General features: G+C 67.5%; 205 protein-coding genes, 2 tRNA genes and 1 other RNA gene (2 of these 208 only partly in view). 84 read left to right on the forward strand and 124 right to left on the reverse strand.

Annotated elements, in window-relative coordinates:
- A protein-coding gene (locus tag ABD719_RS04865) for an EF-hand domain-containing protein (RefSeq protein WP_344692257.1) crosses the window boundary here: on the reverse strand, positions 1-4 show its beginning. It extends 536 nt beyond the left edge of the window; 4 of the gene's 540 nt are visible here — the first part of the coding sequence; its start codon is at positions 2-4; the stop codon falls past the left edge of the window.
- Complete coding sequence (queA, locus tag ABD719_RS04870; RefSeq protein ID WP_344692258.1) at positions 1-1,038, reverse strand: tRNA preQ1(34) S-adenosylmethionine ribosyltransferase-isomerase QueA; 1,038 nt, start codon at positions 1,036-1,038, stop codon at positions 1-3. The genes ABD719_RS04865 and queA overlap by 4 nt, the downstream gene beginning before the upstream one ends.
- Positions 1,035-1,772, reverse strand: coding sequence for a peptidylprolyl isomerase (locus ABD719_RS04875; protein WP_344692260.1), 738 nt, complete (start codon positions 1,770-1,772; stop codon positions 1,035-1,037). The genes queA and ABD719_RS04875 overlap by 4 nt, the downstream gene beginning before the upstream one ends.
- Before the next feature lie 84 nt (positions 1,773-1,856).
- On the reverse strand, positions 1,857-2,033 hold the full coding sequence (locus ABD719_RS04880; protein WP_344692261.1) for a DUF4169 family protein: 177 nt from the start codon (positions 2,031-2,033) through the stop codon (positions 1,857-1,859).
- Between the two features lie 2 nt (positions 2,034-2,035).
- Complete coding sequence (locus ABD719_RS04885) at positions 2,036-2,797, reverse strand: Crp/Fnr family transcriptional regulator (RefSeq protein WP_344692262.1); 762 nt, start codon at positions 2,795-2,797, stop codon at positions 2,036-2,038.
- A 58-nt stretch (positions 2,798-2,855) separates the two neighbouring features.
- Positions 2,856-3,038, reverse strand: coding sequence for a YbdD/YjiX family protein (locus tag ABD719_RS04890; protein ID WP_344692263.1), 183 nt, complete (start codon positions 3,036-3,038; stop codon positions 2,856-2,858).
- Positions 3,035-5,089 carry a carbon starvation CstA family protein gene (locus tag ABD719_RS04895; RefSeq protein WP_344692264.1) on the reverse strand — a complete coding sequence of 685 codons (2,055 nt, stop codon included), beginning with the start codon at positions 5,087-5,089 and terminating at the stop codon, positions 3,035-3,037. Before ABD719_RS04895 ends, ABD719_RS04890 begins: the two co-directional genes overlap by 4 nt.
- Before the next feature lie 31 nt (positions 5,090-5,120).
- Positions 5,121-6,311, reverse strand: a complete 1,191-nt coding sequence (locus tag ABD719_RS04900; RefSeq protein ID WP_344692265.1) for an MFS transporter — start codon at positions 6,309-6,311, stop codon at positions 5,121-5,123.
- Positions 6,312-6,431: 120 nt separating this feature from the next.
- Positions 6,432-7,895 (reverse strand): pyruvate kinase, encoded by a 1,464-nt coding sequence (pyk, locus tag ABD719_RS04905; RefSeq protein ID WP_344692266.1) that lies wholly within the window; start codon positions 7,893-7,895, stop codon positions 6,432-6,434.
- 76 nt (positions 7,896-7,971) lie between these two features.
- Between pyk and ABD719_RS04910 the strand changes: the two genes are divergently transcribed.
- From ABD719_RS04910 to ABD719_RS04920, 3 genes are all read left to right on the forward strand, one after another.
- Positions 7,972-8,265, forward strand: a complete 294-nt coding sequence (locus ABD719_RS04910; RefSeq protein WP_344692267.1) for a DUF1244 domain-containing protein — start codon at positions 7,972-7,974, stop codon at positions 8,263-8,265.
- A gap of 50 nt (positions 8,266-8,315) precedes the next feature.
- Complete coding sequence (locus ABD719_RS04915; protein ID WP_344692268.1) at positions 8,316-9,650, forward strand: metal-dependent hydrolase family protein; 1,335 nt, start codon at positions 8,316-8,318, stop codon at positions 9,648-9,650.
- A 96-nt stretch (positions 9,651-9,746) separates the two neighbouring features.
- The gene (locus ABD719_RS04920; RefSeq protein WP_115378452.1) at positions 9,747-10,013 is read left to right on the forward strand and encodes a DUF2312 domain-containing protein; all 267 of its coding nucleotides are present in this window, start codon (positions 9,747-9,749) and stop codon (positions 10,011-10,013) included.
- 178 nt (positions 10,014-10,191) lie between these two features.
- On the opposite strand, the gene ABD719_RS04925 is transcribed toward ABD719_RS04920, so the two are convergent.
- Both ABD719_RS04925 and ABD719_RS04930 read right to left on the reverse strand, forming a co-directional pair.
- The gene (locus ABD719_RS04925; RefSeq protein WP_344692269.1) at positions 10,192-12,279 is read right to left on the reverse strand and encodes a catalase; all 2,088 of its coding nucleotides are present in this window, start codon (positions 12,277-12,279) and stop codon (positions 10,192-10,194) included.
- Between the two features lie 87 nt (positions 12,280-12,366).
- Complete coding sequence (locus ABD719_RS04930) at positions 12,367-13,824, reverse strand: helicase HerA domain-containing protein (RefSeq protein WP_344692270.1); 1,458 nt, start codon at positions 13,822-13,824, stop codon at positions 12,367-12,369.
- A gap of 85 nt (positions 13,825-13,909) precedes the next feature.
- Between ABD719_RS04930 and ABD719_RS04935 the strand changes: the two genes are divergently transcribed.
- Genes ABD719_RS04935 through ABD719_RS04950 form a run of 4 tightly spaced genes read left to right on the forward strand, consistent with a single transcriptional unit; the run spans position 13,910 to position 16,514 of the window.
- Positions 13,910-14,653: a YebC/PmpR family DNA-binding transcriptional regulator gene (locus tag ABD719_RS04935; RefSeq protein WP_344692271.1), complete on the forward strand. Its 744-nt coding sequence runs from the start codon at positions 13,910-13,912 to the stop codon at positions 14,651-14,653.
- Positions 14,650-15,156: a crossover junction endodeoxyribonuclease RuvC gene (gene ruvC, locus ABD719_RS04940; RefSeq protein WP_192125520.1), complete on the forward strand. Its 507-nt coding sequence runs from the start codon at positions 14,650-14,652 to the stop codon at positions 15,154-15,156. Before ABD719_RS04935 ends, ruvC begins: the two co-directional genes overlap by 4 nt.
- On the forward strand, positions 15,153-15,749 hold the full coding sequence (gene ruvA, locus ABD719_RS04945) for a Holliday junction branch migration protein RuvA (protein WP_344692272.1): 597 nt from the start codon (positions 15,153-15,155) through the stop codon (positions 15,747-15,749). The genes ruvC and ruvA overlap by 4 nt, the downstream gene beginning before the upstream one ends.
- Before the next feature lie 30 nt (positions 15,750-15,779).
- Positions 15,780-16,514, forward strand: coding sequence for a ParA family protein (locus ABD719_RS04950; protein WP_344692273.1), 735 nt, complete (start codon positions 15,780-15,782; stop codon positions 16,512-16,514).
- 20 nt (positions 16,515-16,534) lie between these two features.
- On the opposite strand, the gene ABD719_RS04955 is transcribed toward ABD719_RS04950, so the two are convergent.
- Positions 16,535-17,077 (reverse strand): GNAT family N-acetyltransferase, encoded by a 543-nt coding sequence (locus ABD719_RS04955; RefSeq protein WP_344692274.1) that lies wholly within the window; start codon positions 17,075-17,077, stop codon positions 16,535-16,537.
- A gap of 147 nt (positions 17,078-17,224) precedes the next feature.
- Between ABD719_RS04955 and ruvB the strand changes: the two genes are divergently transcribed.
- The 8 genes from ruvB (at position 17,225) to ABD719_RS04995 (ending at position 27,748) form a co-directional block, all read left to right on the forward strand.
- Positions 17,225-18,244 (forward strand): Holliday junction branch migration DNA helicase RuvB, encoded by a 1,020-nt coding sequence (ruvB, locus tag ABD719_RS04960; RefSeq protein WP_192125477.1) that lies wholly within the window; start codon positions 17,225-17,227, stop codon positions 18,242-18,244.
- Between the two features lie 162 nt (positions 18,245-18,406).
- On the forward strand, positions 18,407-19,933 hold the full coding sequence (locus tag ABD719_RS04965) for a protoglobin domain-containing protein (RefSeq protein WP_344692275.1): 1,527 nt from the start codon (positions 18,407-18,409) through the stop codon (positions 19,931-19,933).
- An 86-nt stretch (positions 19,934-20,019) separates the two neighbouring features.
- On the forward strand, positions 20,020-22,293 hold the full coding sequence (gene ptsP / locus ABD719_RS04970; protein ID WP_344692276.1) for a phosphoenolpyruvate--protein phosphotransferase: 2,274 nt from the start codon (positions 20,020-20,022) through the stop codon (positions 22,291-22,293).
- Positions 22,294-22,394: 101 nt separating this feature from the next.
- The gene (locus ABD719_RS04975) at positions 22,395-23,270 is read left to right on the forward strand and encodes a helix-turn-helix domain-containing protein (protein WP_344692277.1); all 876 of its coding nucleotides are present in this window, start codon (positions 22,395-22,397) and stop codon (positions 23,268-23,270) included.
- A gap of 5 nt (positions 23,271-23,275) precedes the next feature.
- On the forward strand, positions 23,276-24,211 hold the full coding sequence (locus tag ABD719_RS04980) for a hypothetical protein (protein ID WP_425567121.1): 936 nt from the start codon (positions 23,276-23,278) through the stop codon (positions 24,209-24,211).
- Between the two features lie 43 nt (positions 24,212-24,254).
- Positions 24,255-25,244, forward strand: coding sequence for a tRNA lysidine(34) synthetase TilS (gene tilS, locus ABD719_RS04985; protein WP_344692279.1), 990 nt, complete (start codon positions 24,255-24,257; stop codon positions 25,242-25,244).
- 92 nt (positions 25,245-25,336) lie between these two features.
- Entirely contained in the window at positions 25,337-27,301 is a 1,965-nt protein-coding gene (gene ftsH, locus ABD719_RS04990; protein ID WP_192125522.1) for an ATP-dependent zinc metalloprotease FtsH, read from the forward strand.
- A 78-nt stretch (positions 27,302-27,379) separates the two neighbouring features.
- Positions 27,380-27,748 (forward strand): hypothetical protein, encoded by a 369-nt coding sequence (locus ABD719_RS04995; protein WP_344692280.1) that lies wholly within the window; start codon positions 27,380-27,382, stop codon positions 27,746-27,748.
- A gap of 26 nt (positions 27,749-27,774) precedes the next feature.
- On the opposite strand, the gene ABD719_RS05000 is transcribed toward ABD719_RS04995, so the two are convergent.
- Both ABD719_RS05000 and ABD719_RS05005 read right to left on the reverse strand, forming a co-directional pair.
- Positions 27,775-28,503 (reverse strand): alpha/beta hydrolase family protein, encoded by a 729-nt coding sequence (locus ABD719_RS05000; RefSeq protein ID WP_344692281.1) that lies wholly within the window; start codon positions 28,501-28,503, stop codon positions 27,775-27,777.
- Positions 28,464-29,114: a TIGR02117 family protein gene (locus ABD719_RS05005; protein ID WP_344692282.1), complete on the reverse strand. Its 651-nt coding sequence runs from the start codon at positions 29,112-29,114 to the stop codon at positions 28,464-28,466. The genes ABD719_RS05000 and ABD719_RS05005 overlap by 40 nt, the downstream gene beginning before the upstream one ends.
- A 41-nt stretch (positions 29,115-29,155) precedes the next feature.
- Between ABD719_RS05005 and phhA the strand changes: the two genes are divergently transcribed.
- Together phhA and ABD719_RS05015 are read left to right on the forward strand one after the other, a co-directional pair.
- Positions 29,156-30,025: a phenylalanine 4-monooxygenase gene (gene phhA, locus ABD719_RS05010; protein WP_344692283.1), complete on the forward strand. Its 870-nt coding sequence runs from the start codon at positions 29,156-29,158 to the stop codon at positions 30,023-30,025.
- 570 nt (positions 30,026-30,595) lie between these two features.
- Positions 30,596-30,856 (forward strand): hypothetical protein, encoded by a 261-nt coding sequence (locus tag ABD719_RS05015; RefSeq protein WP_344692284.1) that lies wholly within the window; start codon positions 30,596-30,598, stop codon positions 30,854-30,856.
- A gap of 675 nt (positions 30,857-31,531) precedes the next feature.
- Here ABD719_RS05015 and ABD719_RS18675 read toward each other — a convergent pair.
- The 4 genes from ABD719_RS18675 to ABD719_RS05030 all read right to left on the reverse strand — a co-directional run bounded on the left by ABD719_RS18675 (position 31,532) and on the right by ABD719_RS05030 (position 34,859).
- Positions 31,532-31,738 carry a DUF6980 family protein gene (locus ABD719_RS18675; protein ID WP_425567109.1) on the reverse strand — a complete coding sequence of 69 codons (207 nt, stop codon included), beginning with the start codon at positions 31,736-31,738 and terminating at the stop codon, positions 31,532-31,534.
- A 61-nt stretch (positions 31,739-31,799) separates the two neighbouring features.
- Positions 31,800-32,738, reverse strand: coding sequence for a 50S ribosomal protein L11 methyltransferase (locus ABD719_RS05020; RefSeq protein WP_344692285.1), 939 nt, complete (start codon positions 32,736-32,738; stop codon positions 31,800-31,802).
- Positions 32,728-33,417 (reverse strand): SDR family NAD(P)-dependent oxidoreductase, encoded by a 690-nt coding sequence (locus tag ABD719_RS05025; protein ID WP_344692286.1) that lies wholly within the window; start codon positions 33,415-33,417, stop codon positions 32,728-32,730. The genes ABD719_RS05020 and ABD719_RS05025 overlap by 11 nt, the downstream gene beginning before the upstream one ends.
- An 89-nt stretch (positions 33,418-33,506) precedes the next feature.
- Positions 33,507-34,859, reverse strand: a complete 1,353-nt coding sequence (locus ABD719_RS05030) for a methyl-accepting chemotaxis protein (RefSeq protein ID WP_344692287.1) — start codon at positions 34,857-34,859, stop codon at positions 33,507-33,509.
- Positions 34,860-35,036: 177 nt separating this feature from the next.
- Here ABD719_RS05030 and sdhC point away from each other — a divergent pair, with 177 nt between their 5' ends.
- The 14 genes from sdhC (at position 35,037) to ABD719_RS05100 (ending at position 44,677) form a co-directional block, all read left to right on the forward strand.
- Positions 35,037-35,447: a succinate dehydrogenase, cytochrome b556 subunit gene (sdhC, locus tag ABD719_RS05035; RefSeq protein ID WP_344692288.1), complete on the forward strand. Its 411-nt coding sequence runs from the start codon at positions 35,037-35,039 to the stop codon at positions 35,445-35,447.
- The gene (gene sdhD / locus ABD719_RS05040; protein ID WP_344692290.1) at positions 35,447-35,830 is read left to right on the forward strand and encodes a succinate dehydrogenase, hydrophobic membrane anchor protein; all 384 of its coding nucleotides are present in this window, start codon (positions 35,447-35,449) and stop codon (positions 35,828-35,830) included. Before sdhC ends, sdhD begins: the two co-directional genes overlap by 1 nt.
- Positions 35,830-37,632 (forward strand): succinate dehydrogenase flavoprotein subunit, encoded by a 1,803-nt coding sequence (gene sdhA, locus ABD719_RS05045; protein WP_344692291.1) that lies wholly within the window; start codon positions 35,830-35,832, stop codon positions 37,630-37,632. The genes sdhD and sdhA overlap by 1 nt, the downstream gene beginning before the upstream one ends.
- Positions 37,633-37,754: 122 nt before the next feature.
- Complete coding sequence (locus ABD719_RS05050; RefSeq protein ID WP_344692292.1) at positions 37,755-39,014, forward strand: glutamate-5-semialdehyde dehydrogenase; 1,260 nt, start codon at positions 37,755-37,757, stop codon at positions 39,012-39,014.
- 31 nt (positions 39,015-39,045) lie between these two features.
- On the forward strand, positions 39,046-39,300 hold the full coding sequence (locus ABD719_RS05055) for a hypothetical protein (protein ID WP_344692293.1): 255 nt from the start codon (positions 39,046-39,048) through the stop codon (positions 39,298-39,300).
- Positions 39,297-39,575 carry a type II toxin-antitoxin system RelE/ParE family toxin gene (locus ABD719_RS05060; protein WP_344692294.1) on the forward strand — a complete coding sequence of 93 codons (279 nt, stop codon included), beginning with the start codon at positions 39,297-39,299 and terminating at the stop codon, positions 39,573-39,575. Before ABD719_RS05055 ends, ABD719_RS05060 begins: the two co-directional genes overlap by 4 nt.
- Positions 39,572-40,177 (forward strand): nicotinate-nucleotide adenylyltransferase, encoded by a 606-nt coding sequence (locus ABD719_RS05065; RefSeq protein ID WP_344692295.1) that lies wholly within the window; start codon positions 39,572-39,574, stop codon positions 40,175-40,177. Before ABD719_RS05060 ends, ABD719_RS05065 begins: the two co-directional genes overlap by 4 nt.
- A gap of 61 nt (positions 40,178-40,238) precedes the next feature.
- Positions 40,239-40,604 (forward strand): ribosome silencing factor, encoded by a 366-nt coding sequence (rsfS, locus tag ABD719_RS05070; protein ID WP_192129220.1) that lies wholly within the window; start codon positions 40,239-40,241, stop codon positions 40,602-40,604.
- A 4-nt stretch (positions 40,605-40,608) separates the two neighbouring features.
- Positions 40,609-41,031 carry a 23S rRNA (pseudouridine(1915)-N(3))-methyltransferase RlmH gene (locus ABD719_RS05075; protein WP_344692296.1) on the forward strand — a complete coding sequence of 141 codons (423 nt, stop codon included), beginning with the start codon at positions 40,609-40,611 and terminating at the stop codon, positions 41,029-41,031.
- Positions 41,028-41,696: a murein hydrolase activator EnvC family protein gene (locus ABD719_RS05080; RefSeq protein ID WP_344692297.1), complete on the forward strand. Its 669-nt coding sequence runs from the start codon at positions 41,028-41,030 to the stop codon at positions 41,694-41,696. Before ABD719_RS05075 ends, ABD719_RS05080 begins: the two co-directional genes overlap by 4 nt.
- A gap of 103 nt (positions 41,697-41,799) precedes the next feature.
- Complete coding sequence (locus ABD719_RS05085; protein ID WP_344692298.1) at positions 41,800-43,146, forward strand: S41 family peptidase; 1,347 nt, start codon at positions 41,800-41,802, stop codon at positions 43,144-43,146.
- A gap of 4 nt (positions 43,147-43,150) precedes the next feature.
- Complete coding sequence (locus tag ABD719_RS05090) at positions 43,151-43,636, forward strand: disulfide bond formation protein B (protein ID WP_344692299.1); 486 nt, start codon at positions 43,151-43,153, stop codon at positions 43,634-43,636.
- Entirely contained in the window at positions 43,633-44,169 is a 537-nt protein-coding gene (locus tag ABD719_RS05095) for a demethoxyubiquinone hydroxylase family protein (RefSeq protein ID WP_344692301.1), read from the forward strand. The genes ABD719_RS05090 and ABD719_RS05095 overlap by 4 nt, the downstream gene beginning before the upstream one ends.
- Before the next feature lie 22 nt (positions 44,170-44,191).
- Complete coding sequence (locus ABD719_RS05100) at positions 44,192-44,677, forward strand: hypothetical protein (RefSeq protein WP_344692302.1); 486 nt, start codon at positions 44,192-44,194, stop codon at positions 44,675-44,677.
- A 6-nt stretch (positions 44,678-44,683) separates the two neighbouring features.
- On the opposite strand, the gene ABD719_RS05105 is transcribed toward ABD719_RS05100, so the two are convergent.
- Both ABD719_RS05105 and ABD719_RS05110 read right to left on the reverse strand, forming a co-directional pair.
- On the reverse strand, positions 44,684-45,064 hold the full coding sequence (locus ABD719_RS05105; RefSeq protein ID WP_344692303.1) for a Tsi3 family protein: 381 nt from the start codon (positions 45,062-45,064) through the stop codon (positions 44,684-44,686).
- Between the two features lie 83 nt (positions 45,065-45,147).
- A complete protein-coding gene (locus ABD719_RS05110; protein ID WP_344692304.1) occupies positions 45,148-45,438 on the reverse strand; it encodes a hypothetical protein in 291 nt (96 codons plus the stop codon).
- Positions 45,439-45,556: 118 nt separating this feature from the next.
- On the opposite strand from ABD719_RS05110, the gene ABD719_RS05115 reads away from it, so the two are divergent.
- Positions 45,557-46,981 carry a glycosyltransferase family 39 protein gene (locus ABD719_RS05115; RefSeq protein WP_344692305.1) on the forward strand — a complete coding sequence of 475 codons (1,425 nt, stop codon included), beginning with the start codon at positions 45,557-45,559 and terminating at the stop codon, positions 46,979-46,981.
- Here ABD719_RS05115 and ABD719_RS05120 read toward each other — a convergent pair.
- The gene (locus ABD719_RS05120) at positions 46,962-47,597 is read right to left on the reverse strand and encodes a DedA family protein (RefSeq protein WP_192129160.1); all 636 of its coding nucleotides are present in this window, start codon (positions 47,595-47,597) and stop codon (positions 46,962-46,964) included. The two genes, ABD719_RS05115 and ABD719_RS05120, sit on opposite strands and share 20 nt — an antisense overlap.
- 74 nt (positions 47,598-47,671) lie before the next feature.
- On the opposite strand from ABD719_RS05120, the gene ABD719_RS05125 reads away from it, so the two are divergent.
- Complete coding sequence (locus ABD719_RS05125; protein WP_344692306.1) at positions 47,672-48,466, forward strand: aldo/keto reductase; 795 nt, start codon at positions 47,672-47,674, stop codon at positions 48,464-48,466.
- A gap of 47 nt (positions 48,467-48,513) precedes the next feature.
- On the opposite strand, the gene ABD719_RS05130 is transcribed toward ABD719_RS05125, so the two are convergent.
- A complete protein-coding gene (locus tag ABD719_RS05130) occupies positions 48,514-50,628 on the reverse strand; it encodes an AsmA family protein (RefSeq protein ID WP_344692578.1) in 2,115 nt (704 codons plus the stop codon).
- Between the two features lie 181 nt (positions 50,629-50,809).
- On the opposite strand from ABD719_RS05130, the gene rpmI reads away from it, so the two are divergent.
- The 5 genes from rpmI (at position 50,810) to pheT (ending at position 55,220) form a co-directional block, all read left to right on the forward strand.
- Complete coding sequence (rpmI, locus tag ABD719_RS05135; RefSeq protein ID WP_192129155.1) at positions 50,810-51,013, forward strand: 50S ribosomal protein L35; 204 nt, start codon at positions 50,810-50,812, stop codon at positions 51,011-51,013.
- Between the two features lie 17 nt (positions 51,014-51,030).
- Positions 51,031-51,405, forward strand: coding sequence for a 50S ribosomal protein L20 (gene rplT / locus ABD719_RS05140; RefSeq protein WP_192129153.1), 375 nt, complete (start codon positions 51,031-51,033; stop codon positions 51,403-51,405).
- Positions 51,406-51,533: 128 nt separating this feature from the next.
- Complete coding sequence (locus ABD719_RS05145) at positions 51,534-51,758, forward strand: GIY-YIG nuclease family protein (RefSeq protein WP_344692307.1); 225 nt, start codon at positions 51,534-51,536, stop codon at positions 51,756-51,758.
- Complete coding sequence (pheS, locus tag ABD719_RS05150) at positions 51,751-52,860, forward strand: phenylalanine--tRNA ligase subunit alpha (RefSeq protein WP_344692308.1); 1,110 nt, start codon at positions 51,751-51,753, stop codon at positions 52,858-52,860. Before ABD719_RS05145 ends, pheS begins: the two co-directional genes overlap by 8 nt.
- A complete protein-coding gene (pheT, locus tag ABD719_RS05155; protein WP_344692309.1) occupies positions 52,857-55,220 on the forward strand; it encodes a phenylalanine--tRNA ligase subunit beta in 2,364 nt (787 codons plus the stop codon). The genes pheS and pheT overlap by 4 nt, the downstream gene beginning before the upstream one ends.
- Positions 55,221-55,256: 36 nt before the next feature.
- Here pheT and ABD719_RS05160 read toward each other — a convergent pair whose 3' ends face one another.
- Positions 55,257-55,451 (reverse strand): hypothetical protein, encoded by a 195-nt coding sequence (locus tag ABD719_RS05160; RefSeq protein ID WP_344692310.1) that lies wholly within the window; start codon positions 55,449-55,451, stop codon positions 55,257-55,259.
- 123 nt (positions 55,452-55,574) lie between these two features.
- Here ABD719_RS05160 and ABD719_RS05165 point away from each other — a divergent pair, with 123 nt between their 5' ends.
- Positions 55,575-56,453, forward strand: a complete 879-nt coding sequence (locus ABD719_RS05165) for an aldose 1-epimerase family protein (RefSeq protein WP_344692311.1) — start codon at positions 55,575-55,577, stop codon at positions 56,451-56,453.
- Between the two features lie 21 nt (positions 56,454-56,474).
- Here ABD719_RS05165 and ABD719_RS05170 read toward each other — a convergent pair whose 3' ends face one another.
- Both ABD719_RS05170 and ABD719_RS05175 read right to left on the reverse strand, forming a co-directional pair.
- Positions 56,475-58,829 carry a penicillin acylase family protein gene (locus ABD719_RS05170; RefSeq protein WP_344692312.1) on the reverse strand — a complete coding sequence of 785 codons (2,355 nt, stop codon included), beginning with the start codon at positions 58,827-58,829 and terminating at the stop codon, positions 56,475-56,477.
- Positions 58,830-58,898: 69 nt separating this feature from the next.
- Positions 58,899-60,008: a GGDEF domain-containing protein gene (locus tag ABD719_RS05175; protein WP_344692313.1), complete on the reverse strand. Its 1,110-nt coding sequence runs from the start codon at positions 60,006-60,008 to the stop codon at positions 58,899-58,901.
- Between the two features lie 159 nt (positions 60,009-60,167).
- Between ABD719_RS05175 and ABD719_RS05180 the strand changes: the two genes are divergently transcribed.
- Positions 60,168-61,694, forward strand: coding sequence for a peptide chain release factor 3 (locus ABD719_RS05180; RefSeq protein WP_344692579.1), 1,527 nt, complete (start codon positions 60,168-60,170; stop codon positions 61,692-61,694).
- A 99-nt stretch (positions 61,695-61,793) separates the two neighbouring features.
- Positions 61,794-63,482, forward strand: a complete 1,689-nt coding sequence (locus ABD719_RS05185; protein WP_344692314.1) for a GH39 family glycosyl hydrolase — start codon at positions 61,794-61,796, stop codon at positions 63,480-63,482.
- A gap of 74 nt (positions 63,483-63,556) precedes the next feature.
- Here the strand turns inward: ABD719_RS05185 and ABD719_RS05190 are convergent, their stop codons facing one another.
- The 5 genes from ABD719_RS05190 to rpmF all read right to left on the reverse strand — a co-directional run bounded on the left by ABD719_RS05190 (position 63,557) and on the right by rpmF (position 66,530).
- The gene (locus ABD719_RS05190; RefSeq protein ID WP_344692315.1) at positions 63,557-63,910 is read right to left on the reverse strand and encodes a MerR family transcriptional regulator; all 354 of its coding nucleotides are present in this window, start codon (positions 63,908-63,910) and stop codon (positions 63,557-63,559) included.
- A gap of 5 nt (positions 63,911-63,915) precedes the next feature.
- Positions 63,916-64,221 carry an integration host factor subunit alpha gene (locus ABD719_RS05195; protein ID WP_192129137.1) on the reverse strand — a complete coding sequence of 102 codons (306 nt, stop codon included), beginning with the start codon at positions 64,219-64,221 and terminating at the stop codon, positions 63,916-63,918.
- A 61-nt stretch (positions 64,222-64,282) separates the two neighbouring features.
- Positions 64,283-65,251: a beta-ketoacyl-ACP synthase III gene (locus ABD719_RS05200; protein ID WP_344692316.1), complete on the reverse strand. Its 969-nt coding sequence runs from the start codon at positions 65,249-65,251 to the stop codon at positions 64,283-64,285.
- The gene (gene plsX / locus ABD719_RS05205; protein WP_344692317.1) at positions 65,248-66,327 is read right to left on the reverse strand and encodes a phosphate acyltransferase PlsX; all 1,080 of its coding nucleotides are present in this window, start codon (positions 66,325-66,327) and stop codon (positions 65,248-65,250) included. Before plsX ends, ABD719_RS05200 begins: the two co-directional genes overlap by 4 nt.
- Before the next feature lie 23 nt (positions 66,328-66,350).
- Positions 66,351-66,530, reverse strand: a complete 180-nt coding sequence (gene rpmF / locus ABD719_RS05210) for a 50S ribosomal protein L32 (RefSeq protein ID WP_192129131.1) — start codon at positions 66,528-66,530, stop codon at positions 66,351-66,353.
- A gap of 388 nt (positions 66,531-66,918) precedes the next feature.
- On the opposite strand from rpmF, the gene ABD719_RS05215 reads away from it, so the two are divergent.
- A complete protein-coding gene (locus tag ABD719_RS05215) occupies positions 66,919-68,544 on the forward strand; it encodes a M28 family peptidase (protein WP_344692318.1) in 1,626 nt (541 codons plus the stop codon).
- A 65-nt stretch (positions 68,545-68,609) separates the two neighbouring features.
- On the opposite strand, the gene ABD719_RS05220 is transcribed toward ABD719_RS05215, so the two are convergent.
- The 8 genes from ABD719_RS05220 to glmM form a co-directional block, all read right to left on the reverse strand.
- Positions 68,610-69,269 carry an MBL fold metallo-hydrolase gene (locus ABD719_RS05220; RefSeq protein ID WP_344692319.1) on the reverse strand — a complete coding sequence of 220 codons (660 nt, stop codon included), beginning with the start codon at positions 69,267-69,269 and terminating at the stop codon, positions 68,610-68,612.
- Between the two features lie 10 nt (positions 69,270-69,279).
- The gene (locus tag ABD719_RS05225; protein WP_344692320.1) at positions 69,280-70,164 is read right to left on the reverse strand and encodes a bestrophin family protein; all 885 of its coding nucleotides are present in this window, start codon (positions 70,162-70,164) and stop codon (positions 69,280-69,282) included.
- A gap of 51 nt (positions 70,165-70,215) precedes the next feature.
- The gene (gene folP / locus ABD719_RS05230; protein ID WP_344692580.1) at positions 70,216-71,268 is read right to left on the reverse strand and encodes a dihydropteroate synthase; all 1,053 of its coding nucleotides are present in this window, start codon (positions 71,266-71,268) and stop codon (positions 70,216-70,218) included.
- Positions 71,269-71,278: 10 nt separating this feature from the next.
- A complete protein-coding gene (locus tag ABD719_RS05235) occupies positions 71,279-72,409 on the reverse strand; it encodes a site-specific DNA-methyltransferase (protein ID WP_425567122.1) in 1,131 nt (376 codons plus the stop codon).
- A gap of 186 nt (positions 72,410-72,595) precedes the next feature.
- Positions 72,596-73,213, reverse strand: a complete 618-nt coding sequence (locus tag ABD719_RS05240) for a ribonuclease HII (RefSeq protein ID WP_344692321.1) — start codon at positions 73,211-73,213, stop codon at positions 72,596-72,598.
- Position 73,214: 1 nt separating this feature from the next.
- The gene (thiD, locus tag ABD719_RS05245) at positions 73,215-74,048 is read right to left on the reverse strand and encodes a bifunctional hydroxymethylpyrimidine kinase/phosphomethylpyrimidine kinase (RefSeq protein ID WP_344692322.1); all 834 of its coding nucleotides are present in this window, start codon (positions 74,046-74,048) and stop codon (positions 73,215-73,217) included.
- 139 nt (positions 74,049-74,187) lie between these two features.
- Positions 74,188-74,382 carry a DUF1272 domain-containing protein gene (locus ABD719_RS05250; RefSeq protein WP_344692323.1) on the reverse strand — a complete coding sequence of 65 codons (195 nt, stop codon included), beginning with the start codon at positions 74,380-74,382 and terminating at the stop codon, positions 74,188-74,190.
- Complete coding sequence (gene glmM, locus ABD719_RS05255; RefSeq protein WP_344692324.1) at positions 74,382-75,719, reverse strand: phosphoglucosamine mutase; 1,338 nt, start codon at positions 75,717-75,719, stop codon at positions 74,382-74,384. Before glmM ends, ABD719_RS05250 begins: the two co-directional genes overlap by 1 nt.
- Positions 75,720-75,795: 76 nt before the next feature.
- On the opposite strand from glmM, the gene ABD719_RS05260 reads away from it, so the two are divergent.
- Both ABD719_RS05260 and ABD719_RS05265 read left to right on the forward strand, forming a co-directional pair.
- On the forward strand, positions 75,796-77,043 hold the full coding sequence (locus ABD719_RS05260) for a dicarboxylate/amino acid:cation symporter (protein WP_344692325.1): 1,248 nt from the start codon (positions 75,796-75,798) through the stop codon (positions 77,041-77,043).
- The gene (locus ABD719_RS05265) at positions 77,043-78,035 is read left to right on the forward strand and encodes an aldo/keto reductase (protein WP_344692326.1); all 993 of its coding nucleotides are present in this window, start codon (positions 77,043-77,045) and stop codon (positions 78,033-78,035) included. The genes ABD719_RS05260 and ABD719_RS05265 overlap by 1 nt, the downstream gene beginning before the upstream one ends.
- 113 nt (positions 78,036-78,148) lie before the next feature.
- Here ABD719_RS05265 and ABD719_RS05270 read toward each other — a convergent pair whose 3' ends face one another.
- Entirely contained in the window at positions 78,149-79,747 is a 1,599-nt protein-coding gene (locus ABD719_RS05270) for a peptide MFS transporter (RefSeq protein ID WP_344692327.1), read from the reverse strand.
- Positions 79,748-79,836: 89 nt separating this feature from the next.
- On the opposite strand from ABD719_RS05270, the gene ABD719_RS05275 reads away from it, so the two are divergent.
- Both ABD719_RS05275 and ABD719_RS05280 read left to right on the forward strand, forming a co-directional pair.
- The gene (locus ABD719_RS05275; protein ID WP_344692582.1) at positions 79,837-80,409 is read left to right on the forward strand and encodes a nitroreductase family protein; all 573 of its coding nucleotides are present in this window, start codon (positions 79,837-79,839) and stop codon (positions 80,407-80,409) included.
- 35 nt (positions 80,410-80,444) lie between these two features.
- Positions 80,445-80,801, forward strand: coding sequence for a GntR family transcriptional regulator (locus ABD719_RS05280; protein ID WP_192129197.1), 357 nt, complete (start codon positions 80,445-80,447; stop codon positions 80,799-80,801).
- Between the two features lie 136 nt (positions 80,802-80,937).
- Here the strand turns inward: ABD719_RS05280 and ABD719_RS05285 are convergent, their stop codons facing one another.
- Positions 80,938-81,759 (reverse strand): arylamine N-acetyltransferase family protein, encoded by an 822-nt coding sequence (locus ABD719_RS05285; RefSeq protein ID WP_344692328.1) that lies wholly within the window; start codon positions 81,757-81,759, stop codon positions 80,938-80,940.
- Positions 81,760-82,006: 247 nt separating this feature from the next.
- Complete coding sequence (locus ABD719_RS05290) at positions 82,007-83,722, reverse strand: acyl-CoA dehydrogenase family protein (RefSeq protein WP_344692329.1); 1,716 nt, start codon at positions 83,720-83,722, stop codon at positions 82,007-82,009.
- A 38-nt stretch (positions 83,723-83,760) separates the two neighbouring features.
- Between ABD719_RS05290 and ABD719_RS05295 the strand changes: the two genes are divergently transcribed.
- Positions 83,761-84,711, forward strand: coding sequence for an L-threonylcarbamoyladenylate synthase (locus tag ABD719_RS05295; RefSeq protein ID WP_344692330.1), 951 nt, complete (start codon positions 83,761-83,763; stop codon positions 84,709-84,711).
- 166 nt (positions 84,712-84,877) lie between these two features.
- On the opposite strand, the gene mscL is transcribed toward ABD719_RS05295, so the two are convergent.
- The gene (gene mscL / locus ABD719_RS05300; RefSeq protein ID WP_192129106.1) at positions 84,878-85,330 is read right to left on the reverse strand and encodes a large conductance mechanosensitive channel protein MscL; all 453 of its coding nucleotides are present in this window, start codon (positions 85,328-85,330) and stop codon (positions 84,878-84,880) included.
- 109 nt (positions 85,331-85,439) lie between these two features.
- On the opposite strand from mscL, the gene ABD719_RS05305 reads away from it, so the two are divergent.
- Genes ABD719_RS05305 through ABD719_RS05320 form a run of 4 tightly spaced genes read left to right on the forward strand, consistent with a single transcriptional unit; the run spans position 85,440 to position 88,028 of the window.
- On the forward strand, positions 85,440-86,027 hold the full coding sequence (locus tag ABD719_RS05305; RefSeq protein ID WP_344692331.1) for a LemA family protein: 588 nt from the start codon (positions 85,440-85,442) through the stop codon (positions 86,025-86,027).
- Between the two features lie 14 nt (positions 86,028-86,041).
- Positions 86,042-86,845, forward strand: coding sequence for a TPM domain-containing protein (locus ABD719_RS05310; RefSeq protein ID WP_344692333.1), 804 nt, complete (start codon positions 86,042-86,044; stop codon positions 86,843-86,845).
- Complete coding sequence (locus ABD719_RS05315; protein ID WP_344692334.1) at positions 86,845-87,510, forward strand: TPM domain-containing protein; 666 nt, start codon at positions 86,845-86,847, stop codon at positions 87,508-87,510. The genes ABD719_RS05310 and ABD719_RS05315 overlap by 1 nt, the downstream gene beginning before the upstream one ends.
- A 2-nt stretch (positions 87,511-87,512) precedes the next feature.
- The gene (locus tag ABD719_RS05320) at positions 87,513-88,028 is read left to right on the forward strand and encodes an NUDIX hydrolase (RefSeq protein ID WP_344692335.1); all 516 of its coding nucleotides are present in this window, start codon (positions 87,513-87,515) and stop codon (positions 88,026-88,028) included.
- A 93-nt stretch (positions 88,029-88,121) separates the two neighbouring features.
- Here ABD719_RS05320 and ABD719_RS05325 read toward each other — a convergent pair whose 3' ends face one another.
- Positions 88,122-88,553 (reverse strand): RrF2 family transcriptional regulator, encoded by a 432-nt coding sequence (locus ABD719_RS05325; RefSeq protein WP_192129096.1) that lies wholly within the window; start codon positions 88,551-88,553, stop codon positions 88,122-88,124.
- Between the two features lie 40 nt (positions 88,554-88,593).
- On the opposite strand from ABD719_RS05325, the gene ssrA reads away from it, so the two are divergent.
- Positions 88,594-88,935, forward strand: a transfer-messenger RNA (tmRNA) gene (ssrA, locus tag ABD719_RS05330).
- Positions 88,936-88,989: 54 nt separating this feature from the next.
- Here the strand turns inward: ssrA and ABD719_RS05335 are convergent.
- The 14 genes from ABD719_RS05335 to rimP all read right to left on the reverse strand — a co-directional run bounded on the left by ABD719_RS05335 (position 88,990) and on the right by rimP (position 102,752).
- A complete protein-coding gene (locus ABD719_RS05335) occupies positions 88,990-90,117 on the reverse strand; it encodes an acyltransferase family protein (protein ID WP_344692336.1) in 1,128 nt (375 codons plus the stop codon).
- A gap of 1 nt (position 90,118) precedes the next feature.
- A complete protein-coding gene (locus tag ABD719_RS05340; RefSeq protein ID WP_344692337.1) occupies positions 90,119-90,862 on the reverse strand; it encodes a GDSL-type esterase/lipase family protein in 744 nt (247 codons plus the stop codon).
- A 129-nt stretch (positions 90,863-90,991) separates the two neighbouring features.
- Entirely contained in the window at positions 90,992-93,382 is a 2,391-nt protein-coding gene (gene pnp / locus ABD719_RS05345; RefSeq protein ID WP_344692338.1) for a polyribonucleotide nucleotidyltransferase, read from the reverse strand.
- 160 nt (positions 93,383-93,542) lie between these two features.
- Positions 93,543-93,812: a 30S ribosomal protein S15 gene (gene rpsO, locus ABD719_RS05350; RefSeq protein ID WP_192129089.1), complete on the reverse strand. Its 270-nt coding sequence runs from the start codon at positions 93,810-93,812 to the stop codon at positions 93,543-93,545.
- The gene (truB, locus tag ABD719_RS05355; RefSeq protein WP_344692339.1) at positions 93,809-94,717 is read right to left on the reverse strand and encodes a tRNA pseudouridine(55) synthase TruB; all 909 of its coding nucleotides are present in this window, start codon (positions 94,715-94,717) and stop codon (positions 93,809-93,811) included. The genes rpsO and truB overlap by 4 nt, the downstream gene beginning before the upstream one ends.
- Before the next feature lie 69 nt (positions 94,718-94,786).
- Positions 94,787-95,365 carry a thymidine kinase gene (locus ABD719_RS05360; RefSeq protein ID WP_344692340.1) on the reverse strand — a complete coding sequence of 193 codons (579 nt, stop codon included), beginning with the start codon at positions 95,363-95,365 and terminating at the stop codon, positions 94,787-94,789.
- Positions 95,365-95,763 (reverse strand): type II toxin-antitoxin system VapC family toxin, encoded by a 399-nt coding sequence (locus ABD719_RS05365; protein WP_344692341.1) that lies wholly within the window; start codon positions 95,761-95,763, stop codon positions 95,365-95,367. The genes ABD719_RS05360 and ABD719_RS05365 overlap by 1 nt, the downstream gene beginning before the upstream one ends.
- Complete coding sequence (locus tag ABD719_RS05370) at positions 95,751-96,032, reverse strand: AbrB/MazE/SpoVT family DNA-binding domain-containing protein (RefSeq protein WP_344692342.1); 282 nt, start codon at positions 96,030-96,032, stop codon at positions 95,751-95,753. Before ABD719_RS05370 ends, ABD719_RS05365 begins: the two co-directional genes overlap by 13 nt.
- A 31-nt stretch (positions 96,033-96,063) precedes the next feature.
- Positions 96,064-96,450, reverse strand: a complete 387-nt coding sequence (rbfA, locus tag ABD719_RS05375; protein ID WP_344692344.1) for a 30S ribosome-binding factor RbfA — start codon at positions 96,448-96,450, stop codon at positions 96,064-96,066.
- A gap of 121 nt (positions 96,451-96,571) precedes the next feature.
- Positions 96,572-99,451 (reverse strand): translation initiation factor IF-2, encoded by a 2,880-nt coding sequence (infB, locus tag ABD719_RS05380; protein ID WP_344692345.1) that lies wholly within the window; start codon positions 99,449-99,451, stop codon positions 96,572-96,574.
- Positions 99,448-100,272 carry a DUF448 domain-containing protein gene (locus ABD719_RS05385; protein ID WP_344692346.1) on the reverse strand — a complete coding sequence of 275 codons (825 nt, stop codon included), beginning with the start codon at positions 100,270-100,272 and terminating at the stop codon, positions 99,448-99,450. Before ABD719_RS05385 ends, infB begins: the two co-directional genes overlap by 4 nt.
- Complete coding sequence (locus ABD719_RS05390) at positions 100,253-100,492, reverse strand: tautomerase family protein (RefSeq protein ID WP_344692347.1); 240 nt, start codon at positions 100,490-100,492, stop codon at positions 100,253-100,255. Before ABD719_RS05390 ends, ABD719_RS05385 begins: the two co-directional genes overlap by 20 nt.
- Positions 100,492-102,171 carry a transcription termination factor NusA gene (nusA, locus tag ABD719_RS05395; RefSeq protein ID WP_344692348.1) on the reverse strand — a complete coding sequence of 560 codons (1,680 nt, stop codon included), beginning with the start codon at positions 102,169-102,171 and terminating at the stop codon, positions 100,492-100,494. Before nusA ends, ABD719_RS05390 begins: the two co-directional genes overlap by 1 nt.
- Entirely contained in the window at positions 102,171-102,752 is a 582-nt protein-coding gene (rimP, locus tag ABD719_RS05400) for a ribosome maturation protein RimP (RefSeq protein WP_344692349.1), read from the reverse strand. The genes nusA and rimP overlap by 1 nt, the downstream gene beginning before the upstream one ends.
- A gap of 180 nt (positions 102,753-102,932) precedes the next feature.
- Between rimP and ABD719_RS05405 the strand changes: the two genes are divergently transcribed.
- Positions 102,933-104,084: a PQQ-dependent sugar dehydrogenase gene (locus ABD719_RS05405; protein WP_344692351.1), complete on the forward strand. Its 1,152-nt coding sequence runs from the start codon at positions 102,933-102,935 to the stop codon at positions 104,082-104,084.
- A gap of 38 nt (positions 104,085-104,122) precedes the next feature.
- Complete coding sequence (locus tag ABD719_RS05410; protein WP_344692354.1) at positions 104,123-105,280, forward strand: PQQ-dependent sugar dehydrogenase; 1,158 nt, start codon at positions 104,123-104,125, stop codon at positions 105,278-105,280.
- A 3-nt stretch (positions 105,281-105,283) separates the two neighbouring features.
- On the opposite strand, the gene ABD719_RS05415 is transcribed toward ABD719_RS05410, so the two are convergent.
- Positions 105,284-105,670: a PaaI family thioesterase gene (locus ABD719_RS05415; RefSeq protein WP_344692356.1), complete on the reverse strand. Its 387-nt coding sequence runs from the start codon at positions 105,668-105,670 to the stop codon at positions 105,284-105,286.
- Positions 105,667-106,098 (reverse strand): PaaI family thioesterase, encoded by a 432-nt coding sequence (locus ABD719_RS05420; protein WP_344692357.1) that lies wholly within the window; start codon positions 106,096-106,098, stop codon positions 105,667-105,669. The genes ABD719_RS05415 and ABD719_RS05420 overlap by 4 nt, the downstream gene beginning before the upstream one ends.
- A 92-nt stretch (positions 106,099-106,190) precedes the next feature.
- On the opposite strand from ABD719_RS05420, the gene ABD719_RS05425 reads away from it, so the two are divergent.
- Complete coding sequence (locus ABD719_RS05425; protein WP_344692358.1) at positions 106,191-106,973, forward strand: crotonase/enoyl-CoA hydratase family protein; 783 nt, start codon at positions 106,191-106,193, stop codon at positions 106,971-106,973.
- Positions 106,974-107,334: 361 nt separating this feature from the next.
- Here the strand turns inward: ABD719_RS05425 and ABD719_RS05430 are convergent, their stop codons facing one another.
- Positions 107,335-107,601 (reverse strand): hypothetical protein, encoded by a 267-nt coding sequence (locus tag ABD719_RS05430; RefSeq protein ID WP_344692359.1) that lies wholly within the window; start codon positions 107,599-107,601, stop codon positions 107,335-107,337.
- 56 nt (positions 107,602-107,657) lie between these two features.
- Positions 107,658-109,100, reverse strand: a complete 1,443-nt coding sequence (locus ABD719_RS05435; protein ID WP_344692360.1) for a DEAD/DEAH box helicase — start codon at positions 109,098-109,100, stop codon at positions 107,658-107,660.
- 285 nt (positions 109,101-109,385) lie between these two features.
- On the opposite strand from ABD719_RS05435, the gene ABD719_RS05440 reads away from it, so the two are divergent.
- On the forward strand, positions 109,386-110,390 hold the full coding sequence (locus ABD719_RS05440) for a fumarylacetoacetate hydrolase family protein (protein ID WP_344692361.1): 1,005 nt from the start codon (positions 109,386-109,388) through the stop codon (positions 110,388-110,390).
- A gap of 10 nt (positions 110,391-110,400) precedes the next feature.
- On the opposite strand, the gene ABD719_RS05445 is transcribed toward ABD719_RS05440, so the two are convergent.
- The gene (locus tag ABD719_RS05445; protein WP_344692362.1) at positions 110,401-110,673 is read right to left on the reverse strand and encodes a hypothetical protein; all 273 of its coding nucleotides are present in this window, start codon (positions 110,671-110,673) and stop codon (positions 110,401-110,403) included.
- Positions 110,674-110,861: 188 nt separating this feature from the next.
- On the opposite strand from ABD719_RS05445, the gene ABD719_RS05450 reads away from it, so the two are divergent.
- The 4 genes from ABD719_RS05450 (at position 110,862) to rarD (ending at position 115,985) form a co-directional block, all read left to right on the forward strand.
- Entirely contained in the window at positions 110,862-112,145 is a 1,284-nt protein-coding gene (locus tag ABD719_RS05450; protein WP_344692363.1) for a 3-methyl-2-oxobutanoate dehydrogenase (2-methylpropanoyl-transferring) subunit alpha, read from the forward strand.
- A 65-nt stretch (positions 112,146-112,210) separates the two neighbouring features.
- Positions 112,211-113,218 (forward strand): alpha-ketoacid dehydrogenase subunit beta, encoded by a 1,008-nt coding sequence (locus ABD719_RS05455; RefSeq protein ID WP_344692583.1) that lies wholly within the window; start codon positions 112,211-112,213, stop codon positions 113,216-113,218.
- Between the two features lie 3 nt (positions 113,219-113,221).
- The gene (locus tag ABD719_RS05460; RefSeq protein WP_344692364.1) at positions 113,222-114,565 is read left to right on the forward strand and encodes a dihydrolipoamide acetyltransferase family protein; all 1,344 of its coding nucleotides are present in this window, start codon (positions 113,222-113,224) and stop codon (positions 114,563-114,565) included.
- Positions 114,566-115,109: 544 nt separating this feature from the next.
- Positions 115,110-115,985, forward strand: coding sequence for an EamA family transporter RarD (rarD, locus tag ABD719_RS05465; RefSeq protein WP_344692365.1), 876 nt, complete (start codon positions 115,110-115,112; stop codon positions 115,983-115,985).
- Between the two features lie 92 nt (positions 115,986-116,077).
- On the opposite strand, the gene gor is transcribed toward rarD, so the two are convergent.
- On the reverse strand, positions 116,078-117,427 hold the full coding sequence (gor, locus tag ABD719_RS05470) for a glutathione-disulfide reductase (RefSeq protein WP_344692366.1): 1,350 nt from the start codon (positions 117,425-117,427) through the stop codon (positions 116,078-116,080).
- Positions 117,428-117,531: 104 nt separating this feature from the next.
- On the opposite strand from gor, the gene ABD719_RS05475 reads away from it, so the two are divergent.
- Positions 117,532-117,681, forward strand: a complete 150-nt coding sequence (locus ABD719_RS05475; RefSeq protein ID WP_344692584.1) for a DUF2256 domain-containing protein — start codon at positions 117,532-117,534, stop codon at positions 117,679-117,681.
- A 67-nt stretch (positions 117,682-117,748) separates the two neighbouring features.
- Here the strand turns inward: ABD719_RS05475 and ABD719_RS05480 are convergent, their stop codons facing one another.
- Positions 117,749-118,972 (reverse strand): NF038122 family metalloprotease, encoded by a 1,224-nt coding sequence (locus ABD719_RS05480; protein WP_344692367.1) that lies wholly within the window; start codon positions 118,970-118,972, stop codon positions 117,749-117,751.
- 223 nt (positions 118,973-119,195) lie between these two features.
- Entirely contained in the window at positions 119,196-120,686 is a 1,491-nt protein-coding gene (gene pgi / locus ABD719_RS05485) for a glucose-6-phosphate isomerase (protein ID WP_344692368.1), read from the reverse strand.
- A gap of 155 nt (positions 120,687-120,841) precedes the next feature.
- On the opposite strand from pgi, the gene lepB reads away from it, so the two are divergent.
- From lepB to era, 3 genes are read left to right on the forward strand one after another with little or no spacing between them, the layout of a single operon-like run.
- Positions 120,842-121,687: a signal peptidase I gene (lepB, locus tag ABD719_RS05490; RefSeq protein WP_344692369.1), complete on the forward strand. Its 846-nt coding sequence runs from the start codon at positions 120,842-120,844 to the stop codon at positions 121,685-121,687.
- 38 nt (positions 121,688-121,725) lie between these two features.
- Positions 121,726-122,364 carry a ribonuclease III gene (rnc, locus tag ABD719_RS05495; RefSeq protein WP_344692370.1) on the forward strand — a complete coding sequence of 213 codons (639 nt, stop codon included), beginning with the start codon at positions 121,726-121,728 and terminating at the stop codon, positions 122,362-122,364.
- 8 nt (positions 122,365-122,372) lie between these two features.
- Entirely contained in the window at positions 122,373-123,269 is an 897-nt protein-coding gene (gene era / locus ABD719_RS05500) for a GTPase Era (protein ID WP_344692585.1), read from the forward strand.
- Here the strand turns inward: era and ABD719_RS05505 are convergent, their stop codons facing one another.
- Together ABD719_RS05505 and ABD719_RS05510 are read right to left on the reverse strand one after the other, a co-directional pair.
- Complete coding sequence (locus ABD719_RS05505) at positions 123,270-123,821, reverse strand: hypothetical protein (protein WP_344692371.1); 552 nt, start codon at positions 123,819-123,821, stop codon at positions 123,270-123,272.
- A 30-nt stretch (positions 123,822-123,851) separates the two neighbouring features.
- Positions 123,852-124,568 carry an NAD-dependent deacylase gene (locus tag ABD719_RS05510; RefSeq protein WP_344692586.1) on the reverse strand — a complete coding sequence of 239 codons (717 nt, stop codon included), beginning with the start codon at positions 124,566-124,568 and terminating at the stop codon, positions 123,852-123,854.
- Positions 124,569-124,775: 207 nt separating this feature from the next.
- Between ABD719_RS05510 and dapB the strand changes: the two genes are divergently transcribed.
- The 3 genes from dapB to ABD719_RS05525 all read left to right on the forward strand — a co-directional run bounded on the left by dapB (position 124,776) and on the right by ABD719_RS05525 (position 126,340).
- Positions 124,776-125,543 (forward strand): 4-hydroxy-tetrahydrodipicolinate reductase, encoded by a 768-nt coding sequence (gene dapB / locus ABD719_RS05515; protein WP_344692372.1) that lies wholly within the window; start codon positions 124,776-124,778, stop codon positions 125,541-125,543.
- Between the two features lie 3 nt (positions 125,544-125,546).
- A complete protein-coding gene (gene nth, locus ABD719_RS05520; RefSeq protein ID WP_344692373.1) occupies positions 125,547-126,218 on the forward strand; it encodes an endonuclease III in 672 nt (223 codons plus the stop codon).
- A gap of 45 nt (positions 126,219-126,263) precedes the next feature.
- A tRNA-Arg gene (locus ABD719_RS05525) sits at positions 126,264-126,340 on the forward strand.
- Between the two features lie 425 nt (positions 126,341-126,765).
- On the opposite strand, the gene lptG is transcribed toward ABD719_RS05525, so the two are convergent.
- The 10 genes from lptG to ABD719_RS05580 all read right to left on the reverse strand — a co-directional run bounded on the left by lptG (position 126,766) and on the right by ABD719_RS05580 (position 137,170).
- Positions 126,766-127,851 carry an LPS export ABC transporter permease LptG gene (lptG, locus tag ABD719_RS05535; RefSeq protein WP_344692588.1) on the reverse strand — a complete coding sequence of 362 codons (1,086 nt, stop codon included), beginning with the start codon at positions 127,849-127,851 and terminating at the stop codon, positions 126,766-126,768.
- A gap of 8 nt (positions 127,852-127,859) precedes the next feature.
- Positions 127,860-129,077 carry an LPS export ABC transporter permease LptF gene (lptF, locus tag ABD719_RS05540; protein ID WP_192126367.1) on the reverse strand — a complete coding sequence of 406 codons (1,218 nt, stop codon included), beginning with the start codon at positions 129,075-129,077 and terminating at the stop codon, positions 127,860-127,862.
- An 89-nt stretch (positions 129,078-129,166) separates the two neighbouring features.
- Positions 129,167-131,101 (reverse strand): ATP-binding protein, encoded by a 1,935-nt coding sequence (locus ABD719_RS05545; protein WP_344692374.1) that lies wholly within the window; start codon positions 131,099-131,101, stop codon positions 129,167-129,169.
- A gap of 62 nt (positions 131,102-131,163) precedes the next feature.
- Positions 131,164-132,426: a serine palmitoyltransferase gene (gene spt / locus ABD719_RS05550; RefSeq protein WP_344692376.1), complete on the reverse strand. Its 1,263-nt coding sequence runs from the start codon at positions 132,424-132,426 to the stop codon at positions 131,164-131,166.
- A complete protein-coding gene (locus ABD719_RS05555; RefSeq protein WP_192126362.1) occupies positions 132,423-132,671 on the reverse strand; it encodes an acyl carrier protein in 249 nt (82 codons plus the stop codon). Before ABD719_RS05555 ends, spt begins: the two co-directional genes overlap by 4 nt.
- 40 nt (positions 132,672-132,711) lie before the next feature.
- The gene (locus ABD719_RS05560; protein WP_344692377.1) at positions 132,712-133,611 is read right to left on the reverse strand and encodes an NAD-dependent epimerase/dehydratase family protein; all 900 of its coding nucleotides are present in this window, start codon (positions 133,609-133,611) and stop codon (positions 132,712-132,714) included.
- Complete coding sequence (gene proB, locus ABD719_RS05565) at positions 133,608-134,711, reverse strand: glutamate 5-kinase (RefSeq protein WP_344692379.1); 1,104 nt, start codon at positions 134,709-134,711, stop codon at positions 133,608-133,610. The genes ABD719_RS05560 and proB overlap by 4 nt, the downstream gene beginning before the upstream one ends.
- A 31-nt stretch (positions 134,712-134,742) precedes the next feature.
- On the reverse strand, positions 134,743-135,432 hold the full coding sequence (locus ABD719_RS05570; RefSeq protein WP_344692380.1) for an HPP family protein: 690 nt from the start codon (positions 135,430-135,432) through the stop codon (positions 134,743-134,745).
- A 70-nt stretch (positions 135,433-135,502) separates the two neighbouring features.
- Positions 135,503-136,549 carry a GTPase ObgE gene (obgE, locus tag ABD719_RS05575; RefSeq protein ID WP_344692381.1) on the reverse strand — a complete coding sequence of 349 codons (1,047 nt, stop codon included), beginning with the start codon at positions 136,547-136,549 and terminating at the stop codon, positions 135,503-135,505.
- Positions 136,550-136,558: 9 nt separating this feature from the next.
- Entirely contained in the window at positions 136,559-137,170 is a 612-nt protein-coding gene (locus tag ABD719_RS05580; protein WP_344692382.1) for a TetR/AcrR family transcriptional regulator, read from the reverse strand.
- Positions 137,171-137,246: 76 nt separating this feature from the next.
- On the opposite strand from ABD719_RS05580, the gene ABD719_RS05585 reads away from it, so the two are divergent.
- The gene (locus ABD719_RS05585) at positions 137,247-138,113 is read left to right on the forward strand and encodes a metal-dependent hydrolase (RefSeq protein ID WP_344692383.1); all 867 of its coding nucleotides are present in this window, start codon (positions 137,247-137,249) and stop codon (positions 138,111-138,113) included.
- A 360-nt stretch (positions 138,114-138,473) separates the two neighbouring features.
- On the opposite strand, the gene ABD719_RS05590 is transcribed toward ABD719_RS05585, so the two are convergent.
- From ABD719_RS05590 to hspQ, 4 genes are all read right to left on the reverse strand, one after another.
- Positions 138,474-139,019: a GNAT family N-acetyltransferase gene (locus ABD719_RS05590; protein ID WP_344692384.1), complete on the reverse strand. Its 546-nt coding sequence runs from the start codon at positions 139,017-139,019 to the stop codon at positions 138,474-138,476.
- A 184-nt stretch (positions 139,020-139,203) separates the two neighbouring features.
- Positions 139,204-139,473: a 50S ribosomal protein L27 gene (gene rpmA, locus ABD719_RS05595; protein WP_056531103.1), complete on the reverse strand. Its 270-nt coding sequence runs from the start codon at positions 139,471-139,473 to the stop codon at positions 139,204-139,206.
- 27 nt (positions 139,474-139,500) lie between these two features.
- Positions 139,501-139,797 (reverse strand): 50S ribosomal protein L21, encoded by a 297-nt coding sequence (rplU, locus tag ABD719_RS05600; RefSeq protein ID WP_192126353.1) that lies wholly within the window; start codon positions 139,795-139,797, stop codon positions 139,501-139,503.
- A gap of 116 nt (positions 139,798-139,913) precedes the next feature.
- Entirely contained in the window at positions 139,914-140,321 is a 408-nt protein-coding gene (hspQ, locus tag ABD719_RS05605) for a heat shock protein HspQ (protein WP_344692589.1), read from the reverse strand.
- Between the two features lie 166 nt (positions 140,322-140,487).
- Between hspQ and ABD719_RS05610 the strand changes: the two genes are divergently transcribed.
- Both ABD719_RS05610 and ABD719_RS05615 read left to right on the forward strand, forming a co-directional pair.
- A tRNA-Ser gene (locus ABD719_RS05610) sits at positions 140,488-140,577 on the forward strand.
- Between the two features lie 456 nt (positions 140,578-141,033).
- Positions 141,034-141,912: a PEP-CTERM sorting domain-containing protein gene (locus ABD719_RS05615; RefSeq protein ID WP_344692385.1), complete on the forward strand. Its 879-nt coding sequence runs from the start codon at positions 141,034-141,036 to the stop codon at positions 141,910-141,912.
- 142 nt (positions 141,913-142,054) lie between these two features.
- On the opposite strand, the gene ABD719_RS05620 is transcribed toward ABD719_RS05615, so the two are convergent.
- From ABD719_RS05620 to ABD719_RS05695, 16 genes are all read right to left on the reverse strand, one after another.
- Entirely contained in the window at positions 142,055-142,315 is a 261-nt protein-coding gene (locus ABD719_RS05620) for a hypothetical protein (RefSeq protein ID WP_344692386.1), read from the reverse strand.
- Between the two features lie 105 nt (positions 142,316-142,420).
- Positions 142,421-145,855 (reverse strand): glycosyl hydrolase 2 galactose-binding domain-containing protein, encoded by a 3,435-nt coding sequence (locus ABD719_RS05625; RefSeq protein WP_344692387.1) that lies wholly within the window; start codon positions 145,853-145,855, stop codon positions 142,421-142,423.
- Between the two features lie 81 nt (positions 145,856-145,936).
- Complete coding sequence (locus ABD719_RS05630; RefSeq protein WP_344692388.1) at positions 145,937-146,860, reverse strand: ROK family protein; 924 nt, start codon at positions 146,858-146,860, stop codon at positions 145,937-145,939.
- A 26-nt stretch (positions 146,861-146,886) separates the two neighbouring features.
- Positions 146,887-148,194 (reverse strand): ROK family transcriptional regulator, encoded by a 1,308-nt coding sequence (locus ABD719_RS05635; protein ID WP_344692389.1) that lies wholly within the window; start codon positions 148,192-148,194, stop codon positions 146,887-146,889.
- A gap of 114 nt (positions 148,195-148,308) precedes the next feature.
- Complete coding sequence (locus ABD719_RS05640; protein WP_344692390.1) at positions 148,309-149,835, reverse strand: tryptophan halogenase family protein; 1,527 nt, start codon at positions 149,833-149,835, stop codon at positions 148,309-148,311.
- A 106-nt stretch (positions 149,836-149,941) separates the two neighbouring features.
- Entirely contained in the window at positions 149,942-153,055 is a 3,114-nt protein-coding gene (locus ABD719_RS05645; protein ID WP_344692391.1) for a TonB-dependent receptor, read from the reverse strand.
- Between the two features lie 346 nt (positions 153,056-153,401).
- The gene (locus ABD719_RS05650) at positions 153,402-154,592 is read right to left on the reverse strand and encodes an alpha-hydroxy acid oxidase (protein WP_344692392.1); all 1,191 of its coding nucleotides are present in this window, start codon (positions 154,590-154,592) and stop codon (positions 153,402-153,404) included.
- A gap of 141 nt (positions 154,593-154,733) precedes the next feature.
- The gene (locus ABD719_RS05655) at positions 154,734-155,441 is read right to left on the reverse strand and encodes a FadR/GntR family transcriptional regulator (RefSeq protein ID WP_344692393.1); all 708 of its coding nucleotides are present in this window, start codon (positions 155,439-155,441) and stop codon (positions 154,734-154,736) included.
- Complete coding sequence (locus tag ABD719_RS05660) at positions 155,438-156,202, reverse strand: helix-turn-helix domain-containing protein (protein ID WP_344692394.1); 765 nt, start codon at positions 156,200-156,202, stop codon at positions 155,438-155,440. Before ABD719_RS05660 ends, ABD719_RS05655 begins: the two co-directional genes overlap by 4 nt.
- Positions 156,203-156,237: 35 nt before the next feature.
- On the reverse strand, positions 156,238-157,542 hold the full coding sequence (locus ABD719_RS05665) for an MFS transporter (protein ID WP_344692395.1): 1,305 nt from the start codon (positions 157,540-157,542) through the stop codon (positions 156,238-156,240).
- Between the two features lie 58 nt (positions 157,543-157,600).
- Positions 157,601-158,998 carry an FAD-binding oxidoreductase gene (locus ABD719_RS05670; RefSeq protein ID WP_344692590.1) on the reverse strand — a complete coding sequence of 466 codons (1,398 nt, stop codon included), beginning with the start codon at positions 158,996-158,998 and terminating at the stop codon, positions 157,601-157,603.
- A 4-nt stretch (positions 158,999-159,002) separates the two neighbouring features.
- Positions 159,003-161,210, reverse strand: coding sequence for a TonB-dependent receptor (locus tag ABD719_RS05675; protein WP_344692396.1), 2,208 nt, complete (start codon positions 161,208-161,210; stop codon positions 159,003-159,005).
- 115 nt (positions 161,211-161,325) lie between these two features.
- Positions 161,326-162,087 (reverse strand): SDR family NAD(P)-dependent oxidoreductase, encoded by a 762-nt coding sequence (locus tag ABD719_RS05680; protein WP_344692397.1) that lies wholly within the window; start codon positions 162,085-162,087, stop codon positions 161,326-161,328.
- A gap of 12 nt (positions 162,088-162,099) precedes the next feature.
- The gene (locus ABD719_RS05685) at positions 162,100-163,686 is read right to left on the reverse strand and encodes a carboxylesterase/lipase family protein (protein WP_425567113.1); all 1,587 of its coding nucleotides are present in this window, start codon (positions 163,684-163,686) and stop codon (positions 162,100-162,102) included.
- A gap of 168 nt (positions 163,687-163,854) precedes the next feature.
- On the reverse strand, positions 163,855-165,354 hold the full coding sequence (locus ABD719_RS05690) for a S10 family peptidase (RefSeq protein WP_425567114.1): 1,500 nt from the start codon (positions 165,352-165,354) through the stop codon (positions 163,855-163,857).
- The gene (locus ABD719_RS05695) at positions 165,351-167,450 is read right to left on the reverse strand and encodes a S9 family peptidase (RefSeq protein WP_344692399.1); all 2,100 of its coding nucleotides are present in this window, start codon (positions 167,448-167,450) and stop codon (positions 165,351-165,353) included. Before ABD719_RS05695 ends, ABD719_RS05690 begins: the two co-directional genes overlap by 4 nt.
- A gap of 371 nt (positions 167,451-167,821) precedes the next feature.
- On the opposite strand from ABD719_RS05695, the gene ABD719_RS05700 reads away from it, so the two are divergent.
- Positions 167,822-169,660 carry a cache domain-containing protein gene (locus ABD719_RS05700; protein WP_344692400.1) on the forward strand — a complete coding sequence of 613 codons (1,839 nt, stop codon included), beginning with the start codon at positions 167,822-167,824 and terminating at the stop codon, positions 169,658-169,660.
- A gap of 37 nt (positions 169,661-169,697) precedes the next feature.
- On the opposite strand, the gene ABD719_RS05705 is transcribed toward ABD719_RS05700, so the two are convergent.
- Complete coding sequence (locus tag ABD719_RS05705; RefSeq protein ID WP_344692401.1) at positions 169,698-170,576, reverse strand: polysaccharide deacetylase family protein; 879 nt, start codon at positions 170,574-170,576, stop codon at positions 169,698-169,700.
- Between the two features lie 130 nt (positions 170,577-170,706).
- Here ABD719_RS05705 and ABD719_RS05710 point away from each other — a divergent pair, with 130 nt between their 5' ends.
- Genes ABD719_RS05710 through ABD719_RS05720 form a run of 3 tightly spaced genes read left to right on the forward strand, consistent with a single transcriptional unit; the run spans position 170,707 to position 174,500 of the window.
- On the forward strand, positions 170,707-172,053 hold the full coding sequence (locus tag ABD719_RS05710; protein WP_344692402.1) for an FAD-dependent monooxygenase: 1,347 nt from the start codon (positions 170,707-170,709) through the stop codon (positions 172,051-172,053).
- On the forward strand, positions 172,050-173,558 hold the full coding sequence (locus ABD719_RS05715) for a deoxyribodipyrimidine photo-lyase (RefSeq protein ID WP_344692403.1): 1,509 nt from the start codon (positions 172,050-172,052) through the stop codon (positions 173,556-173,558). The genes ABD719_RS05710 and ABD719_RS05715 overlap by 4 nt, the downstream gene beginning before the upstream one ends.
- Before the next feature lie 3 nt (positions 173,559-173,561).
- Entirely contained in the window at positions 173,562-174,500 is a 939-nt protein-coding gene (locus ABD719_RS05720) for an NAD(P)/FAD-dependent oxidoreductase (protein ID WP_344692404.1), read from the forward strand.
- A 10-nt stretch (positions 174,501-174,510) separates the two neighbouring features.
- Here ABD719_RS05720 and ABD719_RS05725 read toward each other — a convergent pair whose 3' ends face one another.
- The 15 genes from ABD719_RS05725 to ABD719_RS05795 form a co-directional block, all read right to left on the reverse strand.
- Entirely contained in the window at positions 174,511-175,533 is a 1,023-nt protein-coding gene (locus tag ABD719_RS05725; RefSeq protein ID WP_344692405.1) for an SDR family oxidoreductase, read from the reverse strand.
- An 81-nt stretch (positions 175,534-175,614) separates the two neighbouring features.
- Positions 175,615-176,418 (reverse strand): SDR family NAD(P)-dependent oxidoreductase, encoded by an 804-nt coding sequence (locus tag ABD719_RS05730; protein WP_344692406.1) that lies wholly within the window; start codon positions 176,416-176,418, stop codon positions 175,615-175,617.
- Positions 176,419-176,428: 10 nt separating this feature from the next.
- Positions 176,429-177,967, reverse strand: a complete 1,539-nt coding sequence (locus tag ABD719_RS05735) for a GMC family oxidoreductase (protein WP_344692407.1) — start codon at positions 177,965-177,967, stop codon at positions 176,429-176,431.
- A complete protein-coding gene (locus tag ABD719_RS05740) occupies positions 177,964-179,319 on the reverse strand; it encodes an alpha/beta hydrolase (protein WP_344692408.1) in 1,356 nt (451 codons plus the stop codon). The genes ABD719_RS05735 and ABD719_RS05740 overlap by 4 nt, the downstream gene beginning before the upstream one ends.
- Before the next feature lie 266 nt (positions 179,320-179,585).
- Positions 179,586-180,056: a (deoxy)nucleoside triphosphate pyrophosphohydrolase gene (locus ABD719_RS05745; protein WP_344692409.1), complete on the reverse strand. Its 471-nt coding sequence runs from the start codon at positions 180,054-180,056 to the stop codon at positions 179,586-179,588.
- A 4-nt stretch (positions 180,057-180,060) separates the two neighbouring features.
- A complete protein-coding gene (locus ABD719_RS05750; RefSeq protein WP_344692410.1) occupies positions 180,061-180,399 on the reverse strand; it encodes a hypothetical protein in 339 nt (112 codons plus the stop codon).
- Between the two features lie 12 nt (positions 180,400-180,411).
- A complete protein-coding gene (locus tag ABD719_RS05755; protein ID WP_425567123.1) occupies positions 180,412-181,917 on the reverse strand; it encodes a L,D-transpeptidase family protein in 1,506 nt (501 codons plus the stop codon).
- 157 nt (positions 181,918-182,074) lie between these two features.
- A complete protein-coding gene (locus ABD719_RS05760) occupies positions 182,075-185,752 on the reverse strand; it encodes a TonB-dependent receptor (RefSeq protein ID WP_344692412.1) in 3,678 nt (1,225 codons plus the stop codon).
- Between the two features lie 453 nt (positions 185,753-186,205).
- On the reverse strand, positions 186,206-187,438 hold the full coding sequence (locus ABD719_RS05765) for an alpha-galactosidase (RefSeq protein WP_344692413.1): 1,233 nt from the start codon (positions 187,436-187,438) through the stop codon (positions 186,206-186,208).
- Positions 187,439-187,522: 84 nt separating this feature from the next.
- On the reverse strand, positions 187,523-188,647 hold the full coding sequence (locus ABD719_RS05770; RefSeq protein WP_344692414.1) for an SGNH/GDSL hydrolase family protein: 1,125 nt from the start codon (positions 188,645-188,647) through the stop codon (positions 187,523-187,525).
- Entirely contained in the window at positions 188,632-189,660 is a 1,029-nt protein-coding gene (locus ABD719_RS05775; RefSeq protein WP_344692415.1) for a glycosyl hydrolase, read from the reverse strand. The genes ABD719_RS05770 and ABD719_RS05775 overlap by 16 nt, the downstream gene beginning before the upstream one ends.
- Positions 189,661-189,664: 4 nt before the next feature.
- Positions 189,665-191,014 (reverse strand): glycoside hydrolase 5 family protein, encoded by a 1,350-nt coding sequence (locus tag ABD719_RS05780; protein WP_344692416.1) that lies wholly within the window; start codon positions 191,012-191,014, stop codon positions 189,665-189,667.
- Positions 191,015-191,042: 28 nt separating this feature from the next.
- Positions 191,043-192,518 carry a tryptophan halogenase family protein gene (locus ABD719_RS05785; protein ID WP_344692417.1) on the reverse strand — a complete coding sequence of 492 codons (1,476 nt, stop codon included), beginning with the start codon at positions 192,516-192,518 and terminating at the stop codon, positions 191,043-191,045.
- A complete protein-coding gene (locus ABD719_RS05790; RefSeq protein ID WP_344692418.1) occupies positions 192,515-193,969 on the reverse strand; it encodes a tryptophan 7-halogenase in 1,455 nt (484 codons plus the stop codon). Before ABD719_RS05790 ends, ABD719_RS05785 begins: the two co-directional genes overlap by 4 nt.
- Positions 193,966-195,444 carry a tryptophan halogenase family protein gene (locus ABD719_RS05795; RefSeq protein WP_344692419.1) on the reverse strand — a complete coding sequence of 493 codons (1,479 nt, stop codon included), beginning with the start codon at positions 195,442-195,444 and terminating at the stop codon, positions 193,966-193,968. The genes ABD719_RS05790 and ABD719_RS05795 overlap by 4 nt, the downstream gene beginning before the upstream one ends.
- Positions 195,445-195,694: 250 nt before the next feature.
- Here ABD719_RS05795 and ABD719_RS05800 point away from each other — a divergent pair, with 250 nt between their 5' ends.
- Positions 195,695-198,967, forward strand: a complete 3,273-nt coding sequence (locus ABD719_RS05800) for a TonB-dependent receptor (protein ID WP_344692420.1) — start codon at positions 195,695-195,697, stop codon at positions 198,965-198,967.
- A 60-nt stretch (positions 198,968-199,027) separates the two neighbouring features.
- Here ABD719_RS05800 and ABD719_RS05805 read toward each other — a convergent pair whose 3' ends face one another.
- Genes ABD719_RS05805 through ABD719_RS05825 form a run of 5 tightly spaced genes read right to left on the reverse strand, consistent with a single transcriptional unit; the run spans position 199,028 to position 206,345 of the window.
- Positions 199,028-200,851, reverse strand: a complete 1,824-nt coding sequence (locus ABD719_RS05805; RefSeq protein WP_344692421.1) for a glycoside hydrolase family 9 protein — start codon at positions 200,849-200,851, stop codon at positions 199,028-199,030.
- 10 nt (positions 200,852-200,861) lie between these two features.
- Positions 200,862-202,112: an ROK family transcriptional regulator gene (locus ABD719_RS05810; protein ID WP_344692422.1), complete on the reverse strand. Its 1,251-nt coding sequence runs from the start codon at positions 202,110-202,112 to the stop codon at positions 200,862-200,864.
- A 56-nt stretch (positions 202,113-202,168) separates the two neighbouring features.
- The gene (locus tag ABD719_RS05815) at positions 202,169-203,641 is read right to left on the reverse strand and encodes a carboxylesterase/lipase family protein (protein WP_344692592.1); all 1,473 of its coding nucleotides are present in this window, start codon (positions 203,639-203,641) and stop codon (positions 202,169-202,171) included.
- Entirely contained in the window at positions 203,641-204,387 is a 747-nt protein-coding gene (locus ABD719_RS05820) for a GDSL-type esterase/lipase family protein (protein WP_344692423.1), read from the reverse strand. Before ABD719_RS05820 ends, ABD719_RS05815 begins: the two co-directional genes overlap by 1 nt.
- Before the next feature lie 17 nt (positions 204,388-204,404).
- A complete protein-coding gene (locus ABD719_RS05825) occupies positions 204,405-206,345 on the reverse strand; it encodes a glycoside hydrolase family 97 protein (protein WP_344692424.1) in 1,941 nt (646 codons plus the stop codon).
- A gap of 180 nt (positions 206,346-206,525) precedes the next feature.
- Between ABD719_RS05825 and ABD719_RS05830 the strand changes: the two genes are divergently transcribed.
- Entirely contained in the window at positions 206,526-208,988 is a 2,463-nt protein-coding gene (locus tag ABD719_RS05830) for a glycoside hydrolase family 3 protein (protein WP_425567115.1), read from the forward strand.
- A gap of 72 nt (positions 208,989-209,060) precedes the next feature.
- Here ABD719_RS05830 and ABD719_RS05835 read toward each other — a convergent pair whose 3' ends face one another.
- The 5 genes from ABD719_RS05835 to ABD719_RS05855 form a co-directional block, all read right to left on the reverse strand.
- Positions 209,061-210,689 (reverse strand): DUF5597 domain-containing protein, encoded by a 1,629-nt coding sequence (locus ABD719_RS05835; protein ID WP_344692425.1) that lies wholly within the window; start codon positions 210,687-210,689, stop codon positions 209,061-209,063.
- A 162-nt stretch (positions 210,690-210,851) separates the two neighbouring features.
- Positions 210,852-212,450 (reverse strand): family 43 glycosylhydrolase, encoded by a 1,599-nt coding sequence (locus ABD719_RS05840; protein WP_344692426.1) that lies wholly within the window; start codon positions 212,448-212,450, stop codon positions 210,852-210,854.
- Between the two features lie 128 nt (positions 212,451-212,578).
- Positions 212,579-214,060, reverse strand: a complete 1,482-nt coding sequence (locus tag ABD719_RS05845) for a DUF1570 domain-containing protein (RefSeq protein ID WP_344692427.1) — start codon at positions 214,058-214,060, stop codon at positions 212,579-212,581.
- A 30-nt stretch (positions 214,061-214,090) separates the two neighbouring features.
- A complete protein-coding gene (locus ABD719_RS05850; RefSeq protein ID WP_344692428.1) occupies positions 214,091-215,278 on the reverse strand; it encodes a sensor histidine kinase in 1,188 nt (395 codons plus the stop codon).
- Positions 215,268-216,512, reverse strand: a complete 1,245-nt coding sequence (locus tag ABD719_RS05855; protein ID WP_344692429.1) for a sigma-54-dependent transcriptional regulator — start codon at positions 216,510-216,512, stop codon at positions 215,268-215,270. Before ABD719_RS05855 ends, ABD719_RS05850 begins: the two co-directional genes overlap by 11 nt.
- Before the next feature lie 168 nt (positions 216,513-216,680).
- Here ABD719_RS05855 and ABD719_RS05860 point away from each other — a divergent pair, with 168 nt between their 5' ends.
- From ABD719_RS05860 to ABD719_RS05880, 5 genes are read left to right on the forward strand one after another with little or no spacing between them, the layout of a single operon-like run.
- Positions 216,681-217,916 carry an efflux RND transporter periplasmic adaptor subunit gene (locus tag ABD719_RS05860; RefSeq protein ID WP_344692430.1) on the forward strand — a complete coding sequence of 412 codons (1,236 nt, stop codon included), beginning with the start codon at positions 216,681-216,683 and terminating at the stop codon, positions 217,914-217,916.
- An 11-nt stretch (positions 217,917-217,927) separates the two neighbouring features.
- Entirely contained in the window at positions 217,928-218,605 is a 678-nt protein-coding gene (locus ABD719_RS05865) for an ABC transporter ATP-binding protein (protein ID WP_344692431.1), read from the forward strand.
- A 24-nt stretch (positions 218,606-218,629) separates the two neighbouring features.
- Positions 218,630-219,358, forward strand: coding sequence for a head GIN domain-containing protein (locus ABD719_RS05870; RefSeq protein ID WP_344692432.1), 729 nt, complete (start codon positions 218,630-218,632; stop codon positions 219,356-219,358).
- A gap of 32 nt (positions 219,359-219,390) precedes the next feature.
- The gene (locus ABD719_RS05875; RefSeq protein WP_344692433.1) at positions 219,391-221,805 is read left to right on the forward strand and encodes an ABC transporter permease; all 2,415 of its coding nucleotides are present in this window, start codon (positions 219,391-219,393) and stop codon (positions 221,803-221,805) included.
- Positions 221,798-223,045: a TolC family outer membrane protein gene (locus ABD719_RS05880; RefSeq protein ID WP_344692434.1), complete on the forward strand. Its 1,248-nt coding sequence runs from the start codon at positions 221,798-221,800 to the stop codon at positions 223,043-223,045. Before ABD719_RS05875 ends, ABD719_RS05880 begins: the two co-directional genes overlap by 8 nt.
- A 24-nt stretch (positions 223,046-223,069) precedes the next feature.
- Here ABD719_RS05880 and ABD719_RS05885 read toward each other — a convergent pair whose 3' ends face one another.
- The gene (locus ABD719_RS05885; RefSeq protein WP_344692435.1) at positions 223,070-225,961 is read right to left on the reverse strand and encodes a VIT domain-containing protein; all 2,892 of its coding nucleotides are present in this window, start codon (positions 225,959-225,961) and stop codon (positions 223,070-223,072) included.
- A 45-nt stretch (positions 225,962-226,006) separates the two neighbouring features.
- Between ABD719_RS05885 and ABD719_RS05890 the strand changes: the two genes are divergently transcribed.
- From ABD719_RS05890 to ABD719_RS05900, 3 genes are all read left to right on the forward strand, one after another.
- Positions 226,007-227,467: a sugar porter family MFS transporter gene (locus ABD719_RS05890; RefSeq protein WP_344692436.1), complete on the forward strand. Its 1,461-nt coding sequence runs from the start codon at positions 226,007-226,009 to the stop codon at positions 227,465-227,467.
- A 38-nt stretch (positions 227,468-227,505) separates the two neighbouring features.
- On the forward strand, positions 227,506-228,066 hold the full coding sequence (locus ABD719_RS05895) for a TetR family transcriptional regulator (RefSeq protein WP_344692437.1): 561 nt from the start codon (positions 227,506-227,508) through the stop codon (positions 228,064-228,066).
- Between the two features lie 75 nt (positions 228,067-228,141).
- On the forward strand, positions 228,142-229,295 hold the 5' portion of the coding sequence (locus ABD719_RS05900) for an HlyD family secretion protein (RefSeq protein ID WP_344692438.1). 31 nt of this gene lie beyond the right edge of the window; only the first 1,154 of its 1,185 coding nucleotides appear in the window; the start codon lies at positions 228,142-228,144; the stop codon falls past the right edge of the window.

The following is a 229,295-nucleotide window of genomic DNA, read 5'->3' on the forward strand; positions in this document are numbered from 1 at the left end:
TCATCGGCGATCATCCGGCAGAAGCAGCGACGCATCGCCATAGCTGTAGAAACGATAGCCGTGCTGGATCGCATGGGCATAGGCGGCCTGCATCCGTTCCGTCCCCATCAGCGCCGATACCAGCATGAACAGGGTGGATCGCGGCAGGTGGAAATTGGTCATCAGCCCGTCGATCGCGCGAAAACGATAACCGGGGGTGATGAAGATCGCGGTGTCGCCCTCGAACGGCGCGACTACCCCGTCCTCTTCCGTGGCACTTTCGAGCAGACGGAGCGAGGTGGTGCCGACCGCGATTACTCTGCCCCCGGCGGCGCGCACCGCGTTAAGGCGATCGGCGACCGCGGCGTCGATCCGGCCCCATTCGGCATGCATCCGGTGGTCGACCGTATCCTCCGCTTTTACCGGCAGGAAGGTGCCTGCGCCGACATGCAGCGTCAGCGTTTCGTGCGCGATGCCGTGTGCCGCCAGCGCCCCCATCAGCGCGGGCGTGAAGTGCAGTGCGGCGGTGGGGGCAGCGACCGCGCCGGGATCGGTGGCGAACATCGTCTGGTAATCGTCCGCATCCTGCGGCGTGATGCCGCGCTTCTGCGCGATATAGGGCGGTAACGGCATCCGGCCCGCGCGCTCCAGCAACAACTCGACCGGCTCGTCCCCGGCGAAGTCGAGCGCCCAGCTGCCATCTTCGCCGCGCGCGGTACTGATCGCGGTGACGCCGTGGCCGAAATCGATCGTATCGCCGTCGTGCAGGCGTTTAGCGCCGCGCACGAACGCCCGCCACCGGCGTGGCCCCTCGCGCTTGTGCAGCGTCGCGCCGATCCGCGCTTCGCCCCGTCGCCCGTCGAGCTGCGCCGGAATGACGCGGGTATCGTTGAAGACCAGACAATCACCCGCGCGCAACGAAGCAGGCAGGTCGCCGACCCTGCGGTCGATCGTGGCATCTCCGTCCAGCACCAGCATCCGCGCGGCATCGCGGGGGGTGGCGGGGTGCAGGGCGATACGCTCCGCCGGCAGGGCGAAGTCGAACAGGTCGACCCTCAACGGCGGGGTGCCGCCTTTCGCACCGGCGCCTTGGTGGGGGCGGCACGCTTCGGTGCGGCGGTACCGGCCGGGATGCCGTTGCCCGGTCCGGTACCCGGCAACGTCACTGGTGCGCCGAGCCCGGTCGGAACCGGGGCGGGTGCTGCGACATAGGCGGGAGGATTGTCCGCCGCGATATAGGCATGGACGATGCGGCTGGGGTTCGCGGGCGGCTCGCCGCGCTCGATCGTGTCGACAAAGGCCATGCCGTCGATCACCCGGCCGAACACGGTGTACTTCTTGTCGAGCGCGAGGCGCGGCTGGAGCACGATGTAGAACTGGCTGTTCGCCGAATCCTTGGCATCCGCGCGCGCCGCTGCCACCGCACCGCGAACATGCGGCAGATAGTTGAATTCGGCCGGAATGTTGGGAAGGGTGGAGCCGCCGGTGCCATCACCCTTGGGATCGCCGCCCTGCGCCATGAAGCCGTCGATCACGCGGTGAAACGTCAGCCCGTCATAGAAATGCTGACGGGTCAGCGTCTTGATCTGCGCCACCGTCTTGGGCGCCACGTCCGGCCGCAGCCAGATGGTGACGCGCCCGCCGGTCGACAGGTCCAATAGCAGCAAGTTTTCCTTGTCCGTCGTCAGCGGCGGGGTGGCGCGATCCTTGATCCCCGGATCGATCAGTTGCTGGGCGCCAAGCGGCGCGGCGAGACAGGCGGCGAACACGAACAAACCGGCGATACAGCGCATGGAATACCACTCTGGAGGGGACGGGCGATCCTGTAGAGCAAATCCCGCCTTGCGCCAAACTGAACCTCGGCAAGGGCGGCCTGGCTATTCCTCGCGCTTCGCCCCGTCGAGCAGACGGCGGGCGCGATCGGCCTCGGCGGCGGTCGCCTGTCGTTCCGCCCTGGTGCGGCCGAAGGCGATGCGGTTGGCATCCGCCTGCCCCGCGGCGGTGACACGGGCCTTCGCCTTGCGGGCGCGACGCAGGTTGATGATCTCCGCCATGGCTATCCCAGCAGCGGCGGCAGCCAGTCGGTCGCGATCACCGCATGACGATCGACGAAGCCGGTGAAATCGATCAGCCCCGGCTCGTCGAGAATCTTGAGACGGCGACCGGCGCGGGAGATCATGCCGCGCTTCTCCATCTCGCGGAAGGTGCGGTTGACATGCACCTTGGTCAGGCCGAGCGCGTCGCCGATATCCGCCTGCGTCAGCGGCAGTTCGATCGTGTCGACCACGCCGCCCGCCGTGACCCGCAGCCGCGCGGTGATGTCGAGCAGCAGCGTCGCCAGCCGCTGGATCGCGTTCATTCGGCCGATCGCGGTCAGCCGGTCGCTCATCGCCACGCTTTCCGCTGCGGCGATCGCATAAAGCAGCCCGCCGATCCGCCCCTGCGCGGCGAACAGCCGGCCGAGCTGCGTCTTGGGTAGTTCGCTGACGATGCAGTCGCTGACCGCGGTCAGCGTGGTCGCCGCCTGCGACCAGGCGATCGACGACACGCCGATCAGGTCACCGGGATAATGGAAGCGCAGGATCTGGCGACCCCCGTCGCGCAGTCGCACCGAACTGTGCAGCCAGCCGTGCTGGACGACGAACAGCCGGTCGATCGGCTGGCTCGCCTCGACCAGCGGCTCACCGGCGGCAACCCGGCGCTCGCGCTCCTCCGCCGCTTCGAGCGCGCGGTCTTCCGCCTCCGTCAGCGTGAGGTAGTGCGACAGGCGGCGCGTCAGGGCGCTGCGACGGAAACCTAGCGGGCTGGCGAGCATCATGGAGCGATCAGCCTCGCACAATCATCGGCAAACGGCAATCCAGCTGGGATGGGGTGAATCAGCAACATCGGCCGCCGCCCTTGCCCCCATAACGGGCCTGTTGCCGATCCCGGAAGAAGGCGACCTCGTCCATCGGCTCCGCCTCGGGATGATGCGCGGCCATGTGCTGGCGATAGGCGGTATAGGACGGCATTCCGACCATCGATCGGGCCGTCTCCGCGATCAACGCCAGCAGCGTCATGTCGCCACCGCCGGCGTTTCGCTGACGCTGGGCGTCGATAGCCGGCGCGCGTGCAGGCAGGCGCGGATGCCATAGACCAGGATCGCCGTCACCACCGCCAGGAACAGCGCGCACAGGGCGGCGTCGATCCGGTCGTTCATCACCACCCGGGCCATCTGGTCGAGCGATTTGGCCGGCGCCAATACCCGTCCCTCCGTCAGGGCATCGCCGAATTTGCGGGCATGGGCGAGGAACCCGATCGCGGGATCGGGATGGAACAGTTTCTGGAAACCGGCGGTACCGGTGCAGGCCACCAGCCATGCGGCGGGCAGGGCGGTGACCCAGGCGTAGCGCTCGCGCTTCATCCGGAACAGCACCACCGTCGACAGCACCAGGGCGACCGCGGCAAGCATCTGGTTGGAGATGCCGAACAGCGGCCACAGCGTATTCACCCCGCCCAGCGGATCGGTGACGCCCTGATAGAGGAAGAAGCCCCACGCCCCCACGCACAGGAAGGTGGCGATCAGCCCCGGCCCCCACGCGTCGCTGTCGCGGAAGCGGGGGGAGACCAGACCCATCAGGTCCTGCAACATGAACCGCCCGGCGCGGGTCCCGGCATCGACCGCGGTCAGGATGAACAGCGCCTCGAACAGGATGGCGAAGTGATACCAGAACGCCTTCATCGCCGGCCCGCCGACGACGTGGCTGAAGATTTCCGCCATCGCCACCGCCAGTGTCGGCGCGCCGCCGGTGCGGCTGATGACGGTATGTTCGCCGACATCGCGCGCAGTCTGCGCCAGCATGGCGGCATCGATCGGGAAGCCCATCGCCGTCACTGCCGCCGCCGCGCTGGCGGGATCGGTACCGACGATCGCGGCCGGGCTGTTCATCGCGAAATACAGGCCGGGATCGAGGATCGAGGCACCCACCAGCGCCATGATCGCGACGAAGCTTTCCGCCAGCATCGCGCCATATCCGATCAGCGGGGCATCACCCTCGCTCGCGATCAGTTTCGGGGTGGTGCCGCTGGCGATCAGCGCGTGGAAGCCGGACACCGCACCACAGGCGATGGTGATGAACAGGAACGGGAATAACGTGCCCGACCAGACCGGTCCGCCGCCGTGGATGAACGGCGTCAGCGCCGGCATCTTCAGCGGCGGCGCCATGATTGCTATGCCCAGCGCCAGTGCGACGATCGCCCCGATCTTGAGGAAGGTGGACAGGTAATCGCGCGGGGCCAGCAACAGCCACACCGGCAGCAACGCTGCGACCGCGCCATAGCCGATCAGCGCGAAGCATAGTTGCACCGGCGTCAGCGTGAAGAACGGCGCCCATGACGAGGCGGCGACCTGACCGCCGAGGATGATCGCCGCAAACAGCCCGATCAGGCCGATGATCGACACCTCGCCGATCCGGCCCGGCCGCAACCAGCGGGTATAACAGCCCATCAGCAGCGCGAGCGGGATGGTGGCGGTGACGGTGAACAGCCCCCACGGGCTTTCCGCCAGTGCGCGTACCACGATCAGCGCCAGCACCGCGAGGATGATGACCATGATCGCAAAGGCCCCGACCAGCGCGATCGTGCCGGGCACCACGCCCATTTCCATCCGGACGAGCTCGCCCAGCGACCGGCCGTCGCGCCGCATCGAGATGAACAGGACAAGGAAATCCTGCACCGCCCCGGCCAGCACGACGCCCGCCAATATCCACAGCGTACCGGGCAGATAGCCCATCTGTGCCGCCAGCACCGGCCCGACCAGCGGTCCCGCGCCCGCGATCGCCGCGAAATGGTGGCCGAACAGCACCCGCCGGTCGGTCGCGACATAATCGAGGCCATCGGCCCGGCGGACCGCCGGGGTCGGTCGCGACGGATCGATCCCCAGCACGCGGGTCGCGATGAACTTCGCATAGAATCGATAGGCGATGATGTAGGTGCAGACCGCCGCGGTGACGATCCACAGGGCGTTGATGCTCTCGCCCCGGCTCGTCGCCACCACCGCCAGCGCCCCCGCGCCCAGCACGGCCACCGCGCCCCAGCCGAGCCTGTCCCGCACCGTCATGCCTGTCGTCATCCCGCCCCCCGTGGTCGTTGGGGGCGGTGTATCAGCCCCGGCGTGCCACCGCCAGCGAGACCGCCCAGATCGCGAGACCACCCAGCGCCAGCCCGGCCCCGACAAGCCCGGTCGATCCCAACCCGAATCCGGCAGCGATCGCCAGTCCACCCGCCATCGGGCCGATCGCATTCGCGACATTGAACGCCGAATGGTTGAGCGCGGCGGCCAGTGCCTGCGCATCGCCCGCGACATCCATCAACCGGGTCTGGAGAATGGTGCCGAGCGCACCACCGATGCCGATCGCCAGCACGTCGATCAGCACCAGCGCCGGGCTGTGCGCGGCGAGCGGATACAATGCCAGCGCCACTGCCGACCACAACAGCAATGCCCCTGCGGTCGGCATCAGCGCCCGGTCCGCGAAGCGCGGCACGATCAGGTTGCCCAGCGTCATGCCGATGCCGAACACCATGAACACGATCGATGCGAAGCCGGGGCCGACCCGCGTCACCTCGTTCAGGGTCGAGGCGAGATAGGTATAGACCGCGAACAGCCCGCCGAACCCGATCGCGCCGGTGCCCAACGTCAGCCACACCTGCGACCGGCGCAGGGCGTTCAATTCGCGCAAGGGGTCGGCGGTCGGGTTGGCGGGATCGCGTGGCGCGAAATGCGCGACCAGCGCAGCGGTGGCCAGCGCTAGAATTGCGACGGCGCCCAGCGCCCAGCGCCAGCTGGCGAACTGCCCGACCAGGCTGGCGACGGGAACACCGACGACGGTCGCGATCGTCAGCCCCAGCATGATCCGCCCCACCGCGCGCGTTCGTCGCTCCGGCGGCACCAGCGAGGCGGCGACCAGCGAGGCGATGCCGAAATAGGCGCCATGCGGCAATCCGCTCAGGAACCGGGCGAACAGCATCGCGTGATAGGACGGCACGATCGCGGACGCGGCGTTGCCGATCGCAAACATCGTCATCAGCACGATCAGCAGTGTCCGCCGCGACATCCGCGCCGACGCGACCGCGATCGTTGGCGCGCCGACGACGACGCCCAGCGCATAGGCGCTGATGACGTGTCCTGCCGTCGGCTCGTCGATGCCGAAATCCGCGGCCATCGCCGGCAGCAGGCTCATCGTCGCGAATTCGGTGGTGCCGATCGCGAACCCGCCGACGGCGAGCGCGAGGTGAACGATGCCGGGCCGCACGGTGGCGGCACCCGGCCGCAGCGGTGCGGCGATGCTGGTCATCACCGCCACGTCGTGCGCCGAGAGGGCGGCGTCAACCGCACTGACCGTTATCACGGATGCAGACGGTGCAATCATGACCCACAAGTCCCCCCTCCCGTGACCGGGAGGGGGGACAGGGGATTACAGTTCGTTGGTATAGTTCTTCAGTTCGTCCCCGGTTAGCCGGACAACGTGCAGCACGTTGGTCGATCCAGGCGTGCGGAAGGGGACGCCCGCCATCAGGATTACCTGATCGCCTGCCTTGGCGATGCCGTGGCGCAGCGCCATCCGCTTGGACTTGGCGACCATCTCCTCGAACGATTCGACATCGCGGGTATGGACCGCATGGGTGCCCCAGAGCAATCCGAGCCGCCGCGCCGTCTCCAGCCGCGGCGTCAGGACCAGGATCGGCACCGCCGGCCGCTCGCGCGCGACGCGCCGCGCGGTGGAGCCGCTGGTGGTGAAGCAGATGATCGCCGTCGCCGATGTGGTGCGCGCGATGCCCTTGGCCGCTTCCGCCATGGCGTCGGCGGTGGTGGGGTCGGGCTTCATCACCGTGAAATGCACGCGGTCGCCGTGCCCCGGATCGCGTTCCACCGCGTTGCCGATCGCGTTCATCATCGCGACCGATTCGGTCGGCCAGTCGCCCGCGGCGCTTTCCGCCGACAGCATGATCGCGTCGGCGCCGTCATAGATCGCGGTCGCGACGTCTGACACCTCGGCGCGGGTCGGCGACGGGCTCTTGATCATCGATTCGAGCATCTGCGTGGCGACCACCACGGGGCGACCCATGCGGCGCGACACCTCGACGATGCGCTTCTGGAGCGGCGGCACCTGTTCGGGCGGCATTTCCACGCCCAGATCGCCGCGTGCCACCATCACGCCGTCGCATTGCTCGACGATCTCCTCCAGCCGCTCGATCGCGGCGGGCTTCTCGATCTTGGCGAGGAGCGCGGCGTTGCCCTTGATCAGGCCACGTGCCTCCATCAGATCTTCCGGGCGCTGGACGAACGACAAGGCGATCCAGTCGACCCCCTGTTCGACCGCGAAGGTCAGGTCGCTGCGATCCTTTTCGGTCAGTGCCGCCATCGGCACGACCACGTCGGGCACGTTCAGGCCCTTGTTGTTCGACAGCGTCCCACCGACCGTCACCGTCGTGACGATCCGATCGATATCATGACTGGTGACGTGCAGCACCAGCTTGCCGTCGTCGAGAAGCAGGCGGGCGCCCGGTTCGATCGCCGCGAAGATTTCGCGGTGGGGCAGTTCGACGCGGGTGATGTCGCCCGGGGTCGGATCGCGATCGAAGACGAAGGTCTGGCCTTTCACCAGTTCGATCCGCCCTTCGGCGAAGCGACCGACGCGCAGCTTCGGTCCCTGCAGATCGGCGAGGATCGTGGTCGGGCGGCCATAGCGTTCCTCCATCGCGCGGATCGCGCGGATGATCGGCACCTTGGACTGCTGGTCGCCATGGCTCATGTTGATCCGGAATGCATCCGCCCCTGCCTCGAACAGGGCAGCGATCATGGCGGGATCGGAACTGGCGGGCCCCAAGGTGGCCAGCACACGCACCTTGCGCGATCGGGGGGCGATAGCTTGGTTCATGCGATTCATCTTTCCGGGGGGATATCGTTTTGTCCTCTAACCCCTATTTGACGACGATCAACCGTGGAGCATGTAAATGGATTCTCTTGACCGGCTCGACGATGCCGCCGCCGCCGCCGCGTTCCGTCGGCTGGTGCGGCATTTGCGGCACCGCACCGATGCGCAGAATGTCGATCTGATGGGGCTGGCGGGGTTCTGCCGCAACTGCCTGTCGGACTGGACGCATGAAGCCGCCGGCCTCGATCGCGACGCCGCGCGTGAAACGATCTATGGCATGCCCTATGCCGAATGGAAGGATCGCCATCAGGCCGAAGCGACGCCGGAGCAACTGGCGCGCATGAAGGAAAGCGTCGCCCGTAACGCGGCTTGACCGGCCCCCCGGTTCGGGCAACCTTGCTGCCTGAACCGGGGGACAAGATGATGAACAGGATGCTGGCGGCCGTGCTGGCCGTATCGTTGACGGGTACCGCGATGGCGCAGGACGTGCCGTCCGGGCCGGCACGGGTGACGTTCATCCAGGCCGGCACCTTGCTCGACCGCCCCGGCGAGCGACCACGCGGCCCCAGTACGGTGATCGTGCGTGGCGGCAAGATAGCGGAAATCCGCGACGGTTTCGTCGCACCGGAAGCGGGGGCAACGCTAGTCGATCTCCGCGACCGGTTCGTGCTGCCGGGGTTGATCGACATGCATGTCCACCTGCTTGGCATCGGCGGCGATCCGGGGCGATCGCGGATGACGGCGCTCAACACCGAAGCCGTGGACGACGTACTTTATGGCGTGGGGAATGCGCGCGCCACGCTGCTGGCAGGGTTCACCACCGTCCGCGATCTGGGTGGCGACCCGCGCAGCATCCGCGCACTGCGCGATGCGATCGATCGGGGCGACGTGACCGGACCGACGATCGTCAACGCCGGCACCGCGATCTCCGTGACGGGCGGGCATGGCGATCCGACCAACGGTCTGGCCGAACCGTTCGCCCATGCCGTCGCCGAACTGTACGACAATACCTGCAACGGGCCCGACGATTGCCGCCGTGCGACGCGCCGCCAGATCGGGCTGGGCGCACAGGTGGTGAAGATCACCGCGACCGGCGGCGTCCTGTCGAATGTGTCGGGCGGTCTCGGTCGCGCTTTCACGCCACAGGAAATGCTGGCGATCGTCGAAACCGCACACGGCCTCGGCCGCAAGGTCGCTGCCCACAGCCATGCCGCCGATGGCACGAAGGCGGCATTGGTCGCGGGGGTCGATTCGATCGAACATGGCAGTTTCCTCGACGACGAGGCGGTGGCGCTGTTGAAGAAGACCGGCGCCTATCTGGTGCCAACCGAAATCGCGCCCGTCGCCGCGCTGGCACAGGCGCGGGCCGGACAATTGCCGCCCGCCACCATTCCCAAGGCGGAGGCCGCCGCCGCCGCGATGGTGAGCAGCCACCGCAAGGCCTATCAGGCCGGTGTGAAATTCGCATTCGGCACCGACAGCGGCGTATCGAAACACGGCATCAATGCGCAGGAATTCGCGCTGCTCGTGGAGAAGGTCGGCATGACCCCGGCGCAGGCGATCCGCACCGCCACCGTCGCGGCGGCCGATCTGCTGGGTCAGTCCGACCGGATCGGTACGTTGGCGCTGGGCAAGGCGGCGGACCTGATCGCGGTTGCCGGATCGCCGCTCGACGACGTGCGCCGGCTGGAGGCGGTGGAGTTCGTGATGCATGGCGGCACCATCGTGCGTCAGCGCGGTACCGCCCCCATTGAGTGAGGCGGGCGAACCGCCTAGACGCGCCGTCATACCGATGAATCAACCCTGCCGCCCCCGCGCTTCGCGGGTCGCGCGGCGCATCAAATGGATATGACGATGGCTGAAGAACGCGGCGAAGGCATGGGCGGCGGACACGTTGCCGCCGACGAACTGCGCCTCCTGATCGAGCGTGCGGAACGACTGGAAGAAGAGAAAAAGGGCATCGCCGACGATATCAAGGACGTGATGGCCGAGGCCAAGGGCCGCGGCTACGATCCCAAGGCGATCCGTAAGATCCTGTCGATCCGCAAGAAGAAAAAGGAAGAATATCAGGAGGAAGAGGCGATCCTCGAAGTGTATATGCAGGCGCTCGGCATGATCTGATTCCGCAGGGCACCTCTGGTTGCCCTTGCATGGCCTTGTCGATCTCTTTTGGGGGGGGGGCAGGAAAGGATCAGTGTTCGATCTTGCTCCCGCTCGCTTCGACCGTGATTGGGTAGACGCCGTTGGTGAAGGCGAGGCAATGCTCATGCACTGCCTCGCCTTCATCTGACCCGTTCGTTTACGCCAGCGTGCGGACGTTCGGTTCGCGGTCCCAATAACGCTTCTTGGCGGCCTCGACGAAGCCGGCCAGATCGGTCACGCCCTCGTCCGCCTCGACACCGGCCTTGTCGAGCAACGGCTTGGCGGCGGGATTATGGCCGATCGCCTTCAGGTGCCCGAACGCGTCCATCACCCACTGGATCGCCGCACCTTCCTTCACCAGCTTGGCGCAGGCCGCCTCGGACAGGATCACCGCACAGGCATCGACCGTGACGGATGGCTGGCCGAACAACTGCGCGTCGGCCTGCACCGACGATCCATCCGACAGGGGAACCTTGCCGACCTTGGGTGCGATCGTCAGCGGTGTGCCGCCGGCTGCCGTCACCGCATCCTTCACCGACTTCAACTGACCGGCATCGGTGCCATCGGCGAAGAGGATGCCGACCGTGCGACCTTCCAGCGTATGCTTTTCCAGCGGCCCGCGAATGATGCGGAGCGCGGGCGATACGTCCATGTCCAGCACCGGTGCTGCCGTCTTCGACGCGGGGGGCAGGTCCATCGCCAGACCGTCCGCCACGCGTTGCGCCAGCGTCTCGTCGACGTTGCGCAGGTTGGCCATCACCGCATTGCGGATGTGCGGCAGCGACACCTTAGACAGTTCGAACACCAGCGCAGAAGCGAGGTGCGCTTGCTCGGCCGGGTCGATCGACCGGAAGAACAACCGCGCCTGGCTGTAATGATCCGCGAAGCTTTCCGGCCGGATGCGGAGCTTCTGGCCTTGTTCCTCGGACGGGAAGGTCTTGTAGCCCTTCTCCGGGTCTTCGCGCGCGCCGGCTTCCTCGCCTGCCTGCGCCAGACTGTTGGGCTCGTAATTGGCGCGGCCCTTGGGCACCGCCATCTGCATGTGGCCGTCGCGCTGCTGGTTCATGAATGGGCAACCGGCGGCCGCAGCCCGGCCCTTCGCCGAGTTGATCGGCAACTGATGGAAATTCACCGAGCCGAGGCGCGACAGCTGCGTATCGGTGTAGCTGAACAGGCGGCCCTGCAGCAGCGGATCGTTGGAGAAGCCGATGCCCGGCACAACATGGCTGGGAACGAATGCCGCCTGCTCGGTTTCCGCGAAGAAATTGTCGGGATAACGATCCAGCACCATCCGGCCGACGATCTTCACCGGCAGCACTTCTTCGGGAATGATCTTGGTCGCGTCGAGCACGTCATAGGGCTGGCTGTTCGCGAATTCCTCGTCGAACAGCTGCACGCCCAGTTCCCAGGTCGGGAAGTCACCGCGATCGATGCTCTCGAACAGGTTGCGGCGCTGGAAATCGGGATCGGCACCGGCGATCTTCACCGTCTCGTCCCAGATCGTCGAGGCAAGGCCCGCCTTCGGCTTCCAGTGGAACTTCACGAAGGTCGACTTGCCCTCCCTGTTAATGAAACGGAAGGTGTGGACGCCGAATCCTTCCATGTTGGCGAAAGTACGCGGCAGGGTGCGGTCGGACATCGCCCACATGATCATGTGGGTCGATTCGGGCATCAGGCTGATGAAGTCCCAGAAGGTGTCGTGCGCGGTCGCCGCCTGCGGATAGCCACGATCCGCCTCCATCTTGGCGGCGTGGATAAGGTCGGGAAATTTGATGGCGTCCTGGATGAAGAACACCGGGATGTTATTGCCGACAAGGTCCCAATTGCCTTCGCGCGTATAGAACTTGACCGCGAAGCCGCGCACATCGCGCGGCGTGTCGACCGATCCTGCGCCGCCCGCGACGGTGGAAAAGCGGGTGAACACCTCGGTGCGCTGCCCCTTCTTCTGGAACATATCGGCGACGGTGATGTCGGCGAGGCTTTCGGTGCATTCGAAATAGCCGTGCGCCGCAGAGCCGCGGGCGTGGACGATCCGCTCCGGGATACGCTCGTGATCGAAGTGGTTCATCTTCTCGCGGAAGACTTCGTCCTCGATCAGTACGGGGCCACGCGCGCCCGCCTTCAACTGGTTCTGGTTGTCGCTGATCGGCGTGCCGTGGTTGGTGGTCAGCACGGGGTGATCCGCATCGGTTACCTGATGCGTTTCACCGCCATTGCCGGGATTGCGGGCGAGCGTATCGGTCATGGAAAGCCTTTGGTCATGATATCCGTCAGATAACGACCAGCTTGAGCCGATAGGTCCGTGCGAACCGCTCGCAGCAGAGGCGGCGGCTCAGGCCGCCTCGGCCGGCTCCGTCGTCCAGCCCAGCCGCGGGATGGTGATCGACCGCTTGCCCGACAGATCGGTGCGCGTCACGAACAACTCGCGGCTTTCGATATAGCCGATCAGGCGACGCACCCGGCCCAGCGAGCTGGTGCCATAGGTATGCGCCAGTTCGGTATCGGACGGGCAGGGCCGCGCCTCCTTCGCCGCCCGCGCCACCAGCAGGAACGCACCCATCATGTCGTCGGGCAGCGTACCGGCCAGCGCCAGCGCCTCCGCCCATTCCCCGTCATGCACGTCAAAGATGCCCGCCCGCGCGCAACTCAGCCGACGGGTGAAGCCGGGCAGGTCGAGTGCGGGTTTCGCAAGGCCCGCCATCCGGCACCTTACCTGGAAATCCTGGAACAGCACCGATGGCGGGCGCAACGCCGCATCGGCATCCGCGACGATCGCGCGCAGCGTATCGGCATAGATCGCCTCCACCTCCGCCTCGTCCTTCTGCGGCACCGGGGCGAGCGCCGCGGGGGCGGGGCGGCCGATATCGGCGACCAGTTCGTCGGCGGGGACCAGCCGGGGCCGTGCCTCGAACGTCATCGGCAGCATCGGCGCCTCGACCACCGGCTCGGCCAGCATGTCGGCAAGGTCGTATGCCTTCGCCGCGGGCAGCGGTGTCAGCTTGGGGCTACCCGACCGCGCCGAGGTTTCGACCGCGCCGATTTTGACCGAGATCGGCCGTCGCGACACCGCCGGCCCCAGCGCCATGAAGGTGCCGCGCGGCAGATCGCGAATCGCCTCCGCCTGCCGCCGTTCCATGCCGAGCAGATCGGCGGCGCGTGCCATGTCGATGTCGAGGAAGGTGCGGCCCATCAGAAAGTTCGACGCCTCCGCCGCGACGTTCTTGGCCAGCTTGGCCAGCCGCTGCGTCGCGATCACGCCGGCAAGGCCACGCTTGCGCCCACGGCACATCAGGTTGGTCATCGCCGACAGCGAGGCGCGACGCACCTCCTCCGCCACCTCGCCGCCGGTGGTGGGGGCGAACAGCTGCGCCTCGTCCACCACCACCAGCGCGGGATACCAGTGTTCGCGCGGCGCATCGAACAGCGCCATCAGGAACGCGGCGGCGCAGCGCATCTGCCCTTCCGCCTCCAGCCCTTCGAGGCTGAGGACGACGGAGGCGCGATGTTCGCGGATGCGGGTGGCGAATCGGGCGACCTCGGGGATCGAATAATCCGCCGCCTCGATCACGACATGGCCGTATGCCGGGCCGAGCGTGACGAAATCACCCTCCGGATCGACGATCACCTGTTGTACCTGCCCGGCCGATTTCTCCAGCAGGCGGCGCAGCAGATGCGACTTTCCCGACCCCGAATTGCCCTGCACCAGCAGGCGGGTCGCGAGCAGTTCCTCCAGGTCCATGCCGACCGCGCCGCCGCGGTCGTCCAACCCCATATCCACGCTGACTGTCATGATCGCGCCCGTTTGGCCCATGGGCGCCATTGGCGAAAGCCCCTATCGGGCGCTAAGGACACCGGCATCAGTCAAAGAGGCACCGATGGCAGGCCATTCCAAGTTCAAGAACATCATGCATCGCAAGGGTGCGCAGGATAAGAAGCGCAGCTCGCTGTTCTCCAAGCTGTCGCGAGAAATCACGGTGGCAGCGAAGATGGGACTGCCCGATCCCGACATGAATCCGCGTCTGCGCGCGGCGGTGGCGGCGGCCAAGGCGGCGTCGCTGCCCAAGGACAATATCCAGCGCTCGATCGACAAGGCCAGCCGCGGCGATGCCGAGAATTACGAGGAAATCCGGTACGAGGGCTTCGGCCCCGGCGGCGTGTCGCTCATCATCGAAGCGCTGACCGACAACCGCAACCGCACCGCCACCAACGTGCGGACGGCGGTGGCGAAGAACGGCGGCAACCTGGGCGCCAGCGGTTCGGTCAGCCATGCGTTCGATCGCATGGGCCTCATCAGCTATCCGGCCAGTGCCGGCGATGTCGAGAAGGTATTCGAAGCAGCGCTGGAAGCGGGGGCGGAAGACGTGTCCTCGTCCGAGGACGGTCATGAAATCTGGACCGCACAGGGTGATCTGCACGAAGTCGCCAAGGCGCTGGAGCCGGTGCTCGGCGAGGCGGAGGGCGCGAAGCTGGCCTGGCGCCCGCAGACGATGGTCGACGTGAACGAGGACGATGCCGCGACGCTGTTCAAGCTGATCGACGTGCTCGACGACGACGACGACGTGCAGACCGTCTGGGGCAATTACGAGGTGTCCGACGAGGTTATGGAGAAACTGGGCTGATTATCCTCGGCCTCGATCCCGGCCTCGGCACCACCGGCTGGGGCGTCATCCGGGCGGACGGCAACCGGTTGAGCCATGTCGCCAACGGCCAGATCAGGACCGAACCGTCGATGCCGCTGCCGCGTCGCCTGTCCAACCTGTTCGCGGCGCTGGGCGAGGTGATCCGCACCGAACGGCCCGACAGCGCGGCAGTGGAGGAGGTGCTGGGCAACACCAACGCGCAGTCGACGCTGAAACTGGGGCAGGCGCGCGGCGTCGTGCTGCTGGCCGGGGCGACGGCGGGGCTGCACATCGGCGAATACCACCCCAGCACCGTGAAGAAGGCGGTCGTCGGCACCGGCGGCGCGGAGAAGAGGCAGATTCAGGCGATGATGGCGGTGCTGTTACCCGGCGCGAAGCTGGCCGGGCCGGATGCGGCGGATGCGCTGGCGGTGGCGATCACCCACGCGCATCATCTGGCGAGCGCCGAGGGTATGGCCCGCCGGGCAAGAATCACCGCATGATCGCGCATCTGAAGGGGCGGCTCGAATCGACCGGCATCGACCATGCGGTGATCGACGTCGGCGGCGTCGGCTATCTGGTCGGCGCGTCGGCGCACACCCTGTCGGCGATCGGCCCGGTGGGGGAGGCGGCGACGCTGTTCACCGAGATGCTGGTCGCGGAGGATTTCATCCGCCTCGTCGGGTTCGCCAGCGCGGGCGAGCGGGACTGGTTCCGGCTGCTGACGGCGGTGCAGGGGGTGGGATCGCGGGTGGCGCTGGCGATCCTGTCGGCGCTGGAGCCGAACGATCTCGCCCGCGCGATCGCATCGCAGGACAAGGCGATGGTGGCGCGGGCCAACGGCGTCGGTCCCAAACTGGCCGAACGCATCGTCCGCGAACTGAAGGACAAGGTGGGCGCGGTGCCGCTCGGCCCCGGTGGCACCGCGCAGGTGCTGCCGGTCGGCGCATCGGCGGATGCGGTATCGGCGCTGCTCAATCTCGGCTTCCGCCCGGCCGAGGCGGCGGCGGCGGTCGCGGCGGCGGAGGAGGAGCTGGGCGATACCGCCAGCCTCGACGCGCTCGTCCGGCTAGCCCTGAGGAAGGCGTCACGCTAGCGTCATGCCCGCATGGGAGGGCGTGGGGGCATGACGACGATCGCGGTGTACAGCCTGAAGGGCGGGGTGGGGAAGACGACGCTGGCGGTGAACCTCGCCTGGGCGGCGGCGACCTTGTCGTCGCGGCGGACATTGCTGTGGGATCTGGATGCGCAGGCGGCGTCGAGCTGGCTGCTCGGTGCAGACGGCCCCGGCAAATGGCCGGCGAGCGCGGCGATCACGGGCGATGTCGATCCCGCTACGCTGATCCGCGCGACCGCGGTGGAGCGATTGTCATTGCTGCCCGCCGATGCCTCGCTGCGTCACCTCGACCGGCTGTTCCACGATCTCGACAAGAAGAAGCGGCTGGCGAAACTCGCCACCGCGCTGGCGGCGGATTACGACCGGATCGTCGTCGATTGCCCGCCGGGGCTGACCGATACGTCCGATCAGGTGCTGCGCGCCGCCGATCTGGTGGTAGTGCCGGTGATCCCCGCGCCGCTCTCCACCCGCGCCTTCGACGCGGTGGCGGCGCATGTGTCGGCCCGCAAGGGCACGGGCACGCCGTTGCTGCCCGTCTTCACGATGGTCGATCGCCGTCGCGCCCTGCATCGCGCCGCGCTGGAGGCGCAACCCGACTGGCCGGTGATCCCGATGGCCAGCGCAATCGAATCAATGACGGAACGTCGTGCCCCGGTCGGCACCTACGCCCCGCGCACGCCGGCGGCGGCGGGGATCGGCGTGTTGTGGCGGGCAGTAGAGAAGGCCGTGGCGCGGCAAGGCTGACCGTCAGACGAACCTGACGATCAGTCGTCTGGCATCGGGGCAAGAGCAGCGCGGTCCAGCTTGAAACCCATAGGTATGTCATCTTCGGTCGTTCCATCGGGTAGCCGTACCCGACCGGCCAGCCGCCCCTCCCTGACAAATCCGAGGCGTTCATACAGTCGCAGGGCGCCGGTGTTTCCAGACCGTGCCGTCAGTTCCACCCGTCCAATAGCCGGGGTCATCGATGCCGCCGTGTCAAACAAGGCAGCGAACAGGACCGACCCCACGCCCTGTCCCTGCATCTGCGGATGAACGGCGATGGTAAGATCGCCCAGCACATGATCGAACTGGCGTGGCCCAAGACGCGCGGCGTGGATTTCGCCGACAAGACGATCATCCCGGAAAGCACCAAGTGACACGCCGCCGAGGCAGGCGCGTTCCATGAACGCCCTAACATAGGTCATCGTGATCTCGTCGGCAGCGCGAGCCAGACCCGACCCCCTGATCGATGCCGCCGCCCGGTAGAGGTCGAGGACGATCGATGCGTGGGCAGGGGTGAGGGGGTGAATGCGGCATCCGGTCATAGGGTCCTTTTGGCACAACGCCCGGGTTCGGCAATGCGATGCGGCCGGCATTCGCGGCGCAGGCCACCCCGATCCCATGCACCGCCGCAGGCCATTGCCTTTATCGGCTCTCGACTTGCCCGCCCCCGACCCGCTACGGAACGAAGCGTGACCGACGACCGCCTCCTCACCGCCGCCCGCCGCCCCGAGGATGTCGATGCCGCGCTGCGTCCCAAGACGCTCGACGATTTCGTCGGGCAGAAGGCGGCGCGCGAAAACCTGCGCATCTTCATCCAGGCCGCGCGCGCGCGGGGCGACGCGCTGGACCATGTGCTGTTCTTCGGGCCGCCCGGTCTGGGCAAGACGACGCTGGCGCAGATCATCGCGCGGGAAATGGGCGTGGGGTTCCGCGCCACCTCCGGCCCGGTGATCGCCAAGTCGGGCGATCTGGCCGCGCTGCTGACCAATCTGGAGGACGGCGACGTTCTGTTCATCGACGAGATCCACCGCCTGCAACCGGCAGTCGAGGAGGTGCTGTACCCCGCGATGGAGGATCGCGCGCTCGACCTGATGATCGGTGAGGGGCCATCGGCGCGCAGCGTGCGGATCGACCTGCCACGCTTCACGCTGGTCGGCGCCACGACGCGGCAGGGCCTGTTGACGACGCCGCTCCGCGATCGCTTCGGCATCCCGGTTCGCCTGCAATTCTATACAGTCGAGGAATTGACCCGCGTCGTGACGCGGGCCGCCGGTCTGCTCGGCCTTGCCATCGCGCCCGATGGCGCGACCGAGGTAGCGCGGCGTGCGCGGGGGACGCCGCGGATCGCCGGGCGGCTGTTGCGCCGGGTGCGCGACTTCGCCGACGTGGCGGGCGATGCCGTGGTCGACGCCCGCAGCGCGGATTCGGCACTGACCCGGCTGGAGGTCGATGCGCTGGGGCTCGATGCAATGGACCGCCGCTACCTGACGATGATCGCCGACATCTATCGCGGTGGTCCGGTAGGGGTGGAAACGCTGGCCGCCGGCCTATCCGAACCGCGCGACACGATCGAGGAAGTGATCGAGCCGTATCTGATCCAGCTGGGTCTCGTCGCACGGACCGCGCGCGGGCGAATTCTGAACGCCGGTGGCTGGAAGCATCTGGGACTGAATCCGCCCGCCGGATCGGAGGCGGGGTTGTTCGACTGACGCCACCGGTTGGCATGCTACCAAGAATGGTTTGATTACAGACCCAATATTGTCCAATTATACTGGATCATCGCGGCCAAAGCGGTCGGTACGCGCCCTAAAAGGCTTTTATGATACGATTGGCTTAGTCAGCCCTGTCGTGATCGAAAGGGCTTCAGAGCGATGAACAACGACATCCAGTCCCGTCTGGCATTCATGAATTTCGATTCCGAGCAGCGCGGTATCTTGGCCGGCCTTCGTGAACCGATCGAGCGGCTGATCGGCGGGGCGCTGGACCGGTTCTATGGCAAGGTGCGTGCGACGCCGGAAACCGCGAAATTCTTTCGCGACGATGCCCAGATGACGAATGCCAAGTCTGCGCAGGCACGCCATTGGTCACGGATCGCCAGTGGAGAGTTTGACGGCCAGTTTCACGAAAGCACGCGCAGGATCGGTTCGGTCCATGCCCGTATCGGCCTGGAACCGCGTTGGTACATCGGTGCCTATGCCCTGGTGCTGGAGGAACTGTTCCGGGGCATCGGCCGGCATTATTCGCCGTGGCGTCGTGCCATGGGGCTGTTCCGCGGGCCATCGCAGACAGAGGCCAGCATCGCGGTGCTGAAGGCGGCGTTGCTCGACATGGAATTGTCGGTGTCGATCTATTTCGAGCAGTCGCAGGTCGATCGCGACCGTGCCGTCACGACCATGGAACAGGCACTGGAACGGCTGGCCGGCGGCGATCTGGCGACCGACGTGGTGGGTTTGCCGCCCGCCTTCACCTCGCTGCAGGCCAGCTACAATCATGCCTTGGCCCGGCTGCGCGACCTGATCGGCTCGGTGTCGGAGAGCGCGACCGCGATCCGCACCGGCTCGGGCGAGATTGCGCAGGCGTCAGAGGATCTCGCGCGCCGTACCGAAAGCAACGCCGCCTCGCTGGAGGAAACCGCTGCGTCGGTGACGCAGATGGATGGCCGTCTGCGCGCCTCGGCGGTGGCGGCGACGCGGACGGTGGAACGCGCCGATCAGGCGATCGCCACGGTCGGTGGCGGCCGTGCGGTGGCGGACGAGGCGGTACAGGCGATGGGCCGGGTATCGGACAGCGCCAAGGGCATCGACAGCGTCATCGAGGGCCTCGACAAGATCGCATTCCAGACGCGGGTATTGGCAATGAACGCCGCAGTCGAAGCAGGTCGGGCAGGCGATGCCGGGCGTGGTTTCGCAGTCGTCGCCGACCTGGTGTCGGCGCTGGCGATGCGTGCCGAAGAGGAAGCCAAGCGGGCACGCGACCAGTTGACGGTGACGCAGACCGATATCGTCACTGCGGTCGAGGCGGTGACGAAGGTCGACGGCGCCTTGGCCAACATTTCGGGCGACGTGACGCAGGTCCACGAACTGCTGGCGACGATGGCGGCGGACAATCAGGCGCAGTCGGCGGCGATCACGCAGATATCCGCCGCAATCGGAATGATGGACCAGTCGACCCAGCAGAATGCCGCGATGGTGGAAGAGACATCCGCCGCGGCGCGTAACCTCGTCGGCGAGGTGGGGCATCTCGCCGACCAGGCCAGCCGCTTCTCGCTGCAGGCCGGTAGCGACCGGCCATCGCTGGCGGCACAATTCGAGGGGCCGGTGCGGCCGCTGCCCGCCGCTGCCGTACCGGCGCTGGTGCGTCAACCGTCTGGCAACGGGGGCGACTGGACGTCTTTCTGACCCGCCGCTCACCCGCTCCGATCGATCGGAGCGGGAAGTGTCCACGGCAGCTACCGTGGCGTGACGAAATGGGCTAGCGTGATGCCATGCCCGCTACGGCCGCCGCCTCCGCCCGCGAAATCCTTGTCCGCCTTCACGATGTGATGGCGGCCCGTACTCCCGCCCAGGCCAAGCTGAATGCCGTCGTCGGCATCATCGGCGAAGCGACCGACAGCGAGGTGTGTTCGATCTACCTGCTGCGCGAAGGCGTCCTGGAACTGTTCGCGACGCGCGGGCTGGCGGAAGAAGCGGTCCACGTTACCAAGCTGGCGCTGGGGGAAGGGCTGGTCGGCACGATCGCCGCGCAGGGCGAGGTGCTGAACCTCGACGAGGCGGCCAGTCACCCCGATTTCCGTTACATGCCCGAAACCGGCGAGGAACGTTTCCACAGCTTCGCCGGCGTACCGATCATCCGCCGCGAGCGGGTGGTGGGCGTGTTGGCGGTGCAACATGCCGAACAGCGCCGTTACGCCGATATCGAGATCGAGGCGCTGCAGACGGTCGCGATGGTATTGTCCGAACTGATCGCCAATGCCGGGCTGATTGACGAGGCGGGGGCAGGGCGTGACCGTATCCAGTCGACCGCCTCGATCCACATTCCGGGTCAGAAGCTGGTCGAGGGGATGGCATCGGGCTGTGCCGTGTTTCACCAGCCGCGGATCGTCGTCGAACATACCGTGGCCGAGGATACCGATGCGGAGCGGCACCGCGTCTATGCCGCGTTCGACAAGATGCGCGAACAGATTGATCGCATCGCGCGCGAGGCGGAATTCGGCGTCGGCGGCGAACATCTGGAGGTGATCGAGACCTACAAGATGTTCGCCTATGACGAGGGCTGGGCGCGCCGGATCAACGAGGCGATCGACAGCGGCCTGACTGCAGAGGCCGCGATCGAACGGGTCCAGCAGCGCACCCGCCAGCGGATGCGCCAGATCGACGATCCGCTGCTCGCCGACCGGATGCACGATCTGGAGGACCTGTCCAACCGACTGCTCCGCATCGTATCCGGCCAGATGGGCACCGCCGCGCAACTGGGCCTGCGGCAGGATACGATCCTGATCGCGCGCAATCTGGGGCCGGCGGAACTGCTGGAATATGATCGCCGCCGGTTGAAGGGCGTGATCCTGGAGGAAGGGTCGCTGACCGCGCACGTCATCATTGTCGCGCGCGCGATGGGGGTGCCGGTGCTGGGCCGGGTCCGCGGCGTCCGCCGGCTGATCGCGGAGGGCGATCAGCTGTTGCTCGACGTGACCGGCGGCAACGTCTTCGTCCGCCCGTCGCCGGCGATGGAGGAGGCGTTTGGCGCCAAGCTGGATGTCCGGCAGAAGCGCAAGGCGGCTTTCGCGGCGATCCGCGATCTGCCGCCGGAAACGAAGGACGGCCACCGCGTCACGCTGATGGTGAATGCCGGGCTGCGCGACGATGTCGCCGCGCTCGACCTGACCGGCGCGGACGGCATCGGGCTGTTCCGCACCGAGTTCCAGTTCCTCGTCTCCGCCACCTTGCCGCAGCGCGAACGTCAGCAGCGATTGTACCGCGAGGTGATGGAGGCGGCAGGGGATCGGCCGGTGGTGTTCCGCACCGTCGATATCGGTGGCGACAAGGCACTGCCCTACCTGACCGTCGAATCGGAAGGAGAGGAAAATCCGGCGATGGGCTGGCGCGCGCTGCGGCTGGCACTGGAACGCAGCGGCCTGATGAAGGCGCAGGCGCGCGCGCTGCTGGAGGCTGCGGCCGGGCGCACATTGCATGTGATGTTCCCGATGGTGTCGGAGGCATGGGAGTTCGACGAGGCCCGCGCCCTGTTCGAGGCGCAGCGGGCGTGGCTGGCCGGGCGTGGCAAGCGAGTGGCGCAGGAGGTGCGCTATGGTGCGATGCTGGAGGTGCCGGCGCTGGCCGAGCAGCTCGACCTGCTGTTGCCCAACATCGATTTCCTGTCGATCGGCACCAATGACCTGACCCAGTTCCTGTTTGCCGCCGATCGCGGCAACCCCAAACTGGCCGACCGGTACGACTGGTTGTCGTCGTCCATCCTCCGCTTTCTGCGACGGGTGGTAGAGCCGGCGCGTGCGGCGAACGTACGGGTCGGGGTATGCGGCGAAATGGGTGGGCGTCCGCTGGAGGCGATGGCGCTGATCGGCATCGGCATCGACCGTCTGTCGATCACCCCCGCCGCGGTAGGGCCGGTCAAGGCGATGATCCGCTCGCTCGACCGCTGGGCGCTGATGGCCTACATGACCGAACTGCTGGCGCATCCACCGCGTGACATGCGCGGTGCGCTGACGGCATGGGCGGCAGAGCACGATATCGATCTGGCGTAGCCGGAGGACGGCCGGACGCACCGCCGCGTTGACAGCGCGGGGGCGCTCTGAAACATGACAATCGCGTGGCCGGCGGTGCCGGTACGTAGCGGAGTGACTGCATGAACGATGTCGAGCCCGGCGACACGCCCGCGACCGAGCGGGTCGGCGACCGTCTGCGCCGGGCGCGTGAGGCGCAGAATCTGTCCTTGGCCGAAATCGGGCAGCGGACGCGCATCCCCTTGCGTCATCTGGAGGCGATCGAGGCGACCGACTTCGCCGCGCTGCCCTCGCCGACCTATGCGGTCGGATTCGCCCGCGCGCATGCCCGCGCGGTCGGGATCGACGATGTCGAGGTCGCGCAGGAGGTGCGTCGTGCGCTCGCCACGTTGCCACGTGCGCCGCAATATGCGCCTTACGAGACCGCCGATCCTGATCGGGTGCCGGGCCGCGGGTTGGCCGCGGCGGGCATCGGGCTGGCGCTCGCCATCCTGATCCTGGCGGGATTATGGTATGCGACCGATCTGTTTCGGCCGGGACCGGGCAGCAGCGAGGGTACGATGGTCGCCACCCCCGTCGCTGTGCCTACCGCGCCGTTGCCTGCCCCGGTGGTGACGCCGGCCGTGCAACAGGTGCGGCTGGCGGCCGGCGATAATGAGGTGTGGCTGCGCGTCTATGACGCTGCCGACAAGACGCTGTACCTCGGCACGATGAAGCCGGGCGAAGGGTTCGACGTGCCACCGGATGCCGATGGTCCGAGGATCAACGTCGGCCGGCCCGATCAGTTACGGATCACGCTGAATGGCACCGCACTGCCCCCGCTGGGCGATGGATCGCGCCCGATCAAGGACGTGAAGGTGGATGCCGCGTCGCTGGCGGCGCGCACCGGCGGGCCGGCGACCCCTGTCGCTGCGACGACACCCGCGCCCGGTAACCCCGCAGGTGCGGGCACACCGGGCAATCCGGCACCTTCCCAGCCGCTGACGGACGATCGTTGATGACCATGCGTACCCCCTTTCTGATTACCGCCACGGTGTTGCTGGCCTTCCCCACGATGGCCGGCGCGCAGAACAATGTCGAAGGCCGGGTCGGTCGCCTCGAAAGCGAGATGCGCGCGGTGCAGCGCAAGGTGTTCCCCGGCGGCAACGGTCAACTCCTTCAGCCCGAAGTGACCGCACCGGTAGTCCCGACCGAAGTACCCGGCAGTCCGTCGTCCAGTGTGGTGATCGATCTGTCCGCACGCGTTACCGCCTTGGAGCAGCAGATGGCCAGTCTGACTGGTCAGGGGGAGCAGAACGGCTATCAGTTGCGTCAGTTGCGGGAGGAATTCGAGGCCTATCGACGGGCGACCGATGCCAAACTTGTTGCCCCACCCGCGACGGGGCCGGTGGTCGCGCCTGCCGTGGGTGGCGATGACGAGCCGGCACCGATCGCGGCGACGCCGCCGTCGAAGCCACTGGCGGGCGCCCGCCCCACGCCTGCCGCGAAACCTGCTGCCGAACCCGACCGCGCGGCCCGTGTCGCCGCGGTGGCTAAGCCGACCGGCGGCGAACCGGTGGAGGACGCCTATCTCTACGGCTATCGTCTGTGGGAGGCGAAGCTCTATCCCGAAGCGCAGGCCCAGTTGAAGAAGACGGTCACCGATTTCCCCAAGAGCCGCCGCGCCAGCTTCGCCCAGAACCTGCTCGGTCGCGCCTATCTGGACGATGGCAAGCCCAGCCTCGCGTCGATGGCTTTTTACGAGAACTACAAGAAGATGCCCGATGGCGAGCGCGCGCCCGACAGCCTGCTCTATCTGGGACAGGCCCTGGTAAAGCTGGATAAGCCCGCCGATGCCTGCAAGGTCTATGACGAGCTGGGCGATGTCTATGCCGGCAAGCTGTCGGCGACGATGCTGGCCGACATCAAGCGCGGTCGGGCGACGGCGAAATGCAAGTGAGCCGCGGATAACCATTCGCCTTAGCCATCCCGGGGGAGGCGGAATGAACCGGGGCGGCACCGTGCGGGAGCCGGTCGCCCGGTTCCACCGCGACCTGATCGTCGCTGCCGGGCGCTCCGTCGCGGACGACGAGTTGTTGGCGATCGCGGTTTCCGGCGGACCGGACAGTATGGCGATGCTTGTCCTCGCGGCGGCGGCGCTGCCGGGACAGGTGATCGCGGCCACGTTCGATCATGGCCTGCGCGGCGACTCCGCGGCAGAGGCGGCGATGGTGGCAGGCTGGTGCGTGGATCGGGGCATTCCCCATGCGACGCTACATCCGCCCACGCCGCTACCGCGCGCCAATGTCCAGGCGGCGGCGCGGACGGCGCGTTACGCGGCGCTGGCGGATTGGGCGGGTGCCCATGATGCCCGGCTGCTTGCCACCGCCCATCATGCCGACGATCAGGCCGAAACCTTTCTGATGCGTGCCAATCGCGGCAGCGGTCCGGCGGGGTTGGCGGGTATCAGGCGGCGGCGGACGCTGGCGCCGGGTCTGGATCTGGTGCGGCCGTTGCTGGGGTGGCGCCGCCACGATCTCGCCGCGATCGCCGCGACGGTGCCCAGCATCGACGATCCGTCCAATCGCAATATCCGTTTCGCCCGGGCAAGGTGGCGGGGCTGGTTGGGCCAACAGTCGCTGATCGATCCGGCGCAACTGGCACGATCCGCCGCGCATGTTGCAGCGGTGCAGGACGATCTCGACGCCCTGCGCGATTGGGCATGGCAGGAACGGCTGCAGCCGGGCGAAGCGGTCGCGGTGGACATGGCGGGATTGCCACGTACCTTGTGCCGGTTGCTCGCGCGCACCGCGATCCACCGGGTCCGCATCGATCACGACATTGCTGCCCCGGTCTTCACGGACTCGACCCCGATCGAGGCGCTGCTCGACGCGATGGCGGACGGGCGGGGGGCGACACAGGGAGGCGTGATGGCCACCGCGCGTGGCTCCGTCTGGCATTTTATCCCGGCTCCGCCGCGTCGCACGGGCTGATCGTCGCAGATCGGGTACGATCGCGACGTTTTGTTCCATTGCCATTAACCTGTGCGAGCCTATCTTGCAGGGTGAAAGGTGACCCCGTGCCCATGAACGATAACGACAAGCAGCCTGGCCCTGAAAACAATGGGGGCAACCCCTGGATGAAGAGCCTGCTGATCTGGGTGGGCATCCTGCTCGGACTGGCGCTGTTCGTGACGATGGTCGACGGGCGCACCGCCACCGCGGGTGGCAACCAGATCGCCTATTCCACCTTCCTCGACAAGATCGACGAAGGCACGGTCCGCGACGTCAACATCAGCCGCGACATCATCACCGGCACGACCACCGCCGGTGAGAAGTTCCGCGCCTATCCGTTGCAGGACGCGACGCTTGTCCAGAAGCTGCGCGAAAAGGGCGTGACGATCACCGCCAAGCCGGAGGATGGTCCGTCAATCTGGATGGTGCTGCTGTATCAGTCGCTGCCCTTCCTGCTCTTCCTGGGTATCGCGTTCTTCGTGCTTCGCCAGATGCAGAAGGGTGGCGGCGCCAACGGGGCGATGGGCTTTGGCAAGAGCCGCGCGAAGATTCTCACCCAGAAGGAGGGCAAGGTCACCTTCGACGACGTTGCCGGCATCGACGAGGCCCGCGAGGAACTGGTCGAGATCGTCGACTTCCTGAAGGACCCGAGCAAGTTTGCCCGCCTAGGCGGCAAAATTCCGAAGGGCGCTTTGCTGGTCGGATCACCCGGTACCGGCAAAACCCTGCTCGCCCGCGCCATCGCGGGGGAAGCGGGCGTGCCGTTCTTCACCATCTCGGGTTCGGACTTCGTGGAGATGTTCGTCGGCGTCGGCGCGAGCCGCGTCCGCGACATGTTCGAACAGGCAAAGAAGTCGGCGCCCTGCATCGTCTTCATCGACGAGATAGACGCGGTCGGCCGTCACCGTGGCGCCGGGCTCGGCAACGGCAATGACGAACGCGAGCAGACGCTGAACCAGTTGCTGGTCGAGATGGACGGGTTCGAGGCAAACGAGGGGATCATCATCGTCGCGGCGACCAACCGTCCCGATGTGCTCGATCCTGCACTGCTGCGGCCGGGCCGCTTCGATCGTCAGGTCGTCGTGCCCCGCCCGGATATCGAGGGCCGGATCAAGATCCTCGAAGTCCATATGAAGAAGGTGCCGCTGGCACCGGACGTCGACGCGCGCACGATCGCGCGTGGTACGCCGGGTTTCTCGGGTGCTGATCTCGCCAATCTCGTCAACGAGGCGGCGCTCACCGGTGCGCGCAAGGGCAAGCGGCTGGTGGCGATGGCGGAGTTCGAGGAAGCCAAGGACAAGGTCATGATGGGCGCCGAGCGGCGTTCGATGGTGATGACCGAGGACGAGAAGCGGATGACCGCCTATCACGAGGCGGGCCATGCCATCGTCTCGATCCATGAGCCCGCGTCGGATCCGATCCACAAGGCCACGATCATCCCGCGCGGTCGTGCGCTGGGCATGGTGATGCGCCTCCCGGAACGCGACAGCTACAGCTATCATCGCGACAAGATGTACGCGAACCTTGCGGTGTCGATGGGTGGCCGCGTCGCCGAGGAAGTGATCTTCGGTTACGACAAGGTATCGTCGGGCGCATCGGGCGACATCCAGTACGCGACCGGACTGGCGCGCGACATGGTCACCAAATGGGGCATGTCGGACAAGGTCGGCCCGGTGGAATACGCCCAGCCGGAAGGCGAGAGCTTCCTGGGCTATTCCTCGTCGCAGCCGGTGCGGATGTCGAATTCGACCGCACAGTTGATTGATGACGAGATCAAGGCGATCGTCGAGGGTGGGCTGACCAAGGCGAAGCAGGTACTGACCGAGCATATCGATCAGTTGCATCTGCTCGCTGGTGCGCTGCTCGAATATGAGACGCTGTCGGGCGATGAGATCAAGCGTCTGATCGCCGGTGAGGAGATCGGTCGGGTCAATCAGGGGCCTAAGACCCCGTCGGTACCTGCCGCCGGTACGTCCATCCCCAAGACTCGTCGGCCATCGGGGCCGTTCGGCAATCCCAGCCCGCTGGGTGCCTGACGAACGCGATACGGCGTTAAGCCACCGCTCAGCCTGATATCGTCATGGGCCGGTCTTCCCTTTCCGGAAGGCCGGCCCATGATGCGTCTGTACCCGATCCTCGCCGTTGTCACTTTGGTCGTCGCTGCACCGGCGAATGCCGCGATGACGGTCCACCAGTTCGTGACCCGCGCCAACGATCTGCGCGCGCAGGGCTTCGCGGCGATGCTGTCCCCCGATTTCGCGGTATTGAAGGAGGAGGCCCGGCAGGCCAAGTCCCAGCTGAAGGCCGAGAACGCCCGTCGCGTGGCCGCGCGCAAACCACCGATCGCCTGCGTGCCCGATGGTGAGTCGATCGGGATCGAGGAGATGCTCGACGGATTGCAGGCCCTGCCCGCCGCCTATCACAAGCGCCCTCTGAAAGACGGTTACGCTCGGGTAGTCGCGCAACGCTTTCCCTGCCAATGATCCCGGCCGCCTGGCCAGCGTGATCCTCAGTTGACGCGGTCGTCGCCCATCACGCCGGCAATCGCCAGCAGCACTTCCGGCTTCATCTGCACGCCGAGATGGCTGCTGCGGACCTCGATCGCGCGGCATGCGGCATCATGACAGATGCTGCCGGCGACCAATCCGTCGCTCCGGCTCCAGATCGCGGTGGTGGGGACGGGCAGGGCACCCGCGATCCGGGCCGAGCGGGCGAGGACGGCAGGATCGTCGAGCCGCTCGCCGGTAACCCATTCGAACGCACGCCATACATTGGTCGCCCGGCCGCTGCCCGCGAAGGGCGAGCTGACCGTGATGACCTCCCGCACCAGATCGGGTCGTTGATGGGCCACCAGTCGCGCCATGATTCCGCCCAGGCTGACGCCGATCAGCGTCACCGGTCCCGCTGCCGCCGCCATGGCGGCGACGCGGGCGATCAGCGCCTCGCCCTCCGCGCCCACCGTCTTCGCGCCGAGATTGCGGCCCAGTCCCCAACCCTCCGCGCGGTAGCCGAGCCGGGTCAGGAACCGTCGCATCACCGCGTTCGACCGGTCGCTGTTGAACAGCCCCGGCAGCAACAGCACCGGTCGGCCATCGCCGCGCGGCGCCGCCGCCAGTGCCGCCCGATGCCGCCACCACGTCGCGGCCATCCACGCCGCCCGTGGCACCTCCGCTGCCCACAGCGCCTTGGAGGGGGCGGTCACAGCCATTGCATGACCGTTGCCGGAAACGGCGTCCATCGTCCCATCCTTACCCCGGCGGCACGCAGGGCGGCGCCGGTCCATGCGTTGCAGGTCATGATCGCGGTGTAGCGGCCACGTCCCTCATAGAAAGCGTCATAGCCATAATAGCCGCGGCGATGCACGCCGCCCGGCGCGATGCTGGCGGCGATGAAGGCGGCAAGCCGGCGATATTCCTCCGGGCGCAACACCACCGCTCTCACCCGGTCCCCGATCGCGGCGCGGGGCAGGTGATCGACATGCACCAGCGTCCGGTCGCTGCCGATCGCGGCGTGCAGGATCGTTTGAGCCCGCACATCGGCCCAGGTTGGCGTTCCGAGATAGAAGCCACGCTCGCCCCAGCCGAACGAGAGATGGTCATGGGCACCATAGCGCGGATCGGCGAGGTGGTCGGCACGCGCCAACGGCCGCCAGTCGATCCCGGCCGCCCGTTTGGGCACGATGATGCCGGTATGGATGCCGTTGCTCTCGACGAAGATCGTCACGCCGTTCGCGGGGCGCGCCTGCCAACCCGGTGCCGCCACCGCGCCACCGATCGCCCCTGCCACCAGATAGGTCGCGAACAGCGAGGCGAATGTCGCCACCACCCACGCCATCAGACGGATCAGCACGAACAGGTTTCCTTTGATACCATCCATGATAGGATAACCGCATGGCAGAATATACGCACGTGCTTGCTACTCCTCCCGAGGGCGTGGCGGCGGACTGGACGATCGACCAGCATTGGGACCGGTATTCGGCCGAGGACCATGCGACGTGGGACACGCTGTTCGCGCGGCAGGCGAAACTGCTGCCTGGCCGTGCCTCCGATGCCTGGCTGAAGGGGCTGGGCGTGCTGAAGCTCGATCGTCCCGGTATCCCCGATTTCCGCGCGCTCAGCGACCGGCTGATGGCGCTGACCGGGTGGCAGGTGGTGGCGGTGCCGGGGCTGGTACCGGACGACGTGTTCTTCGATCACATGGCCAATCGCCGCTTCGTCGCCGGCAACTTCATCCGCCGCCCCGATCAGCTAGACTATCTGGAGGAACCGGACGTCTTCCACGACGTGTTCGGTCATGTGCCGATGCTGGCCGATCCGGTCTTCGCCGACTATCTCGCCGCCTATGGCCGGGGCGGGCAGCGCGCGCTGGGGCTGGGCGCGCTGAAATATCTCAGCCGGCTCTATTGGTACACGGTCGAGTTCGGGCTGGTGGCGGAACCGGAGGGGCTGCGCATCTATGGCGCGGGGATCGTGTCCAGCTATTCGGAAAGCCGGTTCGCGCTGGACGATCTCAGCCCCGACCGGCTGATGCTCGATCTGGCCCGCGTCATGCGCACCGAATACCGGATCGACGATTTCCAGCAGAATTACTTCGTCATACCCAGCTTCGACGAACTGCTGCGCCTGACGGTCGAGACGGACTTCGCTCCCCTGTACGAGACGCTGAAGGCGCTGCCCGACATCCCCGTCGCGACGGTCGTGGAGGGGGATGTGGTGCTGAATCGCGGGACGCAGGATTATGCGCGCCGGAGGGACGGATAAAGGCAAGGGGCGAACGGCGGCTGACGGAAAGTCACGCCGAAAGTCACGAAAGTCCCATCCTACACGGGGTAAATGCGCCGGGCCTGCGATTTGACGATGCGGGACGGCGGCGATGAGAAAGAGCGATTCCGGCGGATGTAGCAGGGCCGCGGCATGTAGGACATGGACGACAGCCGCAAGGAGTCGGTCGCGGGCAAGGCAACCAGCGGCATGGATAATGCGATGAACCCGTTCGCGGCGTGACGGGGATGGCACCCTCCGCTCTCATCGTGAGCGACGTTCCTCGGGGGAAACGAGGCGTTCGAATGGAATGGCTACCTTCGCCCGATTGTGTTGAAAACCCCCACGAGGCAGATGGTGAGCATTAGCTGCGAAACCATTGGTTAACTGACCGTGCAAAAACGTAGCTAAATTGCGAGAGTATGGGCGCGCATTGCAACGGGATTGCACGGCATTGGCGAGGTTCAAACCTTGGCGGAGTTTTTCAACACAATCGCCCAATTGTTGCCGTTCAAGATACCACGGTGCATCCCGATTGCAGTCATAGATCGGTAGTGCCATCCTCGGGCTATGACGAACGAGCAAGAGCAGATCGCGCGCGACCAGTGGCAAACATCTCTCTACGAAGCGTCCTACCGCTACTCGGTCGCGCTGAAGGAACTTCACCAGACAAATCCGTGGCCTGACCACCCGGCACTTACGAGCGCAATCGATACGTTGGCGACCGAGCTATGGGACCGGAGTTTCCGCGCCAGCGACATTTCGGCGGCGTTTGAACGCGCCATTGCCGGGCTGCCTGCCTACACCGCAGGCGACGATATTCGTCCGTAGCTAGTGGCAAGCGCCCATAGACCGACGTTCAAAGATTGCCACCAGCCTGCCCATTGCGGACGTTCGTCAGGACGGGCAGGCTTGCCTGATGACTTGGAAACGGCTTGCTCTCGCGTCTTTGCTAGCGGTGATCGCTCTCCCGCCCAGCTTCTTACTACCAAAGCGATTTTGACTTGGTGGTACACGCGTCCCGACACCCACGGCGATGGACAGGTTGGCTTGTCGATATTCTACGGGAGTATCTGTCTTGCGATATTGTGCGGATTAGTGACGTTCGGGGCTGTTTTGAACGGACGCCGTCAACGGCCATAGCGGCCATTCCGTTTTCCACCAGCTTATGCCGTTCAGGGGCTCCCGAGACGACCGGATCGCCCGAAAGCCGACGGACCGTTATCGGACGGGAAAGCTGCCGGACGGCTAGCGCTCAGTTGCGGACACTCTCTCCCTAGGCGATGCTTCCGTGGTGCTAAGTCTTATCCTGCTGTTGTTGGCACTCATCGTGTGCAACATAATCTACTGTGGTCAGCGCATCATAGCGGACTGGAGGCGATTGCAACACGCCCAAGGCGCATGGGGCATGTTGGCGCTGTCCGGCGCACTCATTGCCTTGGTAGCGATCTTATGGGTGTTTCTCGGCAGTCTCGCCCATTATTAGCGAATGTCCGCTTCCCATCATCAACAGACCATCGACGGCAGGCTTGCGCCGCACCACGGGCAAAACCCGATCTTCACTGCGCTGCTGCCGCCATCGTGGATCATGAGACCGTAGCCCCCGTTCATTTCTGCCACGAAGCTATCCGGGCAATCTGACCGATCATCGTGAAGGGCGCAGGTCCGGTTCAGGTCGTCAGCCATTCGTTGGCAGCATGGGGTCGGGATCATGCTCTTATCTGGACTGCCACAGACGCTGCGGGCAACCTCTGCTTTCCACCAAACCCGGTCGCTAAATATCCAGCGCCCATCCGTCGCGCCCCTTCGGATCGAACGGGCCTGCCGGCACGAACCGTTCCGCGCCCGCCCGCAGCGTCAGGACGCTCCAGTCGTTGCGGCGGTCGGTGGTGAGGGGCGTGCAGCCACAGGCGGTATAGGCGGCCTCCACCGCGTCGCGCTGAACCTCCAGCAGGCCGGCAAGCAGGATCGTCGCGCCGGGCGCGGCGATGGCGGCGAGTTCGGGGGCCATCGACACGAGCGGGCCGGCGAGGATGTTGGCGATCACGAGGTCGTAGGGCGCCGCCGCCGTCACCGCATCGTCCAGCGTGCCGTCCGCGACGATCAGGTGCAGGCCGTCGACGCCATTGGCCGTCGCATTCTCACGCGTCACGTCGATCGCGACGGCGTCGATATCGGTCGCGACGATCGCGGCGTCCGGCCACAGATGCGACGCGGCGAAGGCGAGCAGGCCGGTGCCGGTGCCGATGTCGATGACCCGGTCGAAACGGCGACCCGCCTGCGCCATTCCGTCCAGTGCGGCGAGGCAGCCGCTGGTCGTCTCATGATGCCCCGTCCCGAACGCGCGGCCGGCGGCGATGTGCAGGCCGTGTGCGCCCTTGGGTACCGCCGCATCGCCGGTGTGGACGAAGAAGCGGCCCACATGCAGCGGGGCGAGACCCGCCTGGCTCATCGTCACCCAGTCCTCGTCGGGCAATCGCTCCACCGTCGGCCGGGCGGCAGTGGCGGGTGCCAGTGCTGCGATCGCGGCGATCGCGGCGGCATCGGGTTCGCGATCGAAATAGGCGTCGAGCCGCCATTGTTCGGCGTCGTCCAGCACTTCCTCGGTGGTCACCAGCGTCGGCATCGGATCGAGCGCAGGACCGTCGCCCGCGTCGATCGCCTCCGCCTCCGCGCGGGTGCAGGGCAAAGTGACCTTCCAGTTACCGGACATAGCTGGCGCCGTTCACGTCGAGCACCGCGCCGGTCATCGATGGCGGGGCGTCCAGTGCGAGGAAGCGGACTGCCGCAGCGACCTCGGCCGGTTCGGCGACGCGGCCCAGCGGGATATCCGCGAGCAGCCTGTCCCCGCCGCGGCTGGCGAGATAGTCGTCCGCCATGCCGGTCATGGTGAAGCCGGGACATACCGCAAAGGCGAGGATGCCGTCCTTCGCATAGGCGCGGGCGATCGTCTTGGTCATCGCGACCATTCCCGCCTTGGAGGCGGCATAATGCCAGTGCGCCGGGCTATCGCCCCGATAGGCGGCGCGGCTGGCGACGTTGACGATCCGTCCGGGCACACCGCGCGCTTGCCAGTGGAGAACGGCGAGGCGGCAGAGTTCGGCGGCGGCGGTCAGGTTGATCCGCATCGTCCGTTCCCAGCCGGCCAGCCAGTCGTCACCCTCCAGCGGATTGGCCTCGAACACGCCGGCATTGTTGACCAGCACGTCGATCGTGCCATCCGCCCGGTCCAGTGCGGCATCCCACAGCGCCGAACCCGCGCCCGGTTCGTCGAAATCGGCGGGAATGCCGCTGGCGGTGCCGTGGCCGATGACGATGCGGCCGGCATCGGTCAGCGTGGTGGCGATCGCCGCGCCGATGCCGCGGCTCGATCCGGTAAGAAGGATGGTCATGGCCACGTGCTGTAGCGTGACGGGCCGGGGGAGGCCATGTCGTTCCTCCCCTTACTCCCTCGATTCGCCGGCCAGGTATCGGCCGTCGGTCATGCCGCGACCTTGGCGGCGAAGTCGCCCGCGCTGGTCTTCAATGTGCTCAGCCGGCCATCGAGAGCATCGAAGCCGCGGCCGACGCCATCGATTTCGGAGGCGACCATTTCCGTATCCTTGCGGATCGCGGTGATCGTGCCGGACATCGAATCGGCGGCCAGCGCGGTTTCGTCGACCGCGGCGGTGATCGCGGTCACGGTCTGTGCCTGTGCCTCCATCGCGAAACGGATGCGTTCGGCGGATTCCTGCACCTCGGCGACGGTCGACTTGATCGAGGCGTTGGTTTCGACGGTCGAGCGGGTGGCGGACTGGATCGCGGCGATCTTGGCGGCGATGTCGTCGGTCGCCCGCGCGGTCTGGCTGGCCAGGCTCTTCACCTCCTGTGCCACCACCGCGAAGCCGCGGCCGGCATCGCCCGCGCGCGCTGCCTCGATCGTGGCGTTCAGGGCGAGCAGGTTGGTCTGGCCGGCGATGTCGCGGATCAGGCCGAGGATCGATTCGATCGACTTGGCATGATCGGACAGGGTTTCGGACATGCCGACCGCCTGTCCGGCCTGCGCACTGGCGCGGGTGGCGATCTCGGCGGCGGCCTCCACCTCGACGCGCGCATCCTCGATCGCGCGGATCAGGCCGGCGGCGGTCTGCGCCGCCTCGCGCATCGCGACGGCGGACTGTTCGGCGGCGGCGGCCACTTCGGATGCCTTGCCCAGCATCCCGCGCGCGAAGTTCGATGCCCGGTTGCTCTGGTCGCGCAGTTGCACGCCTTCGTGCATCGCGACATCCGTCGTGGCGGCGATGCTGTCGCGGAAATCGGAGGCGAGGCGATCCCGCGCGAACTGCGTCCGATGCGCCGCGAAGCCCGCGAACAATTCCACCGTCAATTCGGTTTCCATGCCGAACAGCCGCATCAGCACGTCGATATGGACCGGCAGCATCGGGTCGCCGGGCGGGACGTTGGCCAACAGCACCTTGAGCGCGGCACGGTCGCTGGCGCAGGACATCGCCAGCAGATCCATGGTGGACACATTGGCATGGCAAGCCGAAGCGACGGCGCGTTCCAGCGATTCGACCCAGGCAATGCCGGAGAGGTCGTTGAACCGGTCGCGCAGATACCGCATCCCGGCATCCATCCGACGGGATTGATCCATCGCGGTCCATTCCGGCGCGCCGGGATTGGCGAAGCGCCAATGCGCCCAATACGCCTCGACGATCTCATGAGCATTCGGTTCGATGACGGTCCATAGCGCGGCGGCGGCACGGACCAGCGATCGATCGGCGCCGTCGAATGCCCTGATCCGGGCCTGGATATCGATACCGGCCGCGATCGAGCCGGGGGTGGGGAAATCCATGACGCTGACGACTTTCCTGCTGAACGTACGATCATGCTAGGGCGCCCGAGTTAACACATGGTTAGGTACGGGCAGGTTTATGGCGCCCGGCCCCGCCCTTATGGTCGAGATACTTGCATCGCCGGCCCTCGCGCCTCATAGGCGCAGGCACCACCGTTCGGATCGAGGACCAGCCCTTTGGCATCGCGCAATCCTGCTCGCCCGCTTAGCCCGCACCTCCAGATATGGCGGTGGGGGCCGCATATGCTAGTGTCGATCCTGCACCGCGTCACCGGCAGCGGGATGGCGACCGTCGGCACGTTGCTGATGGTCTGGTGGCTGGCGGCGCTGGCGGGCGGCGCGGAAAGCTACGCCACCTTCCGCGACGTCTTCGCGACCGAATCCGGCGCGCTCAACATTCTGGGCGTGATCATCGGTATCGGTCTGACGCTGTCGTTGTTCCAGCACATGGCCACGGGCGTGCGCCACCTGTTCCTGGACATGGGCGCCGGTTACGAACTCCGGACCAACAAGCGCTGGGCGATGGCGACGATGTTCGTTTCGGTCACGCTGACCGCGCTGTTCTGGCTCTACATGGGGATGAAGTGATGCGTTCGGGCACCTCTCTCGGCCGCGTGCGTGGCCTCGGCTCCGCCAGGGAAGGCGCGCACCATTGGTGGTACCAGCGGCTGACCGCGGGATCGAACTTCCTGCTGATGCTGTGGCTGATCGTGTCGATCGCACGCCAGCCCGCCTATGACTACACGACGATGCGGATGTGGATGGAAAACGCCTGGGTCGCGATCCCGATGGCGTTGCTGATCCTGTCGGTCTTCTGGCATTTCCGCATGGGACTGCAGGTGGTGATCGAGGATTACCAGCACGACGAAAGCCGTATCGTGTTCATGGTCCTGCTGAACTTCTTCGTGGTGGCGACCGGTGGTGCCGCCCTCTTCTCCATCCTCAAGATCGCGCTCGGAGCCGCTGCCTGATGCCCGCCTCTTACAAGATCATCGACCACACCTATGACGCCGTCGTCGTGGGTGCGGGCGGTTCCGGCCTGCGCGCCACGATGGGCATCGCCGAGGCGGGTCTGAAGACCGCCTGCATCACCAAGGTGTTCCCGACCCGGTCGCACACGGTCGCGGCGCAGGGCGGCATCGCCGCCTCGCTCGGCAACAATTCGCCCGATCACTGGTCGTGGCACATGTACGATACCGTCAAGGGTTCCGACTGGCTCGGCGATCAGGACGCGATCGAGTATCTGTGTCGTGAAGCCCCGCAGGCCGTCTACGAGTTGGAACATGCCGGCGTGCCGTTCAGCCGCAACGACGACGGCACCATCTACCAGCGTCCGTTCGGTGGCCACATGCAGAACATGGGTGAAGGCCCGCCGGTGCAGCGTACCTGCGCCGCGGCCGACCGCACCGGTCACGCGATGCTCCACGCGCTGTATCAGCAGTCGCTGAAGTACGATGCCGACTTCTATGTCGAATATTTCGCGCTCGATCTCATCATGGAAAACGGCGTCTGCCGCGGCGTGATCGCGCTGTGCATGGAAGACGGGTCGATCCACCGGTTTCGCGCGCATAACGTCGTGCTGGCGACGGGCGGCTATGGTCGCTGCTATTTCTCCGCCACGTCCGCACATACCTGCACGGGTGACGGCAACGCGATGGTGCTGCGCGCCGGTCTGCCGTTGCAGGACATGGAGTTCGTGCAGTTCCATCCGACCGGCATCTACGGTGCGGGCGTGCTCATCACCGAGGGCGCGCGCGGCGAGGGCGGTTACCTGACCAATTCGGAAGGCGAGCGCTTCATGGAGCGCTATGCCCCCTCCGCCAAGGACCTCGCCAGCCGCGACGTGGTGTCGCGGTCGATGGCGATGGAGATGCGCGAAGGGCGCGGCGTCGGCCCGCACAAGGATCATATCTACCTGCATCTCGATCACATCGATCCCAAGGTGCTGGCCGAACGGCTGCCGGGCATCACCGAGACGGGGAAGATTTTTGCCGGCGTCGATCTGACGCGACAGGCGCTGCCCGTCACGCCGACCGTCCACTACAATATGGGCGGCATTCCGACCAATTATCACGGCGAGGTCGTGCGGCTGCGCGACGGTGATCCCGACAGCGTCGTCCCCGGCCTGTTCGCGGTGGGTGAGGCGGCTTGCGTCTCGGTGCACGGCGCCAACCGGCTCGGCTCCAATTCGCTGATCGATCTCGTGGTGTTCGGCCGTGCAACCGGCCTGCGCATCAAGGACCAGCTGAAGCCCGGCACGCCGCACAATCCCCTGCCCAAGGGGTCGGAAGAACTGGCGCTCAACCGTCTCGACACGTTCCGCAATGCCTCGGGGGCAACCCCGACCGCACAACTCCGGACCGAGATGCAGCGGACGATGCAGAAGCATTGCGCGGTGTTCCGCGACTCGGCGCTGTTGACCGAGGGCGTCAGCCAGATGGAGACGATCTATGCGGGGCTGCAGGACGTGGGCGTCAAGGATCGCTCGCTGATCTGGAACACCGATATGGTCGAGACGCTGGAACTCGATAATCTGATGGCGCAGGCATCGGTGACCATCAAGGCCGCCGAAAACCGCAAGGAATCGCGCGGCGCCCACATGCATGAGGACTTCCCGGAGCGCGACGACGCCAACTGGATGAAGCACACGCTGACGACGTTCGACGGCTGGGGCGGCAAGGGCGGCGGCGTGGCGATCGATTACCGGCCGGTCCACGACTACACGATGACCGACGACATCGAGTACATCAAGCCGAAGAAGCGGGTGTACTGAAGCGACCCGCCCTCCTCTTCCGTCGGAAGAGGAGGGCGGGTTGGTAAATCGCGGAAACGCGGGGGCGACATGCGATGCCTGCCGCCCCTCGTCCCGCAACGCTCGCCATGCTAGCGGGCCCCATGGCTGACAGCGAAACACCGGGCGACCTGATCGCGACCATGGGGCAAGGCGCTCGCGTCGCGGCACAGGATCTTGCGCGCTTGCCGACCGATACCAAGCGGCGTGGCCTCGAAGCAGCAGCGGCAGCAGTGCAGGCCGCGGCCGACGCGATCCTTGCCGCCAACGATCGTGACATGACGCGTGCCGCAGAGGCTGGATTGAGCGGTGCGCTGCTCGACCGGTTGCGCCTGGACCCCGCCCGACTGGCGGGAATGGTCGCCGGCATCGCCGCGGTCGCTGCGCTCGACGATCCGGTCGGGCGGGCGATCGATGAACGTACCCGACCCAATGGCCTGCACCTATCGCGGGTCCGCGTGCCGATCGGGGTGATCGGCATCGTCTATGAAAGTCGGCCGAACGTCACCGCCGACGCCGCCGCACTATGCGTGATGAGCGGCAATGCCGTGATCCTGCGCGGCGGATCGGAAGCGCGCGACAGCAATCGCGCGATCCATGCCGCCTTCGCTGCCGGGTTGGGCGAAGCCGGGTTGCCGCACGATGCGGTGCAACTGGTGCCGACGACCGATCGCGCGGCGGTGGGCGCGATGCTGGCGGCGGACGGGCTGATCGACCTGATCGTGCCGCGCGGTGGCAAGGGGCTGGTCGCGCGGGTACAGGCAGAGGCGCGGGTGCCGGTGCTGGCGCATCTCGACGGGATCAACCATGTTTTCGTCCATGCTTCCGCCGATCCGGCAATGGCGGTGGCGATCGTCGTCGACGCCAAGATGCGCCGTACCGGCGTGTGCGGTTCGATGGAGACGCTGCTGATCGATCGCACCTACCCGCAAGCGGCTACGTTGATCGCGGGGTTGCAGGCGGCGGGCTGCACCGTGCGCGGCGATGCCGGGGTGCGGGCGCTGGCCGACGTCGATCCGGCCGACGAGGCCGATTGGGATACCGAATATCTCGATGCAATCGCGTCGGTCGCGCTGGTCGACGGTGTCGACGGTGCGATCGCGCATATCGCCGCGCATGGATCGCATCATACCGATGCGATCGTCGCCACCGACCCAGACGTCGCGGAATGCTTTCTTGCCGAGGTCGACTCGGCGATCGTGCTGTGGAACGCCTCCACCCAGTTCGCCGATGGCGGCGAGTTCGGGCTGGGCGCAGAGATCGGCATCGCCACCGGCCGCCTTCACGCCCGCGGCCCCGTCGCGCTGGAAGGACTGACGACCTACAAATGGGTCGGCCGCGGCGCCGGGCAGGTGCGCGGTTGAAGTGGCTGGAGCGCGAGCATAGGTTGTTGGCATGAACGACATGGTTCCCGTCATTGCCCGTCTCGATGCGGTGACTTCCGCGCGGGTCGCCGCCGCGGCAGAGGCACGGGGCATTAGCGATGAGCAATATGTCGCAGAGGCGGTGAAGCGCATGGCGGACCTGGACGAAGGATATCGCTTGTTCATTCAGGCGGGAATCGACGCCGCCGATCGGGGGGATGTCGTTACCCAAGCCGAGATGGAAGTCTGGTTCGAACAGCGCATCGCTGCCCGCAATAACGCATGAGGTCTGTCGTCTGGACGACGCCCGCACAAGCCGATCTGGCTGAGATCGATGATCGGTATGGCGAGATCGCACCCGACTTCGCCGATCTTGTGGGCGGTGCCGCCCTTGCCGCGGGGAGATTCCTCGCGGAACATCCGGCTGCCGGTCCGTTGGTCGGGGAGTTCGGAATTCGCAAATGGCGGGTCAGGGGAACCGATTATATCCTGCTCTATCGGATCGTAGCGGCGGGAGTGGGGATCATCCGCGTCCGCCATGGCCGCGAAGACTGGCTATGACCCCGACTGGCCTGCTCGGCGGCAGTTTCAATCCGGCGCATCGTGGTCATCGCCGCGTGACGCTGGGCGTGAACCGCGCGCTGGGGCTGGACGAGACATGGTGGCTGGTGTCGCCGGGCAATCCGCTGAAACCTACCAGGGGCATGGCACCGCTCGCCGCGCGGCTGGCGTCGGCGCGGGCGATGGCGCGACGGGCGCCGATCCGGGCGACCGCGATCGAAACGCGGCTGGGGACACGCTATACCGTCGATACGATCCGCGCCCTGCAACGTCGTTACCCGAAACGGCGGTTCGTCTGGATCATGGGGGCGGACAATCTGGTACAGTTCCATCGCTGGCGTGACTGGCGCGGGATCGCGCGTGCGATCCCGATTGCGGTCGTCACGCGTCCGGGGTATGACGGACATGCCCTCGCGGCCCCCGCGATGGCCTGGCTGCGGCGCTATCGACGACCGCAGTCGGCCGCGAAACGATGGACGACGTGGAGTTTGCCGGCCATCGTGCTGATGCGCTTCCGCCCCGATCCGACGTCCGCCACCGGCCTTCGGGCCGGCGATCCCGACTGGCACATACGCCTCGGGCTGCACCCTTCAAGGAACTGACTTGGCCTCTACTCCCTCTGCCTCCCGCCCTTCGGCCCCGACGCCGTCCGACCCCGCCGAGGTGGAGGCGCTGCACCGGTTGATCCTGGCATCGCTGGACGACGATCAGGCGGTCGAAACCGTCTCCGTCCCGCTCGCCGGCAAATCGACGATCGCGGATTACATGGTGATCGCCAGCGGTCGTTCGACCCGGCAGGTCGCCTCGATGGCGGCGAAGCTGACCGAGCGGATCAAGGCGGAGTTCCGCCGCCCCTGCCGGGTGGAAGGGTTGCCGACCGCCGACTGGGTGCTGATCGACGCGGGCGACATCATCGTCCACCTGTTCCGGCCGGAGGTTCGTTCCTTCTACAATTTGGAGCGGATGTGGTCGTTCGGCGATGCGCCGGCGCCCGACGCGCCGATGCCGGCGGGCACGCCCCGCAGCTGAACCGGTGCTGCTGCACATCGTCGCGCGCGGTCGCATCGCCCGCTCGCCCGAAGCGGAACTGGTCGATCGCTATCTGAAGCGGATCGCCTGGCCGACGCGGGTCACCGAACTGCCGGATACCGGCGGTCGTGAGCCGGTACCGGTGGCACAGGGTCGGCGCATCCTGCTCGACGAGAAGGGTGAGATACTGGGATCGGTCGCCTTTGCCGAGCGACTCGGTCGCTGGCGTGATGACGGCGTGCGCGAAGCGCGGTTCCTGCTCGGCGCAGCAGACGGGTTCGACGACGGAGCACGGGCGGGGGCCGATCTGCTGCTGTCGTTCGGGCGCGCCACCTGGCCGCATCTGCTGGCGCGTGCGATGCTGGCGGAACAGCTGTTCCGCGCCACCAGCATCCTCGCCAACCATCCCTATCACCGCGAAGGATGACGGCGCGGGCGATCGGTGTCGTGGCGATGGCGCTGCTGTGCGGTGCCAGCCTGCCCGCCGCTCCGCCGATGCCGGTCGACCGACCCGACGTGGTGGCGATCGCAGGGCTGCTGGCCACCATGCAGGCGGCAGGGCGACCGCCGGTGATCGCCATGCTGGTCCAGCCGGGATCGATCGACGACCTGATCCATCTGCGCGCGGTACTGGCAGGGTTGCGGCCCGAACTAACATCCCGCCTTGCCCGGCTTCGTCATCGCAGCGTGACGAATCCTTCGGACGCCAGGCAGGATGATCGTGCCGCTTCCGTCTATCGCCTGCCGGTGACGGGGCAACTCGTTACCGGCTTCGGCACGCTGTCGCAGGCGGGGGTGCGATCACGCGGCCTGACCTTCGCGGTGGCACCGGGTTCGCCGGTGGTGGCACCCGCAGGGGGCGTCGTCCGTTATGCGCAGGCGTTTCGCGGCTATGGCGGCACGGTGATCGTCGATCACGGCGCGGGGTGGACCAGTGTGCTGACCGGGCTCGGCACGCTGGCGGTGCGGCCGGGCAGTCGGGTAAGTGGCGGAGCGGCGATCGGCACCGCGCGCCGGGGCGGCAGGCCGCACGTCACCGTCGAACTCCGCCGTCGGGGCGAGCCGGTCGATGCGGCGGCGCTGATCCACTGATCCTTCTCCCCGTTTCAGCCGCGGTTCACGATCAGCGTGCTTTGACGGGGGCGGGATTGCCGCTACGATGGCGGGATTGCCGTTTTGCCGTCAGGGTTTTCCGATGCGTCGTCCGCTTCTTACCGCCACTGCGATCGTTGCGGCGCTTGCCGTCATTCCACCTGCGGCGATGGCGGCGGCGGATACCGATACCTATCGCGAATTCGATCAGTTCCTCGACGTGTTCCAGCGGATCAAGGCGAACTATGTCGACAAGGTCGATGACAAGACCCTGATCAAGGGCGCGATCGACGGGATGCTCGCCTCGCTGGACCCCCATTCGGTGTACGAGACCGGGATCGAGTACGACAATCTGCGGATCATGACCGACGGTGCCTATGGTGGCCTGGGCCTGACGGTGGGGATGGACGATGGCGCGGTGAAGGTGATCGCGCCGCAGGAGGATGCGCCCGGCGACCGTGCCGGGGTGAAGGCGGGTGACCTGATCCTGCGCATCAACGGCGAACTCGCCTATGGCCTGACGCTGGACCAGGCGGTGACCAAGATGCGCGGCGCGCCGGGCAGCAAGATCACGCTGTCGTTGGTCCGCGCGGGCCGCGACAAGCCGATCGACGTGACGATGGTACGCGAACGCATCGTGCAGAAACCGGTGAAGTGGGAAGTGCGCGGCGACGTCGGCTATATCAACATCAACACCTTCTCGAAGGATACCGGGACCGAGACGCGCGCCGCGATTGCTGCGATCCGGCAATCGCTGGGCCATGCGCCGCTCGGTTATGTCGTCGATCTGCGCAACAATGGCGGTGGCCTGTTGCAGGAGGCGATCGCGGTGTCCGACCTGTTCCTGGAACGGGGCGAGATCGTGTCGCAGCGCGGGCGCGGGAACGATATCGACCGTTATTATGCCGAAAGCATGTTCCCCGGCGATGCGGCGAAGGGCCTGCCCGTCGTGGTGCTGACCGATGCCGGCACGGCGTCTGCGTCGGAGATCGTCGCGGGCGCGTTGCAGGACCATCACCGTGCGGTGGTGATGGGCGAGCGCAGCTTCGGCAAGGGATCGGTCCAGTCGGTGATCGAACTGGGGCCGCAGCGCGCGTTGAAGATCACCACCGCGCGCTATTACACCCCCTCTGGTCATTCGGTGCAGGAAGGCGGCATCGAACCCGACATCCGCGTGCCGCAGCTGTCCGATCCCGATTACAAGGATCGGCCGGTGGTGCGCGAAGCGGATTTGCGCCGCCACCTGCTCAACGAGGCGAAGCTGGATAACGGCGCGCTGGAGGAGGACAGCAAGGAAGACCCCCGCTTCACCGCCACCGCCGACGGCCTGAAGAAGCAGGGCGTCGAGGACTTCCAGCTCAATTACGCGCTCAAGACGGTGGCACGGCTCGGCGGTCCGGCACAGGTCGCCGCCGCGACGAGGCCGGTGGTGAAGCCGGTCGCGAAGTAAGCGCATGACCCGGCCCTCTGCTGCCCATCTGATCGCGTTCCTGCTGCCCGCCACGCTGTTGGCAGGGGTGTGGGGCGCGCAATTGCTGGGCGGGCTGTACCCGTGCGAAATGTGCCACTGGCAGCGCTGGCCGCACTATGCCGCGCTGGTGCTGGCCGGGCTGGGTTTCTTCGTGCCGGCGGGACGCGGGCGAACGGCGCTGGTCGTGCTGGCCGCATTGGCGATCGGGGTATCGGGAGCGATCGGGGTCGCCCATGCCGGGGTCGAATATGGCTGGTGGCCGGGTTTCACCGCCTGCACCTCGACGATCGACTTCACCGGGCTCGACCCGTCGCAGCGTCTGGCTGCGATCATGCGCGCCCCGCTGATCCGGTGCGACCGCGCGCCGTGGACGCTGGCGGGCATCTCGCTCGCCGGGTTCAATGCCATCTTATCCTTGGGCGGGGCCATCACCATCTTGGTGCTGATGATGCGGAGGACGACACGATGAGCGGCTGGAAGCCCGGTGACCGGCGTGAAGCCACCGATGCGATGATCCGCGTCGATCAGGCGGGCGAATATGGCGCGATCCGTATCTATGCGGGGCAACTGGCGGTGCTGGGCGACCGGCATCCCGCTTCGCGCGCGATCCACCACATGGCCGCGCAGGAACAACGGCATCGTGCGTTCTTCGACCGGATGATCGTGGAGCGCGGCGTGCGGCCGACGCTGTTCCAGCCGCTGTGGAAAGTCGCGGGTTTTGCGCTTGGCGCGGCCACCGCCGCGCTTGGCCCCGATGCGGCGATGGCCTGCACCGCCGCGGTCGAGACGGAGATCGACAAGCATTATGCGCAGCAACTGGTCGATCTGGGCGACAGCGATCCCGAACTGACCGAGGCGATCGCCGACTTTCAGGCCGAGGAACTGGAACACCGCGACCATGCATTGGCGGCAGGAGCGGAGAATGCATTCGGCTATCCGATCCTCAGCGGCGTGATCCGGCTGGGCTGCAAGGTCGCCATCGCCGCCGCCAAGCGGATTTGAGGGGGTTAGGGGAGTGATGACGATGAGGATGGCGTTCACCCTGCTGCTGGCCGTGGCCTTGCCCGGCCCGCTGGCGGCCCAGACCGCGATACCCGGCGTGCAGACCGTGTCGGCACAGGCGGCGCTACCGGGCGCGGAGCGCCCCCGTTCGGTGCAGCAGCAGTCGGGCACCGGACGCGGCGCGCCGGTGAATGGCGTTCTCGTCCTCTACGGCAACGAGCGTTGCCCGACCAATAACGACGGTGACGAGATCGTGGTGTGCGAACGCCGTTCCGCGGAAGAACAGTTCCGCGTCCCCAAGGAATTGCGCAATTTCGAGATCACGCCCCAGAACCAGAGCTGGGCCGCGCGCGCGCAGGGCGTGATGGACACCGGCAGCGGCGTCAACACCATCGGCAGTTGCTCGACGGTCGGGGCGGGCGGCGCCACCGGCTGCTTCGCGCAACAGGCCCGCGCGGCCCGTGCCGAACGCAAGGCGCGGCAGGCGGACGAGCGCGCCATACCGTAAGCGCAGTTACCCCGTCCCGGACATCCTACCGGCGGACGGTGAGCATCGCGCGCCGGCCAGCATCGCCAGTAGCGGGGCCGGATCGACCGTGCCATTTTCCTCGACCTGGGTGTCGAGGCGCAGCCTGAGCGGCAACATGCCGCAGCGGCGCTCGGCGATCAGTGTCACCGCATCGCCGCCGGACCCGCCGTCCTCCTGCGTCAGGCCATAGCGGATCGCGTCGGTGCCGGTGCCATGCGCCCGGTCCAGCCGGATCGGTGATGCGCCGCCTGCTGCGGTCAGCGTCAACTCGTACAGGCGGCGGGTCTGCTCCACCCCTGCACGGCGTATCGTCACGCCACCGGGAATGCCGCCTGCTTCCAGACCGTCCGGGATCGCGACGGTCACGACGCCATTGCCGATGATGGCATCCGCGCTTCGCGTTATGCCTTCCGCTCCATTGCAGGCCGCCAATAGCAGGGCGGGTATCATCAGTCGGGTAGCGTGGTGCATCGGAATACCCCGTCGCTCTTCATGTCCATCTGTGCCTCGTACACGAAATCGTCCCGGTCGGGCGACCGGCGATCGTCCCAGGCCCGCCAGATATGTTCCGACCCCGGTGCCCGGATATGGTCGATCGGCCATTCCGCCGATGGACGCGGCCAGCCCCCGTCATCAACCTGCGGCCAGGCAAGGATGCTCCCTCCCTCGGTCCGGGGTGCCACCTGGTCCGTCCAGTCGTATGACCGCCATGCGACGATATGATCGCTGACGATCGTCATCATCCCGGAGGACGGCATGGATGCCAGGGGGGCAATCGATCGCGGTCGATCGCGATCGATCGAAAATCCGTGGGCACGACATTGGCAACACCATGTCTGCGCGGCATGACCTGCACCCGTGACCCCCGCCCGATCGATCCCGCTCCTCCTGTTCGTGCTCGTCTGGCTGTCGACCGGCTGGTTCGGATCGTGGGAGGGTAACCCCAACAACGCCACCCGCCTGTTCGCCGCGATCGAGCTGGTCGAACGAGGCGATGCGCGCATCGACGACTGGGCACCGCTGACGATCGACAAGGCGGTGTTCGACGGCCATGTCTATCTGGACAAGGCGCCGGGCATGACGCTGCTGGCGCTCCCCGCCGTGGCGCTGGCGGATGCGGTGACGGGCGATCGGGCGACGGGGATCGTCAGGTCGGTCGGTGATACCCGGCTCGACCGGTTCCTGAAACTGCGATTGAGACTAGCCGCGATCACCGTGCCGGCGTTGCTCACCGCGATCGCGGCGGTGCTACTCTACGATCTCGGGCTGGCGTTGACCGGCCGTGCGGCGGCGGGGCTGGTCGCCGCGCTCGGTTATGCGCTGGGGTCGCCGATCTGGGGGCTGTCGACGACGATCATGGGTCATGCCGCCGTGGCCGCGCTGTTCGTGATCGCGGTCTGGGCGCTGGCCCGCGCGGCCACACAAGGACGTGGGGTGCCGGCGCTGCTCGGTGGGGCGGCACTGGGCTATGCCGTGGTGGTGGAATATCAGGCCGTGCTGGCCGGCAGCGCCATCGCCCTGTGGGCCGTGTGGCGATTGCGGGGGCATCCCGATCGGGTTCGCCTGCTCGGGTTGGCGGCGGCGGGCGGGATCGCGGGGTTGATGCCGCTGCTTGCCTATAACCTGATCGCCTTCGGCACGCCGTTCCGCATCGGCTATGCCGGGGTGCAGGGGTTCGAGGGGATGCAGCAGGGCTTGTTCGGGCTGGGCATGCCGCGCCTGTTCGTCCTGTTCGAGATCGTGTTCGGTGATCGACGCGGTCTGGTCTGGGTCGCGCCGATACTGGTGCTGGCGATGCCCGGCCTCGTTTGGCTGGCGGAGGATCGGCGCGGCAAAGACATCGGCCTTGTCGCCATCGCGGTGGTCATGGTCGGGCTGCTCGTCAACGCCGCCTATGTCTATTGGGACGGGGGCAACGCTACCGGGCCGCGCCACGCGATGGCGATGGCGGGGCTGTTCGCGCTTGGCCTCGCGCCGTTCTGGTCGAGGCTGCGCCACGGGTGGCAGCGGATGGCGACCGTCGGGTTGCTCGGTCTATCGATAGCGATCAATCTGATGATCGCGGCGGCGGAGATCTTCGCGCCGCCCGAATACCGTTTCCCGCTATGGAGCGCGGTGTACGACCTGCGTTTCCGGCACGGCGATCTGCGCACCATTCCCAGCGACTGGTGGGGATGGACGACATGGCATGGATTGTGGCTCTATCTCGGCCTCGCGCTGCCCTTGCTGGCGCTACTGATCGCGCAGGTCCGCCAGCAGGAAGTCAGGCGCGGTTCTTCCTGATCCCGCGCACGCGGTGCCAGACGTACAGGCCGATCAGCGCGACCAGCACCAGCCCGATCGCCAGATCGGCCTGGTGGAACGCCGCTTTCAGGCGCGGATCGCTGTTCCACTGGTCGCCCAGCTTCATGCCCACCCAGGCAAGCGCGAGGCAGAACGGCCATGATCCGATGAAGGTATAGAGGTGGAACGGCACCAGCGGCATCCGCGCCACGCCGGCGGGAAACGCGATGAAGGTGCGGATCACCGGCAGCAGCCGCCCGACCAGCACTGCCAGATTGCCCCAGCGCGCGAAGAACCGGTCGGCGGCGTCGAGTTCGTCCGCACCGATCAGCAGATACCGGCCCCATCGCTCCGCCATCGGCCGGCCGCCGCGCTTGCCCACCTCATAGGCGACGATCGAGCCGAGATTGCACCCCAGCGCCCCCGCCGTCGCCGCCAGGAACAGGTCGAACCGCCCGGTCGATACCAGATACCCCGCGAAGGGCATGATGATCTCCGACGGCAGCGGGATGCAGGCGCTTTCGATCGCCATCAGCAGCGCGATGCCGACATAGCCCCCGGACGAGATCACCCAGATCGTGAAGCCGGCGAGCGTGGCGATGATCTTTTCGAACATGGGCGCGGGGCTTGGCCGATGCGGCCCCGCCGGTCAATCGGAACCGCCGCCCGCCGATGGCGGTTGGGTGGTGCATGGATATCACCCTGAACGACGGCCACACCATCCCCCGACTGGGCATGGGCACGTGGCAAATCCCGGATCCCCAGGCCGCGCTGATCGTGCGACGCGGGCTCGATCTCGGTTTCCGGCTGGTCGATACCGCCGCCATCTATGGCAACGAACGCGGCGTGGGCGACGGGCTGAAGGGCGACGATGCCTTCGTCACCACGAAATTATGGAACGATCGCCACCGCGATGCGGAAGCGGCGCTGGACGAAAGCCTCGCGTTGCTCGGGCGCGATGCCGTCGATCTTTACCTGATCCATTGGCCGGTGCCCGCCGCTGACGATTATGTCGAGGCATGGCAGGCGCTGGTCCGGCTGCGTGAGACGGGCAAGACGCGCTCGATCGGCGTATCCAACTTCCTGCCCGAACATCTGGAGGCGATCATCGCTGCCACCGGCGTCACTCCCGCCGTCAATCAGATCGAACTCCATCCGCATTTTCAGCAGCGCGAGGCCCGTGCCTTCCATGAGGCACACGGCATCGTGACGCAGAGCTGGAGCCCGATCGGACAGGGCAAGGACCTGCTGGCCGACCCCGAAATCGCCGCTATCGCGGATCGCCATCATCGCAGCGCCGCCCAGGTCGTGCTCGCCTGGCATCTGGCCCATGGCCTGTCGGTAATCCCCAAGGCGTCGAGCGCGGAGCATCTGAGCGACAATCTCGCTGCGCTCGATCTCGCCCTGAGTGAAGAGGATATCACCCGGATCGACGCGCTCGACCGCGACGATGGTCGTCTCGGCCCCGATCCGCGGTCGATGTAACCAACCAATATCCCGTCACCCCCCGTTCCGAACGGAACGGGGGTGGATCAGAATATCCCCAGAAACTTCTTCCGCTGCTGCTTGCGTTGGCCACTGCCCAGCTTGCCGTCTTCCGCCGTCGCCGTGGTGCCATTGCCGACATCGTCGCGCTTTTCGCCCTTTGTCGTCTTCTGTGCCGCGGCGGTCGCCCCGGCCAGCACCGGTCCACACGCCGCCGCCTTGGCATCGCCGACATCGACGAACGCGAGCAGAGCCGCCGGCGGAGTCGCCACCAGCGCCAGCCCCAACGCGGCACCCGCCCTGCTCACCAGCTCGGGCGAGATGACCTTCAGCGCGGGGGCTGCGAAATAGCCGCCGACCCCGACCGGGGACTGGCCGGAGAACAGGCTGATCTTCTTGGAGTCGGCCCGGAAAGCCAGGTCGACCGCTTCCGTCCCGAAACTGAAGCCGCCGCGTCCGACGATCACGTTCTTGCGCGTGTCGAACAGGATCGGGTCCGCCGCCGCGACGCCGCGCCGGACGGAAAAGGCGATGAGGCCGCAATTGACCCGTACCGGCTCGTCCAGCTTCCCCTGGAACATCCGCTGGGCGAACGTGCCGATATCCAGTTCCGCCAGTTGGACGTTGCGCACCGACAATGCCCCCGCCGGCATCACGAATGCGATGCGTCCGCGTGACGTGGATAGTGAATCATGGATGCTGTCGCCGCGTCCGGCCAGCTGGATACGGCCCTTGATCGTTCCCGTCGTCCCCGACTCGACCAGGCCATAGCCCGCCAGGAGCCGCCCCATCGGCGTTGGCGCCAGGCGGATGTCGTAACTGACCGCACTGGGCCGCTGGCGGGTGTCGAAGACCACGTCCGATGCGACGTTGCCGCGCGCCATCGCGAAACTGAGGGGCGACAATGCCAGCCGCCCGTTCTTCAGGGCCAATGTCAGGTCGATATCGGCAATCGGGATGTTGCGCGAGCGGACCACCCCGATCGTCCATTTCAGATCGGCATCGAATCGCTGCATCGTCTCGATCGGCAAGGCCGCTTCTGGCAACAGTCGCTGCGGTGCCGCGCCGGTCGCGGCGGCGGCGGCCACCGCACCGCGCGTCTCGACGATATCGGGGTTGTAGCCGATGAAGGGAGCGGCATCGATGATGTCGAGGCTCTTCGTCGCCAATACCGAATCGAGATGGATGCGATCGCCGTTCAGCACCGTCAGCCGGCCGGCAAGGTCGGTCTTGCCGGCGATGCCGGTCAGGTTGGTGAAGCGGTATTCGTCACCGTTCTTCACCATCCGTCCACGCAAGCGATAGGTGCGGGTATTGGGGATCGCGACGTCGATGATGCCGAGCAGGCTGGCGAGGTTGCGCCCCCGCGCCGCGACCGACAGCGGCACGTTCTCGATATCGGCGATCGAGGGCAGGGTGCCGGCCACGTCGATCGTGTTGCCGACTGCCCTGATCCGCGCGACCAGTTCGTTGCGCCCGCGATTCGCGGTGGCGTCCGGCGACAGCAGCCGCGCGGTCAGCGTGAACGGCGCGCTGCGGATGCGACCGCTGCCCTTCACCCCCACCGCCTTGCCGATCCGCGCGTCGTTCGACACGATGTCGTCCAGCGTCAGGTCCGCCAGCAGCTGCATCCGGGGGTCGAGATAGCGCACCGTGGTGCCGCGCACCGTCGCCACGTCGATTCGCGGAAACGCCAGCGGCTCGCCGCCCTTCTTGTCGCCGAACGTCCAGCTGTTGGCGGTATGCGCGGCGTTCCATTCCAGATCGACCGCGCCATCGGTCAGGTCGAGCGTGTAAAGCCGCCGTTTGCCGAACAGCAGCGACAACGGCGCGATCCGCGTGTCGATCCGCTCGGCGGAAAACAGGTGCGGCCGGGTCGTCCAGCCGGGATTGGCGATCGTCAGCTTCTCCGCGACGAATTTGATGCGGAACGGCGCGAAATAGAGCTGGAAATCGCCCCCCACCGCCACCGTACGATGCGTCAGTGATCCGACGATCCGCTCGAACGATCCCTTCAGGAACCGGCCCTTGGTGACGAACAGGACCAGCCATGTCGCCGCGATCAGGCCCAGCAGGCCAAGCGCCACGTTGCGCGCGATCCGGCGGCGACGGCCCGTCCGGTCGGTATCGACGGCGTTGTTGCGTCCGGTCACGGTGTTCATCGCCCCCCGACGCTTCACGACCGTTCCGGTTCCGCATCGGTCATATCGGCGGCCGGTGCATCGGTTGCAATCCGTCGCGCCCGCCGCTAAGGGGCGCGCTTCACGAGCGAAGCGCTACAGGACTGCCCGGCCATTCAGGGCTGCCGCGGCTGTCCCAGCTTCGCCTACCGAAAGGACCAAAATGCCCAAGCTGAAGACGAAGAGCGGCGTCAAGAAACGCTTCAAGCTCACTGCCACCGGCCTGTTGAAGCACGGCGTTGCCGGCAAGCGCCACCGCCTGGCGCACCACAACGGCAAGTACATCCGCCAGAATCGCGGCACCAAGGTGCTGTCGAAGGCCGACACCGCTGCGGTGAAGGCATGGGCACCGTACGGTCTCGGTTGAGCGGAAGGAACTAGACAATGGCACGCGTCAAACGGGGTGTAACCACCCGCGCCAAGCACAAGAAGATTCTGGATCAGGCGAAGGGCTATTACGGCCGTCGCAAGAACACGATCCGGATCGCCCGCCAGGCCGTCGAAAAGGCCGGGCAGTACGCCTATCGCGACCGCAAGGTGAAGAAGCGCACGTTCCGCGGTCTGTGGATCCAGCGCATCAACGCCGGTGTCCGCGCCGAGGGCCTGACCTATTCGCAGTTCATGCATGGCCTGAAGCTGGCCGGCATCGAGCTCGACCGGAAGATTCTGGCCGACCTCGCCATGAACGAGGAAGGCGCCTTCACCGCGATCATCGCACAGGCGAAGGCGGCATTGCCGCAGCAGGAGCAGGCGGCGTAACGCCACCGTCCGACCGGTAACGCGATACGGGGCGTCGGTGGCAACACCGGCGCCCCGTTTGGTTTTGGCGCGGCCACGGCGGCATCCTCTCAAACCGTCCGGGCCGCCTGATCCAGCTTCGCGAAGGATTGATAAAAGGGTTCACCTCCCGCTACGGCATTATCCGTCTGGTCTGGTATGCGGTGGCCGATACGATGGAAGCGGCGATCGTTCGCGAGAAGCAGTTGAAGAAATGGAACCGTGACTGGAAGCTGGCTGTGATCGAGCGGGACAATCCCGACCGGTCCGATCTGGCGATCGCATGGGGTCTGCCGCGTACGGTGTCGGTATCCCCGGGAGCAATAAGTGACTGACAACCTGAACAGCCTGCGCGACACCCTGCTCGCTGCAATTTCCGCCGCCACGGCCCCCGACGCGCTCGATGCAGTGCGGGTGGAGGCGCTGGGCAAGCAGGGCCGCATCACCGGCCTGCTCAAGACGCTGGGCGGCATGACCCCGGACGAGCGGCAGGTGCAGGGTCCGGCCATCCACGCCCTGCGCGAGGCCGTCACCACCGCGATCGCCGCGCGCAAGGCGGCACTGGACGCGGCGGTGCTGAACGCGCGCCTTGCCGCCGAAACGCTCGATATGACGCTGCCGGTCGATCTGCCCGCCACCGGCACGGTCCACCCGGTCAGCCAGGTGATGGACGAACTGGCGGAAATCTTCGCCGATCTGGGCTTCGCGGTGGCGACCGGGCCGGAGATCGAGACCGACTGGCATAATTTCTCCGCGCTCAACATTCCGGAGACGCATCCGGCGCGCGCGATGCACGATACCTTCTACCTCGCCGGTATGCCCGCCGATGGCGACGAGCGCACGGTGAAGCGCGTGCTGCGCACCCACACCTCGCCCGTCCAAATCCGCACGATGATGGATCAGCCGCCGCCCATCCGCATCATCGCGCCCGGCCGCACCTATCGGTCGGACAGCGACGCCACCCACACGCCGATGTTCCATCAGGTCGAGGGGCTGGTGATCGACAAGGGCATCACCCTGGGCCACCTGAAATGGACGCTGGAGACGTTCCTCAAGGCGTTCTTCGAGCGTGAGGATATCGTGTTGCGCCTGCGCCCCAGCTACTTCCCCTTCACCGAGCCATCGGCCGAGATCGACGTCGGCTATACGCTGGTGAAGGGAAAGCGCGTGATCGGCGGTTCCGGCGACGACGAGAATGGTGGCTGGCTGGAAGTGCTGGGCAGCGGCATGGTGCATCCGAAGGTGATCGCCGCCTGTGGCCTCGACCCCGCAGAATGGCAGGGGTTCGCATTCGGTTGCGGGATCGATCGGCTGGCGATGCTCAAATACGGGATGGACGATCTGCGCGCGTTTTTCGACGGTGATATCCGCTGGCTGAAGCACTACGGCTTCGCGAGCCTGGACGTACCCACGCTGTCCGGGGGAGTCGGCGCATGAAATTCACCCTTTCGTGGCTCGCCGAGCATCTCGACACCGATGCCACGCTCGATGAGATCGTGATCGCCCTGACCCGCATCGGGCTGGAGGTGGAAGGCGTCACCGATCCCGGCGCGGTGCTGGCCCCGTTCACCGTCGCGCGCATCCTGTCCGCCGAACGCCATCCGCAGGCGGACAAGCTGCAGGTGCTGTCTGTCGATGCCGGTAATGGACCGATGCAGGTCGTGTGCGGCGCACCCAATGCGCGCGCCGGGCTGGTCGGCGTGTTCGGCAGTCCCGGCACCTGGGTGCCCGGTGCCGACATCACGCTGAAGGTAGCGGCGATCCGCGGCGTCGAATCGAACGGCATGATGTGTTCGGCACGCGAACTCCAGATCGGCGAAGGGCATGACGGGATCATCGAACTGCCCGCCGATGCACCGGTCGGGGCCAGCTATGCCGATTATGCCGGCCTGACCGATCCGGTGATCGACGTCAGCATCACCCCCAACCGGCAGGATTGCATGGGCGTGCGCGGCATCGCCCGTGACCTTGCCGCCGCCGGAGTGGGAAAGTTGAAGCCGCTCCGCGTCGATCCGGTCACGGGCGACGGCCCCGGCCCCGACGTGCGTACCGAGGCGCCGGGCTGCCCCGCGTTCTTCGCGCAGACCGTCACCGGTGCGACCAACGGCGCTGCGCCGGACTGGATGTGTCGCCGCCTGACCGCGATCGGGCAGAAGCCGATCAGCGCGCTGGTCGACATCACCAATTACGTGATGATCGATCTCGGCCGTCCGCTGCACGTCTACGATCGCGCCAAACTGTCCGGTGGACTCGTCGCCCGCCCCGCGCGCGACGGCGAGGAAGTGCTGGCGCTCAACGGCAAGACGTATCGTCTGTCCGCCGGCATGACCGTGATCGCGGACGATGTCGCCGTCCACGATATCGGCGGCATCATGGGCGGCGAGCATTCGGGCGTGTCCGATGCCACGACCGATATCGTCATCGAGTGCGCGTATTTCGATCCGGAGGCGATCGCGCGGACGGGGCAGGCGCTGACCCTGACGTCGGATGCGCGCCAGCGGTTCGAGCGTGGTGTCGATCCGGCGTTCCTCGACGATGGCCTCGCCATTGCGACTCGGCTGGTGCTCGACCTGTGCGGGGGCACCGCCAGCACCGTGACGCAGGCCGGGGAGGCGCCGCTCGGCACCCGCCATTACGATTACGATCCGGCGCTGGCGGAAACGCTCGGCGGCCTCGTGGTCGCGCCCGATCGCCAGCGGACGATTCTCGAATCACTGGGTTTCACGGTCGGCGACGACTGGCGGGTCACGCCGCCGTCGTGGCGTCGCGATATCGACGGCACCGCCGATCTGGTCGAGGAGGTCATCCGGATCGAGGGGATCGACAAGGTCGCGCCGGTGCCGTTGCCGCGCGTACCCGGTGTCGCCCGGCCGACCGCGACGCCCGAACAGAAGCTGGAACGCCGCGTCCGCCGCGCCGCCGCCACGCGCGGGCTGGACGAGGCGGTAACGTGGAGCTTCGTGTCCGAAGCGGAGGCGGCGCCGTTCGGTGGCGGTGCCTTCACCCTCGCCAACCCGATCAGCGAGGACCTGAAGGTGATGCGCCCGTCGCTGCTGCCGGGCATCCTGTCGGCGGCATCGCGCAACCTGCGGCGCGGGGCGGGCAGCGTCCGTCTGTTCGAACTCGGCCGCCGCTATCTGGCGGAAGGGGAGCGTGCGACGCTGGGCCTGATCCTTGCCGGCGACCGTCGCCCGCGTGGCTGGCGCGAGGGCAAGGCCGTGCCGTTCGACGCCTATGATGCCAAGGCGGAAGCGCTGGCCCTGCTGGCCGTTGCCGGTGCGCCGGTCGATAATCTGCAGGTGATGCCCGTTCCCGACGAAGGCGAGGGGGGACAGGCGTGGCATCCCGGCCAGTCCGGCACGCTGCGGCTGGGCCCCAAGACGATCCTCGCCCGGTTCGGGATGCTGCACCCTGCGCTGCTGGGCGCCTTCGACCTCACCGGCGCGGTCGCCGCGGTCGAACTGTACCTGGATGCGATCCCGGCCAGGAAGGCGAGCGGTTTCATGCGGCCCGCCTTCGTGCCCCCGGCCCTGCAAGCGGTGCGTCGCGATTTCGCCTTTCTTGTGCCGTCGACGCTTCAGGCCGATACGTTGATCCGCGCCATCCGTGGTGCCGACAAGGGCGCGATCATCGCCGTCCGCGTGTTCGACGTGTTCGCCCGCGACGGCGAAATCTCCGTCGCGGTCGAGATCGTGCTGCAACCCGGTGACAAGAGCTTCACCGAGGCGGAGTTGAAGGCGATCGCCGACAAGGTCGTCGCTGCCGCCGCCAAACAGGGGGCGACGCTGCGGAGTTGATCGTCAGGGAGCGGGGGCGGGAAGATCGCGCCCCCGCTATGCGGATGGCAGCCGGGCCTCGCTCAACTGTCGGCCCATCCGCCCCAGGCTGTATCCGGCCAGCCATGCGGCACACAGATCAATCCGATCGTCGCAGAACGGGCAATCAAGCCGGGAGCGTTCGGCATCGCGACCGGCCTTCACCCCCTGGGCATGGACCAGCGCGATCAGGTTCTGAGTGTCATCCATCATGATCGGAACAGCCTGATTCAATCGATAGCATCGAAATAGGCGTTCACGGCATATTATACAATCTTGCGAGCCCAGGTTTCACGTGCCGTCATTCATTTACCGCAACAAGACAGGACGCTGCCAATGACCGACCCGATCCGCATCGCGAACGATCATCTCTCCGCCGTGATCGACCCGTTCGGTGCGGAACTCGTGTCGTTGCGTGATGCCGCCGGTGCCGAATTGATGACGGATGCCGATCCGGCCTTCTGGCCGAAACATGCGCCGATCCTGTTTCCCGTCATCGGTGTGACCGCAGGCGGCACGATCCGGGTCGATGGCATCGAGTACCCGATCACCAAACATGGTTTTGCCCGGGATCTGCCCTTCGAGGTGGCCGATCGGGGGGACGGGCATGTCGTGTTCGTGCTGGTCGACAGCGAGCGGACCCGGGCCGCCTGGCCGTTCGCGTTCCGGCTGGAGATCAGCTTCCGGCTCGACGCAGCGACGTTGACCGTCGAGGCGCGAATCCTCAACCCGGCAGCGGTACCGCTCCATGCGCAATTCGGCTTTCACCCGGCATTCGCGTGGCCGCTGCCGTTCGGGCAGGCGCGCGGCGATCATCGCATCGTCTTCGACAGCGACGAGCCCGGCCGCCTGCGGGCGATCACCCCCGATGGCCTGATCGCCGAAGCGACGAACGACAGCCCGCTCGATGGCCGCACGCTTCACCTCGCCGATGCGCTGTTCGATCACGATGCGCTGGTATGGGACCCGGTGACATCGGACGCGGTCACCTATGGCGCCGCCACCGGTCCCCGGCTGCGCATCGGCTTTCCTGATACCCCCGCGCTCGGCATCTGGACCAAGCCCGGCGCGGCGTTCGTCTGCATCGAGCCGTGGCACGGTATCGCCGATCCGGTGGGCTTCACCGGCGAGTTCCGCGACAAGCCCGGCGTCTTCGCAGTGGCCTCGCAGGCCGACAAGCGGATCGCGATGACGATCACCCTACTCCACGGCTAGAGGACCGATGGCCGGGCGGCGCTACGGCACCAGCCGCAGCGTCCACCGGGTCGGCCCCGGCAGGAACGGGCGAGGCCGACCAGCCAGCCAGTCGTCATGTCCGGCAAGATAGTAGGGGCTGACCGGGTTGCCCGACTGGCCACCGGGCATGTGGAACAGCCCCTCCGCCTCGTGCCCCGGCGACACCGCGAACCGTTCGCTTGCACCGAAGCCGGGGCGTTGCGCACGGACGGTGCCGGCATCGCCAGGCACCGCACGGTCGGCGGGATCGGTCAATCGGCCAAGCAGGGGAATGGCCCGTGCCAGCGGGTGGCGGACATCCGCCGACGACACCGCCCCCCACAGGAAACGGTCGGGCCGCCCGTCCGCCTGTTCGTCCACGGCCTTGGCGACGTCGGTCAGCGCGGCATCGATGAAGGACCGCCATCCGGCATGGCCCGGTGGCACCAGCACGGCCGGGCGCGCCTCCAGCAGCCGGCGCATCGCGCCTTCCGCCGCGGGCACCGCATAACTGCCCCGCCATGTCGGGGCACCACCCATATAGCGGCCATAGGCATCGGCGATCACGACCGCACGGAACGCGGTGATCAGTCGCTGTCCCGCCGATCCGGTGTCCGCCTGTCCGTTCCATGCCGCCACCGGTGCGATCATCCCGTGCAATCGTTTATCACCGGAACGGGCCTTCAGTTCGCGCAGCATCAGGTCGCGCCACCAGCGGTTGCGCAAGGAGCCGACATCGAGCTGGATCGACAGGAAATCGTGCGGTTCGAACCGCGCTTGCGCGAACAGCCGGTCGCGGATGCGCGTGGCGCGCGCGCCATTGTCGTACCCGCCGTCGCCCAGCATCGCATAGGCCGCCCCGCCGACGACGCGGGTGTTCGCGGTCCACAGCCGTCCGCCCGATGGGTCGACTACCACCGGTACCGTCGCGGCAGGTACGGTGCCACGCCAGCCACGCGTACCATCCGCCCAGCTGGTCGCGGTGCGTCCGTCGAAGCCGAACCGGGCCGGCACCTGTCCGATGATCGTCCAGCCGATCCGCCCGGCCCGGTCCCCCACCATCAAATTCTGCTGCGGCATCCGCGCCCGGTGCGCCACCGTGATCGCCGCCACGACCGATCCCGCCCGTTCCATCGCGAAGCTTGGCGCGATCGCGACCGCATCGTCGTCGTCCGCCGTCCAGCGCATCGCCAGTCGCCGCCCTTGCGCATCGGTCGCGACGACCGGCCCCCAGACCGTCTCCTCGACGGTGATCGGCCGGCAATCGTCGCGGATGCACAGCCGCTCCTCGATCCGCCGGATCGGGCGTGGTCCCTGCGGGGTGCGATACCACCCCGCCCGCCCCGGCACGGGATCGAGGACGACCGCGTCGGCGGTGTCGATATAGCTGTTGGTGAAACCCCAGGCGATGTGGCCGTTGCTGCCCGCCACGATCGTCGGATTGCCGGGCAGGGTGACACCCGTCACGTCCAGCGTCGCTTGCGTCGCCCCCGCGGGGCGAACCACGATACGCGCCCGATACCAGGGGCCGGGCACGCCGATCCCCAGGTGCATGTCGTTGGCCACCAGCGCGCCGCCGCTCGACGACAATCGCCCCGCCACCGCCCAGTTGTTGCTTCCCGGCACCGGTATGTCCGCCGCTACCGCCTGCGCCGCCACGACCGGCATTGGTGTCAACCGCACCGGCAGCTGGGGCAGAGGAAGGCGCGACCCGTCGATCGGCGCATCGAGCGGCGTCGCCGGTGAATAGAGCAGCGTCGCCAGCCCGTCGCCGCCCCGCCGTTCGGCCCGGGCGCGCAGCATCTCCTGATCGGGCAGCGGCGATTGCAGGTCGAGATACATCGACAGGACGGTCAGGATCGTATCCTCCGCCTGCCACGGTAACGGTCGGCGGCGCAGCAACAAATACTCGAACGGTGTCGCGGACAGGTCCGCCAGTCCCCGGTTCACGCCCGCGGCATAACGGCGCAGCATCGCGCGCTCGGCCGGCGACAGGCGCGCCAGCATTATTCCCGCCCGGTGGCGGAAGCGGTGGGCCAGCACCCGCCGGTCGCGCCATGCCGTCACGTCGCCCAGCAAGGCCGACAATCCCCCGGCCGAGGATCGCCGCAGCGTATCCATCTGGAAGAAACGTTCCTGCCCATGCAGATAACCCAGTGCATAGCTGGCATCGCCACGCGTGGCGGCGGTGATCGTCGGCACTCCGGCGGCATCGCGCGCGATCGTCACCGGGCCGGCGACCGCCGCACCGGTGACCGCACCGTCCAGCCATGGGCGGGCACCGTAGAGGTGCCATGCCAGCAGGACGGCGACGAGCACGACCGGTACCGCCGCGACGATCCCGATCCACCCGGCGGTGCGTGCGATCCGTCGCATGACATTCCCCCGTCCGTTCACCCGATCGTCGCAGATCATGGGCAGGGGGACAAGCGGTCCCGCCCCGCGTCAGGCGGCAACCCGGTCGCGACCGTCCGCCTTGGCACGGTACAGCGCCCGGTCCGCACGGGCGATCGCCCGGTCCAGCCGGTCGTCCCCCGTTTCCACCTGCGCCACGCCGACGCTGATGGTGCAGGCGGGTATGCCGCCGGAGGTCATCGCCGCGATCCGGCACAGCGATTTCGCCAGCCGCATCGCCGCCCCCATCGATAGCCCTGCTGGCAGGATTGCAGCAAACTCGTCTCCCCCCAGCCGCACGATCCGTCCGCCCCGGGCGCGTACCGGACCATCCAGCCGTTGAACCAGTGCGACCAGCACGGCATCGCCCGCGGCATGTCCGAGGCTGTCGTTGATCCGCTTGAAGTGATCGACATCGATCACGATCACCGTCGCGTCCGGTAACGCCAGTGCGGGCGCCTTGGCGGTCAGCCATGCCCGGCTGTGCGCGCCGGTCAGGGGATCATGATGGTTCTGTTCCCGCATGACCGTGATCGCACGACGACCGGGCATCGCCAGCAGACCGAGGTTGATGAGGATCGTCAGTGCATGGTCCACCATCAGCAATCCGGCGGCCAGACCATCCGGCGCGGTGCCGGTCGCGATGACCCAGGCACAGCCGGGCAGGTAGCCCAGCATAGCCACGACCGCCAGCCACCGGCCGTCACGGTGCCTGTACGCGCCGTGGACGGAGCGCGAGCGCCACAGCGCGACCACGATCGCCATCGTCATCGTCGCCAGCCCGATGGCGGACAGGCGGAGGCCGGTCGCTCCGCCCACCGCCTGTCCACCGGCGTGGCCGCCGGCGGCAAGCAGAATCGGTACGACCATCCACCGCGCCAGCGGCGCTCGTTCATCGAACAGCCGTATGCCGGCGACGACCAGCAGCGACCCGGCGGCGATGCCGGCGTAGGGAAGCGCTCCCGTCACCCTGCCCATCGATGGTCCCGCGATCGCGAAGCAGGCGATCGTCGCGGCATGGCAAACCGCCGCCCCGCCCCAGCACAACAGATATGCGCGATCCCGTCGGCCTTGCCATTGCCCGACAAAGGCCGCCGCGAAGCACAGGCTGGTCAACATCCCGCATTGCTGCAGCGTTTCGAGATCGAGCGATCGGAACATGTGTCGGTCACGATTATGGCATGGCGGGATTAACAGGTGGTGGCCCGCTGGTCGCAGCCGATGACCCCCTGTCGCCCCCGCCCGGTTTCTGGCAAGGCGCATGCCTCGATCCATCTCCCCGCGCGTGGCCCCGCCCGCGCCATCCCCGAGTCTGCCGCCGTGATCTCTCCCCGCCGTACCTTTGCGATCATCTCCCACCCTGACGCGGGCAAGACGACGCTGACCGAAAAACTGCTCTATGTCGGGGGTGCGATCCATCTGGCCGGTGAGGTGAAGGCGCGCGGGCAGACCCGTCGCGCCCGGTCGGACTGGATGAAGATCGAGCAGCAGCGCGGCATCTCCGTCACCTCGTCGGTGATGACGTTCGAGAAGGGCGGCATCACCTTCAACCTGCTCGACACGCCGGGGCACGAGGATTTCTCGGAGGATACCTATCGCACCCTGACCGCGGTCGATTCGGCGGTGATGGTGATCGACGCCGCCAAGGGTATCGAGCCGCAGACGCGCAAGCTGTTCGAGGTCTGCCGCCTGCGCAACGTGCCGATCATCACCTTCGTCAACAAGGTCGACCGCGAGGGGCGGCCGGTGTTCGAACTGCTCGACGAGATCGCCGAGATACTCCAGCTCGACGTCTGCCCGATGAGCTGGCCGATCGGCATGGGTGGTACGTTCCAGGGCATTCTCGACCTCACGACCAACCGTCTGCATCGCCCCGAAGGCGACAGCCGCACCTATCAGGGCAAGGTCGAGGAAAACCCCGATCTGCCGCCGGAGATCGCCGAGGAGATCGAACTCGCGCAGGGCGGCTATGCCTCGTTCGATGGCGACGCGTACCGTGCGGGCGACCTGACCCCGGTCTATTTCGGCTCCGCGCTCAAGGATTTCGGGCCGGCCGAACTGATCGCCGCGCTCGCCGCCCATGCCCCGCCGCCCCGCCCGCAACCGGCCGATCCCGCGCCGATCGATCCATCGGCGAAGGAAGTCACCGGCTTCGTCTTCAAGGTGCAGGCCAACATGGACCCGCAACACCGCGACCGCATCGCCTTCATGCGGCTGTGTTCGGGGGTGTTCAAGCGCGGCATGAAGCTGACGCCGACCGGCCATGGCAAGCCGATCGCGGTCCACTCGCCGATCCTGTTCTTCGCGCAGGACCGCGAGATCGCGGACGAGGCATATCCCGGCGACATCATCGGCATCCCCAACCACGGCACGCTTCGGGTGGGGGACACGCTGTCCGAACGCGCCGACATCCGCTTTACCGGCCTGCCCAATTTCGCGCCCGAAATCCTGCGTCGTGTCGTGCTGAAGGACCCGACCAAGACCAAGCAGTTGCGCAAGGCGCTGGACGACATGGCCGAGGAAGGGGTGACGCAGGTCTTCTATCCGGAGATCGGGTCGAACTGGATCATCGGTGTGGTCGGCCAGCTTCAGCTGGAGGTGTTGCTCAGCCGGCTCGATGCCGAATACAAGGTCGCCGCCGGGCTGGAGCCGGCACCCTTCGAGACCGCCCGCTGGGTATCCGCCGCCGACCCCGCCGACCTGAAGGGGTTCACCGACCTGAACCGCAGCGCGATGGCGCGCGACCGTGACGGCAATCCCGTCTTCCTCGCCAAGAGCGCGTGGGAGGTCGGCTACATCGCCGATCGCTATGCGAAGGTGAAGTTCGCGGCGACACGGGAACGGTAGGAGAGGTACCCATCACGGGCCGTTGAACCTGCCGCCGGTCTGCGTCATGATCGCGGCCGGCTGATCCGGCGACAGGCACGGACAGGAGAGGACAGGCCCGTGATCCGTTCGACCATCGCCGCCATCACCATGCTGGGCCTGCCGCTGCCAGCGATGGTACAGGCGTCCGCCATCCCCCCTGCCATCCCCGTCACGATCGACGTGCAGGCCGATCGCACCGAGGGGACATTGCCACCGGTCTGGCGATTCTTCGGCGCGGACGAGCCGAACTATGCGACGATGAAGGACGGCCGCAAACTGCTGGTCGAACTGGGCAAGCTGCGCAGCGGTGATGTGTTCTTCCGCGCGCACAACCTGCTCAACACCGGTGACGGTACTGCCTCGTTCAAATGGGGTAGCACCAACGTCTATACGGAGGCGAAGGACGGCACCCCGGTCTATGACTGGACGAACGTCGACCGGATCATCGATACCTATCTGGCGCGCGGCGTGCGCCCCTATCTGCAGATCGGCTTCATGCCCGAGGCGATGACGTCCGCCCCGGCGGGTACGCCCTACCAGCACAACTGGCGACCCGGCTTCGACTATAAATACATCATATCCGGCTGGGCCTATCCGCCCAAGAGCTACGACAAGTGGCGCGAACTGGTCTATCAATGGACGCTGCACAACGTCGCCCGATACGGTCGCGCCGAGGTGGAACGCTGGTATTTCGAGGTGTGGAACGAGGCGAACGGCGCCTATTGGGAAGCACCGCGCGAAGAGTTCTACAAGCTGCACGATTATGCGGTCGACGGGGTGCGCCGCGCGCTGCCCACCGCGCGCGTCGGCGGCCCCGATTCGGCCGGGGCGGGTGGCGAATTCATGGACGGCTTCCTGCGTCACGTCACATCGGGCACCAATTACGCGACCGGCAAGATCGGTACGCCGACCGACTTCCTCGCCTTCCACGCCAAGGGGCGGCCGAGCTTCGTCGACGGCCATGTCCGCATGGGTATCTCAAATCATCTGCAGGAGGTCGATCGCGGCTTCGTGAAGGCGACGTCGGTACCGGCGCTGGCGACCAGACCGGTGGTGATCGGCGAAAGCGATCCGGAAGGCTGCGCCGCCTGTCCGGGACCGGAGAACGCCTATCGCAACGGCACGATGTATTCGAGCTACACGGCGGCCAGCTTCGCACGCATCTGGGAACTGGCGGCACGACGGCGGGTCAATCTGGAGGGCGTGCTGTCATGGTCGTTCGAGTTCGAGGACCAGCCCTGGTTCGCGGGCTATCGCCAGCTCGCCTCCAACGGTGTCGCGCTGCCGGTGCTGAACGTGTTCCGCCTGTTCGCCCAGCTGGGGCCGAACCGCCTGCGCGCGACGAGTGATGCGCAGGTGCCGCTCGACCGCATCGTCGCGGATGGCGTGCGCGGACCCGCCGATATCGGCACGATCGCGACGCGCACGGCGGACGGTCGCACGGCGGTGCTGGTGTGGCATTATCACGACGACGATGTCGTGGGGCCCCCCGCCGCGATCCGGTTGGCGGTGAACGGTCTGCACGGCGGGGCACCGAAACAGGCGACGATCTGGCGGGTGGACGAGGCGAATGGCAATGCCTTTTCGGCGTGGAAGCGAATGGGGTCGCCGCTCAATCCCGATGCGCCGCAATATGCCGCGCTGGAGGCGGCCGCTACGATGCAGGCGCAACCGCTCGCGGTGAACGCCGGGGGCAGGGGGGCGGCAACCGTCGCCTTCGATCTGCCGCGACAGGGCGTCGCCCTGATCCTGCTGGATGGTCGCTGATGCGTCGTCCGGGGCGCGTGAAGGCACCTCAAGAGGCCGGTCGTCGCATGCCTATGCCCGCGATGATGGTTTCCTTATGCGCCCGAACGCCGCACATCCGCCGCCAGCGCATCGGCCAGCATGTTGCGAATCGTGGTCAGGCTGGACGCGATGTCTTCCTGAGCGGGGGCTTCCCCGCTTTCGGCCGCCAATAGCTGCTGGACGCCGCGGATCGTATAGCCCTGCTTGTTCAGTAACAGGTCGATCCGCCGCACCAGCGCGGCATCCTCCGGCCGGTAGTAGCGGCGATTGCCGGCGCGCTGCAATGGACGCAGCGCCGGAAACCGCGTTTCCCAATAACGCAGCACATGATGCGGCAGGCCGGTTTCCGCCGATATCTCGCCGATCGTCCGCAATGCCCCGCTGGCCTTGGACGTCGGTGCGCTCATCCGGCTCAGCCGGCGACGGGAGCGACGATACGGTTGCGCATCATCTGGCTGGCGCGGAAGGTAAGCACACGGCGGGGCGCGATCGGCACCTCCACCCCGGTCTTGGGATTGCGGCCGATCCGCTCGCCCTTGTCGCGCAGTACGAAGGTACCGAAACCGGAAATCTTCACGTTCTCGCCGCGCGACAGTGCCTCGCACATCTCGGCGAGGATCTGCTCCACGATCTTGGCGGATTCCGCCCGGCTCAGGCCGACTTCCTGGTGAAGCGCCTCCGAAAGATCGGCGCGGGTCAACGTACCAACTTCGCTCATTCTCGTTCCCCTTGGGCGGGTACTACACAAGCGATCCGGGTTCCGGAAGACCCTTCATCGTCTAGAAACGGATCACCGCCGCGCCCCAGGTGAAGCCGCCGCCCATCGCCTCCAGCACGACGATGTCGCCCTGTTTCACCCGGCCGTCACGCACGCCGACATCCAGCGCCAGCGGCACCGAAGCCGCGGAGGTGTTGGCATGCTGATCGACCGTCACGATCACCTTGTCCGGCGATAGCCCCAGCTTGCGCGCGGTGGCGTCGAGGATGCGGGCATTGGCCTGATGCGGCACCAGCCAATCGACCGTGTCCGCGTCCAATCCGGCCAGCGCCAGCGACTCACCCATCACCGAGGCGAGGTTGGTTACCGCGTGGCGAAACACCTCGCGTCCCTTCATGCGGAGCTTGCCGACCGTTCCCGTGGTCGACGGCCCGCCATCGACATAGAGCAGCCCGTTGTGGCGACCATCGGCATGAAGCCGCGTCGCCAGAATGCCACGGCCGTCCGCCTCGGCGCTTTCCTGCGCCTCCAGCACGATCGCGCCAGCCCCGTCGCCGAACAGGACGCAGGTGGTGCGATCCTCCCAGTCGAGGATACGGCTGAACGTCTCCGCGCCGATCACCAGCGCGCGCCGGTGGATGCCGGTGCGGATCATCGCATCGGCGACCTGCACCGCATAGAGGAAGCCCGAACACACCGCGGCCACGTCGAACGCGACGCAATCGTCGATGCCCAGCATCGCCTGCACCTTGGTCGCGGTGGCGGGAAAGGTCTGGTCGGGGGTCGCGGTCGCCAGCACGATCAGGTCGATCTGGTCGGCGGCGATGCCGGCGGCGGCGATCGCCGCGAAGGCGGCATCGCGTGCCAGCGTCGCAGTCGTCTCGTCGGGGCCGGCAAGGTGGCGAAAGCGGATGCCGGTCCGCTCGACGATCCATTCGTCGGTCGTGTCCACCGTCTCCGCCAGTTCGGCGTTCGACACGCGGCGGGCGGGAAGGGCGGACCCGGTGCCGGTCACCACCGCGCGGATCATACGCCGACTCCCGTATCGATGACCGCGACCGGCGCCGGGGCGGGGCGATGATCGAGTCCCAGATCCTCCGCGATCCGCCGCGTCAGGTCGGCGCGGACCAGTTTCACCGCATTGGCGATCGCGGTGGCGACGCCCAGTTCGTTGGCGCTGCCATGGCTTTTCACGACGATGCCCTTCAGGCCGAGGAAGATCGCGCCGTTATGGTTGTTCGGATCGAGATGATCGCGCAGCAACTGGGTCGCCGGCCGCGAGATCAGGAACCCGACCTTGGACCGGATCGAACTGGTGAAGGCACGTTTCAGCAGATCGCCGACGAAGCGCGCGGTGCCCTCTGCGGTCTTCAGGGCGATGTTGCCGGCAAATCCGTCGCATACGATCACATCGTGATTGCCGCGCGCCAGCTTGTCGCCCTCGACGAAGCCGGTGAAGGCCAGCGGCAGATGCGTGGCCGCGCGCAATTCGGTGGCGGCGGCGCGAATTTCATCCGTGCCCTTCTGATCCTCGGACCCGATGTTCAGCAACGCCACGCGCGGCCGGTCCAGTTCGAAGATGATCCGGGCATAGGCCGCCCCCATCACCGCGAACTGAACGAGATTGCGGGCATCGCATTCGGTATTCGCGCCCAGATCGAGCATCACCACATCGTTGTCGCCCAGCGTCGGCAAGGGCGCGGCAAGCGCCGGCCGGTCGATACCGGGCAGCGTCCGCAGCGACAGCTTCGCCATCGCCATCAACGCACCGGTATTGCCGGACGAGACGGCGGCGTGGGCGCGCGCCTTCTTCACCAGATCGATGGTGACGCCCATCGAGGTCACCTTGGCCCGGCGGATCGCCTGGCTCGGCTTCTCGTTGGGGCCGACCAGTTCGGGCGCGTGGACGATTTCCGAATGCGCGCTCAGGTTGGGGTGCGATTCCAGTCCGGCGCGAATGGCTGTTTCGTCACCGACCAGCAGGAAATTCAGGCCGTCATATTGCGCGGCAAGCCGGCGTCGCGCACTCGCGACCCCGGCCAGCATCACCGCCAGCCCTTCGTCACCGCCCATCGCGTCGATGGCGATGCAGGGCTGGTCTGTCATCTCGTGGTTCCGTTCGGGCTGGCTTACGCCTCGACCGACACGACCTCACGGCCGTTGTAATGGCCGCACGACGTGCACAGCACGTGCGGACGCTTCAGTTCGCCGCAGTTCGGGCATTCCTGAAATGCAGCGACGGTCAGCGAATCGTGACCGCGACGCATGCCACGCTTGGAGGGCGAAGTCTTTCTCTTGGGGACGGCCATTGCGGCACCTTGATAACGTGTTGAACCGGTGGACGGGCGCAGGAGCGATGCCCGGCCGATACGGCCGCGCAGGCGATCCAGAACCTATCGCGAAGCGCGGCCCTATAGCGGATCGGCAGAAATGCGCAAGCGATTGGCGCGTCGGGAAGCGCTTGTATCGGTCTGGACAGCGGATAGCCCGATCGACCGATCCCGCTTTACGCTCACGTCCGCTCGGTCGCTTCCCGCCGCCGTTCCGCGACCGTGCGGATATCGACTCTATCGCCCCACCACGTTCCGGGTGACGCCGCCGGTCGGGTGACGATCGGGTCGGGACATCTGACATCCGCCTCGCCATGACGGGCGCCGCACGATAGACCCCGTCGCGATCCCCGGAGAAATACTGCCGATGCAACGCCTTGCCCTTCTTGCCGCCGCCATCCCGCTGATCGCCGCCGCGCCCGCGCCCGATCCGGTGTCACCGGAATCGCTGTCGGCCGATGTGAAGGTGCTGGCGTCGGACGCGTTCGGCGGTCGTGCGCCGGGCACGGCGGGAGAGGCGAAGACGATCGACTGGCTGGTCGGCCAGTTCCGGGCGGCAGGGCTGGAGCCCGGCGGTCGCGGCGGCGGCTGGACGCAGGACGTGCCGCTGATCCGTACCCGGTTGGGCAAGGGCGGCGTCGCGGTCAACGGCACCGCGCTGGTGCCCGGCACCGACATCTATCTCAGCACGGTGCGCCCGGTCGATCGGGCGACCATCGCCAGGACGCCGATGGTCTTCGTCGGCTACGGCGTCACCGCGCCGGAACGGCAGTGGGACGATTTCAAGGGCGTCGACCTGAAGGGCAAGGTCGCCGTCTTCCTGGTCAACGATCCCGATTTCGAGGCGGTGGTGGGGGAGCCGGCGGCGGGGCGGTTCGGCGACCGGCGCATGACCTATTACGGCCGCTGGACCTACAAGTTCGAGGAGGCGGCCCGGCGGGGCGCGATCGCCGCGCTGATCGTCCACGACACCGCCGGGGCGGGTTATGGCTGGAACACCGTCGTCGCACCGGCGGGTGAGAACTACGACGTCGCCAACCCGCGCAGTCCGCGGGTGCTGTTGCAGGGCTGGCTGGAGGGGGCGGCCGCGACGCGCCTGTTCGCGGGTGCCGGGCTCGATCTTGCCAAACTGCGCCTCCAGGCACGACAGGCCGATTTCCGGCCGGTGGCCATCCCCGGCACGGGTTTCACCGCCGACCTGCCCGTTACCGTCACCCGCGCGACCAGCCGCAACGTGCTGGCCAAGGTGACCGGGCGGGTCCGCCCGAATCAGGTGGTGATGTACGGTGCGCACTGGGACGCTTACGGCGAGGGTGCGCCCGATGCCGAGGGCCGCCGTATCCGCCCTGGCGCCAATGACGACGCGCTGGGCGTCGCGGGCGTCCTCGCCATCGCCCGTGCCGCCGCGAAGGCACCGGCGGCACGGACGCAGGTGTTCGCACTGTGGACGGGGGAGGAGCGCGGGTTACTGGGGTCGGAGACCTATGCCGCGGACCCGATCTACCCGGCGGCGACCACGGTCGCCAACCTGACGCTCGACATCCTCCAGACGGCGGGGCCGGCGCGCGACGTGATGCTGGTCGGCGACGGCCAGAACACGCTGGAGGACATGCTGCGCACCGCCGCGACGGCACAGGGGCGGACAGTGACGCCGGAGGCGCTGCCGGAGCGGGGGCTGTTCTACCGTGCCGATCACTTCTCGGTGGCGCGGCGCGGCGTGCCGACACTGCTGCTGATGGCGATCAGCGGCGCCCCCGATCTGGTCGAGGGTGGCCGCGACGGGGGGCAGGCATGGCTGGACGGCTATATGCGCTGCTACCACCAGACGTGCGATGCGTGGTCCGCCGACTGGGACCTGCGCGGCGCGGCGGCAGATGTGGGCCTGATCGGCTCGGTGGGCACAACGCTGGCGAACGGGGCGATGTGGCCGGACTGGAAGCAGGGATCGGAGTTCAGGGCGATCCGCGCGAAGACGGCGGCGGCGCGGCGATAGGCGTTGCGACAGGAAAAGCCCACCTCCTGAAGGGGAGGGGAGTGACCACGCCAAAAAGCAGTTCGTTACCGTGCCAGCGCCGCATCCCCGACGAACGGGTTCGTCCGCCGCTCGTGCCCGAAGGTGCTTGGCTGGCCGTGGCCGGGGATGAACGTCACGTCGCCCAGCGGCCACAGCTTCTGCGTCACCGACGTCACGAGATCGTCGAAGCTGCCGAGCGGAAAGTCGGTACGCCCGATCGATCCCTGGAACAGCACGTCGCCGACCAGCGCGAAGGCGGAGGGGGCGTGGTGGAAGATCACGTGGCCGGGCGTGTGCCCCGGCGTCAGATACACGTCGAGCGTCAGGTCGCCGACCTGCACCGTGTCGCCATCATCCAGCCAGCGATCCGGTTCGAACACCACGCCGCGGATGCCGTAGTTGCGGCCATCCTCGTCCAGCCGCGCCAGCCAGAACCGGTCGTCCTCGTGCGGGCCGACGATCGGCACGCCCAGTTCGTCCGCCAGCGGCTTCGCCTCGCCGGCATGATCGATATGGCCGTGGGTCAGCAGCACCTGTTCCACCGTCACCCCCGCCTCGGCGATGGCGGCGCGGATGCGGGGCAGGTCGCCACCGGGATCGACCACCGCCGCCTTCATCGTCGCAGTACACCAGATCAGGGTGCAATTCTGTTGCAGCGGCGTGACGGGGATAATGGCGGCGCGTAGGGGGGAAGTGTCGGTCATGTCGTAGCCTTTACCACAGAACGCCGTCATCCGGCTTCACCGGTTCGGGCGCCTCGTCGCCGATCGACTGGAGCAGGTCGATCTCGATCGTCCGGCACATTGCGGTCAACGGCACGTCGTGGACGGTGTTGGCGAACGGATCGACCAGATCGTCGCCGATCTGGAGGACCGCGAGGAACATCAGCCCCGCCACCGTCGAGCCAAGCGGCGTCGCGAAGCCCAGCGATTCGACCAGTCCGATCGGCAGCAGGATGCAGAACAGGTGCGTGAACAGCGTCGGGAAGAACCGGTACTGGTTGGGCAGCGGCGTGTTCTTCACCCGCTCCATCCCGCCCTGCGCATTGGCGATGTCGACCAGCACCGCCTCCATCTGCGTCTGCTGGATGGTGTCGATCCAGCCGTTGCGCTGCGCATCGGCGATGCGGCGACCGGTGCCGTCGAGCAGGCCGTTGGCGGTGTTCGCCCGCGCCAGCGCCGGCTCCGCCTCTCCTTCCGACAGGAAGCGCAACACCTCGCCGTCCACGCTCTGCCGCCGCAACTGGCAGCGCAGCGCGTTGACATAGGCGATCTGGCGCAGGACGATCGACCGCTTCAGGTCACGCGCCTCTTCCCCAGGCATGAAATTGCGGGCGGCGCGCGACAGGCTGCGCGAAGCATTGATCATCGCGCCCCACAGCACGCGGCCTTCCCACCAGCGCTGATAGGCTGAATTGTCGCGAAACCCCAGGAACAGCGCCAGCGCCGAACCGAACAGCGTCAGGGGCAGCGACGGCGCCCGGAACGGCAGCACGAAATAGGTGACGGTGACGACCACATCCCACACGAACAGCAGGATCAGGGGTTTCCAGACCTCGGACACGATCTGGCGCAGGCGCGGGGTGGCATCGATAATCAAGGGACGCGGCTCCGTTTATTGCGACTGCGAACGCGGTAGCACCGATCCGGTTCAACCGGCCAGTGCGCGATCACGCCAGCCGCGCCATACCTTCAGCGCCTGCACCGTCTCCGCCACGTCGTGGACGCGCAGCATCTGCACCCCCGCTTCCGCCCCCTTCAGCGCCAGCGCGATGCTGCCACCCAGCCGCGCGTCGACCGCCGCCTCGCCCGCCAGCGCGCCGATCATCCGCTTGCGGCTGGCGCCCAGCATGATCGGGCAGCCGAGACCGTGGAACGCCGCCAGCCCGTTCACCAGCGCCAGATTGTCGGCCAGCGACTTGCCGAAGCCGATGCCGGGATCGACCATGATTCGTGCCCGGCCGATCCCCGCCGCCACGACCGCGTCGATCCGCGCTTCCAGCCAGTCGAACACTTCGCCGACAACATCGGCATAGGCCACCCGGCCATGGCCGCCGCCCTTCGGATCGGGGGAGTGCATCAGCACCACCGGGCAGCCGGCCTGCGCCACCACGTCCAGCGCCCGGTCGTCCCACAGCAGCGCGGACACATCGTTGACGATGCCCGCCCCCGCCGCCAGCGCCGCCGCCATCACCCCGGCCTTGCGGGTGTCGATCGATACCAGCGCGCCACCCGCCGCCAGTCTTTCGATGGCGGGGACGATGCGCGCGATCTCATCCCCCTCCCACACCGCTGCCGCGCCGGGCCGGGTCGATTCACCACCCAGATCGACCAGCGCCGCGCCCGCCGCCAGCATCCCGACCCCGGCGGCGGTGGCCCCCGCCGGATCGTCGACATGGCGACCCCCGTCGGAGAAGCTGTCGGGCGTGACGTTCAGGATGCCCGCGACCAGCGGCTGGTCGAACCGCAGCGTCCGCGCACCGCAGGTCCAGGGCGCGCGGGGCGCAGTGATGCGGGCATGGAGCAGCGCGGCGCGATCACCGAGGGCGACCGTGTCGGCTATCCCCAGCGTCCGCCGTCCGGTGCCGTCCACCACCTCATAGGCGGCAAACCACTGCATCCCGCCCGCCAGCCGGACGACGCTGCCATCGTCGAGCCCGACCGGCGTATCGACGAAGCGGACGGGGCGGAGGTACAGGGTCAGGGCCGGTTCCTCAGGGCTGGGTCGCCAGCAGCCAGGTCTGGCGCAGCGTATCGATCGGATGGAGCTTGCCACCGGCTTCGTGGTGCCAGAACGTCCAGCCGTTGCAGGCCGGCGCCTCCTGCAACGTGGCGCCCAGCTTGTGGATCGATCCCGTCTCGCCGCCGTCGGCCAGCAGCGAGCCATCGGCGCGCACCGTCACCCGGAACCGGCGCTTCGCATCGGTCAGCACCGCGCCGGGGGTCAGATAGCCGTTCTCGACCAGCGTGCCGAACGACACACGGGGTTGCTGGCGCGGGCTCTGCATCGTGGCGAGCGCCGATTCGTCGAGCGGCAGCGCGGCGGCGATGCGTTCGCGGGCGGCGGCGACGTAGCCCGTCTCGCGCTCGATCCCGATCCAGCGGCGGCCCAGCCGCTTGGCGACCGCGCCCGTGGTGCCGGTGCCGAAGAACGGATCGAGCACCACGTCGCCCGGCTTCGTGCAGGCGAGCAGGATGCGATACAGCAGCGCTTCCGGCTTCTGGGTCGGGTGGACCTTGGTCCCGTCCTTCTTCAACCGTTCCGGGCCGCCGCAGATCGGGAATTCCCAGTCGGAACGCATCTGGAGTTCGTCGTTCAGCGTCTTCATCGAACGGTAGTTGAAGGTGTATTTTGCCTTCTCGTGCTTCGATGCCCAGATCAGCGTCTCGTGCGCGTTGGTGAAGCGGGTGCCGCGGAAATTGGGCATCGGATTGGCCTTGCGCCAGACGATGTCGTTCAGGATCCAGTAGCCCAGATCCTGCACCGCGGTGCCGACGCGGAAGATGTTGTGATAGCTGCCGATCACCCAGATCGTGCCGTCGTCCTTCAGGATGCGGTGCGCCTCCGCCAGCCAGGCCCGCGTGAACGCGTCATAGGCGGCGAAGGTGTCGAACTTGTCCCACTCGTCGGTGACGGCATCGACATGGCTGCCGTCCGGCCGGAACAGCTCGCCGCCCAGTTGCAGGTTATAGGGGGGGTCGGCGAAGACCATGTCGACCGACCTGGCCGGCAGCGCGCGCATCGCCGCGATGCAGTCCGCGATCAGGATCTGGTCGAGCGGCAATGCCGCCGGTGCCTGTACCGAGGCGGCGGCAGCGCGCGGTCGCGCGATCGTCTTGGTCAGGCCCACGTCACATCCCCTTTTTCTTGGGCCTATGGTGACGTGGCGATTGACTCCGTCAAGAGTCTTGTCGCGCCGACCCGTCAGGGCGAGTCGCCGGTGCGGGGAGGCGAGGGATGATGGCGGCATATATCTGGGGTAGTGGGCGGCTATCCTGCCGCTACCGCTTGCGATTGTGGCGGGAAAGACTCAGTCGGGCGATAACGCCCGTTCGGCCTGCGCGACCGGCGCGAAACTGCGGCGGTGAAGCGATGTGGGGCCATGGTCGCGCAGCGCGGCGAGGTGATGGCGGCAGCCATAGCCCTTGTTGGAATGCCAGTTATACTGCGGATGCGCCTCGGCATGGGCGATCATGATCCGGTCGCGGGTGTGTTTCGCGACGATCGACGCGGCGGCGATCGAACGGCTGAGCGCGTCGCCACCGACCAGCGCGGTGGCGGGATAATCCCAGCGCGGCAGGCGGTTGCCGTCGACCAGCACATGGCCGGGCGGCGTGCCGTGCGTGGCGACCAGCGCATCGACCGCCAGCGTCATCGCCTTCATCGTCGCCCAGTGGATGTTGAGCCGGTCGATCTCGTCCGCCTCGACGATGCCGATGCCGACCTGCGCGCAATCGAGCAGCCGCGCGCATAATTGCGCGCGGATCGCGGCGGACAGTTTCTTCGAATCGTCGATTCCGCGCGGCACCCCGCGCGGCGGCAGGATCACCGCCGCCGCCACCACCGGCCCGGCGAGCGGCCCGCGCCCCGCCTCGTCCACCCCGGCGACGGGGGCGGGGTAGAGGCGCTCATGGCTCAGGCCGGGCATGTCAGGGCCACCGTGCAGCTAAAGCGGCAGCATCCCAACCGTCCCGATCACTTGCGGCCAGCAGGTGGTAATAGGGGGTTGTGGCGAGCGCGTGCCCCATGGGTCCATGACCACCCCCGAGATTGGGGGCGGCCGCAAGCGCGGACTGAACATAGCTGATGGCCCGGTCGCAGGCGTCGGACAATGTCATGCCCTGTGCCAGCCCCGTGGCGATACCGCTTGCCAGTGTGCAGCCAGTGCCGTGACTGTGAACGGTATCGATACGATCGTGCGTCCACACGGTTTCGCCATCGCCTGTGATCAATCGATCCTCGATGCGGTGACCCTCGCCATGTCCGCCCTTGGCGAGCAGCGCGGCTCCGTGCGACAGCACCGCCGCCTCGCCGCCCAGCGCCGCCAGCTCGGGAAGGTTGGGCGTCACCAGCGTCGCCCGTCGCATCAGGCGGGCGAAAGCGGTGGTCGTCGCCTCATCTGCCAGTATGGCGCCGCTGGTGGCGATCATCACCGGATCGAAGACAACGGGGCAAGAGGCCACCGTCTCCAGCATATCCGCGACGGCATGGGCTATTTCAGCCGATCCGATCATCCCGATCTTGACCGCATCGATGCCCAGATCGTCGATGACGCTGCGCATCTGCGTGACGACGATGTCGACCGGCACGGGATGCACCGCCTGCACCCCCAGCGTGTTCTGCGCGGTGATCGCGGTGATCGCGGTCATCGGATGGCCGCCGAGCATCGTCACGGTGCGGATATCCGCCTGGATACCCGCACCGCCGCCCGAATCGGAACCCGCGACGATCAGGACGCGGGCGATGCCGGAACGGGGGGTCATGAGGCTCGGAAAGTCACGAAAGTCGCATCCTACAGGGGTTCCGGGTGGAAGTGGGACGTTTGGGGAAAATGGTCGATTGCCGCCTGTAGCGCAGACCGGATGTGTAGGACATTCGGGATGCCGGAAGCAGGTATGATCCCTACTGCCGCGTCGCCTTACTCTTGGCCCGGGTCGGGCGGTCGACCAGTTCACCGGCGCAATTGGGGCAGCGTTCGTCCAGTTCGTCGGCACATTCCGCACAGAAGGTGCATTCGAACGAGCAGATGAACGCGCCCGGTGCCTGTGCGGGCAGGTCGGTGGCGCAGCGTTCGCAGGCGGGCTTCATCTCCAGCATCAGACGGCCGCCCGCACGGCGTCGCAGATGCGGTCGACGAGGCGTTCGACCTGCCCGGCATCCTCGCCCTCCGCCATCACCCGGATCACCGGCTCGGTGCCGGACGCGCGGATGACGAGGCGCCCGCGCCCGGCCAGTTCCGCCTCGGCGGCGGCGATCGTCGCCTTCACCGCATCGGTGTCGAGTGGCTTGCCGCCGGCGAAGCGCACGTTCTTCAGCAATTGCGGCAGCGGTTCGAAGCGGTGCAGCACCTCGCTGGCGGGGGCGCCGGCGCGCTTCACCTCGGCGAGGATCTGGAGCGCGGCGACCAGCCCGTCGCCGGTGGTGCCGTAATCGGACAGGATGATGTGCCCCGACTGCTCGCCGCCGACATTGTAGCCGCTGGTCCGCATCTTCTCCAGCACGTGCCGGTCGCCGACCGCGGTGCGGACGAGGCCGAGGCCCTGCGCCGCCAGATGCCGCTCCAGCCCCAGATTGGACATGACCGTGGCGACGAGACCACCACCCGCCAGCTTGCCGACCCTGGCCCAGGCGGCGGCGATCGTCGCCATCAACTGGTCGCCGTCGATCACCCGGCCGCGTTCGTCGACCACGATCAGCCGGTCGGCATCGCCGTCCAGTGCGATGCCGATATCCGCACCCGCGGCGACCACCGTCTCCGCCAGCGTTTCCGGCGCGGTCGAGCCGACGCCGGCGTTGATGTTGATGCCGTCGGGCGTGACGCCGATCGGGATGATGTCCGCACCCAGTTCCCACAGGGCGGCGGGCGCGACCTTGTACGCGGCGCCGTTCGCGCAATCGATCACGATGCGCATCCCGTCGAGCCGCAGGTTTTCCGGAAAGGTCGACTTGGCGAAATGAATATAGCGGCCGGCGGCATCGTCCACCCGGCGGGCGCGGCCGATATGGTCGGACGGGGCGAGCGGGATATCGCCGTCGATCAGCGCCTCGATCGCCTCCTCCGCCTCGTCGGACAGTTTGTAGCCGTCCGGCCCGAACAGCTTGATGCCGTTGTCGGCGAAGGGATTGTGGCTGGCGGAGATCATCACGCCGATATCGGCACGCATCGACTGGGTCAGCATCGCGATCGCGGGCGTCGGCAACGGGCCGGTCATCACCACGTCCATGCCGACCGCGGTGAAGCCCGCGACCAGCGCGGATTCCAGCATATAGCCCGACAGGCGGGTGTCCTTGCCGATCACCACCCGGTGCTTGTGATCGCCGCGCAGGAACCAGGTGCCGGCCGCCATGCCGACCTTCATCGCCATCGCCGCGGTCATTACGCCGGCGTTGGTCGCCCCGCGAATTCCATCCGTGCCGAAATATTTCCTTGCCATGTCGCGGCGTTCCGTTCCGTTATCGGTTAGCGTAGCACCCATTAGCGGCAACCCCGATCAACAGCCAAGAGCGAGCATGTCGCAACCCACCCGTATCCTCCTGTCGCTGATCGCCGGCCTGCTCGGCGGCATCGCGCTGGCCGCCTGGACACCGTCCGCCGCCGACACCGCGATCCTGCTGGCCCAGCCGGTCGGCACCGCATGGCTCAACGCGTTGCAGATGACGGTGGTGCCGCTGGTCGTTTCGCTGCTGGTGACCGGCGTCGCCGCGACGGCGGAGGCGGCGCGGGCGGGGCGGATCGCGGCGCGCGCGATCCTGATGTTCGTATCGCTGCTGTTCGTGTCCGCCCTGGCCGCCGCGCTGCTGACGCCGTTGTTCCTGGACCTGGTGCCGTTGCCCGCCGAGGCGGGGGCGAGCCTGCGGGCCGCGTTGACGGGGGCGGCGCCGGTGGCGCAGGCACCGCCGATCGGCGACCTGCTGGCGCATATCGTGCCGACCAACGCGCTGGCGGCGGCGACGGCGGACGCGTTCCTGCCGCTCATCATCTTCACGCTGATCTTCGCCTTTGCGCTGACCCGGATCGACGCCGAGCGCCGTCGCCTGCTGACGACCGTGTTCGAAGCGCTGCGTGAGACGATGCTGGTCGTCATCAACTGGGTGTTGTGGCTCGCTCCGCTCGGCGTGTTCGCGCTGGCGCTGGTGGTGGGCGCGCGGGCGGGAACGGCGGCGTTCGGGGCGCTGGTCCATTACGTCGTCACCGTGTCGACGGTGGGTATCGCGGTCTCGCTGCTCGGCGCGATCCCGCTGGCGCTGCTCGGTGCGCGCATCGGCGTCGCCCGCTTCGCGCGTGCGGCGCTGCCGGCACAGGCGGTGGCGATCAGCACGCAATCCTCGCTCGCCAGCCTGCCGGCGATGCTGAAGGGGGCAGGGGCGCTGGGCGTGCCCGTGTCGACCGCCGGGCTGACGCTGCCGATCGCGGTGGCGATCTTCCGCTGGACCGGGCCGGCGATGAACCTGGCGGTGGCGATCTATGTCGCGCGCTGGTTCGGGATCGCGCTGACCCCGGGGACGATGGCGGCGGCGGTGGTGGTCGCGGCGCTGACCTCGCTCGGCTCGGTCAGCCTGCCGGGGCAGATCAGCTTCGTCAGCGCGATCGCGCCGATCGCCGCCGTGCTGGGGGTGCCGATCGCGCCATTGGGGTTGCTCGTCGCGGTGGAGACGATCCCGGACATCTTCCGCACGCTGGGCAACGTGACGATGGACCTTGGCGCCGTGGCGACCGTTTCCCGCCTTAGCCACGATCCGCTGCCGGAGGATATCTGATGAAGTACCGCACGCTCGGCCCCGATTTCGAGGTTTCCGCGCTGGGCCTCGGATGCATGCCGATGGCCGGGATCGGCAAGGGGATGTATGGTGAGGCGAACGTGGACGAGAGCATCGCGACGCTGCACCGCGCGATCGAACTGGGCGTCACGCTGTTCGACACCGCCGAAATCTATGGCCCGCTGGTCAACGAGGAACTGCTCGGCCGCGCGATCCGGGGTAAACGCGACGGCGTGGTCATCGCGACCAAATTCGGGTTCCGCTATGACGACAACGGCATGACCGGGGTCGACAGCACCCCCGACAATGTCCGCCGCGCGTGCGAGGGGTCGCTGAAGCGGCTGGGGGTGGAGACGATCGACCTGTTCTACCAGCACCGCGTCGACCCCAACGTGCCGATCGAGGACACGGTGGGCGCGATGGGCCGGCTGGTCGAGGAGGGCAAGGTCCGCCATCTCGGCCTGTCGGAGGCGGGGGTGGAGACGATCCGCCGCGCCGCCGCGACCCACCCGATCGCCGCGCTCCAGAGCGAATATTCGCTGTGGGAGCGCGACGTGGAGGAGGCGATCCTGCCGGCGTGCCGCGAACTGGACATCGGCTTCGTGCCGTACAGCCCGCTGGGGCGCGGGTTCCTGACCGGGCAGATCACCAGCCGCGACGACCTGCCCGAGGGCGATTACCGTCGCAACGACCCCCGCTATTCGGACGAGAATTTCGCGCGCAACATGGCGATGGTGGACGTGGTGAAGGACATCGCCGCCGCCCACGACGCCAGCCCGGCGCAGGTCGCGCTGGCATGGCTGCTGGCGCAAGGCGACGACATCGTCCCGATCCCCGGATCGAAGCGCCGCGTGACGCTGGAGGACAGCATGAAGGCGGTCGACGTGGCGCTGACCGCCGACGATCTCGCCGCGCTGGATGCCGCCGCGCCGCGCGGGGGGACGGCGGGGCCACGATATGGCGAGCGGGCGATGGCGATGACGCGGCTGTAGGGCTGGCCTGCTCCACGCCGTCATTGCGAGCGTAGCGAAGCAATCCAGGGCCCGGTGCGCGACGCCCCGGATTGCCTCGCTACGCTCGCAACGACGGGATAGTTGGCCTTACGCTACCGCCGCGACGTCTGTTCGCCGCGCGTATCGAGCCCCGCCGCCGCCGGTTCGGCCAGCACCGCGTCGCCCGCCATGGCGTGGTCGACATCCCTGCCCAGCGTGTCGAGGTGCATCAGCTTCGTCACCGGCCGCGCCAGCAGCAGCACGACGATGCCGATCGCGATCGCGAACCAGCCGCACCGGGCATAGACCTCCAGCACCTGTGCCGGGCCGGCACCCTCGCCGCCGGTCGCCTGCGCGATCAGGCCGGCGAGGAAGTTGCCGGCGGCGGTCGACAGGAACCACGTACCCATCATCAGCCCGGTCATCTGCGGGATCGACAGCCGCGTCATTGATGACAGGCCCACGGGCGAGAAGCACAATTCGCCGATCGAATGCAGCATGTAGAGCAGGATGACGAAGATCGCCGGAGTCAGCCCCTGCGCGGGGGCACCCCAGTTCAGCACGAAGAAGCCCGCACCGATCAGGATCAGGCCGATCCCGAACTTGAACGGCGCACTCGGCTCCCGCCCGGCCCGCGCCAGCTTGACCCACAGCGCACCGAACAACGGCGCCAGCGTGATGATGAAGAACGGATTGACCGACTGGAACACCGTGGCCGGGATCGTCCACCCCAGGATCGTGCGATCGACCTGCTGGTCGGTATAGACGTTGAGCGAGGAGCCGGTCTGTTCGAACAGCGCCCAGAACAACGGGCATAAAGCGATCAGGAACAGCGCGGCGAAGATGCGATCGCGATCCTCGCGCGGCAGCTTCACCACCGCCGTCCACAGGATATAGCCGATCGTCACCAGCGCGGCGAGGACCAGCGCGGTGCCGACCACGCCCTGGCTGCGCACCAGCCACCACGACACCGCCACGCACACGAGCGCGCCGGCATAGATCGCCCATTCGCGCGACAGGCCGACCGGGCTGCGTCCCGCCAGTCGCTCGACCGAGGGCGGGGCGCCGACGCCGTGCAGGGCGGGGCGGCCCAGCACGAACGCCACCAGCCCAAGTGCCATGCCGATCCCGGCGGCGCCGAAGCCCCAGGACCAGCCCACCGTCTCGCCCAGCACGCCGACGACGATCGGCCCGGCGAACGCGCCGGTGTTGATCCCCATGTAGAAGATCGAAAAGGCACCGTCGCGCCGCAGGTCGTCGCGGCGGTAGAGCTGGCCGACCAGCACCGAGATGTTCGCTTTCAGGAACCCGGTGCCGACGATGATGAAGGCGAGGCCGGCATAGAAACCTTCCAGCGCGGTGCCGTGGACGCCCACCGGCCCCTCGACCAGCGCGATCAGCAGATGGCCGATGGTGATGAGCACGCCGCCCGCCAGCACCGCCTTGCGTGCGCCCAGATACCGGTCGGCGATCCAGCCGCCCAGGATCGGGGTGATGTACACCATCGACGTATAGGCGCCGTACACCGCATAGGCGGGCTGTTCGGTGAACAGCAGGTGCTTGGTCAGGTAGAACACCAGGATGGCGCGCATCCCGTAATAGGAAAAGCGTTCCCACAACTCGGCGAAGAACAGCAGGTACAGGCCGCGCGGATGCCCGAAAAACGTCTTCGCATGGGGCGGCACCCCGCCGCCCTGCATCACTGTCGCCATATGTCTCATGCTCTCCGCTTCGCTTGGGGGCGACCCTAGCGGCATCGGGGCGGGTGTAAAGTTGCGCGGGCATCGCCATGTGGGCGGGGATGCTGAACGACCGCTCCACCCCCGCCGCCTTCCTCGCCACCCGCCGTTCCGGCAAGCCGCGCGACCTGGTCGCGCCGGGACCGGACGCCGACGAACTGACGGATATGCTGACGATCGCGGCGCGGACCCCGGATCACGGCAAGATCGCGCCGTGGCGGTTCGTGGTGGTGGCCCCCGAACGACGCGCCGCGCTCGCCACGCTGCTGACCGAGGCGTGTCGGTCGGAAAAGCCGGGCGCATCGGCGGGCGAGATCGCCGGGCTGGAACAGTTCGCGCATCAGGCCCCGACCCTGGTCGTGGTGTTGTCGAGCCCGCGCGTCGACAGCCCGATCCCGGTGTGGGAACAGGAATTGTCGGCGGGGGCGGCGTGCATGAACCTGCTCCATGCCGCGCACGCCGCCGGCTATGCGGCGGGATGGCTGACCGGCTGGGCGGCGTTCAGCGAGACGGTGCTGGGTGCATTTGGGGCTGCGTCTGAACGCATCGTCGGCTTCGTCTTCATCGGCACGCCGTCGCGCCCGCTCGACGAACGCCCGCGTCCCGCAATCGATCGCATCGTCTCGCACTGGTGAGTCGACATCCGCGACCGATGGTGTACTACCAGAGCATGACAGCGTTGAGCAACGAGGACAGCCCGGTCTATCTCCGCCTGCGCGGCGCGATCGCGGCCGGCATCCTGCGCGGCGTGTACCGGGCGGGTGACCAGTTGCCCTCCGTCCGTGCCTTTGCCGCCGAACACGGCGCCAACCCGCTGACCGTCGCCAAGGCGTATCAGGGGTTTCAGGACGACGGCTATGTAGAGGTGCGGCGCGGCGTCGGCATGTTCGTGCTGCCCGGTGCCGCCGACCGGCTGCGCGCCGCCGAACAGGATGCATTCCGGCGCGTGCAATGGCCGCGCATCGTGGAGGCGGTCGATCTGCTGGGGCTGGACTGGGACGACCTGCTGGCGCGCGAACGGGTCTGACCGCACGGCCGGTGTGCGGCGTCGTCAGCCGGAACAGGACGACATCGGCCCGACGCACTCCGTCATTGCTTCACTACGCTTGCGATGACGACAGGGCAGGTTTCACGTCACCCTGCGCTGGCAACGGGCCGCCCGGTCAGAACAACCCCAGCGCCGCGACCTCCTGTTCGTCCAGCGCGATACCGAACATCAGGCCCAGCCGCATCCGGTAGACGCGCGGATCGGTGATCGTGCCGGCGCTGTCCTTGCCTGCGGCATGACGGCGATAGGCGGTGTCGGTCAGCGTAGCGAAGCCATGCGGCAGGATGATGCTGACGATGCGGTGCAGGCGGAACCGGCTGGCCGGCGCGGTGGCAGACCAGAAATTGCCCATCGCCAGATCGCTGTCATGTGCCGTCGCCAGCGTGAAGCTGTACTGCACCTGCCAGCCGTCATGCCCGCCGCGGCCATCGGTGGTGGCGGCGGGGCCGTGGCGTTCCAGCGTCCAGCCATGGGCGGCACCGTGGCGCAGGCGGAAACGCGCGCCATCGGGCGCCTCCGCCTCCGCGCCGTCGACCAGCGGCATGACCGGGGCATAGCTGCCGCCGAAGCCGGGATCGGCGACCCAGTCCTGCCCCGCCACGCTGACGAGGCTGAAGGTGTGGGTCAGCGGCGGGACAGTATCGCCGACCCCCAGCCACACCCGCGCCAGCAGCGGGCGATGGTCGAACCCCAGCGCGGTCAGCGCATCGCCGAACAGCCGGTTCTGTTCGAAGCAATAGCCGCCGCGCCGCGCCGTGACGAGCTTGGCGAACACCGACGCGCTGTCGATCGCGATGCCGCGACCAAGGATCACGTCCAGATTCTCGAACGGGATCGCCAGCCGGTGCGCGTGCTGGAGGCGGGCGAGGCCGGCGGCATCGGGCGTGGGCCGCGCGGGCATATCGATACGGGCGAGATAGGCGTCTAGGTCGAACATGACGGGGTATGTAGCGTATGATCGCGGGAAATCGATGCCGTCGTCAGGGTGGCATCGACTTGGCCGGTCGGCATTTACGTAAGAATGCTCATGCCTACTTACCTGCCTCCCCGGCGGAGGCCGGGGTCCAGTTGGGAAGGCCGTGGTGGGTTATCACGACGTTTCACCCAACTGGGCCGCGGCCTCCGCCGGGGAAGTGGGAGAAGTCTGGCAAAGGCTTTGCCGGGACAGTGCCTGAGGAACCCCGCTACGCCGCGAACGCCGCCGCCGGCACCGCGTACAGCACGTCCGCGCTCGCCATCGCCGCCGCGCGCAGGCCGAGCGCCTCGGGCACGATCTGGTCGAGATAGAAACGCACCGCCGCGCGCTTCATCGCCATGAACGGCGCATCGCCCGTGGCCGCACGCCCCTGCCGCTCCATCAGCCAGCCGCAGGTCGCGACCGACAGCATCGTAAGGAACGGATAGCTGCCCGCCAGCCGATCGTCATGGCCGGCGGCGGCAAGGTGGGTGCCGACCCGCTCGCATGCCGATACCAGCTCGATCAGGTCGGGATGTTCCGCCTCCGCCCGGATGTCCGCGATCAGCGCGGCGAAGGCGCTGCCGCCGCCGAGACCCAGCTTGCGGCCGACCAGATCGGCGGCCTGGATACCGTTGGTGCCTTCGTAGATCGGGGTGATGCGGGCATCGCGGAAATACTGCGCGGCGCCCGTCTCCTCGACATAGCCCATGCCGCCATGCACCTGGATGCCGAGGCTGGCGATCTCGTTGCCGATATCGGTGCCGTGGGCCTTGGCCAGCGGTGTGACGAGTTCGAGCCGGTCGCGCGCACCTGCCTCGTTCAGGCCCGCCCGGTCGACCTGCCCGGCCGCATAATAGACCAGCGCGCGGGCTCCTTGCGTCTGCGCCTTCATCCGCAACAACATCCGGCGGACATCGGGATGTTCGACGATCGCGACGGATTCACGGCTGTTCGCGCCGGCGCGGGGGGATTGCACGCGGTCCAGCGCATAGGCGACCGCGCGCTGCGTCGCGCCTTCGGCCACCTGCACGCCCTGCAGGCCGACGTTCAGCCGGGCATTGTTCATCATCGTGAACATCGCGCGCATCCCGCCATGTTCTGGACCGATCAGTTCGCCGATGCAGTCACCGTCGTCGCCGAACGACAGCACGCAGGTGGGCGAGGCGTGGAGGCCCATCTTGTGTTCGATCGACACCACCCGCACATCGTTGAAGTCGCCCGGGTTCCCGGCCGCATCCAGCCGGTATTTGGGGACGAGGAACAAGGATATGCCCCGCGTGCCCGGCGGCGCATCGGGGGTGCGGGCCAGCACGAGGTGGACGATGTTGGGCGCCATGTCGTGATCGCCGAACGAGATATAGATCTTCGTGCCCTTCACGCTCCATGTGCCGTCGCCACGCGGGGTGGCAGTGGCGCGCAGCGCGCCGACATCGCTGCCCGCCTGCGGTTCGGTCAGGTTCATCGTGCCGGTCCATTCGCCGGTCGACAGGTGGGGCAGATACGCCGCCTGCTGTTCGGGGCTGCCGTGATGCTGCAACGCTTCGATCGCGCCGACCGTCAGCGTCGGGCACAGCGCGAAGCCCATATTGGCGGCCCCCAGCGTATCCAGCACCGCGGTCTGGAGTGCGAAGGGCAGGCCCTGTCCGCCCCATGCCTCCGGTGCGCCGATCGTGCCCCAGCCGCCATCGACATAATCGCGATAGGCCCGCGCGAAGCCATCGGGCATCCGCACCCCCTCCGGGGTCCAGCGCGCACCGACCGTATCGCCGATCCGGGCGAGCGGCGCCCATTCGCCCGCCGCGAACTGGCCGACGCCTTCGAGTACCGCCTCCACCACGTCGTCGCTGGCGGCGGCGAAGCGATCGGTGGCGGCGAGTTCGGGCAACCGGACGACGGTGTCGAGCACGAACCGCTGTTCGGCGACGGGGGGCACGAAGGTCATGGTCTCTCCTGCTTTTCGCCCTCTATAGGGGGTCAATCATGCCGTCGCCAAACGCCCCCTCCACATCGGTTGTCCGCCCCTACGGCAAGGCCGCGATCGATGCGGCGGCGGCGGTGATTCGCCGCGGCGGGATCGTCGCGGTGCCGACCGAGACGGTGTACGGGCTCGCGGCGGATGCCGGTGATGCCGACGCGGTGGCGCGCATCTATGCGGCGAAGGGGCGGCCGTCGTTCAATCCGCTGATCGTCCATGTCGCCTCGCTGACGGCGGCGGCGGAACTGGCGATGTTCGATGCGGATGCGCGGGCGCTGGCGGCGGCGTTCTGGCCGGGTCCGCTGACGCTGGTGCTGTCGATCCGGGCGGGCGCGCCGATCGCGTCGCTGGTGACGGCGGGGCTGGATACGGTGGCGCTGCGGGTGCCCGCGCACCGGGCGATGCAGGCGCTGATCGCGGCGGCCGGGCGACCGCTCGCCGCGCCTTCCGCCAATCGCAGCAACGGGTTGAGCCCGACCACCGCCGCGCATGTCGTCGCCAGTCTGGGCGATGCTGCGGGGCTGGTGGTCGACGACGGCCCGTGCGCGGCGGGGGTGGAATCGACGATCGTGGCGGGGCGGCGCATCCTGCGGCCGGGGCCGATCCCGGCGGCGGCGATCGCGGCGCTGTTGCCGGGCGGACTGGACGAGACGCCGGTCGTCGGCGGACCGGTGACGGCGCCGGGACAACTGGCGACACATTACGCACCCGCCAAGCCGCTGCGACTGGATGCGACGATCGCGGCGGCGGACGAATGGCTGATCGGGTTCGGCGCGGTGGCGGGCAACGCGACCCTGTCCGCACGGGGCGATCCGGTGGAGGCGGCGGCGAACCTGTTCGCCGCGCTACACCTCGCCGATGCCTCGCCCGCGCGTGCGATCGCGGTGGCGCCGATCCCGGCGGCGGGGATCGGCGCGGCGATCAACGACCGGCTGGCACGCGCGGCGAGCCGGTAGGGCGGGGTGGTATGGGACTCCGCCTGTTTCTTCCCGATCCCGTCATTGCGAGCGTAGCGAAGCAATCCAGGGCGTCGCGTGCCGGGCTCTGGATTGCTTCGCTACGCTCGCAATGACGAATGGGTCAGGCCCGGGTCATCTAGGTCCAGCCAACAGTTCCCGGCCGTCAGACCTCGCGGCGGGCGCGCAGTTCGTCGCGGATTTCGCGCAGCAGCGCGACATCGGTCGGCTCGGCGGCGGGGACGGCGGCGGCCTTGTCCTTCTCGCGCTCGAACACGGTGGTCGCGCGGTTCACGGCGCGGACGACCATGAAGATGATGAATGACACGATCAGGAAATTGACCGCGACGGTGATGAACTCACCGTAGCCGAGCAGCGGCACGCCCGCCTTTTTCAGGGCGGCATAGTCGCTCGATCCCTGCAACGCGGCGGGCACCGGCCCCATCGTGACGAAGTAGCTGGAGAAATCGAGGCCGCCGAAAATCTTGCCGATGATCGGCATCAGGATGTCGTCGGTCAGCGAGGTGACGATCCGCCCGAACGCGGCGCCGATGATGACCGCCACCGCCAGGTCGAGCACGTTGCCGCGCGCGATGAACGCCTGGAATTCCTTGAGCATGACCGTCGCCTTCGTTCGTTGATAGCGGGTGTAAGGCTAGGGCACGATTGCCTATTCGCCAAGCCATCCCCGTGTCGTATGGGTGCGACCCAGATCATCAGGAGGCTCCATGCACCGCCCGTTCGTTCCCGTCGCTGCCGTGCTGGCGCTGTCCCTTGCCGGATGCGGCGTCAATTCGGTGCCGACCGCCGAGGAGAATGCCAAGGCGCGCTGGGCCGATGTCCAGAACGAATATCAGCGCCGCGCCGACCTGATCCCCAATCTGGTCGCGACGGTGAAGGCCGCCGGCGCGCAGGAAAAGGCGATCCTGGTCGAGGTGACGCAGGCCCGCGCCAGCGCGTCGCAGGTCCGCGTATCGCCCGACCAGCTGGGCGATCCGGCGCAGGTCGCGCAGTTCGCCCGTGCGCAGGGCGCGGTGACGATGTCGTTGCAGCGGTTGCAGGAGGCCTATCCGGAACTGCGCTCGCAGGGGAACTACACCACGCTGATGAGCCAGCTGGAGGGGGCGGAGAACCGCATCACCATCGCCCGGCGCGACTATAATCAGGCGGTGCAGGACTATAATACCCGCATCCGCACCTTCCCCGACGCGATCGGGGCGCGCATCTTCTATGGCGCCAAGCCGCTGACCCCGTTCGAGGCGGTGACGCCGGGGGCAGAGACCGCGCCGATCGTCAATTTCGGGAATGCGAGCTGACCCGGGGATACGCGATGGGCCTGCATCCGCTCCGCTGGCTGGCCGCGCTGTTGCTGCTGGTCAGCGCGGGCGGGGCGATGGCGCAGACGTTTCCGGCGCTGTCGGGGCGCGTCGTCGACGGTGCGTCGATCCTGTCGCCGGCGCAGGTGCAGGAACTGACGCAGTTGTCAGAACAGGTCGAACAGGCGTCGTCCCGCCAGTTCGTGGTCGCGACGGTACCCGACCTGCAGGGCTATCCGATCGAGGATTACGGCTATCGGCTGGGCCGCGCGTGGAAGATCGGGCAGGGCGAGGCGAACAACGGCGTCATCCTGCTGGTCGCGCCCAAGGAGCGGAAGGTGCGGATCGAGGTCGGTTACGGGCTGGAACCGATCGTCACCGACGCACTGGCCAGCGTGATCGTGAACCAGACGATCCTGCCCCGGTTCCGCGCCGGCGACATGGGCGGTGGCATCGTCGCGGGGGCGCAGGCGATCGGCGAGCAACTGAAACTGCCGCTGGAGGCGGCGGAACAGCGCGCGCGCGAGCAGACCAGGGCCGCTGCCGGCACCCGCCGTGCGGATAACGATAATGGTGACATCGGGGTCGCGATCTTCTGGGCGGTGGTGATCGTGTTCATCGTGCTGCCGCTGATCGTCAGTCGCGCGAAGGGCCGTCGGTTTCGCGGCGGTGCCGCACCGGTGGTGATCTGGGGCCCGGGGCTGGGGGGCGGCTGGGGCGGCGGTGATGGCGGCGGCGGCGGCGGTTGGGGCGGCGGCGGTGGCTTCTCCGGTGGCGGCGGTTCGTTCGGGGGCGGTGGCGCCTCGGGCGGCTGGTGATGGCGACGCTGCATCTCGACAAGGCCGGGCGCGACGCGGTGGCGGCCGCGGTGGCACGAGCGGAGGCGATGACCGATGGTGAGATCGTCACCGTGCTGGCCGAACGTTCCGATGCCTATCACGACGTGGCGCTGCATTACGCGGTGGCGGCGATGCTGCTGGTCACGGCCGTCGCGGCGATCCATCCCGCCTTGTTGCCGACCGGTGACGACGGCTGGGGCGGGGCGGGGATGGAGCGCGCGCTGTTCGCGCTGCTGGTCGCACAGACGATCGCCTTCCTGGTCGTGCGGTTCGCGCTGGCGTGGCGGCCGCTGCGACTGGTGCTGACCCCGCGCGCCACCAAGGCGCGGCGGGTGCGGCGGCAGGCGGTGCGTGCCTATCGGCTGGGTGCCGATCGCCGCACCGCGACGCGCGAGGCGGTGTTGCTGTACCTGTCGCTCGACGAGCATCTGGCCGAGATCGTCGCGGACGAGCAGGTTCACCGCCGCGTCCCGCCCGAGGCATGGGGCGATGCGATGGCGGCCCTGGTCGATCAGGTGCGCGCCGGCCATCCTGCCGCCGGGCTGGTCGCCGCGATCGAGCGGATCGGCACGGTGCTGGCCGACCATGTTCCCAAGACGGAGAGCGACGTGAACGAACTGCCCGACCGGTTGATCGAACTGTGACCATGGAGACGATGTGGGAGGGCCGCTTCCTCGCGGTCCGCAAGCAGGGCAACTGGGAGTATGCCGAACGGCAGGGGGAGATCGGGGCGGCGGTGATCGTCGCCACCGATCCCGATGGACGGCTGGTGCTGGTCGAGCAATATCGCGTGCCGATCGGCCGCAACTGCATCGAGCTGCCCGCCGGGCTGGTCGGCGATGAAACCGCGGGTGAGGCGGTGATCGATGGCGCGCGGCGCGAACTGGAGGAGGAAACCGGCTACCGTGCCGGGCGGATCGAGGATTGCGGGCTGTTCTATTCCTCGCCCGGCATGACCTCCGAATGTTTCACGATCGTCCGCGCGACCGATCTGGTCCGGGTGGGCGAGGGTGGCGGCACGGCGGAGGAGGGGATTACCGTCCACCACGTGATGCCCGCCGACGTGCCGCGCTTTATCGCGGAACGTCGCGCGGCGGGGCTGGGGATCGATGCGAAGATCCTGCTGCTGCTGGATATCGCGACGGTGGGACGCAGTATGTAAATCCTCCGTCATTGCGAGCGTAGCGAAGCCATCCAGTGCGTCATGCGCGGCGGCTGGATTGCTTCGCTGCGCTCGCAATGACGATGTGAAGGATCACGCTGCCGCCAGCGTCTCCGCCGTGGCATCGGCCAGACTGGTGCCGTCGAGGATACGGGCGGTTTCGTCGCGCACCCGCATCATCGCGTGGCGGATCGCGCAGTCCGCCTCGCTCTTGCAGTCGGTGCAGCGGCGATAGGCGGTGCGGCTGACGCAGGGGACCAGCGCCAGCGGCCCCTCGATCACGCGGATGATGTCGCCCAGCGAGATCAGGTGCGCCGGCCGCCCCAGCACGTAACCGCCCAGCTTGCCACGAAAACTGTCGACCAGCCGCGCATCGCGCAGATCGGCGAGGATCAGTTCGAGGAACTTGCGCGGGACATTCGCCTCCGCCGCGATCCGGGTCATCGGCGTGGGCGATGTGCCGGTAGGGGCGGTGGCGAGGAACAGCATCGCGCGGAGGCCATAGCGGGAACGCTGGGTCAACATGATGGGGTGCCCTATGCACCCGCATTGTGGCGAGCGAAAGGCGTTTGCACGCAGGGACATGACGCCCTATATCGCTCTGGTCGGGTTCTACCCGGCTATGGCGATAAACTGCGGCGTAGACTAGGCGCAGCGGACCCGGGGGCGGTACCCGGCGGCTCCACCACTACCGGCTCGCAAGGGGCGGTAATGACGGGGCCGAACTAGGATCGACGTGTGTTGAAAGGCGCTGTTTTCGCTCGGAATGGGACCACCGTAACGGCCCATTACACAAGTGCCAACGATAACGAAGCACTCGCGATTGCGGCGTAACTGAGGGCCTCACGGCCTAAGGTTAATCCAAAATAGCGCGGTTGGACCGCACCGGGCAACAGAAGCGGAATCCAGCGGTACGGGGGGCACCGGGCAACAGAAGCTCCCCACTTTCACCGATCGATGGTTACACCTGCGCGGTCACAGGCAGTCGGATGGTCGCCTGCGGCCGTGCCGGCAGCCGGCCGTTGAGCAACAATGCCGTGAACCGCGATCGTTCGACGATGTGGACATGGGCGATGTACGACATCGCACCCCCGACGATCACCGACGCAGCCCATTCCACCAGCGGATGCCAATGCCATGGCAGGACCATGACCTTCAGCGCCGCGATGATCGGATAGTGGAGGATGTACATGGTGAGCGAGGCATCGCTCAATCGTCGCAGCAATGGTGGGACATGGCGGATCGCGCTCGCCGATCGCAGGATCAGCGCGGCGGCGGCGGGTGGGCACCATGCGGCGCTGGCGGCGAGCAACAGATCGTCGATCGATCCGGCCAGCGTGGCGGCGACCTCCAGCCGCAGGATCGATCGCCACAGCAGGTGCGCGACGACGGTGCCGATCAGGACGAGCATCGGCATCCGCACCCGGGCGATCAATATCCGGCGCAACGTCGGTATCCGCGCCGCGGCCAGCCCCAGCAGGAACACCGGGGTATAACCGATCATCAGCGGCACCTGCCGCATCAGCGACGCGACCGGCCCCGTCAGACCGGCCAGCATCCTGAGCGTCGCGATCGTCAACACGAACGAGGCGGTGCCGGTGCCCAGCAGGACGATCGACTGCCGCACCCGTGCCACGGGTGAGCGTTGCTCGACATAGCGAAACACCGGCCAATGGCGATCGGCCCGGTGGACGAGATAGGCCAGCAGCGAATAGGCGATCAACGTCATCATGAACCACAGATGGTACATGCTGAACGGCGGCACCGACGCGGGCGACCGGATCGTCGTCAGCGCCCCGATGGCCGGGCAGATCACCAGCAGCGCGAAAACGGTCGGAATGCCCAGTTGCAGCAATCGCCGACGCAGCCATGCGTGCGGGGAGGGGTGCCGCATCAGCGCGAACCCGCTAAGCAGCCCCGCGATCATGAAGAACGTACCCATCCGGAACGATCCGGAGACGATGTTGATCGCGACGAAGGGCGGATAATCCTCCCGCCCCATCGTGGCATGGAGCAACAGGCCGCCCAGCATCAGGATTGCGCGCCAGGCATACAGACCCTCGATCCGTTCCGCCGCCTGACCCGGCATATCAGCGGCGACCGGCGATCGTCCGGCACCGCGCCATGGCATCGGCGGGCAGGATATGAGCCAGTGCGGGCCGCAGCCGTGCCGTCCAGCGGGCATAGCCGATCGCGTTCATGTGGATGCCGTCGGCGATGTAGAAGGGGCCGGGGCGGCCGTTCACCAGCATCGACGACTGGATGTCGACGACATGAAGATCGTCGCGCACGGCCGCCAGCCGGCGTAGCCCGTCGTTGAACACGATCTGTTGCGGTCGTTCGGACCAGCGGGACGGGCTGGGCTTCAGCGAGATGGCGATCACGGGCAGCGGCCCATAGCGACGGGTCTTGAGCGTCAGGAAACGGTCGAGTGACGTCAGGGCCTGCGCGCCTGTGGCACCGCCGTCGATATCGTTTTCGCCACCGTAGAACACGATGGCGGCGGGCGGCGGGCCCGGCGGCTCGTTGGTCAGCCAGTCGGTGATCTGCGGGATGATCGCACCGTTGACGCCGCGATTATGCGCATCCCATGGTGCCATGTCCGCTGCCAGCGTCGACCATTTGAAGATCGTCGAACTGCCGATGAACCACAGGCTGCACGCATCGGTGCGTCGTTCGGCATCCGGCAGCGGCGCGGTTGCCCGGCGATGGTCGGTATAGGCCCGGGCCAGGACCAGATACGCACCGACGACGATGACGAACACCGCGCCCATCGTCGCGATGAATCGTATCCGGCTGCGCAGCGTGGGGGAAGGATCGGGATGGGCGGGCACGTATCATCCGTGTCGTGGCGAAACGACGTCCTGCTGGCCCGGACAGGGTTAGAACGGGATTAAGAGCCCATGAAAAAAGGGGCCCGGTTGCCCGGACCCCTTCTAGCATTCCGTCCGGAGACGAAAGGATCAGTCGCGATCGTTCGTCAGGAACGCCGGCGCGAATTCGGGCGCGGGGCCGTCCTCGTTGCCGCCGCCACGGGGAGCGCGGTCGCCGCCCTCGGCGCGGGGGCCGCGGTCGCCGCGGTCGCGGCGCGGGCCGCCACGGCCTTCGCCACCGCCGCCGCGCGGACCACGGCCACCGCCGTCACGCCCGCCATCACGCCCACCGTCACGGTCGCCACCGCCGCTGCGCGGACCACGCGGACCACGGTCGCCGCCTTCGCGAGGCTCGCGGGCGGGACGGGTGTCCTCCAGCTCGGCACCGGTTTCCTGATCGACGACGCGCATCGACAGGCGCACCTTGCCGCGCGGATCGATCTCGAGAACCTTGACCTTCACGGCCTGGCCCTCGGACAGCGCGTCCGACACCTTCTCGACCCGCTCGTTCTTGATCTCCGAGACGTGGACGAGACCGTCCTTGCCGCCCATGAAGTTCACGAACGCGCCGAAATCGACCAGATTGACGACCTTGCCGTCATAGACCTTGCCGACTTCCGCTTCCTCGACGAGGCCCTTGATCCACTTGACCGCCGCATCGATCTGCGCCGGATCGGACGAGGAGACCTTGATGACGCCCTCGTCGTCGATGTCGACCTTGGCGCCGGTCTGCGCGACGATCTCGCGGATCACCTTGCCGCCGGTGCCGATGACTTCACGGATCTTCGACTTGTCGATCGTGAAGGTCTCGATGCGCGGTGCGTGCGCCGACAGTTCCGAACGGGTCGAGTCGAGCGCCTTGGCCATTTCGCCCAGGATGTGCGCGCGGCCCTCATGCGCCTGTGCCAGCGCGACCTTCATGATCTCCTCGGTGATGCCGGCGATCTTGATGTCCATCTGAAGGCTGGTGATGCCCTCGCTGGTGCCCGCGACCTTGAAGTCCATGTCGCCGAGGTGATCCTCGTCGCCCAGGATGTCGGACAGGACGGCGAAGTCCTTGCCCTCCAGGATCAGGCCCATCGCGATGCCCGACACGGGGCGCTTGATCGGCACGCCCGCATCCATCAGCGCTAGGCTGCCGCCACAGACGGTGGCCATCGACGACGAGCCGTTCGACTCGGTGATGTCCGACGTCACGCGGATCGTGTACGGAAACTCCTCCTTGGTCGGCAGCACGGCGTGCAGCGCACGCCACGCCAGCTTGCCATGGCCGACATCGCGACGGCTGGGCGCACCGAAGCGACCGACTTCGCCGACCGAATAGGGCGGGAAGTTATAGTGCAGCATGAAGTGCTGATACGACAGGCCGTTCAGCCCATCGATCATCTGCTCCGCATCGCGGGTGCCCAGCGTGGTGGTCGCGATGGTCTGCGTCTCGCCACGGGTGAACAGCGCCGAACCGTGCGCGCGCGGCAGGAAGTGGACTTCCGCGGCGATCGGACGGACCGTCTTGGTGTCGCGGCCGTCGATGCGGCGGCCGGTCTTCAGGATCGCGGTGCGGACGATCTCCGCCTCCAGCTTCTTCACCAGCTTCAGCGCGGCGAGATAGCCCTGCGGATCGCCGTCCTTCAGGTCGGCCATGCCGTCGCGCGCCTTGGCGCGGGCCTCGTTGATCGCGGTCTGGCGCTGCTGCTTGTCGGTCAGCTTGTAGGCCGCCTCCATGTCCTTGCCGATCAGCTTCTTCAGCTTGGCCTTCACCTCGGCCTTGTCGGCCTGGACCTTGAGTTCCCAAGGCTCCTTGGCGGCCTGCTCGGCCAGTTCGATGATCGCGTTGATGATGTCCTGCGACGCCTTGTGCGCGAACATCACCGCGCCCAGCATCACGTCCTCGGACAGCTCCTTGGCTTCCGATTCGACCATCATCACCGCGTCGTGCGTCGCGGCGACCATCAGGTCCAGCTCGCCGGCGGCGACCTGCGAATCGGACGGGTTCAGGATGTATTCGCCATCCTGATAACCGACGCGCGCGGCACCGATCGGGCCCATGAAGGGCACGCCCGACAGCGTCATCGCGGCCGAGGCGGCGATCATCGCCAGCAGATCGGGCTCGTTTTCGCCGTCATACGACATCACTTGCGCGATGCAGTTGATCTCGTTGTAGAAACCTTCGGGGAACAGCGGGCGCAGCGGGCGATCGATCAGGCGGCTGACCAGCGTCTCACGCTCGGTCGCGCCACGCTCGCGCTTGAAGAAGCCACCCGGGATACGGCCGGCGGCGGAGAACTTCTCCTGATAGTGAACGGTCAGCGGGAAGAAATCCTGCCCTTCCTTCACGGTCTTGGCGGCGGTCACCGCGCACAGCACCACCGTTTCGCCCAGCGTCGCGAGCACCGCGCCATCGGCCTGGCGGGCAACGCGGCCCGTTTCCAGCGTCAGGGTCTTGCCGCCCCACTGGATTTCCACCTTCTTGGTATCGAACATATGTTTTCCTTCACTCCGGCGGGCAAATCCCGGCCGGGGCCTGTCTGCGGGCTAAGCCGGCCCGCGGCGGTGTGGGGCGAGTTGTCGCCCCGTGGTGCCCGCACGCCGGATTGCGTGGGGGCAGATACGAGAAGGGCGCCGCTGCCGGCGCCCTTCCGTGTTACTTGCGAAGACCCAGCTTCGCGATCAGGTCCAGATAACGCTGGCCGTCCTTGTGCCGGAGATAATCCAGCAGTGACCGGCGCTTGTTGACCATCATCAGCAGCCCGCGGCGCGAATGATTGTCCTTCTTGTGACCCTTGAAATGCTCGGTGAGGTTGCGGATACGCTCGGTCAGGATCGCGACCTGCACTTCGGGCGAACCGGTGTCGCCGTCGATGCGGGCGTGTTCCTTGATCAGCGCTTCCTTGCGCTCTGCCGTGATCGTCATGATTCTTCCTTCGACATCGTCAGGTTGAAGCCCCTGACGACGCGGACCTCGCCTGCGATGACATCGACCAGCGCCACGGGGACGTCGTCGAGCATCGCAAAGGCCGCGCCATCGGTGGCTGCGATCCCGGCCAGTACACGCCCCTGACGGAGCGCCCCTGCCTGGTCGGGGGTGAGGGGGAAAGCCGGGATGTCGTCCAGCCCCGCCCTCAGCGGCAGGAGTATGCCTTCAAGGGCGCGCGACTGCCCCAATTCGGCCAGTTTGTCCAGCGTTATCGCTGGCTCCAGCCCGAACGGCCCCGCCCTGATCCGCCGCAGCATGACCACATGGCCGACCGTGCCGAGCGCCAGCGCGATGTCGCGCGCCAGGCTGCGGATATAGGTGCCCTTCGACACATGGGCGACGAGGGTGAGGTCATCGCCCATGGGATCGTCCGGCGACACCCGCAGATCGTGGATCGTCACCGCGCGGCTCTTCAGCTCCACCGTCTCGCCCGCGCGCGCCAGATCATAGGCGCGCTCGCCGTCCACCTTCAGCGCGGAATAGGCGGGGGGCACCTGATCGATCGCACCGGTGAAGTGCGGCAGCACCGCCGCCACCGCCGCCATGGTCGGCCGGACCGGCGATGTGGCGATCACCTGTCCTTCCCGGTCCAGCGTATCCGTCTGTTCGCCGAAGCGGATCGTGAAGGCGTAGATCTTGTCGCCGTCGAGCAGGCGGCCGGCCAGCTTCGTCGCCTCACCGACCGCGATCGGCAGCACCCCGGTCGCCAGCGGATCGAGCGTGCCGCCATGCCCGACCTTGAACTTGCCATAGCCGCCGTTGCGCAGCGCGCGCTTGACCGCGGACACGGCCTGGGTCGAGCCTAGGCCAAGGGGTTTGTCGATGATGATCCAGCCATGCATCGGCGCGCGATAGCGGTTCGTGGCGGGGATGCCAGTGAGATCGGTTCCAGCGCGATCGATCGCGGGCGATCAGCCCAGCAGCGCCTCGGCGAAATGGCGGCGACACAGCGCGACGTAGCGATCGTTGCCGCCGATCTCGGTCTGCCGCCCCTCCGCCAGCGCCCGGCCGCTATCGTCGACGCGTAGGTTCATCGTCGCCTTGCGCCCGCAGACGCAGACCGATTTGATCTCAACCAGACTGTCCGCCAGCGCCAGCAGCCGCGCCGAACCGGGAAACAACTGCCCCCGGAAATCGGTGCGCAGGCCGTAGGCGAGCACGGGAATGCCGGCGCCGTCGCATATCTGCGCCAGCTGATCGACCTGCGCGGGGGTCAGGAACTGCGCCTCGTCCACCAGCACGCACGACAGGGGCCCGCCGGCGTGGCGATCGGCGATGCAGCGGCCGAGGTCGGTCGTCGCATCGAAGGTGGTGGCGGGGGCTGACAGGCCGATGCGCGAGGTGATGGTGCCGGCCGCATAACGATTGTCGATCGCGGCGGTGAACAGCATCGTCGCCATCCCGCGTTCGCGATAGTTGAAATCGGCCTGCAACAGATTGGTCGACTTGCCCGCGTTCATCGAGGCGTAGTAGAAATAGAGCTTCGCCATCAGACAGGCCGTTCGATCGGCATCGGGGCGTCGGGACCGGCAAGGATATCCAGTTCCTTCTCGAACGAGACGAAGCTGTCCGAGCCACGGCCAGAAATCATATGCATCATATCGGCGAAGTCTGCGCCGGCGGCAAACCGGTCGGTCGCCCACAGGATCAATTCGCTGTCGCTGACCGTGACGGTCGGCAGGTGGACGATATCGGACAGGATCGCAGCCAGGTCCGGGCGCGGAATGCGATAGCGAGAGGACAGCAACCAGGCGAGTTCGAGGAATACCGTGTCCGACACGTAGCAAGGCGTGGCGAGTATGGCAGTCGCCAGCGGGGTCTGCACCGCATCGTCCGCTGTGACGTAGCGCGCAAGAATATTGGTATCTACCGCCCTTATCGATCCCAACGGGGGCCTCCGGCAGACCACATATCGGCGATCGCCGTCTTCATCTCCTCGATAGGCACGGACGGGCCATCATAACGCACCCGCTGCCGGATACGCGCCGTGATTTCCTCGAACGATTCGCTGGAGGAAGCACGTACCTTTCGCAGAAAAACGCCATCGGCGCGCTCGACGATATCAAGACGGTCACCCGGAGACAGCCGTAACCGGTCACGTACATCCTTGGGGATGACAACCTGTCCTTTACCGGACACTCGGGTTTGCGCGGTCATGTCGGTAAGATGCGTCTTACCGAAGGCGGCGTCAATCCCCGGTCAAATCCTGCGCCACCTTGGGCGCACGGAGCAGCGCGTCGATGTGGCTGCCTTCGTCGAAACTTTGGTCGGGCAGAAATTTGAGCTTCGCGGCAAATCGGCTCTGCACGCGGGTCGCCACCTCGCGCTGGAGATAGGCGGTGTTGGTGCGCAGCGCCTTCAACACGATGGCCTCGTCCTTGCCGAGCAACGGCTTCACGAACGCCGTGGCATGACGCAGATCGGGCGACATCCGCACCTCGGTGACGGATACCATGTGCGTCGCCAGTACCGGATCGTGAACGTCGCCGCGTTGCAGGATTTCGGACAGGATATGGCGCACCTGTTCGCCGACACGCAGCGTGCGGACCGATTTTTCCTGGGGTTCCTTGGTCATGTCCGTCTTCCTCTCCCGCCCGGGGAGGGTGTGGGGGAGGGGGTGCGAACGATCCGCACCTTCCCTCTCCCGCCGTCGCTTCGCCTGACACCCCCTCCCCGGGAGGGGAGGGGGCCGGTGCTTACAAGGTGCGCTCGCGCATCTCGACCTCGAAGGTTTCGAGATAGTCGCCGGCGCGGATGTCGACGAAGTTCTGCGTGAACGTCACGCCGCATTCCAGACCGGCGCGCACTTCGGGGACATCGTCCTTGAAGCGGCGGAGGCTGGCGATCTCACCCTGATAGATGATGACATCGTTGCGGGTGATGCGGGCCTTGAGCGCCTTGCGGATCGCGCCTTCGACCACCAGCAGACCGGCGGCCTTGCCATGCTTGCCGGCCGAGAAGACGTCGCGGATTTCGGCGCGGCCGACGACCGTTTCGAATGCCTCGGGGCCAAGCTCGCCCGCCATGCCGGCGCGAATCTCGTCGATCAGGTCGTAGATGACGTCGTAATATTTCAACGCCACCTTCTGCCGCTCGGCGATCTCGCGCGCCTTGGAATTGGCGCGGACGTTGAAGCCGATAATCGGCGCGCCCGATGCGCCCGCCAGCGTCACGTCGCTCTCGGTGATGCCACCCACGCCCGAGTGCAGCACCCGCGCCTTGATGAGATCGGTCGAGATCTTGTTGATCGACGCGACGATCGCCTCGACCGTCCCTTGCGTGTCGGCCTTGACGACGAGCGGATACTCGATCGCCGCATTGGCCTTCAGCGCGGAGAACATGCTCTCCAGGCTCGCCGGGGCGGTGGTAGTGCGCTTCTGCGTCAGCACGCTCTGGCGATATTCCGCGACCTCACGGGCGCGGGCCTCGTTCTCGACGACCTGCAGCGGATCACCCGCCGACGGCACGCCGGAAAGACCCAGCACCTCGACCGGCATCGACGGCCCGGCTTCCTTCAGCTGGCGACCCTTGTCGTCGACCAGCGCCCGGACCTTGCCGCTCTCGGCACCGACGACGAAGATATCGCCGATCCTGAGCGTACCGCGATTGACCAGCACGGTCGCGACCGGACCACGGCCCTTGTCCAGCTTCGCCTCGATCACCGTGCCCTCGGCAGGGCGATCGGGGTTGGCGGCCAGTTCGAGGATTTCGGCCTGGAGCTGGATCTTCTCGATCAGCGTCTCCAGCCCGGTCTTCTTCAGGGCCGACACCTCGACGTCCTGGACGTCGCCGCCCATTTCCTCGACCACGACTTCCTCGCTCAACAGGCGCTCGCGCACCTTCTGGGCATTGGCCTCGTGCTTGTCGATCTTGTTGATCGCCACGATCATCGGCACGCCGGCCGCCTTGGTATGGTTGATCGCCTCGATCGTCTGCGGCATCAGCCCGTCATCGGCCGCGACCACCAGCACGACGATGTCGGTGATGTCCGCACCGCGCGCACGCATCTGCGTGAACGCCTCATGGCCCGGCGTGTCGAGGAAGGTGATCTTCGACTTGTCCTTCAGCGTGACCTGATAGGCGCCGATATGCTGGGTGATGCCACCCGCCTCGCCGCGCACCACGTCGGTGCCGCGCAGCGCGTCGAGCAGGCTGGTCTTGCCGTGATCGACATGGCCCATGATCGTGACCACCGGCGGCCGCGGCTTGAGCGATTCGACCGCGTCCTCGGTCGTGTCGAGCGCGAGATCGATATCCGAATCGCTGACACGCACGATGTTGTGGCCGAATTCGGTCACCAGCAGTTCGGCCGTGTCCTGGTCGATCGTCTGCGTCATCGTGACGGGCATACCGAGCTTGAACAGCGTCTTGACGAGGTCCGCGCCCTTTTCCGCCATACGGTTGGCGAGTTCCTGCACGGTGATCGCATCGGGAACCTGCACGTCGCGGACCTGCTTGGCCTGCGCCTCGCGCGGGCCGCCAAAGCCACGCTTCTCCTTCTCGCGCGCCCGCTTCAGTGCGGCGAGCGACCGCGAGCGGGCACCATCGTCACCCAGCGCGCGATTGACGGTCAGCTTGCCGCCACGACGCTCGTCGCCCTTGCGGTCACGCTGCTGCGGACGGCCCGGCGGCGCGTTGCGCGGCGTCGCGACACCGGCGGGCAGCGGACGCTGCGCACCACCGGATGCGGCACCGGTATTGCCGGCGGTGGGCGCCGATGCGGCGACCGGCTGCTCGACCGGCTTGGGCGCTGGCGGCGGGGGGCGCTCGGGCCGGGCGACCGGCGAGAACCGGCGTGGCGCCGGCATCCACGGATCGCGGCTCAACCCCAGCGTGGGTGCGGGCGGCGCGGGCGGCGGTGCGGCCCGTACCGGCGCGGGTGCAGCGACCGGTGCCGGAGTAGGCGCAGGTGCGGGGCTCGGGGCCGGAGCCGGTGCGGCGACGGGCGCCGCCACGATCGGTGCGGGTTCCGGCGCCGGTGCGGGCGGCGGTACGGCGCGCTCGACCGGGCGGAAGCCGCGACCGGCCGGCGTCGGCACCGTGACCGTCGGGGCCGGCGCTGGAGTCGGAACGGGTGCCGGTGCGGCTACCGTCGGCGCCGGGGCCGGTGCTGGCGCAGGCTCCACTACCGGCGGTGGCGGCGGGGCGGCAGCGGCCTTCGCACGCTCGGCCGCGCGGACACGCTCTTCCTCGGCCAGGCGGGTGCGATCGGCGTCTTCACGACGACGCGCATCCTCCAGCGCATGCATGCGCTGGTCCTCGGCCTCGCGCAGCATCCGGGCCTGCCGCTCCTGCGGGGTCTCGTTGCTGGGCACCGGGCGCGGGGCGGGGGCAGGGGCCGGTGCGGCGACCTGCTGGACGGGGGCGGCCGGCGCCTCGACGGCGGCCGTCGCTTCGGATGCAGGGGCGGGATCGCCCGGGCGACGCAGGACGCGCGCCTTCTTCGTCTCCACGATCACCGTGTTCGAACGGCCGTGGCTGAAGCTCTGCTTCACCTTGCCGGTCTCGACCGTGCGGCGCAGCCCCAGTGGTGCGCGCATGCCGAGCTTCGGCTTGTCGTTGTCGGTGTCGCTCACTCAAATTCCTCGTGCGTAGTCGCGGCCGGTGACGCCTCGGTTCCGTCTTGGACGGAGCGGTGCGCCGATGCGCCTTGCGAGGCCGTTTCGCAAGGGGCCGATGAGGGGCCGCGCAAATCATCGCTTTGCGGCGCGCCCGTTAGGGTGTCAGGTCCGATGAAATGCAGCCAGCGGTCGAGCGCATCGCTCACCCGTTTCGCCGCAGCGCGGTCGGTCAGCGCGATGTGTACCACATTCTCGCGGCCCAGCGCCAACGACAATATGGGGCGGGGCAACGGCAACGCCAAGCCCCGAAGATCGGAACCTTCGCGATCGGTGCCGACCCGCCACGCCTGCGCCAGTTTGCGCATCCCGTCCTCGCCCGCATCGCCGGCATGGTAGAGCGCGTGAAGCTGGCCCGACCGGGCGGCGGTATCGATCTTGTCGGTACCGGTCAACAACGTGCCCGACTTCGCCTCCAGCCCCAGCCGGTCGAGCGCGTTGCGCTCCAGCGCGGCGGCGATCCGGGCGGGAAGTTCATCCGACAGGGTGAACTCCCCCGTCTTGAACGCCCGGGCCAGCGCGCCGCGCAGCCGGCCCTTGGCATAGGCCGCTTCCAGCTCGACGCGGCTGACGCCGATCCACGCGCCGCGACCCGGCGCCTTGGCGCGCACGTCGGGCAGGATCTCGCCGTCCGGCGACAGCGCGAGTCGCACCAGATGGGCCCGTGCATCGCGGTCCTGCGACAGGATGCATTTGCGCACCGGACCTTCGGTATCCGATGCGACGCTGTTCTTGCTGCCGGTTCTTACGCTGCGGGTATCATTGCGAGAGGTCCGCATGAGCGTCCTCCCTCGGGCTGGCCGGCGCGCCGGCATCACGATCGGCGATCAGCTGACCGCCCGCGCCATAATTTTCCAGTGAAACCTCTTCGATCACGATCTGGACCGCGGCCGGGTTCTTGCCCAGCCGCGTGACCAGTGATTCGGTGACATCGGCGACGATCGCGGACTTCTGGTCCTTCGTCGCGGTGCCCGAGATGCGGATGCTGACGAACGGCATCAGGCCTGCTTGTCCTCCTTGTCGTCGGTCTTGTCCCCGGTGTCGGCGTCATCCGCCAACACCGGCTCTTCGACCGCTTCCGGAGCATCGGTTGCCGCGACGGACGCATCCTCGTCCTCGAACCAGTGCGCGCGGGCGGCCATGATGATCTCGTTGCCCTGTTCGTCGCTCAGGCCGTATTCCGACAGGATGCCGCCCTTGGGCTCCGGCCGCTTGGGCGCGTCGTCGTTGCGGCGACGGGGTTCCGCCCGCTTCTTCTCGACCAGTTCGTCGGTGGCGAGATCGGCGAGATCGTCGAGCGTCTTGATGCCCGCCTTGCCCAGCGTGACCAGCATCGCCTCGGTCAGGTACGGAAGTTCGGCCAGTGCGTCCTCGACGCCCAGTGCAGTCCGCTCGTCGCGGTTCGCCTGTTCGCGACGGTCGAGCGCTTCCTGCGCGCGGCTCTGGAGTTCGGCGCCGAGGTCCTCGTCAAAGCCCTCGATCGCGGCGATCTCCTCCAGCTCGACATAGGCGACCTCCTCCAGGCTGCTGAAGCCTTCGGCCACCAGCAACTGAGCCAGCGTCTCGTCGACATCCAGTTCGTTCTGGAACAGGTCGGAATTGGCGACGAATTCCTTCTGGCGCTTCTCGCTGGCGTCCGCCTCGGTCAGGATGTCGATCGCCTTGCCGGTCAACTGGCTGGCGAGACGGACATTCTGGCCGCGACGGCCGATCGCGAGGCTCAGCTGGTCGTCGGGCACCACCACCTCGATCCGCTCCTCGTCCTCGTCGATCACGACGCGGCTGACGGAGGCGGGCTGGAGCGCGTTGACGACGAACGTCGCGATGTCGGGCGACCAGGGGATGATGTCGATCTTCTCGCCCTGCATCTCCTGCACGACGGCCTGCACGCGGCTGCCCTTCATGCCGACGCACGCGCCGACCGGGTCGATCGACGAATCGCGGCTGATGACGCCGATCTTGGCGCGCGAGCCCGGATCGCGCGCGGCGGCCTGGATCGTGATGATGCCGTCGTAGATTTCAGGCACTTCCTGCGCGAACAGCTTCTTCATGAAGTCGGGATGCGCGCGGGACAGGAAGATCTGCGGCCCGCGATTCTCGCGCACCACCTTCAGGATCAGCGAGCGGATGCGGTCGTTGACGCGCACCACCTCGCGCGGGATCTGCGCGTCGCGACGGATGACGCCTTCGGCCCGGCCCAGATCGACGACGATGTGACCGAACTCGACGCGCTTGACGACGCCAGTGATGATCTCGCCCTGCCGGTCCTTGAATTCCTCATACTGGCGCTCGCGCTCGGCATCGCGGACCTTCTGGAAGATGACCTGCTTCGATGCCTGCGCCTGGATGCGGCCGAATTCGATCGGCGGCAGCGGATCGACCAGGAAGTCGCCGACGACGGCGCCCTTCTGCAGCTTCTGCGCGTCCTTTTCGGATACCTGCTTGTAAAGATCGTCGACCAGTTCGACCACCTCGACCACGCGCCACAGGCGCAGGTCGCCGGTGTTGGCGTCCAGCTTGGCGCGGATGTCCATTTCCTGCCCGTAACGGGTACGGGCGGCGCGCTGGATCGCGTCCTCCATCGCCTCGATCACGATCGCGCGATCGATCATCTTCTCCGTCGCGACCGAATTGGCGATCGCGATCAGTTCGGCGCGGTTGGCGGTGGCCGTGGCCATCAGTGGTTATCCTCTGCTGATGCCCGGACGCTGTCTGCGTCGTCGGGCGCGTCTTCGAATTCGTCGGCGCCTTCGGTCGAAAGCGGTGCGGTGGCGGCGATCAGCCGGTCGGTCATCACCAGCTTGGCGCTGGCGATGTCGGCGAAGGCGATCGTGGCGGTGCCGTGGCTGCCCAGGTCGACCGCGATCCGGTCGTCCGCCACGCCGGCCAGATTACCGGTCAGCTGCTTGCGACCGTCCTGCGGCTCGACCAGGCGGATACGGGCCTCGTGCCCGGTCCAGTCGGCATAGTCCGACAGGCGGGTCAGCGGGCGGTCGATCCCGGGGCTGGACACCTCCAGCCGGTACGCCTCGGCGATCGGGTCGCGCCCCTCCGCTTCCAGCGCGTCGAGCACGTCGGAGATGCGGTGCGACAGCGCGGAACAGTCGTCGATCGTCAACTGGCGGGTGTCGGGACGTTCGGCCATCACCTGCAACGTCGGGTCCGACTTGCCGCCCGTCATCTTCACGCGCACGAGGTCGAAACCAAGCGCCTTGGCTTCGGGTTCGATCAGGGCGGTCAGTACGGCGATATCGGCCAAGCGGTTGTTCCCGTGTTGAAAGCCTATGGGTGGTTGCCGCCGCGGAGCCCGGCCCCGCAGCCCCTGCATCCGGCGATGTAGAGAAAGCGTCGCCAGTATATGGCCGGACGGCCGCCGACACAAGCCTTGGCATCCTATGATCGGTCCGGGCGTTCAAGGCGACTACGGGAGAGGATATCGATGAACCTGAAGCTGCTCGCCGCCCTGCCCTGCGCGCTGATCGCCTGCACCGGCAACGCCCCTGCGGACGCGACGGCGCAGGATGCCGCTCCGGGCGCGGCCAAGCCCTTCACCGAAACCGTGGTCGCCGATTTCGATTCGCCCTGGGCGATGGCGTTCCTGCCCGATGGCCGGATGCTGGTGACCGAGAAGAAGGGCGAGATGCTGCTCGTCTCCGCCGATGGAAAGCGGAAACAGGTCGTCGCCACGATCCCGGTCGATTCGGCTGGGCAGGGCGCGTTAATGGACGTCGTACTGGCCCCCGATTTCGCGAAAAGCCAGCGCGTCTATTTCAGCTATTCGGCGGCGGACGGAGGCGGCAAGGGCGTGATCCTAGCGCGCGGTCGCCTGCGTCCCGATGGCGGCGGTGGCGAGCGGCTGGGCGAGATCGAGGAGCTGTTCCGTGCCACGCCCTTCGTGGAAGGCAACGGCCACTATTCTGGCCGGATTGCATTTTCGCCGGATGGAAAATATCTGTTCTTCACTAATGGCGAACGCCAGAAATTCACCCCCGCGCAGGATCCGAAGGCGACGCTGGGCAAGGTGCTGCGGCTGACCCTCGACGGCAAGCCGGCACCGGGCAATCCGCTGGCCGCCAGGGGATTCCGGCCGGAAATCTGGTCCTATGGTCATCGCAACCTGCTCGGCATCGCGTTCGATGCCCGCGGCAATCTTTGGGAGCAGGAGATGGGGCCGAAGGGCGGCGACGAGGTCAATCTGATCCGGCCGGGCCTGAACTATGGCTGGCCGAACGCGTCGAACGGATCGCACTATGATGGCCGGGACATTCCCGATCACCGCGCGGGCGACGGGTACGAACCGCCCAAGGTGTCCTGGAACCCGGTGATCTCGCCCGGCGGGCTGATGATCTATTCCGGCCGGATGTTCCCGCAATGGCAGGGTGACGCCTTTATCGGCGGCCTGTCCAGCCAGTCGCTGGTCCGCGTTGATATCGATGGCACCGAAGCGAGGAAGGGCGACCAATGGCCGATGAACGCACGCATCCGCGACGTGGAACAGGGACCGGACGGCGCGATCTGGGTGATCGAGGATGGCGACGACGGATCGCAGGGGCGGCTCATCAAACTGACTGCCCAACAACCGGGGCGGTAACCGGGGCAGTAGCCGGGCGCGGGCGATCGCTGCGCCCGATGATGCTGGCGCTGGCACTGATGGGGTGCGGCGGCGATGGCGGCGAAGGGCGCGAGAATGGCGGTATCGACCCGGTGCCGGCCCCCGCTCCCTCGGCCACCGCGACCTCCACCCCGCCGCCCGCGCCGGTGACGACGACCGCGGTCACCCAGACCCCGGTCGCTACGTTCGCAAACCCCTGGGCGATGGTGTTCCTGCCCGACGGCCGCCTGCTGGTGACCGAAAAGGCGGGCCGGCTGCGGCTGGTGACCACCGGCGGGCAGGTGGCCACCGTCGCCGGGGTGCCTGCGGTGGTCGATGCGGGGCAGGGCGGGCTGCTCGACGTGGCGCTCGATCCCGGCTTCGCCGCCAATCGACGCGTCTATCTGAGCTATGCGGAGGCGGGCACGGGCGGCGCCGGCCTGGCCGTCGCGCGCGGCACGCTGGCGGCGGACGGATCGGCACTGGGCGAGGTGCGGGTGATCTGGCGACAGGACCCCAAGGTCGATGGCGGCAATCATTTCGGTGGCCGGATGGCCTTCGCGGCCGATGGCCGGCTGTTCGTCACCGCCGGCGAGCGGCAGAAGGGCGCGCCCGCGCAGGACCTGTCGCAGACGTTGGGCAAGATCATCCGGATCGAGACGGACGGATCGATCCCCGCCGACAATCCCTTTGCCGGGCAGGCGGGGGCGAAGGCGGAGATCTGGTCTTATGGCCATCGCAATCCCTATGGCCTCGTCTTCGCAGGCAACGGCCAGTTGTTCGAAAGCGAGATGGGGCCGGAGGGCGGCGACGAGTTCAACCTGATCGAGCGTGGCCGCGACTATGGCTGGCCGGCGGTGTCAGAGGGCAATCAATATGGCGGCGCCCCGATCCCCCGCCATGCCACCGACAACCGCTATGCCGCGCCGCTGGTGAGCTGGACGCCGGTGATCGCGCCGGGCGGAATGATCCAGTATCGCGGCAGCCGCTTCGTCGACTGGGAAGGCGATGTCGTGCTGGCGGGGTTGACCGCGCAGGGGCTGATCCGCGTCCGCCTGTCCGGCCGTACCGCCAGCGAGGTGGCGCGCATCCCGCTGGGCACCCGCATCCGCGAGGTCGAACAGGGACCCGATGGCGCGATCTGGGTGCTGGGCGATGGGGCCGGAGGGCGGCTGATCCGGCTCGATCCCGCCTGATCGTCAGGAGGGCCGGTCGAGCCGCCAGTTCGTCCGCGCCGTGGCGATCGGGCGGGCCGGGTCGTCCTGCCACGCGGTCGCATCGACATGGGCGATGCGGGTGCCGAGCCGGGTGACGATGCCCGTCGCCAGCGTCGGCGCGTCGCGGCCGCCGCGCCGGTAATCGACCGTGATGGTCAGCGGTATCACGCCCGCGTCGTCGGTGCCCAGCGCATGGCGCAGCGCGGTGATCGCCGCGATCTCCAGCAGCCCCGCGATCGCGCCGCCATGCAGGAAACCGGGGCGGCCGAGCACGCTATCGGCGAACGGCATCGTCAGCACCGGCACGCCGCGATCGTCGGCGGTCATCGTCAGGCCCAGCAGGGCGGCATAGGGGGGCAGCGCGATCATGCCGCGTCGGTCGTCATGAACGTGCCGACGATCTGCGCGACCGGATCGGCGGGATCGCCGTCATGCGCCTGTCCCCTGACATAGGCGACCGGCCCGGCGATCCGGTAACATTCGCCGCGCCCGATCAGCGTCCGCCCCGCCACCACCGGGCGGAGATGATCGAGCCGCAGGTCGAGCGTCGCATGGGGCACGAACCGTCCGCGCCGCGCCCAGATCGCTATCGAGGTCGCCATGTCCATCAGCGTGACGATCGGCCCTGCCGCCATCGCGCCGGTCGCGGTGTCGCCGACCAGCGCATCGGCGGGGGGCAGGGCCAGTTCCACCCAGCCTTCCTCCCCGTCCGCGTGGCCATGATAGCGGATACCCAGCCGCCCGCCATGACCCCGGTCGAGAAGCTTGGCGAAGCGGGGCACGTCGAAACCGGTCATCGCCGCAGGGTCTACACGCCGTGCCGCCGCACGCAACCGGGTTGCCCGCTGCGCCCGGCGGGCATAGCCATGGCTGCCAGAGGAGAAGGATGATGGACGACCGGGTGCGGATGACCGTCGATGGCGGGATCGCGGACGTGCAACTGGCGCGACCGGCACAGATCAACGCGATCGACCCGGCGATGTTCGCAGGCCTGGCGGGGGCGATCGCGGCGTTGCAGGACCGGCGCGACGTGCGCTGCATCGTGCTGTCGGGCGAAGGGCGCGGGTTTTGCGCGGGGCTGGACATGGCGGCGATGGCCGGCGGCGGGTCGGGGCTGCTGACGGAAACGCCGACGCACGGGCTCGCCAATCTTGTCCAGCAGGTCGCGTGGGGCTGGCGGACGCTGCCGCAGCCGGTGATCGCGGCGGTGCACGGCGTGGCGTTCGGCGGTGGCCTCCAGATCGTGGCGGGCGCGGATATCCGGCTGGCGAGCGCGGACGCGCGGCTGTCGATCCGGGAAATGCACTGGGGAATCGTGCCCGATATGGCGGGCTATGCGCTGTGGCGCGGTACGGTGCGCGACGATGTGCTGCGCGAACTGGTCTACACCGCGCGCGAGGTCGACGGGGTCGAGGGGGCGGCGCTGGGGCTGGTGACGCGGGTGGTGGACGATCCACGGGCGGCGGCGCTAGCGCTGGCGCACCAGATCGCGGGCCGGCATCCGGCGGCGGTGCGCGCCGCCAAACGGCTGTTCGGGGTCGCGGCGGACGGCGACGCGGCGGCGGTGCTGGCCGCAGAGCGGGCAGAGCAGGGGGCGCTACTGGGCACGGCGGACCAGCGCGAGCAGGTGATGGCGAACATGGAGAAGCGGCCGGCGGTGTTCGGGGATTGATTGCTTCGTGACGGGTTTGCGGAAGCGTTCCGTCCCACCCTCGACCAGTCTTGCGAGAAGAATGGCAACCCCGCCAACTAGAGCCGGATGACATCAGGTTGAACCGGATGTTCGTCGTTGCGAGCGGAGCGAAGCAATCCAAGGCGTCCTGGTCCGGTGCTGGATTGCTTCGCTACGCTCGTAATGACGGATTGGGTCAGAGCAATGTCATCCCGCTCTATACCTCCCCGGCGAAGGCCGGGGTCCAGTTGGGCGGAGCGTCGTGATGACCTGCTGCCGCCTTCCGAACTGCGCCCCGGCCTCCGCCGGGGAAGGAAGAAAGGTTTCCCGGCGACATCCCGAAGCGGCGACGCTCGCTCTATTACAGCACGACCTTCGGCGGCATGGCGCCCTTCAGGCCGGCGAGGATCATGCTCTCCCACACCGCGACGTCGCCCGCCGCCGCCATCGCGCGGTCGGGTTCGCGCAGGGTCTTCAGCACGGCGATCGCGTGGGGAAGGTAATCCTGCCAGCGCGCATCGACCTGCGCACTGGCGGATGCCTGATCGCCGGTGGCGTTCGCGCTCAGCTGCTCGGCCGCGAGGACGCGGGCGATCCGTTCGGCGATCGGGGTGGTGGATACGTCCATGGCGGTTCTCCTCGCGGGTTTCGTCAATCAACCCGCGAGAAGGCCGGGGTATCCCCTCAGCGGCCGGCGGTCGGCCCGCCGGCGCTGCGGCCGCTGCCGCCACGACCCTGACCGCCGCCCTGGCCGCCACCGCTGCGACCCTGGCCGCCACGGCCCTGACCACCGGTGCCGCCGCCGCTGCCGCCGGCCGGACGCGCGCCGCGACCGCTGGCATTGGCATAGCTGCGGCCGGTGGTGCCGGTCGCCTGCGGCGAATGGGTGGCGCGGGGGCGCGGCAGCGGACGACCGCCACGGGGACGATCCTCACGCGGCGCGGGATCGGCGCCGATCGCGTTCACGCGCTGCGACTTGATCTTGTTCGCCTTGTTGGTGAAGTCCTCGGGCAGGGCCTGCACCGGCACCTTCTGGCGCGTGGTCTTCTCGATGTCGCGCAGATATGCCTTCTCGTCGTCGGCGCAGAACGAGATCGCGATGCCCGATGCACCGGCGCGCGCGGTGCGGCCGATGCGGTGGACATACTGCTCGGGCACGTTGGGCAGTTCGAAGTTGATGACGTGGCTGACGCCCGACACGTCGATGCCGCGCGCGGCGATGTCGGTCGCGACGAGGATCTTGGTCTTGCCGTCCTTGAACTCGCCCAGCGCGCGCTCGCGCTGGCCCTGGCTCTTGTTGCCGTGGATCGCGTTGGCGCCGATGCCGTTGCCGGCCAGCAGCTTCACGACGCGGTCGGCGCCGTGCTTGGTGCGGGTGAACACCAGCGCGCGGTCGATCGCCGGATCGGCGAGCAGCAGCGTCAGCAGCGCCTGCTTCTCCGCCTGGTTGACGAAGGTGACATACTGGTCGACCCGCTCCGCGGTGGTCGCGGCGGGCTTGACCGATACGGTCGCCGGCTCGTGCAGGAACTGGCTGGCCAGCTCGCGGATCGTGGTGGGCATGGTGGCCGAGAAGAACAGCGTCTGGCGCTTGCGCGGCACCATCTTCACGATCCGCTTCAGCGCGTGGATGAAGCCCAGGTCGAGCATCTGGTCCGCTTCGTCGAGGACGAGGATCTCGATCATCGACAGGTTGACGAAGCCCTGCTCGACCAGGTCGATCAGGCGGCCCGGCGTGGCGACGAGGATGTCGACGCCGCGGCTCATGTCCTGACGGTTCTTGTTGATGCTGGTGCCGCCGAACACGGTGGTCACCGACATCTTGGAGAACTTGCCGTATTCACGCGCCGAATCGGCGATCTGGCTGGCCAGTTCGCGGGTCGGGGCAAGGACGAGCATCCGGCAATGCGTCGGCAGCACGCGCTTGGGCGCCTCGACCATGCGCTGGATCGACGGCAGCACGAACGCGGCGGTCTTGCCGGTGCCGGTCTGCGCGATGCCGAGCAGGTCGCCGCCTTCCAGCAGCTGCGGAATCGACTGCGCCTGGATCGGGGTGGGGGTGGTGTAGCCCTTGGCTTCGAGCGCACGGACGAGCGGCTCGGCGAGGCCGAGATCGGAAAAGGACATGGGAAAACCTTGTATGCGTGCCGATCCACGACGCACGAAAGGCGGAGTGGTGGCGGGTGTGAAATGACACCCCGCGTGATTAGGGAAGCCTGAGCTTGACCGAAGCGGAGCCCGAACCGCCGGTTTTCCGGCACGCCCGATCACGCTGCATAACGCCTCGATTTTCGCCCCCTACGCTGCAATGCATCATAAGTCAACATTGGTCGTCATGATTTCGGCGCTTGCCGCCGGGGGGCGGAGCGCCCTACGCAAGCGCATACTGGTAAGAACCGGAGAGGAATCGCGATGAAACTGGCAAGCCTGAAACAGGGCCGCGACGGCAGGCTCGTGGTCGTGTCGACCGATCTCGCCTGGTATGCCGATGCGGGCCATATCGTCCCGACCCTGCAGGCGGCGCTGGACGACTGGGACCGGATCGCGCCGGCGCTGGAGAACCTGTCGACCGATCTCGATCACGAAGTGATCCCGCGCGAACGGTTCCACGAGCATGACGCGGCGGCGCCCTTGCCGCGCGCCTATCAATGGGCGGACGGCTCCGCCTATGTGAACCATGTCGCGCTCGTCCGGCAGGCGCGCGGGGCGGCGATGCCGGAGACGTTCTGGCACGATCCGCTGATGTATCAGGGCGGGTCGGACGGTTTCCTGGGGCCACGCGATCCGATCCCCCTCGCCGACGAGGCGTGGGGCTGCGATCTGGAGGCGGAGGTCGTGGTCGTCACCGGCGACGTGCCGCAGGGCGCCGGTCGCGACACGGCGCTGGCGGCGGTCCGGCTGATCGGACTGACCAACGACGTGTCGCTGCGCCACCTGATCCCGGACGAACTGGCCAAGGGTTTCGGCTTCTTCCAGTCGAAGCCCGCCAGCGCGTTCTCCCCCGTCTTCGTCACCCCCGATGCGTTGGGCGACTGGTGGCGGGACGGCAAGCTGCACCGCAAGCTGATGGTCGACCTGAACGGCAAGCCGCTCGGCCGGGCCGAGGCGGGCGACGACATGACCTTCGATTTCGGCGCGCTGATCGCCCATGCCGCCAGGACGCGGGCGCTGGGGGCGGGTACGATCGTCGGGTCGGGCACCGTGTCCAATCGCGGCGCGGACGGCGGGCCGGGCAGGCCGGTGGCGGATGGCGGCGTCGGCTATTCCTGCCTTGCCGAGGCGCGGACGGTGGAGGCGCTGGCCGGCGGCACCGCGACCACGCCGTTCCTGACCAAAGGCGATACGGTGCGGATCTGGGCGGAGGACGATCGCCACCACCCGATCTTCGGGGTGATCGAGCAGGTGGTGGGCGGCTGATCGCCGCCGGTCAGCGACCCAGCGCGATGCGCCCCGCATAATCGATCGCGGACAGCAGCGCGCGGGGCGCCCCCGGCAGCGACCGGACGCCGGTCAGCGCGCCCGCCACCAGCGTATGCCCGACCAGCCACGGCACCATCACCACCGTGGCGAGCGCCAGCACCGGTACGCCCACGACGAAGCGGGATGCCACCCCGGACGGCGGCCGTGGCGGCGTGCGGACGATGGCATAGCCGACCGGCGGCGCGGTGGTTTCGGCGGCGACGATCGGACCCATGTACATGGTGCGCTGTTCCCTGATGGCATCCCGTGATGACGGGGGCGATCCTGCGCCGAAAGCGGTTAATGACGGGTTAGGGCGCGGTCGATCGGTGGCGCGCCCGCACAGAAGTCGCTTGAAATTTTATAACAACGCCGCGAAAGGTGGCGCGGAGTACGGGAACAACCCGATGCCGATCCGTGGAGAGAGTCTTGGCTGAACAGCCTCGCACCAATTTGCCGCCCCTGTCGCTGCATGTGCCCGAACCCCGGTTCCGGCCCGGCGATCCGGTCGACTTCGCCGTGGTGGAGATTCCGCCTGCCGGCGCCGCCCGCCGCCCCGACACCGCCGAGCCGGCCCGCGATTTCACCGATCTGTCCTATGGTCTGGTCCGCGTCCTCGACGACGATCACCGCGCGGTCGGGGCATGGGACCCGCGGCTGTCGCCCGATCGCCTGCGGCGGATGCTGCGCCACATGGCGCTGCTGCGCGCGTTCGACGAGCGGATGTTCCGGGCGCAGCGTCAGGGCAAGACCAGCTTCTACATGAAGGCGACGGGCGAGGAGGCGGTATCGGTCGCCGCCGCGCACGCGCTGGATTACGAGGATATGTGCTTCCCCTCCTATCGCCAGCAGGGGCTGTTGATCGCGCGCGACTGGTCGCTGGTCGACATGATGAACCAGATCTATTCGAACAAGGGCGACCGGCTTCAGGGCAAGCAGTTGCCGATCATGTATTCGGCGCGCGAGGCGGGGTTCTTCTCGATCTCCGGCAACCTGACGACGCAATATCCGCAGGCGGTGGGCTGGGCGATGGCCTCCGCCGCCAAGGGCGATACGCGGATCGCGGCGGTGTGGTGCGGGGAAGGGTCCACCGCGGAGGGTGATTTCCACTCCGCCTGCACCTTCGCCGCCGTCTATCGCGCCCCGGTCATCATGAACGTGGTCAACAACCAGTGGGCGATCAGCAGCTTTTCCGGCTTCGCGGGGGCCGAATCGACCACCTTTGCGGCACGCGCGGTGGGCTATGGCATCGCCGGCCTGCGCGTCGACGGCAACGATGCGCTGGCGGTCTATGCCGCGACGCAATGGGCGGCGGAGCGGGCGCGGACCAATCAGGGGCCGACCCTGATCGAGCATTTCACCTATCGCGCCGAAGGCCATTCCACCTCGGACGATCCGACCCAGTACCGATCGGCGGGGGAGCCCAACGCCTGGCCGCTGGGCGATCCGGTCGCGCGGCTGAAGGCGCATCTGATCGCGATCGGTGAATGGGACGAGGAACGCCACGCCGCGCAGGACCGCGAACTGGCCGAACAGGTAAAGGCGGCGCAGAAGGAGGCGGAGAAGAACGGCATCCTCGGCCACGGCCTGCACCAGCCGCTCGACACGCTGTTCGACGGCGTGTTCGAGGAGATGCCGTGGCACCTGCGCGAGCAGCAGGCGCAGATGATGGCGGAAGAAACCGCGAGTGGCCGGCCATGGGATCGCAAGTGATGACGACGGAGCTGAACGTGGTGAGCGACACGGTAGGCGACGGCGGGGCCGAACCCACCACCCGCATGACGATGATCCAGGCGATCAACTCCGCGCTCGACGTGGTGATGGCGCGCGACCCGGACGTGGTCGTGATGGGGGAGGATGTCGGCTATTTCGGCGGCGTGTTCCGCGCGACTGCGGGGTTGCAGGCGAAATACGGCAAGACGCGGGTGTTCGACACGCCGATCACCGAATGCGGGATCATCGGCGTCGCGGTCGGCATGGGCGCCTACGGCCTGCGGCCGGTGCCGGAAATCCAGTTCGCCGATTACATCTATCCCGCGCTCGACCAGCTCGTCAGCGAGGCGGCCCGCCTGCGTTATCGCTCGGCCGGGGAGTTCATCGCGCCGATGACGGTGCGGTCGCCGTTCGGCGGCGGCATCTTCGGCGGGCAGACGCACAGTCAGAGCCCGGAGGGCATCTTCACCCATGTCTCGGGTGTGAAGACGGTGATCCCGTCCACCCCCTATGACGCCAAGGGGCTGCTGATCGCCGCGATCGAGGACAACGATCCGACGATCTTCTTCGAGCCCAAGCGCATCTACAACGGCCCGTTCAACGGCTATTGGGACAAGCCGGCCGAAAACTGGTCGAAGCATCCCGGCGGCGCGGTGCCGGAGGGGTACTACAAGATCGAACTGGGCAAGGCGAAGGTGGTCCGCGCGGGCGAGGCGCTGACGATCCTCGCTTACGGCACGATGGTGCATGTCTGCACCGCCGTGGTCGCCGAACATGGCGTGGATGCCGAGATCATCGACCTGCGCACGCTGGTGCCGCTCGACATCGAGACGATCGAGGCGTCGGTGAAGAAGACCGGTCGCTGCATGATCGTCCACGAGGCGACGCGGACCAGCGGTTTCGGCGCCGAACTGTCGGCGCTGGTGCAGGAACGGTGCTTCTATCATCTGGAAGCCCCGATCGAGCGGGTGACCGGGTTCGACACACCCTATCCGCACAGCCTGGAATGGGCATATTTCCCGGGACCGGTCCGGATCGGACAGGCCCTCAAGAAGATCATGAAGGACGCTTGAGCGATGGCGCGTTTCACCTTCCGTTTGCCCGATATCGGTGAGGGCATCGCCGAGGCCGAGATCGTGGCATGGCATGTCGCGGTCGGCGACCGGGTCGAGGAAGACCAGAACATCGCCGACATGATGACCGACAAGGCGACCGTCGAGATGGAGTCGCCCGTATCGGGCACCGTCGTCGAACTGGCGGGTGAGGTCGGCGATCAGGTCGCGATCGGCGCGGGGCTGGTGGTGATCGAGACGGACGCCGATGCCGGCACCGACGAGGTGACCGCCGCCCCGCCGAGTGCGGAGCAGGCGGAGGTCGCCGAACAATACGAAGCCGAGAATCCTGGGGTGGAGGAGGTGGTCGAGACGCCCCGTCCGCTCGATCCGCCCGCTGCCCCCGCAACGGCCGAAACCCGGCCGGCGGATGCTGCCGGCGAAGGGCCGCGCCCGGTCGCCGGCGATGGCGCGACGGGACGGCCGTCATCCGCCAACGGTCGCGTGGCGCATGTCCTTGCCTCGCCCGCCGTCCGCGCGCGCGCGGCCGATCTGGGCGTGGACCTCGCCGCGGTGAAGACCGATGGCGACCGGGTGCGCCATGCCGATCTCGACGCCTATCTGCGCTACGGCAGCGGGCAGGGCTATGCCGCGCCGCGCGCGTCGCGCGCGCGGGCGGACGAGGAGGTCCGCGTGATCGGGATGCGTCGCCGCATCGCCGAGAATATGGCCGCGTCCAAGCGCGCGATTCCGCACTTCACCTATGTCGAGGAGATCGACGTCACCGCGCTGGAGGACCTGCGTGCCGACCTGAACGCGCAGCGGGGCGAGCGGCCGAAGCTGACGATGCTGCCGCTGATGATCGTCGCGATCTGCCGCACCCTGCCTGCCTTCCCGATGCTGAACGCGCGCTACGACGACGAGGCGGGGGTGGTGACGCGCCACGGCCGCGTGCATCTGGGCATGGCGACGCAGACCGATGCCGGGCTGACCGTGCCGGTGATCCGCGACGCGCAGGACCGCAACGTCTGGCAACTGGCGACCGAGATCGGGCGGCTGGCGGCGGCGGCGCGCGCCAACCGGCTGAAGCCCGACGAGATGGGCGGCGGCACGATCACGCTCACCTCGCTGGGGCCGCTCGGCGGGATCGCGACGACGCCGGTCATCAACCGGCCGGAGGTCGCGATCGTCGGCCCCAACCGCATCGTCGAACGTCCCGTCTTCAGGGGCGATGCGATCGTGCGCGCCAAGCTGATGAACCTGTCGATCAGCTGCGATCACCGCGTCGTCGACGGCTTCGACGCGGCCAGCTATGTGCAGGCGCTGAAGCGGATGCTGGAGACGCCGGTTCTGCTCTTCGCGGACTGACGCATGATGACGTGAAGCCCCCTCATCCGTCATCGCGAGCCGAGCGAAGCGATCCAGAGCGTCACGCACCGGGGATCGGATCGCTTCGCCACGGGCATAAGGACGGATAGGCCGATGTTACCCCGCTCCGGCTACGCAGGTCCGGGGATCATCGCCGTCCGCCGCTGCTGTCCTACACCGCGCCGATAAGATACCCGTATCCGATGCTCCCTCCATCGAAGGAGCGGCGGGCGAGGGGGATGTATGGGAAACAGGGCATCGCGGCCGCGACGGAGCATGATGACGTGGAACCCACCCACCCCCGTCATTGCGAGCGCAGCGAAGCAATCCAGAGCCCGGCGCGTGACGCCCTGGATTGCTTCGCTGCGCTCGCAATGAAGGATGGAGCAGGCCAGTCCAACACGTCGCGCACCCCTGTAGGATGCGACTTTCGTGACTTTCCGGTGTGACTTTAGGGCTTCCGGGGCATCCCGCTCCCGCTCGATCCTGCACCCCTGACACTCCTTCATTGCGGCGCGGCGTGGATTGGCCGATGGCGCGCGGCATGAACCGGGGATTATGGCTGGGCGCCGGCGCCTATATCCTGTGGGGGCTGCTGCCCCTGTATCTGAAGCTGCTGACGGGCGTGCCCGCGGTGCAGGTGCTGGCGCACCGGGTGGTGTGGTCGCTGCTGCTGCTCGCCATCGTGGTCTTGGTGCTGGGTCGGTTGCGGACGGTGCGGGCGGCGGCGCGGGGGCGGACGCTGGCGTTGCTGGGGGCCAGCGCGACGCTGATCGCGATCAACTGGCTGACCTATATCTGGGCGGTGCAGCACGCGCATGTGCTGGAAGCGAGTCTCGGCTATTTCATCAACCCGCTGGTCAACGTCGCCCTCGGCGTCGCGGTACTGGGCGAACGGGTGTCGCGCGTGCAGCGGGTCGCGGTGGGAATCGCGGCGGCGGGGGTATTGGTGATGGCGCTGTCGGGCGGCGGCGCGATCTGGATATCGCTGGTGCTGGCGGTCAGCTTCGGGCTGTATGGCCTGATCCGCAAGGTGGCGGCGATCGACGCGCTGGGCGGCCTGACGATCGAGACGCTGTTGCTCGCGCCATTGTCGCTGGTGGTGCTGGCCTATGCGGGTGCGGCGGGCAACGCCGCCTTCGGGCAGGAGCGGTCGGCCGATCTGCTGCTGATCCTCGCCGGTCCGGTGACCGCCGCGCCGCTGCTGCTGTTCGCGGCGGCGGCACGACGGCTGACGCTGGCGACGCTGGGGCTGCTGCAATATCTGGGGCCGACCCTCCAATTCGCCGAGGCCGTGCTGATCTTCGGGGAGCCGCTGCGTCCCGTGCATATCGTCACCTTCGCGGCGATCTGGACGGGGTGTGCGCTCTATGCGTGGGATGCGTGGCGGCAATCGCGCATGGTGGCGGCTATCGCCTAAGGGCTGCGACGCGGCAAAGTCGCGTCGTCGGACGGGTTCGGCAGGGCCGACCCGCCGGCCGGGTCGGGCAATCGGGCTTTGCCCGATCGCCCTTACCGCATCAGTACCAGTTCCTCCGCCATCGACGGATGCAACGCCACGGTCGCGTCGAAGTCGGCCTTGGTCAGCCCGGCCTTCACCGCCACGGCGCAGGCCTGGATGATCTCCGGCACGTCGGGGCCGATCATGTGGATGCCGACGACCCGGTCGGTCTGGGCGTCGCACACCATCTTGTAGAGCGCCCGTTCGTTGCGGCCGGCCAGCACGTTCTTCATCGGCCGGAAATCGGATGAATAGACCTTGATCGATCCCAGCTTCTCACGCGCCTCCGCCTCGGTCAGGCCGACCCCGGCGAGCGGCGGATGGCTGAAGACGGCGGCGGGCACGCAGTCATAGTCCACGGTCGTCGGCTTGTTGCCATAGACGGTGTCGGCGAACGCTTGCCCTTCGCGGATGGCGACCGGGGTCAGCTGGATGCGGTTGGTGACGTCGCCGATCGCGTAGATCGACGGGCAGCTGGACTGGTTCTGCGCATCGACCTTCACCGCGCCCAGCTCGTCCATTTCGACCCCGGCGCTTTCCAGCCCCAGCCCGGCGGTGTTGGGGCGGCGGCCGGTGGCGAAGAGGACGCAGTCGACCACGACGGGTTCGTGGTTCGCCAGATGGACGGTCAGGCAGCCGTCCTCCCCCTTGTCGATCCCCCGGAACGCGGCGTTGAAGCGGAACTCGATCCCCTTCATCGTCGCGATCTGGAGCAGCCGGTCGCGGATCTGCGCGTCATAGCCGCGCAGCAGTTCCTGGCTGCGGTTGGCGAGGATCACGTGGCTGCCGAACTGGTGGAAGATGCCGGCGAATTCGTTGGCGATGTAGCCGCCACCCGCGATCAGGATGCGCTTGGGCAAGTCGGGCAGATGGAACACCTCGTTGGAGGTGATGCCGTGTTCGTGGCCCGGGCATTCCGGGATCGCGGGATGCGCGCCGACCGCGATCAGGATGCGCTCGGCGGTCTTCTCGCTGCCGTCGTCCAGCCGGACGCTGTGCGGGCCGGTGACGACCGCGCGGCTGTGGATGATCTCGACGCCGTTATTGTCGAGCGTCTGGGTATAGGCGCCATTGATCCGGTCGACTTCCGCCATCACGTTGTCGCGCAGCGTCGGCCAGGAAAAGCTGCACGGCGAGGGCACGTCCCAGCCGAAATGCTTCGCGTCACGCAGATCCTCGGCGAAGTGTGCGCCGTAGACGAGCAGCTTCTTGGGCACGCAGCCGCGGATCACGCAGGTGCCGCCGACCCGGTATTCCTCTGCCACCGCAACCCGCGCGCCATGCGCCGCCGCAACCCGGCTGGCGCGGGTGCCGCCGGAACCGGCCCCCAAGACGAAGAGGTCGTAGTCGTACTGGGGCATTCGTGATCCTTCCGCTGCGCCTCGCGAGATGGCGCGCAGCGGGCGCGGGGGCAAGGGGGCAGGGCGCTGATACCATCGACATGCCCGGTGCGTTGTGGACCGCGATGACCCACAGCAAGCCGCACCTGCCGACCAAGATCTGCATCGTCTGCCAGCGCCCGTTCGCATGGCGCAAGAAATGGGCGCGAGACTGGGAATCGGTGCGTTATTGTTCCGAACGCTGCCGCCGCGCCGGCCCGCCGGATACGGCATAGCCGCAAAAAGGGGCGCCTGCCGACCGGCAGACGCCCCCCCCTTCATGGTTCGCGTGGAACCCGTCGATCAGCCGAAGGCGACCGTGCTATTGCGGCGGCGATAGCGCGTCGCGGCACCCACCATCGCGAAGCCGACCAGCATCATCGCCCACGTCGCCGGCTCCGGCACCGTGCCGGTCAGTTCGCGGTACAGCACCGCGGTGCTCTTGCGGTAGCCGGAATTCGCCAGCGTATCGAAGCTCACGTCCCAGCCGATCGCGTCATAGGCGGACAGGTCGAGCGCGGTGACCTCCTGCATCTGGCCACGACCCGAGGTGGGGTCGAGAATACCCAGCTGCTCACGACCCGAGGGCGCATCCTTCCAGTGCGACGCCTGCTGGCCGTCACCATTGGCGCGACCCGTGGAGAACAGCGAGGAGCCGAACAACTGCGTCTCGCCGCCATCGATCGAGAAATACTTGTTCGACGTGCTGGTGGACCAGTCGAGTGCGCCATCGCCGCTGTAGCGGAACAGATCGAGCGAGTTCATTACGACGAAGTTTTCCAGCAGGCCCGAGGTGATCGTGCCGGCCGCATTGGTGCGGGCATCATAGCTGTCGACGCCCGACACGAAACCAAGCGCATGGCCGATTTCGTGGATCGCCACGCCGACGAAATCGAACGCCGTCGAGGTGATGCCATCGCGCGGGTCGAAGTCGAACGCAAAGGCGTTGCTGAACGTGATGCTGCCATCGACCGATGCGTAGTTGATCGCATTGCCGTTGACGTCGGTCGTCACGCCCAGCGCCTTCGCGCTCGCCTTGGTTACCGCCAATGTGGAGTTGTTGACGCCGCCATCGTTGTCGATCCGCGTGACATTGTCGACATAGCCGTTGTTGGTCCGGTTGATCCCGTTGGTGATCGCCGTGACGGCCCCGGCACCGGGAATGGCGGTGCTGAGCGAGCGGGGTGCCAGATTGTTGACCGCGCTGACATCGAGGGCGCTGGTCATATCCGTCGCAAGGGCGGCATAGCCTTGGTTCATCGACAGGAGGGAACGGGCGCTGCCGGTCGAACCGAGGACGCCGGCGCCCAGCGTCCGAAATCCGATTTCCAAATTGATGGTCACGTCATCGGTGAATATCGAGGACCAATACGCGGTGGCGATCTCGAAACCGATACGGGCCTGTGTCCCGGCAGCGGTGCCACCGGTATCAATCAGATTGAAGCTGACGGCCTGTGCCGGTGATGCCGTTAGTGCCGTGGCACCTAAAGAGAGCCCGATCAACATCTGCATGGTCTTCGAACGCATCGCCAAACCCCTGTACAAGGACATCCGCGTTCATCGCGGTTAACCTGTTGTTAATCAGGGTAGGGGGCGTGATGGTGTCGTCAATCTGAAATATTGCAGTGCGGTACGTTCGACACGGCCGACTTATTTGTTGGTAAACCAGTGGTTTGCGGGAACCAAATTAGCTCGAATGCGTGACCGGCCTAGCTGGATTTTGTTCCCGCAATTCACACGATTGTAATAATTAATTCAGCCCGGCGCGACGGATCAGATCGGTCGTGGAGGGATCGAATTCCTGCCCACCCTGATCGGCCGCCTTGGCCATTTCCTTGCCCAGTTCGACGCCGAACTGGTCGAAGCTGTTGATGCCCAGCAGGATGCCGTTCACGAACACGCGCTGCTCATAGAAAGCGATCAGCGCGCCCAGCGTGCGGGCGTCGAGCATATCAAGCAGGATCGTCGATGACGGGCGATCGCCCGAATAGCTGCGGGCGGGATCGTCCACCTGCTTGCCCTTCATCAGCGCCGCGCCCTGCGCGAAGGCGTTGAGCAGCAACTGGCGATGATGATCCTCGGCCAGCGTGTCACCCGCCTCGATCACCGCGATGAATTCGACGGGGACTAGATGCGTGCCCTGATGCAGCAACTGGAACACCGCATGCTGCGCGTCGGTGCCGACCCCGCCCCAGGTGATCGCGGCGGTCGGGCGACCGACCGGCTGGCCATCGACCGTTACCGACTTGCCGTTCGATTCCATCTCCAGCTGCTGGAGATAGGAGGGCAGCAGCCGCAGCCGCTGATCATAGGCGAAGGGTGCCCGCGTTTCGGCGTGGCGGACCTGCGTGTAATAGAGGTCGGCGAAGGCGGCGAGGGCGGGGGCGTTTTCGTGCAGCGCGGCAAGCCGGAAATGGCGGTCCATTTCGGCCGCGCCTTCCAGCAGTTCCTCGAACCGGTCCCAGCCAAGGGCGAGCGCGGCGGGGAAGCCGATCGACGACCAGAGCGAGTAGCGCCCGCCGACCCCTTCGGAAAAGGGCAGGACGCGAGTTTCGTCGACGCCCCATTCCACCGCCTTTTCGGGCGATGCGGTCAGCGCGATGACGCGGCCATAAGGGTCGTCGACATCGTGTTCCGTCATCCATGCGATCGCCGAATTGGCGTTCAGCATCGTCTCGGTCGTGGTGAAGGTCTTCGACGCGATGACGAGCAGGGTGGCGGCGGGGTCGAACCGCTCGAACGCATCCTCCAGTGCGACGCCGTCGACGTTGGAGACGATCGCCACGTCATAACGATCGGCCTCGCGCCCCAGCGCATCGACGATCAGGTCGGGGCCAAGGGCGGAGCCGCCGATGCCGACGTGCAGGATGTGGCGGACCGGGCCGAACGCATCCGCCTCGATCGCATCGATCAGCGCGCGCATCCTGGCCTGATAATGGCGGGCGCGGGACACGCTTTCCGGATTGCCCTCACCCCGTTCGGCGGTGTGCTCGACCGGGCGATCCTCGGTCACGTTGACATGCTCGCCCGCGAACATCGCGTCGCGCCGGCCGGCAAGGTCCTTCGCCTTGGCCAGCGCGGCGAAGGCCGCCACTGCCTCGCGCGTCAGGTGCGTCTTCGACCAGTCGAAATGCAGGCCGGCGACATCAAGGCTGAAGGTATCCAGCCGGGCGGGGTCCGCCTCGAACAATTCGGTGAGGCGGGGGGAGGGCAGTGCCTCGATCGCGGTCCAGTCGCTCATGCTCGCATCCTGACAAGAGGGTGATCGTATCGATCCGGTCATATCCGTCATCCGCCCTATCGCCGCAGGCGGGCGGGACAAGTCCCCCGTCCGCACATTTCGTGGATACGGGTGGCTACTCAGGACGCGCGAGCCCGGTTATGGGTCCCTTTGTCATGACACCATCTGATCCCGCGCCCGAAACCGTCGGCGTCCCCGCAACCGCCGCCGCCACCCCCGCCCGGTCGGAGACGGGCGAGACGCTGCGTTTCCTGCTGAAGCTGGCGCTGGTCGTGCTGATCTTCCGCAGCTTCATCCTCGCGCCGTTCTCGATCCCATCCGAATCGATGCTGCCGCGGCTGTTGATCGGCGACTATCTGTTCGTGTCGAAATGGAATTACGGCTATTCGCGTTGGTCGCTGCCGGGCGGCGTGCCGCTGATCCCCGGGCGCATCTTCGGATCGACGCCGACGCGCGGCGACGTGGTGGTGTTCCGGTCGCCCGGACCCGAGGATCACGACGTCATCAAGCGGGTGATCGGCCTGCCCGGCGACACCGTCCAGATGCGCGGCGGCCAGCTGGTGTTGAACGGGAAGCCGATCCCGAAACAACGGATCGCCGATTTCGTGCTGCCGCTGACCCCCAATTTCGACGATCGTCACTGTGATTCCGATTTCCGCGACGTCGCGGCGGGCGTGCCGGTCTGCCGTTATCGCCGGTATCGCGAGACGTTGCCGGGCGGCAAAAGCTATGCCGTGCTCGACCAGCGCGACATTCCCGAAGCCGACGATACCGGCGTCTATACCGTGCCCGTCGGCAACGTGTTCCTGATGGGCGACAATCGCGACGACAGCGCTGACAGCCGTTTCGCCTCGCCGATCGGCATGGGATATATCCCGATGGAACGGATCGAGGGGCGCGCGCTGGTGACGTTCTTCTCGACCGACGGATCGGCGGAATGGCTGAAGCCATGGACCTGGGTGTCCGCCGCCCGGCTCGACCGGATCGGAGAAGGCTTCTGACGGCTCCCCGCAACACCGGGCTGTCCGATTGGCTGTCCATGGTATTCGGCACGGTGCCGGACGACATCGCCCCGTTCGAACGGGCGCTGACCCATGGCAGTTCGGCGAGCGCGAATTACGAGCGGCTGGAATTTCTGGGCGACCGGGTGCTGGGTCTGCTGGTGGCGGAATGGCTGTGGGAATCCTTTCCGGCCGAGCCCGAGGGGCAGTTGTCGAAGCGGTTCAACGCGCTGGTCACCGGTGCGGTCTGTGCGGAGGTGGCGCGCGAGATCGGGGTGCGCGATCACCTGCGCCTCGGCAAACAGGCGCGCGATGACGGCGCGATCGACAGCGACAATGTGCTGGGCGATGTGATGGAGGCGCTGATCGGCGCCTGGTATCGCGCCGCCGGGCTGGAGGCGGCGCGCGTCTTCGTGCGGCGGGTGTGGGGCGACCGCGTCCGCCGCGAGGCGAAGGCGCCGCAGCATCCCAAGTCGGCATTGCAGGAATGGGCGGCGGCGGCGGGACGACGCGCGCCCGAATATACCGTGATCGACCGGTCAGGCCCCGGCCATGCGCCCCGCTTCACCGTGAAGGTGGCAATTGGCAGCCACGCCTCGGCCGAGGCGAGCGGCAGCAGCAAACAGGAAGCGGAGACCGCCGCGGCGCGGACCCTGCTGGAAAAGGTAAGCAAGTGAGTGATGACATGACCCCGCAGCATTGCGGGCTGATCGCCGTGGTCGGCGCGCCCAATGCGGGCAAATCGACGCTGGTCAACGCGCTGGTCGGGCAGAAGGTGGCGATCGTCAGCCCCAAGGCGCAGACCACGCGGGCGCGCCTGCTGGGCGTGGCGATCGAGGGGGATACGCAGTTGCTGCTGGTCGACACCCCCGGCATCTTCGAACCGCGCCGCCGGTTCGACCGGGCGATGGTGTCCGCCGCCTGGGGCGGGACCGAGGGGGCGGACCTGCTCGCCCTCGTGGTCGACGCCAAGGGCGGGCTGGGCACCAAGGTGACCGACATCGCCGACGCGCTGAAAGACCGGCCGGAGCCGAAGCACCTGATCCTCAACAAGGTCGATCTCGCCGACAAGGCGAAGCTGCTGCTTCATGCCGAACGGCTGAACGCGCTGGTACCGTTCGCCGAGACATGGTTCGTCAGTGCCGCGACCGGTGACGGCCTGCCCGAACTGAAGCGTGCGCTGGCGGCGGCGATGCCGGCGGGGCCGTGGCATTATCCGGAAGATCAGGTGTCCGACGCCACCGAACGCGCGCTGGCCGCGGAGGTGACGCGCGAGCAGATCTACCTCCAGCTTCACGCCGAGCTGCCCTATGCCAGTGCGGTCGAGACGGAGAAGTTCGAGGAGCGCGAGGACGGATCGGTCGAGATCCACCAGCAGGTGCTGGTCGAACGCCCCACCCAGCGTGCGATCGTGCTGGGCAAGGGGGGCGCGCGCATCAAGGAGATCGGCGCGCGCGCGCGGGCGGAACTGGCGACGGTGCTCGACCGGCCGGTGCATCTGTACCTGCACGTGAAGGTAAAGCCGGGCTGGGACGAGGACCGGCAACTTTACCGCGATATCGGACTCGATTGGGTGGACTGATTACGTCGTCACGATCTTGTCCCGAAGGGCGCGCTCCGCCGAATAAGCGGTTTCCGCAAAGGCACGGGCATCCGCCTCGGTGACGGAGTCCTCGCCCAGTCTGCGGATGCTGTTGCGGGCACGTTGCGAGGAGCGGATGGCGCCGAAAAGACCACCGTCGATCACCTTCTTCGCCAGCAGCCATTCGATGTTATCCTTGACGTATCGCTGGTCTATCCACCCGTCATGCTGGGCGGCCAGTTCCACCAACGCCTCCGCCATGCCGGAATAGGCCTTCATGACCACCTCATAGGGGGTGAGGTTTCCGGAGACGTGATCCGGCGACGGCAAGGCGTATTCGGGCGTGGCCAGCGGTACGTCGGCGGTGACGATGGCTTCCTGCCCCGCGTCGATTTCGCCGGAGATCGTGAACTCACCGTATTTCAGCGTACCGCCGCGCGGGATGATCTTGGCGACGATGCCGTCCTTTATCTCCTTCAGCAGAACGAACATGATGACCAGCGCGGCGAGCGGCCAGGCCATCTGGCCACCGAGTTGAAGATAGGGTGCCATCAAGCGTCCATCATTTTGTGAAGATGCCTGCTATGGCGCGGTCTGCCGGTTCGACAACAACGTGTTGATCCATTCCGGCACCAACGTGCTGGCCGGCCCCAGTCGGGTCTCGTCGAACAGCCCGCTGCCCGCCGAATGCTCCAGATTCAGTTCGAGCGTCGCCGCGCCGTAATGGGTGGCCCGTTGCACGAACCCCGCTGCCGGATACACCGCGCCGGACGTGCCGATCGATACGAACAGGTCGGCCGTCGCCAGCGCCGCTTCGATCCGGTCCATCTGATACGGCATCTCGCCGAAGAACACGATATCGGGGCGCAGCGCGTGGGCACCGCATGCAGGGCAGGCAGCGCCCGGCGGCAGGTCGCCGTCATGCGGCGTGCGGTGCTCACAGATGGCGCATAACGCTGACCGCAATTCCCCATGCATGTGCAGCAGCCGACCCGAGCCGGCCCGTTCGTGCAGGTTGTCGACATTCTGCGTGACCACCAGCAGGTCGCCCGGCCATGCCGCATCCAGCCGTGCCAGCGCATGATGCGCGATATTGGGCTCGACCGTCGCCAACGCCGCCCGCCGTGCATCGTAGAAGCGATGGACCAGCGCCGGATCGTCCGCCAGCGCCTGTGGTGTGCAGATCCGTTCGACGCGGTGCCCCTCCCACAGGCCGCCCGGTCCACGGAAGGTGGCGACCCCGGATTCTGCGGAGATGCCTGCGCCCGTAAGGATGACGAGGTTGCGGATGTCGGTCATGGCCTGTTGATATGGTGGGATCGGCATGGCGGGAAGCCGCCATTATGCGTGCGGATGATGGTGTCGAACGGCGTACATCTGTGGCGCGACATGGTGCGACAGCAGCGCGTGCGTCATGACAATCCGCCGCCGCCGTCTCGCAATGACGTGGCTGGTGACGCGATAGGGCCTGTTCGGCGGGGGGGCTTCCGTGGCAGGAGAGCGGGCATGGTCGCCGATCCCTTTGCCCTGCCTTTTGCTCCGACCTCGATCGGGATCGGGATCTATGGTTATGCCGGGCGGATGGGGCGCGCGGTGACCGAGGCGCTGGCGTTCGCGGGCGCGCATCTGGCGGGCGGCGCCGATGCCGCCGACGATCCCGTCGCGCTGGCGCATGCTGCGGACGTGCTGGTCGATTTCTCGACCGCCTCCGCCGTCGATGCGCATCTGGCGGCGGCGCGGGCGGCGGGTACGCCGATCGTGATGGGCACGACCGGCCTCACCCCTGCGCAACATGCCGCGATCGATGTCGCGGCGCAGGAGATCGCGGTGCTTCAGACCGGCAATACCTCGCTCGGCGTCACCGTGCTGGCGCGGCTGGTGCGGGAGGCGGCGGAGCGGCTGGGGGCGGACTGGGATATCGAGGTGGTCGAGATGCATCACCGCCACAAGGTAGACGCGCCGTCGGGTACAGCGCTGATCCTGGGTGAAGCGGCGGCGGCGGGGCGCGGATCGACCCTGTCGGAATTACGCGTCGACGGCCGGGTCGGGCTGGTCGGCGCACGCTCTGAGGGGACGATCGGCCTTGCCAGCCTGCGCGGTGGATCGGTGATTGGCGATCACGGCGTCATCTTCGCAGGTGAAGGCGAGCGGCTTGAATTGAACCATCGCGCCGACGACCGCTCGTTGTTCGCGCGCGGGGCGGTGAAGGCGGCGCTGTGGCTCGCGGCGCAGCCGGCCGGCCGGTACCGGATGGACGACGTGCTGGGTCTCTGATCCGTGAAGCGTACCGACATCGTCGAATTCTACGCACGGCTGGCGGCGACCGATCCGCATCCCGAAACCGAACTGCACTTTCGCAATCCGTTCACGCTGGTGGTCGCAGTGGCGCTGTCGGCGCAGGCGACCGACGTATCGGTGAACAAGGCGACCGCCGCGTTGTTCGAGGACGTGGACACCCCGGAAAAGATGGTAGCGCTGGGCGAGGAAGGGCTGAAGCACCACATTCGCACCATCGGCCTGTACAATGCCAAGGCCAAGAACATCGTCGCCCTGTCGCAGATGCTGATCGACGAATTCGGCGGCGAGGTGCCGGCCGATCGCGCCGCGCTGGAGCGGCTGCCGGGGGTGGGGCGCAAGACCGCCAACGTGGTGATGAACGTGGCGTTCGGTGCGGAGACGTTCGCGGTTGATACGCACATCTTCCGCGTCGGCAACCGTACCGGGCTAGCACCCGGCAAGACGCCGCTGGCGGTGGAATTGGTGCTGGATCGTGTTACGCCGCAGCCCTTTCGGCTGCACGCGCATCATTGGCTGATCCTGCATGGCCGATATGTCTGCAAGGCACGCCGCCCCGAATGCTGGCGCTGTCCGGTGGCGGACCTGTGTGCGTTCAGGCCGAAAACGGCGGCACCGAAGACGACGGCATCCAAGTTGATGCCGGCCGCATAAATCCACTGGCGCCCCGCCGCCACCTTTGCTAGGCGCGCTCTTCAGGCACCCGTAGCTCAGCTGGATAGAGCGCTGCCCTCCGAAGGCAGAGGCCACTGGTTCGAATCCAGTCGGGTGCACCATCAAATCGACGGCTTCACAGTTATCCTATGGGTCATTGCCATCACGTGTCCGGCTGGAACGCGGCTCCCCGCTTCTCTGGATATTTCATCTACCGATCACATGCGGGCCGATGGCGTTCCACAGGTCGTGGATGGTGCGCTCGGCGGCCTTGCTCAGGTTTGCTGGCTTGTTTGATCTAGTTGAAGTTGAGGCTGTAGATCGGGAAAAAGAGCAGCGCTGCGCCTGCCGCTTCGATTACCTCGCGAGCCTTATGGCTCGACAGGTTGTCGATAATATGAATTTCAATCCCTCGATCCGCTTTGTGGGCACCCCCGGCTCGCCAGCGTGTCGATACGACCTGGCCGGATATTGGTCCAGCATGGGGAAACGGCGATCCCGCCGACGGGCGGCGGGCAGTTTCGCCCGTGGTCGGAGAAGATGTGACCTATTCCTCGGTGCGGAACAGCACCGCTTCACCGATCAGCAGGAACAGCAGGAAGGGCGCCCAGGCGGCGAGGAAAGGGGGGTAGGCACCGAGGTTACCCATCGCCAGCGCGAAATTGTCCGCGACGAAATAGGCGAAGCCGAGCGCCATGCCGATCACCGCGCGCACGAACAGCTTGCCCGATCGCGCGATGCCGAAGGCGGCGACCGCGCCCAGCAGCGGCATCAGCACCGCCGACAGCGGTCCCGACAGCTTGTGCCACAAGGCCCCCTCCAGTGCCTTGGTCGGGCGGCCCGATTCGGCCAGATCGCCGATCGCGGCGCGCAGCGCGCCGAACGACAGGCTGTCGGCATCGACCGAGGCGAGCGTGAACTGGTCAGGCCGGACGCCGCGGCCGATGACGATCGACGGTATCGCCGCCTGTTGCCCACTGGCTACGTCGAACCGCGTCGCCGGCCCGATCCGCCAGCCGTTGCCCGCCACATACACGCCCTGCGGGGCACGGATGATCGACTGGAGATTGCCGCCGGTGCGGTCGTAGAGAGTGACACCCCCCAGCTGGGCGCCGACGCCACGACCGCGCACCTGATCGACCTGGATCAGGTCGTCACCGTCCCGAACCCAGACATTGGCGCGGTCGCCACGATCGATCGGCATCGCCCCGTAATTGACGTTCTGCCACTGCGTCAGCGTCGCGGTGGCGCGCGAGACGATGCGGTCGTTGAACACGAACGACACCACCGCCACGCCCATGCTGGCGACCAGCAGCGGCGCCAGCACCTGATGCGCGGACAGGCCCGCCGCCTTCAGCGCCACCACCTCGCTGTTCTGGTTCATGGTGATGAGCGTCAGGATCGTGCCGAGCAGCACGCAGAAGGGCAGCAGGAACGAGATGATCTGTGGCGCGCGCAGCGAGACATATGTCCACACCTGTGCCTGCGTGTTGCCCGGCATCGCCAGGATATCGCCGCTGCTGCTCAATAGGTCGAGCGTCTGGAGCACCAGCACCAGGGCGAACAGGATGGCGAACGTGCGGACCAGGAACAGACGACCGGTATAGAGCGCGACGGTACGCGACGGGAACATGCTGTTGGTCACGCCGCCTGCTCCCGTTCCTGTGCCCGGCGGCGACGGCGCCGTCCCGGCAGGCGGTCCGCGATCGCCTTGCCCGCCTTGGAGAACACGCGTTCCAGCGCCCCGATCGGCTGGCCGCCGGGGACATAGGCGATGGTGTAGTACATCCAGAACACCAGTCCGGCGAAGATCGCGAACGGCACCCACAGCGCCAGGGCCGGGTCGACGCGCCCCAGTTCGCCGAAGCTTTGCGCGTATTCGTTCACCTTGTGATAGGTGACGATCATCACGATCGACAGGAACACGCCCAGCGCCGACGAGGACCGTTTGGGCGGCACCCCCAGCGCCAGGGCCAGCATCGGCAACAGGAACATCGTTGCCACCTCCGCCAGACGGAAATGGAATTCCGACCGGCTGGAATCGCGCTGTTGCTCGGTCGTGCCTGCGGCATGACCAAGGCGGGCGAGTTCGGGCAGCGTGAATTCTAGGTTGCGGCCGCCGCGCTGACGAAAATTCTCCAGCTTGGGCAGGTCGATCGGTAGATCGTGGCTGCTGAACTGCAACACCCGCGGCACCTTGAACTCGGGTCGGTTGTGGACGAGGATGCCGTTGGTCAGGCGGAAGATGATGACGTTGGGATCGTCGGTCGCCATGAACCGACCATGCTCCGCGGTCACGCCGATCCAGTCGTTCTTGGGCGTGTCGACATGGACGAAGATACCGCTGAGATCGCGTCCCTTGTCGCGGCTTTCCTCGATGCGCAGCGTCATGCGGGGGCCCAGATGCGTGAACTCGCCAACCTTGATCGACGCACCCAGCGCGCCGGTGCGCAATTCGAACCGCAGCCCTTCGTAATAATAGCGGGCAATCGGCTGGACATAGCCGACGATCGCGAGGTTCACGAGCGCCAGACCGACCGCGTACATGTACGGCACCCGCAGCAGCCGGCCGTAGCTCATCCCCACGCCGCGCATCACGTCCAGCTCTGACGAGGTGGCGAGGCGCCGGAACGCCAGCAGGATGCCGAGCATCAGCCCGATCGGAATGCCCAGCCCGAGATATTCGGGCAACAGGTTGGCGAGCATCCGCCACACCACGCCGATCGGCCCACCCTGCGTCGCGACGAAATCGAACAGGCGACGGATGCGGTCGAGCACCAGCAGCATCGCAGAGATGATGAGCGTGGCGAACAGTGGTAGCGCGATGAGCCGCGCCATGTAGCGATCGATCGACTTCATCGGGGGAGGGGCTCGGATGGCGGCAAGGTCGCGTGGGTATAGGGGGGCAAAGCCACCGCGTCAGGTGAAAAAGCGAGCCGTTCCACGGTTCAGGCGGCGATACCCTCCGGCGGACGGCGCTGGCCGTGCGTCGCCTCCGCCAGTGCCTGTTCCAGGCGGGCGAGCGTGAACGGTTTGCGCAGGACGAAATGCCCGGCCAGGTCGACCGCTCCCGCCTCACCCGCGAAGCCGGTGACGAACAGGACGGCAACGTGCGGATGCCGGTGGCGCAGGCCGGCGACCATTTCCGGTCCCGTCTGGTTCGGCATCAGCACATCGGACAGGAGGAGGTCGATATCGGGATGCGCGTCGAGCAGCGTCGGGGCGGCGAGGGGATCGTTGCACGGCACCACGCGGTGGCCGAGCTCGACCAGCGCATCGACCGTGGCCGCCAGCACCCGGGGGTCGTCCTCCACCACCAGAATGTCCAGGCCGTCGCGCTGCCGGTCGGGCAGGGCCGGCGCCTCGTCATGCGTGGCGGCGATGTCGGACGAGCGGTCTCGCGGCAGATACAGCGTCACGGTGGTGCCCCGGCCCGGCGCGGTGTCGATCACGATGTCGCCGTCCTGCTGCCGCACGAAGGCAAAGATCTGGCTGAGGCCGAGACCGGTGCCCTTGCCCGATTCCTTGGTGGTGAAGAAGGGTTCGAATGCCCGTTCCGCAACCTCCGGCGCCATGCCGCAGCCATCGTCGGCAACCGACAGGCTGATATGATCGCCCGCCGCACCATGCATCAGTTCGCCCTCCCCCAGTGTCCGCGCGGCGGTGCCGATGCGGATCGTGCCACGACCGTCCAGTGCATCGCGCGCGTTGACGCACAGGTTGAGCAACACGTTCTCGAGCTGCACCCGATCCGCCCGGACCAGCCAGTCCGCAGCGGCATGATGCACCTCGATCGTGATGCCATCGCCCAACGTCCGGTCGAGCAGGTCGGACATGTCCGCGATCAAGGCACCGATCGCGATCGGTTCGGGCTTCAGCGCCTCTTCGCGGCTGAACACCAGCAGGCGGCGGGTCAGCGCGGCGGCGCGGTTTGCCCCGTCCATCGCACTGTCGAGGTGGCGCAGCAGCCCGGCACGCCCGCCATCGACATGACGCCGCGCCAGTTCCAGCCCACCCAGGACGACTGCGAGCATATTGTTGAAATCGTGCGCGATGCCGCCGGTCAACTGGCCGACCGCCTCCATCTTCTGCACCTGACGCAGCTTGGCTTCCTGCACGCGCAACTCGGCGGTCGCATCCGTCACCGCCGCCGCCAGCGCCTCCGCCCGTTCGCGCGCGGCATCGGCATCGGCCCGCGCGCGGATGCGTTCCTCGACCGCGGTCATGCTCATCCAGCCGAGCATCACTGCGCCCAGCACCAGCAACACGCCGAACACCGCCAACACGCCGGCGATGCGGCTGGATCGTTCGACCGAGTCGGTCGCGCGACTGACCCGATCCTCCAGCAGGCGGCGTTCGCGGACCATGATGCCGTCCAGTTCGCGGTCGATCGCGACCAGTGAAGCGGCATTACGCAACAGGTTGAACCGCGCCAGCGCCTGCTTGTTCTTGCCGTAGCGGGTGGACAGGGCGGTGATCGACAGTTCCTCACCGCGTGCCTGATAGGCGGCGCGCAGGCGATCGATCGCCGGGTCCTGATCCGCATTGTCGATAGTCAGTTGATGGAGCCGGTCGATCTGCGAGCCGGCCAGCGTCCACCCCTCGAAATACAACTGGCCCTGCGACCGGTCGCTGGAGATGACATAGCGGCCGAGCGACGCCTCCGACCGGGCGATGGTGGCGGACAAGGTGCGGGCGAGGATCATCACGTCGTAGCTGTGGCGTTGCAGCGTCAGCGCGCGATCCCGCTCGCGATTGGCACCGCCCAGGGTGACGATCAGGCCGACGAGAACGATGGCGGCGGCCAAGGCAAGCACGATGACGGTGACGGTGCGCCACCATGCGGCGCCTGCCGGTGCGTCCCTTTCGCCATCATATTCCACTGAACCGGCCTACTCCAATATCGTCCCCCGGAAAAGTCGGGGCGTATGGACAATGGACATCGTTATGCGATCACGCCCAGCGCGCGACCGGCCTCGTCGAACAGGGCGAGGACACGGGCGATCTGGTCGGGCGTATGTTCGGCGCACAGCGAGCAGCGCAACAGGAAGGTGCCCGCCGGCGTAGCGGGCGGACGTGCCATGTTGACGTACAATCCCGCCTCCAGCAGCGCCTGCCACATCGCCACCGCCTGAACCTGATCGTCGAGGATCACCGCGATGATCGCGCTGTCGGGCGTATCGGTGCCGAGGCGGAATCCCTTCGCCTTCAGCCCGCCGTGAAGCGCACGGGCATTGGCCCACAACCGTTCGCGCTTGTCGTGCGCGGTCGCCAGCTTGCGGATCGAGGCGGCGGCGGTCGCCACCACCGACGGCGGCAGGCTGGCGGTAAAGATATAGGGGCGGCAGGCAAGACGGATCGCCTCGAACTTGGGGTGGTTCGACACGCAGAAACCGCCGACCGTGCCGACCGACTTGGAGAAGGTGCCGATAACGAAATCGACCTGCCCCTCCAGCCCCTGCGCCTCGTACACGCCGCGGCCATTGGGGCCGTAGAAGCCCATCGAGTGCGCCTCGTCGGACAGCACCATCGCGCCGTGCTTCTTGGCGACGGCGACCATCTCCTTCAGCGGAGCGATGTCGCCCAGCATCGAATAGACGCCCTCCAGCACCACCAGCTTGCCCGGCTCCCTGGGCAGGCGACCGAGCCGCTTGTCGAGATCCTCGACCGAATTGTGGCGGAAGCGGACGATCTCCGCATTGCCCTGCGCGCAGCCGTCATAGATCGAGGCGTGGCTGTCGGCGTCGAGGATGACATATTCACCCTTCGCCGCCAACGTCGAGATCATGCCGAGATTGGCCATGTAGCCGGTCGAGAACACGATCGCGCCCGACATGCCGTAGAAGTCGCGCAGCGCATCTTCGGCTTCCATATGGTCGCGGAAGGTGCCGTTCAGCATCCGGCTGCCGTTGGTGCCCGATCCGAACGCGTCGAGCGCGGCGTGGCCGGCGGCGATCACGTCCGGGTCGAACGTCATGCCCATGTAATTATAGGTGCCGAGCAGGATCGTCTCGCGCCCGCCGATCACCGCCTCCGTGGGGGAGCGGACCTCGTCCATCACGATCGCGAACGGATCGATGACGCCGCTGTCGAGCAGCGCCTGCCGTTCCGCGATCAGCCGGTCGAACTTGCCCATCAGGTCGCGTTCGGGGGCGACCGGCGATGGATCGAGCGACACCGCCTCTGCCTGCAATCCGGTTTCGGTCATCGGTCGCCCTTCAGCGTCGCGACGGCATCGACCAGCTGGCCGACATTCTCGATTTCCGCCTGCATGTTCATCGTGATGATGATGTCGAACTCGTCCTCGATCGCCGCGACGAAATCCATGACAGTCAGGCTATCCCATTCCAGATCGCCCTGGAAAGTGGTGGCGTCGGTCAGCGCCACGCCTTTTTTGTTGAAGGGTTCGATCTGGGCGGTGACGGTGTCGAAGATGCTCTGGCGGTCGCTCATGACAATTCCCTAGGCGCTGAATGCGGCGGCGTTGCGGCGGCTATAGCAATCCTTGGGCGCGATACCACCGTGCGGTATCCGCCATCCCGGCGCGGGTTTCGACCTGCGGAGCCCAGATCGCGGATGGCGGGCGGCGGGCGGGATCGATCGTCCAGTCGGGATGGCAGAAATAGGCGACCCGGTCGGCGGTCAGCCTTGCGGCATCCCCCCGCCAGCGCCGGTCCAGCCGCGCCGCCAGCGACAACAGCGCGCGCGGCAGCGGCAGCGGCAGTACCCGCCGTCCCACCGCCGCGCCGATGCCGTTCGCGAAATCGGCATGGGTCATGCCGCCCGATCCGTCGTCCGCCTCGTGGATCGCGCGGGTGGCGGGTCCGGTCGCCAGCGCCAGCAGCAGCCGGGCGAGATCGTCGACATGGATCACCGACAGCCGGCCCGGCGGCGGCAGCAGCGCGAGGCCCCAGCGCGCCATCCGGAACAGGTCGAGCTGGTCCATGTCGCCCGGCCCGTAGATGCCGGGGGGACGGACGATCGACCAGGGTAGCGACGATGCCGCGACCAGCCGTTCCGCCGCCGCCTTCGACCAGCCATAGTTCGACAGGTCCGGCTCCCGCGCGGCAAGGGACGAGACGTGGACGAACGGCATGGAGCCGGCACGGGTGGCGGCGGCGAGGATGGCCCTCGTGCCCTCGACATTGCCGGCCGCGAAGCCGGCGCGATCGGGGGCGTTGACGATGCCGGCGACATGCACGACCGCGTCCGATCCCGCGACCAGCCGGTCGAGCGCGGCGGCATCGTCCAGTGCGCCGGCGATCCACGTCACGCCGTCCCGTTCCGGCTGTGGCCGGCGGGCGAGGGCGCGGACAGCGTGGCCCGCCGCCACCGCGTGGCGGATCAGCGCGCCGCCGACGAAGCCGGTGCCACCGGTGACGGCGAGGATCACAGCAGCGCCAGATGGTTGCGATGGACCAGCGCGGCGCGCGGGGCATAGCCGAGGATGGCGGCCTGTTCGTCGCTGCGCCGGCCGAGCAGCCGCCGCGCCTCGCCCGCGTCATATTCGGACAGGCCACGCGCCACCGTGCCGGCCGGTCCCTCCACGGTCACCAGATCGCCGCGCAGGAATTCGCCCGTGATCGCCGTCGCACCCGCCGCCAGCAGGCTGCTGCCCGCCGCCAGCGCTGCCGCCGCGCCGGCATCGACATGGATCGCGCCCGCCGCCGTCAGGCCGCCGGCAAGCCACGCCTTGCGGGCGGGGGCGGTACGTTCGGCGACGAACAGGCTGTGCCGCCGCTCGCCCGACAAGGGGCGGTCGACCCGGCCGGAGGCGATGGCGAGCGGGATGCCCGCGCCGACCGCGATCCGCGCGGCGGCCAGTTTCGATACCATGCCGCCCGATCCCATGCCCGAGGCCGATCGCGCATCCGCCATCGCGGCGACCGCGTCGACCCGCTCGATCACCGGGATATGCCGCGCGGCGGGATCGTGCGCGGGATTGGCGTCGTACAGCCCGTCGACATCGGACAGCAGCACGACGCCGTGCGCACCTGCGGCCTGCGCGACCCGGGCGGCGAGCCGGTCGTTGTCGCCGAAGCGGATTTCCTCGGTCGCGACGCTGTCGTTCTCGTTGATGATCGGCACCACGCCCAGCCCGGCCAGCCGCCCCAGCGTCGCCGCCGCATTCAGGTAACGCCGCCGGTCCTCCAGATCGCCGAGCGTCACCAGCATCTGCGCTGCGGGAATATCGTGGCCGCCGAGCAATTCGCTCCACACCTGTGCCAACACGATCTGTCCGGTCGCGGCGGCGGCTTGCGCATCCTCCAGACTGGCGCGGCCGCCCTTGGCCAACCCGAGCCGTCGCGCCCCGAGCGCGATCGCGCCCGACGACACGATCACCACCTGTTGCCCCGCCACCGCACGGTCGGCGATGTCGGCCACCAAGGTCGACAGCCAGTCGCGACGGACGCCGCCATCGGGATCGACGAGCAGCGCCGAGCCGACCTTGACGACGAGGCGGGTGGTGGTGGCGGGGGCGAAGAGGGTCACGGACGGGCGCTGCCTGACTGGAGGATGACGGTCATGGCCGGCGATCGGCGGCCGCGCGCCCGGCGGACCGGATCATGGCGTGGCGTTCGGCATGGGCGAGCAGCGCGTCGAGATCGTCACGCGCGATGTCGAAGCTTTCGTGCATGTCGGCGAGTGCGGCATCGAGATCGGACGGATCGAACCGCGACGGGCCCGGTGCGGCCGGCGCGACGACGGGTTCGTGCGGATAATTGCGGGCGGTGGCGCGGTGGACGAACATCGCGATCGAGACGAGCGCGATCGAGTTGATCCCAACGGGCGCGAAGGCGAAGGCATAGCCCGCCGCGTGGATGCCCTGACTGCCGATCACCGCGGTCAGCGCGGCGGCGCCCCCCGGCGGATGAAGGCAGCGGCACAGCGACATGACCAGGATCGCCGCCCCGACCGCGACCCCCGCGGCGATCGTGGTATCGGAGACGGTGTTGAAGACGGCGACGCCGACCAGCGTGGAGATGACGTTGCCGCCGACGACCGGCCATGGTTGCGCCAGCGGACTGGCGGGCACCGCGAACACCAGCACCGCCGACGCGCCGAGCGGGGCGACGATGATCGGCAGATCGGCCATGGCCAGCGGCAGCCCGGCGCACACCACGATCGTCAGCGCGATGGCGATCATCGCACCGACCGACGCGACCAGCCGTTCCGACAGCGTCGCACCGGCAAGCAGGGGCCTGAAGATCATGACGTGCCGCGTCAGCGGGGCGCGCGTCGTGCCGATGGCCGACCGGTCACGGCATCTATCACAGCGTCGATCACAGCGGCGACCATTCGACCCGGTCCTCCTCGCCATCGTCCTCCACCGCCGCACCCGCTTCGGGGCCGACCGCCTCGATCAACTGGTCCAGCACCCAGTCGACGCCGATACCGCTGGCGCCCGACAGCGGGATGACGTCGGTGCCCGATGCCTCGGCCAGTTCGGCGGACAGCGCCTCGATCAGTTCGTCGTCGAGCGTGTCGATCTTGTTGAGCGCGACGACGTGCGGCTTGTCGACCAGACCGCCGCCGTAATTCTCCAGTTCGGCGCGGACGATGCGATAGCTTTCGGTGACGTCGTCGTCATTGGCGTCGACCAGATGCAGCAGCACCCGGCACCGTTCGATATGGCCGAGGAACCGGTCGCCGATGCCGGCGCCGTCGGCCGCGCCCTCGATCAGGCCGGGGATGTCGGCGATCACGAATTCGCGCTGCTTGTGGCGGACCACGCCGAGCTGCGGGCGGGTGGTGGTGAAGGCATATTCGCCGACCTTGGCCTGCGCATTGGTGACGGTGTTGATAAAGGTGGACTTGCCGGCATTGGGCAGGCCGACGAGCCCGGCATCCGCCAGCAGCTTCAGCCGCAGCCAGACCCATGCCTCCTCGCAGGGCCAGCCGGTGCCGTGCTGGCGCGGCGTGCGGTTGGTCGAGGTCTTGTAGCTGGCATTGCCACGACCGCCGTCGCCGCCGCGCAGGAATATCTCGCGCTGGCCGACCTTGGTGAAGTCGAGCAGTACCTCTTCCTTGTCCTCCGACAGGACCTGCGTGCCGACCGGCACCCGGATGACCAGATCGTCGCCGCCGCCGCCGGTGCGGTTGCTGCCCGACCCGCCCGAGCCGCGCGGGGCGCGGAAATGCTGGGTGTAGCGGAAGTCGATCAGCGTGTTGAGGCCGGCGACCGCCTCGAAGATGATGTCGCCGCCCTTGCCGCCGTTACCGCCGTCGGGGCCGCCATATTCGATGAACTTTTCGCGCCGGAAGCTGACGGCGCCGGGGCCGCCGGAACCGGAGCGGCAGAAGATCTTGGCCTGGTCGAGAAAATGCATGGCGCCCCCTTACCCGGTGGAGGCGGGCGCGTCATCCTCTCGCTGGCGGGCGGCATCCGACCCCAGCAGCGCCGCCAGCGCCAGTTCGCGGGCCCGGGTGCGCGACAGGCCGAGCGCGCGGGCCATCGGCGCGCCGAGCAGCGCGTCGCCCAGCGCCATCAGCACCAGTTGCAGCGTCTCCTCCGCGATCGGCCGCGCACCGATGCCGGTGCCCGAGGCGAGCTGGTCGACCAGATCGTGGATCGCCTGGAGAATCGGGCCGAGCGCATCATGGTTGCCGGTGAGGATCATCCAGCTGGCCAGCGCCCCCGCGCCTTCGCGGTCGAAGGCGTCGAAGGTGAGGTCGACGATCGCCCGCGGGTCCTGCGTGCCGGCGCGCGCGGCCAGCACCGCCGCGCCGATGGTGGCGGTGATATCCGCCGCCATCCGTTCCGCCAGCGCCCGTTGCAAGCCGCCGGCCGAGCCGAAATGGTGGAGCAGATTGGCATGGGTTCGCCCGATTCTCGTTGCCACCGCCTTGAGCGTCACGCCCTGCGGCCCCGCCTCGATCAGCAGCGCGCGCGCCGCATCCAGCGCGGCGGTGCGCGATTCTTCGGGCGCCAGGCGACGGCGGTTTGACATGGAAAAGAGCAGGCCTTATTTACATCGGTGTAAGTAATTCGACGGTATGTCGCTGATGTGACCCTTGGAGAAGTTTATGGCGAAGGCAACCACTCCCGCCGACCTGACGATCACGCCACGCGACGTGCGGTTCGGCCGGGGCACGCGGCTCGGGCGATACTGGCTGAACGACGATCCGATCGCGACCGCCTTCTACAACGCGCTGTCGGTGACCTTTCCCAAGGGTGAGGCCTATTTCTGCGAGAGCGTGAAGGCGTTCCGCGACGGCACGCCGCCCAAGCTGCACGCCGAAATCCAGGCGTTCGTGAAGCAGGAGGTGATCCACAGCCGCGAGCATGTCGCCTTCAACCGGCACGTCACCGCACAAGGATATGACGTCACGCTGCTGGAACGTCATGTCGACGAGGCGCTGGCGCTGACCAAGGGGCGGCACCCGATCGGCAATCTGGCCGCGACGATGGCGCTGGAGCATTTCACCGCGATGCTGGCACACGAGCTGATCGCCAATCCGCGCCATCTGGCGGGGGGCGAGGCGCAGGCGGCGGGGCTGTGGCAATGGCATGCCGCCGAGGAGATCGAGCACAAGGGCGTCGCCTACGACACCTGGCTGCACGCGACGCGCGACTGGAGCCGGTGGCGGCGCTGGAAGGTGAAGTCGCTGGTGATGCTGATCACCACGTGGAAGTTCTTCCAGGGCCGGCGCAAGGGGATGCTGGAACTGTTGCGGCAGGACGGGATGACCGGGCCGAAGGTGTGGGCGAAACTGGCGTGGTACGCGTTCGGCCGCCCCGGCATGGCGCGCAAGGTGGCGGGGGTGTGGTTCAGCTATTTCCTGCCCGGCTTCCATCCGTGGAAGCATGACGACCGCTCACTGATCGCGCTGGCCGAGAGCGAATATGAGGATGCGCTGCTACCCGATGCCCGGCGGTTGCAGGCGGCATAGGGCGATTCGCCTTCACGGACGAGGGCGGAAAGTCACACCGGAAAGTCACGAAAGTCCCATCCTACAGGGGTGATTCGTGGGGGCGTTGACGGTGGAAAGAGCGGCGGGGCGCGGATCGTTGGCGATCCTTGTCCCGACATCGTCCCGTCGTAGCCTGATCGTGCCATGTAGGACAGGTCGGCCGGATCGACCGGCATCGCCGTTTGTTCCTTCCTGCCGGGAATGGGCGGGAGGGGCGCGGCATTCCGACAAGGCGTGGCCCCGGCGGAAGAGCGAGGTCCGATCGGGAAAGTCGTCGTCCGTCATGACGATGGCTCACCCCGTGGGACCCCGGATTCCGCCGGGCGCGCGATGGACAGGCTATGCCGCGATCGGCATCGGCGCCCGGTCGTCCTCCACGAGGTCGAGCGTGTATTCGATGCTGGGCGCCGCCTCGGGCCGGGCGACGGAGCGCTTCGCCAGCGTTCGCCCGGTCGGACGGAAGCCCAGCCGGCGCAGGACACGGCCCGATGCCGGGTTGTCGGCGAAATGCCATGCCTCCAGCCGGTCGATCGGCAGCGCGTGGCGGGCCATCTCGACCACGGCGCCCCCCGCCTCCGTCGCATAGCCCTGACCCCAGGCGGCGGGCGTCAGCCAGTAGCCGAGATTGGCGGCACCCTCGTCATCGCTGATACCGATGCCGCCGATCAGCCGTGGCTCGCCGCCATCATGCGCGACGATGACGAAGCGCGGGTCGTGGCCGCCGCGCGGCTGCGCGATCCAGCTTTCGGCATCCGCCAGCGTATAGGGGTGCGGCACCCGCGTCAGCATCCGCAAGACGCGCTCGTCGGCGATCGCCGCGGTCAGCGCCGGGGCATCCTCTGGCCAGGCGGGTCGTAATGTCAGTCTTGGCGTCCGCGCGAACATCTTGCCTCTCCTCGTCGCGTCGCCCGCAGCCATGCCACGCCGGGATGACGGGACGGCGACAACGGGCGGGGGAGGGAGCACAAGAAAAAAGGGAGCCGGGGCGACCCGTCTCCCTTTTTCTGGCTGGTTCCGTTGCCGGAACTACCGGGTCGTCCTGGTGGACAACCCGGTCGGTTGTCCGATGTTATTCGGCGGCCTCTGCCATAATCTCTACCGAACAATAGCTGCGGCCCAGTTTGCCCTTGGCAAACGCGACGCGACCATCGACCAGCGCGAACAAGGTGTGATCCTTGCCGATGCCGACGTTCGCGCCCGGATAGAATTTGGTGCCGCGCTGACGCACGAGGATGTTGCCGGCGACGCACTCCTGGCTGCCGAACTTCTTGACGCCGAGGCGACGGCCGGCCGAGTCACGACCGTTGCGCGACGAACCGCCTGCTTTCTTATGTGCCATGTCGAATAACTCCTGTTCGCGTGCCGCTCAGCCGACCGAAACGATCTTGAGGATCGTATGGTTCTGGCGATGGCCGTTGCGACGACGATAATTGTGACGGCGACGCTTCTTGAAGACGATGACCTTTTCAGCCTTCGCCTGCGCCACGATCTCGGCGGCGACCGTCAGGCCGGCAACCGACTTCATTTCCGACCCTTCGCCCGCGAGCAGGACATCGCCCAGCGTCACGGACGAACCGGCGTCACCATCGATCTTCTCGACGACGATCTTGTCTCCTGCGGCGACGCGATACTGCTTGCCGCCCGTGCGCACGACTGCGAACATGGCCCTCATCACTTTCCAAAATACATAGTCCACGCCGGACAATGGCCCGGCGGGAAGAAGGGCCAGCTAGGCAAAGGGGCGTCGCTTGTCAACCTCGCGCAGGCACCCGGCGATGGTTAGTGGCGATGTTCGTCGCGCAGGCGGTAGCGCCCGTCGGCAAAGCCGGTGAACAGGCCGGGGATCGCGGGATGGTCGATCGGTTCGTCGCTGTCGTCCGGCACCAGATTCTGCTGGCTGACATAGGCGACGTAGCTCGATTCGATATTCTCGGCGAGCAGGTGGTAGAAGGGCTGATCCTTGCTTGGCCGGATGCCCTCGGGGATCGCATCATACCATTCGTCGGTATTGGCGAAGACCGGATCGATGTCGAAGATCACGCCGCGGAAATCGAACATGCGGTGACGCACGACATCGCCGATGGTGAACCGGGCATGTGCGATCGGCGGGGCGACCGGATCCGCCGCGGTCGACGGCGGACGGGGCGGGGCGGGGCGATCAAGGTGCACGTGACGGGGCATCCCCATCATCTAGGCGCTGTCGCGGTGGCCAACAAGCCGAGCCGCGAATCGCGGGAGCGATCAGCGTTGCGACGACGTGCCGCAACAGGCTTGTGCGACGCGATTCCTTGGGCTAGAGGCCCGCCCTCGACCGATCGGCCCGTCGTTCACACGACCGGCCCGTTCCTTCTGCGGAGAGGTGGCAGAGTGGTCGAATGTACCGCACTCGAAATGCGGCGTGCCCTCACGGGTACCGTGGGTTCGAATCCCACCCTCTCCGCCATTCATCTTCCTGACCGACTGTGATCTAACGACCTTCTCTGGCACAGCGCCGCTTTTGACCATTCTGATGCTTCGAAGCGGTGTTAAAGATGGCCATAGATACATGGTCTAGGACCGGGCGGCGACCGAAAGTCTGGTGCGTGTTGATCGTTGATCCACCTCTGGACAAGCTAGCCTGACTTGTCGTCTGAAACGGCTTTCCAGACCAAATGCCAATCGTCGGACTGACCCGATTGTTCGGCGCTTCTGTGATTTCATCGAGCGATCGAAGATGGCGCCGGCCCGTGGTTTACCTTGCATATGATGAAGTAGGCCCAAGCCTGATTTAACTAAGACCATAAATATAAAAGACAAATCTCATGGGAATGTATGATCATAAGGTCGAATATGGGATTAATATAAGATTGACTAACTCTCATTGATTCGGCAGGACCAATGAATTCCGGGGGGGTCTTTTATGAATCGTTACGTTATGGCAGCGGGGCTTTTGGCTGCTCTTCAGGCGGCACCAGTCGTTGCAGAGCAGAAAATGATTCCTGATCTTTGTGAGTATGCGACGAGCGAACTGCCAAACGCTTGTGCGCGAACGCAAAGTTTCGTTACATTCCCGGAGAGGTCCAGCCAGGACTCGAGTGGCAATTTTGCTACTGCAAGTACAAGTGCCTATAACGTTTTTGAGGGTAAGCTCTACAGTGCTGATGCATTCGCCAAGGCGTCCGTCAGCAGAGGTCAGCTAGGCGTCGCCGTATCCGGAAATGACAGGGCAAGCTCACAAGCTTCTGCCACTATCAGGGATGTTATAACCTTCAATGCCGCTGACTATGATTTCGCTTACTTCGAGATAGCAATCCATGGCGTCGCGTTTAGTGGACAGGCAGGTCGTGTAGACCTCGGTTATGACATATCTTTTGAATCCGAGCGTTACCTATCCTTGTTCAAGACTCAGTACTATATATCGTCAAAAGATAGTGAGTCAGAAGAGAGCCTTTGGTCAAATCACGATTTCGACATCAATGGAGAGCGTATTTCTGACGATATGTACCTGATTCAGGGGGCTATTCGCCTTATGCCAGGTTCATCAACCTTCAATTTCTCCTCAACGATGGCATCATTTGTGAACGGTCCTGGCTATGGTGCATTTGGTAACACGGCGAGCTTAAGTTTCAAATTACCAGAGGGTGTATCTCTTACCTCACAATCGGGACTTTTTCTCTCCGAGGTCGGGACAATACCCGAACCTACGACCTGGCTGATGTTCATACTGGGTTTCGGTTTTATTGCAGCAGTGATCAGGCTGAACCGATGCGATCGGCGCATTGCCCATCGCTCACTTTGATTGCCTCTAACTTTGCGACACCCCCTGCCGGGTTTGAGTGGCGCAGGGGGATGTGCCAAGGCTTTTAATTCCGGTATCTGGCGAATTTGACACATTTTCCCTTCACCTCTCATCCGATCAGAACCGGAAACTGGCGTGCGGGTTACAGCAGGCCAAATTCGTTGATAGTGTCTGGGTTATCGTGGCCGATGCTTGGCGCGCCGATGCTGCTTGTGCCACGATGCTTATTGATTTGGATCGGTGTATGGGTGGTGGTTGCGGCACCGTTACGCGGCACCGTTACGATGCACGCGCGGGACCAGGTCAGCCTTCTGAACCCTTCCCACGCCAGCAAGGTCGGCCAGTCCTGAACCGCAACACACGATATATCCTCGACGCGTAGTCGATCGGGTCCGTCGCCCATGCGCGGTCGTCCGGGGCTTCGGTCGGAAGCCATCCGCAAGACACGGCAGAACGGGTCAGAAGGCTCTACCTCGGACCCGCACCACCAGATGCCGGGACCAGGCACCTAACCCACAGTATCGCCGCCGCCGGTCGGGATCGATCCCCCCGCGACGTTCCAGCCGCGCAGGGTCAGGCGGGGAACACCCTCGACCGTCGCGGGATAGCGGACCGTCACCGTCTTCCGCTCGCCCGGCAGGAGCGAGACGTAATTGTCGCTGTAATAGGCGGGCAGGATACGCTTGCCCGCCGCATCGACCAGCGTCAGCTTCGCGTTGAGGGCCGGCACCCCGGTGTCGTTCGCCAGCGTCACCGTGATCGCCTTGTCCTCGCCATCGACGACCGGGGCGGTGGCGCGTGTCGTGAGGATGGCGGGGGCCAGGTCATTCAGGGCGCGATAGGCGGCGGTGTCGCGGCCGCGCCAGTAGAAGTTCTCCGACACCGTCCGCCCGGCGGCATCGTTCAGCGTCAGGCTGACCAGCACCATCGGATGCGCGGCGAACAGCCGGTCGAGCGGTACGGCGGCCAGCGCCGTGGCCCGGTTGGCCAGCGCATCGACCCGGTCGGTGCGGGTGAACAGGTCGGCGTTGTCGAGCCCAACGACCCGCACCTTCGCGGTCAGGCCACGGGCGTCCGCGCGGGTGGTGTTCAGCACGACCAGTTCGTTGCCGGGTAGGTTCAGCTGGACGTGGAGCGGCTCCACCGCCTTCTTCGCACCGTAATAGGCGGCATGGGTGTCGTAATCCCACGAATAGATCTGCCACGCGTTCGACGGCCAGGCGGGATGCGTCATCCACAGCAGCCGGCCGGAATTCTTGGTCCAGAGGTGCCCCTGATACCCCTCGTACATCGCCTTGTGCGTTTCGAGGTTCATCATCTGCGCCTTGCGCTCGAAATCGGCGAAGCTGTTGCCCGCGCCGAACATCGTGTCGAGCGTCTGCATGAACGTCTTGGTGTCGCCGTTCCCCGCGAAATGCCAGTCGTGATAGGCGAGCACGTCGCCCAGCGGCCAGCGATCGGCAGCGGGGGTGTAGCTGGCGACGGATTCGGCGGTGGACAGCGAGGGCGTGCCCGTCTCCACCGAGAAACCGGTGGCGAGATCGGTGAAATAGCCGACCGGCGGGCGGTAGTTATAGGGGCCGGAGCCTTGCAGGTTCACGACGTTCGAACTGCCGGTGAACCAGCGGGTGCCGTCCAGTTCGAACACCGCCTTGTCCAGCCCCTCGTTCAGCGCCGGATAGGGCACGCCCTCGTTGCGGCCGAACCACAGGACGATCGAGGGGTGGTTGCGATAGCGGGCGATGGTGTCGCGCGCGTTGGCGAGGAACAGGCCGGCATCGTCCGGCTCGATCTGGAAATTCTGGGTCGACTGCCAGAAATCGTTCAGGATCATCATGCCGTTCTCGTCGGCGAGATCGTAGAACTCCTCTTCGGAGTTATTGCCCATCCAGTTGCGGATGACGTTCATGTGCGCCTCCTTCTGAAGGCGGAAGAACGGTTTCAGCCAGTCGTAGCTGACCCGCTTCATCGCGTCGTCCATGCCCCAGTTGCCCCCGCGCGCGGCGATCTTCACGCCGTTGACCCGGATGGTCAGATGCGGTTCGGGAAGCACCTCGTCGATCGCGGTCACCGCCTTCGACGTGGTGCCGGCGGCGGTCAGCGATTCCGCCCAGCCGCGCGGGGATTCCTTGATCGCCCCGTGGCGGACGTCGATCAGCCTGGCCCCGGCCAATGCGCCGTCGGTGGTCTGGACGTTGACGCGGCGTAGCGCCCCCCCGGCATCGAACAGCGACAGGTCGTAGCTTACCTCGCGGATGCCGAACCGGTCCTGCCGGCTGTCGGACAGGCCGGCGGCGTCGCTGACCTGATAGGTGACGTCGTACAGATACGGGTCGCCATAGCCGTTGGGCCACCACAATTTGGGATCGGCGACGTGCAGCTGCCGGAATTCGGCGGGCGTGAACGCGATCTCGCTGCGGCCGGCGGGGGCGGTGACGGTCTTGTCGACGGTCACGCCGGCAAAGGCCACGCGGACCGTGACCGGTCTGGCGGTACCGGTGTTCTCGATCGGCACGGTGACGTAGATGTCGGCGCGGTCGGTCCGCGGCAACGGCAGGTCGGTGACGACATGCGGGTCGAGGATGCGGACGTCACCGTGCGCGATCAGCTCGACCGGACGCCACAGGCCGGTGTTGCGGTCACGGATACCGGGTATCCAGTCCCACCCCTCGGTCGCGACGAAGGTGGGACCGTCGATGGCTAGCTGGCCGCCATTCTCGCCGACCCCCGCCGTCACCGACTGTTCGTGCGGGATGCCGGGATGCGGAGGCGGCGACACGCGCACCGCGATCACGTTTTCACCGGCGACCGGCAGATAATCGAACTGACCCCGGATGAAGGCGCCGCGCGTGTCGCCCAGACGGCGGCCGTTCGCCCACATCTCCGCCGCGTAATTGACGCCGCCGAACATGATCGTGAGCCGCTTGCCGGCCGCTGCCGGGGGCACGGTGAAGCTGGTGCGGTACCAGTAATCCTGCCGCGCCAGGCTTTCCGGAATCTTCAGGTTGTTGAGGCCGTAATAGGGATCGGGATAGACGCCACGATCGACCAGCGTCTGCAGTACGGTGCCGGGCACGGTCGCTGCCCGCCAGCCATCGGCACGGATGCCGGGGCGGGACAAGGTGGCACCATCGCCCTTCACCTCGGGCGCGGCGGCGAGTTGCCAGCCGTTGATCTGCCAGCGGCCGGGCGCGATCGGCTGCACCACAGGCGCGGTCGATACCGGTCTGGCGACCGGGGCGGTGAAGGCCCCGCCCTTCGACTGCGGCAGCGTCCACGCGTCCTGCTGTCGGGTGAGGCCGATGTTCGCCTGTTTCTGGAACGGCCAGCCGACGCCGACCTGCCATAGCTGCACGACCTCGAAATCGGGGCGGGCGCGGACGGCGGCGGTGACCTCCGCCGGGGACAGGGCGGTATCGTGGACCGCCGCACCGACCAGCGTGCCACCGAAATGCGGGCGGCCGGGCAGGGCGGGGGCAATCGCAAGCGTCGGCGTCACCGCGGCCGAGGCGGCGCGACCACCGGCCACCCGGCGACCATCGACATAGAGCGTCAGCACCCCCCCGTCCGACACCGCTGCGACATGCGTCCAGCGGCCCGCCGCCAGCACGGGACCGCGAACGACCGTCCGGCCATCATGAATGGCGACACGGCCGTCATCGATCGTCAGCGCCCGCCCCTCGCCGATCGCCATCAGCGTGACGATGCCGGCCATGTCGCGATCGGCGCGAACCCAGCTTGTCAGGCTGTATGGCGCCCCGGCGGCGGCGAGGCCGGTCGCCCCCGGCAGCGGTCGTTCGATTCCGATCCCGCCGGGCAGGAAGCTGGCATTATACGGCCCGCCATCGGCCGGCACCGCCGCCGACGACGGCGGGGCGGCCAGCGCGATCGTCAACACCGACATCGCGGTGCCCCAACGCGCGCGCTTGTTCCGGACCATCATGCCATCCCCTCTGAATTCGTTCTTGATTGCCCGCGATACCATGGCACCACGGCGGTTGCCGAATTAAGACATCATCTTTCGTTATTCAGCAAGCGGCTTTGCCCGGCCGTTATCGCCTGACAGTGCCAGTGCGATCGGGCCGAGCGGCCCGGCGGCGGTGCCGAGACCGGGCGCGCGGACATAGCCGGCATCGCGCGGCGGCAGTTGCAGGTAATCGCCGATCAGCGCCCGCAACCGCTGGTCGATCGCATCGATCAGATAGGGGCGGTGCGCGATCACGCCGCCGCCGATCAGCAGCCGGCGCGGGCCGGTGGCCGACACCAGCGCCTGTGCCATCTGCGCCAGCGCGTCGACGACGGTCAGCCAGACGGGATGATCGCCCGCCAGATGTTCGCCCCGACCACCGAGCCGTGCGGCGATGGCCGGGCCGGCGGCCAGCCCCTCTACACAGTCGCCGTGATAGGGGCAGGCGCCGGACCAGTCATCGCCGGCGAGACGGGCGATCCGCATATGCCCGGCTTCGCAATGGCCCAGCCCCCGCGTGGGACGGCCGTTGACGATCAGGCCGACGCCGACGCCGGTGCCCACGGTAATGTAGGCATAGTCGTCCAGCCCCTGCGCGGCCCCCCATCGCCCTTCGGCCAGGGCGGCGCCGTTCACGTCCGTATCGAACGTCACGGCAACCGGATAGCGCGCGGCGAGACGGTCGGCGACGGGCGTATCGCGCCAGCCCGGCTTGGCGGTCGAGGTGATGTGACCATAAGCGGGCGACGCCGGGTCGAGGTCCACCGGGCCGAACGAGGCGACACCCAGCGAGGCGAAGGCGCGAACGTGCCACCATTCGTCCAGCACCGCCTCGATCCCCGCCAGCGTCTCGGTCGGGGAGGTGGTAGGAATCGATCGCTGGTCGATGATCGCATGTCCGGCGTCGGCCAGCGCGACGATGCACTTGGTGCCGCCCAGTTCCACGCCGGCAATGCCGGCGCGCTTCAGATCATGATTCATCAAAACCTCTTGAAATCTTGTCGGTATCAGGACGCGCTCGCCATGGCGGGGGGCACGGCGCGGACATGCTGGCGGATGGCCGAGGAGTCGGCGGGCAGCATCAGATGGCCGAACGGCAGCAGCGCGGCGCCGACCGCCGGCGAATCCTCGGCCAGCGCGCCTGCCTCGATCGGGGCGAGGGCAGGGATATGGCTGCCCTGCGCGGCGATCAGGTCGGCAGTGCGCCGCGCCAGCCGGTGAACCAGTTCGATCGGGAGGCGGCCGCCGATCAGGATGGCACCCGGATTGAGCAGGCAGTTGACCGCGATCAACGGCTGGACCAGCGCCTGCGCAGCACGCTCCACCCATTGGTCCACGGTCGTGCGTGCGGCGGGATCGGTCGTGCCGGGTTCATGGCTGCCCCCGGCGGGAGCGGCATTGGCCAGCATCTGGTTCAGCCCGGCGAGCGAGACGATGTTCTGCAACGCGGTTCGCCCGCCGGCGCCGTCGTCGACCGTCATGAAGCCGATTTCACCGCTGCGGCCATCGGCGCCGCGATCGTACAGGGCATTGACGACGACGCCGCCGCCCAGCCCGAACGTGACGAGCAGATAGAAGAAACTGGCGAAATGCTGCCCCAGCCCGAACTGCATCTCACCGATCGCCGCCGCCGCGGCATCGTTCTCGACCAGCACGGGGATGTCGTTCGGTTCGTCGAATACCCCGTCGAACAGCGCCGGGATGTCGGTGGACGACCAGCATTCATATCCCGCCGGCCGGCCGGGCAGATCGACCGCGCCGAGATCGTCGGGCAGGGCGACGCCGATCCCCATGATCGCCTGGGCGGGTATGGCGGCCCGGTCGAGCAGGGGACCGACCTCGTCCCGGAAGAAACGGCGGACGTCGGCGGGCATCGGAAAGGGCAGGTCGCGGCCGATGCGCGCGCGCACCGTGCCGCTGAAATCGGCCGCCACCATCGTCAGATGATCGCGATCGATGTTGATGCCGATCGAGAACGCACCATCGGCGCGGATGACGAGGCGGGTCGCGGGTTGCCCGCGCCCGCCGCGACGCTGGCCGGCGCGCTCCAGATACCCCTCCTCCAGCAGGCGGTTGGTGATGTTCGCCACGGTGGCGGGCGTCAGCCCCGTCACCTCGGCGATCGCGGCACGGGTCGAGCGACCGGCGATACGGATGGCGTGGAGCACGACACGCTGGTTGTGCAGGCCGGCATGTTCGATGTTCGCCCCGAACAGCCGGCTGGTGTCGCCGCCACCGGATCGGGCGCGGGGTTGGACGCCGGGACTGGCCGGGGGCGGAGCCGAAGCAGGGGGCGGGACTGGGTCGCTGGCCATTATCCCTTTTACCCTACGACCCGCACGTAATGGATCAATCGTTTTGCCGAATTTACCGGCATCGGCATGGAATGCGTCCGGATCATGGCCGCCCGCCGGGTCGGCAGGACGGGATCATGCCGGTCGCAGCCGGTCGAGGAAGCGGGCATGCGGTTCGGCATGGGCCAGCGTGGCGGCGATCGCCGCCTTCATCCGCGCGAAGGTGTCGGCCAGTTCGGCGGTGGTGAACTGGTCGGCCAGTGGCGAATGGCGAACCGGCAGGTCTTCGAACCCGGCATACATGCTGAGCCAGCTGGGGTCCTGGAACGTATCCCATTCGTTGCGGACGAACTCACCGCCGGCGCGCCATGCGTCGAGCTTGACCTGCAAGCTCTCCGGCGGGGCCAGACCGCGCATGTGATCCCAGAACGGTTCGCCCTCGCGCCGGTTCGACCAGTAATGCAGGAACAGGAAGTCGCGGATCCGCTCGAACTCCAGCACCGACTGGCGATTGTAGGTCGCCGCCAGACGCGGGTCCATCGCCCGGTCCGGGAACAGCGCGACGAGACGTTCCAGCCCCGACTGGATCAGGGTGATGCTGGTCGATTCCAGCGGTTCGAGAAATCCCGACGACAGGCCCAGCCCGACGACATTGTTCTCCCAGAACCGGGCGCGGTGGCCGGTGGTGAAGCGCAGCCGATTGGGCGCGGCCAGCGGCGCGCCTTCGATATGGGCGACCAGCACATCCTCGGCCGTGGCATCGTCGATGAAGTCCGAGCAATAGACATGGCCGTTGCCGATGCGGTGGCGCAGCGGGATATGCCACTGCCAGCCGGCGCTGCGCGCGGTCGCGGTGGTCAGCGGCTTGTGCGCGTCGAACGCCGCGGCGCAGGGGATGGCGACGGCGCGGTCGCACGGCAACCAGTGGCGCCAGTCGACATAGGGCACGCCCAGCGCCTCGCCCAGCAACAGGCTGCGAAAGCCCGAACAGTCGATCCACAGGTCGCCGTCGATCCGGCGGCCATCGGCCAGCGTCACCCCCTCGATCCGGCCATCGTCGCCGTGGCGGTGGACATGGTCGATCCGCGCGTCGACATGCGCGACGCCATTGGCCCTTGCCAGCCGCCCGAGCAGCGCGGCGAACTTCGACGCGTCGAAATGGACCGCGAAGTCGAACACGCCGAGATCGTTCTGCGGCCGGTCCGTCGGCGGCAGGAACAGCCCGCGCTCCGCCAGTTGCGTACACAGGCTGAATCGATCGAGCGGCGTCGTATCGCCGGCGGCGCGCATCTTCAGCCAGTATTGATGGAAGGCGACGCCGCGCGCGGGCATGCCATAGAGGCCGAAGGGGTGGAAGAACGCATGGTCCGGCCGCTGCCAGCCGGCGAAACGGATGCCGTATTTGATCGTGCCTTCGGTCTCGCGCAGCACCTCCGGCTCGCCCAGTTCGATCGCCGCGAAGAAATCGCGGATGGCCGGCACGGTGGCCTCCCCGACGCCGACCGTGCCGATCGCGCTGCTTTCGATGACGGTGATCGACAGGCGCAGATGCGCCAGCCGGCGGGCGAGATAGGTCGCGGCCATCCAGCCGGCGGTCCCGCCGCCGACGATGACGATCGACCGGATCGGGGAAGAAGAAGGGGAGAAAGCGTCGCTATCCATGCCGCCACCGTAACAGGATGATGAGACCCGGACCGATCGAAAAAAACGCCGCATCGACCGGGTGGCGGATGCGGCGCGAGGTTGGGAGAATGACGGTGGGAACCGATCAGAACTTGACGCGGACCCCGCCGATGAAGCGACGTTCGTAGACGTTCTCGTACAGGACCTGATCGGAGAAGGTCAGGTAGTAACGCTCGGTTTCCGCCGTCAGGTTAGACGCCTGGCCGTAGAGGGTGACGTTCGGCAGGATATCGTAACTGACCGAGGCATCGAGATAGCTGGTCGGCTTCTGATACTGCGCCAGCCCGCCGATGCCGCCGTAATCGGACGAGACCAGACGCTTCGAGCGGTAGTTGTAGGCGACGCGGGCCTGGAAGCCATATTGCTCGTACCACAGGGCGGCATTCGCCTGATGCTTCGAATTGTCCTGGAACGGCTGCTTGTTGCCGGCCAGATCGGTCAGCCCGGCATCGCCCAGCGACAGCGTGTAGTTGGCATCGACACCGAAGCCGCCGACGAAGCCGCCGACGCCGTAATCCGCCAGCGACTGCTTGGTCGACAGTTCGACGCCCTTCAGCGTGCCGCCTTCGCCCTGCACCGCGGTGCGGACGGGGACCGGGCGACGGATCACGCCGTCATTGTCGGGAATGTCGTTGCGGAAGATGGTGGCGTTGGCGATGAAGCTGTCGACCGATATGTAGAACACGCCCGCCGCGATCAGGCTGGAACGACCCGTGTAATATTCCACGCTCGCCTCGACATTGTCGGCACGCCACGGGTCGAGCTGCGGATTGCCGCGGGCGTTGGCACCCGTCGCTTCGAACCGGTTGGGCGTGATCTGCGTGTTGATCGCATAATCGACGTTCAGGCCGCCACCCCATTGCAGGAAGTCGAGCAACGTCATCGTCTTCGAATAGGCGGCGCGCGCGCGCAGCTTGTCGGTCAGGTCGACCGCGACGTTGAACGCCGGCAGGAAATCGGTGAAGTCGCGCTTCGTCACGACGTCACCGGTATCCCGGCCCGACAGGCCATAGGGCTGTGGCGCCCCGACGATGTTCTGGCGGACGCTGAAGCGCGTGTTGACGACGCGCAGGCCGCCATTGGCGCGGAACGGCAGGCCGAAGATGTCGCCTTCGCCGCTGACTTCGGCATAGCCCGAAATCTGCTTCAGATCGATGCCGAACGAGTCGGCCGGGTTCACGTTGTTGATGCTGCCCGGATAGAACTTGTTCTGGAACGCCTCGGAATCGTCCATCGCCTTCGGGTCGAGGACGTACAGCGGCGGCGTGCCGGCGGCGGGCAGCGAATATTGCTTGATGAGCCCGGCGAACACGGGATCATTGGCCAGCCGGGTATAACCGGCGGTGTAGGCCGCACCGGAGGCATCGCGCACGCTGCATGCGCCGTCGTTCAGGTTGACGTCGAACGCCTTCCACTTGACCAGGCAGCCGGCGGCCGGGTTCTGCGCATTGTCGCGGTTGCCGGCGTAGAAGGGCGAGACCCGCTCGAAGGTGAACTGGTCGACGCTGCGCTTGCCGTAGCGGCCCCCGACCTTCAGCGAGAACTGCTCGCTCGGGCTCCATTCGGCGTCGCCGCGGAAGGCGTACATGTCGCCGTCCTGATAGACGTTGTTCTCCGACGAGATCGTCTTCAGGCCGTAGCGTGCGAGATCCTGGGTCTGGTTCAGGAACGCCTGGGGGAAGGTGAAGACGGGGGCGCCGCTGCTGTAATCGACCGTGGCCTGCTGGCTGTAGGGGGCATAGCCGGTCGGGTTGAAGCGCACATCGCCACCCAGCGCAGCGGGATAGTTTCCGACGCCGCTATAGGCCCATTGCGTGCCGTTGGTCAGGCTGAACTGCGTGTAGGACTGATCCGACTTGCGGCTGGCCTTGCCATAGACGCCGCGAACGGTCGCCTTCAGGTTGCCGCCATTGTCCCAGTCGAGCTGCAGGTTGTAGTTCTGCGATTCCGACTTGATCCGGAACGTTTCCGCATAGCTGTCGAAATTCGGCATGTCGTACTGGTAGGTCTGGACGGTGTTCAGATCGAGCAGCGTGCCGCGCTGATCGCGGATGCCGGCGCCGGTGTTGGTCGACCGGGTCGGCAGGAAGGGCGACGACTGCCAGTCGATCGCGGCGAACTGGAACCCGGCGGTCCGATCATACTGGGTCTGGCGGGTGTAGAAGCCGTCGGCGGTCAGCTTCAGCGCGTCGTTGATCTGGAACTGGAGCGAGGCGTTGGCGCCGAAGCGCTCGCGGCTGGTGATGCGGTTCCACGCGGTGTGCGCCTGCGGGGTGATGAAGGCGTCATTGGCATCGCCGTCGCCGTTCACGTCATAGCCGACGATGGCGCCGTTCTGCCGCACCGCGGTGCCGCGGAACTGGCCCGCAGGCAGCCCGACGCCGAAATCGTTCCGGGTCACGCCGTTATCGACAAAGTTACGCTCGCTGCGGATCGCCACGCCGTAATCCTGGACACCGCGATAGCTGTTGCCCAGCGTCAGGTCGCTGTACGCGGCCGACACCAGCAGGCCGACGCGACCCGCATTGTATGATAACAGGCCGTTGACCGACGGATTGAACTTGTCGGTCCGGTCGCCATACTGCGCCTCGGCGGCGGCGGACATGGTCAGGCCGCGCTTCAGATCGAACGGACGGCGCGTCAGCAGGTCGACGGTACCGGTCAGGCCCGCCTGCTGGAGCGAGGCGGTCGGCGACTTGAACACGGTGGCGCCGGAAAACAGCTGCGACGGAATGTCGGTGAAGTTCGGCTGCACCGAGGTGACCGAGTTGGCGCCCAGGAACTGTTCGCCGTTCATCAGCGTCGTGACCTGCGGCAGACCACGGATGTTGACCTCCGCGCCTTCGCCGGCGCTGCGACGAATCTGGACGCCGGAAATGCGCTGCAGCGAATCGGAGATGGTGACGTCGGGCAGCTTGCCGATGTCCTGCGCGCTGATCGCCTCGACGACGCTGTCGGCGTTGCGCTTCACCTCGATCGACCGGGCCTGCGATGCGCGGATACCCGTAACGACGATATCGGCGTCGCCGTCCGACTGATCGGGTGCTGCGACCGAATCCTGACTGGTGGCGGGGGTCCCGGCGGTGTTGCCGGTCTGCGCCGCAGCGGAAGCCGCTGTCAGTGCGACGATGCCCAGCACGACGGGCGATGCCGCCGAAACCAGCAACATACAGCGCAGCGGCTTGCGAAAATCACCCATCATCATCCTCCCACGTCGGTGTCGGCTGGCAATCATGCCGCCCACGCCTTTTCTTAACTCATTTTGATTTATTCAATCGGCCTCGGTGCCGTCAAGATTTTCCCAGAACGGCGATGGCCAGATCGATAACTTTCAGGGTCTGGTGTGACGTATTGGAAACAGTCTGTCAGCCGTCAGCGTCTGCCCATCCGCACCACGGGCTGTAGATGCCGGACCTGCGCACGCCACTAAAAGGCGCAGCCAGCCCTCGACGGATCGCCTATGCCGTCCGGGCGCTGTCGTGTGGAACCGGTGCCACGAGCATCCTTCCAGGCTTGTGCCGATACCCCATCAATGAAGCCCAGGATCAAACAGCCGGCGAGGCGTGGCCGCGTTCGGGGCGATGGCGGACATGACGGACATGGCGGTGGGACAGGGAAGCGATGTCGTTGACCCCCGCGAGCGTCAGGGTGCGTTCGAACTCCTCGTGGAGCAGCGTCAGGACGCGTTCGACGCCTGCTTCTCCGCCAGCTGCCAGGCCATACAGATAGGGACGCCCGACCGAACAGGCGGTCGCTCCCAGAGCAAGCGCCTTGACCACGTCGGAGCCGCGCCGGATGCCGCCATCGCAGATCACGTCCGGTGCCTCGCCAACGGCCTCACGCACCGCCTGGATCTGGTCAATCGGTGCGGGCGCGCCATCCAGCTGGCGTCCGCCATGGTTGGAGATCATCACGCCGGTCGCTCCCGATGCGATCGACCGGCGGGCATCTTCGGGTGTCATCACGCCCTTGATCGCGAGCGGTCCGTTCCACTCCTGCGCGAGCCATTCGACATCGCGCCAGCCAACCGAGCGATCGAACTGGCCGCCGATATAGTCGAACAGGCTCATCGGTCCGGATGCCAGGGCGTCGACCTTGTGGCTGACATTGGCGAGGTCGAACTTCGATCCGGTCATCGCGGGGAGCGACCAGAAGGGGTGACATGCGAAGCTGAACAACGATTTGAGGGTAAGCTTGGGCGGTAGCGATAGACCGCTGACCCGATCGCGCTCGCGATTGCCGGCAACAGGCGTATCAACCGTCAGGGCCAGGCCGTGGAAGCCCGCTTCCCGGCAGCGCGCGACGAACTCGGCCGTGAGGCCGCGGTCCTTGAAGATGTAGATCTGGAAGACTTTGGGCCCGGCATAGGCCTGCGCGAGATTCTCAAGCCGGGTCGTGCCCATCGTCGACAGGCTGTAGAGAAGCCCGTGTCGTGCTGCCGCACGGGCCACCGCAAGCTCTGCATGGCCATGGAACATCCGGGTGAGTCCGGTCGGCGACAGCATCAGCGGCCAGCGCGACGGTTGTCCGAATATCCGTGTCTCCGTCCGGATCGACGAAACGTCATTCAGGACATCGGGCACGATTTGGTAATCGGCAAAGGCTGTGACGTTTCGACGCAACGACCACTCGTCGTCGGCACCGCCATCGATATAATCGAAGATCGGCCGCGGGAGCCGCCGGCGTGCCATCAGGCGAAGATCGGCCACATTGTTCGCCCGTCGAAGCTGCGCCATGGTTCTACCTTGCTACCGATTTTCCGGATCGCGCGCGCGCCGGTAATTAGATGCCGTAATCCGCATGGGCATCGCCGGCGCGATCAGGCCGAAGGTGGCCATCCGTCCGGATAGTATCCGGTGGATACCGCAATGCCTGACCTAGCGGCCGAACAGGTTGCCGATCGACGCATCGAAATGCTCGCTCATGGCAAGTGCGGCGCGGGCGGGGTCGACGTGACGGATCGCGTCCGCGATCTCGTGGTGCTGATGAAGGATGTTCTCGCGCTGGGCATGGGTCACGCGCGTCTGCCAGGCGGTCGGCACCGCGACGGTCATCAGCGGCTCGAAGGAGCGGACGATCTGCAGGAACAGCCCGTTGCCCCCCGCCTGCGCGATCGCCTGATGAAACCGGATGTCGTGACGCGTCACCTCCGCCAGGTCGTCGCCGGCCGCACGCATCGCGTCGGCATGGCGCATGATGGCCGCAGCGTCCGCGTCGGAACGGTTGACCGCCGCAAGCTCGGCGGTGCGCAGTTCCAGCGTGCGGCGAACGTCCCACACCTCCGCCACCGACACCTGCGCGGTGGCGACCGCGTGATCGATCGCACGGCCCATGACCGACCCGTCGATCGCACCGACACGCGCACGGCGGCCATTACCGACATCGAGCAGCCGCAGTGCCGCCAGCGCGCCGAACGCCTCGCGCATCACGGCGCGGCTGACGCCCAGATCGTTTGCGAACCGGCCCTCGCCGGGCAGCGTGTCACCGACCTTCAGGTCATGAATGCGGATATGTTCGCGAACCCGGTGCATGGCGTGATCGACCAGCGAACCACCGTCCGTCGCGCGGGTCGGCGCCACGCTCATGCGGCGGCCTCCAGCTGGCGCAGATGCGTGGGCGCCATGCCGAACCGGCGGGAAAAGGCGCGCGTGAAGCTGGCATTGTTGCTGTAGCCACAACGATAGCCGATCGAGGAGACGGGCAGGTCGGTGGCGATCAGCAGCCGACGCGCGCCTTGCAGGCGGCGGTCGGCGATCGCGTCGGCAACGGTCGATCCGAACGCCTCGCGGAAGCCCCGGGTCAGCTTGGCGCGATTGAGGCCGCAGGCGCGTGCGATGCCGTCGAGTGTCAGCTTCTCCTGCCAGCGTTCGTCGACCAGGCGTCTTGCGGCGGCAAGCCGTGCGGAGTCACGCTCGGATAGATCACCCACGCCATCGGCCGCGATCAGCGACCCGTCGGCGAAGCTGGCGAAGATGCCGCAGAGCAGCTCAATGCTCTTGGCGAGCCGGAGCGTGGCACGGGCTGGTTCGGGAATGGCGCATTCGTGGAGCGACAGTGCAAGCAGCGCCAGATCCGCCGGCAGATGCCAGACGCTCCCGGCCTCGGGAAGCGACCCGAAGATGCGGCGACAGGCATGCGAGGCGACCACCAGCACGACCGGCGCATCCGCCGCATCGACCAGCGCGCGACCATAATGGAAGGTCGGCGATCCCTCGTTGAAATGAAACCCGAAGACCATCGCGTCGGTCGGCAGCACATCGCAGACGATCGGGCCGCTGCCGACGAACGACAGCATTTCCGGCGATACGTTGATCCGCTCCCTTGGCATCCGCTCTTTCGGCGTCATCGGCCTTCTCCCTTATGGATGAGATCGTGAACCTTTCAGATAGGTTCGTCAATCGCTGACAGGGGGGCGGCGCGCATGGCGAGCAGAAAGGCGAAAACCGAACACGTGCTGGTGACGACGCCGACGATCGTCAGGGCCGGGGCGAGCTGCGCCTCCCCGCCGAGCATGCGCGCGACGAGCGTCACCAGGGTCGGTGCCAGACCGAAGCCGATCAGCCCGGCGACGGCGATGAACGCGCCGATGCACAGGCCGCGCAGTTCGTTGGGGATGAGCACGGTCAGCGTGACGGAGGTGATGAGGCCGGTGATCGTCCCGGCCAGGACCAGCGTGCCCAACGCCGCCGCGAACAGCGGGATGCTGCCGGCGATCGGAAAGAACGCCGCCGGGATGCCGATCGCGGCGGCGATGATCGCCCCCGACAGGACGCCGCCGCGCCGACCGCTCTTCTGACCCCAGTCGGCGGCAAGTCCGCCAAGGATCGCGCCGCCGATCCCCGCCGCCAGGATCAGCGCGCCCATCCAGCCGGCAAACGCGTCGGGGGTTTGCCGATAGACGCGCGTCAGCACCGGCGCGGCCCATATGCCGGCGGCCGCGTCGGCCATGACGACCGATACCTGACCGATGAACAGCGGCAGCAAAAAGCGCCTGCGAACCCATAATTCGCCCGCAAGAACGCCCATCGGCGCGCGCAGCCCCGCCGCCATCTCGCGGCGCGGCGGCTCTCGCAGGAAAAGGACGGGAACGATCAGCACCAGCGCAATACCCGCCAGCCCGAGATGCGTGGCGCGCCAGGGCAGGAGCCCGAAGCCGCCACCCGCGAACAGCCCGAACAACAGCCCGGCCAGCGCAAATGCCCCGGCCTGACCCGCCGCCTTGCCGAGCGAGACGATCAGCATCGCACGACCGCGCTGATCGGGTCGACACAGGTCGGCCCCCAGCGACAGCGCAGCCGTCAGTGCGCCGGTCGTGCCGATCCCGGTCATCATGCGGGCGGCGAACAACGTTCCCGTACCGGGAGCATAGGCGGTCAGCAGCGTGCCGGCCGTCCACAGCATCGCCAATGCCAGCAGCAGGCGGACACGATTGAACCGGTCGACGAGGATACCGATCGGAATGGAGAACAGCACCAGCGGCACTGCGGCGCCGACGCCTTGAATGAGCGCCAGCAGCGTATCGCTAAGGCCAAGTTCGGCCTTGGCGCCTTCCTGCACGGTGGCAAACGATCCCATGACCGTGAAGCCGATCATCATCGACAGGGCGAGGGCGAAGAGCGGCAGGAGCGAGCGGCCCAGGCCGGGCTCAAGACGGGGTGGCGCCTGATCGGCGGCGTGCAGGGTCATCGTCGAGGAATCCTCATAGGATCGCGGCGCGTGGCTGGAACCGGTCCGGCTGCGCGGCTTACAGACTGAAAATCTTGCCAGGGTTCATCAGGTTCTGCGGATCGAGCGCGCGCTTCAGCGTGCGCATGACATCGACCGCATCGCCCAGCTCGGCGACCAGCCAGTCCTGCTTGCCGATGCCGATGCCGTGTTCGCCGGTGCAGGTCCCGTCCATCGCGATCGCCCGCTCGACGAGGCGGCGATTGATCGCCTCGACCTCCTGGAACTCGTGAGGGGCGGCGGGATCGATCGCGAAGATGACGTGGAAATTGCCGTCGCCGACATGGCCCAGGATCGATGCGGGGACCGAGCCCGCGTCGATATCCGCCCGCGTCGCCAGGATGCATTCGGGCAGGCGGCTGATCGGCACGCAGACATCGGTGGTCCAGCCGACCGCACCGGCGCGGACGCCGACCGCAGCATAATAGGCCTCGTGCCGCGCTTTCCACAATTTGGCGCGTTGCTCGGGCTGGTTCGACCAGGCGAACGCGCCGCCGCCGTTCGCCTCCGCCAGGGCAGCGACGGTCTCGACCTGCTCGGCCACGCCGGCCGGCGAGCCGTGAAACTCGAAGAATAGTGTCGTCACTTCGGGATAATCGAGCTTCGACCAGCGGTTCACCGCCGCCATCTGCTTGTCGTCGAGGATTTCGACCCGTGCCAACGGGATGCCGCACTGGATCGACTGAACCACGGTGTCGACCGCGCCCTGCAAGCTTTCGAACCCGCATACCGCCGACATGATCTGCTCGGGAATGGGATGAAGCCGCAGGCTGATTTCGGTAATGATGCCGAGCGTGCCTTCGGCACCGACGAACAGCCGGGTAAGGTCGTACCCGGCGGCCGACTTGCGTGCGCGCGTGGCGGTGCGGATCACCCTGCCGTCGGCGGTGACGACGGTCAGCGACAAGACCGCCTCGCGCATCGTGCCGTAGCGCACCGCGTTGGTGCCGCTGGCGCGCGTCGAGGCCATGCCGCCGATCGTCGCATTCGCGCCGGGATCGATCGGGAAGAACAGTCCGGTGTCGCGCAGGTGCGCGTTCAACTCCTCGCGCCGCACGCCCGCCTGCACGATGCAGTCGAAATCCTCCGCGTTGATGGCAAGGATCGCATCCATCCGCGACAGGTTCAGGCTGACCCCGCCATTCACCGGCAGCGCGTTGCCCTCGATCGAGGTGCCGGCCCCGAACGGCACGATCGCGACGCCCGCGGCGGTGCAGAGCCGGACGCAGTCGGCGACCTCTTCGGTCGAGGCGGCGAACACGACGGCATCGGGCAGGGCTTCGGCGAAATGCGCCTCGCTGGTGCCGTGCTGGCGGCGGATGCTCTCGCCCATCGCCAGCGCGTTGCCGAACCGCTGCCGCAAGGCGGCAACGAACGTCTCGTCGAGGGGCGGGCGGATCGGGTTGGGCACGTGCATCATGTCAGAACCGCACCGTGCCGCGGATGCCGATGCGGCGGCGTGGCGACTGAACCGCAAGGTTCGAGACGAGCGGCGCAGGTAGACCAGCCCGGCGGAGCAGCGAGGAATCGAGATAGGTCTCGACATATTTTTCGTTCAACAGGTTGGTGGCGAACGCGCCAACCTCGAGCGGGCCTGCCTGCCAGGTGACTGATGCGTTGACGAGGTGATAGGCATCGAGCAGCGGCACCGAGGCCGCGTCGAGCGAGGCGCCGGTCCGCTGGCCCTTGGCGACCAGATTGGCGTCGACCACGATCGCCTGGTCGCGATGGAAAGGCACGCGCACGTTCGTGCCGATCGCGTAGTTCGCATCGGGCACGAACAGGATCCGATCGCCGGGATAGGCATAGCCCGTCGTCGCCTGGAACTGGCTGGAGTCGGTCACGCGCGAGTGGAGCAGCGTCGCATTGGCATAGACCCGCCACAATTTGCTGACGTTGAACGCCAGTTCGGCTTCTGCGCCATAGCTTTCGACGTTGCCGGAATTGAGGTTGATCGCGACGAAGCCGACCGGCTGGCCGGTGGTTGGGCTGATGATGGTCGATGGCGCGAGCGCGTTGGCGCCGATGAAGTTTTTGTAGTCGTTATAGAAGGCGGCGACGTTGGCGGTCAGCCGGCCATCGAACGCACTTGCCTTCGAACCGACCTCGTACGTCCAAACGCTGTCGCCGCGGTAGGTGAGATTGGGCGCGCCCGGCCCGTTCTGGCCGCCGCCGCGCACGCCGCGAGCGACCGAGGCATAGGTCATGAAGTCCGGGGACCAACGCTTTGAGAGGGTGGCACGCGGCTGCCACTCGTCCGCCTTGTAGGCAGCATCGAGTCCGGCGGTCGAGGCGTCGAGCTTCTGATGATCGAAGCGGATACCGACCGCCAGATCGAGGCCGCTGCCGAAGTTCAGGAAACCGGTGACGAACCCTGCGATGTTCTCGTTCTCCGACGTCGCAGCGCCGGGCACGGTCAGGTTCGCGGGCACGATGGTGGTCGTGGTCGTCGCATCCATGGTCGAGCGGGCGTAGAAGGCGCCCACCAGTGTCGAGAAATTTTCGCTCCAGCGGGTGTCGAAGCGGATCTCGCCGGTGCGCGTCCTGAGCGTTCGGTCCGACGTGGAGCGGAAGAAGTCGAGCGGGCTGTAATCGCCGTCGCCGGAACTGCGCGTGTCCGACTGGTTGTACGCCCCGATTGCGGTGATCGTCGTGTCGAGGCTGTCGACATCGAACTCACCTTTCAGGTTTGCCGCATAGTAATCGATCACCGCAAGGCTACGCTGGTTGGTACGGCCGTCCAGGGTATAGTCGCGCGGGCCACGCACGTTGAAATAGGGCGTCGAGCCACCCGACACGCGGTCATAGCCGCCGTTGAGCGTGAAGCGTGCCCAACTGGCGGGCAGGAACCGGATCGTGCCGTTGACGCTTTTGGTCTTCAGCGGGTTCTGATCGCCGCCGGCGAGAATGTTGCGCTGGAACCCGTCCTCGCGGTGATACGCGCCGCCGATGCGGAACTGCAGCACATCGTCGATGATCGGGCCCGAGATGCTGGCCGAAGCCGAGGCGTAGTTGTCGCCGGTCGCCAGTGCGCCGTCGAGGCGGCCCTGCCACTCGTTGGTCGGCTGACGCGTCACGACGTTGATCGCACCGCCGAGCGTGTTGTTGCCGAACAGTGTGCCTTGCGGCCCTCGCAGCACCTCGACGCGGGCCACATCGACCAGCGGCGAGTTCAGATAGGTCGTGTTGGGCTGATAGACGCCATCGATGAAGATGCCGACGCCCGGCTGCACCGTGTCGATCAGCGTGGTGCCGATGCCACGGATCGAAACGAACGCGCGGCCTACCGAATCGGAGTTGATGTTGAGGCCGGGGGTGTATGCTGCAACGTCGCGCACGACGACCAGCTGCTGCTGCTTGATCGCATCGCCGGAGATGGCCGTGACCGCGATCGGCACGTCCTGCAACCGCTCTTCGCGGCGGCGTGCGGTGACGATGATGTCGGAAGCGGCCGGGTCGGTTGCCGCGTCGGTATCCGTCTGCGGATCGGCGGGCGTGCCCTGATTGGTAGTCTGAGCGCCCTGAAGTCCGGCACTTTGCGGCCCGGCAGTTTGCGCAGTGGCGGGCGCGGACGCGATCAGCGCAAGGGCGGTGGACACAGCCAGCGGGGCAAGCAACGAATGTCGCATCGAGATCCTCTCCAACAAGGGGCGGATCGTATCGTCCACCTGTCAGATAGGTATGCGCTGGTCATGACCTATCGGAAAGGTCCCGAGACTGTGCCGATCGGCTCGTTCGCTTGATCTACCAGCAGGAATAGCCGCCATCGGCCAGGACGATGCTGCCCGTCATCAGGCTCGCCGCATCGCTGCTGAGGAAATGGACCACCGAGGCGACCTCTTCGGGCGTGCCGAGCCGGCCTTGCGGCGTGCCGTCGATCCAGCGGCGATACATCTCGCCGGTCTTGTCCGCAAAGGCGTTCAGCGGGGTCGCAATATAGGTCGGCGCGACCGCGTTAACCCGCACCCCGCGATCCGCCCATTCCGCCGCAAGGCTTTTGGTCAGCTGATGCACCGCCGCCTTGGAGGCATTGTAATAGCTTTGCGGCTGGGGCCGGTTGACGATGATGCCCGACATCGAACCGATGTTGACGATGCTGCCGCGCCCGCGCGCCAGCATATGCCGGCCAAAGGCGCGCGCGCACCAGAAGGTGCCGTTGAGGTTGACGTCGAGGACGTTCAGCCAATGCTCGTCGGTCACGTCCTCGGCCGCGGTCTCGCTGCGCGCGATACCGGCGTTGTTGACCAGGATGTCCGCACCGCCCGCCATATCGGCTACCTGCGTCACGCGCGCGGAGTCGGTGACGTCGAGGATGACGCCCTCGATCCGGTGGCCCTTGGTCCGAAGCGTTTCGAGCGCAGCACCGATCGCATCGATGTCGCGATCCGCGATGGTGACGCGCGCGCCCGCCTCGGCCAGCGCATCCGCGCAGGCATAGCCGATGCCCTGCGCGCCGCCCGTGACAAAGGCGGTACGTCCATCGAGGCGCAGTCGCTCAAGATACATGGGCAAATCCGATCAGGGCAGGAAGGCAGCGGCGGGCATGACCGGCTCGAACGCGGCCCGGTCGGCCTCGAGCGAATGGACGATGCGCGTGTTGCGATCGAACGGCGCCCAGGGCAGCGTGCCGTCACGCGCGAACTGTACCCAGATGGCATGGATGCGCGTCGCCAGTTCCTGGGGCGGGGCGGTGCCGCACAGTCCCTCCACGCCGGTGCAGGTGGCGAGACTGTCGAACACGAAAGGCAGCTCCATGGCGTGCGCCGCGCCCAGCCCGCCGTCGAACCGCGGCGAGCGCCATTCGAATTCATAGACATGCGTCTTGCCGCGATGCTCCTCCGCGAACCGCCGCGCGGGGCAGCGGAAGACGAGGTCGGACATCGCGTCGGTCAGCGCCTGTCCCGCCGGCTTGCCGCGCCCCATGCCATAGGCCTTCAATGCGGCCCATGCGTGCGGCAGCGACTTGCGCAGCACGAACCAGGCCAGCAGCTTGCCCAGGCGATTGGAAAGCTTGTCGCGGACGCCGCTGGGGACGAGATAGAGGTTCATCTCCTCGCGGTTGCTGCCGATCAGCAGTTCGACCTCGGTGCCCGCGCCCTGGCGCAACGCCTCAAGCGGCTCGAGTGGCAGCACGTCGTCACCGTGGACGGGAATGAAGCGGCTGATCCCGAACACCGGCTCGCGCCCGTCGGGCCCGCGCAGGTCGATCCGCGCGGTCGGCAGCGACACTGCGTCGACCGCGTCGAGCAAGGGTTCGCTGGGCAGAATGCGCGCAAAGCCGTCGCGGTCGGGGGTGATGCCCAGCAATTTGGCGAGCGTGTGCACCAGTCGCTGCGCGACCGGGATCGCACGGGTCATGCCGCCATGGCCGCTCTGGACGATCGCCCGTCTGAACAACCCCCTGGCGAGCGGCGAGGCGATCAGATCGGCGATCGCCATCGCACCCGCGCTTTCGCCGAACACCGTGACGTTCGCAGGATCGCCCCCGAACGCAGCGATCTCGTCGCGGACCCAGCCGAGCGCGGCGATCATGTCGCGCAGGCCCAGATTGGTCGGCACGCCCGGGATCGGCAGGAACCCGTCGACACCCATACGGTAGTTGATCGCGACATAGACGATACCGTCGCGTGCGAACGTCGCCCCGTCCTGTACCGCGGCATTCTTGCTGCCGACAACGAACCCGCCGCCATGGATGAACACCATGACCGGCCGCATGTCCGCCCCGCCGGCAGGCTGCCATATGTCGAGCGTCAGATAGTCGTCGCCTTTCGACCAGCCATGCCCGATCAGCGGCGCGGCATCGAGATCCGGTACGGTGCGGAGGCGTTGCGGCGCGTTCGGTCCGGCCTCCACCGCGTGCCTGATGCCAAGCCAGGGCGCGACGGGTTCGGGCGGCGCGAAGCGTCGCTCCCCGGTAGGGCTCGCGGCATAGGGTATGCCGCGGAATGCGGTGAGATCCCCGATTCGGAGACCTTTCAGCATGCCTGCCCGGGTCGTGATCGGGTCGGAGAGCGAATATGACATCCTGCAGTCATCGCGATAATCGACGGCCACTGTAACCGTCTCCGATATGCACACCGGATCGTTTGCAATGCCGGACAACATCGAAGTCCCAGGAAACTCGTCGAACGATCGCGGTGATATCAACGATGGCACGACATTCGTCGATCGGCGACAGGCCCGGAAACGGATTTGCCCGATGAACTTGCCATTGGGGTGGATGGTCGCGCAGCGGTATCTGCGCGACCGATCCCGATGTCGCCGTGACCGCCTTCACCGATAGAGTCGCCGGGCATCCGCCTTGAACTGTGCGCCGCTGTCGTTGCGGCTGTAGAACATGTGACCACCCGCATAAACGCGAAGCTGCACCCGTTCGGCCTGCCCGAATGCCGGCATCTGGTCGACGATCAGGCGGGATGCGAAGAAGGGGCAGGACAGATCGTCCCAGCCATGGACGATCATCACCCGCATCTTCGGATCGTTGGCGATCGCCTTGCGCAGATCGCCGACCGGCGTGTCTGCCGGCTTGCCGCGATCCCAGGCGCGGTTCACGGCATAGGACAGCGCGTTGTAGCGGGCGTCGGTCTTCCATCCGACTTCCCGCGTGACGAAATCGACCATCGCGCTGGTCGTCGGGGCGATCAGCGCGTCGAGGATCGGATCGTTCGATTGTTGCTGCGCGGACCAGGGGAAGGGATCGAAAGCGGTGACGTTGGAGTCGTACACGCTGCCGATCGTCCCGTCGGCGCGGTGAATTTCGCGCAGATAGGTGCCGGTATCGATTCGGCCGCCGCGCCGGCGGACGAGCGCGGGTTCCAGCCCGGTCAGTTCGGTGACGCGCGTGACGATCCGGCTCGTCGCCTCCGGATCGGATCGGCCGCGCAGCAGGTCGCGTGCGAAATCGCCACGGGTATACGCCTCCACATCGGCCATCGCGGCCGGGGTCAGCCGGCCCTGCCGTTCCAGCGTCGCCGCCGCCATCGACGGCAGACCGATCATCCATGGCAGGGGTGACAGGGCGGTGGCATCGTCACCGACGGCGGGGTCGAGATAGGGGGACACCATGATGAGGCCATTCACGCCGACCCCGATCTGCGATTGCAGTTCATAGGCGATGCGCGGCGCGCGGTAGCCCCCATAGCTTTCGCCCATCAGGTATTTGGGCGAGCGCAGCCGGCCTTCCTTTACCAGCCAGTCATAGACGACCTTGGACAGATACCGGATGTCGGGATCGTTCGCGAAGAACGCCTTCTTCGTTTCCGCCTCGTCGACCAGGCTGCGGCTGAAGCCGGTGCCGATCGGATCGATGAAGACCAGATCGGTGAAATCCAGCCAGCTATTGGGGTTGTCGCGCGCGATCGGCGCATCGGACGGGGCATCCCCCTGCGCGCCGAACTGCACGCGCTTCGGCCCGACCGCCCCCAGATTGAGGTAGACGGATGCCGCCCCCGGTCCGCCGTTGAAGGCGAAGGTGACGGGGCGGCCGGGATCGCGGCCGGGCACCGTGTAGGCGGTATAGGTGACCTGCCCGATCTCCTTGCCGGTATCGTCGCGGACCGTGATCGTGCCGACGGTGGCGCGATAGGCGACCGTCCGGCCGCCGATCTGCGCGGTCTGCGCGATGGATCGGTCGGCGGGCAGCGGCGGCAGCTTCGTCGTGTCCTCCGCCTTTTTGGCGGGTGTCGCCGCGGGCTTGTCGGCCTGTGCATGGACAGTAGCGCCGGCGAGCAGCAGCGCGACCGCCGCGAGGCGCAGGGCAGGCCGCCCCCTCACTTCGCCTGCCCCGCGTTGGCGGCTGTGGCGGCGGGCGTGGCGGCGGCGGCGGGAAGACGATACCGGTCGAACCAGGCGACGATCGCTGACGCCTTGGCGGCGGATTGCGACGGCCGCGCGGTGAAGCCGCCATGGCTGGCACCGGGCACCTTCACGAGCGCGGTCGGCACGCCGCGAATCTGGAGCGCGGCATAATATTGCTCCGATTCCGACACCGGCGTGCGGTAATCGTCGCTGCCGACCACGACCAGCGTCGGCGTCTTCACGTTGCCGACCAGACTGAGGGGCGAGCGGTTCCAGTAGCTCATCGGGTCCTCCCAAGGCAGTTTGCTGAACCAGTAGCGCGAGGTGAACAGGGTGTTGTCCATCGTCAGCGCCTCGCTGACCCAGTTGATGACGGGTTTCTGCGTGGCGGCGGCCTTGAACCGGTTCGTCTTGCCGACGATCCAGGCGGTCAGCACCCCGCCGCCCGAACCCCCGGTGACGAACAGATTGTCGGGATCGGCGGTGCCGTCGGCGATCGCGGCGTCGACGGCGGCAAGCAGATCGTCATAGTCGGCCGACGGATAATTCTTGTCGATCAGGTTGGCGAATTCCGCCCCGTACGAGGTCGATCCGCGCGGATTGGTCCACAGCACGGCATAACCCGCCGCCGCATAAAGCTGCACGTCGGTCGCGAAGCTCGGGCCATAGGCGCTGTTGGGGCCGCCGTGGATTTCCAGGATCAGGGGCATCCGCTGTCCGGCCGTGCGGCCGGGCGGCGTGGCGAGCCAGGCGTCGATCGGCCGGCCGTCGGGCGCGGTCACCACGATCTTGCGGACCGGGGCCAGCGCCTTGGCATCCGTGAGCACCGCATTCAGCCGGGTCAGGCGGCGGGCCTTGCCGCCGTTCCACACCCACACATCGGCGGGCGCGCCGGCATCGCCGCCGGTGTAGGCGATGGTGCCGCCCTTCGACACGGAGAATTCGCCGCCGGTATAGGGTCGATCCAGTCCGTCGCCCTGGACGTTGTCGATCAGCGACGTCGTCCGCCCGTCCAGCGCGATCCGGGCGATCCGCCGCTGGCCGCGATCATCGTAGCTGGCATACAGGCTGCGGCTGTCCGGGGCCCATATCGCCTCCTCGATCCCGCGATCGAGCGAGGCGGTGAGCGAACGGGGCGCCGCCGCCTGACGATCGCCGACATAGAGCTGGGTGTTTTCGTAACTGCGCCGTTTGTCGTCAAACCCCAGCCAGGCAATGCGCGCGCCGTCGGGCGATACGCGCGGCTGGCCGTCCGGGCCGTCACGGTTCGTCAGCGTCCGCATCGCGCCGCTCGCCACATCGATCGCGATGACATCGGAGTTCATCACCTGTCGTTCCGCATCCGGCCCCCGGATCGCGGCGAAGACGATCTCGCGCCCGTCCGGCGTCCAGGACAGCGGCCCGCCGTCATCGAACGCGCCGAAGGTCAGTTGCCGCGCCGCGCCACCTTCCGCGGCGACGACGAACAGATGGTCGCGACCCGGCTTCACATAGCCGGGACCGTCGTTGCGATAGTTCACCCGGTCGATCACGGTCAGCGGCTCGGCCCATGTGGCGCCGTCCGGTTTCGCCGGGGCCTTGCCCAGCGTCGTCGCCTCTCCCGCCACCGTCGCGACATAGGCCAGCCGAGTCCCGTCCGGCGACCAGGCCAATGCCTGCGGATCGCCGGGAAAGCCCGTCACGCGCGCACTGGCCCCCGTCGCCAGCCAGCGGACGAACAGCTGCGATCCGCCCGCGTCGGCGCCCCCGCTGGCGGCATAGGCGATGCGCGTCCCGTCCGGCGACCAGCGCGGGCTGGCCCCCTGTGCCGCAAACGGCGACTGGCGGCCGGAGGCGACGTCGATCAGCCACAGCGACGACTGCATCCGGTCGGTCATCACGTCCGCGGTGCGACGGACATAGACGATCGTCCGGCCGTCCGGGCTGATCTGTGGATCGCTGGCGATCGACAGGCTGAACAGGTCCGCGCCGGTAAAGGCGCGGGTCGGGCCGGCGGCCGGTGCGGCATTCGGCTGTTGCTGCGCGGTGGCGGGCGTGGCGACGAGCAGTGTCAGGGCAAGGGTAAGGCGCAAATGATGGTCCCCGCGTGGTTGCCGCAGCATCATGCCCGATGGCCGCCGCGACGCAACATGGATGTGACGGCGGGTTGGCCGTGCCGCATCGCCGGGGCGTTCCGGACGCCGTTCGATCCGGCCGCGATCAACCACGATCCCGATCATATCGAGGGCGGTGAACGGCGCTTCGTCATGGGCGCAATACCGATCGAAAGAGCATTAAGACTGCTACAATATTCGACCGCTATGGGGACGGCAGGACGCGGATCGGGATTGTTCACCGGCGGGTCGGCCATCGATCGTCGATCCGACCGGCTGGCGGGCTTGTCCCCCCGTTCATTCGACCGGCCGTCGACAGCGGCCCCGTATCGGAATGCGAGGAAGAGACCATGACGAGGGTGATCGGCAACATGCTCAACCGGCTGCGCATGTCGATGAAGATGACGATCATGATCGTCATCGCCCTCATCGCCCTGTCCGCAGCGACCGCGATCGGGATGCATACCGTCCTGTACGACAGCGCGGCGATCCAGGGTGCCGAGCGCCAGGAAAGCAACATGCGCGTCGCCTGGTCGGTCTTGCAGACCGCCGGCAACGGTTTCCGGGCAGAGGGCGATCAATTGTATATCGGCCGGACGCTCCTCAACGGAAACGATGCGGTGGTCGACCGCATCAAGTCGCTGGTCGGTGGCACGGCAACGATATTCCGGGGAGACATGCGGATCAGCACCAACGTCAAGAAGGATGACGGGACGCGGGCGATCGGCACCACGTTGAAGCGGGGGCCGGCCCATGACGCCGTGCTGGGACGTGGCGAACCCTATCGCGGCATGACCGACATTCTCGGCAAGCCCTATTTCGCCGCCTATGATCCGATCAAGGATGCCGATGGCCGCGTGATCGGCGTACTTTTCGTCGGCATCCCGACCGCGGACTTCTTCGCACAGGTCGATTCGGTGGAGCGCCGGCAGTTGACGATCGCCATCGTGGTGACCCTGATCGCCGCCGCCGGGTGCATGATCGCGGCGCGCGTCATGTTTCGTCCCGTGGCGGCGATGGGGCAGATGATGACCGCGTTGGCGCAGGGACGCCACGACCTGTCCGTGCCGGGCACCCAACGGCATGACGAGATCGGTGACATGGCGCGCGCGGTCGCCGTGTTCCGGGAGAACGGCCTTGCCAAACAGGCGGCCGATCAGGCGAAGGCGCGCACCGATGCCGAACAGAAGATGGTGGTCGATACCGTGTCCACCCATCTGTCGCACCTGTCGGGGGGTGACCTGACCACGAAGATCGACACGGAATTTCCTGCCGAATATGCGGTACTGAAGGCGAACTTCAACAGCGCGCTGCACAAGCTGCACGATCTGATCGGCTCGGTGTCGGAGAGCGCGACCACGATCCGCACCGGCTCGGGCGAGATCGCGCAGGCGTCCGAAGACCTCGCACGCCGTACCGAAAGCAACGCCGCCTCGCTGGAAGAGACGGCCGCCTCGGTCACGCAGATGGATGGTCGGCTGCGCGCGTCAGCGGTCGCGGCGACGCGGACGGTGGAACGCGCCGATCAGGCAATCGCCACGGTCGGTGGCGGCCGTGCGGTGGCGGACGAGGCGGTACAGGCGATGGGCCGGGTATCGGACAGCGCCAAGGGCATCGACAGCGTCATCGAGGGGCTCGACAAGATCGCGTTCCAGACCCGCGTGCTGGCGATGAACGCCGCGGTCGAGGCGGGCCGGGCGGGCGATGCCGGGCGTGGTTTCGCAGTGGTCGCCGATCTGGTGTCGGCGCTGGCGATGCGGGCCGAAGAGGAAGCCAAGCGGGCGCGTGATCAGTTGACGGTGACGCAGACCGATATCGTCACCGCGGTCGAGGCGGTGACGAAGGTTGACGGCGCGCTCGCCAACATCTCGGGCGATGTCGCGCAGGTCCACGAACTGCTGGCGACGATGGCGGCGGACAACCAGGCGCAGTCGGCGGCGATCACCCAGATATCGGCGGCAATCGGGACGATGGACCAGTCGACCCAGCAGAACGCCGCGATGGTCGAGGAAACATCGGCCGCCGCGCGCAATCTGGCGGGCGAGGTCGGGCAGCTTGCCGATCAGGCCAGCCGGTTCAAGGTCGCGCGGCGCGACATGGGCGGACGTGGCGCGCAGGTCCGGCGGTCCGGTCATGCCCGGTTCGAGGCCGCCCGATCGTCGGCCGGGCTGGTTCCGACAGCGGCCTGACCGGCTGATCGCCGCGCAAGCCGCATAACAGGGCGGGTCAGGCGGCCAGTTCGTTCGCCTCGACATGCACGGCGATCTCGCCGGCGGTCGTCCACCAGATGCGGGGATCGTCGGCCTCGCGCAATTCGGTCAGCACCCGTGCGAGGGCGGGGACGCGGTGCGCCTGCCCCATGATGAAGGGGTGGAGCGCGATGCCGAGGACGAGCGGGCGACGTTCGCATTCCGACAGCAACTGTCCGACCGCATCGCGGATCATCCCCGCGAATGTCTCCGCCTCCTGATGGCGTGCGACGATGGCGGGCAGATCGTTGATTTCCTGCGAATAGGGTATCGACAACAACCCGCCATGGGCGGTCGACAGACGGGTCGGCTGGTCGTCATGCGCCCAGTCGAGAACATAGCGATAACCGGCTTTGGCGAGCAGGTCCGGGGTGTGGCGGCTTTCCGAAATCCACGGGCCCAGCCATCCGGTGGGCCGGACGCCCAGGCTGGCCAGCCGTTCGGTCACGTCGGCGATCATCCGGTCCTCGCCGGGGCGGAACATGTTGCCCTGCGCCTTCGCGTTGCTGCCGCCGTGCGCGGCGATCTCGTCGCCCCGGTCCCGACATGCCTCCGCCAGACCGGGGCACCGGTCGAGCACGTCGGCATTGAGCAGCGCGGTGGTACGCAGCGTCAGCCGGTCGAACAGGTCGATCAACCGCCATGCCCCGACGCGGTTGCCGTAATCGCGCCACGCATAGTTCATCACGTCGGGTTCGGTCTGCGACGGGGCGAGTTGCGGTCCCAGTCCGCAGCCGAAATCGAACACCTCGTGATTGATACCCAGATAGATGGCGAGGCGACGGCCGCCCGGCCAGTCATAGGCTGGGCGATCGACGATGGCGCTGTAGGGATAGCGGTCATGGGAGTGGCTCATGATGGCCGGAACGCGCCAGCCGGGCAAACGCCGCCCCGGCATGGCGACACGGAGTATCGGGCGGATTATCGGGATGGCCGGGCGACTTATCGGCTGCCGATCGTTGAGCGGGACGAGGAGCAGCCTTTCCATGTCCCGCCATATCCTGATCGCCGGCGCGAGCGTCGCCGGCAATACCATCGCTTGGTGGCTCGGTCGCGCCGGCTTCGACGTCACCGTGGTCGAGCGGGCGCCCGCCTTCCGTGACGGCGGCCAGAACATCGACGTTCGCGGCGTCGGTCGCGACGTGATGCGCCGGATGGGGCTGGAACGCGCCGCACTGGATCATGGCACGGGCGAGGAGGGCACGGCATGGGTCGAGGCGGACGGCCGGGTGGCGGCCGCTTTCCCCGCCGACGGCACCGACGGGCCGACCGCCGAGATGGAGATATTGCGGGGCGACCTGGCCCGGTTGTTGTACGACGCGGCCCGCGAGCATTCGACCTACCGCTTCGGCGATCGCATCGCCGATATCGGACAGGACGGCACGGGGGCGACCGTCACCTTCGCCAGCGGCCTGGTCGAGCGATATGACGCGGTCATCATCGCGGAGGGGGTGGGATCGGCGACGCGCGCGCTGGTGTTCCCGGGGGAGAACCGGTCGCGCTGGATGAACCTGACGATCGCCTATTTCACCATTCCGCGGATGCCGGACGACGACCGGATGTGGCGGTGGTACAATGCACCGGGCGGTCGCAGCGTGTCGCTCCGCCCCGACCGGCACGGCACCGCCCGCGCCATGCTGTCGGTGCAGCAACCGCCCGGCGGCGAGCAGGACTGGGACGCCGACCGCCAGAAGTCGTGGTTGCGGGAACGCTTTGCCGGGGCTGGCTGGCAGACGGATCGCGTGCTGGCCGGCATGGCGGACACTGACGATTTCTATTTCGACGTCCTTCGGCAGGTGCGGATGCCGCGCTGGTCGGCCGGGCGCGTGGCTCTGACCGGCGACGCCGCTTGGTGCGCCACGCCGATCGCCGGCTATGGCACGACGCTGGCGATCACCGGTGCCTATGTACTGGCGGCGGAACTGATCCGCACCGCCGACGTGCCGACGGCGTTCGCCGCCTATGAACAGGCGATGCGGCCGATGGTCGAGGATGCGCAGGGCGTTCCGACGATCGCGCCGCGCCTCGCCAATCCGCACAGCCGGCCGGGCATCCGGCTGCTGCACGCGGTGCTGAACGTGGCGAGCCGCCCCGTGGTGCGCCGCGTCACCGGCAAGCTGTTCGGGGGGCGATCGAAGGATGTCGACCTGTCGCGGTATGACGACCACCCGTCCGGCGGAAAGCAGGTGGAGCCGCGTGGCCGCCCGGGCGGCGGCGGGGTACCGATCGTTGCACTCGGTGGCGTGGGCGTGATCGCGTTCGTGGCCTGGCGCCGGGCCTCCGCCCGTGCGGCCGGGCGGACAGGGCCGAAGTCGGGGGGCATGAAGCGATGACGCGCGATCTGCCGACGGGGCTTGCCGACTGGCGGCAGGCGCCACGGGTGCGCGCGCTCAACGACCAGCCCCTCGGCACGATCGGGGATCATGTACTGTGCTGGCTGCAACAGGCGTTGCGGGGTCGCGACAATCCGGTGATCGATGCGGCCGTGCGCCTTGGCAACGCATTGCGACTGCCGGTGCTGGTCTATCACGGCATTGCCGAGGATTATCCCTATGCATCGGATCGCCTGCACCACTTCATCCTGGGGGCCGGTCGCGATCTGGCGGCGGATTGCCGGGCGCGGGGGCTGACCTGCGTCCACCATGTCGATCGTGCCGGGCATCGTGAGCGTGGGCTGGTCCACCGCCTCGGCGCGGATGCCGCGGCGATCGTGCTGGAGGATCAGCCCGCCTTCGTTGCGCGCCGGCAGTCGGAACGGGTCGCCGCGCGCGCGGCCGTGGCGGTATTTGCGGTCAACGCGGCCTGCCTGGTTCCGCCCGCCGTGATCGGCGACGATGTGCGTGGGCGATCCGGTTTCCTGCGGCGGCACGAGCCGGAGCGGGCCGGCTGGATGGCGGGGGAGGACGTGGTGCCGACGGTCGCGCCCTATGACGGCCCGCTGCCCTTCACGCCGGATCGTATCGAGGAACTGGATACCGACGCGCTGATCGCGGGACTGTCGATCGATCACAGCCTGCCGGCCAGCGTCATGCATCCGGCCGGTCGCGTGGCGGCGCAGGACCGGCTGCACCGGCTGGTCGCGGACGTGCTGCCCGGTTACGCCACCGCCCGCAACGACGCGACGCGACCGGAGGGGGCGAGCGGGCTGTCGCCCTATCTCCATTTCGGCGTGCTGGGGCCGCGCGAGGTGATGGCCGCGGTAACGGCCGCCGCCGCCGGTGCCCGGCACAAGGCCAAGTTCGCCGACGAACTGCTCGGCTGGCGCGAGTGGTTCCACCATCAGGCGCGGATGCTGGACGCGCCGGCCCGATATGACCGGGTGCCGGCCTGGGCGCGGGACACGCTGGCGGACCATGCAGATGATCCCCGGCCCGAGGCGGAAACGCTGACGGCGATGCTGCGCGGCGAGACGCGCGACGAAAGCTGGAACGCCTGCCAGTGCCAGTTCCTGATCGATGGCTGGATGCACAACAACCTGCGCATGTACTGGGGCAAGCGGATCATCGCGATGACGCCCGATCCCGACACCGCCTGGGCCACCGCCTGTTACCTGAACGATCGACTGAGCCTGGATGGCCGGGACCCGTCGACCTATGGCAACATCGCGGCGATGTTCGCGGGCTCGCCCGCCGATAACGAGCGGGCGGTTTATGGGCGGGTCGCGCGGCGCGGCGACGGATCGACCCGCCACCGGGATGGCGGGGCGGCATGGCTGGCGACGGCGGCAACACGGGCGATCCCCGCCGTGTCGGTGCCGGCGACGCTGCCCCGCAACGCGTATATCGGGACCCATACCGGGCCGGGTCGTAAGGCTACGGCACGGCTGCTGGAGGAATGACGGATGCGGATCGGGATTGTCGGGGCCGGCATGGCGGGCCTGTCCTGCGCGACCGCGCTGGTAGAGGCGGGCCATGATGTCGTCGTGTTCGACAAGGGGCGTGGTCCGGGCGGTCGCATGTCGACGCGGCGGCTGACGACCGACCTCGGCGAGATCGGGTTCGATCACGGCGCGCAATACATGACCGCGCGCGACCCGGTGTTCGTCGCCCGGATCGAACGCTGGGCCGACAGCGGCCATGTCGCGCGCTGGGCGGCGGCGGGTGACGATGCCTGGGTCGGCACGCCGGCGATGAATGCCCCCATCCGCGATCTCGCCGCGCATCTGGACGTGCGCTGGCATCGCCGTATCGACCGGCTGACGCGGACCGGCGATGGCTGGACCTGCCATGGCGACGATGTCGATGCGACGCCGTTCGACGCGGCGATCGTCGCTGTGCCCGCCGAACAGGTCGCCCCGCTGGTCGAGGCCCATCGGCCGGACTGGGCCGGGCAGGCGCGGGCGACGCCGTCCGATCCGTGCTGGACGGTGATGGCGGCCTATGACCGGCGGCTGCCGATCGGGGCCGATCGTCTGACCGACCGGGGCATCATCGCCTCCGCCGTACGTAATTCGTCCAAGCCCGGCCGCGCCGGGGCGGAGGCGTGGGTGCTGCAGGCGACCGCGGCATGGTCGACCGAGCATATCGAGGACGACCCCGCCACCGTGGAACGGACGTTGATCGCGGCGTTTGCGGCAGACAGCGGCGTGGACCTGCCGTCACCGGTCGCCACCAGCGCCCATCGCTGGCGCTACGCCAAATCGGGAAGGCTCGGTCAGGACGCGCTGTGGGACGGGGGGCAGCGACTGGGCGTCTGCGGCGACTGGCTGCCCGGTAGCCGGGTCGAGGCGGCGTGGCTGTCGGGCAGGCGGCTCGCCGGGATGGTGGCGCCGCCGGCCTGACCCCCGGATATCAGGCGTTGCGGTTCGATCGTGACCACAGGTGCGACAGGCCGATGCCGGCCAGCGCACCCAGCCCGGCAATCCCGCCGCCGATGCCGATCTTGAGCATGTCACGCTGGCGCGACGTGAAGAATTCGTGCCGGTTCGAGATCGCGCGGTCGGTGGCGTCGCCATCAATGCGGGCGGGGCCGGGCACGGGGGCATCGAGGTTGCCGGTCTTCGATCCCGTCGCATCGCCCAGTTGCTGCTCCGCGAACCCGCTGGCCTGCCGGTCGGCGAAGTTCGGCACCAGCGCCTGCGCGATCGCCATCTGGAGCGTGGAGCGCCCCACCCAGATCTCGCGCTGGGGATCGTCGATCGCCGACACGATCGCCTCTGCGCACAGGCGCGGATCGAACAGCGGATCGGGCAGCACCTGTTCACGCCCGGTATGGTTGCGCGCCCAGCCCGGCTGCGGCGTGTTGACCGCGGGCAGATAGACCACCGACAACGTCACCGGCACCTTGTCGCCGATCAGTTCGGCGCGCAGCGCATCGGTGAAGCCGGATACTGCGAACTTGGCGGCGCAATAGGCGGCCTGCAACGGCACCGCGCGGATACCGAGACCCGACGACACCTGCACGATGGCCCCGTGTCCGCGCGGCTTCATATGACGCAGCGCGGCCAGCGTGCCGTACACCTGACTGAGATAGGTGGTCGCGGTGACGCGCTGATACTCCGCCGGGGTGATCCGGTCGGCGGGGGCCACCACGGTCGACATGGCGTTGTTCACCCATGCCCCGATCGGCCCCAGTTCCCACTCGATCCGGTCGGCGGCGGCATCGAGGGCCTCGGCATCGGCGACATCGGCGCTGATCGCCAAGATGGCCGTGCCGTGCGCCGCCAGCATGGCACGCGCGGCATCGAGCCGTTCCTGATCGCGCGCGATGATCGCGACCTGCCAGCCCGCTTTGGCCAGTCTTTCCGCCGTCGCCAGACCGATACCGGCGCTGCCGCCCGTCACTACTGCTGTTCTAGGCGCTGTTTTAGCCATCGTCATGATCCCGTGTCATCGTGTCACGGGACCAAGCGATCGACACGCCGCTAATATCCCCATGACATCGCGGTGTTTATCCTATCCGGCGATGGTGAAGACGGACCCGGAATCGACCCGCAGGCCGGCGCCGTTGATGAAGCTGGCGCGCTCCGAACACAGGAAGGCGACCGCCGCCGCCACTTCCTCCGCCCGTCCGCGCCGCTTCAGGACCATGCCGGGCCGCTCCTCCGCGAGGAAGCTGTGGATCGCCGCCTCGAAGGTTTCGCCGCGTTCGTCGGCCCGCTTGCGCATCATCTTGTCGGTCATCGGCGTGGCGATGAAGGCGGGCGAGACGGTGTTCACCAGCACGTTGTCGCCGCCATAGGCCTTGGAAAGCCCCTTCGCGAGGCTCAGGATACCCGCCTTCGACGCGCAATAGGCCAGTTCGTCGACATAGGGCTGCACCGCGTCCTCGGAGGCGAACAGCACGATCCGCCCCCAGCCGCCACGACGCATCGCCGGAATGGCCTCGCGGCACATCCGCACCGCCCCCATCAGGTTGATGTCGAGCGTCTGCAGCCAGCCGGCATCGTTGACGTCGAGGAAATCGCCCGTCGCCCCCGTGACGCCCGCGGCGTTGACGTAGATATCCGGGTCGCCCAGCCGGTCGCGCACCGATGCCCAGATCGCCCGCACGTCATCGGGCTTCGTGACGTCGCCGGTGACCCCGATGACCTCGCCCAGCGACGACAGTTCGTCCACCGCCGCATCCAGCGTTCCGTCCGCCCGGTCGGTGACGGCGACGCGCACGCCCGCCTCCAGCAACAGCCGGGCGGTTTCCTTGCCCATGCCGGAGTCCGCGCCGCTGACGAGCGCGATGCGATTGTCGATACCCAAATCCATGATGAACTCCTCAACGGTCCGAGGTGAGAAAACGGTCGGCGGTGCGCAGCGACAACGCCATGATCGTGAGCGCGGGGTTGGCCGCCAGGGCGCTGGGAAAGACGGAGTTGTCGCAGATCAGCAGATTGGGGATGTCGAAGCTGCGCCCGTCGGGATCGACCACCGCTTCGTCGCCGTCATGCCCCATGCGGCAGGTGCCGATGGTATGCGCCGAGCGACCGACCGCCAGTACGTCCTGCGCACCCGCCGCTTTCCAGATCGCGGTCAGCGTGCGCCGCGCATGACGATCGATCGCCTGCTCGTTGGCATGGTAGCTGAAATCGATCCGCGCCTTGCGATGCCCGAAGGCGTCGGTTTCGTCGGCCAGCGTCAGTCGGTTGTCGGCATGGGGCAGGCATTCGCCGTTGATGCCGATCCCCGCCATCCGGTTGTAGCCGCGCAGCATCGCCTCCAGCCGCCCGCCCCACATGCCCGTGCCCCGCGCCAGCCCGTTGGCCAGATTGACGGGCAGCACGCCGAGGCTCTGGATCAGGTAACCGCCCGCGCAGCCCGCGTCGCCCGGTCGCATCATATCCTCGCTGATGAGGGACGAGGGGTAACCGCGGTTCATCCGCATGTCTGTGTCGAACCGGCCCCAGACTTGCGTCGCGACATGCGCCATGAAGTTGCGCCCGACCTGACCGCTCGAATTGGCGATGCCCAGATTGAGCAGCAGGCGCGGCGTCTCCACCCCGCCCGCACACAGGAAGACGGTGGAACAGCGTTGGCGACGTTCCTCGCCGTCCTGATGGTAGACGACCGCGCTGATCCGGCCCGTGCCGTCGAACTCGAACGACAGCACCCGGCATCCGGCCCGGATATCGGCGCCATGGGCGGCGGCGACGGGCAGGTAGGTGGTGTCCATGCTGGTCTTGGCGGCGTTACGGCATCCCTGATGGCAGGTGCCGCAATTGACGCAGGCCTGACGCTGTCCCCAGTGCGGCTGCTCGTGATCGCGCGACACGAGCGCGGCGGGCGCATCGGTGGCGGTGATGCCGGTCGCCGCGCAGCCGCGCGCCATCGCGTCTGCCGCCGCGTTGCGGGGCACGGGCGGATAGGCGTAGCGGCGGGCCGCGTCCCATGGATAGGCGGCGGGACCCGACACGCCGGTGAACCGCTCCACCTCCTCGATATAGCGGATCAGTTCGGCATGGTCGATCGGCCAGTCGGCGCCTTCGCCGGTCAGCGTCTTCAGCCGCAGGTCGCGGGGGTCGGGGCGGGGGCAGAAGGCACCCCAGTGCAGCGTCGATCCGCCCACGCCCATGCCCGAATTGTTCGACCCGAACGCAGTGGGCGTGGCGCCGCCGCTCAGCCGTTCCTCCATCCAGTAGATGTCGGCCGCGACCTCGTCCGCGACGTGATCGTCGGGGCGGAAGGCGCGTCCCGCTTCCAGCGCGACCACCGACAGGCCCGCCTTGGCGAGACGGGCGGTCAGCGGTGCGCCGCCCGCGCCCGTGCCGATGACGACCGCGTCGACGGGCGTCGTCGCGTCATGCCCGATCGTGCTCACGCCACCGGCTCCGGCGCGATTTGCCAAGCTTCCGGATCGTCGGCACCGGTGCGGGTATAGCCCTGCTTGCGGGGACGATCGCCGCCTACGGCGAACCCGTCATAACCGATCGCCGCCATGGTCGCGGGCAGCGACATCCAGGTGCGGGCCGTTTCGGCGCGGACGTCCTCGAACCACAGTGCCATCTGCGCGGGGGAAAGGCCCGTCCCGTCATCCGCGACACCGACTTCCCCGTCGGCGAGGCGATCCAGCCAGTCAGCCCGGGCCGCGGACGGCAGCATCGCGAAACCGCCCGTGACGGCATTCAGCGTCGCCAGCCCGCGCCGCCATGCCTCGGCATCGGGCGGCAGCGCGGCGAAGCGCCAGCCGTCACCGGGGCCGTCGGCGATGCCCGTCAGGATGCGATCGGCCAGATCGCGGTCGTCACCGCCACCGGGCAGGACCTGCGCGACCAGCGCGGCGACGGTTTCCCGGTCGAGGTCGGTCCATGTCGCTGTCGGGAGCACTGGGGCGCGCATCCGGTCCAGCATCGCGGCACGCGTCCTGCGGCTGACCCGATCGGAGGCGAGGAGCCGTACGAAATCCGCCGGCAGTATCGACGCCGCGACCATCGCTGCATGATCGCGGATCAGCGCGGCGAGGGCATCCGGTTGCTCATAGGGGATCAGGTGCGCCGCGTCCGGCACGACCCGCAGATCGGCCGTGACATAATGCGGCAGGTTGAGCCGGCGTTGCGCGTCCTCGCCCAGATCGCCGTCCTCCGCCCCGGCGACGATCAGCGCGGGGATGGTAATCCGTCCCGCCGCGGCGCGCCAGTCCTCCCGGCTGCCGCGCTCCAGCCAGCCCAGCCATGCTTCCCGGTTCGAACGCATCACGTCGGCGATGGCGCGGTCGCGCAGGGCATCGGGCAGCGACGCGGCGGTGTTGGCATCGACGAAGGTCGCGGCCTCGTCCCGGGCGATGCGCCCGTCGGCGAACCAGCCGATCATGCCGGCCCGGCGATCCTCGTCCATCGGCTCAGGCGCGGGGGGCGAGGCCGCGACCAGCACGACACCCAGCACGCCGGACAATCCGGCTTCACCGGCGGCGGCGCGCGCGGCGACCAAAGTCGCGATCTTGCCGCCCATGCTGTGCCCGACGATCACGCACGATGTGATCCGGCGGGCCTGTATCCGGTCCGCCAGCCAGTCCGTCATCGTCGCCACATCGGCATGGCCGGCATCGGTCGCATCGCCGAAGCCGGGCAGGTCGAGTGCCAGACATTCGTATCCTTCCAGACGGTCGATGACCTGTGCCCACTCCCCCGCGCTGGCGCCGAGCGCGTGGAGAAACACCAATGTCGGTCGGGTCATGCAGCCTCGTCAAATCCAGGTTCATGTCGGACGCCGGGGAGCGCTTGTCCGTTCCTCGGCCAGCGTCGTGAAAAATGATCTCGATCAACTTGGCGAAGGTTTGGGATGCGGGGGGCTATGCAAACCGGTCTGTACCGGTGCCATTCCACATGGCTATCTGCCGATCCTTGGGTGTCCCTGACACCTCTAATGCATCGGCCCTCGTGCATCGGCCCGATGCGTTTTGCGGTTCATCAGATGATCCCGGCCGACCCGGCCTTGCGTGGTCAGGGCCGCCGGTCGGTCGCCGCGAGCAGTTCGTCCCTGACGGCGCGAGCGACCGGGATGTCCGCCGGTGCGAGGCGGAGCGCCATCAGCGCATCGGCTCCGATCCATCGTGCGTCGTCATGCACCGAAAGCTGCCATTTTTCGCACGTCATCCGGACATGGATGGCGATCAGGTTGATGGTGCCGCCCTCGTATCGATGCAGATGCCGCATCATGATCTCGCCGGGCTCGCAGGTGATGGCAAGTTCCTCGGCCAGTTCGCGCGCGATGCATGTCTGGATGGTTTCGCCCGGCTCCACCTTGCCGCCGGGAAATTCCCAATAGCCCGCCAGATTCTGACCGGGTGCCCGGCGGGCCATCAGGACATGCCCGTCCCGCACGATGATCGCCGCAGCCACATCCTTCACCATCTGTCGCGGGTGATCGTCGAGGAAGCCAGCCGGCGATCCGCCGGGTCGGGATCGCGGCACATGCCTATTTCCGCTCGACCTGCTCGACCGGGGCGGTGTCGGTGACCGGCGCCTCGTCGCGGGAGGCACGAGCGGTCATGCCGGTGGCGGAGGCGTCGTCCAGCATCTGCTCGTCCGGGCCGGGTGCGATGGCGGGGGGCGCCTCCGCCGCCAGATTGACCTCCGGTGTCGCCGATGGCGTGGGTAGCGGTTCCGGCGTGTCGATGGGGGCCGGCTCCGCCATCTCGACCGGCGCCACCAGGTTCTCCTCCACCGGGGCCGGCTCCTCGTTCGATCGCGAGCATCCGCCGAGGCCGATGGTCAGCAGGGCCGCGGCGATCGCGAGGGTCGTTCTTGCAGTCATCGTTCTTCCTTCTCAGCGCAGGGCCAGCGTCTGGCGCGCGGACCGTGACTCGATCCTGGCGGCCAGCGTTCCGTCCCACCGATAGGGATCGCCGCGGAAACTGACCTGCCCGTTCGGACTGGCGAATGCGGTCCAGTATAGCAGATATACCGCGACCGGCTCGGCCAGTCTGGCGCGCACGGTCTTGCCGGCCGCGACCGTCGTGTCGATCGTCTCGGGCGACCATTCGGGCGTCGCGTTCATCAACTGCTTGGCCAGCGCCGCCGGCTTTTCCAGCCGGACGCAGCCATGGCTGGCCAGCCGGTCGAACCGCGCGAACCCCGATTGCGCCGGCGTGTCGTGGAGATACACCGAGAACGGGTTGGCGAAGTCGAACTTGAACTTGCCTAGGGCGCTGCGTTCGGAGGATTGCTGCAACCGCCTGGCCCCGTCTCCCGCGTCGATGATGCGGAAGCCATTGCGTGCCAGATAGCCGGGGTTCGCCTTTTCCTTGGGCCAGAGCTCGCGGTTGGCGATGCCCGAGGGTACGTTCCAGGGCGGGTTGAGTACGATGCTGTGAATCTGCGAGGTCAGCATCGGCGTCTCGTCGCCGGGCCGCCCGGTCACCGCCTTCATCGACAGCACCGGCGCGTCACCGTCGAACAGCGTCAGCACCGCCGCGGCGATGTTCACCTGCACGCGGTTCTTCTCCAGCGTGGGGGGCAGCCAGCGCCACCGTTCCATATTGGCCTTGATCTGGCGGATGCGCGCGTCGACCGACACGTCGAGCGCGGCCAGCGTCTGCGCACCGACCGTGCCGGTCGGATTGAGCCCGTACCGGCGCTGGGCCCGACGGACCGCCTCGATCAGGGCGGCATCGAAGCGATCGCCGGACCCCGTCAATTGCGGGTCCTCCACGGCCAGCCGGCGGCGCAATGCCGCCACGCGTGGTCCGGTGGCGCCAAAGGCCAGATCGGGTCCCGCGGGCATCGACGTCCATCCCCCCGCCGCGGCGATCTGGCGGTAACGGGCAAGCCCGGCGACCAGCGTGTCGTATCCGGCATAAGGCGGCGGCAGCGAGGCGATCCACGCGGCCAGCCGATCATTGGCCACGGCATTCAGGAAGCCGGGCAGGGGATCATAGGCCACCGGCCGCATCGCCCAGTCGCGCTGGAAATCCGCCTCTGCCAGCCGCCCGGCATGGACCGCCCTGGCATGGTCGAGCGCGGCGCGCACCAACCCGTCATTATCCGCCGGGGTGGTGGGTGGCTGGTCGCTCAACCCCTGCGCTACCGCGTCCTTGCCGATCAGGCTGGAAAGCTGGATCGCCTGCCCGGTCGACAATCGGAGCAGCGGCACCGATTGCAGGATCGGTGGCGGCAGGATGATGGCCGGGGCCGTGGGCGGCAGCGGTGCAGGCGACGGCATGTCCTGCGCCCCGGCAAGGGCCGGCCATGCGCAGGCCCCGAGCAGCAGATATCCCGCCGCCTTCGATCCGAGGCGGGGGCCAATATGTGAGTGGCGGTGCTTCATCGTCATCATCGCCGGCTCTATCACGGCACGGGGCTGGTCCGCATCGTCTATCGTCCCGGAGGGCCGTGATTTTCCGTTCACCCCGGCCACAGGGGGAGGGCAGGCGATCCGCGCGCTGCGAAGCCTGCCCCCCCCCTGTGGCCGGTAACCTGAATTTTCCGTGTTATCGTCCGAACTGGAAGCGGACCCCCCCCAGGATACGGCGGCCGCCATACTGGATCTTCATGATGCGCGGCGTGCCGTCGGCGAAGTTGATGTACGGCCCGGTGGAGATCGTCTGCGCCTCCCGCGAGATGTTGCGTGCCTCGACATAGACCTGCAGCGCGCGGGTGATGTTCCACGCCGCCTTGGCATCGAGGAACTCGCTGCCGTCGATGAACCGGGCCGTACCGGGATTGTAACCGGGGCCGACCAGCCGGACGTTGGTCCATTGTTCGCCCGGGTAGTTGATGTCGCCGGTGTTACCGCCGCACGGCGTGATGCAGCTGAACCGCGTCGTGCGCTTCTGATAGGCCAGCCGGAAGTTGAACCGCCCGTCGTCATACCAGAACGAGGTGTTCAGATAGTATTTCGATTCGTCGGGCGGCAGCATCGTGTCGCCGGTCAGCGGTTCGCGCTGGCCGGAGGTGACGATCGACGACAGGATCGACAGGTTGGTGTCGACACCGGTGTGGCGGAAGATCCACGGCAGCATCGTGAACGCGGTCTTGGCCTGGAATTCCCAGATGTTGCGCTTGTAGCCCGGCCCGTTCGCCCAGGTGGGGATCGAGAATTCGATCTCGCTGAGCGGCCGCCCGGTGACGGGATCGGTCACGGTGCTGCCCTCGAACGGGCGGGACAGCACCGTCACGCCGATCGGATTGCCGACCTTCACGTCGAGCCGGCCGAAGGTGGCCGAGAACAACGTGTCGGCATTGGCATACCATTCGAGGCTGAAGTTATAGTTCCACGCGGTGAACGGCTTCAGCCCCGGATTGCCCAGCCGGCCGCTGCACCCGAATTCGTCGTCGCCCGCGATCAGCGCCTGCCGCTCGTCATAGGCGGTGCAGTTGCCACCCGGCAGCAGCCGGTCGGTGGACGGCCGGGCGACCGTCTTGCCGCCATAGGCCCGGAAGACCAGGCTGTCGCGGAAGGCCCAAAGGTTGAGGTTAACCGTCGGCAGCCAGTCGCGTGTCGACGAATTGATGGTGGCGGGGAACGAGAAGGTCTGGGTCGAGATGGTGCCGGTGTTGTTGGGATCGGCCGGGTTGAACCCCGGCAGCACGCGGACCGCGGAGATGGTCTGCAAGGCCGTGCCAGAGACTTTGGTGAAGACGCCGCGGACACCGGTGTTGCCGTCGAACCGCAGGCCAAGCGGCAGGTCCTGATTGAAATCGACCATTGCGTAGACGTTCTTGATCGTCTCGTTGGTGCGCGCGACCGGCTGCGCATAGGTCTGGCCGTCGCTGCCGACGCAACTGATCAGGCAGTCGAAGTTCAGGAACTGCGATGCGCCCAGTTGCGAGAACAGCTCGTCGGTGCGGATGCCCTGCCACGAGGGCGGCAGGTTGCCGCGGTTGGGCAGGTCGCCGAAGAATTTCGAATCAGCCTTGTCGAGTGTGCCGGCGAACAGATCGCGCAACGCCTGCGGGGTCAGCGTGTCGACGCCCGAGCGGATATTGGCGGGGTTGGTGCTGGGCACGAAGCCGAAGTTGCACGACAGGCCACCGGCGGCGGCCGATCCCGCGGTCGGCTCGCACGCGCGGAAGGTGCCGCGGACCTGCGCGGTCGGCACGATGACCGCGGGCACATAGCCGGGCTGGCCGAACACGCCCTGCTGCGACACCGTGGTGTAGCCGCCGCCGCCCCAGCGACTGATGCGGTTGTTGCGATACATCGCACCGACCTTGATGCGGTTGATGAACGGCAGCAGATCCTCGGTCTTGTAGGCGAAATCGAACTTGCCGATCTTTTCGGACGCGATGCCGAGACGCGGGGAATACTGGACCGAGAAGCTGGGCGTGACCAGCGGCAGCTGCGACACCAGATACTGCGGTGTCGCAGGGCCGTTGGCCGATGCCGCAACCGCATTCTGCCCGATACAGGTCGCCGGGTTCGTTCCGCCCGCGACGCAGGGCGGACGGTTGACCTGGACGAAGTTGGCCGGGTTCGTCTCGTCATAATCGGTGGGGAGCTGGATATCCCACAGGCCGTTGCCCTGCAGCGCCAGCGTGGCGTCGCCATATTGATAGGAGCGCGCGGTGCGCATGTCGGCACGGCTGGTCCGCGCGCGGGTCATGCCGCCCCACAGGTCGATCTCCAGCCGGTCGCTGCGCCATTCCGCTCCGCCCTGCACATAGGCGGTCTTGGTATCGATCTCGTTCTCGATCTGGTCGATGTTGACCGAGTTGTTGGTCAACGTCATCCCCGTGACGTTGTGCTTCGCATCGACCACGACGCTGCCGGGCACGACGTTCAGCACGTTGCCCAGCGTCGGATTGTTGGCGATGTTGTTCAGGCCGTATTGCGGGTCGAACAGATAATAGCCGGCCGGCGCATTGGGTGAAACCGTGCGCGTGCGCGGGACGGTGGTGATAGTGGAATCGACGAAGCTGCCCGCCGGGTTGGCGCTGAACAGCGTGATCGGCGTGCGGCTGCGGTTCTGGTCGTGGACCTTGCGGTCGGCACGGGTGCCTTTGAAGAACAGCACCAGATTGTCGTTCACCTGGAAATCGAACCGCGCATCCAGCGAATAACGTTCGTCATTCTGTTCGTTGGTGAAATGGCGGATCAGCGACGGGGTGTAGTCGTTCCACTGGTTCAGGCAGGTCTGCTGTTCCAGGATGCGCTGCGTCCGCTGCGTCGGCGATCCCGTGGTGTTGAACGGGAAGATGCTGATGCATTCCGCCTTGCTCTGCGCGCCGGCGGCCAGCGTGACGAGCCGGCGCGGCGTCAATGCGCCGCCACCCGGTGCGAAGCTGTTCGCGATCGGCACGTCCGCGGCATCGGTGCCGACGGTGTCGGGGTTGAAGGCGAAAGTCTTTTCGGGCGAATTGTCGAAATCGTACAGGCGCGAATAATTGCGGTTGTTGCTCGTCGTGTTCTCGTAATTGTGGCCGTTGTTCTGGATCTTGGCATAGGTGCCGCTGACGATCACACCCAGCCGTCCGCCCAGATAGCGGCGCGACGCCACGGCGTTGAAATCCGGCGTCCAGTCGCGGCCCAGCGAATTCTGCTGGGCGCCGGCGCGCACCGAGAAATAGGGCTTCTTGAAGTCCAGGCCGCTGCGCGTCTTGATCTGCACGCCGCCACCCAGCGACCCCTCGGTCTGGTCGGCGGTCGACCCCTTGACCACGTCGACGCTCTTGATGAGTTCGGCCGACAGTTCGCGCAGGTCGCCGCCGCGCGTCGGGCCGCCATCGACCGCGAGGCCGTTGGTCGACTGGACGCCGATACCGTCCAGCTCGACGCGGGTCAGGCCGGGGCCGTTGCCACGGATAGCGACGCCGTCGCCCTCGCCGAATTCGTTGCGGGACAGCGCGACGCCGGGGATGCGGGAAATCGCCTCGTTGACGTTCCGGTCCGGGAACGACCCGATATCGTCGGCGACGATGGAGTCGGTGGCGGTGCGGGCGTTGCGCTTGCGGCGGTTGGCGGTCTGCTGGCTCTCGCGGGACCCCACGACCAGGATCTCGCTGTCGGACGACGGCGCATTGGCCTGCGGGCCATTCGATGTCGCCGGTGCCCCACTGTTCGATTGCGCCGCCGCGGCATGAGGCATCGTGGCGATCGCCAGTCCGATCGCCAGCCACGAACTGGTAGCGGCCACGCGACGTAAACGGAATGACGCAATCGTGCTCATTGATCCCCCCCCTAGCAAGCGGGTGCGGAGCATTGTCGCCCTCACACCTCAATATGTAGGACAGATACGCACATCATGGAATTGCCTGTCAACGCAAATGATCATCTTTCGCGACAGGATTTGGGATCAAGTCGAACCAATACTGGTTCAATATTTGTATAAAATGCCAAAAAATAGCGTTAACAATTGCCTTGAAGTCTAGATACAACATAATCCTGCAGTTTTCGTGTGAGCGATATCAAACGAGACTGAATGCCAAGCAGATGTCACGTCAAATCTGGTAAGACATATGGATAACGGTCGAGAAGGACCGGTCTGGATCGTCGCGAATCCATGGCTTCGACGATCAACACGATTCACGGCATGCCTAAATCCCGGTCGGCAGGCTCCCGTACGCCGACGACGAACAGGAGCCCGGTTATGACACCCGGTCGCAGATTCCGTGTCGAAGGATCAGGGCTTCAGTCGCAGCATGACGACGCCGTGCGGCGGAACCGCGGCCTGATAGCGGCCCGAACGTCTGCCGAGTTCCCGATGCGTCCAAAGGTCGCGCACCTGCAGTCGGACCGAGCGCGGCAGGCCGAGCATCGCCCAGTCGGCGGTGATCGTCGCCGGCGCATCGCCACGGTTGAACAGCAACAGGGCACGGCCGCCATCCGACAGCGGTTTGGACCAGACTTCGCGATCGCCATCCTTCCAGACACGGTGGCCCTGGATACCCAGCGCGTCCTGATCGACCGCGATGACATCGGTGTTCAGCAGGATCGCCCGCGTCGCCGCGTCCATGGCGACGACATCGTTGCCCGCGATCAGCGGCGCGGCCATCATCGCCCATAGCGAGAAGTGCGACCGGTACTCGGTATCGGTCATGCCGCCGTTGCCCACTTCCAGCATGTCCGGGTCGTTCCAGTGGCCCGGGCCGGCATAGGGCCATAGCGGCTCGTTCATGTCGGCAATCGACGTCACGCCCCAGCTATAGCCATGATGGCCGGTCCATTTGTCGGTGATATCGCCGGTCGTGCGCCACATGTTGCCGATCTTCGACGCCCACAGCCACGGCTTCGAATTGCCCCATTCGCACATCGAGAACAGGATGGCGCGGCCCGATGCGCGCAGCGCGTCCGACATCAGCGCATACGCCTCCTCCGCGTTGCGGACGCCCGTCGAGCACCAGTCGTATTTCAGATAGTCCACGCCCCAGCGCGCATATTGCAGCGCATCCTGATATTCGTGCCCCTGACTGCCCGGACGGCCGCCGCAGGTCTTGGTGCCGGCATCCGAGTAGATGCCGAACTTCAGCCCCTTCGCATGGACATAGTCGGACAACGCCTTCAGTCCGCCAGGAAAGCGTGCCCTGTCCTCGGTGATGAAGCCGTTCGCGTCGCGGGTGCCGTGCCAGCAATCGTCGATGACGATGTATCGGTATCCCGCCGCCTGCATCCCGTTGGACGCGATCGCGTCGGCCGTCGCGCGGATAGTGGCTTCGTCGACCTTGCAGGCAAACCTGTTCCAGCTGTTCCAGCCCATCGGCGGCGTCTGGGCCAGGCCGTTCGCGGTCCGCCTCGGGTCCTTCGACGGCGCCAGCGTATTGGGATCGGGATCGAGCACTTCCTGCGCCGAGACGGGCGCGGCGGCATCCAGCAACAGCAGGGCGGCCAGCAAGTGAAAGAATGACTTTTTCAGCATGATCGATCCATTATTTCTTCAGGCCGGCATCCGCATCGCGAGCGGGACGCAGCCCATCCGCCAGATTGAGCCGGATATTTGCGATTACCGTCCGGCCCACAGGGCGGGATGCGCCTCCACATAGGTGGCCAGACGGTCGGCGATGATCTGGTCGTCCGCGGTCGAGGGGTGATAGTCGCAGCCCGACATCGCCAGTCCCGGCACCGCGACGAACGCGACGCGGGCATCCCCGGCGGCGTGCAGGCGGGCGGCGACCCTGGCCGTCTCCGCAGCGATCTCGCCATCGGCCATGTCGGTCGCCCACAGCAGGATGTGCGCGCCCGGATGCGCGGTGCGCAGGCCGGTGACGAAGGCGACGTACCGGTCCTCGTAATCCGCGTGGAGCGCAGAGCGGGTCGCCCAACGTTCGCCGGCATGAAGTGCCGTCGAGAAGTCGTTGGTGCCCAGCGCGATGACGATCAGTTGCGGGTGCCATGCCGTGTCGTCGTGGCGCGCCACCTTGTCGAACAGCGTGAAGGGATAGACGATGGGCAGCGTGTCGCCGATGCCGCCGTCGTAATTGCGCACGATCCCGCGACCGGAGATCGCATTGACCCGGTAATCGGCATCGTAGCGGCGGGCAAGGCGCCCGGCGACACCCTGTGCCGGGTCGGTCGTCGCCCATACCTCGGCCGGCGTGCAGGTCCGGGTGGTGGAGATGTTGCCGTAGCCGACGGTATGCGAATCGCCGATGAACTCGACGCGGCGGGAACGGGCCGGGGCGGGCAGGGGGTGGGTGGTGCCGGTGGCATAGAGGCCGCCGATCATGGTCGGGCCGGACTGGCTTTCCCCCGCTACGTCGATGCGCAGGGTATGACGTCCCCCGGCCAGACCGCCGATCCGGTAGAGGCCGGGCTGCGGCTTGACGAGGTGGGCGACACGCCGGCCATCGACCGCGACGTTGAGCACGATGTCGCCAGTGCCGATGCGGATCAGCGCCGCCTTGCCCCGGAACGCGCCCTCCAGATAGGTGCCCGGCCATTGTCGGCGATAGCCGTCCGGCGTGCGCTCGACCCGCCCGCCGATGTTCAGGGGCAGCGCGGCGCCCGCGACGGCGGTGGCCGGTGCGGGTGTCACCGTCACCGCTTCGGCGGCCGGCCCGGCGGCGGGAGCCGTCCCCGCCAGCGACAGGGCGGCGAGTGCGGCGGCGATCCTTATGCCTTCAACCATGCGGGTAGTTCATCCTTCGTCACGTAGCGGCGCGATGCGAAATAGCGGCGCAGCAGATCGGGGGTGTTCTGGTCCGCGCCCGTCAGCCAGCGGCTGTGCCACGTCATGAACCACAACCAGTCGGAACCGGGGCCGAGCAGCGCCGGATCGGGCACCGGACCATTTTCGTGCAGGCAGATCGGCAGCGTGTCGCCGACGATCGCCTTCACCTGCGCGAACATCGGCGCGAGATTGCCGTGATCCTGCACATAGATGTCCGCCCCCGCGATATCGACCTGCGCGCGGCCGGGATACCAGGCGGCATCGACATTCTGTCCGGCCCAGCCCAGCACCCAGATCAGGTTGGTCAGCCGGTGGACGCGGGTATAGCGATCGTACATCAGCCGCCACAGCGCCTTGAACGCGTCGGGGCCATGCTTGCCCCACCAGAACCAGTCGCCGCTGAATTCGTGGAACGGCCGCCACAGCACCGGGATGCCCCGGTCGCGCAGGCCCGCGAGCAGCACGGCCACCTGATCCATGTCGCGCAGCATCGCGACGTGCTGCGGCGTGCCGGGCCGCAAGGCGGCGGCGACGTCGAAATCCTTTTTCGAATTCTCGTAGCCGGTGCCGATATCGGGTGCGCCCCAGTGCCAGCAGAGCGTGACGATCCCACCCGACCGCGCCCAGGCGACGGCCCGTTCGTTGACCGCGTCGTTATCGGCCGGATCGATATAGTCGAGGCCGAGCATCGCGGGCAGGCGGCCGGTCGTCCGGCGCAGGTAATCGAGTTCGGGCTGGCCGCCGTTCGCGGACCGGCCCACCTCCTGCTGGCCGGTCAGCGTCCGCCTGCCGTACTGGCTCCACAGATAGGCATAGAGGCGCTGTGCCCCGGTCGATGCGGCGGGGTTGCTCAACACCCGCGTCGCCGGTGCGGCGGCCAGCGAGGGGGCGGCCAGCAGGGGGGCGGCGTGCAACAGCCCCAGCGCGCCCATGCCTGCCAGCGTCCCGCGTCGGGTCGTGCCGTGATCCATCCGTTCAGCCCTTCGCCAGCACGGCGGCATGGGCGCGGATGACGGCCTGAGTCGAGGCGTCGCTGTCGAACACGCCGTACCAGCCCTGCGGCTCGTGCGGGGGATCGCCCATATAGCCGAGGTCGCCACGCCGGAAACGGTGATCGGCATGGGGCGTCCGCGCCTCGCCGTTCCATGCCCAGAAATTGGAGCCGGCCAGCGGCCCGCCGCGCGCGACGTCCGCCTCGATCGCGGCATAGATCTGGCGGTAGAAACGATCCTTGAACGTCGTCGGGATCGTCGGGTCATAGGCGGTGGCACCGTCGCGCGGGTAACCGAATTCCTCGATCACCAGCGGCTTGCCGAGCGTGGTGGCGAGGCGGATGTGCGCGGCGATGTAATCCGCGACCCTGGCGGCACCGGCGTCATAGGTGCCTGCGAGGTTGCCCGCCTCCATCCAGCTCCAGTTGTTCGGCCAGATGTGCGTCGTCAGATAGTCGATCGCCGTCGAGCGGTGCGCGGCAAGGACCACGTCCTCGCGCTCGATCGATCCCTTCAGCCCTTCCGAACCGGTGCAGACGAGGTGGTTGGGATCGAGCGTCTTGATGTAGCGCGCGGTCTCGTCGATCCAGCGATAGTAATGCGGCAGGTTGGGCACCGCCACCGCATCCGATCCACCGGGGCGGGGTTCGTTGGCCAACTGCCACGCCATGATCGTCGGATCGGCGGCATAGGGCTTGCCCGTCACGCCGTTCACGCGGGTGACGAGCGCCCGGATGTAATCGCGGTACAGCGCCTGCGCCTGCCCGTTGGCATAGAAGGCCGCGGTACGATCGGCGAATTCGGGCCATGGGTGCGCCGGATCGTTCATGTCGATATAGTCGCCGCCGTTGACCCAGTAGAGATAGGTCATCATTCCGCCCGACCATTCCCAGAAATTGGTCAGGTAGACGACGGCGGTCATGTCGCGCCTGGCCATTTCCGCCAGCGTCCAGTCCAGCCCGGCAAGCAGATCGGCGTTGTAGGTGGCGCCGGCATCGCGGAAGCCGGGGGTGATCGAATTCTTGAGCGGCGACAGTTCCGCCGATCCCAGCACGCGCAGGTTGCGCACGCCCAGCGCCTGCAACCGGTCCAGCTCGCGCGACAGTCGCGCCCGGTCGCCATAGGCGGTCGGCGCGCCCAGCCATGCACCATACCAGATATTGGCGCCGGCATAGCGATAGGGCGCACCATGACGGCGCAGGGTGAGCCCCTCCACCGTGACGAACGGGGTTGCCGCCGTGCCGGCTCCGCCCGGACGGGGCCCCATCGTGCAGGCGCCCGTCAGCGCCGCAGCCCCCACGATTACCGAACGGCGATCGATCATGTCCGTCATGTTCCTTTGTCCTGAAGAAGGGGCGTGGTCATTCGACCGCAGGCAGTTGCCGGGCGATGTCGGCGTGGCCGGTGCGCATCCGGCGCAGCGCATCGGCGACCCGGTCGGCATCCAGCGCGTCGACGACGGGGTCGTAGCCATCGGGATCGATCCCCTGGCCCAGCATCACCGCGACCCAGCTGGGGATCGAGAACAGTTCGTCGTCGTAGCGGAAGATGCGGCCCTTTTCGCTGAACAGCGCCAGTTTGCGCGTCAGCGTGTCGGGGATCGCCATGGTGCGGACATGCCGCCAGAAGGGGGAATCGTCGCGCGCGGTCGCATGGTAATGCAGGATGATGAAGTCGCGGATGGCATCGAACTGGTTCGCCATCAGCCGGTTGTATTCGTCCCGCTCGACCGCAGTGAACCGCATGTCGGGAAACAGCCCGAACAGTTTCGAGATACCCGTCTGGATCAGGTGGATGCTGGTCGATTCCAGCGGTTCGAGGAACCCGCCGGCCAATCCCAGCGCAACGACGTTGCCCGCCCACATCCGCTGCCGCCGGCCCGCGGTGAACGACAGGCGGCGGGGCGGGGCGGTGGCGGGCGCATCGAGATGGGCGAGCAAGGTGCGTTCCGCCTCGTCGTGATCGATGAAGCGGCTGGCATAGACATGGCCGTTGCCGGTGCGATGCTGCAACGGGATGCGCCATTGCCACCCCGCCCGATGCGCGGTGGCACGGGTGAAGGGCAGCAGCGGGCGGCTGCGTTCGGTCGGCACTGCGATGGCGCTGTCGCAGGGCAGCCAGTGCGACCAGTCCTCGAACCCGACGCCCATCTTCTCGCCCAGCAACAGGCTGCGGAAACCCGAGCAGTCGATGAACAGATCGGCCTCGACGCGGCGGTCCCCTTCCAGTCGCACGGCGCGGACGAAACCGGTTTCGGCATCCCGGTCGACGTCGAGGATGCGTCCCTCGATCCGCTGCGCCCCCTGCGCTTCGGCGCGGGCACGCAGGAAGGCGGCATAGAGGCCGGCATCGAAATGATAGGCGTAATCGAGCCCGGCAAGCGGTGAGCGCGGATCGCCCGGCGGCGGGGCGAAGCGACGGTGCCGGGCCGCGACCGCCGCCAGCGAATAATCGTCGATCGGGCCGATACCGTCGCGATGGCGAAGCTTCAGCCAGAGCTGGTGGAAATTCAGCCCCTCGATATCCTGTCCATGCGTACCGAACGGGTGGAAATACCGGTCGCCGCCATCGCGCCAGCCGACGAACTCGATCCCCAGTTTCACCGTACCGCGGGTCGCGCGCAGGAAATCCGCCTCGTCGATGCCCAGCCGGGCGTTGAAGCCACGGATCGGCGGAATCGTCGCCTCGCCGACGCCGACGGTGCCGATCGCATCGGATTCGATCAACGTGATGGTGCGCTGGCCATCGTCGAGGAAACGGGCGGCGGCGGCGGCCGCCATCCAGCCGGCGGTGCCGCCGCCGACGATCACCACGCGGCGGATGGGCGCCCCGGTCATGCACGTCCTCGCATCAGCATCCCCAGATAGTCCGGATAGGGCGGCAACCGCCCCGGCAACGTCGCGATCGCATCGCGTAATCGGGTTAGCGCGTCGGTGGCGGTCGCGGGGGGAACCGACAGCGCGATCGGATCGGCGCGCACTGGCCGCACGCCAAGCCCGAGCAGCGCCTGTGCCCAGTCGGCGCGCGACACCATCTCCTCCTCCAGCGGCGGCAGGGTGCCGCGCTGGCGGAACTGGGCAAGCAGGACGGCCAGTCCCTCCGGCACGGCCCGGGTGCGCGCCGTACCCCAGAACGTGCCCGGCGGCACCGCGACGTGATAGAAAGCGGCGGCATGATCGCACAGCCGGTCCGCCTGCAGCGTGGCGCGGCGGTTGTATTCGGCGATCAGGAACGGATCGGGATCGCGCGCGGGCATCAGGTCCAGCGCCAGCGACAGGTGCGCACAGGCCAGCGCGAACCCCGGCATGCCGAGCGGGCCGAGCATCGCCGCGGCATCGCCCAGCGCCAGCACATTCCCGACCAACGGCCGCACCCGGCGACCGGGATGGAGCGCGATCGTATCGGCCGGCGTGACGAACAGGTGCCGAGCCTCCGCATCGTCGGTAATGTCCCCCGCATAGGCGAAGGCGGTCAGGGTGCAATCGGCCAGCGGCCAGGTCGCGGTCCAGCCCGCCGGTACCGCGGCATAGACATCGGTGGGGGAGGGGACACCGACGGCTGTGGCCAGCAACAGGCGATCGACCGGCAGCGCGGCGCTCCAGTCGATCCAGCCATCGTCCGCTGCCAGCAAGGCGGCGGGGCCGCTGGCGTCGATGAACAGATCGGCGGCGATCCGCGTGCCGTCGGCAAGGGTCACCGCGCGCACGACGTCGCCGTCCCGCTCGACCTGCAGGCCGGCGGACGGCATGATCGTGACCCGTGCGGCCCGCGCCCGCGCCGTCAGCATCGCGCGCCCACGCACCGGGTCGATACGCAGGCCGTGGTCGACCCGCGACAGCAGCGAGCGGGGGTCCGGTTCGGGCAGGACGAAGCGGTCCGTCGCCGCCAGCGTCGCCGCCGGTACCAGTTCCTCGAACCGGCCGGCCGCACCGTGCGCCAGCCACAACTGGTGAAGCGCGGCACCGGCGACGATCGGCACGCCCTCGCCCGTGCCCAGCGTGAAGGCGGCGTCACCCCATGCGAAGCGTTCACCGATCCGGTGGGTGGCACCGGCCGCGACCAGCGTCGGCTCGTCGATCCCCAGCGTCGCGAGGAAGGCGAGCGCGCGGGGGCTGGCGACGGGTAATCGATCCGCCAGTGCGGCGGGATCGTCCGGCGTGGCGATCACCGTCACCGTCGCCTGCGGCAACGCTGCGGCGAAGGTAATCGCGGCGAGCAGCCCGACCGGGCCGTCCCCGACGATCACGACGGCGCGGGGTGCGATGCGCGGATTGCCCGTCACCGTCATGCCGCCACGCCCATGCCGGCCAGATAGGCGCCGTGATCGGGCAATCCGCTGACCGCATCGGCGATGCCCCGCCGCAACGCCGCCAGCGCCCGGTCGAGCGCCGCGGCATCGGGCAGGTCGGCGCGCGGGTCCCACCCCGCGGGCACGATGCCCTGACCCAGATAGACCGCGATCCAGCTCGGCTCCAGGAACAGCCCATGCGCATAGCGGGAGACGTGGCCGGTGCGACGCCACAACGCCATCTTCTCCGCCAGGCTGTCGGGGATCGTCATGGTCCGCACATGGTTCCAGAACGAAGAATCGCTGCGCGTCGTGGCGTGGTAGTGCAGGATCAGGAAGTCGCGGATGCGATCATATTCCGCATCGACCAGTGCATTGAATCCATCGCGGTCGGCGGCGGTGAGGGTGCGGTCCGGGAAATGTTCGATCAGCTGTGTGATCGCCATCTGCACCAGATAGATGCTGGTCGATTCCAGCGGCTCCAGAAAGCCGGATGCCAGCCCGATCGCCAGCACGTTGCCCACCCAGCTGCGCCGCCGCCGCCCCGCGCGGAAGCGGAGCAGGCGTGGTTCGGCGAGCGGCGGGCTTTCCATCGCCTCGACCAGCGCATCCGTCGCCGCCCCGTCCGACAGGTGGTCGGTGGCATAGACATAGCCGTTGCCGACGCGGTGGCGCAGCGGGATGCGCCAGCGCCAGCCCGCCGCCATCGCGGTCGCACGGGTGAACGGCTCGATCGGGCCGGGGGGTGAGGCGCAGGGGGCGGCGACCGCACGGTCGCAGGGCAGCCAGTGCGACCAGTCCTCCCACGTCTCGTCCATCGCATCGCCGATCAGCAGCGCGCGGAAGCCCGAACAGTCGATGAACAGATCGCCCTCGATCCGTTCGCCATCGGCCATCACGATAGCGCGCACATCGCCGCTGGCGGGATCGCGTTCGACGCCATCGACGCGCCCCTCGGTCCGCGTCGCGCCCCGCGCCTCGGCATGGGCGCGCAGAAAGGGGGCGAAGCGCGTGGCATCGAATTGGTACGCATAGCCGTAGCCGGTGGCGAGATCGTCGGGGTCCGGGCCGGGATGCGCGAACCGCCGCTCCTGCGCAGCGACCACGCCCACTGAATAGTCGCCGATCGCCGTCACCGCCCCCGCCTGGTGCCGGCGCAGCCAGAAATGATGGAAGCCGATGTCGCCGAGCGACCGACCATAGGTACCGAAAGGATGGATGTAGGAGTCGCCGACCCGGCCGAAGTCATGGAATTCGATGCCGAGTTTGAACGTCGCATGGGTCGCGGCCATGAACGCGCGTTCGTCGATGCCCAACCGGGTGATGAAGGCGCGAAGATGGGGGAGAGTCGCTTCGCCGACACCGACGATCCCGATATCCGCCGACTCGACCAGATGAACGCAGGCGGCGCCGGGAACGAGGCTCGCAAGCCCGGCGGCGGTCATCCATCCCGCGGTGCCACCTCCGAGGATCACGACCCTGATCCGATCCCGTTCCGGCAATGCCTCTCCCCTTCGCAGGCCGTACCCTGCGCCATCCGTATGTCCCAAAAACAACGGCGGCGGAATACTTATATCAAGTTTCGATATTTCGCTTGTGACGATTTCGCGGTAGCGGTAGCAGTGCTGGATAGTCGGGCAATGGTGCCTGCTGGCCAGAATGCCGACCAGATCTTTCCGGCTCGAATCGGAAAGCGGTCTCGGGATGAGGACTGAAGGGGTAGATATGACGGAGCGTGCAGGGCGTCGGGCTGATCGCAAGGTGATCGGCATCATGGGCGCTGGTGTATCCGCGTTGGCATTATTGTGTGCCGCGCAGCCGGCGCTTGCGCAGGATGATGCGACGCCGACCAAGCCGCTGGCCGCCGGATCGCAGGGCACGACATCCGGCACGCCGTCGGTCGCCGCCGGCACTGCGGCGACTTCGGTCGACCAGGCTGGCGCCACCACCGGTACATCGGGTGCCTCGCAGGCCGCCCCGGTCACGCCGCCCGATACCGAGCGCGAGGAAATCGTCGTGACCGGCGTCCGCCAGAGCCTCGCCACCGCGCAGAACATCAAGAAGAATTCCGACACCGTCGTCGATGCGATCACCGCGCAGGATATCGGCGCGTTGCCCGATCGCTCGGTCAACGAAGCGCTCCAGCGCGTGCCCGGCGTCGCGATCAGCCGCTTCGCCGCCCCCAGCGACTCGCAGCATTTCTCGGTCGAGGGCTCAGGCGTCGTCATCCGCGGCCTGAGCTATGTCCGTGGCGAGTTCAACGGACGCGACACGTTCGCGACCTCGGGCGGGCGCGAGATCGGTTTCAACGACGTGCCGGCCGAACTGATCGGCTCGGTCGAGGTGTTCAAGAACCTGACCCCCGACCTGATCGAGGGCGGCATCTCCGGTACGGTCAACATCAACACCCGCAAGCCGTTCGATCAGCAGCAGCGGCTGATCTACCTGTCGGGCAGCATGAATTACGGCGATCTGGAGAAGCGCGGCGCGCCTTCCGTCGTCGGCCTGTACAGCCAGCAATGGGACACGAACGGCGGCAGCCGCTTTGGCATCCTGGCCAGCGGCAGCTATTCGCAGTTGCGCAGCCGGTCGGATTCGGTGTTCATCTCCGCCTATCTGCCGCGCTTCAACGACGACCGTAACGGGAATGGCGTGCAGGATGCGGGCGAAGGCCGCAGCCTGAATGCGGGTACGCAATATGCGACGACGCTGTTCGATACCTATCCCGTGCCGGCAGGTCGCCAATCGGTTTACGTGCCGATGGGCGGCGGCAACCGGACCCAGTCGTTCAACCGCGAGCGCATCGGCGTTTCGGCTGCCGGCCAGTTCGAAAACGCGGCGAAGACGGTGTTGCTGACCGCGCAATATCTGCGCACCGATGCCCGGCAGAACTGGATCGAACACACGATCGAACCCAGCGTCGGTCTGGGTGACTCGGTGCTGGTCAAGCCGCTGCCCGGCACCACCCCGACCTATGACGACAACGGGGTGTTCACGAGCGGTTCGCTGTATCGCCCCGGCTTCCGGCCGGCGTTGAACGACGGCACGGTGCTGACGCAGTTCGCCCCCAATGGCGGGCCGATCGTGTTCGCCAACCGCTATACCGAGGGTCGCTCGGTCACGCAGGACTTCTCGTTCAACGCCAAGATCGATCCGGTCGAGCGACTGCACCTGAATCTCGATGCGCAGTATGTCGATTCCTTCTCGGACAGCATCGACGACAATGTCGGCACCACCAGCTATGGCGGTTTCGGTCTCGATGTGACCGGCAAGACGCCGCGCGTGGTGTTCCAGCCGCAGGGCCGCGACGCGGCGGAGTATTTCGCCAACCCGACCGCGATCTATTTCCACGATGCGATGAACAATCGCAGCGACAATGACGGCCATGAATACGCATTCCGTGGCGATGCGCGCTACGACGTCAGCGACGACAGTTTCCTGCGCAAGGTCGCGGTCGGCGGCCGCTATGCCAAGCGCGACCAGACCGTGCGTACCAACGACTACAACAACTGGGGCGCGCTGTCCGAGACGTGGACGAATGGCGGGCCGCAGGTCCTCGGCACCGCAGCGGCGGGGTCGACCGAGCTGTTTTCGTACACGGACTTCTTCCGCAACAAGTCGACCAACCCGCCCTCGACGCTGTATATCTCGGATGCGACGCTGCGCGATCACGATGCGCTGACGGCGCTGCTGCGTACCGCCGCCGCTGCCGGCGGTGGCAGTTACGTGCCGTTGCAGGATCGCACCGGGCTGGTGGACGATTACTTCCGGTCGAACGAATATTACCGGAACAAGGAAACCACGATCAGTGCCTATGCCCGCGCCGATTTCGGAATCGACGATCTAGGCGGCGGCATGGCGCTGTCGGGTAACATCGGCGTCCGGTTCGTCCGGACCAAGGATCAGTCCTTTGGTGCGCTGACCCTTCCGACCAACGCCCAGATCATCGGTACCGCCGCCAATACGGTGGCGTTCTGTGCCAACCCCTCGAACGTCAACAACTCCTTCTGCGCCCTGACCCCGGCCCAGCAGTCGGCGGCACTCGCCTTCGCCAATGCCGCATCGTTCCCGGACGTTGCCCGCCAGAGTTTCAATCACTGGCTGCCGGCGTTGAACATCAAGTTGCAGGCGACCGAGAAACTCCAGTTCCGCTTTGCCGGATCGAAGGCGATCTCGCGGCCCAGCTTTGGCGACCTGCGTAACTTCACCGGCGTGACGCCGAACTCGACCGGCAGTTTCGGCTTCCAGTCGACCGCGCGCAATCCGTTCCTGCGGCCCGTCGAGGCCAAGCAGTTCGACCTGACCGCGGAATGGTATTTCGCCAAGGTGGGCACGCTGAGCGGTGCGCTGTTCTACAAGCAGCTGTCGAACATCATCCTCGACAATTACGGGTACAACCGGTCGGTGACGAACAATGGCCAGACGTTCGACGTGCTGGTCAACGGTCCGGCGAACGCGCCGGGCAAGGGGAACGTGAAGGGTGCCGAACTCAGCTATCAGCAGACCTATGATTTCCTGCCGGGTATCCTGTCGGGACTGGGGACGCAGGCGACGTTCACCTATGTCGATCCGGGCAAGATTCCGAACGGCAATCCCAGCAATGCCGATGCCAGCAATGCGCCGCCGGTGGATACCGGATCGCTCTATGCCAACCTGCCGCTCGCCGGGCTGTCCAAGTACAACTTCAATCTTGCCGCGTTCTACGACAAGTCGAGCATCTATGCGCGGGTCGCCTATAGCTGGCGCTCGAAGTTCCTGCTGACGAACCGTGATTGCTGCTTCCCGTTCCTGCCGGTCTATGCGCTGGCGGCCGGGCAGATGGACGCGTCGATGTTCTTCACGGTCAACAAGAACTTCAAGATCGGTGTCGAGGCGCAGAACTTGCTGAACACCGTGACGAAGACCGCCTATCTGCTGACCGGCGACGGGCAGACGGCACCACGTTCCAGCTTCATCAGCGACCGCCAATTCTCGGTTACGACCCGTCTGACGTTCTGATCCTCGAACGTCTGCCCTGAGGGGGTGGGTGGCCGGTGAGGCTACCCACCCCCTTTTTTGTCAGTCGGCTGCCCGGTTGCGCGTCGCGTCGAGGAACGCGGCGACCCAGACCAGGGGTGCGTTCCAGTTGATCGCGACCTCGTTCATGGTGAAGGCGCGCCAGTCGTCGGTCCAGCAGGTCTGGCCGACGCACTTGCCCCGCATCGGTGCGGCGACATCGTCGGTCATCGCGGTGGAATTGGGACCGCCCGACACCACACCCGGCGGCGGTTCCGGATAGCGCGCGTCCGCCGCCTTCGCCCAGAACCGGTGATGGGGCGCGTGCATCGACCGCGTGCCGAAGCCGCTGACGAACGACCGGTCGAGCGCGTTACGGCCGAGCAGATAGTCGGCGACATCGACCACGCCGTCGCGCCATGCGGGCTTGTGGCCGATCTGCCAGGCCACACCCAGCAGCATCGCGCGGTTGAGCATCATCGCGTTGGAGCCCCAGCCATAACGGGCGCCGGCCATCGGCAGGCGGTACCCGCTGCGGCTCCGTTCCGCGAGAACCCGGTCGGCCAGTGTCTCGATCCGGTGGCGGATCGCGGCGACCATCGGCGATGGCAGGCGATTGGGCACCGTCGCCAGCGTCATCAGCCCGGCAAGGCCGGTGTCGCCCCAGCTCAGGTCGATGCCGCCAGTCTCCAGCACCGACGATCCCTCGATTACGGTCGCGAGGGCGGGATCACCGGTCGTCACGAACAATTCCGCCGCCGCCCAGAAGCGTTCGTCGGCGATCCGGGGGTCGCCATAACCGCCGCTGCCCGCGAAATCCGAACTGGCGAGGATCGCGGGGTGACGTTCGGCCGCCGCCCAGCCGCGCCGGGCGGCGGCAAGGGCGCGAGCGGCGAAGGCGGGATCGCGCGTCCGCCAGATCCGCGCCGCCTGCGCCGCGACCGCGACCATGTTCAGCGTCGCCGCGGTCGAGGGCGGATACAGGAAGCGGTGCATCCGGTCGTCGGCAGGCGCCAGCGGCAGGCCGGTCCACGCTTCGTCCCCCACCTTGGTATGGACCAGTCCGCCAGCGTCGATCGTGCGGAAATCGCCGGCGGGACCGCCCTGATCGGTGCGCATCGCGACGGTCAGGCGGCGGCCATCGGGCACCTGCATCGCCAGCAGGAACTCCACCTCCACCCGCGCCTCGTCGAGCAGGTCGTCCTGTCCGTTCGCGTTTTCGGGGATCGCCAGTCGACCATCGGCGAAGGCGCCTGCATCGCCCCAAGCGCCCAGCCGCTGATGAAGATCGAGCAGCGTCCAGGCCGAGATACCGCCGTTGACGACATATTTCCCGTGGTCGCCGGCATCGTACCAGCCGCCTGTCACGTTGAGCCGGTAATCGCAGCCGGGCCAGCGCGCCCCGCGCTGGTCGGTGCCAGCAAAACACGTCAGCATCTCGCGCGGGTGCCCCGCCGCCCGCGCCAGATCGGGGCGTTGCACGTGGCGCGCCAGGATCGGCACGGCACTGCGCTGCTGATAGAAGAAGCCGAGCGCATCGGTCGCCAACTGCCGGAACGGCCGTGGTGCGATCGCGAAGGGCTGGCTGACGGCATCGCCCACCGCCAGCCGATATCCCTGGCCGATCGTACGATAGGCACCGAAATCGATCCGCTGCACCGTTTCGCCCGAGGCGGGTTCCGGGCCGAACGGGATCGTCATGCCCTGCGCCACTTGCCGCCCCGCTGCATCGAGCAGGATCCAGCGCAGGGGCGTGGCCCGGTCGTCCGCGACCACCGCCACTTTCGGCCCGGTGGCCTCGTAACCGATCTGATCGACGCGGAGGCGGCTGGCGGTCGGTTCCGCCGACGTCGTGGCGAGCGCCGCGGCGAGGATGGGGACAAGCATGATATTCACGTCAGCCTTGGTTGCGACCGCTCTGGATCAGGATCGAATCGGATGGCAGGATATGGTCGAGAAACGGCAGGATCGCGGCGCCGACCGCAGGCGCATCCTGCGCCATCATCGCCGGCATGATCGCCGCGTGCGATGGCAGCGCGAGGGCGCGCAATGCGGTGTTCAGTCCCGCCGCGAGCCGATCGATCAGCGGTGCAGGCAAGCGCCCGCCGATCAGGATCGCATCCGGATCGAGCAGGCAGCCGATCGCGATCAACGGCGCGGTCAGGCTGCGCACCGCATCGGCCAGCCAGCCCTCCACGACGCGGACGACCGCCGGGTCGTCGCGGTCCAGATCGGCGACACCCATATCCGCGAACCCTGCTGCCTCCAGCCGGTTGAACAGCGCCGACAGCGATACGGTGTCCTGCACGATCGCGCCGGCCACGCCGGCGGTCGGGTCGGGCATCAGGCCGATCTCACCGCTTCGCCCGGTCGCGCCGCGACGATAGGAGCGGTCGATCACCGGCGCGCCGCCCAGTCCCGCGCTGATGAGCAGGTAGAAGAAGTTCGGATTGTCGAAACCGGTGCCGTATTCCGCTTCGCCCAGCGCCGCAGCGGCGGCATCGTTATCGCGGTGGATCGGCCACGGCACCGGCGCGAGCAGCCGCGTGAGGTCGATCTCGTTCCAGACATGATAGCCCGCCGGTTGATGGGGCAGGGTGATACGGCCGAGATCGTCGGGGATCGCGACGCCGACCCCCAGCATCCGGTCGCGGTCGACGCCGCCATCGGCGATCAGGCGATCCATCTCGTCGAGGACGAAGGCTACGACATCGTCGGGCATCGCGAAGGCGATATCGCGCGTCACCCGGCTGCGGACCTGCCCGGCCAGATCGAGCGTCACCAGCGTCAGATGATCGCGATCCACGTTCAGCCCGATGCTGAAGGCGCCATCGGGGTTGATCTGCAACCGCAGCGCGGGCTGGCCGCGCCCACCCTGCCGGCGGCCGGCGTTGCGCAGCAGCCCCATCTCGATCAGGCGGCCGGTGATGTTGGCGATCGTCGCCGCGGTCAGCCCGGTCTTGCGGGCGATGGCGACGCGGGTGGTATCCTGATCCAGCCGTATCGCCTGCAGCACGGTGCGCAGATTATACTGGCCGGCGCGTTCCAGATTGGTGCCCGACAGGCTGCCCGACAACCGGGCGTCGCGTTCCTCCGGAGCGGCGGGATCGGCCGGTATTCCCTGTTTCGTCCCGAACCTGATCTCCATACCCTGTCTTGCCTTCTTCGTCGTGGTCGCGGGCCGGCGATGTGCGGCCACGGCGATTATGGTACGGTCCGCAGATCGCAGATCGGCTGGCGCAGTCCGGTTTTGGCCACCGGGCCATTCTGGTCGAACGCCATATATGCCCGGCCGGCGCGATCGTAGGCCGACCAGCGGATCAATGCGCCGCCATTGGGATCGCCCGTCCTGACGAAATTGACCCAATAGGCCTGAAGCGGCGGCTGCCCCGGTTGCGGCGTATTGAACAGATAGCCGAGTTCGCTCGCATGGCTGACGGTGCCGCCGGGCGGCGCATAGTCGAACTGATACTGCCACACCGTCCCGCCGCGCGAGGTCAGCGCGTTCGACACCGCGATCGTCGGGCAGCGGAAGGTGAGGTCGGTCGCCAGTTGCATCGTCACGTCGCCCAGCCGCGGATCGGATACCGGCACGTCGCCCGGTTGCAGGCCGTACAGGCGCAGCGCCTGTTCCGCATTGGCGCCGAATGCCTGCCGCACCGTCGTCGCGGCGTGAGCCAGCCCCCCGTGCAGCGGCAGTTCGCGGGCGTTGACGCCGATGACCAAAGGCACGGGGTTGATCCGGCCGTTCGCCAGCAGTCGGGCGGGGGTGTCGGGCAGCACGCGACCGTCCACGATCGCCTGCAACCAGACGAAGCTGTCGTCGTCCAGACCCGGCACGTCGATGCCGTTGTCCGCCCGCAGGATCGCATCGACGGGCAGGCGGCGCAACTGAGCGGTGGTGGTACCTTCGGGCAAGCCGGCGGCGCGGGTGATGGCGGTGCCGAGGGTTTCGTTGTCCGCCAGGCTGCGCGGTACGGTGCCGAAGCCCGCGGTGCCGCTTTCGGCGATCGCCTGATGGAACAGGCCGCGCGATCCCGGACTGAGCAGATGCAGGCCGACATCCATGGCCCCCGCGGATTCTCCGGCGATCGTCACGCGGGCGGGGTTGCCGCCGAACCGGGCGATGTTGCGCCGGACCCAGTCCAGCGCCGCCTGCTGGTCCATCAATCCGTAATTGCCGCTGCGCCCGCCCTGTTCGCGGCTGAGCGCGGGATGCGACATGAACCCGAGTGTGCCGAGCCGATACTGGACGCTGACCAGTACCAGCCCATGATCGGTGATCCGTGATTCCACCGTACCGCCGCCCGCCCCGGCCCGGTTGCTGCCACCGTGAATCCATACCAGCACCGGCAGCTTCGCGGTCGGGGCCGTGCCGGGCGTGCGGACATCGACGAACAGGCAATCCTCCGCCCCGCCCGCCGCCGCGGCGCGGTTCCATTCGCCTGACGCCACCTGCGGACAGGCGGCATGGGGGACGATGGTGGTGCGCGGCGCCGTCCATCGACGCGGTCGTTGCGGCGCACGCCAGCGCAGCGGGCCGACCGGTGGCGCCGCATAGGGAATGCCCCGGAACACCGCACCGCCACCGGCCAGCGCCTCGCCCCGGACCGGTCCGTCGTCGGTCCGCACCACCGGGCCGGCGGCAGCGGCCATCGCCAGCGCGATCGCCAGCATCAACGCGCGATCGCCTTCGGCGCGGGCCGTGCCATCGCCGCCCGGATCGCCGCTTCGGCTACCGGCGCCATCGCCGCATAGCCCGCCTTGTTGGGATGGACCCCGTCATAGGTCATGCTCGCGCGCAACGCCTGGCCATCGTGCAGAGCGCTCCAATAATCCGCATAGGTCGCGCCCGTACGCGCTGCATAATCCCTGATCCAGCCGTTCATCGCCGCTATGGGCGTTGCGGTGTCCAGACCCGGCCGCCACGGAAAGCCGTCTGCGGGCGGGATCGAGGCGAGGATCACGCGGATGCCGTGCGCGCGGGCCAGTTCGGCCATCGACATCAGGTTGGCCCTGGTCTGCTCTGCCGTCATCGGACCGGTATTGCCGGCGATGTCGTTGGTGCCGGCCATGATCTGCACGACCTGTGGTTTCAGGTCGATCACGTCCTGCCGGAAACGCAGCAGCATCTGCGGCGTCGTCTGGCCGCCGATGCCGCGCCCCTGGCGGCCGGGCGTGAAGAAACCGGGCATCATGTCGAACCAGCCCTGCGTGATCGAATCGCCGATGAACACCACCGTCACCGGCTTCGTGACCGCGGCATTGGCGGTGCGATAACGATCCAGCCACGGCCAGTCCGTGCGCAGCCGCTCCTCCGCCTCGCGGGCCCATTGCGCCTTCTGCCCGGCGGTCGGCAGCGTCTGTGCGAGGGCGGAGCCGGCCAGCGCGGCGATCAGCAACAGGGCGATGGTCTTGGTCATGACGGCTGCTCCGGGCATCAACGAAGGGGGGCGATGATCGCGGCCGCTCCACCGGCGGCAGCAAGATCCAACGTCAGCGTGTCGTCCGCCTGCACGGTGGACGACGAGGCGGCCACGTCGGTCGGCGCGGCACCATCGCCCCATAACCGCACGCCATGACGGCCCGGCTTCAGGAATGACAGCGGGATCGTCATCCGCCGCGCGGTATCGGTCATCGCGCCGATATACCAGCGATCGCCGCGGCGCCGCGCGATGGCGATCGATTCACCGATGCTGCCGGTCAGGAAGCGCGTCTCGTCCCACGTCGCCGGCACCGCCGCAAGGAAATCGAGCCCCGGCTGGCCGCGATAGGCATCGGGCGTATCGGCGACCGATTGCAGCGGACTTTCGTAGACGACGTATTTGGCCAGTTCGGCCGCGCGCGTCGTCTGCGTCTGCGGTCCGGTGGCGGCGATCGCGAAGGTTTCGGGCGTATGGTTGCGATAGCCGCCGGGGGTATAGTCGATCGGTCCCGCCAGCATCCGGGTATAGGCCAGCGTGATGTTGTGGCGGGGGGTGATCCGTTTCGTCCACTTGTTGTATTCCGCGCCCAGCACGCCTTCCTGCGTCAGGTAGTTCGGCCAGGCCCGCGTCATGCCCCAGGGATGCGTCGCGCCGTGCAAATCGAGCAGCAGGCGATGCTGTGCGGTGGCGGCGGCCAGCCGGTGGTAGAAGGCGATCATCGTCTGATCGTCGCGGTTCATGAAATCGACCTTGATCCCCTTCACCCCCGCCGCCGCAACGAACGACAGGATCTTTTCCATGTCGCGGTCGAGCAACTGCCAGTGCATCCACAGGATCAGGCCGACGCCCTTGCCACGGGCATAGGATACCAGCCCCGGCAGATCGATCTCCGCCACCGGTACGGTCGGGTCGGCACCGGGGTACAGCGTGCCGCCACCGCCGCTGTTGATGTACCAGCCCTCGTCCACCATCATGTAGGGCAGGCCGAGCGAGGCGGCGAAATCGATGAAGCCGCGCTGCGTCGCCGCGTTGGAACCGGCCTTTGGCACCCCCGCCAGCATCGGCCCCGACCACCAGTCCCATGCGGTCTTGCCCGGCTTCACCCAGCTGAAATCGCCATTGGGGGCGGGGTTCAGGCTGGTCAGCAGCGTGTTCTCGATCAGCTTGCCCGCGATCGGTGCGATCATCACCACCCGCCAGGGCGAGACGACGCCGTCGCCGACATCCAGGTTCACCGCGATGGCAGGATCGTCGGGCCGTGGCGACAGGCGGGCGGCGACGCCGGTCGCGCCCGTCTCGGTCCCGGTCAGGTACATCGCCGGCCAGTTCTCCACCGCGGCTTCCGCGATGGCGATCGTCGGGCCGCCCTTGTCCGTCTCGCAGACCAGCGGCAGTTCGTAGAGGTGGTGCGGCCGGATCGCGGAGGCCCGTACCGGATCATATTCGCCTTCATGACCGGTATCGAACCGACCGAGATTGAGGCCGGTGCAGGCATAGTCGCCGGCGAAGGCGAACTGGGTCAGCTCGTTGGCGAGGCGCAAGCTGGTCAGATTCGGCTGTCGCGGTATGGCATAGCGCAAGGCGACGCCGGTGTCGTAGGCGCGCACGACCAGATCGAGGCGCCGGCGCTGGCCATCCCGTTCGGCGAAGCGGACGACGATCTGGTTGTAGCGGTCGACGACCGCGGCGACCTTGCCGGCGGACAGCGTGTAGCGATCGGTGCCTTGGCTATGGCTGGTCGCGGTGGGGCGCAGTCCGTTCGCCAGCTTGGCGTAGCGCTCGAACTCCAGGCCCAGCGTGGACGGGGCGATCACGGGTCGTCCCGCCACCGCGACGGTATAGGTTGGCTGATCGGCTTCGTTCGTCCCCAGCGTTACCGTGACGCGTCCGTCGGGGGAGGCCACCGACTGCGCCGCAGCGGGGGCGGCGACCAGCAGCGCGACGGAAAATAACATCGGTTTCCCGTAGATTGCCATGATATCCTCTCGTCGGCGATCCGCCGGCAAGCGATCGTCAGGTTGCGGCAGGAAGCACAGCGGGCCCAAAAAGCCAAATTGAAATATGTATTGTTGACACGGCGCGTGCTGCACGGCTTGGTCCTGCCGCCGCTGTTCGAGACGGCGAGGGAGAGTGGAATGCGGATGGGATTTGGTACGGCGGGCGCGGTGATGGCGCTGATGGCGGGAACGGTTCCCGCACTGGCACAGACACCTGCGGCCTCGGCCGTCGCCAACCCCGCGCAGTGGCCGGCACTTCGGATGAAGCTCCAGCGCGATCCCAAGGTGGAGGCGCGCGTCGACGCGCTGCTGGCGAAGATGTCGATCGAGGACAAGGTCGGGCAATTGTTGCAGGTCGACATCGCCAGCATCGAGCCACGCGATCTGGAGACGTACAAGCTCGGCTCGATCCTGAACGGCGGCAATTCCGCGCCGAACAACGACGAGCGCGCGCCCGCCCCCGAATGGCTCAAGCTGTTCGACGCGTTCTACGACGCGTCGGTCAAGCGTACCGACGGGCGCCCGGTGGTGCCGGTGATCTGGGGGACGGACGCGGTCCACGGTGCCAACAACATCGTCGGCGCGACGCTTTTCCCGCACAACATCGGGCTCGGTGCGATGCGCGATCCCGCACTGATCCGCCGGATCGGCGCGGCCACCGCCGCGGAAACGGCGGCGACGGGCATCGACTGGAGCTTCGCGCCCACCGTCGCGGTGGTGCAGGACGATCGCTGGGGGCGCACCTACGAAAGCTATTCCGAGGATCCGGCGATCGTCGCCTCCTATGCCGCCGAGATGGTCGAGGGCATTCAGGGTACGATCGGCAAGGACTTCATGAAGCCCGGCCACGTCATCTCGTCGGTGAAGCATTTCCTGGGCGATGGTGGCACCGGCGGCCGGGATCAGGGCGATGCGCGCGTGCCCGAAGCGGTGCTGCGCGACGTCCACGCCGCCGGCTACATGACCGCGCTGCCCGCCGGGGCGCTGACTGTGATGCCCAGCTTTTCCAGCTGGAACGGCGAGAAGATGACCGGGAACAAGAGCCTGCTGACCGGCGTGTTGAAGGAACGATGGGGCTTTCAGGGCTTTACCATCGGCGACTGGAACGCGCACGGACAGGTGACGGGCTGCACCAACGAGGATTGCGCACCTGCGATCAACGCGGGGCTGGACATGTTCATGTACTCCGGTCCCGGCTGGAAGCAGCTCTACGCCAACACGCTGCGCGAGGCGAAGGACGGCACGATCCCGGCCGCGCGGCTGGACGATGCGGTGCGCCGCATCCTGCGCGTGAAGGTGCTGGCCGGCACGTTCGAGGCAGGACGCCCGTCATCACGGCCGCTGTCGGGCAAGTTCAACCTGCTCGGCGCGCCGGAGCATCGCGCCATCGCGCGGGCCGCGGTGCGTGAATCGCTGGTGCTGCTGAAGAACAACGGCAGCGTGCTGCCGGTGAAGGCGGGGGCGAACATCCTGGTCGCCGGGCGTGCGGCGGATGATATCGGCGTACAGTCCGGCGGCTGGTCGATCACGTGGCAGGGCACCGACGTCACCAACAAGGACTTCCCCAACGGTGAATCGATCTGGTCCGGTATCCGGAAGGCGGCGACCGCGGGCGGCGGCACGGCGACGCTGGCACCGGACGGCAGCTTCACCAAAAAGCCCGATGTCGCGATCGTCGTGTTCGGCGAGACGCCCTATGCCGAATTCACCGGCGACCGTCCGACGCTGGAATACAGCCCGGAAGACAAGGGCGATCTGGCGATGCTCAAGCGGCTGAAGGCGGCGGGGGTGCCCACGGTCGCGGTGTTCCTGTCGGGGCGCCCGTTATGGGTGAACCCCGAACTCAACGCCGCCGATGCCTTTGTCGCGGCGTTCCTGCCGGGTACGGAGGGCGGCGGCGTCGCCGACGTGCTGGTCGCGGGCAAAGACGGGCGCCCGGCGCATGATTTCCGCGGCAAGCTCAGTTTCTCGTGGCCGAAGCGGCTGGACCAGTATGTCCTCAACCGGCGCGATCCCGGTTACGATCCGCTGTTCCCGATCGGCTATGGCCTGACCTATGCGGCGAACACCCCGCTCGCCCAGCTTGACGAGACGAAGCCGAAGGTGACCGCAGGCGACCAGAACGCGCTGTTCGTGCGTGGCCGGATCGCGGCTGGCGCACGCTTCAACAGCGGCGGCCCGCTGGCGCAGACGCGTACCGATCGCAATGCGCAGGAAGACAGTCTCCGCCTCGTCTGGAACGGCAAGGGATCGGGTGAGGCGGCGATCGAACAGGCGATGCCGATCGACGTGACGCGCGAATCGAACGGCCAGCTCAGCCTGATCGTGGATTACCGCGTCACCGCCGCGCCGACCGCACCGGTGACGCTGGGCATGGCGGATACCGCGAAGACCGCGACCGTGCCGCTGAACGGTGCCCTGGTGAAGGGCGACTGGACCACCATCGCGGTGCCGCTGCGTTGTTTCGCCGATCAGGGGCTGAAGATGGGCACGATCGTGAAACCGTTCGTCCTGACCACGGCGGGTACGCTCGGCATCGACGTGTCGGCCGTCCGGATCGGCAGCGCGCCGGCCGGACCGGTGACGTGCGGCGTCAAATAGTCCTGTGGCAGGCGACGCGACCGACATCGCGTCGCCTGCCCCTACCGACCCGGCGCAGGGTCGGGATCGATGCTATCGGTACGTCCCCATCGTCACCCGGATCAGCATCGGCCGGGTGAAGTTGAGACCGTAATCGGTCTGGTCGCCGTTCAGAACGCGCAGGCGCCGCCAGGTGCCGACGGCGTCATAGCTGCCCTCCTCGACACGCAGCAGCTGCGATGAAGTTCCCTTGACCGGCGTGGCAAGGTCGAGACGGACGCGCACGTCCGACCCCGCGATCAGGAACTCGTCAGTGGCAAGCTGGATGACGGCGGCGCCGCCGACCGGTTGATCTTTCGCGGGGTGGGGATCGGTCTTCAGCCAGGGCGAGTCCTTCTCGCCGAACTGCCACAGGCCATATTGGGTCGTGACGCGCCAACGGCCCATCACCATGGTCTGGTCGCCGCCATCGGCGGGCTTGGCGCTGCCCCAGGTCGGATGCGCCAATGTCAGCCCGGCCCATGTCGAGGCGATCGGCGCGATCAATGCGTATTTCTCCGCGAATGCCTCGACCGTCGCGGCGTCGACGACCTTCGTACCCAGCGGATAGTTGACATAGCCGGTATCGTCGAAGCCGAACGGCGCGAAACCGATCCCGCCACGGCCCAGCACCGTCCACAGGAAGCGGGCATAATCGGCGGCGTTACCGGTTTCGGGCACCATCAGCGCATTGTCCGGCCGGTCGTACAGCCGCAGATATTCGGCATAGGCCCGGGCATCGCGGTTGTAGATGTCCGGGGCGACCAGATCGAGATGCGGAGCGGCCGCCTTCCACACGTCGATTACCGGCCAGTTGGGGCCGCCACTGGCGCCGCCATCCTCGCCCGGGGTCGCGAACGGGCTGCCGACCGCGGCATTGGTGTACATCGGCACATCATGTACGGCCCGGCCGGCGGCGGCGATCTCGTCGATATAGCGGCCGACATGCCAGCTGTTGAACGCCGCCTCGGCCAGCTTGCCATAGGCTTCGGTCCAGCTGCCCCGCTTGCGCAGCGCGGCCGGCACCGGCCCCCGGAACAGCGCCTGTGCGGCGGGCGCCATGTCACGGTTCTGACCATAGACGCCGCTCTCGTTCTCGACCTGCACCATGATGACGCGGTGATCGGGATCCGCATCGCGCAGGTGACGCATCAGCGCGACGAACGCGCGCTTGTCCGCCTCCAGCGTGGTGCGGGAATGCGGCGACAGCGCGTAATGAGCGCTGCCATCCGCCTTGCGCATCCGTGGGAAGCGTCGGCCATCGGTCTTCACCCAGGCGGGGACATAGCCGGCGCTGGTGTTCTTCCACGTCCCGAACCACAGCAGCACCAGCCGCAGGTTCCGCTCCCGGGCCCCGGCGAGCAGGGCATCGACATAGGTGAAATCGAACCGGCCCTCGACCGGTTCGACCTGTTCCCAGGCGACCGGGATTTCTAGCGTGTTGGCGTGCAGCCGCTCGACCATCGGCCAGACCTTCGGCAACATCTCGGGATAGTTGCTGCTGTTGTTCGCCTGCACGCCCAGCATCAGGAACGGTGCGCCGTCGACCATCAGCGCGTGGCGTCCGTCGCGCGATACGATCCGCGGCGCGGATGCCGTGGCCGGGGCGGCGTTGGCGGGCATCACCGATGCGGCGCAGGCCAGCGCCGCGACAAGAGCCCGTTTTCCCCGGCTGGTCATCATGCCCATCATCCCTGCTCCCAAGTCCGTGGCGGACACGTCGTCGATGGTCCGCAACCACCGCCCATCCACGTCCGTCGTTAGGATGATGGCGCTACCATCATGTCCCGCGAGTGTCGAGAAGGCCGGATGCCGTGCCCGACCCGATCCCTCATGAGTGATCCGCTATCCCAAGGCACGGAACCGGAAATCCCGGAAGCGCGCTTCCCCCGCGCCGGCCGAATAGAGGCCGGGCCGCAGCATCAGAAAACCGCCGCGGACATTGTGGTGGTAGCCCGATACCTCCATGCCGCGGTCGAAACGCCGCCATGTGCGGCCACCGTCACCCGAAGTGTGGATCGCGACGATATGCCGCTTGTTGGCGATGCGGATCGTCATGCGGCGGCCGTACGGGTTGGGCGGGCGCCCGCGCTCGATACCGTATTGATGGGTGACGAAGCGTCGTTCGTCGAAACCCAGACCGCAATAGAGTTTGTCGTCGTAGAACAGGACGAGGCCGGCGGTGCCGCCCGGTGCGATCTCGACATCGCACTGGAATTCATAGGATTGATCGCCCGCGATCAGCATCAGCGGTGAGGAGTCGACCGGTGCCGTGCCGCTCGCCTTCAACACCAGCGCACCCTGATCGATACGGATGCGATCGGCTTCGGCGGGGCCGGGGCGGAAGAAATTCCACTTCTCACCCAGTTTCAGCGGCGCGGTGAAATCGTCTGAGAGCGGCTGGCCATGGGGGCCTGCCTGCCCGCCTTTGGGTTTGGGCAACGGTTTCGACAGGTCGCCGCCGGTCATCCGGAACCAGCCGTCCGCCGTCCAGCGAACGGGATCGAGCAGCACCTGCCGGCCCAGGGTCCAGAAGCCGTTTTCGTACCCGTGATAGACCGACCACCAGCTGCCATCGGGCGCCTCGACAAGGCTGGCATGACCGCGCGACCACCATTTCTCGTCCATCGAGACGGTGCGCACGATCGGGTTGCCGGGATCGTTCGACCAGGGTCCGTGTATCGAGCGCGCACGGGCGACGATCACCATATGTCCGGTCGGCGGCCCGGCGGTGCCGCCGACCGCCGTTATCATGTAGAACCAGCCGCCGTGGCGGTGGATCTTGGGGCCTTCCGGGCTGAACCCTTCGACATCCCAGTCGTCGGGATAGCGCCACGGATCGTAGACATGTTCCACCTTGCCGACCGTCGACAGGCCATCGGCGGACAGCCGGATACGATCGCCGCCCGACAGGAACAGCCACCGCGAGCCATCCTCGCCCACCGCGTGGCAGGGATCGATATGGCTGTGGAGGCCGAGGCTCACGGGATCGGACCACGGCCCGTCGATATGATCGGCGTGGATGACGAAGACGTCGTTCCGCGGGCTCGCCTTGACCGGAATATAGAGGAAGTAGCGGCCATCGTGCTTTTCCAGGCTGACCGCCCAGACCGAGCCGATGTTGCGGGTAAGCGCGGCGGTGCGGGGGCGCCAGTTGACGAGATCGCGGCTATGCCAGATCGTCAGCCCCGGATAGCTGTCGAAACTGGAAAAGGTCATGTAGTAATCCGCGCCGTCCTTCAGGATGGCGGGATCGGGCCGATCGCCGCCGATCAACGGGTTGAGGAAGCGCCCGTCGCCCAGGTCGGCGATACGCTGGCCTTCATATCCACCGCGCCAGGTCGGCCCGGCGGGACCCGCCGCCGCCGGCGTCCCGGAGACGAGTGCCGCGCCGCCGGTCAACGCCGCCAGCGCGAACGCGTCGCGCCTGTTCAGATCGGTCATGGAATCTCACGGTTCATGAGGGGGCTGATCGATGCAGATGACAGCCTGCCGCGGCCGGGCACGTCACGATGCGGCTGGCGCAACTCCGTGGTGTGGATGTCCTGATCGAGCGGGCAGGCGACCGGTCATCATCGGCTCGCGGTTTCCACCGGCAGGCGATCGAGCATATCCCGCGCCGTCTCCACCTGCGATCCGGCATGGGGCGAATAGGCGAGGGGCGCCAGCACCATCCGCGCTTCCTCGAAACGTCGATCGGTCACCAGTTGCGTCGCCAGGCGCAGGCGCAGACCGGGGTCCTGCGGGGCGATTTCGAATGCGCGTTCCAAGCCGTCGATCGCCAGCTTGGTCGGTGACTGCTGACCGGCGATGAAGCTGTCGTAATAGAGCATCAGCGGCAGGGGGTTGTCCGGCTCCGCCTTGTTGGCGCGGCTGATCGCGGCGCGGATCGCCGGCCAATCGGCTCGCGCGCCATGATCGTCGCGGCGGCGCATCACGCTATGCGCCCGCGCCAGCAACCCGGCCGGGGAATCAGGCCGTACCGCCAAGGCCCGGGCGATGGCGGCATCGCAGGCGTCGAGTTCCCCTGCCATTGCCTCGGCATCGGCCAGCACCAGTTGCGCATCGGGGTCATTGGGGAATGGCGCTGCGGCGCTGCGCGCCAGCTTCACGAACGCCGCGGCGTCCGGCCGCAGCACGCCGCGCTTCAGCCGCATCCGGAGCGGCAGGACGGCCGCGGCGCCCGGCGACAGGCCGACCACCTCGATCCTGCCGCTCGCCACCGTAGCGGGCGGGATGCGGATATAATCCAGCTTGCGCCGTTCATAGGCGTTCAGTTCGCGGCTGAGGACATCCGGATCGCCGAACGCCGCCTGTGCCGCCTCCTGCCGCGACGTGCCGTTGTTGATGGCATTGAGATAGCTGGCAAGCTGCCCTTTTCGCGCATCGGCGAAGAAGAGATAATGGGTCAGCAGCCACCCCGTCGCATAGAGTGATGCCTTCTCGCGATCGTTCAGCTTGCGCTTGTCGTCGGCCAGCATCGTCGAGAGCGACAGGGCATCCGGGCGGGCCAGCGCGCGGGCGCGGTGCTGGGCAGGCAATCCGATCCCGATCGCGCCATCCGCGTCGAATTGCGCTGCCGAGGCGAATTCCGCGAAGCCCTCGACGAACCAGGCGGGATAGGCGGCGGCGAAGTTTTCCAGCAGGAAATGATGGGTGTACTCGTGCAGCAGCACCGTCATGGGATCGAGCGCGCCACGGCTGTCATTGCCGGTGAAATTCAGGCTCGACGTGACGATAAGCGAGTGCGCCGCGCGTGGCCGGTAGAAACCGGCGACCCAGCTATTGTCGCCCCCCAGCAACTTGCGGACAGTCGACGTGTCGCGCACCACGAAGATCGTGACGCGGTTGGCGGGTGATACGGCTGGATCGTCGACCTTGCGGAGACGGCGCAGTGCGTGGTCGAACCGCTCCAGCTTGTCGGCATATGCCGCCAGCGCCTTGGGATCGTCTTCCGAATAGATCGTGAAATGGGGGCTGCGGGCCTCGTGCCATTCGGCGAGGGCCGCCGTCGGCGACATGGCAAGTATCAGCGCCAACATCGTTTTCTTCATCGGCCGCCACTCCCCTTTATCGAATGGAGGCTAGCGGTTCGCGACAGGGGGAACAAGCCGGGCAGCGGTCGCGCGTTCGCCGGGTCCCTGACGGATATCCGGAAGGATCAGCCGGAATATGGTCGCCGACATCGGCAGCAAAGCCAGCGTGCCACCATGGGCCAGCGCGATCTGTCTGGCGAGGGTCAGGCCGACACCGGTTCCGTCGGGCTTGGTGGTGTGGAACGGGCGAAAGATGTGGGTCGCCTTGTCGCGGGGGACGCCGGTTCCGTTGTCCTCCACCTCGATCGTCAGCCCGGCGGCGTCCGCGTGCAGGCGCAGCGCGACCTGCGCGGGGGGCGCCGCGACCGCGGCCTCGGCCGCGTTCTGGAGCAGCGCCCACAGTGCCTGGCTCAGTTGATCGCGATCGAGCGGCCATTCCGCCTCGTCTGCCGCGACTGACAGCGCCACCGTCGGCCAGCGCCCCGCGAACAGCCGGGCGAGATCGTCCGCCATGTCGGTCAGGCGCACCGGCCGCCGCACCGGCTCGGGCAGGCGGGCCAGGGTACGATAGGCTTCGGTGAAGCGTTGCAGCCCGTCCGCCCGGCGGGCCAGCGTGCCGACGATCTCGCGCAGCAGCACCGCGTCGACATCGGTCTTTGCCAGCACCGCCACGCCGCTTTCGGCCAGCGATACGATGGGTGCCAGGCCGTTCAGCAGTTCGTGGCCCAGCACCTCGATCAGGTCGGCGGTCGCCCGCGCCTCGGCGGTCCGTTCCTCCTGCTCGATGTCGATCAGTGCCGCGACACAGCGTCCGTCGGGCAGGGCGACGCGATCGATCCGCCAGTGCCGGGCCTCGTGGCGGAAATGGGTGACGGCGGGATCGGTCAGCGCGGCAGGCACGGGCAGGATGCGGTCGTCGGTCGCGAATAGGCGTCGTGCGGCACGGTTTAGCGCGCGCGCCGCCGCCCCCTCGATCGCGAGCAGCGGTGTCGGCGCCGCATCGAGCAGGACGCGCAGGGCCATCGCGTCGGCATCCGCAGGGGTGGCGGCAGGTTGCGGGGCGAGGCGCGGATGCACCACGGCCCACCAGTTGAGTACGCAGAGCCAGATCGTGACGAGCATCGCCGCCGTTAGCAGTCCCCATAGCCCGTCCGCCCATGCGATCGCGCCGGCCACGCCGCAGCCGACGAGACCCAGTGCGCTCACCATCACCGGTACGCCGCGCCTATAGTCCATAACGTGCCATCCGCCGGTAGAGCGCGCCCCGGCTGAGGCCCAGCGCCGCCGCGGCATGACTGACATTATGACGATGTTCGCGCAGCGCCGCCTCGATCATCGTCTTCTCGGCATCGGTCAGGTCGAAGTTCGCATCGGTGTTGCCGGCGGCGCTGGCGGTTTGAACGGCCGTCGGCACGGCAGGCAGGGCAAGGGCGGCGGCATCGACGGTGCCGTCGCCCGACAGCAGTACCGCCCGTTCGATCGCCAGCGCCAGCCCGCGCACCTCGTCCGGCCAGCGGGCTGTGCGGATCGCCGCCTCGGCCGCGCCGGTCAACCGCCCCTGCGGCTTTCCGAACCGGGCCGCGGCGATGCGGGCGAAGTGGCGGGCGAGCAGCACGGCATCGTCCTGGCGATCGGCGAGCGGGGGTATCGCGACCTCTACCGTCGCCAGCCGGCGGTACAGCGCCGGCACGATCGGCGCGATGGCGTCGGCGATCGCGATGCAGCGGAGCGCGGTCGGGATACGATCGAGCAACCGCGCCTGTGCAACGCCATCCAGCCGATCCGGATGACGCAGGATCGCGGTGCCGCCGGCGTCGTCCAGCCGCTGCCACGCCGCTTCGTCCCGCAGGTCGATCCGGACCGGCGCGGTGTCGGCGTGCGGGGAGGCGGCATGGATTGCCAGCGCGGTCAGCGTCCGGCCGCCGCCGGACGGGCCGGTGATCGTGACGCTGGCGGGGGTTGGTCCGATACGGTGGACCAGCGTGCGCAGGGCCTGCATCGCCACGCTGTCGCCCAGCAGTCGCGGTGGCTCCGCCATAAGGTCGGCGGGCGATGCAGCCGGCGTTCCCGGCGGGGCGGGTGCGCCGCGGGCGATTGCGGTTTCTACCTTGGCGACCAGTTCGGCGTTGCGCCACGGCTTCATCGCGAAGTCGCGCGCGCCCGCCTGCATCGCCGCCACCGCGATACGGATACCGCTGTGCGCGGTGATGACGACCACGCAGGCGGCGGGGTCGTCCGCGACGATCCGGGCAAGACAGGCCAGCCCCTCTCCACCACTCGATTCGCCCATGCGGAAATTCATGTCGAGCAGGATTGCGTCGTACCGCCGCCGCGCGAGGCAGGAATATGCTTCTTCGGGACCGTTCGCGGTGTCGAGCCGGTGGCCGGCCATGCGGAATGCAATCTCCATCGCCCGCGACACCGCCGGGTTGTCGTCGATCAGCAGAATCGCCCGGCTTGACGGCACCACGGCGTGTCCATTCGTGGACACTGTGTCCATCGGCGGACGGTCATTTGACGGGGTGTCGGGTAAAAATCGTTCGTTCATGGTGGTTTAGGCTTTTCGAATGTTCCGGGCGACACTGTCCGCATGATGACCGAACAGCCCGTACACGCAACCGCTTCTCCCGGGGCCACGATGGATCGCCGGATCGAGCGTCCACCGACGCCGTGGTGGCGCCGCCGGGCCACGGTGCTGGTGGTGCTCGCGATCATCGCGGCGGTGCTGGCCTGGCGGCTGCTGCCGGCCAGCGGATCGACCGATGTCGCCACCACCGATCTCGAAACCGGCATCGTCGAACGGGCGCCGTTTGCCGATTATCTGCCGGTCCGCGCGACCGTGGCACCGGGGGTGACGACGCTGGTCGGGGTGTTGTCGGGCGGCCAGGTCGAACGGTTACTGGTGCAGGACGGCGCGATGGTGACGGCGGGCCAGCCGCTCGCCACGCTAGCCAACCCGACACTGAAACTGGAGGTGCTGACCCGCGAGGCGCAGATCGCCAGCCAGCTTGGCAGCGTCGCGGGGGAAAGCCTGGGGATCGAACGCAACCGGCTCGACCGCTCCGCACAGATCGCGCAGGCAAATTACGATCTCATCAAGGCGCGGCGGGAACTGGGTATTCGCGAGCAGCTGCACGACCGTGGCTTCGTCTCCGATGCAGGCGTCAGGAGCTTTGCCGAGGAAACCGCCTATCAGGAGAAACGCCTCGCCCAGCTGCGGTCGGGCGGTGCGGCGGAGGCGCGGATCACCGCGACGCAAGGGTCGCGGCTGAACGACACGCGCACACGGCTGGAGAGCAACCTGTCGGCGGTCCGCTCCAGCCTCGACGCACTGGTGATTCGCGCCCCGGCCGGTGGCCGGCTGACCAACTTCATCATCCAGCCCGGGCAGACGCTGAAGCCGGGCGATCCCGCCGGTCAGGTCGACAGCGAAGGATCGTGGAAGCTGGAGGCGGATGTCGACGAATATTTCCTCGGCCGCGTCCGTGTCGGGCAGCCGGCGAGCGCCGGTGACGCGCGCCTGGTTGTCTCCCGGGTATTGCCGGCAGTGAAGGACGGGCGTTTCCGCGTCGAACTGACCTTCGGCCGGGCCGCCCCCGCCGGCCTGAACCGGGGCCAGACCCTCGACATCCGTATCACGCTGGGCAGCACCGCGCCCGCACTGGTCGCGCCGGTCGGCGGCTGGCTGGAGGCGGGGAGCGGCACGTCGGTCTTCGTCCTCGACGCCGATGGCGCCCATGCCCGGCGGCACGCGGTGAAGACCGGACGACGCAATCCCGAACAGGTCGAGATCCTGTCGGGCCTGAAACCCGGCGACCGCATCGTCACCAGCAGCACCGCGTCCGTGAAGGGCGACATCCTCAACCTCCGCTGAAGGACATCACCATGATCCGTCTTGAGAATATCCAGCGCCGCTATGTCTCCGACGAGGTGGAGACGACCGCGCTTCACGACATCGACCTCGCCGTGGCGGCGGGTGAGTTCCTCGCCATCATGGGGCCGTCGGGCTGCGGCAAATCGACGCTGCTCAACATGCTGGGCACGGTCGACCGGCCGACCGGGGGGCGATATCTGTTCGACGACCTAGATCTCGCCGCGCTGGAGGAAAAGGCGCTGGCGAAGTTCCGGGGCGCGACGCTGGGCTTCGTGTTCCAGAGCTTCAACCTGATCGACGAACTGACGATCGAGGAGAATGTCGCCCTCGGCCTGGCCTATCGCAAGGATGCCGGGGGCCGACGAAACCGGGTGGCCGCGGCGATGGACAAGGTCGGCATCGCCCACCGCGCGCGCCACTACCCCCATCAACTGTCGGGCGGCCAGCAGCAGCGTGCCGCCATCGCGCGGGCGATCGTCGGCGATCCGAAACTGATCCTCGCCGACGAGCCGACCGGCAACCTCGATACCGCGAATGGCGAGCAGGTGATGAGCATCCTGACCGGGCTTAACGACGAAGGGGCGACGATCGTCATGGTCACCCACTCCCCCAGCCACGCCGACATGGCGAAGCGCCGGATCGACATGCTCGACGGCCGCATCGTCGCCAGCGCGATGCGCGCGATCTGATCCACCCGACAGAGGAAAATCGATATGACCCGTCCTTTCGCCGTCGCCATCGCCGCGACCTGCATCGCCCTTTCAGGCTGCGTCATCGCAGTGGAGCGTGCCGCCATCGCCGGATCGGCCACACCGGCGGAGGGCGAGGCGCAACGGCGTTTCGATGTCGCCGGCTTCGAGAAGGTCGATCTCGCCTCGTCCGACCGGGTGGTGATCGTGGTCGCCGACCGCTTCGCCGTGACCGCGGCCGGCGACCCGCGTGCCGTCGCCGCGCTGGCGATCACGGTCCGCGACGGCATGCTGCGCGTGGACCGCATGCCGGGACGGTATCGCGACCGGGGTGCCACCGTCACCGTGACGATGCCGATGCTGCGCGCGGCCTCGCTGTCCGGTTCGGGCAGCCTGCGGGCCGATGGCGTCACCGGCCCCGCCTTTGTCGGTGAACTCGGCGGATCGGGCAGCATGATGCTGAGCGGGCTGACGGCGGCGTCGGTACGGCTGAATCTCGGCGGATCGGGGTCGATCGTCGCGGATGGCCGGACCGATGCGGTCGACATCGATCTCGGCGGGTCGGGCCGGGTCGATGCGCACGCGCTGGCGACGCCCATGGTCGCCATCGACATGGGCGGATCGGGATCGATCGTCGCTGCGGCGTCGCGGACGGCCTCGATCGACGCGGGCGGTTCGGGGACCGTGCGCGTGACCGGCGGCGCGCGGTGCGATGTCCACAAGAGCGGCTCCGCCACCGTCCGCTGCGGCTGACGGCCACTTTCCTCCGGTACGGACCATCCGCGATGAACCACTTCGCCTTCCTGTCGCTCTACCGCTCGCTGACCCGCCACAAGCTCTACGCCGCGCTCAACATCGGCGGGCTGGCGGTGGGAATCGCGGTGTTCCTCATCCTCGGCCTCTATGTCCGCTTCGAGACGAGTTTCGAGAAATGGCTGCCGCGCCACGACGGCATCTATCTGGTGCAGACGGACTGGAAAGCCATGGATAGCCCCTTTGTCGGCACCTATCTGTACACGATGGGCGGACTGCTGGAGCAGTTGAAGGAGGATTTTCCGGGTCTGGTTGGCACCCGCATCAACGGTGGCGAGGCAAGCGGCACGGTGATCCGCGATGGCAGCGCGACGACCGAAGACGTGGCACGCGTCGATGCGGATTTCTTCAAGGTGTTCGATCTGCCGATGGTCGCCGGCGACAAGGCGACCGCGCTGGCCGATCCGGCATCGATCATCATCAGCCGTTCGGCGGCGCGCCGTTACTTCGGCGAGGGGAACCCGGTCGGCCGGACCATGACGCTCGCGTTCGAGAAACCGGGCGGGTACCGGGTAACCGGCGTCTTCGAGGATCTGCCGCGCAATACCGATCTGAAATTCTCGATCGTGGCGCGTCAGGGGCGGGATTTCAGCGACTGGTGGTATCATTGGGGCTCGACGTCGCTGGTCACCTATCTGCGGTTCGACAATCCCGCAGACGCCAGGGCCTTCGAGCAGCGGATGCCGGCCTTCGTCCGGCGGCGCGGCGCCGCCGATATGGGGCCGGATGTCGCCAACCAGATCGGTCTGCCACTATTGCCGATCGTGCAGGCGCATCTGAAACCGGAAGGCAAGGCCAGTGCCGCCAAGAAGCTGACCATCGTTACGCTCGGCACGGTCGGGGTGCTGACGCTGCTCATCGCCATCGTCAATTACGTCAATCTGGCTACCGCCCGGGCCGGCCTCCGCGCGCGCGAGGTGGCGATGCGCAAGGTGCTGGGCGCCGATTGGGGCATGCTGGTGCGCCAGTTCCTCGGCGAGGCGATGGTGACGGTGGCGGTCGCGGCGGTCGCGGGGCTTGCCCTTACCGAACTGGGATTGCCGCTGATCAACGCGGCCGGCGGGCTGGCGCTGGCCATCCCCTACCGGCTGGTCGTGCCGCTGCTGGTGGTGCTGACGGTCGTCGTCGGGATGCTTGCCGGCTTCTATCCGGCGCTGCTGCTCGCCCGGTCGCCGGCAAGCCAGGTGCTGTCGTCGGCGCGCTCGCCGGGCGGCGGGCAGGCAGGGGCGCGGGTGCGCGAGGCGCTGGTCGTCTTCCAGTTCGCCTTGGCGATCGCCTTCATCGTCGGCACGCTGGTGCTCGTGGCGCAGACCCGGCACGTCCGCAGCACCGATCTCGGTTTCCGGCGCGACGGTTTGCTGGTGCTGAACGGATTGAGCGACGACAGCCTCGATACCGGGCGTCGGCGGGCGATGCTCGACGCGTTGCGGCGGCTGCCGGGGGTCGGGGCGGTGACCACCGCGAACAGCGCGGTCGGCAACAACGGCAACAACAATTTCGATAACGTCGACGTGCCGGGCAAGCCAAAGCCCGGACCGTCGCTACGCTCGATCGAGGTCGGTCGCGACTTCTTCCGGACCTATGGCGCGCGACTGATCGCCGGTCGCCTGTTCGACGACGCGCATCCTGCCGACGATACGAGTGCGCTGGCGAAGGGAAGCACCCGCAACATCGTCATCAACCGCCTCGCGGTCGCCAAGCTCGGCTATGCCTCGCCGCAGGATGCGGTGGGCAAGACGGTCGGCGGAGGAACGAAGCGCACGATCATCGGGGTCGTCGACCAGCTGCGCTTCTATTCGCCGCGCCTGCCGGACGACCCCACCTACTATGTCTATCATGGCGACGTTGCGCCCTATCCGATCATCACGCTGCGCTTCACCGGCGAAACGCAGACGGTCGTGGCGGCGGCCAAGACGCTGTGGCAGCGGATGGCGCCGCTGATCCCGTTCAACGCCAAAACCGGCGTCCAGGCGCTGGCGACGTTCTATGAGGCAGACGAGCGCGCGACGCGGTTGTTCGGGATCGGCGCCGGTCTTGCCGTGATGATCGGCTGTGTCGGACTGTGGGGGCTCGCCTCGTTCAATACCGCCCGGCGGATCAAGGAGATCGGCATCCGCAAGACGCTGGGCGCTTCGTCGGCGGATATCGTGAAACTGCTGGTCGGACAGTTCCTGCGCCCGGTGCTGATCGCCAACCTCGTCGCCTGGCCGCTGGCGTTCGTGGCGATGCGGACATGGCTGGCGGGGTTCGACGACCGGATCGCCCTGTCGCCGCTCTACTTCATCGGTGCCAGTCTGCTCGCCACCGTGATCGCGGTGCTGACCGTGCTCGGCCAGTCGTTGCGCGCCAGCCGCGCCGCACCCGCTTGGGCACTGCGCCATGAATAGGTGGATCGCTGTCGCCGCAGGGCTGTGCCTCGCAATGCCCGCCTCGGCGGAAACCCTGCGCGAGGCGATCATGGCGGCCTATGCCACCAATCCGCAGCTCGCGGCGGCACGCGCCCGGCAGGAGGCATTGGCGGAGGCGCCCGAACAAGCCCGCGCCCCGGGGCGTCCGACCCTGTCCGCCGACGCGGGCGCCGGCTATGATCGGCTCGGCTATGGGCGCGCCGGGTCCGCCTCGGTCAGTGCGGCGCTGCCGATCTGGACCGGTGGGCGCGTCCCCGCCGCGGTGCGCGCCGCCGGGGAGGATGTCGCGGCCGGGGCGGAGGATTTGCGCGATATCGAGGCCGCGATCCTGGAGGGCGTCGTCACCGCCTATGCCGACCTCCTCTACAACCAGCAGGCGGTGGAGGTGGCGCGCGTCGGTATCGAGCGGCTGGATGCGCAGGTGGCGGAGGCGCGGTCCCGCTTCACGCTGGGGCAGGCGACGCGCACCGACGTGGCACAGCTGGAGGCGCAGCGCGCGACGGTCGTCGCCAATCTCGCCGATGCCGAAGGGGCGCTGGCGACCGCGGCGGCGGCCTATCGTGCCGCGGTGGGGCAGGATGCGGGTGCCCTGTCGGCGGAGGCGATCATGCCCGCCGCCTTGCCGGCCGATCGCGAACAGGCGCGGCGCGCGGCGGAAACGGCCAATCCGCTGCTGCTACGTCAACGCCGTACGGTGGCCGGGTCGGTCGCCCGGATCGACCAGGCCCGCGCCGAACGTGCGCCGTCGGTCGACATGGCCGGCGGCTATGGGCGCGGCGTCCGCCTGTCGGGCGGCGACATGCGGACTTACGACAGCGCGGCATCGGTCGGCCTGTCGCTGCGCCTGCCGCTGCTGACCGGCGGTCTGGTGCCGTCGCGCGTCCGCCAGGCGGAGGCGGTCAATCGCGCCGAACGGTTCCAGCTCGATGCCGCGATGCGTGAAGCGGTGCGTGCGGTGGACGCCGCCTGGGCCGCCCTGGGCGCCGCCCGCGCGCGTCTGGACGCGACCGTCACCGGCCTTGCCGCGGCGGACGTGGCGCTGAAGGGCGTGCGCGCCGAATATGGGTTCGGGCTGCGGTCGACGATCGACATCCTCGTCGCCGACCAGAGTTTCCGGGGGGCACAGCTGGCGGTCGCATCCGCGCGCGCCGACGTGCTCGTCGCGCAGGCGCGGCTGCTGCGCGCGGCGGGCCGTCTGGACGTGGACGCCTATGGCTGATCCCGCCGCTCGTCCGGCATGTCCCTATTTCGATCGCGGCACGGCGATGCGGCCGATCATCTTCTCGCCCCGCTCGTCGCGCTGCAGTTCGATGTCGACCGCCTCGACGCGCTGGGTCGGGCGGCCGAAGTCGCGGAACAGGTGCGCGGTCAGCAGCGACAGGCCGTTGGGGTCGAGCCGGTCGGCGGCATAGACATTGGCGCGCACCACATAGTCGCCCATGGGTGCCCGCCGCACGAAATACTCCTCCGGGCCATAGCCGGCGGTCATGTCGTTCGACAGGTGACCGCCGATCGCGGTGCGGGGATGGCTGTAGATCGCGCGCTCGCCGCCCGGCTCGTCGACCCACAGGTCGAGATCGGTGGCATCGGTGGTCCAGTCGACCACGACGCGCACGTCGGTATCCAGCAACGCGGTGAGCGCGGGGTCGAGCGGGCTGGTGCCGCCCAGCCGCTTCAGCCGCGGCACCAGCGCGTTCGCCTCCATCAGCGCGATCAGGTCGATCCCGGCCCAGCGCTCGTCGAGCGGACCGACCGCGACCTCGCGCAGCAGCGCCACCGCGCGGGTCAGATCGTCGCGGGCGGTGACCGGGCGCAGCGCCGCCCGTGCGGCCAGTGCCAGAGCGAGCAGCCGGCGTGGCTGCGGCCGGTCCGGTTCCAGTGCCGCCTGCCGCTCACGCAGTTCGATCGCGCGGTCGATCGCGCCATAACGCTCCAGCCGGTCGGCCACGATCCCCAATGTCGTCGCGTTTGCCGATGGCAGGTCGAGCGCGGACAACACCGTCTGTACCGCATCCGCCGTCCGGTCGTGGCGACGCAGCCATTCGGCGGTGTCGAGATAGAAGGCGGGCACGCCGCCTGCCTGCCGCTCCGCCTCAGCGAAGCGTTCGTCGAACCGGGCAGGCGCGGCGTCGAAGGCGCGCAGATAATCGCGGTCGGGCTGCCACGCCTCGATCGTCACCGCCGGTGGGGATCCCCCCGAGGAGACACGCGAGCCGCTGACGACGATGTCGCGCCGTTCGGCTGCGGCCCCCGCCGGCAATGGGGCGGGCGGCGGCGGCGGCGGTGGCGCGGGCGGCGCGGCGGGAGCGGGCGCGGCCACCGGCACCGCGACGGTGGGAGGTACTGGCCCCCCGCGCCGGCGTACCACCTTTGCCGCCGCCGCCGGATCGAAGCGCTGGCGCCACCATGCCACCTGCGTGGTCCACGCCGCCGTCACCTCGCGCAGGCGTTCACGCTGCGCATCGGCCCGCGCACCGTCCATCGCCTTGCGATCACCCAGATAAACAGCCAGCCGTTCGGCGGGGTAGTTGGCCGGCGGTGTGATATCGGCGGTCAGATAATCGTTCGGCGTCTCCAGCACGATGAACGACAGGCTGGGGCTCGCCACGCCGTAACGGCGGCTGGTCGCGACGAATTCGCCACGCTGATCGGTGGCCCCAAGCGTGGCAAGCAGATCGGTCGCGACCAGCGCCGCGTCGCCATCGAACGGTGTGGCCTCTTCCACGGTACGGGTGATATCGATGCCGCCGACGCGTACGGTGACGCGGCCCAGTGCCGGTGCCTGCGCGACTACGCGCCAGCGCCCGGCCGCCGCCGGGATCGTCGCGAAGGGCAGGCGGCGTCCGTCCCCGTCCATCACCGCGGCGATGCCGGGGACAGCGGTGGCGAGCGCGGCGGCAACCCGGTCGCCATCCTCGCCCAGCGCATGGGCCTGTCCGCCCAGTCCGGCTGCCAGATGCCGCAACCAGCCCATATCCGCTGCGGGCGAGGTGGTGATCGCATCTACCCGGCATCGCGGTGCGAAGGTGCTGGCCCGGTCGATCGTGACCCGCCCGTCGGAGAACAGCAGGCAGCGATCCGCCACTCCCTCGCCGGCAACCGCAGCGAAGCTGGTCGCCCCGCGATAGCGGACGCCGCGAAGCAGCTCGATCGCCGCTTCCGGCGTCGTGGCGGTCTGGCGGGTGGCACCATCGCTGGCGAAGGTTACGATCTCGATCTGCTCCGGCCGGATCGCCGCGACCGTGCGACGCAGGAGGGCGAATTCGGCTTCGTGGCGGTCGGCCAGCCGCGAACGCGACCGGTCCCAATAGATACGCAGCGTGCCGCCCTGCGCGGCGTCCGGTGTCGTCATGGCGGGGGGCAACGCCCCGGTCAGCTGGACGAACCGCTCACCGTTGCGATGGCGGCTGGCGATGGTGTCGGGCGTGGTGACCGGACCGATCACGATCGCGCCGTTCAGTGCGTTCTTGCCGCTCGCGGTGGCGCTCTGCCCGTCACGCTGCCCGTTGTTCTGGCCGTCATCCTGCCATCGCCCGGTCTGCCCGTCCGGCATCAGCAGCGTCGGCGAGGTCGCCATCCCGTCGGCCGTCACCGTCACCCCCCAGCCGGTACGCGGCGCGGCGAGCCGCAGCGGCAGGCGGAGTCCTTCCACCCCGATCGGCACCGCGAAGCGCAACCGGATCGTCCTCCGCCCGCCCGGCAGGATCGGGAACACGCGCGTCCGGAACCCGCCATCGGCCACCACCTCGGCCAGTCCGGGATCGACACCGCGGCGGACCCGCGCCTCATACACCGCCTTTGCCCGGGGCTGATCGACCAGCACGCCATCGACCAGCTGTTCGCCGACATCGAGCGCATAGCCGGTAACGATCGCGTCTTTCGGCAGCGCGAACCGGAAATCGCCTTCCAGCACCTCGTGGCCGTCATTGGCGAATTCGGCGGTGACGGTGCCTTCGGCCACCGCACCGTGGAGTCGCATCGCCACGTCGAAACGGTGGAGTACGATGTCGCGGCCATGCGCGGCGTCGCGGATACCCCCGACGGTGGCGGTCAGGCTGGGATTGGCGATCGGTTCCTGCGCAACGACGGGACCGGCCACGAGCAGCGAAAGGACGAAGGGTGCCGCAAATCTCATTCGTCACCCATCCCCGCCGTTATCGTGCCGAGACTAGGGCCATGGGTGCGCCCTCGGCAAGGCGGCATCGCGGCGGTCGCGACCGTGTTCAACACGCCGATTGCTCCCTATCAGTCGAATGGCCTGACGGGGGCGCGGACGTCGAATCGGGCGGTCGCCTGTTCCGTGTGGGCGTGCGCTTCATCTATCGAGGATCGGCCATTGACGACGTTGTTGCTGAGGGGGGTGCTGGTCGGTGGCCTGTCCGGTCTGCTGTTCGGGTTCGACACCGCCGTCATCGCCGGCACCACCGAGGGCATCCGTACCGCGTTCGACCTCGATGCCACGGGTGTCGGCATCACGGTGTCGGCGGCGCTGTGGGGCACGCTGGCGGGGGCGCTGCTCGCGGGCAAGCCCGGTGACCGTTACGGGGCGAGGAACGCGCTGAAGGCGATCGCCATCCTCTATTGCCTGTCGGGGATCGGCTGCCTGTTCGCGTGGAGCTGGCCCGCGCTCATCGCCTTTCGCGTCATGGCCGGCCTGGCGGTCGGCGCGTCGTCGGTGCTGGCACCGGTCTATCTGGCGGAGATCGCGCCGGCCAACCGCCGCGGCCTGATGGTCGGCACGTTCCAGCTGAACATCGTCGCGGGCATTCTGGTCGCCTATCTCAGCAATGCCATCATCACCGGCTTCGCGCTGGGGGCGATCGACTGGCAGGTGAAGCTGGGCGTCACCGCGCTGCCGGCACTGCTGCTGCTGGCGATGATGTTCACCATTCCGGACAGCCCGCGCTGGCTCGCCGCCAGGGGGCGCATGGCCGAGGCGGCGGATGTCCTGGCCCGGTTCGGCGTGGCCAATCCCGAAAAAGAACTGGCGGGCTATGTCCGTGCCGACCGATCCGCGCCATCGCCGCGCCTGTCCTGGTCGCGCCATCGCAAGCCCATGCTGCTGGCCTTCGGCATCGCGGCGTTCAACCAGCTGTCGGGCATCAACGCGATCCTCTATTACCTCAACGACATCTTCGCCGCCGCCGGATACGACGCCGTTTCCGCAGACCGGCAGGCGGTGGTGATCGGCCTGTGCAATTTCGCCTTCACCGCGCTGGCGCTGCTGGTGATCGACCGGCTGGGGCGGCGGACGCTGCTGTTGATCGGGTCGGTCGGGCTCACTGCGACGCTGGGCGGGACGGCCGCGGTGTTCCTGAGCGGGCAGGGCGAGCAATATCTGCTGTGGCTGCTGATCGGCTTCATCGCCTTCTTCGCGTTCAGCCAAGGCGCGGTCATCTGGGTCTATATCAGCGAGATATTCCCCACCGACGTGCGTGCGCGGGGTCAGAGCCTGGGTTCGTCGACCCACTGGTTCATGGACGCGATCATCGCGATGGCGTTTCCGCTGGTGGCCGCGCAGACGCGGGGTGGCCCGTTCGTCGTGTTCGCGGTGATGATGGCGGTGCAGTTCGTCGTCGTCTTCCTCTTCTTCCCCGAAACCAAGCGGCGGTCGCTGGAAGCGATCGAGGCGAGCGTATGACGCGGCGGCGGACCGGCGAATAGGGGGACGATGCGGGGATGCGGCGTGATGCCCGGATACGACGCGACGCGCTGATCACGGCGGCGGCGGAAATTTTCGCCGAACGCGGTTACAGCGTGCCGCTGGAAGAGGTGGCGGCCCGGGCCGGGGTAGGGCGCGGCACGTTGTACCGCAACTTCAGGGACCGGGAGGCGCTGGCGCTCGCGATCTTCGAACGGGAGATCGACCGGGTTGACGAGATCGTGGCGGGTGACCGGCCTTTTCGCCAGACGCTGGTCGATCTCGCGCTGGGCGGCGCGCGCGGTACGGCGTTGTTCGCCCGGATCGCGACCGAACTGGTCGCCGATCCCGCGAACATGGCGGCGCTGGAGGCACTGGGTACGCGGCTGGCCGGTGCGCTCGATCCGCTGGCGCGCCGCGCCCGTGCCAACGGCGATGTGCGTGACGATGTCGACGGTGCCCGGCTAGGGCTTGCGCTGCGGATGGTGGGGGGGCTGTTCTACGATCCGCATACCGAAGCGGCGGCGGTGCGACGATTGAACGAAGCGCTGGATATCGTCCTCGATGGCATACGTCCCGTCCCCGGCCGAACAATCTAACCGGACATCTTGTCCGTTTCATCGGTCTGGATTATCGCGCTGTCGACACTTACGTCCGGCTCGGCCGGATGAACGATGAGGTGGATCGTGGATCAGGACGAAGACACCGCAGCGCGCGACGATGCCGTCGATACGCCCGAAGCCGCCGGCGGCAAGGTGAAGAAGGGCCTGAGTCCCCGTACGAAGATCATCCTGATCCTGCTGGCGCTCGCGGTGATTGCGGCGGGGATCGTCTGGTACGTCCGTCACGAGACGCGCGGCAAATATCTGCAGGAAACCAACGACGCACAGGTCGAGGCCGATATGGTGACGGTGTCGCCGCGCGTCGCGGGCTATGTCGCCGACGTGTTCGTGGGGGACAATCAGGACGTACGGGCGAACCAGCCGCTGGTCCGGATCGATCCGCGCGATGTGCGGGCGCAGGCCTCGCAGGCCGAGGCACAGATCGCGGTGGCGGCGGCGCAGGCCGACAATGCGCGGGCGCAGATCGCCGAGCAATATGCGACGATCGATCAGGCTCGCGCGCAACTGGCCGCCGCGCGTGCGAAAGCCGCCTATGATGCGGGCGAGGTGGCTCGATACCGGCCGCTTGCCGCCTCCGGCGCGGAGCCGCGCGCGCAACTGGCGCAACTGGAGGCGACCGCACGGCAATCCGCCGACAATGTCCGGGCGCAGGCCGCGGCGGTGACGATGCAGGAACGGCGCGTCGCCTCGTTCCGGTCGCAGGAGCGACAGGGAGCGGCGCAGGGGCGGGCGGCGCGGGCGCAGCTCGAAGCCGCCAATGTCGATGTCGGTGCCACGTTGATCCGTGCCGCCAGCGCCGGGCGGATCGGCGACAGGACGGTGACGGTCGGCCAATATGTCCAGGCGGGGACGCGGCTGATGTCGATCGTGCCGCTCGACCGGCTCTACATCACCGCCAATTTCAAGGAGACGCAGCTGGCGCTGATGCGTCCCGGCCAGCCTGTAACGATCGATGTCGATGCGCTGGACGGCGTGGAACTGAAGGGCCGGGTGGAAAGCGTGTCGCCGGGCACGGGCGCGCAATTCTCGTTGCTGCCGCCGCAGAACGCCACCGGCAACTTCACCAAGATCACGCAGCGCGTACCTGTCCGCATCTCGATCGAGGCGACGCCGGCGGCGCGGCGGCTGCTGGTGCCGGGGCTGTCGGTGGTGGTCACGGTCGACACGATCGGGGCGAAGGGCGAACTCGACCGCATCCGCGACCA

Origin of the sequence: Sphingomonas cynarae (genome assembly GCF_039537815.1) — a bacterium.
GTDB classification, from domain to species: Bacteria; Pseudomonadota; Alphaproteobacteria; order Sphingomonadales; family Sphingomonadaceae; genus Sphingomonas; species Sphingomonas cynarae.

Excerpts from the sequence above, each read along its gene's own strand:
- ABD719_RS05810 (WP_344692422.1), bottom strand. The coding sequence starts at position 202,112 with ATGGAGATCAGGTTCGGGACGAAACAGGGAATACCGGCCGATCCCGCC.
- ABD719_RS05445 (WP_344692362.1), bottom strand. The coding sequence starts at position 110,673 with ATGTACATGGGTCCGATCGTCGCCGCCGAAACCACCGCGCCGCCGGTC.
- ABD719_RS05425 (WP_344692358.1), top strand. The coding sequence starts at position 106,191 with ATGGACGACCGGGTGCGGATGACCGTCGATGGCGGGATCGCGGACGTG.
- ABD719_RS05305 (WP_344692331.1), top strand. The coding sequence starts at position 85,440 with ATGCACCGCCCGTTCGTTCCCGTCGCTGCCGTGCTGGCGCTGTCCCTT.
- ABD719_RS05710 (WP_344692402.1), top strand. The coding sequence starts at position 170,707 with ATGTCCCGCCATATCCTGATCGCCGGCGCGAGCGTCGCCGGCAATACC.
- ABD719_RS05290 (WP_344692329.1), bottom strand. The coding sequence starts at position 83,722 with ATGACCTTCGTGCCCCCCGTCGCCGAACAGCGGTTCGTGCTCGACACC.
- obgE (WP_344692381.1), bottom strand. The coding sequence starts at position 136,549 with ATGCATTTTCTCGACCAGGCCAAGATCTTCTGCCGCTCCGGTTCCGGC.
- ABD719_RS05025 (WP_344692286.1), bottom strand. The coding sequence starts at position 33,417 with ATGACCATCCTTCTTACCGGATCGAGCCGCGGCATCGGCGCGGCGATC.
- pyk (WP_344692266.1), bottom strand. The coding sequence starts at position 7,895 with ATGAACCAAGCTATCGCCCCCCGATCGCGCAAGGTGCGTGTGCTGGCC.
- era (WP_344692585.1), top strand. The coding sequence starts at position 122,373 with ATGACCCCGCAGCATTGCGGGCTGATCGCCGTGGTCGGCGCGCCCAAT.
- rpsO (WP_192129089.1), bottom strand. The coding sequence starts at position 93,812 with ATGACGATCACGGCAGAGCGCAAGGAAGCGCTGATCAAGGAACACGCC.
- sdhD (WP_344692290.1), top strand. The coding sequence starts at position 35,447 with ATGCGTTCGGGCACCTCTCTCGGCCGCGTGCGTGGCCTCGGCTCCGCC.
- ABD719_RS05055 (WP_344692293.1), top strand. The coding sequence starts at position 39,046 with ATGAACGACATGGTTCCCGTCATTGCCCGTCTCGATGCGGTGACTTCC.
- ABD719_RS04995 (WP_344692280.1), top strand. The coding sequence starts at position 27,380 with ATGATGCGTCTGTACCCGATCCTCGCCGTTGTCACTTTGGTCGTCGCT.
- ABD719_RS05160 (WP_344692310.1), bottom strand. The coding sequence starts at position 55,451 with ATGATGGATGACACTCAGAACCTGATCGCGCTGGTCCATGCCCAGGGG.
- pheT (WP_344692309.1), top strand. The coding sequence starts at position 52,857 with ATGAAATTCACCCTTTCGTGGCTCGCCGAGCATCTCGACACCGATGCC.
- ABD719_RS05100 (WP_344692302.1), top strand. The coding sequence starts at position 44,192 with ATGAGGATGGCGTTCACCCTGCTGCTGGCCGTGGCCTTGCCCGGCCCG.
- ABD719_RS05640 (WP_344692390.1), bottom strand. The coding sequence starts at position 149,835 with ATGGATAGCGACGCTTTCTCCCCTTCTTCTTCCCCGATCCGGTCGATC.
- ABD719_RS05685 (WP_425567113.1), bottom strand. The coding sequence starts at position 163,686 with ATGTTGTCCGGCATTGCAAACGATCCGGTGTGCATATCGGAGACGGTT.
- gor (WP_344692366.1), bottom strand. The coding sequence starts at position 117,427 with ATGCCCCAGTACGACTACGACCTCTTCGTCTTGGGGGCCGGTTCCGGC.
- ABD719_RS05815 (WP_344692592.1), bottom strand. The coding sequence starts at position 203,641 with ATGCTGGCGATCGCGCTGGCGATGGCCGCTGCCGCCGGCCCGGTGGTG.
- ABD719_RS05405 (WP_344692351.1), top strand. The coding sequence starts at position 102,933 with ATGAACCTGAAGCTGCTCGCCGCCCTGCCCTGCGCGCTGATCGCCTGC.
- ABD719_RS05220 (WP_344692319.1), bottom strand. The coding sequence starts at position 69,269 with ATGACCGACACTTCCCCCCTACGCGCCGCCATTATCCCCGTCACGCCG.
- glmM (WP_344692324.1), bottom strand. The coding sequence starts at position 75,719 with ATGGCAAGGAAATATTTCGGCACGGATGGAATTCGCGGGGCGACCAAC.
- ABD719_RS05480 (WP_344692367.1), bottom strand. The coding sequence starts at position 118,972 with ATGCGTTCGAAGACCATGCAGATGTTGATCGGGCTCTCTTTAGGTGCC.
- ABD719_RS05800 (WP_344692420.1), top strand. The coding sequence starts at position 195,695 with ATGACGGAGCGTGCAGGGCGTCGGGCTGATCGCAAGGTGATCGGCATC.
- rpmF (WP_192129131.1), bottom strand. The coding sequence starts at position 66,530 with ATGGCCGTCCCCAAGAGAAAGACTTCGCCCTCCAAGCGTGGCATGCGT.
- ABD719_RS05080 (WP_344692297.1), top strand. The coding sequence starts at position 41,028 with ATGACGGCGCGGGCGATCGGTGTCGTGGCGATGGCGCTGCTGTGCGGT.
- ABD719_RS05755 (WP_425567123.1), bottom strand. The coding sequence starts at position 181,917 with ATGACGATGAAGCACCGCCACTCACATATTGGCCCCCGCCTCGGATCG.
- ABD719_RS05680 (WP_344692397.1), bottom strand. The coding sequence starts at position 162,087 with ATGTATCTTGAGCGACTGCGCCTCGATGGACGTACCGCCTTTGTCACG.
- ABD719_RS05250 (WP_344692323.1), bottom strand. The coding sequence starts at position 74,382 with ATGCTGGAGATGAAGCCCGCCTGCGAACGCTGCGCCACCGACCTGCCC.
- ABD719_RS05825 (WP_344692424.1), bottom strand. The coding sequence starts at position 206,345 with ATGTTATTTTCCGTCGCGCTGCTGGTCGCCGCCCCCGCTGCGGCGCAG.
- tilS (WP_344692279.1), top strand. The coding sequence starts at position 24,255 with ATGAACCGGGGCGGCACCGTGCGGGAGCCGGTCGCCCGGTTCCACCGC.
- ABD719_RS04875 (WP_344692260.1), bottom strand. The coding sequence starts at position 1,772 with ATGCGCTGTATCGCCGGTTTGTTCGTGTTCGCCGCCTGTCTCGCCGCG.
- ABD719_RS05790 (WP_344692418.1), bottom strand. The coding sequence starts at position 193,969 with ATGACGGTGACGGGCAATCCGCGCATCGCACCCCGCGCCGTCGTGATC.
- ABD719_RS05410 (WP_344692354.1), top strand. The coding sequence starts at position 104,123 with ATGATGCTGGCGCTGGCACTGATGGGGTGCGGCGGCGATGGCGGCGAA.
- ABD719_RS05430 (WP_344692359.1), bottom strand. The coding sequence starts at position 107,601 with ATGGACGTATCCACCACCCCGATCGCCGAACGGATCGCCCGCGTCCTC.
- ABD719_RS04880 (WP_344692261.1), bottom strand. The coding sequence starts at position 2,033 with ATGGCGGAGATCATCAACCTGCGTCGCGCCCGCAAGGCGAAGGCCCGT.
- ABD719_RS05765 (WP_344692413.1), bottom strand. The coding sequence starts at position 187,438 with ATGCTGAAAAAGTCATTCTTTCACTTGCTGGCCGCCCTGCTGTTGCTG.
- ABD719_RS05030 (WP_344692287.1), bottom strand. The coding sequence starts at position 34,859 with ATGGATTTCCCCACCCCCGGCTCGATCGCGGCCGGTATCGATATCCAG.
- ABD719_RS05700 (WP_344692400.1), top strand. The coding sequence starts at position 167,822 with ATGACGAGGGTGATCGGCAACATGCTCAACCGGCTGCGCATGTCGATG.
- ABD719_RS04910 (WP_344692267.1), top strand. The coding sequence starts at position 7,972 with ATGGATTCTCTTGACCGGCTCGACGATGCCGCCGCCGCCGCCGCGTTC.
- ABD719_RS05460 (WP_344692364.1), top strand. The coding sequence starts at position 113,222 with ATGGCGCGTTTCACCTTCCGTTTGCCCGATATCGGTGAGGGCATCGCC.
- ABD719_RS05325 (WP_192129096.1), bottom strand. The coding sequence starts at position 88,553 with ATGTTGACCCAGCGTTCCCGCTATGGCCTCCGCGCGATGCTGTTCCTC.
- ABD719_RS05435 (WP_344692360.1), bottom strand. The coding sequence starts at position 109,100 with ATGTCCTTTTCCGATCTCGGCCTCGCCGAGCCGCTCGTCCGTGCGCTC.
- ABD719_RS05880 (WP_344692434.1), top strand. The coding sequence starts at position 221,798 with ATGAATAGGTGGATCGCTGTCGCCGCAGGGCTGTGCCTCGCAATGCCC.
- ABD719_RS05875 (WP_344692433.1), top strand. The coding sequence starts at position 219,391 with ATGAACCACTTCGCCTTCCTGTCGCTCTACCGCTCGCTGACCCGCCAC.
- ABD719_RS05570 (WP_344692380.1), bottom strand. The coding sequence starts at position 135,432 with ATGATCTTCAGGCCCCTGCTTGCCGGTGCGACGCTGTCGGAACGGCTG.
- ABD719_RS05665 (WP_344692395.1), bottom strand. The coding sequence starts at position 157,542 with ATGACCCTGCACGCCGCCGATCAGGCGCCACCCCGTCTTGAGCCCGGC.
- ABD719_RS05310 (WP_344692333.1), top strand. The coding sequence starts at position 86,042 with ATGGGCCTGCATCCGCTCCGCTGGCTGGCCGCGCTGTTGCTGCTGGTC.
- ABD719_RS05165 (WP_344692311.1), top strand. The coding sequence starts at position 55,575 with ATGACCGACCCGATCCGCATCGCGAACGATCATCTCTCCGCCGTGATC.
- ABD719_RS05095 (WP_344692301.1), top strand. The coding sequence starts at position 43,633 with ATGAGCGGCTGGAAGCCCGGTGACCGGCGTGAAGCCACCGATGCGATG.
- ABD719_RS04980 (WP_425567121.1), top strand. The coding sequence starts at position 23,276 with ATGCGTACCCCCTTTCTGATTACCGCCACGGTGTTGCTGGCCTTCCCC.
- ABD719_RS05510 (WP_344692586.1), bottom strand. The coding sequence starts at position 124,568 with ATGACCGACATCCGCAACCTCGTCATCCTTACGGGCGCAGGCATCTCC.
- ABD719_RS05675 (WP_344692396.1), bottom strand. The coding sequence starts at position 161,210 with ATGCGACATTCGTTGCTTGCCCCGCTGGCTGTGTCCACCGCCCTTGCG.
- ABD719_RS05740 (WP_344692408.1), bottom strand. The coding sequence starts at position 179,319 with ATGACCCGACCGACATTGGTGTTTCTCCACGCGCTCGGCGCCAGCGCG.
- rnc (WP_344692370.1), top strand. The coding sequence starts at position 121,726 with ATGGTATTCGGCACGGTGCCGGACGACATCGCCCCGTTCGAACGGGCG.
- ABD719_RS05865 (WP_344692431.1), top strand. The coding sequence starts at position 217,928 with ATGATCCGTCTTGAGAATATCCAGCGCCGCTATGTCTCCGACGAGGTG.
- ABD719_RS05860 (WP_344692430.1), top strand. The coding sequence starts at position 216,681 with ATGGATCGCCGGATCGAGCGTCCACCGACGCCGTGGTGGCGCCGCCGG.
- ABD719_RS05215 (WP_344692318.1), top strand. The coding sequence starts at position 66,919 with ATGCAACGCCTTGCCCTTCTTGCCGCCGCCATCCCGCTGATCGCCGCC.
- ABD719_RS18675 (WP_425567109.1), bottom strand. The coding sequence starts at position 31,738 with ATGATCCCGACCCCATGCTGCCAACGAATGGCTGACGACCTGAACCGG.
- ABD719_RS04925 (WP_344692269.1), bottom strand. The coding sequence starts at position 12,279 with ATGACCGATACGCTCGCCCGCAATCCCGGCAATGGCGGTGAAACGCAT.
- ABD719_RS05630 (WP_344692388.1), bottom strand. The coding sequence starts at position 146,860 with ATGAATCATGATCTGAAGCGCGCCGGCATTGCCGGCGTGGAACTGGGC.
- ABD719_RS05170 (WP_344692312.1), bottom strand. The coding sequence starts at position 58,829 with ATGCGACGGATCGCACGCACCGCCGGGTGGATCGGGATCGTCGCGGCG.
- ABD719_RS05670 (WP_344692590.1), bottom strand. The coding sequence starts at position 158,998 with ATGCACGTGCCCAACCCGATCCGCCCGCCCCTCGACGAGACGTTCGTT.
- ABD719_RS05625 (WP_344692387.1), bottom strand. The coding sequence starts at position 145,855 with ATGATGGTCCGGAACAAGCGCGCGCGTTGGGGCACCGCGATGTCGGTG.
- ABD719_RS05050 (WP_344692292.1), top strand. The coding sequence starts at position 37,755 with ATGGCTGACAGCGAAACACCGGGCGACCTGATCGCGACCATGGGGCAA.
- ABD719_RS05260 (WP_344692325.1), top strand. The coding sequence starts at position 75,796 with ATGTCGCAACCCACCCGTATCCTCCTGTCGCTGATCGCCGGCCTGCTC.
- ABD719_RS05775 (WP_344692415.1), bottom strand. The coding sequence starts at position 189,660 with ATGGATCACGGCACGACCCGACGCGGGACGCTGGCAGGCATGGGCGCG.
- phhA (WP_344692283.1), top strand. The coding sequence starts at position 29,156 with ATGGCAGAATATACGCACGTGCTTGCTACTCCTCCCGAGGGCGTGGCG.
- ABD719_RS05760 (WP_344692412.1), bottom strand. The coding sequence starts at position 185,752 with ATGAGCACGATTGCGTCATTCCGTTTACGTCGCGTGGCCGCTACCAGT.
- lptF (WP_192126367.1), bottom strand. The coding sequence starts at position 129,077 with ATGAAGTCGATCGATCGCTACATGGCGCGGCTCATCGCGCTACCACTG.
- ABD719_RS05785 (WP_344692417.1), bottom strand. The coding sequence starts at position 192,518 with ATGACCGGGGCGCCCATCCGCCGCGTGGTGATCGTCGGCGGCGGCACC.
- ABD719_RS05130 (WP_344692578.1), bottom strand. The coding sequence starts at position 50,628 with ATGAACACCGTGACCGGACGCAACAACGCCGTCGATACCGACCGGACG.
- ABD719_RS05590 (WP_344692384.1), bottom strand. The coding sequence starts at position 139,019 with ATGTTCGCGCGGACGCCAAGACTGACATTACGACCCGCCTGGCCAGAG.
- ABD719_RS05850 (WP_344692428.1), bottom strand. The coding sequence starts at position 215,278 with ATGGACTATAGGCGCGGCGTACCGGTGATGGTGAGCGCACTGGGTCTC.
- ABD719_RS05455 (WP_344692583.1), top strand. The coding sequence starts at position 112,211 with ATGACGATGATCCAGGCGATCAACTCCGCGCTCGACGTGGTGATGGCG.
- ABD719_RS04950 (WP_344692273.1), top strand. The coding sequence starts at position 15,780 with ATGACGACGATCGCGGTGTACAGCCTGAAGGGCGGGGTGGGGAAGACG.
- ABD719_RS05420 (WP_344692357.1), bottom strand. The coding sequence starts at position 106,098 with ATGACCGGTTTCGACGTGCCCCGCTTCGCCAAGCTTCTCGACCGGGGT.
- ABD719_RS05195 (WP_192129137.1), bottom strand. The coding sequence starts at position 64,221 with ATGAGCGAAGTTGGTACGTTGACCCGCGCCGATCTTTCGGAGGCGCTT.
- ABD719_RS05730 (WP_344692406.1), bottom strand. The coding sequence starts at position 176,418 with ATGGATTTGGGTATCGACAATCGCATCGCGCTCGTCAGCGGCGCGGAC.
- ABD719_RS05125 (WP_344692306.1), top strand. The coding sequence starts at position 47,672 with ATGGATATCACCCTGAACGACGGCCACACCATCCCCCGACTGGGCATG.
- ABD719_RS05175 (WP_344692313.1), bottom strand. The coding sequence starts at position 60,008 with ATGTTCCGATCGCTCGATCTCGAAACGCTGCAGCAATGCGGGATGTTG.
- thiD (WP_344692322.1), bottom strand. The coding sequence starts at position 74,048 with ATGACCCCCCGTTCCGGCATCGCCCGCGTCCTGATCGTCGCGGGTTCC.
- ABD719_RS05190 (WP_344692315.1), bottom strand. The coding sequence starts at position 63,910 with ATGAGCGCACCGACGTCCAAGGCCAGCGGGGCATTGCGGACGATCGGC.
- rbfA (WP_344692344.1), bottom strand. The coding sequence starts at position 96,450 with ATGACCAAGGAACCCCAGGAAAAATCGGTCCGCACGCTGCGTGTCGGC.
- ABD719_RS04935 (WP_344692271.1), top strand. The coding sequence starts at position 13,910 with ATGGCAGGCCATTCCAAGTTCAAGAACATCATGCATCGCAAGGGTGCG.
- ABD719_RS05820 (WP_344692423.1), bottom strand. The coding sequence starts at position 204,387 with ATGACCAAGACCATCGCCCTGTTGCTGATCGCCGCGCTGGCCGGCTCC.
- ABD719_RS05285 (WP_344692328.1), bottom strand. The coding sequence starts at position 81,759 with ATGTTCGACCTAGACGCCTATCTCGCCCGTATCGATATGCCCGCGCGG.
- rplU (WP_192126353.1), bottom strand. The coding sequence starts at position 139,797 with ATGTTCGCAGTCGTGCGCACGGGCGGCAAGCAGTATCGCGTCGCCGCA.
- ABD719_RS04920 (WP_115378452.1), top strand. The coding sequence starts at position 9,747 with ATGGCTGAAGAACGCGGCGAAGGCATGGGCGGCGGACACGTTGCCGCC.
- ABD719_RS05585 (WP_344692383.1), top strand. The coding sequence starts at position 137,247 with ATGGCGAAGGCAACCACTCCCGCCGACCTGACGATCACGCCACGCGAC.
- ABD719_RS05265 (WP_344692326.1), top strand. The coding sequence starts at position 77,043 with ATGAAGTACCGCACGCTCGGCCCCGATTTCGAGGTTTCCGCGCTGGGC.
- ABD719_RS05275 (WP_344692582.1), top strand. The coding sequence starts at position 79,837 with ATGCTGAACGACCGCTCCACCCCCGCCGCCTTCCTCGCCACCCGCCGT.
- ABD719_RS05000 (WP_344692281.1), bottom strand. The coding sequence starts at position 28,503 with ATGGACGCCGTTTCCGGCAACGGTCATGCAATGGCTGTGACCGCCCCC.
- ABD719_RS04900 (WP_344692265.1), bottom strand. The coding sequence starts at position 6,311 with ATGACCAGCATCGCCGCACCGCTGCGGCCGGGTGCCGCCACCGTGCGG.
- truB (WP_344692339.1), bottom strand. The coding sequence starts at position 94,717 with ATGCATGGCTGGATCATCATCGACAAACCCCTTGGCCTAGGCTCGACC.
- ABD719_RS05440 (WP_344692361.1), top strand. The coding sequence starts at position 109,386 with ATGAAACTGGCAAGCCTGAAACAGGGCCGCGACGGCAGGCTCGTGGTC.
- rpmI (WP_192129155.1), top strand. The coding sequence starts at position 50,810 with ATGCCCAAGCTGAAGACGAAGAGCGGCGTCAAGAAACGCTTCAAGCTC.
- ABD719_RS05645 (WP_344692391.1), bottom strand. The coding sequence starts at position 153,055 with ATGGGTGATTTTCGCAAGCCGCTGCGCTGTATGTTGCTGGTTTCGGCG.
- hspQ (WP_344692589.1), bottom strand. The coding sequence starts at position 140,321 with ATGGGGATGCCCCGTCACGTGCACCTTGATCGCCCCGCCCCGCCCCGT.
- ABD719_RS05615 (WP_344692385.1), top strand. The coding sequence starts at position 141,034 with ATGAATCGTTACGTTATGGCAGCGGGGCTTTTGGCTGCTCTTCAGGCG.
- ABD719_RS05620 (WP_344692386.1), bottom strand. The coding sequence starts at position 142,315 with ATGGGCGACGGACCCGATCGACTACGCGTCGAGGATATATCGTGTGTT.
- ABD719_RS04895 (WP_344692264.1), bottom strand. The coding sequence starts at position 5,089 with ATGACGACAGGCATGACGGTGCGGGACAGGCTCGGCTGGGGCGCGGTG.
- pgi (WP_344692368.1), bottom strand. The coding sequence starts at position 120,686 with ATGAGCGACTGGACCGCGATCGAGGCACTGCCCTCCCCCCGCCTCACC.
- ABD719_RS05320 (WP_344692335.1), top strand. The coding sequence starts at position 87,513 with ATGGAGACGATGTGGGAGGGCCGCTTCCTCGCGGTCCGCAAGCAGGGC.
- ABD719_RS05240 (WP_344692321.1), bottom strand. The coding sequence starts at position 73,213 with ATGCCCGGCCTGAGCCATGAGCGCCTCTACCCCGCCCCCGTCGCCGGG.
- rarD (WP_344692365.1), top strand. The coding sequence starts at position 115,110 with ATGAACCGGGGATTATGGCTGGGCGCCGGCGCCTATATCCTGTGGGGG.
- ABD719_RS05895 (WP_344692437.1), top strand. The coding sequence starts at position 227,506 with ATGCGGCGTGATGCCCGGATACGACGCGACGCGCTGATCACGGCGGCG.
- ptsP (WP_344692276.1), top strand. The coding sequence starts at position 20,020 with ATGCCCGCTACGGCCGCCGCCTCCGCCCGCGAAATCCTTGTCCGCCTT.
- ABD719_RS05780 (WP_344692416.1), bottom strand. The coding sequence starts at position 191,014 with ATGACGGACATGATCGATCGCCGTTCGGTAATCGTGGGGGCTGCGGCG.
- ABD719_RS05715 (WP_344692403.1), top strand. The coding sequence starts at position 172,050 with ATGACGCGCGATCTGCCGACGGGGCTTGCCGACTGGCGGCAGGCGCCA.
- lepB (WP_344692369.1), top strand. The coding sequence starts at position 120,842 with ATGACACCATCTGATCCCGCGCCCGAAACCGTCGGCGTCCCCGCAACC.
- ABD719_RS04915 (WP_344692268.1), top strand. The coding sequence starts at position 8,316 with ATGAACAGGATGCTGGCGGCCGTGCTGGCCGTATCGTTGACGGGTACC.
- ABD719_RS04890 (WP_344692263.1), bottom strand. The coding sequence starts at position 3,038 with ATGACGCTGCTGGCGTTGATCGCGGAGACGGCCCGATCGATGGTCGGA.
- ABD719_RS04885 (WP_344692262.1), bottom strand. The coding sequence starts at position 2,797 with ATGATGCTCGCCAGCCCGCTAGGTTTCCGTCGCAGCGCCCTGACGCGC.
- ruvA (WP_344692272.1), top strand. The coding sequence starts at position 15,153 with ATGATCGCGCATCTGAAGGGGCGGCTCGAATCGACCGGCATCGACCAT.
- ABD719_RS05725 (WP_344692405.1), bottom strand. The coding sequence starts at position 175,533 with ATGGCTAAAACAGCGCCTAGAACAGCAGTAGTGACGGGCGGCAGCGCC.
- ABD719_RS05360 (WP_344692340.1), bottom strand. The coding sequence starts at position 95,365 with ATGGCGAAGCTCTATTTCTACTACGCCTCGATGAACGCGGGCAAGTCG.
- ABD719_RS05270 (WP_344692327.1), bottom strand. The coding sequence starts at position 79,747 with ATGGCGACAGTGATGCAGGGCGGCGGGGTGCCGCCCCATGCGAAGACG.
- ABD719_RS05415 (WP_344692356.1), bottom strand. The coding sequence starts at position 105,670 with ATGATCGCGCTGCCCCCCTATGCCGCCCTGCTGGGCCTGACGATGACC.
- ABD719_RS05655 (WP_344692393.1), bottom strand. The coding sequence starts at position 155,441 with ATGAGCGTGGCGCCGACCCGCGCGACGGACGGTGGTTCGCTGGTCGAT.
- rpmA (WP_056531103.1), bottom strand. The coding sequence starts at position 139,473 with ATGGCACATAAGAAAGCAGGCGGTTCGTCGCGCAACGGTCGTGACTCG.
- ABD719_RS05555 (WP_192126362.1), bottom strand. The coding sequence starts at position 132,671 with ATGAGCGACCGCCAGAGCATCTTCGACACCGTCACCGCCCAGATCGAA.
- ABD719_RS05770 (WP_344692414.1), bottom strand. The coding sequence starts at position 188,647 with ATGGTTGAAGGCATAAGGATCGCCGCCGCACTCGCCGCCCTGTCGCTG.
- rplT (WP_192129153.1), top strand. The coding sequence starts at position 51,031 with ATGGCACGCGTCAAACGGGGTGTAACCACCCGCGCCAAGCACAAGAAG.
- lptG (WP_344692588.1), bottom strand. The coding sequence starts at position 127,851 with ATGTTCCCGTCGCGTACCGTCGCGCTCTATACCGGTCGTCTGTTCCTG.
- ABD719_RS05835 (WP_344692425.1), bottom strand. The coding sequence starts at position 210,689 with ATGATGACCAGCCGGGGAAAACGGGCTCTTGTCGCGGCGCTGGCCTGC.
- ABD719_RS05200 (WP_344692316.1), bottom strand. The coding sequence starts at position 65,251 with ATGATCCGCGCGGTGGTGACCGGCACCGGGTCCGCCCTTCCCGCCCGC.
- ABD719_RS05660 (WP_344692394.1), bottom strand. The coding sequence starts at position 156,202 with ATGACGCCGAAAGAGCGGATGCCAAGGGAGCGGATCAACGTATCGCCG.
- ABD719_RS05805 (WP_344692421.1), bottom strand. The coding sequence starts at position 200,851 with ATGCTTGTCCCCATCCTCGCCGCGGCGCTCGCCACGACGTCGGCGGAA.
- nusA (WP_344692348.1), bottom strand. The coding sequence starts at position 102,171 with ATGGCCACGGCCACCGCCAACCGCGCCGAACTGATCGCGATCGCCAAT.
- ABD719_RS05830 (WP_425567115.1), top strand. The coding sequence starts at position 206,526 with ATGCGGATGGGATTTGGTACGGCGGGCGCGGTGATGGCGCTGATGGCG.
- ABD719_RS05720 (WP_344692404.1), top strand. The coding sequence starts at position 173,562 with ATGCGGATCGGGATTGTCGGGGCCGGCATGGCGGGCCTGTCCTGCGCG.
- ABD719_RS05885 (WP_344692435.1), bottom strand. The coding sequence starts at position 225,961 with ATGAGATTTGCGGCACCCTTCGTCCTTTCGCTGCTCGTGGCCGGTCCC.
- ABD719_RS05870 (WP_344692432.1), top strand. The coding sequence starts at position 218,630 with ATGACCCGTCCTTTCGCCGTCGCCATCGCCGCGACCTGCATCGCCCTT.
- spt (WP_344692376.1), bottom strand. The coding sequence starts at position 132,426 with ATGACCGAAACCGGATTGCAGGCAGAGGCGGTGTCGCTCGATCCATCG.
- ABD719_RS05335 (WP_344692336.1), bottom strand. The coding sequence starts at position 90,117 with ATGCCGGGTCAGGCGGCGGAACGGATCGAGGGTCTGTATGCCTGGCGC.
- sdhA (WP_344692291.1), top strand. The coding sequence starts at position 35,830 with ATGCCCGCCTCTTACAAGATCATCGACCACACCTATGACGCCGTCGTC.
- ftsH (WP_192125522.1), top strand. The coding sequence starts at position 25,337 with ATGAACGATAACGACAAGCAGCCTGGCCCTGAAAACAATGGGGGCAAC.
- dapB (WP_344692372.1), top strand. The coding sequence starts at position 124,776 with ATGGTCGCCGATCCCTTTGCCCTGCCTTTTGCTCCGACCTCGATCGGG.
- ABD719_RS05295 (WP_344692330.1), top strand. The coding sequence starts at position 83,761 with ATGCCGTCGCCAAACGCCCCCTCCACATCGGTTGTCCGCCCCTACGGC.
- ABD719_RS05390 (WP_344692347.1), bottom strand. The coding sequence starts at position 100,492 with ATGCCGTTCGTCAGCATCCGCATCTCGGGCACCGCGACGAAGGACCAG.
- ABD719_RS05370 (WP_344692342.1), bottom strand. The coding sequence starts at position 96,032 with ATGACCGCGCAAACCCGAGTGTCCGGTAAAGGACAGGTTGTCATCCCC.
- ABD719_RS05650 (WP_344692392.1), bottom strand. The coding sequence starts at position 154,592 with ATGGCGCAGCTTCGACGGGCGAACAATGTGGCCGATCTTCGCCTGATG.
- ABD719_RS05015 (WP_344692284.1), top strand. The coding sequence starts at position 30,596 with ATGACGAACGAGCAAGAGCAGATCGCGCGCGACCAGTGGCAAACATCT.
- ABD719_RS05580 (WP_344692382.1), bottom strand. The coding sequence starts at position 137,170 with ATGTCAAACCGCCGTCGCCTGGCGCCCGAAGAATCGCGCACCGCCGCG.
- ABD719_RS05475 (WP_344692584.1), top strand. The coding sequence starts at position 117,532 with ATGACCCACAGCAAGCCGCACCTGCCGACCAAGATCTGCATCGTCTGC.
- pnp (WP_344692338.1), bottom strand. The coding sequence starts at position 93,382 with ATGTTCGATACCAAGAAGGTGGAAATCCAGTGGGGCGGCAAGACCCTG.
- ABD719_RS05090 (WP_344692299.1), top strand. The coding sequence starts at position 43,151 with ATGACCCGGCCCTCTGCTGCCCATCTGATCGCGTTCCTGCTGCCCGCC.
- ABD719_RS05315 (WP_344692334.1), top strand. The coding sequence starts at position 86,845 with ATGGCGACGCTGCATCTCGACAAGGCCGGGCGCGACGCGGTGGCGGCC.
- ABD719_RS05280 (WP_192129197.1), top strand. The coding sequence starts at position 80,445 with ATGACAGCGTTGAGCAACGAGGACAGCCCGGTCTATCTCCGCCTGCGC.
- ABD719_RS05085 (WP_344692298.1), top strand. The coding sequence starts at position 41,800 with ATGCGTCGTCCGCTTCTTACCGCCACTGCGATCGTTGCGGCGCTTGCC.
- ABD719_RS04975 (WP_344692277.1), top strand. The coding sequence starts at position 22,395 with ATGAACGATGTCGAGCCCGGCGACACGCCCGCGACCGAGCGGGTCGGC.
- ABD719_RS05060 (WP_344692294.1), top strand. The coding sequence starts at position 39,297 with ATGAGGTCTGTCGTCTGGACGACGCCCGCACAAGCCGATCTGGCTGAG.
- ABD719_RS05840 (WP_344692426.1), bottom strand. The coding sequence starts at position 212,450 with ATGACCGATCTGAACAGGCGCGACGCGTTCGCGCTGGCGGCGTTGACC.
- ABD719_RS05065 (WP_344692295.1), top strand. The coding sequence starts at position 39,572 with ATGACCCCGACTGGCCTGCTCGGCGGCAGTTTCAATCCGGCGCATCGT.
- ABD719_RS05110 (WP_344692304.1), bottom strand. The coding sequence starts at position 45,438 with ATGACGATCGTCAGCGATCATATCGTCGCATGGCGGTCATACGACTGG.
- ABD719_RS04955 (WP_344692274.1), bottom strand. The coding sequence starts at position 17,077 with ATGACCGGATGCCGCATTCACCCCCTCACCCCTGCCCACGCATCGATC.
- ABD719_RS05750 (WP_344692410.1), bottom strand. The coding sequence starts at position 180,399 with ATGACTGCAAGAACGACCCTCGCGATCGCCGCGGCCCTGCTGACCATC.
- ABD719_RS04930 (WP_344692270.1), bottom strand. The coding sequence starts at position 13,824 with ATGACAGTCAGCGTGGATATGGGGTTGGACGACCGCGGCGGCGCGGTC.
- ABD719_RS04965 (WP_344692275.1), top strand. The coding sequence starts at position 18,407 with ATGAACAACGACATCCAGTCCCGTCTGGCATTCATGAATTTCGATTCC.
- mscL (WP_192129106.1), bottom strand. The coding sequence starts at position 85,330 with ATGCTCAAGGAATTCCAGGCGTTCATCGCGCGCGGCAACGTGCTCGAC.
- ABD719_RS05845 (WP_344692427.1), bottom strand. The coding sequence starts at position 214,060 with ATGAAGAAAACGATGTTGGCGCTGATACTTGCCATGTCGCCGACGGCG.
- ABD719_RS05505 (WP_344692371.1), bottom strand. The coding sequence starts at position 123,821 with ATGGCACCCTATCTTCAACTCGGTGGCCAGATGGCCTGGCCGCTCGCC.
- ABD719_RS05120 (WP_192129160.1), bottom strand. The coding sequence starts at position 47,597 with ATGTTCGAAAAGATCATCGCCACGCTCGCCGGCTTCACGATCTGGGTG.
- ABD719_RS05385 (WP_344692346.1), bottom strand. The coding sequence starts at position 100,272 with ATGCGGACCTCTCGCAATGATACCCGCAGCGTAAGAACCGGCAGCAAG.
- plsX (WP_344692317.1), bottom strand. The coding sequence starts at position 66,327 with ATGACAGACCAGCCCTGCATCGCCATCGACGCGATGGGCGGTGACGAA.
- ABD719_RS05705 (WP_344692401.1), bottom strand. The coding sequence starts at position 170,576 with ATGAGCCACTCCCATGACCGCTATCCCTACAGCGCCATCGTCGATCGC.
- ABD719_RS05635 (WP_344692389.1), bottom strand. The coding sequence starts at position 148,194 with ATGGCCAGCGACCCAGTCCCGCCCCCTGCTTCGGCTCCGCCCCCGGCC.
- ABD719_RS05020 (WP_344692285.1), bottom strand. The coding sequence starts at position 32,738 with ATGTCCGGTAACTGGAAGGTCACTTTGCCCTGCACCCGCGCGGAGGCG.